The sequence below is a fragment of the Ruegeria sp. CH10 genome, from assembly GCF_056537125.1.
This window is the reverse complement of the sequence record NZ_JBQFQY010000005.1, coordinates 1-230,686: the sequence shown is the minus strand read 5'-3', so window position 1 is coordinate 230,686 and position 230,686 is coordinate 1. Positions and strand designations below refer to the sequence as shown.

Here is a 230,686-nt window from a genome sequence, read left to right as displayed (position 1 = left end):
AGCTTGGCGATTGTGTCGCGATCTAACGCAGTGCCCTGCGCCCGAACCTGCGCGACCCAGGCGTCGAAATCTGCCTGATCCTTACCATGGAACTTAAAGCGCATTTGCGAGAATCCCTCGCCACTGTAATTGGCCGAGAACCCGTTATAGACGCCTGCTTCGTTGATCACGGCGTTCAGCTCGGACTGCATGCCCGACATCGCATAAATCTGTCCGGCCAATGCAGGCACGAAGAACGAGTTCATAACAGTGGTCGATGTAATTTCGAATTTGATCGGACGGTCGACGACTGCGGCCACTTCGTTAACGGTGGCGATGCCCTGTTCGGGGTAGATGAACAGCCATTTCCAATCCATTGCCGAGACCTGAATCACCATCGGCTCGACCGCAGGGTCAATCGGCTGCTCGGCTGACACGCGCGACAGCGGTTGAAACGGATCGAGGCGGTGCGTTGCAACATAGGTCAGACCGGCCAGACAGATGATGATCGCCAGCGGAACAGACCAGACGATGATCTCAAGGCTGGTTGAATGGTCCCAATCGGGCTCATAGGCTGCGTCTTTGTTCGAGGCCCGGTATTTCCAAGCAAAAAACACGGTCAGGGCCATCACCGGCACGATGATGATCAGCATCAGGACAGTCGAGTACAGAATCAGATCGGCCTGCTGGACGGCCACATCGCCAGACGGATTCATAACGACCAGATCGCACCCCGACAGTGCGATGAGCGACAGCAGGGCCGTCGCGAAAATTGCGCGCTTCATATTTTTGCGTCTCTTGGTTCTGTTTGTCACTGAAGAGTTGCTAAGCTGGCGAGACATTAAATACGCCTCTGCTTGCGGGGGCCTTGTGCAAGTTTTTCAGCCGTGCTGCAATGCGACAAAAGATGACCCGCGAAAATACCTTTGGCGTGACGCTTCGGAACATTGGGGTCAATGCAGGAGAATATGATGACAAGCGTCAGTGATGCACCACGCTATTCCGCGACGATCGATGAAGTGATCACAACGGTCGTAATGGCCCGAGTAACTGATTTCTTTGGATTTTTTGTCTATGCCATCGCCTCGGCGCTGGTGTTTCCACAGCTCTTTTTCCCGATGCTGGACCCGGTCAGCGGCACGCTGGCATCCTTTGCGATTTTTGCGCTGGCGTTTCTGGCCAGACCCGTGGCCAGCCTTGCGGGGCGTACGCTGCAGTACAGAATCGGTCGGGTCGGCAAGGTCACCCTGGCCCTTGTGTTGCTGGGAACCGCCACAGTCGCCATCGGGTTGCTGCCAGGCTATGAAAAAATAGGGTGGTTTGCCCCGGTTTTGCTGGCTTTTTTGCGCATTCTACAGGGGCTAGGGCTGGGCGGTGCCTGGGATGGGCTGACGCTGCAGTTGCAAAATGCCGCGCCTGAGAATCGCAAGGGCATTTACGCGATGGTGCCGCAATTGGGCGGACCTATTGGCTTTGTCGTCGCAGCGTCGATCTTTTACGTGCTGCATGGGTTTCTGACCCCGGAGGAATTCATCAATTGGGGCTGGCGCTTTGCGTTCTTTGCGGTGATGGCGGTGAATGTCGTCTCGCTTTATGCGCGGGTGCGTTTGTTGAACGCCGATCTTGGGGTTGAGCCCGAGGTTCTGGAATCAGCGCCGCTGCCGGAACTGGTCCGCAATGAAGGGAAAACCATCTTTCTGTCGGCCTGCCTGCCTCTGGCCAGCTATGCGTTGTTCCATATGGTAACGGTGTTCCCTTTGGCCTTCGCGATGATCTATGAGCGGTTTGAGATCACACAGGTCCTGACGGTGCAGTTGATCGGTGGCGCGCTGGCGATTGTGTCGGTCATCTATTCGGGCGTGTTGGCCGACCGCTATGACCGGCGCACGGTGATCCGGATCAGCACGGTGCTGATCGTGGTGCTCAGCCTGATGATCGGAACTCTGGCTCACTACCCCTACGTGTACATCCTGTCCGGCTTTGTGATCCTGGGGCTGGCCTATGGTCAGGCCGGTGCGATTGTGCCGCGTCGGTTCCCCAAGAAATACCGCTATTCAGGCTCGGCCATGGCCACCAACCTGTCCTGGATCATCGGCGCCGCCTTTGCGCCGCTGGTCGGGATTGGTCTGACCGCATTGTTCGGCCTTTGGGCCGCGGGCCTTTACCTGCTTTCCGGGGCAGTCGTGACCTTTGTTGCGCTGTCCTTGCTGGAAAAACGCGGTCAGGAGACGCACGCTCAATAAGGCGCATTGGCCGACAGAAGACCCGCAAGCCGGGTGCATGGGTCATTCCGGGCACTCGGCATTTGCGTAATCCGGTTCCAGGCGGCATAAACCTGCCATGGAGTTCTTGGAATTTGGACACAACGGGTTGCTCGTTGCGATGTCGTTCGTCGTGGCGCTGGTCGCTGGGTTCACCGGTCTCAGCCTGACGAAAGACCTGTCATCGAAATCCGTGTCGCAGAGAAAGGTCGCGGTCGCGCTGGCCTCGATGGCGTTGGGCGGTGGCATCTGGTCGATGCACTTCGTGGCCATGTTGGGGCTGCAACTGCCGATCCTGTTCTATTATGACGCCGCGATTACGCTGGCCTCGGCTCTGATTGCCATTCTGATGGTCGCGGTCGCCCTTGGGTTGCTGCATTTTGCTGAACGGACGCCGACGATCATCCTGGCCGCAGGCGCAATCGTCGGCGCGGGTATTTTGGTGATGCACTATGTGGGCATGGCCGGGTTGCAGCTGTGCCGCGCGGTTTACTCGCCGCTTGGGGTCGCGTTGTCGTCGGTCAGCGCCATTGTGCTGTGTGTTCTGGCCTTTCGCGTCGCCTATCAGACGCGCAATACGCGCAACATCCTGATCGGGACGCTGTGTTTCGGCTTTGCGGTGGTGGCGGTTCATTTTCTGGCGATGGCCGGGACGAATTTTGTCGCGGTCGAGCGGGTCAGCGAATTCGGGCCCCCCATCAGCAATGAGATGATGGCAATCGGGGTGATCCTGTCCAGCTTTGTGATTTTCGGCGCGTTCCTGTGGGTCAGCGCGACGTTCCTGACTCCCCCCGAGACGCAGGCCATACCAGACCCGGTTCAGCCCGAAGACACCCCCGTGACGGTTCCCTGTGAGCGGGACGGCGCGCGGATTTTCCTGCGGGCCGAAGACATCGCCTTTGTCCGCGCCGACGGGCATTACACGCAGGTCTATACCGACACGGGCGAGCGTTGTTTCTGTGTCTGGACCATCACGGAAAGCGGCAAGCGGCTTGTTCCCGCTGGTTTCATGCAGGTGCATCGCAGCTATCTGATCAACCCGTCCAAGGTCACGCGGTTCGAGCGGACCAAGGACAAGGGCAAATGCACCTTTGAGGCCGACAGCCTGCCTCCGGTTCCGGTTAGCCGGTCCAAGATGAAAGATGTGCAGTCAAAACTGGCCCCGCATGTCGGCGCATTTGGTGCAGCCTAGGGCGCATTTCGTGCAAAATCCCTGCATTTGAACAGTTTCAGCGTGATGTTGCAGCTGTGATTGTGCTGCGCTCCTCCCAGCCAGAACATTTGCTCAAGGGAGGAAGCACATGATTCCAGCGACGTTTGAATATCATCGTCCAAAGGATATGCCGGGCGTTCTTGCCATCCTCGAAGAACACGGAGACGACGCGCGCGTCATGGCGGGCGGGCATAGCCTGATCCCCATGATGAAGCTGCGCATGGCGGACGTGCCGCATCTGATCGATCTGCAGGATGTCGACGGATTGTCGGGTATCACCGTCGGCGACACCATCACCATCGGTGCCATGACCACTCAGGCCGAGATCATCGACCACGCGGATCTGGCGGCTGCGGCCCCGATCATGCGTGAGGCTGCGTTGCAGATCGCTGATCCTCAGGTGCGGTATATGGGTACGGTCGGCGGCAATGTCGCCAACGGCGATCCCGGCAATGACATGCCGGGCCTGATGCAGTGTCTGGATGCGCAGTTCACGCTTGTCGGCTCGGACGGTGAGCGCACGGTGGCTGCGCGCGAGTTTTACGAGGCGGCCTATATGACGGATCGTGAGGATGATGAGGTTTTGACCAAAGTCTCATTCGCACCTCCGCAGGGCGGCTATGCTTATGAAAAGCAAAAGCGCAAGATCGGTGACTATGCCACCGCTGCCGCCGCTGTTCAGTTGGTCGCGCAGGGCGGTACGTGTGCGCAAGCCTCCATCGCCATGACCAACCTCAGCGATACGCCGGTTTTCTCGGATGAGGCCGGGGCTGCGCTGATCGGGACGTCAGTTGACGCAGCAGCGATCAAAGCCGCTGTCAGTGCCATGCTGGGCGACATTGATCCGATGGAGGACAACCGTGGTCCGGTTGCATTCAAACGTCATGTGGCGGGCGTCATTCTGACTCGCGCCATCGAACGCGCCTGGTCGCGCGCCTGAGGGAATGAGAACATGTCTGACAAGAAACATTACAAGCTGACCGTGAACGGTCAGGCCGTAGACGTATTGGCCGAACCGCGCGAACTGTTGATCTATACGCTGCGCGAACAGCTCAACATCACCGGACCGCATATCGGCTGCGACACCTCGCATTGTGGGGCCTGTACCGTTACCATCGATGGCAAATCGGTCAAATCCTGTACCATGTTCGTGGCGCAGGCCGATGGCAAGGACATCACCACGATCGAAGGTCTGGGCAGCCCCGATGGCCTGCACCCGCTGCAAGAGGCGTTCCGCGAACACCATGGCCTGCAATGTGGCTATTGCACACCGGGGATGATCACGCGCGCCGCCAAGCTGTTGGAGGAAAACCCGAACCCGTCTGAGGAAGAAATCCGCTTTGGCATGTCCGGTAATATCTGTCGCTGCACCGGCTATCAGAACATCGTCAAATCCATCCAGGCCGCCGCAGCCGAGATGAATGCAGCCAAGGAGGCGGCCCAATGAATGATATGACACCAGATCGTGAGGACCGCGTCGCCAACCTCAAAGGAATGGGCTGTTCGCGTAAACGCGTCGAGGATGCCCGGTTCACGCAGGGCCAGGGTAATTATGTCGATGATGTAAAGCTGGACGGGATGCTGTTTGGCGATTTCGTCCGGTCGCCCTATGCGCATGCCCGCATCACTTCGATCAACACCGAAGCAGCGCTTGAGGTGCCCGGTGTTCTGGCTGTGCTCACGGCGGCCGATCTTGAGCCGCTGGGCCTGCATTGGATGCCGACATTGGCCGGGGACAAACAGATGGTTCTGGCCGACGGCAAGGTCCTGTTTCAGGGGCAGGAGGTCGCCTTTGTCGTGGCCACCGACCGCTATACCGCCGCAGACGGGATCGAAGCCGTTGAGGTCGAGTATGAAGAGCTACCCGTCATCACCGACCCGTTCGAGTCGCTGAAATCGGACGTGGTTCTGCGCGAGGATCTTGATCCGAAAGCCGATGGTGCGCATGGACCCCGCAAGCACCACAACCATATCTTCACCTGGGACGTGGGCGACAAAGAGGCCACTGAGCAGGCGATTGATGCCTCAGACGTGGTGGCCGAGGAGAAGGTTTATTACCACCGCACCCATCCCTGTCCGTTGGAAACCTGCGGCTGCGTGGCGTCGATGGATAAGGTCAACGGCAAGTTGACGCTGTGGGGTACGTTCCAGGCACCGCATGCGATCCGAACCGTGGTCAGCCTGATCTCGGGGATTGAAGAGCACAATATCCGCGTGATCTCGCCCGATATCGGCGGCGGGTTCGGCAATAAGGTGGGCGCTTATCCGGGCTATGTCTGCTCGGTCGTGGCCTCGATTGTCACGGGTAAGCCGGTCAAGTGGATCGAAGACCGGATGGACAACCTGATGACCACCGCCTTTGCCCGCGACTATCACATGCACGGCAAGATCTCGGCCACCAAAGAGGGCAAGATCACCGGGCTGTGGTGCCACACCACCGCAGATCACGGCGGGTTCGATGCCTGCGCTGACCCGACCAAATTCCCGGCGGGGTTCATGAATATCTGCACGGGCTCATACGACATTCCGGTCGCGTTCCTGAGTGTTGACGGGGTCTATACCAACAAGGCACCGGGTGGGGTCAGCTATCGCTGTTCCTTCCGCGTGACCGAGGCGGTGTATTTCATCGAACGCATGATCGAAGTTCTGGCGATCAAGCTGAATATGGACGCGGCTGAACTGCGCCGGATCAACTTTATCCGCAAGGACCAGTTCCCCTATCAGTCGGCGCTTGGCTGGGAATATGACAGCGGCGACTATCACACAGCCTGGGAAAAGGCATTGAAGACGGTCGACTATGACGGTCTGCGCGCCGAGCAGGCCCAGCGGGTTGAGGATTTCAAAGCGGGCAAAACCCGCAAGCTGATGGGCGTTGGCCTCAGCTTCTTTACTGAAATCGTCGGCGCAGGGCCGGTCAAAAACTGCGACATTCTAGGTCTGGGCATGTTCGACAGCTGCGAAATTCGCATCCACCCCACAGGCAGCGCCATTGCGCGGCTTGGGACGATCAGCCAAGGGCAGGGTCACGCGACCACATTTGCGCAGATTCTCGCCTCTGAGATCGGATTGCCCGCGGATTCGATCACCATCGAGGAAGGCGACACCGACACCGCGCCATATGGTCTGGGCACCTATGGGTCGCGCTCGACCCCGGTGGCAGGGGCTGCAACCGCGATGGCGGGGCGCAAAATCCGCGCCAAGGCGCAGATGATCGCGGCCTATCTGCTCGAAGTGCATGATGACGACGTGGAATTCGATGTGGACCGCTTTGTCGTCAAAGGCGCGCCGGAAAAGTTCAAGACGATGAAAGAGATCGCTTTTGCCGCCTACAATCAGGCCATTCCGGGGATCGAACCGGGGCTTGAGGCCGTAAGTTACTATGATCCGCCCAACATGACCTATCCGTTTGGGGCCTATGTCTGCGTGATGGATATTGATGTTGATACAGGTGTCACTGACATTCGCCGGTTCTATGCGCTGGATGATTGCGGCACGCGGATCAACCCGATGATCATCGAAGGTCAGGTGCATGGCGGACTGACCGAGGCGCTGGCCGTCGCTCTGGGGCAAGAGATTGCCTATGATGAAATGGGCAACGTGAAGACCGGTACGCTAATGGACTTCTTCCTGCCAACCGCGTGGGAGGTTCCGAACTATGAGACGGACCACACCGTGACGCCCAGCCCGCACCACCCCATTGGGGCCAAGGGTGTTGGCGAAAGCCCGCATGTGGGCGGCGTTCCGTGCTTCTCGAACGCGGTGAATGATGCGTTCCGGGCGTTCGGTCTGACCCATACGCATATGCCGCATGATCATTGGCGCATCTGGAAGACCGCCAATGAGCTGGGCCTTCACGGCTAAGATCGGACCTGCCGCCCCGGGGTTTCCTCGGGGCGGGTATTCTGAGGCTGAATATGACGTGGACTCATCTACAATCCGAGATGGCCAAGGCTGGCTATGTTGCGTCCGACGATCTGTCGGTTGCCATCCATCTGGCCTTGTCCCTTGAACGCCCCCTGTTGCTGGAAGGGGCGGCTGGAGTTGGCAAAACCGAAGTGGCCCGCGTTCTGGCCGACATCCGCAAGACCGAGCTGGTGCGCCTGCAATGTTATGAGGGGCTGGATGCGGCGCAATCGATTTATGAATGGAATTACCAGCGCCAGCTTTTGACCATTCGGGCCGCGGCTGAGGGCGGCGAGACCGGCAAAGTGGTCGAAGACCGTATATTCTCGCGCGAATTCCTGCTGGAGCGCCCGCTTTTGGCAGCGATCACCAAAGAGGTGCCCCCGGTTCTGCTGGTTGATGAGGTTGACCGCGCCGACGAGGAATTCGAAGCTTATCTGCTGGAAATCCTGTCGGATTTTCAGATCACCGTGCCCGAGCTGGGCTCGATCAAAGCCACCACACGCCCGATTGTCATTCTGACCTGCAACGGAACCCGTGATTTAAGCGACGCTTTGCGGCGGCGGTGCCTTTATACCTATGTCGACTACCCTGATGCAGCGGCCGAGCTTGCCATTCTGAATGCCCGCCATCCGGGCCTGAACGACAGGCTGGCGCGGCAAATCATCGGGTTTGTGCAGACCCTGCGCAAGGAAGAGCTTGAGAAAGTGCCGGGTATCGCCGAGACGATGGATTTTGCCGCCGCGCTTGGCGGGCTTGGGGTTGCCGATCTGACCGATGATCCGACGGCGTTGCAGCGCGCCTTGGTGACTTTGCTGAAAACCCAAAGCGATCAGGCCAATATCACCACTGAGGTCGCGCAACGTATTGCGGGCAAGGCCGCATGACCCGCGTGACCCGCTTTGCCGCCCGCGACCCCGGGCCAGCCGCGCGGATGACGGGCTTTATCGCCCATCTGCGCGCCAACGGTCTGCGTCTGGGTGTGGCCGAGACCTCTCTGGCCCTGCAAGCTCTGTCCGTCTCGGATGCGTTTTCGCCCGAGGAATGCCGCAACGCGCTGCGCCCGGTTTGCACAGGCTGTCAGGATGAGGCGGCCCAGTTCGACGCGCTGTTCGATGCGTTCTGGCTGGATGCCGGTCGCGTCAAGACCCGCGTGATGCCGACGCAAAGCCCAAGCAGTGACAGCGTGCATTCGTCCCGCGACGCACAGGGTGAGGCGTCCGGCGGGGCGGGGCAGGAAACGACCCCGGATGCCGGTGACGGCGATGCGGAAAGCGATGGTGAGGGCAAGCTGATCGCGACCGAGACGCGCAACCTGTCCCGTCGCGACCTGCGTGATCTGGTGCGCCCGGACGAGATTGCACAGGCCGAGCAGGTCGCCCGCGATCTGGGGGCTGCTCTACGCGATCGCCGCTCACGCCGACGGATTGCCGCGCGCAAAGGGGATCGGCTGCATTTCCGTCGCACGATCCGGCGCAGCCTGTCCACCGGGGGCGAACCCGTGCATCTGTTGCGCAAAAAACGCCCGGACCGCACCCGTAAAATCGTTGCGCTGTGTGATGTGTCCGGGTCCATGACCGTTTATGCGCAGGTGTTTCTGGCTTTTGTCGCCGGTCTGATGCGGGCCGATCCCAAGGCCGACGCCTATCTGTTTCACACCCGTCTGGTACGCATATCCGAGACGCTGCGCGACAAGGATGCCATGCGCGCAATCGGGCGGATGTCTCTGATGGCTGACGGGTTCGGCGGGGGCTCAAAAATCGGCACATGTCTGGATCGCTTTGCGCGAACCTATGCGCGGCGTTTCGTGGACGGGCGCAGCGTGGTGCTGATCCTGTCGGATGGTTATGACACCGGCGCGCCTGCGCATATGAGCGCGGCCCTAGCGCAGCTGCGCAAACGCGGCTGCAAGATCATCTGGCTGAACCCGCTCAAGGGTTGGCGCGATTATGAGCCGGTGACCGCAGGCATGGCAGCGGCGCTGCCCTATCTCGACCTGTTTCAACCCGCCAATACTCTGGCCGATCTTGCCGCGCTGGAACCGGAGCTGACCCGCCTATGACCCCGGCTGAAATCATCGACCCCGATCTGTCGCAAACCGCCCAAAAGCTGCACGCGCAAGAGCAGCCCTTTGCTTTTGCCACCATCGTGCGCACGGTCGGGGCGACGGCGGCCAAACCCGGTGCCAAGGCGCTGATTGCGGCGGATGGAACGATCCTTGAGGGATGGCTGGGCGGTGGATGCGCCCGCGGTGCGGTCAAGCGTGCGGCGGTCGAGGCACTGGCCACCGGCGCGCCGCAGCTGATCTCGGTCGCGCCCGAAGAGTTTCTGGCCGAACAGGGCGTCAAGCCGGGAACGGAACAGCACGGTGTCAGCTATGCCCGCAACAATTGCCCGTCCAAGGGGACGGTCGATATTTTCATAGAACCCTGTCTTCCCATGCCGGAACTGGCGATCCTTGGCGGATCTCCTGTGGCCCATGCGCTGGCGCAACTAGCGCCTCAGTTTCATTGGTCGGTCACCCAAAGCGCCGATGGCGCCGATCTGGCCGAGACCAACCGCAGACGGTTTGTTGTTGTGGCCACGCAGGGGCAGGGCGATCTGGCGGCCCTGAAAGCCGCTATTGCCGCGCAGGCCGATCACGCCTGCTTTGTCGGCAGTTCCCGCAAGTTTGCCGCCCTGTCGGACAAGCTGGCTGATGCCGGTGCAGACCCTGATCAAATCGCCCGCATCAAGGCCCCTGCGGGTCTGGATATTCACGCTGTGACCCCCGAGGAGATCGCGCTGTCCATTCTGGCCGAATTGGTCCGCGTGCGCCGAGGGCCCGAAAAGAACCGGAGGACCCCGCATGTGGATTCTTGAATGCTACACCCGCTTGCGCCGCAAGCTTGCCCTAACCCCTGAGCAGGCCGAGCGCCTCGCCCAGATCAAATTTCCCTGTTGTTAGAAGGAATAGCCGATGGAACTGGCAGACGAAATAACCATCAACGCCCCGAAAGAGGTTGTCTATGCCGCGCTCAATGACCCCGAGGTCCTGAAACAGTGCATACCGGGTTGTGAGGAGTTGATCAAACACTCGGATACTGATCTTGAGGCGAAAGTGGTCCTGAAGGTTGGCCCGGTCAAGGCCAAGTTCTCGGGCAATGTGGTGCTGAATACCGAAGGCGCGCCGGATGCGTTTTCTCTGACCGGTCAGGGAAATGGCGGAACGGCTGGCCATGCCAAGGGCGGTGCTGATGTCACGCTGACCGGCGATGGTAACAGCACGATCCTGAAGTACGAGGCGACGGCTGAGATTGGCGGCAAGCTGGCCCAACTGGGCAGCCGGCTGATCCAGGGGACGGCCAAAAAGCTGGCGGCCAAGTTTTTCAAATCCTTTGCCGACGTAATGGAAAACCAGACGGTCGGTTGAACGCTTTACCACTCACTCACCGAATGGGCTGTGGTGATCACCTATCCACCACAGCCCGACGCAATTGTGACTTGTGACATGTGATTTCCACGTATAACAGGGCGCATCCCGGTCGCAGCCTACCCGGGTAACAAAACAAGGGTTCAAAATATGAAAACGATCGTAATCTGCTCGGGTGGGCTGGATTCGGTGTCGCTGGCGCATATGGTGGCGCGCGACCATGAACTGGTTGGCCTGATCTCTTTCGACTATGGCCAACGCCACCGCAAAGAGCTGGACTATGCCGCGCTGTGCGCGCAGCGCCTTGGCGTGCCGCATGACATCATCGATCTGCGCTCGGTCGGGGCGGTCCTGACCGGCTCGGCCCTGACGGACGATGTGGACGTGCCCGACGGGCACTATGCCGAGGACAGCATGAAGGTCACCGTGGTGCCTAACCGCAATGCCATCATGCTGACCGTCGCGTTCGGGGCGGCCGCCGCACGTGGCGCGGATGCAGTTGGAACGGCCGTGCATGGCGGAGATCACTTTATCTATCCCGATTGCCGTCCTGCCTTTACCGAAAGCTTTGAACTGATGCAGAAGCACGCGCTGGAAGGGTATGCCGACGTGTCCCTGTTCACGCCGTTTGTCCATCGCAGCAAGGCGGATATCGTGACCGAAGGTGCGCGGGTCGATACGCCCTTTGCCGAAACATGGTCCTGCTACAAGGGCGGCGCACATCACTGCGGGCGCTGCGGCACCTGTGTCGAACGGCGCGAGGCCTTTCATCTGGCCGGAGTCACTGACCCGACCGTTTATGACGACCCGGATTTCTGGGCGGCGGCAACGGCACAAAAGGAAAGCGCCTGATGTACCGGATCACCAAGGAATTCCACTTTTCCGCCTCGCACCAGCTGACCCACCTGCCCGAGGATCACCAATGCGCACGGATGCATGGGCACAATTACATCGTCGAGGTCGAGCTGGCGGCTGCAGATCTGAACGCGGACGGGTTCGTGCGCGATTATGGCGAACTGAAACCGCTCAAGACCTATATCGATGAGACGTTCGATCATCGCCACCTGAACGATGTGATGAACATCCTGACCACTGCCGAGAATATGGCGCGGCATTTCTACGACTGGTGCGCCGCACGCTGGCCGGAAACGGCTGCCGTTCGGGTCAGCGAAACGCCGAAAACCTGGGCCGAGTACCGCCCATGACCCGCCTGCGCATTGCCGAGATTTTCGGCCCCACGATACAGGGCGAAGGCGCGCTGATCGGGGAGCCGACTGTGTTCGTACGCACCGGCGGATGTGACTATCGCTGCAGTTGGTGCGACAGCCTGCACGCGGTTGATACCGCCTTTCGGCATAACTGGGCGGCCATGTCGACCGATGATGTCTGGGGCCGGGTGCGCGCGCTGTCTGGCGACCGGCCTTTGACCGTCTCGCTGTCGGGTGGCAACCCGGCCATTCAGGACTTTGGACCTCTCATCACGTTGGGGCGCGAACAGGGCTATCGCTTTGCCTGCGAAACTCAGGGCTCGATTGCGAAGCCGTGGTTTGGTGCGCTGGATACGCTGGTGCTCAGCCCCAAGCCGCCCTCCAGCGGTGAAACCGTGGATTGGGGCGCCTTTGAGACCTGTCTTGAAGCAGCGGGGAACGGCCCCAAAACAGTTATGAAAATCGTGATTTTTGATGAGGTTGACTACGATTGGGCCCGGTCTGTTTCGGATCGCTACGCCTCTCTGCCGCTGTTCCTGCAGCCCGGCAATGCCGAGGTCGACCCGGCCCTGCCCGTCGATCCGCAAAGCTTGTCGGATCGGCTGTTGTGGCTGGTGGAAAAAGTCACCGCAGATGGTTGGTTCACCCCCCGGGTGCTGCCGCAACTGCACGTCCTGCTATGGGGCAATAAACGCGGGGTCTGAGGCCCCAACAAGGAGCATCACATGGAAACGATCTATAGCGACCTGACCCAATTGGGCGGCACGACTGAACTGCCCGCCTCGCCGGAAGCGGCTGAATTGGAACGTGTGCAGAACCCGCAGGCCGATATCGACTATTGCGTGCGGTTCACTGCGCCCGAGTTTACTTCGCTCTGCCCGATGACGGGGCAGCCGGACTTTGCGCATCTGGTCATCGATTATGTGCCGGGCGATTGGCTGGTGGAATCGAAATCCTTGAAACTGTTTTTGGGATCGTTCCGCAATCACGGCGCCTTTCACGAGGATTGCACTGTCTCTATCGCCCGTCGGCTGGTTGAGTTTCTGGAACCGCGCTGGCTGCGGATCGGGGGCTACTGGTACCCGCGCGGGGGCATCCCGATTGATGTTTTCTGGCAGACCGGCGCAATGCCGGAACATGTCTGGATTCCCGATCAGGGTGTTCCACCCTATCGCGGGCGGGGATAGTTGCGATTAGGCACTCATTGGGCTGCCCTGGGCGCCGTCCTGGTATATATGTTTGGTATTGGACGTTTATCTGGTGCTAAGTTTTAGCACGTAGAGTTGAAATTTCTTAAGGCCTTAGAAGGTCTCAAACATGTTGCGCGGTGACCGGGAGGATCGGGATGGTTGAAAGACTGCTGAACGGCAATTTTGAGATTCTGGTCGCCGACCCGGACATCGTTACGAATGGCGCACCCGAAGGAGCCAATGACCCCGCCAACTGGACGGTCACGGACGAAACCGACGGTGTTGGCCGGGTGGAATCCGTCAATATCGGCGGCAGCAACACGGCTTATTTCAATGGTGGTGGCAATACGAATGGCGGCAGTATCGAACAGACCGTCGATGGCATTCCGCTGGGGAAAACCGCCACCTTTTCAATCGACTATGACGAAGTTGGGTCCGGTGGCAATGCCAGCGCCCTGATCGAAATTCTCGACAGTTCCGGCAATGTTGTCTTTTCGCAAACGGCGACAACGCCGGGTGAGACGGTCAGTACCTCGTTCACGACCGAGGACACCAGCTATACCATCCGGATTACCGACACATCCAACCCGGGTACGTTCAGCCGGGATTTCTATGTCGATGATGCGTCGTTCTTTGTCCCTTGCGTTGTGCGTGGCACGCGCATTCAGGCCGAAGACGGATACGTGAGGGTCGAAGATCTGCGGGTCGGAGATCGTGTTTGGACCAAAGACCGTGGCCTGCAGCCCATCCGCTGGATTGGGTCGCGCAAAGTCTCGGCGGATGAATTGGCCCAACATCCCAAGCTCAGGCCGGTCAGGATTGTGTCGGGTGCGTTGGGAACGGGCCTGCCGGAACGCGACCTTTGGGTTTCGCGTCAGCACCGCATGTTGCTGCAATCCAAGGTTGCCGAACGCATGTTCGGACGGGCCGAGGTTATGGTGGCCGCGATCCGGATGACCGACCTGCCGGGTGTTTTCGAAGATGAATCGGTGGACTTGATCGAGTATTTTCATCTGCTTTTCGACCAGCATGAAATCATCAGTGCCGAAGGGACCATGACCGAAAGCCTGTTCACGGGGCCAGAAGCGCTCAGGGCCATTGATCCCGAGGCCCGGGATGAAATACTGACGCTTTTCCCCGAGGTTGCGGAATTGGACTATAAGCCCGAGCCGGTGCGGTTCATTCCCCATGGAAAAGGCCAAAAGCAGCTTATCTCCAGGCATATCAAAAACGGAAAACCCGTCTTTCAATAGGCCTGTGTCACCCCGACCATCTTGTCAGCGGGTGAGGTCCGGGTAGTGTGGCCGCGGCATCGAAATGAATGAGGCACGGGCCACAGGGAAAGAACAGGGCATGGATTGGGACACGTTTTCCTATTGGGGACAGCACATCGCAAGGTGGGCTGCGGATTACCACAAGGGGTTGCCGGACCAACCCGTTCGGGCACAGACTGCACCCGGTGAGATTGCACAGCAGCTTGAGGTGACGCCTCCCGAAACGCCCGAGCCGATGGAGGCAATCCTTGCGGATTTCGAACGGATTGTAATGCCCGGGATCACCCATTGGCAGCATCCGCGATTCTTTGCGTATTTCCCGGCCAATGCCGCGCCGCCCTCTATGCTGGCCGAGATGCTGGTGACCACGATCGCGGCCCAGTGCATGCTGTGGCAGACCTCTCCGGCAGCGACCGAGGTCGAGGGTGTGATGATCGACTGGTTGCGACAGGCATTGGGTTTGCCGGACGGCATGACAGGCGTGATACAGGACAGCGCGTCGTCAGCCACATTGTCCGCCGTGCTGACCATGCGAGAGCGTGCAACCGGGTTCACCGGCAACCGCGAGGGGCTGAATGGCAAAGGATCACTGCGCATCTATTGCTCGGACCAGGTGCATTCATCCATCGACCGGGCGTGTTGGGTTGCAGGGATCGGTCAGGAAAATCTGGTTAAACTGCCGGTAAAGGGGTCACGCTATGCGCTGGACCCCAAGGCGCTTGAGGCCGCCATTCAGGCAGACTTGGTTGCCGGACATATCCCCGCAGGGATCATCGCAATCACCGGAGGGACCGGTGTCGGCGCATGTGATGACCTGATGTCTGTGGCGGATATTGCCGCAAAACACGACCTTTACACCCATCTGGATGCGGCCTGGGCCGGGTCGGCCATGATCTGCCCCGAATTCCGCGACGCCCTGTGGCAAGGTGCGGATCGCTATGACAGTATCGTTTTCAATCCGCATAAGTGGATGGGGGCTCAGTTCGATTGTGCGGTTCAGTTCCTGCGGGATGCCACACCGCAACTGAACACCCTGAAGATCGAGCCTGAGTATCTAAAGACAACCGGTGCCGAGGTGACCAATTATTCCGAGTGGACCATCCCACTTGGCCGGCGGTTCCGGGCGCTGAAGATATGGTTCTTGCTGCGCTCTTACGGGTTGGAGGGGTTGCGCGCTCGCATTCGCAACCATGTGGCCTGGGCGCATGAACTGTCGGAACAGATCGCCCGGATGGATGGGTTTGAGATCATCACCGGCCCGGTGCTCAGCCTGTTTTCTTTTCGTTGCCCCGGTGATGATGACATGCAGCAAAGGCTGGTGGACGCGTTGAATAACGACGGCAGGATTTACCTGACACAAGGTCTTTTCAACGGTCGTAAAATCATCAGATTTCAGGTCGGGCAATTCGATACGACACGTAATGACGTGCTGGCCGCAGCTGACGTAATTCAGGATGTATGGCGTGCGCTCGGCTGATCCTGTATTGCGAGCTTACCGGGAAAACCGTGTCGAAATCGACGCATAAACTATGAAGAAGAGTATCATGAAATCATGGATCGGAGCCCTGGGGCTGGCAGTGGGAATGTCACAGCCTTTGTTTGCGCAAGAGGGCACGGCCCCTCCGTGGTCGGTCAACTGCAGCAATCGCGGCAACGGGTCCGAGCTGATCTGTGAAATGACCCAGAGCATCGTTCTGACCGACAGCAACCAACGGCTGACCTCGATTGCCTTTTTGAAAGCGGCAGGCAGAGACGAGATGGAGACCGTGGTGACTCTGCCTTTTGGCCTGCTTTTTTCCGAAGGGTTGACTGCCAGAGTAGACGGGACCGAGGTCGCGCAGCTTGAATTTCTGACCTGCGAGGCGCAGGGCTGTTTTGCACGTTCACCCGTGTCGCCGGACTGGGTGGCGGCCATGCGGGCCGGAAATCAGATGACCATCGACAGTATCAACCGGCGCGGTGAGCCGATCAGCTTTCAATTTGATTTGACCGGGTTCAGCCAGATTTCTGCTCTGATGCCATAAGGCTTACATCTGGTGCCACGGTGTCCGGGGCAGGGGCATTCTGGTGGCGATGCTGGCCTGAAGCTGCTGCGCCGTCGTCTTGAGCGCGTCAATGACCATTTCGCGGCGATTGTCGATCAGGGCGCTGGCGAAATGCGGAATGGTCAGCGCCGCGATGACGGCTTTGCCCGGCATATGGCGCACCGGGGCCGAGATTTCGTTGATCGCGTTGCTTTCCGGACTGCTCAGTGAGATAAAACCCTGCTCAAGGCAGGTTCCGGCCTGATCTGCGAATTCCTGATGGTTTTGCGCGTCCTGCCCTGGTGCAATACGTTCCAGCAAGGCCAGACGTTCGGAATTTGTGTCCAACTCGGACAAGAAACAGGCCCCGGCGGATGTCGTAAAGATGGGGTTTGCGTATCCGACTTGTACAGTGACGCCATAGTTTTGCGAGGATGAGACACTGCTGATCACCACAAGGTCGCCAGCGCCGCTTGGAACCCAGAGGTGATTGGACAGGGCGGTCTCTTCGGCCAGCCGCTCCATATAAGGTTCAGCCAGTTCTGCCAGCTTGCTGTTATCGGTGCGCTCTCCGCCCAGCAGTGCCAGTTTGCCGGTCAGTTTGAACAGATCGTCTTCCTGACGTTCGATATAGCCCCTCTCTTCCAGCACGATCATCATACGGAAGATTTCGTTCTTTGAGCGCCCAATGCCCTGGGCCAGTTGCGAAAGGGTTGGGGCCGTGTCCGCGAGCGACAGAAACTCAAGGATATCCAGCCCCTTTTCCAAGGCAGGGGCCGAGTATTTCTGGAGTTTTGTCTTTTGCTCGGACATGCAGCTACCTTTTCGAATAGCTTTCTCAGAAAAAGCAGCAGGGGCGCAAGCCCCTGCATACTCGGCTGACTATCCCGACAGGGAGGAGAAAGATCGTCAGCCTTGGACCGTTATTTCAGGCCATTCTTTTTCAGAACGTCATCCGCGTTGTCGGCGGTGATCGCTTCGGTGCCCATGACAACCGATTTCGGCACCTCTTCGCCTTTCAGATGCTTGAGCGCCTGACGCAGACCTTCTGCACCCGGGGTCGGGTACAGGAATGTCGCCGAAAGCTCGCCATTGGCAACCCAGGTCACGCCTTCACCGGGCAGGGCGTCGACGCCGATAAAGATGATGTCATCGGCGCGGCCCGCGTCCTTGGCGGCGAGATAGGCGCCATAGGCCATGGGATCGTTGTGGCCATAGACCATGGTGATGTCTTCATAGTTGCGCAGAGCGGTCGACATGATGTCATAGGCCTGATCCTGCTTCCAGTCGCCCGACTGCTGATCCAGCAGGAAGGTCACGCCGTCTTCGCCGTCAAAGGCTTCGTGGAACCCATTGGCGCGGTCATGCGCAGCCTGCGTGCCCAGACCACCCCAGATTTCAACGATGGTACCACTGGCAGCGCCTGCGCCACCCAGTTGATCCAGGGCGAACTTGCCTGCCTCGCGGCCGATCAGTTCGTTGTCGCCGCCAACCCACTGAACGAATTTGTCCGTGTCCACGTTGCGGTCCAGAACAAAGACGGGGATGCCCGCGTCGGTGGCCTGTTCCACCACACCGGTCAGACCGGCGGATTCTTTGGGCGAGATCAGGATCGCGTCCACTTCCTGACGGATAAAGTTCTCAACATCCGCAACCTGCTTTTCAGTGCGGTCATTGGCGTCGGCGATGATCAGCTCGACATTGTCGTGCAGATCGGCCTCGGCCCGCAGGTCTTTGTTGAACTGGACGCGCCAGGGCTCAACTGTGGTCACCTGCGAGAAACCGATCACATAGTCGTCAGCCGCCAGTACCATGGATGCCGAAAACGAGGTTGCGAGCGCGGTGGCAGCCATCAGGCTCTTGCCAAATGTTCTTCTTTTCATAGTTTACTCCTTAGTCATGATGCGGGTTTCTCCAAATTCCCGCGTTCTGATTGCTCTGACCTTGGTCCGCCAAGATTTGAGGTCAGAGCCTCCTCCCTCTGCCCAGGCGCTCTTTCGCCATGACAAAGATCTCTTCAAATCGCCCTTCCTGAAGCAGGACGGCGACCACGATGATGATGCCCTTCAGCACCAGCTGCGTGTTGCTGTCGATGTTGTTGAGTTGCAGGATGTTGCTGAGGAAACCAAAGATCAGCACGCCCACAAACGTTCCCATGATCGCGCCACGGCCACCCATCAGACTGGTCCCGCCGATGACCACGGCTGCGATCGCGTCCAGTTCCAGACCCAGACCCGCGTCGGGTTTCCCCTGACGGAACTGCGCCACATACAGCACTCCGGCCAGCGCCGAGAGGCCCCCGGCCAGCGCATAGGTGATGATCTTGTTGCGGCCCACATTGATGCCGGCCAAACGCGCGGCCTCTTCATTGCCGCCGATGGCCATCAGATAGCTGCCAAAGGTGGTGAAGCGGGTGATCAGGAAAAACACCAGCAGCACGCCCAGAAAGAACAGGCCCGGTACGGGGACAACACCCCACAGGAGTTCACGCAGCACTTCGAAATTCTCGGTCGCATTCGACCCTGTGTACACCGGGTAGACGGCTGTATCCTGCCCGGCGATAACGCGGGCCAGACCCAGCGCGCCCACCATCATCGCCAGTGTCACGATAAAGGGTTGCAGGCGGCCATAAACGATCAGCGCACCGTTCACCGTTCCCATCACGGCCCCGATGCAGGGCACGACGATCAGCACAGCCAGCACCCCGAACTTGGGCATCACCTGACCGGCCAGCCAGACCATAACGCCGATTGCAATGGCGGCGGCAACCAGACGGCTCAGCATCCGCGAGGGCGCGCTGGCCGTAGGGTTTTCCGAACTGCGGTTCAGGTTGCTTTGGACGAAATAGATCAGCGCGGCGATGCAGACAAACAGCACGATGCCGGTTGCCGGAACCCCGAAATAGCTGGCGGCTGTCCACCCCTCTTGCGTCAGCAACATGGCGCAGATCACCGTTCCCAGCGCCATGACCGATCCGACCGACAGGTCGATCCCGGCGATGAAAATCACCATGGTCATGCCCACGGCGACAATCCCGGTGACCGAGACCTGACGCAGGATGTCTGTCAGGTTGCCCAGTGACAGAAAGATGTTGTTGCCTTTAGAGGACAGGGGCGAGGTCAGCGCACCAAACAGGATCAGGGCGAACAGACCCCAATAGAGTTTTGTTTTGCTCAGCAGGTGCATGAACATCGAACTGCCCGCGTGCTGTTGTTTCACTGTTTGGCTGTTGGGTTCCATAACGGTCATGTCTTTTCTCTTTTGTGGGCCAGTTCGCTTGGGTTGGGCAGTCAGCGAAACTGCATTGCCAGGGCTTTTATTGAATCCACGGACATTTCTTCGCGCGACAGCTCTCCGGCCATCTGGCCTTCGCACAGCACGATCATCCGGTCACAAACCGCCATGAATTCCGAAAGTTCCGAGCTGGCAAAGAGGACTGAGATCCCCTGATCCGCCAGCCGTCCGACCAGATCGTAAATCTCGTCCTTGGCACCGATATCGATGCCGCGCGTGGGTTCGTCCAGCAGCAGGACACGCGGCTGTGTGGCCAGCCATTTGCCCAGAACCACCTTTTGCTGATTGCCGCCGCTCAGCTTGCCGACCGGATGGTCGGGGCCGGTTGCCGCAACCTTGAGCGTCTCAATTGCGCGCAGCGCCTGTTTGTTCTGTTCGGCCTCGGAAAAGCGCCCGAACCGCGATTGCAGGGGCATCAGCGGCAAGGCCACATTGGATGAGATCGACCGGTCCAGGATCAACCCGTTGCCTTTGCGATCCTCGGTGATCAGGGCAAGCCCGTTGCGCACCCCATCCTGCGGTTTCGCCGGACGCAGTTTTTGACCTTCGAGGGTGATGTCGCCCCGATAGCTGTTTCCGCGTGCTCCAAACAGCGTCTCAAGCAGTTCCGTGCGACCGGCCCCCAGAAGCCCGCCGATGCCCAGAACCTCGCCGCGGTTCAGGTTGAATGAGACATCATCCAGAACTTTGCGGTGGCCATCCCACGCGGTCAGGTTCTCGACCTGCAAAACGACCTCATCGGTGGCTGGTTTCTGCCGCTCGACGGGAACGATTTCGACGGTGCGGCCCACCATCATGCGGATCAACTCGGCCGATGTGGTTTCCGAGGCAAGGCGCGTGCCGATCAGGTCGCCGTCGCGCAGAACGCTGACGCGGTCCGAGATTTCGAACACCTCGTCCATGCGGTGCGAGATGTAGATTACCGCCACTCCCTGAAGAGCCAGGTCGCGCACGACCTCCATCAGAATATCCGCTTCGGCTTGGGACAGGGCCGAGGTCGGTTCATCCATGATCAGCAGACGCGCATTCATCAGCAGCGCTCGGGCGATTTCAACCAGTTGCTGTTCGCCAACGCGCAGGTCCTTGACGGGCGTGTCGATGTCCAGCGTGAACCCGAACCGCGACAATGCCTTGCTGGCTTTTTCGCGCAGGGCCTTGCGGTCGATGAAAGTCCCGAATTTCCGGGGCTCATGCCCCAGCAGCACGTTTTCGGCCACGGTCATTTCCGGGATCAGGCTGAGTTCCTGATGCATGATGACAATGCCATGCTTTTCAGCATCATGCGGGGCGTCAAACTCGACAGTTTCCCCATCGATCTGAAAGGTGCCAAAGGTCGGCTTCTGCACGCCGCTGATGATTTTGACCAACGTGCTTTTCCCGGCGCCGTTCTCACCCATCAACGTGTGTATTTCACCGCCCTGAAACGCCAGGTTCACGTCGCGCAGAACAGACACGCCCGAGAATGACATTCCGATCCCGTTCAGGGACAATTCAATCTGGCTTTCGGTTCCCTGCCTTGCACGCAAAGCAGATTGTTGTGTCGTCATCACGGCGCCTCCCTACGCGGTGCAAACGAACCCATCTTGGGTGTTTCATATATGAAATCACGTACACCAATGAAGCGTCAAGCTCTTTTTGCGACTTATTTTCAGCTGTGAATACGTGGCGGTGACATGTCCTGACTTGAGGTGGTTAACTTATTTATAAATAATAAATTTCTTCCAATACGTAGGAAGCCGAAAACAGAAAAACCGCGGCGTTTCATCGAAACGCCGCGGCTTGATCTTGATTCTGTTTTCGCTCGTTTTATCCGCGCAGGACCTTGCCAGCCGGATCAAACGGAGGCTCATGCAGGATCGTGGCCTTGTGCGGTCGACCCAGCACCATCACCTCAACCTCATCGCCGGGCTGGGCGTTCTTGACATAGCCCAGGGCCAGCGACATGCCGACGGTATAGCCATAGGTGCCCGAGGTTACACGACCGATGCCTTCGCCGTCTTTAAAGATCGGCTCACCACCGGTGGCGTCAGCGTTCGAGGCGGTGACGTCGGCCTCATCCAAATGCAGCAGAACCAGCTGTTCTCGGGCGGGGGTGTCCAGCACCTTCTGCGCGGCTTCCTTGTTCAGGAAGTCCTTTTCGAATTTGCACAAACGGTCCAGCCCAACTTCGTGCGGCCAGTATTCGGGGCTGTATTCGCGGCTCCACGAGCCATAACCCTTTTCTACCCGCATCGACATCAACGCGCGGCTGCCGACAGGGCCTGCGTCGTAGGCTTTGCCGGCCTCAAGCAGGGCGTCATACAGACGGGCCTGATCCTCGGTCTTGCAGTGCAATTCCCAACCCAGATCGCCGGTGAAAGACACGCGCAGGGCCAGAACCTCAACCCCCGCCAGTTCGATCTTGGCCGACCGCATGAACGGGAAGTCCTCGGTCGCCAGCGAGGTGTTGGTCAGGCGTTGCAGGATCTCGCGCGATTTAGGACCGGCGACGTTGAAGCCGCACATTGCTTCGGTGTGGCTTTCGAACGTGGTGCCTTCGGGCAGCGGAACCTGCTTGAAGAAGCGCTTGTGATACCGCTCGGCCATACCGGACCCGATGATCCAGAACTCATCCTCGGCCACGCGGGTAACGGTGAAGTCGCCCGCAATACCGCCGCGTTTCGAGATCAGCGGCGTCAGGCAGGACCGGCCCACCGCCTTGGGCATGTTGTTGGCAAAGACCGCGTTCAGCCAATCCGCAGCGCCGGGGCCTTTGCAGATGTATTTGGCAAAGTTTGAGATATCGATGATGCCCGCGCGCTCGCGCAGCATCTTGCATTCCTCGCCCACGGGACCCCACCAGTTCTGGCGGGTAAAGCCGTTGGTGTCTACGGTGCCCGGTTCATCCGCGAACCACAGCGGGTGTTCCCAGCCGACGTTCAGACCGAACACCGCGCCCATGGCTTTTTGGGTCTCATAGATCGGGCGCACTCGGGCCGGGCGGCCTGCGCTGCGTTCCTCGTTCGGGAAGTGGATCGCAAAGCGGTGGGCGTATTGGTCCTGCACCTTGGCTTTGGTGAACTCTTTCGTGGCCCAGGTGTCAAAGCGCGCCATGTCCCAAGCGAACATGTCGTATTCGGTTTCCCCTTCGATGATCCACTGTGCCGCCATCAGGCCCATGCCGCCCGATTGCGAGAAGCCGGGGATGATGCCGTTGCAGCAGAAATAGCCATCCACCTCGGGCACCGGGCCCATCAGAACGTTGGAATCGGGCGACCAGATCATCGGGCCGTTGATGACGCGCTTGATCCCGGCCTCGCCCACGGCGGGCAGACGTTCGATGGCGTTCATCATGTTCTCTTCGATCCGCTCCAGATCGTCGGGGAACAGGTCATGGGCGAAGTCCAGCGGCGTGCCTTCTTCGGCCCAGAACTTCATGTCTTTCTCATAAGCGCCGACCAGCAGGCCGTTGCCTTCCTGACGCAGGTAGTATTCGCCATCCCGGTCCGAGACCGAGGGCAGGCGGGTGCCGTGACCTTCGACGCCAGACATGGCCTCGGTGACGAAATACTGGTGTTCGGTCGGCTGCAGCGGCAGCTCGATCCCGGCCAGTTTCGCGACCTCACGACCCCACAGACCCGCGGCATTCACCACCCAAGGCGTTTTGATGTCGCCCTTGGGAGTCTTGACGATCCAGGTGCCATCTTCCTGCTGCTCGGTCGCGGTGACGGGGGTAAAGCGGTGGATCTCGGCCCCGCGCTGACGCGCACCCACGGCATAGGCGTTGGTCACGCCCGACGGGTCCACGTTGCCGCCATCGGGTTCGAACATCACGCAGCGGATGCCGTCGTAATTGACCAGCGGGTTCAGCTTTTGCGCTTCTTCAATGCTGATCTCATAGAAGTTCATGCCGTACAGCTTGGCCTTGGCGGCCTGCAGCTTGAGCTGATGCTCGCGCTCTTCGGTCTGGGCCAGATACAACGAGCCGGGCTGGAAAACGCCACAGCTTTGGCCGGTTTCTTCCTCCAACGAGTTATACAGATTCATCGTATAGTGCTGGATGCGGCTGATATTGGTGCTGTCATGCAGCCCGTGGATGTTCGCCGCTGCGTGCCAAGTTGAGCCAGAGGTCAACTCGTCCCTTTCCAATAGTACGACATCCGACCATCCCAGCTTGGTGAGGTGATACAGGATTGAGCATCCGATGACACCGCCGCCGATGACCACGGCCCTGGCTTCTGTTCGCATTTTGCTATCTCGCGCGTTGTGTTTCGATGGGTTTCTTTCACGAACCGGGGGCTGACGGCAATGTCCACAAAATTCAAGAAGAGGTGAGAGGAATTAAACTGAACTCCTTTGCGCGGTCCCCAACAAGAAAAACCCCGAGCCAAGGCCCGGGGTTCCCGAATTTGTGATTGCTTTGCGCCCCTTGTATGACGCGCACCGGGTGTCGGCGCGCGGAATCAAGGCAAAAAACCTAGAACTCCAGACGATGCGCGCGGCCGCGTTCAAACAGCATTCGGTTCAACTCATCAGCCTGGGGCGAGCCGTATTCCAGAGCGAAGACAAACGCATGAGTCAAATAGAAGCACGCCGCTTCATGATCTTGACGAAGCTCTGCAAGATTCGCCGCCTGATGGTACAACCGTATCAGGTCAGGCACGTTGTAATCCGCATGCGCCTGCAGCAGTTGTGTGTCGAGTTCGTCGAGATCCACAGTCAGCCTTTCAGCGAAATCGCGATGTTCTTGGTCCTGACGTAGTTGTAAAGCGCCTCAAGCCCTTTTTCACGTCCAAAACCTGATTTCCCGACGCCCCCAAACGGGGTCGAAATACCACCGGCGAACCATTCGTTGACGAAAACCTGACCCGCCCGCAGCTTGTGCGCCACACGATGGGCCCGCGCGAGGTCACGGGTAAAGATGCCTGCGACCAGACCGAACTCGGTCCCGTTGGCCATGGCGATCGCCTGTTCCTCGGTGTCGAAGGGGGTAAAGCAGGTCACCGGGCCGAAGATTTCCTCTTGCGCGACGCGGCTTTGGGGATCGACATCCGCCAGGATGGTGGGGGACATGAAATACCCGCCGCGTTCCAGACGCGCACCGCCAGCAGCGACGCGCGCACCGTCCTGACGCGCAGTCGAGGTGATCTCTTCCACGCGCTGCAACTGCAGAGCCGAGATGACAGGCGTATGTTCAGGATTGTCCAACCCGTGCCCGACGCTGAGGCCATTGGCCAGCTGGGCCGCACGCTCGACCGCTTGGTCATAGATCGAACGATGCACCAACACCCGTGCCATGGCCGAACACACCTGACCGGCATTGTAGAAAATACCGCTTTGCAGGCTGGTCATAAGCGTATCGAGATCCGCATCGTCAAAGGCCACGGCTGCGGACTTGCCACCCAGTTCCATCAGTGACGGGATCACGTTGTCGGCGGCTGACCGCAGGATGTTCTGCCCGGTCGGAACCGAACCGGTGAATACGATCTGATCCACCTGGGAACTGGCAACCAGTTTCGCGCCCAGATCCGAGCCAATGCCATTCAGGATCGACACGGCACCGGCGGGCACCTCGGCCCGTTCCAGCGCAACACCCAGCATCGCCAGGCCAATCGGGTCCAGTTCCGGCGATTTGATAATGGTCGAATTTCCCGCCGCCATCGACGGCGCCAGCGAACGGCCCGCAATGGAAACAGGGAAGTTCCACGGCACGATCTGCGCCGAGACCCCATAAGGTTCGAAAACGGTATAGTCAGCATAGTCTGGTCCCAACGGGATCGACTTGCCCTCGATCTTGTCGGCAACACCGCCATAGTACTCAAAATACTGCGCGGCCTCGATGAATTCATCCCGGGCGGCCTCAAGCGTCTTGCCGCTTTCACGGCACAGCAGTACGGCCCCTTCATCCGCGATGTTGCGGATTTCCTGCGCGATGCGCATCATCAACCGACCGCGTTCGGCCGGTTTCATGTCGGCCAGATCGCGCTGTTCAAACGACGTGCGCGCAGCCTCTAGCGCGCGGGCCAGAGATGCCTCACCCGCTTGTGCGCAATCGGCGACATGTTCTTGATTGCCGGGGTCCTCGACGGCGATGGCAGCGCCCTTGTCACCATCGACCCACGATCCGGCCAGAAAGTTTCTGGCCAGACCGTCCTTTAGAAAGTCGCTCATTATGCAGCGCGACCTTTTTCGATCTGCGTTGCAACCCAATGGTGGAAGCAATGGGTCGGACCGTCCATCGCAGGCGAGAAACGGCCGCCGTCGAACAGAACGCCGTGACGACCTTTCTGCATGCCTTCGACCACGAACACGTCCTCTTCGAAAACGGTCTTCCACAGCTGAGCGTTCTTGGCCCGCAGAGGTTCATGCTCGGGCGCGTCTTCGGGTTTTTTGGCGTAGTACAACTCAATATGCTCGATGGTTTTTTCCTGGTTCACAGGTTCGAGGATAAAGGCAAAACCGTGGTCGCGCTGAACTCCCAGCAGGACGTTCGGGTACACGACAATGTATTCCGCGCCTTCGTTCCACTTGTCGCTCAGGCCGTCGAAATCGTCCAGCTTTTCGCCGTCCTGACCTTCGAACTGGCGATATACCAGCGTGCCCTGGCCCGAGTATTTGCCCAGCTCGTTGATGTTGTAGTGGTCTTCCAGACGGGAATAGCTGTTCAGGCCGGGGTGAACCCAAGGCAGGTGATAGCTTTCGCAGTAGTTTTCGACCGCCAGTTTCCAGTTCGAGTCCAGTTCCAGACGAACCGAGGCACCGGCGCCGCCGTGATACATCGGCTGTTCGAACTCTTTCCAGCGCTCCATCAGGTCGCTGTGCACCTCTTCGAACTCGGGCGCGTTGCCGTCGACATTGACGAACACAACGTCGCGCCAGACATAAGAGCGGATGCGGATCAGACCCAGTTCCGAGAAATCGAGATCTTCGTGGGTGTTTTGGCCGGGGCCGCCTACGTGAGGTGCGGTGCGCAGTTCGCCGTTCAGGCCGTAGCACCAGCTGTGATAGGGGCAGCGGATCGCGCCACGGATTTTCTGCGGCTTGTCGACCAGAATCATGCCGCGGTGACGGCAGGTGTTCTGGAATACGCCGATTTCACCATTGCGGTCGCGGACCATCAGAATCGGCATGCCCAGGAAATCAACCGGCTTTGCATCGCCAGCTTCGGGGATATCCTTGCCAAAGCCAATACCGGACCAGTTCGCGAACAGTACGGATTCCCGTTCTTCGGCAAAGACTTTGGGGTCGATATAGTGCTCGTTCGGCAGCCCCTTTGCTGTGTTTACCGGGGTCAGAACGGACGAAAGCGATGCGTGCTTGTTCATCGGTCACTCCTGAGTATGAGATTGGCGTTGGTTTTGACCTCCATTGGCAGCGCAACCGGCAAAGCTTCAATAGGAAAAAACCTAACCGGCAGATGAGGCCAGCTAAACCGACCCTGCGTTGACCTCATCCAGAAGCCATTTCTTGAATGCCAGCGCGCCGTCAGACAGGTGCGTATCGTCCCGGCCGACCAGATAAAAGTTTCTGGGTGCGGGTGCGCTGAACTGCTCCAACGTTGCCAGTTTTCCGGAACTTAGCATTGGTTGCAGCAGGCGTTTCCACCCCAGCGCAAGACCTGCACCCTTGCGTGCCACCTGCAGTGCCAATGCGTAGCTGTTGACCCTGGATTGCGTCGGTATATTGCCAGTAAACCCAAGTTCTTTGAACCATTCTGCCCAGGTTGTCCAAGTGTTGTCTGCCGTCTCAAGGTGAATCAGACGGTGCTGCAACAGGTCGCTGAGATCGGCATCCTTTAACTCTGCAGCCAGTTCGGGGCTGCATACAGGGGTCAGGGTATCCCGGTAGAGCCTCGTGTGGGACAAGGTTGAAATCGGATCCTTTCCGTAACGAATGAACAGGTCCAGATTGGGGTTGTTTGAGAAGGCCGAGTCTTGCGCCACCTGGTTCACTTTTACGTGCGGATGGTCCTGCCAGAACCGGATCACGGACGGGGAAAGCCACAGGGCCGCAACGGCAGTGGTCGAACCGACTGTTACCTGATTATCGGAATCATTGCTGCGGATGCGTTCCAACACCTTGGACACTTTTAGAAAAGAGTCTCCCAGAACTTCGTACAGCGCGGCCCCGTCATCGGTCAGTTCGACGCCCCGGTGCTGACGCAGGAACAAAGGCGCGTTCAACTCGGTTTCCAGTGCCTTTATCTGATGGCTTACGGCGCCCGGCGTGACGGACAATTCGCCCGCCGCTTCTTTAAAGCTGAGACGTCGGGCAGCCGCCTCAAACGCAGAGAGGGTGGCAAGGGGCGGTAGGTTATAATGGCGGCGAGACATGGAGACTACGTAGCTGCGGGTTTGATTGAGGTGACCTCAACTGAAAACGAAAAAAATTGCAATTGAAATTTGCATCTTTCTCTGCGCGTATGTCGCGCCTGTACTTGGCCTTTCCAATTGGGCAGGCCCCATGTTGCGCCTTAAGAATACCCAGTGCCGAACGCGCCTGTGTTGCTGATCGCAACAATGGGCAATGACATAAGGGACCTCTGATGACTACACAAACTGCACGCTTGATCCGCAAAACCCGGTTGAGCCCAGATACTTCGGATTTCTGTTTCGAGATTCTCAGCGGCCGCTTTACCAGTCTGGAACCCGGTGCGCATGTGGATATTCACCTAAGCGATGATCTGGTGCGGCAGTATTCCTTGTGGAGCTGGAGCCAGGACGGTCGACTGATCAATGTCGCCGTCAAGCACGAAGAGGATGGTCGCGGCGGGTCCATCGCCATGCACGCGCTTGAGGAAGGGGTCGAGCTGCCCATCGGCGGGCCGCGCAATCACTTCCCTCTGGAAAGCCATGACCGGCACGTCACCCTGATCGCGGGCGGTATTGGTGCCACCCCGTTGGTGGCCATGGCGCGCGAGTTGCTGAACCGGGGGCAGGATTTCCGGGTTTATTATCTGGTGCGGTCCAAGGACTATGCGGCGATGGACAAACAGTTCCGCGCCCTGGGGCTGGATGAGTGGTATCACCTGCATTGTGACGACACAGACGGGCAGTTCGATCTGGCCGCGGTCATGCAGTCCATGCCGATGGGTGCCGATGTCTATACCTGCGGCCCCGAGCCGATGCTGAACGCTGTTCTTGAGGCGGGTACCTCATTGCGTGGTGGTGCGATCCACTTTGAACGCTTTGCGGCGGCGTCGGATATCGATCACGCGCCCAACGAAAGCTTTGAGGTTGAGGTGCAGTCCTCGGGGGCCGTGTATACGGTCACGAAAGACGAAACGCTTCTGGACGTTCTGCGCAGCAATGGCGTTCATGTGGATTTCGGCTGTTCCGAGGGGTTGTGCGGATCCTGCATGGTGGATGTTGTCGAGGGCGAAGTCGACCATCGCGACGGCATCCTGACACCGGAAGAACAGGCATCGAACAGCTACATGTGCGCCTGCGTTTCGCGTTCCAAATCCAAGCGTCTGGTATTGGCGCTTTAGGGTCGCGGATATTGCAAGTTTAAACGCGGCAGCGAGGACCAAGGCCCCCGCTGCCGTTTTTTCGTTTGATCCGAAGTCCTTACGCCGCTTCGATCTGGCGCGCTTTTTCGACAAGCACTTCGGCCTGACGGATCGAGGCATAGTCGATCAGACGCCCGTCCAGCGATACGGCGCCTTTGCCTGCGGCTTCGGCCTCGGACATGGCGACCAGAATGCGCTGTGCCTTGGTGACTTCGGCGTCAGACGGCGACATCACCTCATTGGCCAGCGCGATCTGGCTGGGGTGGATGGCCCATTTGCCTTCGCACCCCAGAACAGCGGCCCGTTTTGCGGCGGCGCGATAGCCGTCGGGGTCCTGGAAATCACCGAACGGTCCGTCAATCGGGCGCAGACCGTTGGCGCGCGCGGCGACGACCATGCGGGCCAGAGCATAGTGCCACATATCGCCCCAATGGGTCATACGGCCACCATCTGCATCTGCATCGGTCAGAACCGAATAGTCCGGGTTCACGCCACCGATGATCGTGGTGCGGGCGCGGGTCGAGGCCGCATAGTCGGCCACACCAAAATGCAGGCTTTCATTGCGCTTTGAGGCTGCTGCGATCTCGCTGACATTCTGCATGCCCAGGGCGGTTTCGATGATATGTTCGAACCCGATGCGCTTCTTGTAGCCCTTGGCGTCTTCGATCTGGGTGACCAGCATGTCGACCGCGTAAACATCTGCCGCCGTGCCAACCTTGGGGATCATGATCAGGTCAAGCCGCGTGCCGGCCTGTTCCACCACATCCACCACGTCGCGGTACATGTAATGCGTGTCCAGACCGTTGATGCGCACCGACATGGTTTTGTTGCCCCAGTCGATGTCGTTCAGCGCCTCTATGATGTTCTTGCGCGCTTGTTCCTTCTCATCCGGCGCAACGGCGTCTTCGAGATCCAGAAAGATGACGTCAACGTCAGATTTTGCCGCTTTTTCGAACATGCCGGGCTGGCTGCCCGGAACGGCCAGTTCGCTGCGGTTCAGCCGGGCAGGGGCCTGTTCAATGGGGTGAAAGCTCATGAGGTTGGTCCTTGGTTGTAAAGCTTCGTTCAGATCACGCGGTCACGGGGTTCCTGGCCGCTGAAAAAGTCGTGCAGGTTGTCGAGCACGCGAAAGCCCATTGCCTCGCGGGCCTCGCGCGTTGCGCTGCCCATGTGGGGCAGCATCACGAGGTTGTCGCAGTCCAAAAGCGCCGGGGCGATGTGGGGCTCGCCGTCGAACACATCCAGCGCCGCGCCGCCGATCATGTCGAACATCAGCGATTGCGTCAGGGCGTGTTCGTCGATCAGTTCGCCCCGTGCGGTGTTGATCAGGAACGCGTCAGGTTTCATCAGATCCAGCCTGTGCGCGTTGATCAGGTGTCGGTTCGCGGCCCCTCCGGGGCAATGCAGCGAGACGAAATCGCAGCGCGGCAGCAGCGCGTCGATGCTGTCGACCTGGGTTGCGTTGCATTGGGCCAGAACGTCCGGGGCCACCGGGCTGCGGCTGTAGACAAGGACAGTCATGCCAAAACCGTGATGGGCGCGTCGCGCCATTTCCTGACCGATGCGGCCAAAGCCGATAATACCCAGCGTCTTGCCGCTGACCTTGGTGCCGGTCAGATGGGTGGGCCGCCAGCCGGTCCAGTTCCCGGCGCGCAATTCACGCTCGCCCTCGCGGGTGCGGCGGGCGACCATCAGCAGCAGCGTCATGGCAATGTCGGCTGTGCATTCGGACAGCACGTCGGGCGTGTTGGTCACGGTCATGCCCAGCCCACGCGCTGAGGGTTCGCAGATATGGCTGTAGCCAACGCCATAATTGGCAAGGATTTTCGTCTGCGCACCGGGCACGTCCAGCGCCTCGGCGCTGAGCGTGTCGGTGACGGTTGGCAGCACCGCATCATAGGTTTTCAGCGCTTGCCGGATTTCAGCCGGGGACAAGGGTTTGTCCCCGGTGTTGAGCACGGTGTCATAGCTCTCGGCCAGTTGCGCCTCGACGGCGGCAGGCCAGCGGCGGGTCACAAGAACCGAGGGTTTGACCATCACGCAGCCTCCATCACCCGAGCGATTGTTTCACCGATCACGGCGGGGTTTTCCGCCACGGTCACACCGGCGGCGGACAGAATTTCCACCTTTTCGCTGGCGCTTTCGCCAAAGGCCGAGATGATCGCACCGGCGTGCCCCATGGTCCGGCCCTTGGGCGCGGTCAGACCTGCAACATAGGCGATCACCGGTTTGGTGATGTGGTTGCGGATGTAGTCTGCCGCCTCTGCCTCTTGCGGGCCGCCGATTTCACCGATCATGGCGATGACATGGGTGTCTTCGTCTTCTTCGAACCGCTGCAGGATGTCCTTGAAGGACGAGCCGTTGATCGGATCGCCGCCAATGCCGACGCTGGTCGAAACACCGATCCCGCGCTCTTTCAGCTGCGCTGCGGCCTCATAGCCCAGCGTGCCCGAGCGGCCGATGATCCCGACGTGACCGGGCAGGTAGATATGCCCCGGCATGATCCCCAGCAGTGCCTTGCCCGGCGAGATGGTGCCCGCGCAGTTCGGCCCGGTCAGCACCATGCGCTTGTCCTTGGGATAGCGGTACATGTAGCGTTTCACGCGGATCATGTCCTGGGCCGGGATGCCGTCGGTGATACAGACGCAATAGCGGATACCGGCATCGGCGGCCTCCATGATCGAGTCGGCGGCAAAGGGCGGCGGCACGAAGACAAGGCTGGCATCTGTGCCGGTGGCCTCAACCGCCTGCTTGACCGTGTCGAAGACGGGCACACCTTCGACGGTCTCACCGCCCTTGCCGGGCACGACGCCGCCGACGACATTGGTGCCATAGTTCAGCATGTCCTTGGTGTGGAACCGTGCCATACGGCCGGTGATACCCTGAACGATAACGCGTGAGTCGCGATCCAGAAGAATGCTCATTACACAGCCCTCATCTTGGTGCCCTGAGACAGGTCGTTTTTCCATGCGCCCACGGCGCGTTCGGCGGCTTCCATCAATGTGGTGGCGCGGATGATGGGCAGGCCGGATTTGGCCAGGATTTTCTGGCCTTCTTCCACATTCGTGCCCGCCAGCCGGACGACGACGGGGATGTCGATGTCCAGTTCCTTCAGCGCCTGAACAACACCTTCAGCCACCCAGTCACAGCGGTTGATACCGGCGAAGATATTCACCAGGATCGCCTGCACATTCTGGTCCGACAGAACCAGACGGAACGCTTTGGTCACACGCTCGGGCGAGGCCCCGCCACCGATGTCGAGGAAGTTTGCAGGCTCACCCCCGGCCAGCTTGATCGTGTCCATCGTGGCCATCGCCAGACCGGCGCCGTTCACGATGCAGCCGATATTGCCGTCCAGGCCGACATAAGACAGACCGCGATCCGCCGCGCGGCTTTCGCGCGGGTCTTCCTGACTTTTGTCGCGCAGTTCAGCGATTTGCGGGTGACGGAACAGGGCGTTGTCGTCAAAACTCATCTTGGCGTCCAGCGCCAGAACCCGGTCATCGGCGGTGATGACCAGCGGGTTGATCTCGACCATGGTGGCGTCCAGATCGCTGAAGGCGGCGTAGCAGCCTTGCAGCGTGCGCACCATCTGCTGCACCAGCTTCGGCTCCAGCCCCAGTTTGAACGCAATCTCGCGCGCCTGGAATTCCTGCAGGCCCACCGCAGGTTCGACAATGGAACGCACGATGCTGTCGGGGCGTTCGGCCGAGATTTCTTCGATCTCCATCCCACCTTCGGACGAGGCCACGATCATCACCCGCTGGCTGGAGCGGTCCAGAACGAGGCCCAAGTAAATCTCACGATCAATCGGCACCGCGCCTTCTACATAGACGCGGTAGATGCCCTTGCCTTCGGGGCCGGTTTGATGGGTCACCAGCTTGCGGCCGAACAGGTCGTCACAGGCCTGATAGATCTCGTGCTCGGTGTCGCACAGTTTGACGCCACCGGCCTTGCCGCGCCCACCGGCATGGACCTGCGCTTTGACGATCCACTTGTCGCCACCCATTTCACGCGCGCGGTAAGCTGCCTGTTCGGGGCTGTAGGCCAACGCACCCGGCGGGACGTCGACGCCAAAGTTCGAAAGAAGCTCTTTCGCTTGATATTCATGGATATCCATCTGCAATCCTCCCGTTCATGCAGTGTGATTATGCGGCGATCGAGGTGCCGTAACGGCTTTCCAAAAGGGTCTCGATTGCGTCCTGATCAACATCGGCGCCCAGCTCGCGCAGGGCGTCGGCAAAAAGATGTATGATCCGGCTGACAGCATCCCGGTTCAGCTGGTTGAGGATGCCGATGCGGACCTGCACCGGCGCGCTGAGCGTGGGCCAGATGCCAAAGCCTTGGGCGCGGCAGTTCTGCACCAGCTCCATCTCGCGGCCCGCCAGTTCCGGCGGCAGGTTCAGTACCACAAGGCTGGGCATGTCCGACGTCACCTCGCACCCCATGGCGATCACCGCATCGCGCAGAACCTTTTCATGGGTGCGGTAGGCCAATGACCGTTTTGCCAGACCTTCTTGCAGTGTCAGGCGCAGGGATTCGTGGAACGCGGCAACTGCATAGCCCGAATGCGTCCGGTGATAGGTGCCTTTTTCGACATCCTGACCATCAACGATGCCCCAGTGACGGGCCTCAAAGATGGGGTTGTGCACATAGGTATAGGCACCAGACGTCTTCAGACTTTCAATATAATCTTCAGTAAAGCTGACCGGCGCGTAGGTCAGCGGCAGGCAGCACAGGCCCTTTTGCGGGCAAGAGGCCCACCCAGCGATACCCGGATAGTCGTCGATTGAGAAATCTTCGGCACCCAGCGATGACACGGCGTCGATCAGACCCATGGCACCGTGGCGTTCGCACGCGTCCGAGAACCCGCGCAGATCATTCACGCGACCAGACCCGGTTTCCCAATGCGCCATGAAAGCCCATTTGGGCTGATGCTCGGCCAGGGCAGCTTCAACCAATTCACCCGTCACCGGCTGACCGTGCGGAACCTCAATTACGGTGACGCTGGCGGCCTGCGGGTCAAGGGGATTGGCGGCGTGTTCCTCGGGTGTTGCGGCCTTGATCCGCAAAGTGAGGGCATCAATGCCCGAGAAGGTGCCATTGGTGAACGCAACAACCCTGTCACCGGGCATCACTGCGGAAAACATGGTGTCCAGCGCGCTCCAGCCCGTTCCGGCGACCGCAAAGGTATAGGCGTTCTGAGTGCCCCAGACGGCGCGCAGCATGTGCTTGCATTCTACCATGCCGCGCAGAACGTCGCCCTGCATGTGATCCGCCACCCCTGCGCTGGCAAAGGCATGCAGGACGCGGGCATCGGTGTTTCCGGGCCCGGGGCCGGCGGCCATGGTCTCGGGGATTTCGAGCGGAGGGAAGATCTGAAAGGTCATGGCTAGATATCCTCGGCAGTTGGGGGCAGCGGGGCCCGGTGTGTTATGTTGCCGAACAGAAAACCCGCAGTTGCCAGTGGACGCAACGTAACTTACTACTGCTTTAGGATGGCTATTTGGGTGGGGAAATACCTACCCATACCGGTAAAAATACCAGTGTATACCAAATTAACGCCTACCCAAATAGGTGGTTTTTGACAAATTCGGGAAGAAAAGATGGGTGATAACGCTAACGCTCCGATCGATGTCATGCTGGCGGATGGCAACCCGTTGGTTTTGTCGGCGATGTCCGAAATCTTTGAGCGGGATTCGCGATTCTCGCTGGTGGCGACGTCGGCCACGGCCGAAGGCTTTTTGGGAACGGTCATGCGCGTGCCCGTGAAAGTCGGCGTGGTGGATTGGAACCTGCCGGTATTGGGCGCGGCCAAACTGATCGAAGTGCTGCGCGAACAGGCCAACGCGCCGCGCTTTGTGGTTTACGGTGAGGCGACAGGTGAAATCCCGCGCCTGGCCATGCAGGCCGGGGCAGCCGGTTTTGCCGCCCGATCCGGTGAGGTTGAGGGCTTGCTGGAAACCTGCGCTGACGTGGCCGCAGGCAAGATGGTGTTTCCGTTTATCGATGTGCGCAAAATGCAGCAGGACCCGATCCAGAGCTTGTCCCGCAAGGAACGCACCATACTCGAAGCTTTGGCGCAGGGCATGTCCAACCGGGACATGTCGAAAGAGCTTCAGATCTCAACCAACACGGTCAAGTTCCACCTGTCCAACATCTATGAAAAACTGGCTGTAAAGAACCGGGCGCAGGCTATTGCCTTTTATTACTCGTCTCAACTGTCCCGCGGGTAGGGCGGATGGCGTTGGCGGGCCATCTGATGTCGGCAATGTGAAAGATTGCATCCCCCGTGGCGGTGACGTTAGGTGTGAGCGACCCGCTCTGCCTGCCCAGACTATCGATAGGACCGCGCCATGATTCAGAACAACCCCGCCTTGATCGAGGCCATCCGTGACCGGTTCGCCCATGTCGACAGCTGCCCGTTTCAGGGCGAGCGTATTTTCTTTGAAAATGCGGGCGGGGCGTTGACGTTGAAATCGGTTGTTGAGACATCGGCTTTTTATGCGGCAATCCCGGACAATCCGGGTCGGATCAATCCCGCGGGGCAGGGGACCCAGCAGGTGATTAACAAAGCCAAAAGCGATCTGGGCGTTTTCATGAACGCCTCATCGGGTCAGTTTTTTGCCGGGGAAAGCGGGACCGAGTTGCTGTTTCGCCTGATCCGCACCGCATGTCTGGCGGCACCAAAAGGGACCAAATTTATCGGGTCCTCCATCGAACATCCCGCCACGCGCAGCGCCGCGCGCCGCTGGGCCGGGATCGCGGGTTTGGATTATGTGAATGTGGCCCATGACAATGAAACAGGCCTGGTTACCGCAGACGATTATGCAGCGTTGATGACGCCGGACGTGGCGGTTGCAACGATCCTGCATGCCTCGCCCGTGACCGGAATGGGGATGGACGTGGCGGCGATTTCAGCGGCGATCCGTGCGGTTGCGCCCGAGTGCATGATCATTGTCGACGGCATCCAGCACGCGGCGCATGGCCAGATGGACCTCGACGCCTATGGCGTGGACGGCTATGCCATCTCACCCTACAAAGTGTTCTCGCGTCACGGATACGGTATCGCCTGGATTTCGGACAGGCTCAGTTCTCTGCCGCACGACATGCTGATCGACGCGCCCGCAACGGGTTGGGAGTTTGGGACCCGCGATGCAGGCTCTTACGCGACCATCTCGGATGTGGTGGCCTATTTCGACTGGCTGGGCATGCAAGTGTCTGACGAGGAAAACCCGCGCAAACGGATCGAAGCTGCGGGCCGCGCCATTCACGCCTATGAGACTCATTTGACCGATATCGCCATTAACGGCACAGGTAACCTGCCGGGGTTGCGCGACATGGATCATGTGACCCTTCTGGCCGGCGCCGATAACCCGGCGCGCGAAGGTCTGGTGTCCATCGTAGTGGACGGATACCCTTCAGAAGATGTGGTCGAATTGCTGAACCAGCAGGGCATTCGTACACACACGCGCAAGGCCGATCATTACTCAGGCAATGTCCTGACTCCGCTTGGCTTGTCGGATTGTATCCGCATATCCTTTTGCCATTACAACACCGAACAGGAAATCGCGCGGATGCTGAGCGCGATCAAGGTTCTCGGGGATGTTATGTGATTAGATTAACAGATTGCTGATCTAATGCTTCTGATCTGACGTTCCCTCCGGGTGTCGGAGTAAGTCAACACCGGGGCTGAGTTATAGAGACTCGCCTTCGATTGAAGTCAACATCTTAAGATTTTTGCGCTTTTTGAATGTTTCGACGGTTCAAGTGCTTTAAGGCGACGTTAAACAAAAAAGCTGATGAGCTTAAAAAGATGAGCAATAGGATTGACCTCTATAACTCAATTTACGATAAATAATGAGTTATAGACTGGATCCTTATACCTCACGATGTGGAACTGGCAGAGCCCTGATTGGCCGACATTTCGTTACGATGCCTCAAGACTCGAACCATACGAGCAACAATTCCTATTGTCCTCAGGGGAAGTTCTTGGAGCGGTTCATCATGTGAACACATCGGATCGGGATCAATTGCGTATCGACCTGCTAAGCGAAGAAGCAGTTAAAACCAGCGCGATCGAAGGTGAGATGCTGGATCGTCTCAGCGTGCAGTCTTCCTTGCGTCGGCATCTTGGACTGGCTCCCGACAGTTATCCATCCAAACCGCGCGAACAGGGCGTTTCTGAGATGATGGTGGATGTCTATTCCACCTATACGGAACCACTGTCACACGACACCCTGTTTCGGTGGCATGACATGCTTCTGTCCCATGACAGGCATCTGGAAACGATTGGAGCATACCGGAGCCATGGGGATGCGATGCAAATCGTCTCGGGCAGGTTAGACCGCCCGACGGTGCATTTCGAAGCGCCACCGTCGCATCAGGTTCCGGCTGAAATGGACCAGTTCGTGGCCTGGTTCAATCGGACTGCACCGGATGGTACCGAGCCTTTGCGCGCACTGATCCGGGCGGGATTGAGCCATCTGTATTTCGAGAGCATTCACCCCTTCGAAGACGGCAATGGACGGTTGGGCAGGGCGCTGGCGGAAAAATCACTGGCGCAAAACATTGGTCAGCCAAGCCTGATTGCTCTTGCGTTCACAATCGAGCGAGAGCGGAAGACTTACTACGACCAGCTTGAACGTCATCAAAAGACGCTGGACGTCACGCCTTGGCTTATCTGGTTTGCCGAGACCGTTCTTACAGCACAGCAGGTGACTCTGGAACGGGTTGGCTTCTTTATAGCCAAGACGCATTTCTATGACCGGCATCGCGATCAGTTCAACGCCCGCCAAACCAAGGTCATCGCCCGGTTGTTCAAGGCTGGGCCAGATGGATTCAAAGGCGGATTGAGCGCCGAGAACTATATCTCGATCACGGGAACGTCCCGCGCCACGGCAACGCGGGATCTGCAAGACCTTGTAGAGAAGGGGGCTCTGATCCGAACGGGTGAACTCCGATACACACGCTATTGGCTAAAGTTGGACCGGGCAGCGTAGGCGGCTAACGGCCATCCGGCACAAGTGTGAAATGCCTCGTCGCACAAAAAAACGGATTTATAGAAGTCGATTTAGGCAACGCTGCAAGTACCAGACAATCAGCTGCTCCAAAGCCGCATTGCGCGACAAACACATAGAGCTACCGCCGCTTTGCGCGGTGCAGACTTGGACAGCGGCCCAAAACTGACCATGCCGGTGCTGTCCAACGCTTCGCTGCAGTAAGCGTTAGTCCGAACCTTCACGCCACCACAAATTCTTACCGCCTGAATTCACAAGACGTGAAACACAGTGGCGATTGGTCGAGCGGATGCGAGAGTCTGTCTACTGTGATTGCCACATTCTCATACCAGCGTACGTTACAGACTATACATCTGAACCAAATACCGCTATCGCCGGGTCTTTCCCGGCATCTGGTGACCCATGCAAGACTTTTCTGCCCTCCCGAAAACCCTATCCGCAGCGCTGTCCAAAAAGGGCTATAGCGGTTTGACGCCCGTGCAAAAGGCTGTCTCAGATGAAGCACTGGCAGGAAAAGACCTGCTCGTCTCAGCGCAGACCGGTTCCGGAAAAACCGTGGGCTTCGGGCTGGCGATGGCGAAAGAGCTTCTCGATGAGCTTGGTCGATTTGATCGGCCTGCGACGCCATTGGCCATGGTTATCGCCCCCACGCGCGAGCTGGCTTTGCAGGTTCGAAGAGAGTTCGACTGGCTGTTTGCCGAGGCCGGGATCGTCACTGCGTCGGCCGTGGGCGGTATGGATGCGCGCACCGAGCGCAGGACGCTTGAGCGTGGGGCACATGTCGTGATCGGCACGCCCGGTCGGTTGCGCGACCATATCGCACGGGGTGTGATCGACCTGAGCGATATGCGGACCGTCGTTCTCGACGAAGCGGACGAAATGCTGGATCTGGGTTTCGCCGAAGACCTGCAATACATCCTTGATCAAACCCCTGAAAGTCGGCGCACCCTGATGTTCTCGGCCACAGTGCCACCGGGCATCTCCAAGCTGGCCCAGACTTACCAGAAAGAGGACGCGCAGCGGATCAAGGTCGGCAGCGCCGAGGCGCAGCATTCGGACATCACCTATCGCGCGCTCAACGTGGCCCCGTCGGACATCGAAAAAGCGATCATCAATCTGCTGTGCTATCACGACGCACAGACCGCAATCGTGTTCGCGAACACCCGATCCATGGTTGCGCGTCTGACTGCAAAATTCTCAAACCGGGGATTTTCTGTCGTCTCACTGTCGGGGGAGCTCAGCCAGACAGAACGTTCCAATGCCATGCAAGCCCTGCGTGACCGGCGCGCGAAGGTCTGTGTTGCAACGGATGTGGCCGCCCGTGGCATCGATCTGCCGGGGTTGGAGTTGGTGATCCACGCAGATCTCCCTTCAAATGCGGAAAGTCTGCTGCATCGCTCTGGACGGACAGGCCGCGCGGGACGCAAGGGAACGTCCATCCTGATTGTGCCAGGCCGGCAACGCTCAAAGGCGCAACGATTGCTAAAGACGGCCAAGCTTGAGGCCGAATGGGGCACGCCGCCCTCGGCAGAGGAAGTGCTGGCACGCGAAGAGGACCGCATCATTTCCAATCCCGCTTTGGATGAGCCGCCAAGCCCCGAGGAAACGGCTTTTGCAGAACGGCTGCTTAGCGGCAGAACACCCGAGCAGATCGCCGCAGCCTATTTGCGCCTCTACAGAGAGCGGAACTCAGCACCTGAGATATTGGGTGCCGTGCCGGAAGCCGGCAAACACAAACCTGACCGGCGCGCAGAGTTTGGGCCAAGCACGTGGTTCTCACTTTCCCTGGGCCGCAAACAGCGCGCCGAGCCGCGTTGGTTGTTGCCAATGCTTTGCCGCAACGCGGGTCTGTCCAAAGACGCAATCGGCGCAATCCGGGTTCAATACCAAGAGACCTTTGTCGAGATTGCCAATGACGCCGTGCCTGCAATGAAACGGGAATTGGGCGATGACCTCACCATTGAACAAGGTGCGGCGCTGACCGAGCTGGCGGGCACGCCGAATTTCGACGCCTCTCCCAAAGGGCCGCCAGCAGCATCCTATTCACCGGACGACACTGCCAAAAGCCGGGGGCCGCGTTCAGGCAAACCGTCAAAGGTTGCGCGTGACCCCCAACGTTCTGACCAGGATGCCCGTATTGGTTCCGAGCGTCCGAAGGGGAAAGGAAAATCCGCTGCAGGCACTTCGAACAAGCAAGCAAGCGAAGCCAAGCCGAAACGGGCCAAAGCTGAGCCAGCGCCGCGGTCAAGCGAGCGTGGAAAGGCAAAACCACAATCCGCCTCGAAGGACAAGAAGCGGCAAAAACGAGATGCGAACGCTTCCGATACATCCAAATCTTTGAGAGCACAAAAGGCGCCTCGCAAGACCAACACCAAAGACACAAACGCACCGCGTTCAAAAAGTAAAAACGGTAAGGGCGGTGAGGCAAGACCCTTCCGCAAGCCATCGAAGAGAAGCTGAGTGTTCAGATACCTATCGTTGGGTCGATGGGAAAAGACATGCGTGCTTTTTGAGAGAATTGCGGTTTGGCACGACTTGCGGCCAAAAGGAGGCCTTGGAAACCGGGTTAGGATGCTGCAGGCGGATTCCACTCTCCGAACATTCGTCGGGAGTTCTCAGCCCTATGGATGTTGGAAATCCCTACAATACAACACCCGCAATAGAGCCAACCCGAAAAAGCGGATCCGCATGCCTCATGTGCCGAATTGTACAGGCTTTGACATTTGAAAATAGATCACCCAAGGGGTTGATCCAAGACCTCGAACAACCCGTCGTGCAGTTTGCAAAGTGCGGAGTCCTAAAACCACAGTATCAGTTTATGAGCGGTAGTCGCTCAAATCCTCGGGAGCATGCAGCAATGTCCCGTCATATTTTTTGAGGTCATCGTTCATCTGAAGCCACGGCAGTTTGCTTTGATAGTTCACATGGAATGTCGGTTTGAAATCCGCAGGGTTTTCAAGGGATGCTGCGTATAGGTGCATCCCTCCTGCATAGTGATCAGCCTCAAAACCAATCGGCGATCCGCAATCTTTGCAAAAATGCCTGAACACGCCATTAGAGCTTTCGATGGTCTTTGGAGCATGTCCAATCCATTTAAAGTTCCTGATTGGTACACCCAGCCAGGCGACGACCGGCGCGGCGCAGTTTCTGCGGCAGTCGTCGCAATGGCAGTAGCAGGCCCAGGTCACTTCGCCATAAAACTCCCATTGCGTTTTTTTGCATAAGCAAAACCCTCGCGTTGTCATCTGTACCTCCAACTATTGCATATGGGTGGTAAGAACCCTTTCACGTTGCTGGTTTTCCGTGCGGGCATGGTTTGATAGGTTTCTTTTCCCGAGGCGACGCGGTTTCAGCTGTCCTGTGCAATGAACGCTGCGAAAGCCTCTGCATAGTCAGGATGCCAACGGCTGAGGGGCGGGCGATTTTCGATCATGTCGCCCACGGCCCAAGCGATACGTTTTTCGTCCAGCGCGCGAGGCACATCGTTGTCAGGGCATAGAATGTAGAAATCGCCGCGGTTCACGCTTTCAACGAAGAAATCGACCGTTTGCTCGGCTGTCCATGCGGCGGGGGGCTTCTCGGCTGCTCCGATCATTGCCGTGTGCACAAAGCCGGGCACTAATAGATGTGCAGAAACCTGGGCGCCTTCGGTGTTTCGCAGCTCGTGCGCCAGTGCCTCGGTGAAGACTTTCAGACCCGCCTTGGACACATTGTATGCCGGGTTTCCGGGCGGTGTCGTGATCCCTTGTTTGGACCCGGTGTTGATGATTGCGCCGGGGCGACCCCGCTCGATCATGCCCGGAGCGAACACCTGCGTGCCGTGGATTGCGCCCCAAAGATTGACGCCAAGTATAGTCTCCCAGACGTCGGGTGCGGTCAGGCATGACGTCCGACCACCGATTCCAGCATTGTTCATCAGGATATCCGCGCCTCCGAACCGTTCCGTCACCTCCTTTTCAAGAGCTTTAAGCTGCACACGGTCGGAGACGTCAGTGGAGGACGTCATGACGTCTGCCGCACCCGCGACGCGCAGCGCCTCATCGGCTTCGGCCAGCTTGTCGGCATTGCGGTCGACTGCGACAACTTTCATGCCCATTCCGGCGAACCTAGTCGCGGCGGCAAGGCCAATGCCCGAAGCGCCACCGGTGACAACGGCAACGGATAAAGATTGAAACGCGGGGTGTGTCATGTTGATCATCCTTTTCGGGAAAACAAGAGAGCGAATTTAGGCTAGGCGGCTGGCCGGACCAATCCCGGCCAGCCCTTTGGATCAGGCGGCTTTCCTGGCCGCCACGTTCAGTTTCAGCATGTCTGCCATATCGAAGTTTGTGAAGAGCGCTTGAGTACTGGTCGCCGCCAGATCGTTCATGGGTTTGACAAGATCCCCCATACCCACCGTGTCCACTTCGGTACGGAACGGGCGCGTCCCAGGAGCGGCGTCAACGACAGAAACAACAGCCTCCGCCACCAGTGATGGGTCTTGCTGTGGATTGGCGGCAAGGAACTCATTCATTTGCTGGCGTGCCGCAACCGGCGCGTCTGCCATTTCGCCATAGCCCTCATTGCGGTCGGTCGAGGTTGGCAGGATCAGGTTGCCATGGAATTCCGTCGGGAAACCGCCGGGTTCAACGATTGCGACATCAACACCAAACTGGCTCAGCTCTGCGCGATAGTTCTCGCTGACGGCCTCCAACGCCCATTTGGTTGCGTTATACGGTCCATAGAATGGAAGGGTGATGCGGCCCAGAACGCTGGTGACGTTCAGGATAAGGCCCTCTCCCCGTTCGCGCATTTGCGGAAGAACCGCGCGTGTCAGCCGCTGGGGACCAAAGACGTTGATGTCGAAAACCCGCTGAAAATCTGCCGCTGAGAAGTTCTCTTGCAGACCATGTACGCCAACGCCTGCGTTATTGATCAGGACATCGATACCGCCCAGACGGTCGCTTGCCGCCGCCACTCCGGCCTCGACCGATGCGTCATCCGTTACATCGAGGTCGACGATTTCCGCGCCCAGGTCGCGCAACAGATCCGCCGCCTCGGCGTTGCGGCCTTTTGGATCGCGGACAGTGCCCGCCACTTGGTGACCGGCCTTGAGCAGCTCGGCGACGAGCAGCTTGCCAAAGCCGCTGCTTGCACCTGTAATCAGGATATTCATCTTCTCATCTCCATTCCTGCCCGATTTGGGCCGTTGATGAGACACAAATACGTCTTGCCAATATTTCGGAACAGTGGGATTAATCGGAACCTATGGTTCAAGATATTAGAACGCTGGGTCTGCCCACCCTTATAAGTTTCCAAACGGTCGCCAGGACCGGGGGAATAAGCGCGGCCGCAGATCAGTTGGGGATCGCCAAATCCGGTGTCAGCCGGCATGTCGCGCAGCTTGAAGAGCAGTTGGGTGTAAAGCTGCTGGAACGCGGGGCGCGTTCGGTCAAGTTGACGCCAATTGGCGAGCGTCTTGAACATCGGATTGCTTCGGTTCTGGCTGAAATCGACCTGATCGAAGATATCGCACGCGAGGAAAGCGTTGGCTTATCAGGGCAGGTCAACCTTGCGGCAACACATGAGTTCGGCGGTCTTGTCGCGTCCAAACTGTTTCCAATCGCACGTCAGCAACATCCGGATCTAACTCTGGTCATGCGGCCCGATTATGGCTTTGCCGACATGCAGGACCCCGGCACCGACATCGCGTTTCGAATTGGTACGGTCCATGATGATCGTCTCATCGCGCGTGAGATGGGGTCGTTCAGACGTATACTTGTTGCGGCACCGCAACAATGCGCCGAGTACAAGCTGAAGCATCCCAGAGATCTTGCCAACGCGCCCTGCCTGACGTTCCGGGGGGATCGCCCGGGTGCCGTCTGGAAGTTTGAATCTGCGGCAGAAGAAGCCGCAGTCTCGGTAACGGGTCCCGTGGCGGTGATGAGCTTCCACATTCTGCTTGATCTGGCGCTGAACGGTCTGGGGTTTGCGCTGGTGCCCGAATTCATGCTCGGTGATCTCGTCACCTCCGGCAAGCTTGTGCGATGCTTGCCCGGCTTTCGTGTACGACCCCATCCGGTGTTTCTAACGTATCGACCGGGTGCGCGCCGGGTGGCGCGCATTGATGCCGCGATCAAGCTGTCCGAGGAAATCATTCCCGGTCTCCTGTCCAGAAAGGACATCCTGGAATAGCTCTGAAGTTCGGACCGCAGGGCCCCGCTGGCGCATACTTTTGTCTTTGTAAGGACGTCTGATTTGGACCTGTGGGAACAGCGGAGAACCAGTTGCCCCACTTCGTCAACGGTTCCAATGCCATTGTGCTGGCTCTTGCCGCACCACTATTGTCAGGCTGTGAAACTCATTTTTTAGGAAATACCGCTTTTGCATTTGCTTCGACTGATTGCCCCAGCCGGTGTTTCTTGCCACTGATCATGGTTACAGGTTCGTTAAGGTGTCACTTGTCAATTGGTCGTGGATGATCCCGGCGGATGCAGTGACCTCACGAAGATAGAGAAAGCCCTTCAAGCGCGGTATATTGGTCAGTGTTCTCAATGCGCTGACATCGCTTCATCGAACCTGCCGACCAACTTAGCACTACCCGAAAGCACTGTCAGAACGCGGGCTTTGGGGACAGGAAAGACGACGTAAAGTAATCCCGCAACACCCGGGTTGCGCCGGACAGACGTGCCTGCTTGCGAAACGCCATTCCCACATCCATGGTTGGGATTGCGACGCTGGTTTGGACGGTCTCGATCCGTCTGCCCTCAAGCGACCAGGGACGGTAAACCATGTCGGACAGGATCGTCACGCCATGGCCGTTGGCAACCATGGACCGGGCAGCTTCGACCGATGATGTACGCAGTTTCACGTCAGGGGTGCAGTCATTGGCATTCCAGTATTTCATGCTGGTATGCGCCGCTTCGTCGACGGTCAGCATGATGTAGGGCTCGCGTGCGATATCCTGCAACGCCACCCGATCCTGATTGCCCAACGGGTGACCTGCAGGGACCCATAGCCTGCGTTGGGACTTGAGCAGCGTCACCGTCTCGACCATCTCGTTTTGAATATTCGAGGTCAGCGCCACGGCCATATCGATCTGACCGGATTGCAACTGCTGCTCGATGCTTTGCCGGTTCAGCTCGACGATCTGGATGTCCAGCCCCGGGTAAAGCTGGTTCAGGCGTCCCAAATGATAGGGCAGAAAATACCCGATCACCGTGTATGTCGCAGCCATTCTGACCACGCCAGAGATGTTCGAATCCCTTTGGTCCAGAACACGGGCCGCGTCCAGCCTTTCCAGAATGTCCCGCGCAGATTGCAGGAATTGCTGCCCGGCCTCTGTCATCTCCATTCCCTGTGCGCGACGGGTGAACAGAGTTGTGCCAAGAATAGCCTCAAGCTCGCGTATCGCGCTGGTGACGGCGGATTGCGAGATCGACAAAAGCTGCGCCGCCCGGCTGACCTGCCCGGTTTCTGCGGTGGCTACGAAATACTTCAAATGCTTGAAATTCATCGTCGGACAACCCGCCATTCATCATCAGTTTTTTTAATAATGCTTGAGCAAAAAAAAGAAATACCAATTTCACGAGAAATATCAATGATGGCCCTGCGGTCTGAAACGGAGGGCTGGACGCATGCGGATGATCGTCGATCTGAACTGCGATATGGGCGAAGGGTTTGGCCATTGGGTGCTGAGCGATGCGCCCGAGGACAAGATCATGGAGGTCATCAGCTCGGCCAATATCGCGGCGGGGTTTCACGCGGGCGATCCGAACTCTATCGACCGGATGGCCAAACTGGCGCAGACGTATGGCGTAGGTCTGGGGGCGCATCCCGGATATCTGGACCTCAGGGGGTTTGGGCGCCGTTACATCAATATGAACCCGGCCGAGCTGATCAATGATGTGGTGTATCAGGTCGGGGCGATCCGCGAATTTGGGCGTCGTCATGGCGCGCCTCTGCAACACGTAAAGCTGCATGGTGCCTTGTATATGGAGGCGGCGGTGAACGAAGACCTGTCCCAGGCGCTGGTTGATACAATGCAGGCGATCTGCCCCGATGCGCTGTTGTTCTGCATGGGGATATCCAAAACCTACGCCGCCGCGAAACGCGCCGGACAGCCCGTGATCCGTGAATTTTTTGCCGACCGGGATTACGACAACAGCGGCTCGATTGTCTTTGCCCGTCAGGTCGGCCGCCCCGATCCCGTGCAGGTTGCCGAGAAATGCGTCAAGGCGTGCAAGACCGGTACCGTGACAACGGTCGAGGGCGATGAGCTTGAGATCGCATTTGAATCGATCTGCTTTCATTCCGACACGCCCGGCGCGCTTGAGATGGGCCGCGCCATTCGCAAGGGTCTGACGGATAACGGAATTCAGATCGCGACCGCCGGTGAAATCGCGGCGACGCTGTAATCGACACGCATAGGAGATAACGGATGGCAGAGATACAATCGCCCGTGCCCGGAACGTTTTATACCCAGGCAACACCCGACGCGCCGCTTTACAAGGCCAAAGGCGATGCTGTGGCCATCGGGGATGTGGTCGGGCTGGTCGAGGTGATGAAGACCTTTATAGAAATCAAATCAGACGTCGCCGGAACCTTTGCTGGCTATTCGGTGGAAAACGAAGCCGCCGTAACAGCCGGTCAGACGCTGGCTCAGGTGGACGGCTGACTCATGCCCATCAAGCGCTTGTTCATTGCCAATCGGGGCGAGATCGCTGTTCGGATCATCCGCGCGGCGCAAGGGATGGGTATTCACACGATACAGGCCTATTCCGAGGCTGACGCCGATATGCTGGCGGTGCGGATGGCGGATGAGGCGGTCTGTGTCGGACCACCGCAAGCCGCGCAGTCCTATCTGAATACCAAGGCAATGGTGCAAGCGGCGCGCAGCTGCAGTGCCGACGCCGTTCATCCCGGATACGGGTTTCTTGCCGAGAATGCCGATTTCGTCCGCGCGGTTGAGGCCGCCGGGATGCGCTTTGTTGGGCCCTCTGCTGACACGATTGACCGGATGGGCGACAAGGTCTCGGCCCGTCAGGCGGCGCAAGCGGCGGGGGTTCCCGTGGTGCTGGGCTCAAAAGGACGTGTCGACACCCCCGAGGACGCTTTGGCCGTAGCGGAACAGGTCGGCTATCCCGTGATGATCAAAGCCTCAGCCGGGGGCGGGGGCAAGGGTATCCGTGTTGCCCAGAGTGCCGATGAGCTGGCGCAGATGGCCCCGCAGGCGCAGGCCGAGGCACAGGCGGCCTTTGGTGATGGGGGCTTGTATCTGGAGCGCGCTATCCAATCGCCCCGACATATCGAGGTTCAGATTCTGGGCGATGGCACCGACGCGGTGCATTGTTTTGAACGCGAATGCTCGATGCAGCGCCGTCGCCAGAAAGTGTGGGAAGAGGCCGGAGCGGTCTGTCTGGATGACGCAACCCGTGACCGTCTGTGCGCATCCGCCGTCGCGCTGGCGAAATCCGTCAACTATGTTGGCGCGGGAACGCTGGAATACCTCTATGACAGCGCAACGAACGAATTCTTTTTCATCGAAATGAATACCCGCATTCAGGTTGAACACCCGGTGACCGAGATGATCACCGGTCTGGATCTGGTGCAGGAAATGATCCGGGTTTCGGGGGATCAGGCGCTGTCGGTCACACAAGACCAGATCACCCGAAGCGGTCACGCGATCGAAGTGCGCATCAATGCCGAAGACCCGGCGCTGCAATTTCTGCCCTTTCCCGGTCGGGTCGGTCAGATGCAGCTGCCCACAGGGGATGGCATCCGGTTCGATCACTTTCTTTACGAAGGCTATCAGATACCACCGTTTTACGACTCGCTACTGGGCAAGTTGATCGTCCATGCCCCAACGCGCGCAGGAGCCATCGCAAAGCTGAGCGCAGCGTTGGAGGAACTGCGCCTTGAGGGGCTGAAAACCACCATCCCGCTGCACCGGGCGCTTGCCGCGGATGCCAATGTGCTGGCCGATGACATTCACACCCAATGGCTGGAACCGTGGCTGGACGCGGGCAACCTGACCGTACCGGCATAACCAAGGAGACGCGCCGTGAAGACACGATATACCTACGGTGGCGACGAACACATCTATGTCGAGATGGATGATGAGATGTCGCTGGACGCTTTCTTCAAATCCCTGTCGATGAGCAACACCGTCCGCGATGCAGATATTGAAGGGGTGACTGAAATCTGCCCGGCAAACGCGTCGTTTCAGGTCAAGTTCGACCCCGACGTGATCCACCCGGATCAGATGATGGAGCGGATCAGGAACCTTGAACACAAGGCCGAAGATGCTGACAAGCGTCTGAAAACGCGGATCATCGAAATTCCGGTCTACTATCAGGACCCGTGGACGCATGAGACCCTGATGCGCTTTCGCGAGCGTCATCAGGACCCCGATGGCACCGATCTGGACTATGCGGCGCGCATCAACGGCTATGACAGCGCCGAGGCGTTTATCGAGGCGCACCATTCGCAGCCCTGGTTCGTGTCGATGGTGGGGTTCGTGGCCGGGCTACCGTTTCTGTATCAGTTGGTCGAACGCGACAAGCAGTTGCAAGTGCCCAAATACCTGCGCCCCCGGACCGATACGCCCAAGCAGACTGTGGGCTATGGCGGGTGTTTCTCGTGTATCTATTCGGTGCGCGGGGCAGGGGGCTATCAGATGTTCGGGATCACCCCGATGACCATTTTCGATCCCACCCAGCAGGTCAGCTATCTGCGCGATTTCACGGTGTTTTTCAAACCCGGCGACATCGTGAAATGGAAACCTATCGACCGCGCCGAATACGACCGGATTCTGGCCGAGGTCGAGGCGGGCACCTATGCGCCACGGATCGCTCAGGTCGATTTCGATCTGGATGCGTTCAACGCCGACATGACCGGCACCAATGCCAAGCTGATGGAGGCTCTCAATGACGCTTAAGATACTTGCGCCCGGCTTGTCGACATCTATTCAGGATCTGGGGCGTCCCGGTTACTTTCATCTGGGCATTCCCATTGGCGGTGCTATGGACCGGTTCGCGTTACGTTGCGCCAATATGCTGGTCGGAAATCCCGAGGGCGCGGCAGGGCTTGAGGTTGTCTTCATGGGCCCCGAGATCGAATTCATGCAAGACGCTCTGGTCGCGGTGACAGGGGCCGAATTGCCGCCCAAGGTCGATGGCGAACCACAGCCGACATGGACGGGTTTTGCCGTCAAAAAAGGCCAGACGCTCAGCTTTGATTTTCTCAAATCCGGCGCGCGGGCCTATATCGCGATCAGCGGCGGGATTGATACGCCGCCCGCGCTTGGCAGCCGCTCGACCTATCCGATCGGGGCGTTGGGAGGGATCGACGGGCGCGCCATTCAGGCCGGTGACATGATCCCGGTCGGAGAGGTCGACGTGATCGAGCCGGGATTCAGCATTCCCGAAAACCTGCGCCGCGGGCCGGGTACGCCCGCCGAATTGCGGGTTCTGCCGGGTCTCTACTGGCATCGTCTGACCGAGGCGGCGCAACAAGGGTTCTTTGCCGATGACTGGTCCGTTGCCCCCGAGGCAGACCGGATGGGTTATCGCTTTAAGGGCGGTCAACCGCTTGAGTTTGTCGACCGCGAACAGCCTTTTGGGGCAGGGGCCGACCCGTCGAATATCGTGGACGGGTGTTATTCCTATGGTTCGATTCAGGTGCCGGGCGGGTTAGAGCCGATTGTGCTGCATCGCGATGCGGTTTCGGGCGGCGGATACTTTACGCTGGGCGCGATCATATCGGCGGATATGGACCTGATCGGACAGTTGCAACCGCATACACCCGTAAAATTCCGGCGGGTTGATATGAAACAGGCCCTGACCGCTCGCCGCGCCCGCAAAGACATGCTGCGCGCAGTTCGGGCGCATCTGGGTTAGTCCCGCAATGGTGTGATCACCCGCCACTCAGCGCGAAATAGCTGAGCGACTTTCCTAGGTCCTCTTTCGCGAAATTGCGGCCAATGAATACAATTTCATTGGCCCGTCGGTTTGCAGAGGGGGGCAGAATCTCGGGGGCCTGAACCGAATTGCGCACGCCCTGAAGCAGCAGAAAGCCCGCTGAGGTGTCAAACACGCCCTTCACCCGGACAATGTCATCGCCGCGGGCATGCAGCAGCGCAGATAGCCAGACGGAAAACGCGGCCCAATCGACAGAGGGGTCGATCTTGAGGCGCGTGGGCGCGATCGCGGGCAATCGTGACAGTTCGGCCAGCGCGGGAATGTCGATGGGGGCCGCGTTGGCTTCAAGCTCGGGGTTAATCTCTTCGCCCAGAACAGCAGCGGAGATGGCAGCGCCGGGGTTCAGCCGTTTCAAAGTCGCATGGACCGCGCTGAACGCACCGGGCGCTTGCACGTCCGCTTTGGTTAGGATGATCCGGTCCGCAGCTTCGATCTGAGCCCGCCCCAGATGCTCGGTCCCCAATTGCTGAATGATGTTGACCGCATCTGCCAGCACGATGATTTCGTCCAGCAGGATGTGATGCACCAGCATCGGGTCGCTCTGAATGGCCGTCGCGATGGCGGCGGGATCGGCCAGCCCGCTGGTCTCAAGCACGATGTGTTCAAGGCGCGCCTTGGTGGATCCGGTGTGGCTGCGGTCATTGCAAATCTGACGCAGAGCGCCAAGCAGATCGGCCTTACCGACGCAACAGGCACACCCCCCGGCCAGAAGGGCAATTCCCGAGGCATGCTGTTGCAGCAGCGTGTCGTCTACCGGGGTTTCGGCCGCCTCGTTGACCAAGATATGTGCCCTGCCAAACCGCCCTAAGTACAGTTGATGACGCAGCCATGTCGTTTTACCCGACCCCAGATAGCCGCCCAGAATGGTCAGCCGCATTCTGGTGTCGGTGGATACATCGGGCCCGGCCATTCACGCCGCCGCGCGCAGGAAGCGGGGGTCCAGCGGATCAAGCGCGGTTCCGGTCTGGGCTTCCGCCTCGGACCAGACCGCCTCAAGATCGGGCACGATCACCGTGCGTCCGGTGAAGGACCGCAACTGTATGCCGGGTGTCAGCCCATCATCATGGACCGCAAGCCCATAGCTTTGCAGAATCTTGTTCAGAATGCGGGCACGGCGAAATTTCAGCTGTAACCTGTCACCGGCGGCATCAGCGCCAGCGTCTGTCCAATGGCCCGGTTTGGTGGGGAAGCCACAGGCACTGCACATCGCGTATTCTCCTTGGGGAAAATGCCAGAGGGATAGCCCCTCTGGCAGGTAAGATCAGATGACCTCGGGGCGCTTGTCGCTGTCGAAGGGAAAGCGCGCGCGGAAATCGTCGGCGATGGTGTTGAAATCCACCCATTCGATACCGGAATGACCGTTGATGTAGTCGATCAGCCGTTCCAGCATCAGCAACACCTGCGGACGACCTGCGACATCGGGGTGGATGGTGATCGGGAAGACGCCGTACTCCATCTCGCGATAAACCCAGTCGAACTGATCTTTCCAAAGCTGTTCGATATCGCGGGGGCTGACAAAGCCGTGACTATTGGGCGCGTTCTTGATGAACATCATCGGCGGCAGGTCATCCACGTACCAGTTGGCCCCGATATCCACGAGGTCAATCTCTTTGCCGTGTTTCAGCGGATGCATCCATTCACCCGCGGTTTTGGAATAGTCGATCACGTTCCATTCGTCGCCGACGCGGGCATAGAAAGGCTGGAAATCGCGATAGCTTTGGCTGTGGTCATACGAGAACCCGTATTTGCCCAGCAATGCGGCGGTGACGTTCGACATTTCCCACCAGGGCGCGACATAGCCCTTGGGGGCTTCGCCGGTCAGACCCTTGATCAACTCGATGGATTTGACCAGCACATCCTCTTCCTGCGTGGGGGTCATCGCCACCGGGTTTTCGTGCATATAGCCATGCGCGCCGATCTCATGGCCGGCCTCGACAATCATGTCCATTTCCTTGGGAAAAGTCTCCAAGGAATGCCCTGGAATGAAAAAAGATGTGCGCATCTCATATTTCTTGAACAGGCGCAAAAGGCGGGGGATACCGACCTCGGTCGCGAAAATGCCGCGCTGAATATCGTTGGGAGAATCTCCACCGCCATACGAGCCGATCTGGCCCGCGACGGAGTCGATATCCGTCCCGAAGGCGCATAGAATTTTCTTGGTCATGATTTTTCTCCTCTGTGCATTCTAAGTTTCCGAATTAGTCATTTGAATCAGCTGCGTATGATGTCTTCGGTCGCCAGCGCAGCCGCCAGTACGGCATGGTCGCGGCCATTTGGGGCCGATAGCAAAAAGCCGGTCGGCATGCCGTTGCTGTCCGTTCCGTTGGGGATCGAGACGCCGGGCCAATCCAAAAAATTTCCCAGCGACGTGTTGCGCAGCGTCAGTCCGTTATGTTCGAAAAACATGTCTTGATCCGCCTCAAGCGGAGCGATCTCCATCGCTGTGGTGACCGTGGTGGGGCAAAGCACGATGCTGTCGCCGATCAGGGCCGCAGTTTCCGCCATCAGCCGCGTACGGGCCTGTTGCAGAATGACCAGATCCACCGCGCTCATCGGGGCGGCTTGCAGAACCCGCCGGACGACGCGTGCATCCATCTGCCCGGCCTCCGGGCCATTCACCCGATCTTGATGAACAGCCAGCGCTTCGGCCCCGGCCAGAAAACCGTGCCGTGCCATAAGGTCCAGAATCTCTTGCAGCTGCGGCATTGAAATGCGGGACACACGGGCGCCCGCGCCTTCCAGACGCGCGATGGTGGCGTCGAAAGTGGTCAGAACCTCGGGGGTTGCGCCCTCAAAAACCACCTGTTCCGGGATGACGAAGCGCAGGCTGGAAATCTCGGCCGGTTTGATTTCCGGCTGGGACAGGCCACGCAGAACCGCGTCGATCAGCACGCAATCGGCAACGCTGTTGGCAAGTGGACCGATTGTGTCGAGCGATTGCGCCAGCGGAAACACGCCCTCCATCGGATAGCGCCCCATCGAGGGTTTGTACCCAACAATCCCGTTGAACGAGGCCGGGATACGCACCGACCCGCCGGTATCCGATCCCATTGACATCGGCACGATCCCGGCGGCCACCACCGCGCCGGAACCCGAGGATGATCCGCCGGGGCTGCGCGGCGTATCCGACGCGGCGTGGATATTGCGTGGAGTGCCATAATGGGGGTTCAGACCGATGCCGGAATAGGCAAACTCGGTCATGTTGACCGTCCCGACCGTGGTCAGCCCCGCCCGCGCAGCCTGTGCCACAATCGGCGCATCGGCAGTGGCCGGAGGGTTGGATTTCAAGACAACGGACCCGGCTGTGGTCACACGCCCCCTCAGGTCGAACAGGTCTTTCCAAGCGGTTGGCACCCCGTCGACAGGGCTTGAGGGGATGCCCGCGCGCCATCTCAGGTGCGAGGCTTCGGCCTCGGCCATTGCACGGTCCTTTAGCAGGTCGATGAACAGGGCAGGGTCGTTGTGATCCTCGATCCGGTCAAAAACGCCCTCCAACAGGGCAGCCGGGTTCGTGCGTCCGGCGCTTAGATCGGCTGCCATTTGGGTGATGGTCAGATTGGTCATCTCATCCAGCCCCCATCACGCGATCATCGTCGCGCCGCTGGATTTCCAGGCGACATAGGCCGATGCGCCGACCGACAGGCGGCCACGGTATTTGTCGACATGCCCTTCGGTATTGATGGTCTCGCCGTTTTCCAGCCGGACCAGCATCTGCATGATGTGGCCAATGACCTGCAGCCGCTCGATCCGACAGGGGATCAGGTTTGCGCCGAACGTGCTGTGCAGCGCGCTGTGATCGGTTTCAGCGGGGATCAGTTCAACCGCTTCGGCGGGCAGAACGATGCTCATCTCTTCGCCCTGTGAATGCGCCACGTCGATCCGGTTCGTTCCCGAAATCGCGCCAAAGGGTGTGTCCAGCGTGATGGTCTGGCCCTCGGTGGCTTTGACCGTGCCGGGAATGATGGTGTTCGATCCGATAAACCGCGCGACGAACTCGCTGGTGGGACGGGTATAAAGCTCATGCGGGGGGCTGATCTGTTCGACCCTGCCTGCGTTCATCACGATGATCCGATCAGACAGCGCCAGCGCCTCGGATTGGGCGTGGGTGACGAAGACAAAGGTAATGCCAAGTTCCCGCTGCAGCAGCTTCAACTCATTCTGAATGCTTTTGCGCAGATTGGCGTCCAATGCTCCAAGGGGTTCATCCAGCAGCAGAATATCAGGCTCGACCACCAGCGAGCGGGCCAGCGCGATGCGCTGACGCTGACCGCCGGACAGGCGGCTGGTCGCCATCTCCGCGATGTCGAGCAGGCCCAACTTGTCCAGAATACCATCGACCTTGCGGTCGGCCTCATCCCGGGGAAAGCCCTTGACCTCAAGGCCGAACCGGACGTTCTGGCGCACGTTCATATGCGGAAACAGCGCATAGTTCTGAAAAATCATCGAGGTTGGGCGCTTTTCCGGCGGCTGGTCATTGATCCGCTGCCCCCGGATCAGCAGGTCGCCCGAGGTCACGCTTTCAAACCCCGAAATCATGCGCAGCGTTGTCGACTTTCCGCAGCCGGATGGGCCGAGAAAGGCGATGAATTCACCCTTTTCGACGTCCAGATTAAAGTCGATGACGGCAGGCGTGCCGTTGTCATAGACTTTGCCAACGTTTTTGAGTTGCAGATCGTAAGCCAAGGACGTTGCACCCTTTTTATGTGAAGTCTGGTAAATCGGGGATGTGGTTCAGCCAGGTCACCCCGGCTGAACCCTGTTTTGGATCAGGCCGACAGGAACTCGTCCCATTTCTGGATCAGCAGGTCGTACTCGTCCGGCCACTGGTGCCAGTAGGCGACGTTGGCGGCGCGGGTCTCCAGCGAGCCGCCATCGCGCAGGTCACCTTCCTTGATGCCGCGCTCGGTCTCGCCGACCCAGGGTTTGCCCTCGTACCAGAAGGCGTATTTGTCGGGATCCATCACCTCTTTGACGTTGGTGGTGGGCGAGTAATACCCTTGTTCGGACACAGCGATCGCGGGCGGGCCAGACAGCCAGTAATCGGCATAGGCCGTCACCGCCTCAAGGTTTGGCGATGTCTTCAATGGCGAGACGCCGATGGACCAGCCGCGATAGCCCTCTTTCATCGTGGCATAGGAACACTCCACGCCCTGCGCCTTGACCGCCATGACGGCCGGCTGCCACGCATCCGCGATGATCATCTCGCCCGAGGCCAGCAGGTTTACCAGCTCACCGAAATCTCCCCAAAGGGCGCGGAACTGGCCGTCTTTCTTCTTGGCGATCAGGAATTTCGAGGCTTCCTCGATAGCGCCCGCATCCGGGTTGCCGGGGTTTTCAACCTCAAGCAGACCCAGCGCGTTCATCGCCAGAATGGCCTGACCAAAGGCAATCAGCGGGTCCACGTTCAGGCCGGTCTTGCCCTTGAACTTGGGGTCGAACAACGCGGCCCAGGTTGACGCCTCTTCGGCATCCACCAGATCGGGGCGGTACCCGATGGAGTCGTAGTTATAGACCGTCGGCACCATGTTCAGGCGCGTCTGGCTGTCGTCTTCCCAGATCTGTCCGACGATCTGGCGATTGCGGTCCCAGCGATCCGAGGCGGTGGTGAATGTGTCGCGAATACCCGACCAGTTCTGCAGGTCGGTTGCGGCGACCGGGGCAAGCTTGTCGGTGGCCACCATCGCGGCCAGACGTTCGCCGATGATTTCCCAACAGTCATAGGCATCGGTGCCCGACAGGATCTCGGTCTGGGTGTTGGGGAAGATGTCGGCCTTGCCATTGACCGACCCCACGCCCGATTGCTGTTGGAAATCGTTCAGGATGCGTTCCTGAACCGTCACCGACAGGCCAACGGTGCGCAGTTCCTGATTTCCCAGATTTGCCGCAAAGGCCTGTTGCGCACCCATGAACGGCATACCACCTGCGGCCAGTGCCGCGCCGCCTGCGGTTGTCTGAAGGAATTTCCGTCGTGAATATGTACTCATTTCAGTTTACTCCGTGTTGCGGTCGTGTGTCTTTTTCTTTGGTTTGGGGCCACGGGCCCCGCTGCATTCAGTACCGTCCGACCAACAGGCCACCATCTACAGCAATCACTTGTCCGGTGAGGTAACGCGCCCCGTTTGAGGCAAGGAAAACAACGACATCGGCGATGTCGTCGGGTTCGCCAATCCGTCCCATTGGAATGTTGTCCCCCGCGGTTTCTGCCCCCGCAGGGCCCAGCGAATGTTCTTCGGAAAGAAGTTGCGCGGTGCGGATATATCCCGGGGCCACTCCGTTCACGCGGATGCCGTCGCGGGCCAGTTCCACGGCCAGACCGCGCACCAGCCCAACCACCCCGGCCTTGGCCGAGGAATAATGGACATGTTCGTCCCAGCCATAGGCCACACCCATGATCGAAGACAGGCAAACAATGTTCCCTGAACCGCGCGATTTCATGCCCGCAAGGGCCGGGCGGATCACCCGAAACATGCCCTTGAGGTCAATATCAAACGTGTGATCCCACTTTTCATCCGTCAGCGCGTCCAGCGGTACCCGATGGGCAATACCCGCATTGGCGACAATGATGTCGATACCCCCTTGGCGTGCCTCGATATCGGCGACGAGCGCATCCGCGCGGGCGGTGTCGCGCACGTCGAGATGATGGAACTCGGCGGTGCCGCCGGCGCCCTTGATTTCGTCCGCGACGGACTGGCCCTCGGCCTCAAGCACATCGGTGACGATCACGGTGTCACCCTGCGCCGCAAAGGCCAGCGCGCAGGCGCGGCCGATGCCGATGCCACCTCCGGTGATGAACACGGTTCTGCTCATAGCATTACGTCTCCTGAATTGGGGCAAAGGGTCTGGCCGACATAGATGCGCGCCGCGTCTGAACACAGGAAGGCGACCGTATCGGCCACGTCCTGCGGCTCACCGAAATAGCCCAGCGGAAGCTCGGCTGCCTTTGCCGCCTGCCAATCCGGCGACAATGCGCGCACCAGTGGTGTGTTGATCGGGCCGGGGGCGACGGCGTTTACGCGTATCCCGTTGGCTGACACCTCACGCGCCAGCGCCTTGGTCATGCCCAGAATGCCGGCTTTGGCCGCCGAGTAATGCACCAGCTCAACGCCGCCAATCTGACCCAACTGGGACGCCACATTAACCACGCAGCCTTTCGCGGCGCTTAACATTTCATGAATAACAGCCTTGGTGCACAGGAATGTCCCACGCAGATGCACGGCAATCATGCGATCAAAATCATCTACCGAAAGGTCAGTGAACGCAGACTGGTGGACATGCCCGGCATTGTTCACCAGATGGGTCGGCGCACCGAACACCTGTTTGCAATGCGCGATCATCTTCGCCACGTCGGCGGGATCAGATACATCGCCGTGATGGGCGGCTGCCGCAGGGCCGATCCGGGCTGCCGTCGCTTCGGCTGCATCGGCGTTATAGTCGTTCACCAGCACCTTATAGCCATCAGCCGCCAGCTTTTCGGCGATGGCCAGCCCGATACCGGACCCGGCACCTGTCACAATCGCGATGCTCATGAGATCTCCTCCTGCATCGCGATCTTCTTGGCGCGGCGCACGCTGAGGCCCATCAGAATGCCGTAAACGGCCAGCAGCGAGAACGAGAACAGCGTTGTCATGACACCGAAGGCAAAAATATTTGGGTGAATCTCAACCGAGAATGTTCCGTAGATCGCCAGTGGCAGCGTCTGATCCCGGCCCGAGGCAAACAGGGTGCGCGGGAATTCATCAAAGCTGAGCGTGAAGGCGAACAGCATAGCTGACAGTACGCCGGGGAAGATCAGCGGAAAGGTCACTTTGCGGAAGGTACGCGCCGGTGAAACACCCAGAGACCACGCGGCTTCCTCAACCGATCCGTCAAAGCGGTTCAGGATCGCCAGCATCACCAGAAAGGCAAAAGGGAAGGTATAGACGACATGCGCCACGAAGGCCGTCGACCACCAGTGCCGCTCGACACCCACAACGTTATTGGCCAGCAGCGACGTGCCCAGCCCGGTCAGAACTCCGGGTACCATCATGCCCAGAACGATCAGGTAAAAGACGATGCCTGCCCCTTTGAAGCGGCGGCGAAAGGCCTGCGCAGCCATAACTCCCAGAACCGTGGCCGTGACCATCGTCATAAAGGCCAGGGTCAGCGACCGCAGCAGCGCCTCACCCACCGGCAGTGGCGCGATGCGCGACGGCGGGGTCAGGCCGAACAGGTGCTGATACCAGTAGGTCGACCATTCGATGATGGGAAATTGCGGCCCGCCTTCGGGGCCTTGCTGGAACGACAGGATACCCAGCACGATGAACGGGCCATAAAGAAACAGGATGAACGCGGCGACGTAGACGGCGAGGATGGGCTTGAGGATTTTGGTCTCCATGATCACAGCTCGCTTTTCAGGTCGACGATGCGCAGGAAACCGGCCACGACGATGCCAAGAAGAATGGTCAGGATGACGCCCACGACCGAGGCCATCGCCCATTTGAGCGAGCCCACCTGCGTGACGATGATGTTGCCCAGCAGGTTCACCTTGCGCCCCGACAGCGCGCCCGAGGTTGCGAACTCACCCAGAACCATGACGCTGACGAAAATCGCGCCCACGACGACGCCCGGCAGGCTGAGGGGGAAGATGATCTTCCAGAAGATGCGCCCAAAGCCTGCGCCCAGATCGCGTGCAGCCTCGATAATATTGCGGTCGATGCGGCCCAGCATGAAGGCAATCGGGCCAACCATGAACACCACGTAAATCTGTGTCATGCCTATGATCACCGACAGTTCCGAGAACAACAAAACCTCGATCGGGCTGTCGATCAGCCCCAGCTTTTGCAGGATGATGTTGATCGCGCCTTCCTTGCCCAGCATCGGCCGCCATGCCAGCACGCGGATCAGGAATGAGGTCCAGAACGGGATAACGCACAGCACCAGCAACACGGTCGAGACAGTCTTGCTTTTGACCAACAACCCAACGAACAGCGCTGCCGGATAGCCGATGATGAAGGTCAGTGCCAGAACGATCAGCCACAGCCGTACCGTCGTCCAGAGCGCGCCCACATACGCCTCGGAGCTGAAGAAGTTCTTCCAGCTGTCCAGCGTTAGCGTCGAGTTTATGGAAAAGGTGGTCTGCGTCCAAAAGGACACGTAGACGATCATCATGATCGGAGCGACGAGGAACAGGATCATCCAGAACACACCCGGCGCCAGCAGCCAGCTGGTGTACCCGTTGCGTTCGGTCGACGGGGCGCTGGTGCTCATGCCGTGGCCTCCTTGCCGAAGACGATGGCGTGTTCGGGGTTCCACGACAGGACGTAATCCTGACCGACCTCGTATGTGTCCGGCTCACCAAAGCTGAGGTGGTGATCCACCTCGACCTGTTTGCGGTCGGCGGTTTCAAAGAAGGAAATCACCGACGACCCCAGATATTCGCTGGCCAGATACCGCGCGGGCAGGGCCGGGCCGGGCAGGGTGTCGCCCTGCCTGAAGGCTTTGGTGCGATCATAGCGGATGGCATAGACATCCTTGGCATTATGCTGCGCGTGCTGTACCGGCACCGCTCCGAACGGGCCGCGGAACGTGTTGTCCGCCAGGGTGCCGTCAAACAGGTTGAACCGGTTCAGAAACAGGGCCACATCCGAACTGGCCGGGGTGTCGTGAATCTGCTCGGGTGTACCCGTTTGGATGATGTTCCCCTGATCCAGCACCGCGACCGTGTCGCCCATCGCCAGCGCTTCGGTCTCGCTGCCGGTTACATGCAGAAAGGTCACGTCCAGCCGTTCTCGGATTTGCCGAAGCTCGGTCTGCATGCGGCCCCGGAGATTGGCGTCCAAAGCCCCGAGCGGTTCGTCCAGCAACACCAGTTTGGGCTGCATGACCAGGGTTCGGGCCAACGCCACACGTTGTTTCTGGCCGCCGGAAATCTGGTCTGGCACACGATCTTCCAGCCCCTTTAATCCGACCAGGTCAATCATGTCCGTGACGCGGGTCTCGACGTCTGAACCCGCCACGTCCTGCGTGCCGTTACGCAGCCCGAAGGCGATGTTTTCAAACACGGTCAGATGCGGAAACAGCGCGAAGTTCTGAAACACGAACCCAATTCCGCGCTTGTGGGCGGGCAGATCGGTGATGTCCTGACCCAGAAAGTGAATGCGGCCCGTATCGGGCTTCTCAAACCCCGCCATCACACGCAGCAAGGTCGTCTTGCCTGACCCCGACGGCCCCAGCAATGAGATGTATTCATTCTGTGTCGCCTCGAACGAAATGTCGTTGAGCGCGATCAAGTCGCCAAAGTGCCGCGAGACATTTTCCAGTCTGAAGATGGACTCTGTATGACCCATTCAATTCCCCATTTGGTATTCAGGGCGCAGACAGCGTCATGTCTTTCCAAATGGCTGCCGGACCCCCCGAGCAGCACTGAAGAGCGCACCCTTTTAAAACGCACTTCGTATGAAAGTTTGCATTAAATTATGCGTCAACAATCATTTTTAGAGAAAAAATAGCGAAAATATGGGGCATTTTGCAAGAAAACCTTCATATCACCTAAATTAAAAATGAATAACGGATACGCAAGCCAATTAAAGCGGAGAGAGATATCCCGGAATCGCCTCGGCTTCTGGGACAAGCGCAACAATCTTCAGCCGGGCCACATTCTTGTCTGCCAACAGGCGTAAATGCTCTTTCAGATACTCTGCGGCGGCATTGATCTGGCGAGAACCGATAAGATCAAACAGGACGCGGTATTGGTCGACAGCAACGTGATCGGCTGGCAGGCCCAGCCGGTTCAGCGCCTCGTTCACCGAAGACAGCAACAGCCGGTTGTTCAGTACCATCTCGACCAGGGCGGTGTTTGGTGCCCTTTCAAGACAGTGTTTCTGGAACGCCGCCTCATAGGCATCGGATTCGCGCGTCAGCCCCTGGCGGATCTGATCGCGCACTTTGTTGATTTCGACAGGATCGATAAAGTCAGCCGCCAGGATCAGTGCGGCGGGTTCGACAATCGCGCTGAGTTGGTATTTCTCGCGCAACACATGCGCCGTCAGCGGGCCGGCTAGCCAATGTGAGGACGCGCCCTTGCGAATAAGGCCACGTTCGTTCAGGCGGCTGAGCACGTCGCGCGCGACCGTGCGGCTGACGCCAAGGTAATCGGCCAGCTCGGTTTCAATCAGCCGAAATTCTCCAAAGACCTGACATGCGGCAACATCGGCCTCGACCTGGTCATAGACCCGCATCCAAGTGCCGCGGATGGCCAATGCCGACCTGGAGCGGTCGGGGATATCAAGCTGGAATTCGTTGATTGGCCGCCGGATCGGTTCCATATCAGCGTCGCCCACCAGATACCCGCGTCCACGGAACCGGTGGATCATTCCTTCTTCATGTAGTTTGCGAAGCGCCGCCTGAACCGGCGCGCGGCTGGTCAGCATGACGCGCGCAATCGGACCTTCGATCAGAACAAGACCACGGGGCAGACGTCCGGATTCGATGTTGCGTTTCAGAATCTGGCTGATGACCTCATACAACGGCTCTTGCCCGCGTACGCCCGTTGTCCGGCTCATGGTTTGCCCTCCCGGACGGCTGAGATAAAGCGGTTCCATGCCCGGGCGGCATAGTTGTATTCGTCCATGACCGTATTCCAAAGGGCGATGCGGCTGACCCGTTGATGGTACGCGCCACCCGTGCGACGCCGCCCCTTTTTGACGACGACCTGACCGTTTGTACCGACAAGATCAGAGCGGGCAACCTGACCATCATACCAATAGTCCCACTCATCCTCTGTCAGGAATTGCCGCGTGTTGTTGGGCACCGTCATGTAATAACCCTGCCGCGCCATGACGGCCCCGGCCTTACCCGTTAGCCACCAGTTCAGATACTCGTAGGCCATGCCAAGTTTGGTTCCGGTTAGATGTCGCGCAAGCGAGGCGCCCCCGTGCCACGCGCGATACCCCTCGCGGGGGACGCTTTCGACGAAATACTCTTCCATCGGACCAAGGTTGCCGTATGAGGGCGACCACATACTCTGCGCGGCCACTTTGCCCGCGTGCAACAACGCCTCGGCATCCTGAGCGGATTTCCAGCTGTCGCAAAAAAAGCCCTGTTGCCTGAGCGTCTCCAGAAGCGCCATCAGGTTATCGATTTCATTCACCGACATGTTGCAGATATCGACAAAGTTGAGATCGCCGCTGGCCTCGGCGGCCAAAGCCACATCAAAAAAACCGATCGCGGGCTCATCCACGATCGCAATCCGTCCTTTGGCCCGTTTATCCAGCAACCACGCCCAGCTGGATCCTTCGGGGCCTTCGTCGCCAAAAACGCGGCGATCAAACCCGAACGAGTCGACATTATGTGCCGTTGGCAACATCGAAATGTACTGCATGGGCTGTTGCCCGATCACGCCGTCTGGCTGGACATACAGCTTGCGGACCGGAGCGTCGCCATAGCCCTGCCGCATGTATTTGCTGACACCCCCAAGCTTGGACAAGTCGCCTATGTTGTCCCATTCGGCGATCCGCTGCGTATCAATCGGCTGCAGCGCGCCCCAATACCAAACGATGTCCAGATTGTGAAAACACTGTTCGTAGATATCGTAGTGTTCCGGATGCGTCGCCGCGCGGCGCTGACAGGTCAGAAAATCCAGAGACTCATATTCAATGTCGAACTGCAGATCTTCCATCGCCATCTTGCGAACGCTTTCCAGCAGCGTGACGTCCGTTCCGATCACCCGCAAAGTACGGCGCTTGACCCGCGGAGGCGCGGCCAGTTTGTGCTCGACAGAGAGGTCGATGGGCATTGATACTCCTGATCGCTAACCGTCTCAGACATGAGATGACGTCAAACTAGCTGCCATGCCCACAGCCGTAAATGTTGAGTTTCCAGTGTTATCGGCATCGAGGGCGCCCGGATATGTCAATGTGGCCGACTCTGATTGAAAGAACGAGGCAGAAATACCTCAACAGCATCAATGAAAACAGGAAACGCTGAAGCGGGTTATGACGCCGCTTCAGCGTTTGTTCTATTCGAATGACCAGCGGGTGCCGCTATGCGTTTGACAACCGTGCGTCCACATAGTCCCAGTTGACTATGCCATCGAAAACGGCGGCGATGTAGTCTTTGCGCCGGTTGCGGTAATCCACATAATAGGCATGTTCCCAGACATCGATACCCAACAGGGGGAACATGTCGTGGACAAAGGGGTTCTCGCCGTTGGGCGTCGAAAGAACCGTCAGTTTTCCGGACGTGTCGACAGCCAACCAGCCCCAGCCAGACCCGAATTGCTTGCTGGACACAGTGATGAATTGCTCGCGGAAGGCCTCAAAGCTGCCGAAGTCGCCTTCGATCTTTTTCTGAAGGGTTCCGGGAACGCCGGTGCCGCCGGGGATCAGCATTTTCCAGAACTCTGAATGGTTCCAATGCTGACCCGCATTGTTGAGAACGGTCTGGTACTTGCCCCGATCGGCTGCTGCGGCCTTGATGATGCTGTCCAGGGATTGCCCCTCAAGGGCTGTTCCGGGGATCAGTTTGTTCAGATTGCGGGCATAGCCAGCGGCATGTTTGCTGTGATGCAGCTCCATCGTCTCGGCGCCGATGACGGGTTCAAGGGCATAGTAGCTGTAATCAAGGGAGGGCAGCGTATAGGTTTCGGCGGCAATCGCCTTTTTCGCAAAAGCCGGGGCTGCTGCAACCAACAGGCCCGAGCCGGCAGACGCCAGAAATCCACGACGTGAGAGAGTCATTTTTTGGTCCTTTCCATTGCCTGTCGATGGATCCGACAGATGTCTTTAAAACACCTGCGTCATGGATTTATTCGAAGGCGAGGATGTACAAATCGCCGCAGCGGTTATCCTGAAGTGGATCGGATGTTTGCGCCGCGTCTCAATGCGGCTCGACCACGCCCCGACAGGTATTGACCAGGAATTCGATGGTCGTTTGAACGTGTGGATAAGGCGCAATGTCGCTATGGGTCAAAATCCACAGGTCCAGGCACTGGGTCAGAAACCCCGGCAATGCTTCGACAAGGTCCGCGTCGGATTCCGCCATGAATTTCGGCAGCGCAGCAAAACCCAGCCCGCTTTTGACGGCCGAGAGTTGCGCGTTCACGTTATCGGTTCTGGCCGCAACATTGCATTTATCCGTAATTTTGCGGAATTCGACATCCTGCACCGTTTGGCTCAGCGCGCCGGTGGCCACAATAACATTGTGACCCAGAAAATCCTCAAGGGTTTGGATCGGCCCAAGGTCGCACAGATATTCCCGGGACGCGTAAATCCCAAACTTTACGACGCCCAGCTTTTCGCTGTTGACGCGGTACGCTTCTGGTTCACCCATACGAAGGGCAATGTCAGCTTCGCGATTGTGCAGGTTTGCCTTTTTGTTGGACAACAGCAGGTCAATCTTGATGTGGGGGTTCAATGCGTGAAACTCGATCAGTTTCGGCGCAAGAACCGACGATCCGAACCCCTCTGGTGCAGCCACTGAAACCCGGCTGCCCTTGAAACCAAGATGGCCGCGGGCCACCTCGCCCATATGGCAAAGCTCGGTTTCGATCCCCAGCGCGATTTTCAGAATGTCTTCGCCAATGGGTGTCAGCGAAACGCCCGTGGACCCGCGCTCAAACAACGGCAGGGACAAGGACTTTTCCAGCTCGCGCAGCTTGCGGCCCACCGTGGCCGGGCTTTCCGACAATTGACCCGAGGCGGTGGCAATGCTGCCCGCGCGTGCCACACACACAAGAAACCGCAGCAGGTCCCAATCCTGAACCGGGACTTTTTCCAAAGCGTCTGTCGCCGAAATGTTGTCACTCATGGTGTTGTGCCTTTGCTCTTTCCCTATGATTTCACATTTCGACAGGAAAAAACCCGAGTTCAACTTTACTTGTGACTTCGTGAATTGGAAATTTTTTTCGTTCAATATGAGTGACTTGGCAAATAGTTTGGGGTCATGCCCCACTTGATGGTCTACCCTTCATTTTTGAACAGTTGAGACGGGTTCTTCCAGGCGCAGGTAACCCGGCGTGAGCGCAGAAGCGTTCGCTTTCTAGCTTGGAGTGTAACATGAACCCCGAAGACATGATGAACCCGATTATCGAAGGCGACGATAACGACAACCAACTGGTGGGTACCCCTGAAGACGATATTATCAACGGTCTTGGCGGCGACGATCAGATTGAGGGTCTTGGCGGCAATGACGTTCTGACCGGCGGTCTGGGCGATGACACGCTGGACGGTGGTGAAGGGATCGACACCGCGGCCTTCAACGACATCGACGTGCCCGTCAACGTTGATCTGCCCGCAGGCGAAGCAACGCGCGAGACCGGCTTTTCGGTTTCGGTAGAAGGCGCGCCTTTCGTGAACTTTGCTGATCCCGAGGACAGCCTGGTTGACGAAGCCCTGGCAGGGAACCTGTACTACAACATTCACACTGCCGACTTCCCGGGTGGTGAAATCCGCGGCCAGCTGCTGGTTGAAGAAAACGACCTGGATGAGTTCGGCAACGGTACGCTGGTGCTGACAGCCGTATTGGACGCAGCACAAGAGCCCGGCCCGCTGTCGGACTCGCTGGCAACCGGAACCGCATCCGTGACCGTGACGGTCGAAAACGGCATTGCGACCTATTCGTCGGAATTGTCGGTGACCGGCCTGGCCGTATCCGACCTGCTGACCCCGATCCCGGGTGCGGTTTCTGCCATCCACCTGCACAACGCACCCGCCGGCATCAACGGCCCGGTTGTGCGCGACTCGCTGGTGGATGCAGGTGCCGAACTGGCCAGTGCCGAGGAAGTGGCCGAGAACCCCTCGGGCGTTCTTGAGGTCGAGGCCGTGACTGATGCGGTTGTGGAAACCGACACGCTGATCAGCATCGAAAACATCGTTGGTTCGGATGACGCTGACATTCTGACCGGTGATGAGAATGACAACGTTCTGACCGGTGGTCTGGGCGATGACGTTCTGGATGGTGGCGAAGGCAGCGACACGGCCGCCTTTAACGATGTCGATGTACCTGTCGACGTTGATCTGGGTGCAGGAATTGCCACCCGCGAAACCGGCTTTTCGGTTTCGGTCCAAGACGCATCTTTTGCGAACTTTGGCGATCCCGAGGACAGCCTGGTTGACGAAGCCCTGGCCGGAGAGCTGTACTACAACATCCACACCGCCGATTTCCCCGCCGGAGAAATCCGTGGTCAGTTGTTTGTTACGCAGAACAATCTGGATTTCGAAGGAAACGGCACACTTGTTCTGACCGCCCGGTTGGACGCCGCTCAGGAACCTGACCCGGTGTCTGATTCAGACGCAACCGGACTGGCAACTGTGACCGTCACAGTCGAAGACGGCATTGCGACCTATTCGTCCCAACTGTCGGTGACCGGTCTGGCCGTATCCGACCTGCTGACCCCGATCCCGGGTGCGGTATCCGCCATCCACCTGCACAATGCGCCTGCCGGTGAAAACGGCCCCGTCGTGCGCGACACGCTGGTCGATGCCGGAGCAATCCTGGCAAGCGCCGAAGACGTGGCCGAGAACCCCTCGGGCGTTCTGGACGTCGAAGCCGTGACTCTGGCCGTTGTCGAAACCGACACATTGATCAGCATCGAGAATGTCGACGGCTCCAATGATGGTGACGTGATCATCGGTGACGGTGGCCCGAATGTCCTGAACGGTCTGGACGGCGACGACGTGCTAAGCGGCCTTGGCGGCAACGATGTTCTGAACGGCGGTGCGGGGGATGACACCCTGATCGGCGGCGGCGGCACCGATGTCATCGACGGTGGTGAAGGGTCGGACACCAACGACTTCTCCAACATCAACCTGGGTGCTGCAGATCCGACGATTGCGGGTGTTCGCGTCACGCTGGATGCATTTGGCAACGGTACGGCCGAGTATAACGGCGGTGGCGGAAACGGCCCGCTGATCCTGGAAAGCTTCACCGGCATCGAGAACATCACCGGCACGTCCAACGATGACAACATCGTAGCAACCGGTGCTGCGCCGAACACCATCGATGGTGGTGCGGGTGACGACTTTATCGCCGGTGGCGGCGGTCTGGATGTCCTGAGCGGTGGCGAAGGGATCGACACCAACAGCTTCCAGGGGATCAACGCCGAGGTGGTCGCGGATCTGGCAACAGGCAGCGCCTCATATGCTCCGAACGCGAATGTCACGATCTTCGAGAATTTCGAAGGGTTCGAAAACCTCGACGGCTCGGCGCTTGACGATCAGCTGTTTGGCGACAACAACGCCAACACTCTGACCGGCAACGACGGCAACGACCTGCTGGTTGGCCGGGGTGGCAATGACATCCTGGAAGGCGGCGAAGGCAATGACGTCCTGCGTGGCGGTGGCGGCAACGACATCACCGACGGTGGTGAAGGGATCGACACGGCGGATTTCAGCGACATCGGCTCGTCTGTAACTGCAGACCTGTCTGCCGGTACGGCTGATTATGCCGCGCCGAACGGCAATGGCGTGCAGGATCAGCTGATCAGCATCGAAAACCTGACAGGGTCCGTCAATGACGACATCCTGACCGGCGACGAGGGTGACAACCTGCTGGCCGGTGCCGCGGGCGACGACGTGATCCGCGGCGGCGCAGGCAACGACGTGATCCGCGGCGATGCTGTGGGTGACGGCGAGGCCATCACCGTATCGGTCACCAACACGCTGGGCGAAGGCGGAACCTTCCTGACGCCTGTCTGGTTCGGTTTCCATGATGGCGCCAACTTTGACCTGTTCACCGCAGGCGAAGAAGCCAGCCTGGGTCTGGAACGTCTGGCCGAGGATGGCAGCGTCGAAGGGATCGCAGCCGAGTTCAACCAGCAGGTTGGCGACAATGGTGTGGATGCGACCATTCTGGGCGGCATCGGTGCGCCGGGTGTGATCGATCCCGGTGAAACGGCCAGCTTTACGCTGAACGTAAACACCGATCAGGTCGGTCAGGGCTTCTTTACCTGGGCCACCATGATCATCCCGTCGAACGATGCGTTCCTGGCAGTTCCGGACGATGCGTTGGCAGATCCGATCTTTGATGAAGAGGGCAATTTCCTTGGTCCGATCATCATCGAACGGTTTGGCGACGATGTTCTGGACGCGGGCACCGAGGTCAATAACGAAGAAGGTGCCGCCTTCCTCAACCAGACCGCGCGCGATCAGGGAACGGCCGAGAACGGTGTCGTGGGTCTGCACCCGGGCTTCAACGGCTCGGAAGGCAACCCGGACGGTACGCCTGTCAACATTCTGGGCGGCGAAACCGCGGCCGGTACGATTATTGACCCGATCGAAGGCGACTTTACCCGCAACGGTGGCGATGAACAGCTTCTGCGCATTGTGATCGACATTGCCGAAGGTGGCGATGACGAACTGTTCGGCGGTGCGGGTGAAGACATCGTTGATGGTGGCCGTGGTGACGACTTCCTCGATGGTGGTGCCGACAACGACACCCTGATCGGTGGGTCGGGCCGCGACACGTTCGCCTTCCGTCGCGGTACCGGTTTCGACGTTGTGGCTGACTTCTCGGTCAGTGTCGAAAACGGCGACTTCCTGGATGTGTCCGATTTCGGCATCACGCAGCTGTCCGATCTGCAGATCGAGGCAGATGGTGAGAACACCGTCATCGATCTGGGCAATGGTGATCAGATCACCCTCGAAGGGGTTGCCCCCGACGAGCTGGTGGCCGAGAACTTTGTCTTCGCGCCGGAACAGCCCGAAGTGGTCGTCGAAGCGACCAATGAGGACGATGATCTGCAAGGTGGTGTCGGCGACGACAACATCGATGCAGGCAACGGCGATGACATTGTCCTTGGCGGTGCCGGGAACGACGTTCTGGACGGCGGCAACGGTGACGACACCCTGGAAGGCGAGGCTGGAAACGACCAGCTTGTCGGCAGCAATGGCGATGACGACCTGATTGGCGGCACCGGCAATGATGCGCTGAACGGCGGCAACGACGATGACCTTCTGGTTGGCGGCGAAGGCGACGACGTTCTCGATGGCGGCAACGGTGACGACATCATCGAAGGTGGCCTGGGCGCTGACATGATTGATGGTGGTCGTGGCGACGATGTCATCGAAGGTGGTGCCGGTAACGACATCATCGAAGGTGGTCGCGGTGATGATATCCTTGATGGCGGTGCAGGCGACGACATTGTCTGCGCGGGTCTCGGGGACGACATCATCAACGGCGGTGAAGGGAACGACCGGTTGGAAGGCAACCGCGGCTCTGACACCTTCGTGTTCGAAGCCAATGCCGGTGACGATGTCATTGGCGACTTCGAAGCCTTTGCCAACGGTGATGTGCTCGACCTGACGTCCGCTGCGTTCGAGTTCGAAACCTTCGGTGACGTGGCCGCCATGGCGACGCAGGACGGCAATGACGTTGTCATCGACCTGGGTGACGACGGCAGTGTCACACTGCTGGGCGTCCAGCTGGCCGATCTGAACGAAGATAACGTTCTGGTCTAACCCAATCACGGCGGCGGCCTGACGGTCGCCGCCGTTTCCTTCCTTTGTTTTCAGCAAGAAAGAGGGCCACCATGTCCCATAGTCCCCTCAAACGTACCGAGCTTGAGCAGGCGTTCCGTGCCGCTCGCCCGGGTTTAGTTACCACCGGTGTCATCAGCATGGTGATCAACCTGACGATGCTGACCGGCCCGCTTTTCATGATCCTGGTCTATGACCGGGCCTTGCCCAGCCAGAGCTACCAGACCCTCTTTGGTCTGAGCGTGCTGATGCTGGGATTGTATTCCGTATTCGGCCTGCTGTCCCTTGTGCGGTCACGCATTCTGGTGCGGATCGGCAACCGGCTGGGCAATCGGCTGGAAAAACGCGTCTTCGACGCACAGATCGAACGATCGGTCAAAGAGGGCGGGGCCAAAGGCCGCGACGCCATCGGCGACCTGAATTCAGTGCGCGAGTTCATGGGTGGATCAACGCCTGCGGTGATGTTCGATGCGCCGTGGACTCCGATCTATCTGGGGTTTGCCTATCTGCTGCATCCATGGCTGGGATATGTGGGTCTGGCCGGTGTGGTGTTTCTGATCGCTGTTGCCATGATCAACAACATGTTGACCCATCGCGGCGTTGCCCGGGCCAACCAGTTCCAAATCCGCAGCAAACGCATTCTGAATGACGTGTCGCGCAACCACGAGGTGGCGCATGCGATGCGGATGCGGGACGATCTGTACAGCCACTGGAACGGGCTGAACGGTCAGGCACAGGTCAAACAAAGCCAGATCAGCGATATGGCGGCAACCCTGTCATCGATCTCGCGGACGGTTCGGCTGGTGCTGCAATCCGCGGTTCTGGGACTGGGCGCGTATCTGGCCATTTCGGGCGATCTGAGCGCCGGTTCGATCATCGCCGCATCGGTTCTGGTCGGGCGCGCGCTTGCCCCCGCCGAGCAGGCGATTGGCAGCTGGCGTCAATATGTTCTGGCCAGTGCCGCGCGCAAGCGTCTCAACACACTGCTGGAAGACTTCCCGCCGGTCAGCCCGTCCGTTCAGCTGCCGCAACCGCGCGGTGTGCTGGCCTTGAAGAACGTGTTTGCAATGACCCCGGATGGTGCCGCCACGGTTCTGAGAAACGTGTCGCTGTCGCTGGACGCGGGCGAAGTTCTTGCGGTCATCGGCCCCAGCGGATCGGGCAAATCCACCCTGGCGCGCGTCATCGTCGGCACGTTGGAACCCAACCGGGGCAGCGTGCGTCTGGACGGCGCTGACATGAGCTATTGGAATGCCCTGCAACTGCGGGATTCGGTGGGATACATGCCACAGACGGTCGAGCTGTTCGATGGCACCGTCCGCGAAAACATCGCCCGGTTCCAATCGGATGCAAGCGATGCCGACGTGGTTGCCGCGGCCAGGGCCGCCAATGCCCATGACCTTATTCTGAAACTGCCCAAGGCCTACGATACGCCCTTGGGCGAAAACGGCAGCGCCCTTTCGGGTGGTGAGCGTCAGCGCATCGGGCTGGCCCGGGTTCTGTATAAAAACCCGTCCCTGATCGTGCTGGATGAGCCGAACTCAAATCTGGATGCCGCGGGCACTGCCGCCCTTAACATGACCATCGAACGGCTGAAAAACGAAGGCCGGACCGTTGTCATGATCGCGCATCGCATGGGGTCGTTGAACCACGCAGACAAGGTGCTGGTCATGGATAGCGGCATGGTCTCGGCCTATGGCCCGCGCGATGAAATCCTGCGGACCTACACCGAAAACCGCACCAAGAAAGCAAGCGACAGCGCCGCAGATGCAGCGCCAAAACGTGAGGGTAAGACCAATGCGTAACACTAAAACATCCCCCGCAGACCGGATTGGAAACTGGGTTTGGTTCGGCGCCGCCACCATGGGCCTGATGCTGGGCGGGCTGGGCTATTGGTCCATGGCAACCCGCATTGACGGTGCCATTGTCGCCCCCGGCATGGTCGCCTTGGAAACGGATCGTCAGACCGTTCAGCATCTCGAAGGCGGCATCATCTATGAAATCCACGTGTCAGAAGATGATGCGGTGAAACAGGGTCAGGTCCTAGTCAGCCTGGACACAACCCGGGAACAGGCCGAACTGAACGCGCTGAGCAGCCAGATCGCGTCTCTGTCCATCCGCAAGGCCCGGCTGCAGGCCGAACTGAGCGAGGGTGATTTCCCGGCGCTTGCATCGGAATTCGATCAGACAGACGAAGCCCGCGAGATTTTCGAAAGTGAGGCCCAGCTGTTCGAAAGCCGCGCCCTGGCCAAGGCCGCCAATGTCGCGCAGCTTGAGACGCAAAAAGATGCTCTGTTGGCTCAGGTCGCGGGACTGCGCAGCCAGATCAAGTCGCAAGAAGCCAACCAGAGGCTGACCCAGGAAGAGCTTGAGACGGTTTCGGTTCTAAATGACAAGGGTCTCGCAAACGTAACCCGTCTGTTGCAGGTGCGCCGCGCCGCCCTTGATATCGAAGCCAGCCTGTCCACCAACACAGCCCAGATTGACAGTGTTCAGGCCCAGATCGCCGAGGTTGAAAGCGCCCTGGTCAGCAGCGCGGCCACATCGCGCGAAGAAATCTCGACCGAACTGTCCGATGTCTCGCAACGTCTGCGCGAAGCGCTGGAGCGTCAGACCACGGCGCAGGACCGGATTGCGCGCAGCGAAATTCTGGCCCCTCTGGACGGGCGTGTGCTGAACCTCGGGTTCCACACAAAAGGGGGCGTCATAGCACCCGGTCAGGCGATCATGGATATCGTACCCGTCGCTGAACAGCCCATCCTGATGGCGAATATTCCGGTCACCGAGGTTGACAGGATCGCGCCGGGTCAGGATGCGCGTGTGCGTCTGACCGCGTTCAACTACAACCAGACGCCGGAATTGAATGGCTCGGTCAAATGGGTGTCCGCTGATACCCTGTCGGACCCGGTAACAGGCGCGGTCTATTACAGCGCCGAGGTCGAAGTGTCCGAGGCGGAATTCTCACGCATCAACGGTCAGGAACTGGTTCCGGGCATGCCGGTCGAAGTGCTGGTCTCAACCGGTGAAAGACTGGTGATCTCGTACCTGTCGCGCCCCATCCGCGATGCCATGTCCAAGACATTTCGGGACGAATAGCACAGCCCCCGATCAGCGGGCGGATCCTATCGAGCAGGCAGGCAAAATGCGCATTTCACTAGAAGCAATCGAGTCGTTTGCGATCCTGTGCAGGGTAAAGTCGTATTCCAAAACGGCCAAAGTGATGGGCTGTTCCCAACCGGCGATCAGCAACAGGGTCCGCTCCTTGGAATCTCTGGTTGGCTGCAAACTTGTGGAAAGCGGCAGCTTTGGCTTCCGCCTGACACCTGGCGGCCGTGAGTTGCTGAATCACAGCGAGGAAATCCTGCGCAGCATCCATCACATCCGCAGTATCTCGGACAAGGACAGCCCAGAGCAGGTTCGCATATCTTTAATCTCGACGGTCGAGTCCTTCCTGAACCCGTACAATATCTTCAACACAGGACCTGAGACCGATCTGCCCGCGCTGTTTGTGGACATGAAAAGCTTTGAAGACATCGAAGCGCAGGCTCGCAACCTCAGCGGCAACCGCATCTTGTATACGATCACTCAGGACAAGAGCGGCCCGCTCATTGAAAAAAGCTGGCCGTTCACAATGCGCTGGATCGCAAGCAAGGACTTTATACTCAATAAGCCGATGAAACAGCTGACACTGCCAATCGTTGAGCTTTCGGATCAGCACAGGCTGGCGAATGCTTTTTACGCGAAGCTCGAATTTCTTGGGTTCGAATGCAAACCTGTATTCCGCGCCGATGGCATCAATTCCTACCTGAATGCGATCGCTTCGGGTGTGGGGCTTGGCTGTATCGGGGATCTGTTTGTCATTCATAAGATGACGTCCAAGAACCTTGTTTTTCTGGATGAATATTTGGGGAATTTGGGAACATATTTTCTGAACCGCATTAACCCGATTGATCTGTCTGACCAGGCCGCAAGAGCTGCGGGAATTTTCGACAAGGCCATAGACAATCAGGTTTTGAACCTGCGCAATCTCGCGCAATAGAACCGGAAATGAACACAGTCCAAGAATGCGCCTTCTTGTGGTGAAGCCATCCAACCGTCAGACCACTGCCGAAATTCGAGGCGAAAGGCGGGGCCGAGCGCCTGGATTCCAGACAAACCTCGCAACCTGCCTCAGGTTGAACAAACGGACATATTCCTGTCATGTTGAGACCTTAGGCAGCGACCAACCACGGTTGATACGGGGTAAGACATGCGAGATTTCGGGACCACACAATCCCCGGCCGGGGCGTCGGACAGCGCGCGATCATTTCAAAATCATCGCCCGATGCGTCGCGAAATGGCCCAGCTGTTTCAGGGGGCCTCACCTGCGGCGACGGCCAGCCTGATCTGCGATTGGGCGTTGCATTTGATGTCCGCACCGGACAAGCAGGCGTCGCTGGCCCGCAAGGCACAGCAGAACTGGATGGATTGGCTGACCTATGTCGCCAAAGGCTGTCCGGCAGACGAAGAACCGATTGCGCCCGCCAGAAATGACCGCCGTTTTCTGGATGAAGCCTGGGCCAAACCGCCCTTTGCTGCGCTGGCGCAAGCCTTTCTGCTGGCCGAGGATTTCGCCGATCACGCCACATCCGATGTTCCGGGGCTGAGCCCGGCGAATGATGCCGCGATGACCTTCATGGCGCGGCAGATGATGGATGTTTTTGCGCCGTCAAATTTCCTGCCGACCAACCCCCAGGCGCTGGATCGCACCGCCCAGACCCATGGGGCCAACCTTGTTGCCGGGGCGTCGGCCTTTCTGAAAGACTGGCAGGCGCAGGTTCAGGGGACCAAACCCAAACCCGCCCAGCAGGTCGGGCGGGATATTGCAATCACGAAGGGCAAGGTGGTTTATCAGAACCACCTGATGGAACTGATCCAATATGAGCCGACCACCAAAACGGTGCAGGCTGAGCCTCTGCTGATCGTGCCCGCCTGGATCATGAAATATTACATCATGGACCTGAGCCCCGAGAATTCGATGGTGCGCTATCTGGTCGATCAGGGCTTTACCGTCTTCATGATCTCGTGGCGCAATCCCGGGGCTAAGGATGCCGATCTGGGCATGGCGGATTACCTCGGGCAGGGGCCTCTGGCGGCGGTGTCTTTCATCAAAGAGGCAACAGGCGCGGCGCAGGTCCATGCAGCCGGGTATTGTCTGGGCGGAACGCTACTGTCCATCGCGGCGGCGAAGCTGGCCAGAGAAGGTGACGACAGCCTGCGCAGTATGACGCTGATCGCGGCGCAGACCGATTTCACCGATGCGGGTGAGTTGATGCTGTTCATCAACGAAAGCCAGGTCTCGATGCTGGAAGACGTGATGGAGGCGCAGGGGTATCTGGATGCCAGCCAGATGGCCAGCGCGTTTCAGATGATCCGGTCCTACGATCTGATCTGGTCGCGGATGATCCATGCCTATCTCATGGGCGAAGAGGCGGCACCGATGACCGATCTGATGGCATGGAACGCTGACAGCACGCGGCTTCCCGCGCGGATGCATTCGGAATATTTGCGGGGGATGTTCCTGAACAATGATCTGGCGACGGGGCGGTTTGAGGTCGACGGGCATGCCGTCTCGCTGCGCGACATTCGCATCCCGATCTTTGGTCTGGGGACCGAAACGGATCATATCGCGCCGTGGAAATCGGTGTTCAAGATCCACAACCTCAGCCATGCGGATGTCACCTTTGCCCTGACGAATGGCGGGCACAATGCGGGCGTGATCTCAGAGCCGGGGCACAAGCGGCGTCATTTCCGCCTGCACACAACCCGCGATCAGGACCGGACGCTGACCCCCGATGACTGGCTTGAGACGGCCGAACCGCACGAGGGCAGCTGGTGGCCCGCATGGGCGCAGTGGCTGTCCGATCAGTCAAGCGGGCGGCAAGGCCCGCCCCGGATCAAAACGGCGCTGAGTGACGCGCCCGGCACATATGTGCGGATGGAGTAGAAACATGCTGGCGGAAACCGGGTTTCTGAAAGGGAAAAAGGGGCTTGTGGTTGGGGTGGCCAATGAACACTCCATCGCCGCGGGCTGTGCGCTGGCCTGCCGGGCTGCGGGCGCGGACATTGCGATGACCTATCAGTCGGAAAAAGCGCTGCGCTTTGTTCAGCCGGTCATCGATGCGGTTGAGGCCGGGATTGTCATGCCGCTGGACGTGACCGATACCAGCCAGACCAAGGCTGTGTTCGACGCAATCCAAAAGCAATGGGGGCGGCTGGATTTTCTGGTCCATTCGATTGCCTATTGCCCGCGTGAAGACCTGCACGGGCGGGTCGTCGACTGCTCGCGCGAGGGGTTTGGCGTGGCCATGGATATCTCGGTCCATTCCCTGATCCGGCTGGCCAAACAGGCGGAACCTCTGATGACCGACGGTGGCACGATCCTGACGGTGTCGTATCATGGCGCGGAAAAGGTGGTGGACCACTATAACGTCATGGGGCCCGTGAAAGCCGCGCTTGAGGCCACGGCACGCTATCTCGCGGTTGAGCTTGGGCCGCGCAACATCCGGGTCAATGCCATGTCACCCGGCCCGCTGGAAACGCGGGCGGCGTCTGGGATCGACCATTTCGATGAGCTGATCGAGGACGCAAAACGCAATGCGCCGCTGCACCGGTTGACCACGATCGAAGAGGTCGGCGCGATGGCGGCCTGCCTTGTGTCGGATTTCGCCCGGTCCGTCAGCGGCAATACCGCCTATATCGACGGGGGGCACCATGTTGTCTGATCGTGACACCGATATCGGTTTCATCGAGAACCGGCCCTTTGACGAGATCAAGCTGGGTGACAGTGCTGAACTGTGGCGCACCCTGACCGCGCAGGATATCGACGCCTTTGCCGTGGTCTCGGGCGATGTGAACCCTGCGCATGTCGATGAGGAATTCGCGCAGGATGATATTTTTCACAAGGTCATCGCGCATGGCATGTGGGGCGGCGCGCTGATCTCGAACGTGCTGGGCACGCAACTGCCCGGCCCGGGCACGATCTATCTGGATCAGACGCTGAAGTTCCTGAAACCCGTGGGCATTGGCGATACCGTCACCGTGCGCGTGACCGTGACCGAGAAACAGGCCGACAAAAAGCGCGTTGTTCTCGAATGCCTGTGCACAAACGGCGATGGTAAGCCCGTTATCACCGGGCAGGCGGTTGTGATCGCCCCCGACAGGAAAATCCGCAGGCCAAGGGTGGCCATGCCGGACCTGGTCCTGCACCGCCGGGGGGCCGTCTATGACCGTTTGCTCAGCGCCGCCCAACGCGCGCCCGCGCTGCCCACCGCCATAATCCATCCTTGTGACGAAAGCGCGCTTGAGGGCGCGTTATCCGCCCGCGATCTGGGCCTGCTGGACCCTGTTCTGGTCGGCCCAAGCGCGCGGATACATGAGGCCGCAGACGCTGCCGGGCTTGATATTGCGGGGCTGGAGGTTATCGACACGCCGCACAGCCATGCCTCGGCCGAGGCGGCAGTTCATCTGGTGCGGGACGGGCGCGTCAGCGCGCTGATGAAAGGGGCGCTGCACACGGATGAGGTCATGTCCGCCGTTGTGTCCAAGGCCAACGGGCTGCGCAGCGAACGCCGGATGAGCCATATCTACGTGATGGATGTTCCGACCTATGCCAAGCCCCTGCTGATTACGGATGCGGCCATCAACATCGCGCCTGACTTGCAGACAAAGGCGGATATGATCCAGAACGCCATCGATCTGGCCCGCGCCATTGGCATCGAAACGCCCAAAGTGGCCATCCTGTCAGCGGTTGAGACCATCACGCCCCGGCTGCAATCCACGGTCGAGGCGGGCGCGCTGTGCAAAATGGCGGATCGCGGCCAGATCACCGGCGGCATTCTGGACGGTCCGCTGGCCTTCGACAACGCGGTCTCGATGCACGCGGTTAGCACCAAAGGCATCACGTCCGACGTCGCCGGTCAGGCCGACATACTGATCGCGCCCGATCTTGAGGCCGGCAACATGATCGCCAAACAGCTTATGTATCTGGCCGGCGCCGAGGCCGCGGGCGTCGTTCTGGGGGCGCAGGTCCCGATCATGCTGACCAGCCGGGCCGATGACAAACGCACACGCATTGCCTCGGCGGCTATTGCCTCTTTGTACACTCAGACGACGCGCTGAGCATAAGGGGGTGTTATAGCCGCATTTATTGCGCAGAGCGTATTGCGGGCGCTCTCAGACACGCGCGCGGCAGGGTTACACCGCCAATCCTTCGCGCCTGAGAAAGGCAAATGACCGCTCGACCCCGCCCGGCACATGAACTTCTATGATCAGCCTCGGCTTGCTTTCCAGTTCTGCCAGTGCTCTGAAAACCGACACCCAGCGGATGGTCCCGTCGCCCAGGGCCCAGTGCCGGTCCGCATATCCGTCGGCATCCTGCAGATGAACATGCTGCAACGCGTTTCCGGCCGCCTTGATGTAATAATCCACCGGCGGGGCCCCGCATGCGCCGTGAGCGTAATGCGCGTGGCCGGTGTCGACCGAAACCTGCAGGGCGTCCGATTGCAGGCTTGCCGCCAGTTCGACGCGGAAATGGGGGTCGATGTCGCTGATGTTTTCCAGAACCAGCGTCGTGCCGATGTCTTCGGCCCGTTTCACGATTGGGGTCATCGTGGATTGGAATCGCTCAAAGATGCTCTCTTTGGCGTTGGGATAATGCATGATGTTGCGATGGTCCCATTCCAGATAGGGGCTGTGCACGACCATATGGCTGCTACCAAGCGCCTCGCAAATTTCCAGCGCTTTGAACATGCGGTCATGGATCACGTTGCGGATCATCGGGTCCCATGTCGCCAACGGCAAATCCCAGAACGGGCCGTGAATACCGTGACGCCCGCGATACCCGTCCAAGGCACGCTTTGCGCGCTCGACCAGAGGCGCAAAATCACCGTCCAGAACCAGCGGGTTGTGAAAATCCTGCAGCTCCAGATCACGGTCATGATCGAACATCTCGTCGCGAAGGGCGGTGAGCCCGTCCAGCGTTAACGCTGCTCCGACGGTGGGAAGGTCTGACATATCTGTCTCCTGAGAAAATGGCGTTATTTGATGCCCGCGCGCATGAAACTTTGAACAAACTGGCGCTGGAACAGAAGGAAGGCGATCAGCAGCGGCCCCGAGGTCATCAGGGTGGCGGCATTGATGACACTCCATTCTACTCCGGAATCGATGGACGCGAAGACCTGCAATCCCACCGTCACGGGCCGCGTTTCCACCGAATTGGTGATGATCAGCGGCCAGAGAAAATTGTTCCAGTGGTGGCTGACCGAGACCAGCCCATAGGCCAGATAGGTCGGCAGCGCCAAGGGCACATAGACCTTCAGCATGATCCCAAGGCTGGACATGCCCTCGATCTGCGCCGCCTCTTCCAGTTCCTTTGGCACCGACAGAAAGGTCTGGCGCAAAAGGAATATCCCAAAGCCCGAGGCGATATAGGGCAGGGCAATCGCCGCAATCGTGTCAACCAGCCCAAGATAGCGGATGGTCTTGTAGTTCTCGACAATCAGAATGTCGGGCATCACCAGAAGCTGTACCAGCACCAGCGCAAACAGGATTTCGCGCCCCGGAAAGCGGTAGCGGGCAAAGGCATAGGCCGCGAGGGTGCACAGGATGAACTGACCGATCAGAATGGCCGTGACCAGAATGAAGGTGTTGAGGAAGTAGCGCGCAAAGGGCGCGGCCTCCCACGCTTTGGCGAAGTTCTCCAGCGTGATTGGGGCGAACAGGTCAAACCGCGCCTCAAAGGCGGCGGGATGAAACGCTGTCCAGACCGCATAGGCCAGGGGCAGAACCCAGATCAGGGCCAGCACCCAGGCCCCGGTGATGTTGAGGGCGCGCGTCATTTGTAATGCACCTTGCGGTCGAGGAAGAAGAACTGGCCCAGTGCCAGCAGGGCCAGAAGGGCCAGCAACACCACCGTCAAAGCCGCCGCGTAGGATGTATCCCAAAAGCGGAAGGCAGTTTCGTAGATGTAGTAAAGCAGCAGCGATGAGGCGTTGTCAGGCCCTCCCCCGGTCAGCACAAAGATATGGTCGATCATGCGGAACGCATTCACCACCGCGTTGACGCCGATAAACAGCGTGGTGGGCATCAGCAGGGGAAAGGTCACGCGCCGGAAGATGGTCCAGGGGCCTGCGCCTTCGATCCGGGCGGCCTCGATCAGGCTGGGCGGGATGGTTTGCAGGGCGGCAAGGTAGAAGATCATGAAAAACCCCGCCTCTTTCCAGATCGTCACCACCATGACCCCGATCAGCGCCGTTTGGGGGTTGCCCAGCACGTTGGACTGGCCAAAGCCGAACAGGCCGGTGATCTGGTCAAAAAGGCCAAAGCCGGGTGTGTAGAAGAACAGCCAGATATTGGCGACGGCAATCATCGGCAGCACGGTCGGGGTGAAATAGGCCATACGCACAAATCCGCGCCCCGGCAGCCGTTCACTGACCCAAAGAGCCATCCCAAGCGCGATGACGATCGAGGTGGGGATTGTGCCGATGGCGAACCAGATATTGTTGCTGAGCACTTTCCAGAAAATCGGGTCGGCGATCAGCTCCTGATAGTTCTCCAACCCGGCCCAGCGGCTGGGGCGGCGGCCCCGCGGCGTGGTCCAGAAACTCTGCCACAGGGTGGTGATGGCCGGGATATGGGTGAACGCCAGCAAAAACACAAAAGCAGGCGTCAGCAGCAGCCAGGCATGTATCCAGTGTCGTTGCATCGGGCGGTCCTTTAGGGGGGGTGCGAGGCGGGGCGGCCCGCCTCGCGATTGGGGTTAACGATAGTCCTTCAGGACATCGTCAGCTTTGGCCTGTGCCTCGGCCAGCGCCTCGGCTGCCGATTTCTCACCGGTGATGGCGGCGTGCAGCGCATCGTTGAAAATGCGGGTCACGCGCTGGTTTTCGTAGGTGGACAGCTCAGCCGTTGCGAACTCCAGCTGATCCCGCGCGACCAGGGCGGGCGGGAAATCCGCGACATAAGCCTTCATCACATCGGAGTCCCATGTGGCAGGTGACGGGGCCACATAGCCGGTTGCAATCGACCACTTGGCCGCCTGCTCGGGCTGCGAAATCCACTTGATGAAGTCGAACGCAGCTTTGGTTTCTTCGTCCGAGCCGCCTTTGAACAGGTAGAAATTGCCGCCACCGGTCGGTGCGCCGCGGCTTTCCTTGGCGGGCAGCATTGCAACGCCGAACTCGAACGGGGCATTGTTGCGCACGTTGGTCAGGTTGCCGGTCGAGGTCCACATCATTGCGGTCTGGCCTTCGAAAAAGGCTTTCGGCGTCGCGCCCCATTCGATGATACCGGGCGCCATCACGCCGTCATTGGACAGCGACACCAGATACTCCAGCGCCTCGACCACCTTGGGATCGTCAAAGTTGGTCTTGGTGCCACCATCGGAAACCAGTGTTGCACCGTTCGAGGTCGTCAGACCCTGAAACAGCCAGTAGGGGAAGCCCGACGACGGGATACGCACACCCCATTGGGTGACGTTTCCGCTGTCATCTTTTTTAGTGAGTTTGGCGGCCCAGTCTTTCATCTCGTCCCATGTTTCGGGCGCGCGCTCCAGACCGGCCTCAGCCAGCGCTTCTTTGTTGTAATAGAGCACAGGCGTCGAGCGCTGGAACGGGATTCCATAGGTGTTACCGTCGATCATGGAGTTTTCCATGAACGCCGGGTAGAACGACTTGAGCCATGCTTTGTCTTCGTCCGTGGTGGCGAAATCATCAAACGCATGGATCAGATCTTCGTCGTAGAGTGTGTACATATCGACCGACAGGATCACCGACAGCTGCGGCGCGTTGCCGCCGCGCGCGGCTGTCAGGGCCTTGGCGACGGTGTCCTGATACGACCCGGCATAGATTGCGTCGATATTCACGTCCGGGTTGGCAGCGACATATTGGGCGGTCAGTTCTTCGATGGTGTTGGCAGCGGCCCCGCCAACGGCGACCGGAAAGTAAAACTCCAGGTCCACAGCCAAAGCCGGAGATGCGGCAAGGGCCAATGCGGCCACGGCCGCTTTGAGTTTCGAGATCATGTCAGTTCTCCATGAGGGTAAAGACCGGTCAGGCCGGCAGGCAGCACCCGAAGCAGTTCGGGGGCATTCGGGAGCAGGGGGATCATGCCGCCCCCCGCGCAAAGCTGGACGCACGCGCGGCGTCATCGATGCGCTGTTGCGATCGGGTGTCAAAAAGGTGCACGTCATCGACCTCAAAACCGAAAGACAGGTGTTCTCCGGGCGCAAAGCTGCGGTTGCCCGGCAACTTGGCCAGAAGGCTGTTCCCTTGAGTAGTGAGTTCGACAAGGGTATCCGCGCCCAGAAACTCGGCGTTCTTGACCGTGGCTGTCAGCGGGCCGTCCACTGCGACCCGCATTTGTTCGGGGCGGATGCCAACCTGCAAGCTTTCTGAACCTTCACCATTTGCGAACACCTCGGCGGGCAGCAGATTCATCGGTGGCGTGCCGATGAACCGCGCGGCAAACGGTGTGGCAGGGGCCGAGTAAAGCTCCTGCGGCGTAGCCACCTGTTCAATTTGCCCCGCATTCATCAGCACGACCTGATCAGCCATGGTGATGGCTTCGATCTGATCATGGGTGACGTAGACCATGGTAAAGCCAAGGCTGCGTTGCAGTTGCCGGATTTCACGCCGCATCTCGTCGCGCAGACGGGCGTCGAGATTGGACAGGGGTTCATCCATCAGACAGACAGGCCGCCGCGAGATGACCGCCCGCCCCAGCGCGACACGCTGTTGTTGCCCGCCTGACAGGGCCGCCGGTTTGCGATCAAGATACGGCGTCAGTTCCAACAGCCCGGCCACCTCGGTCAGGCGCTGGTCGCGTTCCGCCTTGTTCAGCCTCTCAACCCGCAGGCCGAAGATTATGTTTTCCGCCACCGACAAATGCGGAAACAGCGCATAGTTCTGGAACACCATCGACAATTGCCGCTGCGCAGGCGGCAGGGTGGTCACGTCATCTGATCCGATACGAACCGTACCCCCGCTGACCGTTTCCAGCCCTGCAATAACCCGCAACGTGGTTGATTTCCCGCAGCCCGACGGGCCGAGGATCGCCGTGAACTTGCCCGCCGGGATCTCAAGATCAATGCCCCGAAGCGAGATCGTCTCGCCCCAGGCTTTGCGCACGGCGGACAGGTGGATGGGCTTGCCGTTCAGGGCGCTCATTTGTCCACCTCGTCGCAAATCACCAGGTTCACTCCGGCACCTGCAAGCATCGTGCAGATCGCCTCGGGTGGGCGGGTATTGCACACCACATGGTCGACACCCGTGACGTGTCCGCTGCAGGCATGGGCCGTGCGAGAGAATTTCGTCGCGTCCAGAACCAGAATGCGCGTCTGTGCATTGCGCGAGATCGCCTCGCGGGCAAAAACGTCCTCTTCGGACAAATCCAGCAACGCGCCATCGGCACTGACGGCCGCGACACCAAAAAGACCGATGTCAACGCGATAGCTGTCAAAGAAATCAACCGCCGCAGGCCCCACGATATCGGCCTCGGACCGGCGCAGGCGGCCGCCGGGGATAGTGACCTGAGTGCCATCGAACTGATGCGCTGTCAGCGCCACATGCAGGTTGTTCGAAAACAGCTGCAGCCCCTGATGCCGATCGAGATTCGCCACAACCAACTCGGGCGTGGTGCCAATCGAGACGGCCACGGTCGCCCCGTCGGGAATCAATTTGGCGGCGGCCTGACCGACCGCGCGTTTGGCAGTCAGGTTCAGGATGCGGCGCAGTTCGTAATGCTGCGCACTCACCGTTGCCAGCTCGACCCCGCCATGCACGCGCCGCAGCAGCCCTTTCTGGCACATCGCGTTGACGTCTTTGCGAATGGTCTGCGTTGCGACGCCGAACTGGATTGCAAGCTCTTCGACCTTGGCCTGCCCCCTGTCGCGGACGATCTCGGCGATCTGCGCCTGACGTTCGGTGCTGCCGGTAGGCGCGGTTTGTTTTATGGATGGCGTTTCTTGGTTCATGTGAACCACGTAACGCATTCATACGAACCATTTGTGACAATGCGCGGAAGAATCCGGGCGAAGGGTCACAGGATAAGTATGCCGGGGTAGCAGGCACCTGACGGGTCATGCGCGCAGTTTGCACGGCAGGTCAGCTGGCTCTGACTGGACAATCACACCGCAAATGTGATGCTTTTGTCTGAAGAAACTGCGCTTGGACCTTGGAAAAAGTTTGCGCCACAATTTAGGAAGCGGGCTTGGGACGCGTTAAAATCTCTGACATTGCCAGCGCAGCAGGCGTTTCAAACGCGACTGTTTCCTATGCTTTGAACGGTGGCGGGCGTGTGTCGGCAAAGACGCGGGACCGCATTCTGAAGATTTCCCGCGAGTTGGGGTTCATCAGGGACGACAAGGCGGCGCAGCTGCGCACGGGCCGATCCTCTCTGATCGGTGTCGTGCTGAACACCGTTGTGAACCCGTTCTTCAGCGAGCTTGTCGCAGCCTTGGAAACGGCAGCCTACGAGGCAGGCTATCTGACCCTGTTGGCGACCGCGCAGAATGATCCTGTCCGGCAGCAAAAATTGATTGCCTCGATGATTGCACAAGGGGTGGCTGGGGTTGTTATCAGCCCGGTGCATGTTCCCAACGCCGAATCCATATCGGAAACACTGCGCCGCAACATCCCGACAGTTGTGTGTGTGCGCGACCTGCCCGGATCAGGTGCTGCCTTTGTCGGCGCTGATGAGGTAATGTCGGGTTATCTGGCAGCGAGCCATCTGATCGAAAACGGCCACCGCTCTTTCTGGTTTGTCGGAGGTTATGAACAGACAACGACCTGGCAAGGTAGAAAGCAGGGCGTGCTGAAGGCGCTTGCCGAAGCCGGTCTGCCCGCCAGCGCCTGTGTGTTGCACCCTGGCTCTCAACTGCCGGACTTTGCCCGCGACAGGCTCTTGGCCGCCCAATCCGAAAACCGGCTTCCGACGGCCGTTCTATGTTTCAATGACGACCAAGCCAGCGGCGTTTATCGAGCCGCCAAGGACATGGGAATTCTGATCGGCCGGGATTTGTCGGTTATGGGGTTCGACAACATCCAGCAAAATGATGCGATGATACCGGGACTGTCGTCAGTGGACATTCATCCAACCCAGATTGGACGAATATCGGCAGAGACGATTGTAAAACTTCTGCGCAATGACAACGCGCCCGTAGACCCTGTTATCCTCAGGCCCGAGCTTGTGATACGCGACTCTGTCGCCCGCCTGACTTGACTGGGCCGATGCGCCTGTGCCACCTATTGTAACCAAATGGTTACAAACTATGGTGCAGAGGAAGGCAGATGTCGCGTCAGACTTTCGACTATGTGATCGTCGGGGGTGGGTCCTCTGGCTGCGTGCTGGCCGCCCGCCTGAGCGAAGACCCGGACGTCAAAGTTGCGCTGGTCGAGGCCGGCGGGCGGGATCGCAGCCCGCTGTTTCACATGCCTGCGGGCTTTGCCAAGATGACCAAGGGGATTGCGTCCTGGGGCTGGTCCACGGTGCCGCAAAAGGGTCTGAACGGTCGGTCACTGTGGTACACGCAGGCACGTGTGATCGGTGGCGGGTCTTCGATCAATGCGCAGATCTACACGCGCGGTAACCGCAGGGATTATGACAATTGGTCCGAGGTTCACGGCTGCGACGGCTGGAGCTATCGCGAGGTTCTACCCTATTTCAAACGGGCCGAGGGGAATGAGCGGTTTGAAGATGACTATCACGGCGGTGATGGCCCGCTGGGTGTCTCGATGCCACGCGGCGCGCTGCCGATTTGCAGCGCCTTCATCCGGGCTGCGCAGCAATGGGGTCTGCCGTACAACCCGGATTTCAACGGCAAGCAGCAGGCCGGCTGCGGGTTTTACCAGCTGACGCAGAAAGACGCGCGCAGGTCCTCGACCGCGCAAGCCTATCTGAAGCCGGTCGAATCCCGGCCCAACCTGACAGTGATGACGGGGGCTCAGGTCCGGCGGATCGTTTTGGACAAAAGCCGCGCGACCGGGGTTGAGGTGATGACCGGATCGGATCGCACCACCCTGCGGGCCGAGCGCGAGGTGTTGCTGACCTCTGGCGCGATTGGCTCGCCCCGGCTGCTGATGCTGTCCGGCGTCGGGCCAGCAGACCATCTGCGTTCGGTCGGGATCGACGTGCAACATGACCTGCCCGGCGTCGGGTCGAACCTGCAGGATCACGTTGATCTCTGCACGATTTCGCAATGCACGGGACGTCATACCTATGATGGAACGGATCGGATCGACCGGACCATTCTGGCCGGATTGCAATATTACCTGACCAAGACCGGCCCAGTGACGGCGTCGCTGTTTGAAACGGGCGGGTTCTGGTACGCGGACGAGAATGCGGACGCACCCGATATGCAGTTTCATCTGGGGCAGGGGTCCGGGATCGAGAAAGGCATCGTCAAGATCGATGGGTGCGGCGTAACGCTAAACAGCACATTTGCCCGACCAAGGTCCCGCGGCACCGTGCGGCTGGCCTCGGACCAGTTGGATACGGCCCCGCTTATCGATCCTAATTTCTGGGGCGATCCCTATGATCGGGAAATGTCTCTGCGCGGGCTGGAGATGGCGCGCGAGATCATGCAGCAACCCGCCCTGAAAGACTATGTCCAGCACGAGGTTCTGCCCGGCCCTAATGCATCAGAAGCTGAGGTGCTGGATTATGCCATGGGCATTGCCAAGACCGACCACCACCCGGTCGGAACCTGTAAGATGGGGCATGATGACATGGCGGTGGTGGACACCGAACTGAAAATCAAGGGGCTAGAGGGTATCCGGGTTTGCGATGCCTCCATCATGCCCGCGATCAATTCGTCCAACACAAACGCGCCGACCATCATGATCGGTGAAAAAGCGTCAGACATGGTGCGGGGCCTTGATCCTTTGCCCGCGGTCATTTTCGCGGACGAACGCAACGATGGCCGCCGCGACCTGGCCTGAGGCTTTTTCTGACCAATAATGAAGACGGAAAAAATTCCTCCTTGACTAAGTAACTATCTAGTGCGTTAATCGTTTCATCAAACAGAAGGGAGGCTGCTTTGACCACATTGGGTTTACACCATATCGGGTTCACCGTGCCGGATATGGAAGAGGCGGTTGCCTTCTTCACCGACGTTTTCGGGGCGGTCACGATCATGGAATGCGGCGCGGTCGATGTGGATGACGATTTCATGCTGACTCGGCTGGGAGTTCCGGCGGGTTGCAAGATCTCGGACCAGCGGGTTTTGCAGGTCGGACGCGGCGGATCGCTGGAGGTGTTCGAGTATTCGGGCGTCTCCGATCCGACACCCATCAAGCACAATGGTGAGGTTGGCGCGATGCATATGGCGTTCGAGGTCGAAGATGCTTTTGCCACCGCCGAACGGCTGAAGGCCAAGGGCGTGGACGTGCTGGAAGGGCCAACCCTGATCGAAGGTGGGCCGATGGACCAGCTGGTCTGGATGTATCTGCGTGCCCCCTGGGGACAATATCTTGAAATCGTAAGCGCAAACGGGCCGTTGGGATATGAGGCAGAGGCGTCTGAGATGCTTTGGACTCCGTCGCAGGGCAAATGACCGGCGCAAAAAATTGACAAAAGATTAAACGTTTCATCAAGACGCGGAAAGCGTCGCACAGCGGAGGAGAAACCATGAAACCATTAGGACTGACCGCATTTGTGTCAGCCGTCGCCATCACTGCGGCGACGGTGGGCTACGCAAAGGATTTTGACGGCGTTGAGCTTAAGATGCTGGCTATCGGTGACACATCCGTCACCCGTCTTGCCCCGATCGTGGATGAGTTCGAGGAACTGACCGGCGCGAAGGTGCAGATCGACATGTTCCCCTATCCCGGTCTGATCGACAAGATCGTGATCGAGGCCAGCGCCAACGACCCGTCTTATCAGTTGATGTGGGTCGACAGCCCCTGGGTTGGCGTTCTGGGCGAATCCGGCGCGTTGGAGGATCTGACCGATCTGGTCAAACGCGACGCTGAGGAAATCCATCTCGATGACATCGTTCCTATCCAGCTACAGGAAAACACCTGGCAGGGGCGCTTGTTGGCCTTCCCGGCCTCGGGCATGATCTGGCATCAAAATTACCGCAAGGACTTGTATGAGAACGCCGAAGAACAGGCGGCATTCAAAGAGAAATACGGCTATGATCTGGCCCCGGCGCAGACCTGGGATCAGTATATCGACATTGCCGAGTTCTTTACCCGGCCCGCTGGCGCAACACTGGCCGGCGAAACGCTTGAGAAAGACTTCTACGGCAACGCGCAAGCCTATAGCCGGGTGGCCGGTGCGATCACCCATGACTTCTTCCCGATCATGCGCAGCTTTGGCGGCAGCTATTGGGACCCGGAAACCGGCCTCTGCGCGATGGACAGTGAGGCTGCGCTGGCCGCAGCGGATGTGATGAAACGCCTCGTGGCGTTCAACCCGCCGGATTATCTGGGCCTGATGTGGGACATTCGCACCGGTTACATGGAACGGGCCGAGGTCGCCCAGTCCAGCTATTGGTCGGTGCGCACCGTGCGTCTGACCAACCCTGATGAGGCCGTTCTGCCGACCGTGGGTGAAGCAGGCTATGCCGCCAGCCCGACCGGCGATGGCAGCCCGCAGCCGACCATGACCGGCGCGCTGAGCTTTGGCATCAACTCCAAGGCCGCCGATCAGGAAAAAGAGGCCGCGTGGGAGTTCATCAAATGGGGCACATCCCGTGACATGATGCGCCGCTTTGCCGAAGAAGGATCAGGCGTCAGCCAGTTTCACAAGTCGATCCTGTCCGACCCCGACCTGCAAGAGAAATACCCCTACTACAAGGTGCTTCTTGAAACGCAGGACAACGCACGCCGTCGTATCTTCCACCCGTTCTATGCCGATGTCGAAGAAATCTTTGGCGTTGAGCTGAACAAGTACATGGCGGGTGAAACCGAGACAGCGGAAGAAGCGCTGACCAATGCCTGCACCAAGATCAACACGCGGCTCAAGGTCTTCCCCGAGGATCTGCGCCTACGCTGGATCAACGACGCACCGGCCGACATTTTCAACTAAGGCCGGCCTCCCCGCTGCCCCGGCCCGCGTACCGGGGCAGCACCAAGATACAAACTCTTTCACCAAGGCTCTGCTTCATGGCGTATATCCGTAAGCGCAACAGACGGATTTTCCTGATCTTTCTGCTGCCTGCCATCCTGATCCTGTTTCTGACGACGATCTACCCGATGCTCTATGCAGGGTATCTGAGCTTCCGGTCTTACGATCTGGCCAAACCTTTCGTGCCGCGCGTGTTCGTGGGGTGGAGCAACTATCAGAACGTTCTGACGACCGGCGACTTCCTGCATGCGCTGAAGATCACCTTTCAGCTGATGGCCATTACGCTCAGCATTCAGCTCTTCATCGGTGTGGGTCTTGCGTTGCTGGTCACCCAGCGGCTCCCCGGAATGGGGGTCGCGCGGACGCTGCTGCTGATCCCGATGATGATCTCACCGGTGATCGTGGGGCTTGTCTGGCTGTTTCTGTACTTCCCCGAGCTGGGCTATCTGAACTATTTCCTCAGCTTTCTTGGCCTTGGCCCGGTCTCTTGGATCACCTCGCCGGACTGGGCGCTGTGGGCAATTGCCATTGCTGATATCTGGCAGTGGACGCCGTTCATCATGATGGGCACCGCCGCCGCGCTGACCAGCCTGTCGCCCGAACCCTATGAGGCCGCGCGCATTGACGGGAACACCCGCTGGCAGGTCTTCCGCTATGTGACGCTGCCGCAGCTGAAGCCGGTTCTGGTCAGCCTGTTGTTCCTGCGTGCCATCGATGCGTTCAAGATCTACGACATCATCTTTGTGCTGACCAAAGGCGGCCCCGGCGATTCAACCGAAGTGCTGTCACTGTACATCTACCGCCAGTCTTTCACCTTTTGGCAGATGGGGGTCGGGGCGGCTGCATCTTTTGTGTCGCTGATCATCATTGTCGTGCTGATCACCTTCTTCTTCAAATCCCTCAACCGCGATCCGATGCAGAGCTGACAGTGACGATATGAACAAACCTAGCACCCAACAAGCGATCCTGGTCTATACCCTTCTGGGGATTGCCCTGATCGTCTTTATGACGCCGATCTATCTGATCGCCTCATCTTCGGTCAAACCAAGCCCGATCATGTTCCAGAAACCCCCGGCGATGATCTTTGAGCCGACGCTGGATCACTATCGCGACCTGTTCGCCATGCGGCCCTTTGGCAAGTTCATCGCAAACAGTCTGATTGTGGCGCTTGGGTCGACCGCGTTTTCAGTGTTTTTCGGCAGCATCGCCGCCTATGCGATCAGCCGGATCAAGCACAAGCGGATGAACGATGTCGCGTTCTGGATTTTGTCAATGCGCATGTTCCCCCCTATCGCCGTGGTCGTGCCCTATTACATCATCTTCAAGACCGTGGGCCTGCTGGACACACCCATTGCGCTGATCATTGTCTATTCCACGGCGAATATCCCCCTGACCGTCTGGCTGATGAAAGGCTTCTTTGACGAAGTGCCAACCGCGCTGGAAGAAGCCGCTGCGGTGGACGGGCATGGGCTGATCTCGATCTTCTGGAAGGTTACGCTGCCACTGGCGGCACCCGGCCTCGCGGTGTCGGCGGTGTTCTGTTTCATCTTCTCATGGAACGAGTTCCTGTTCGCCCTGATGCTTACCGGCTCGAACGCGCAAACGGCGCCGGTGGCGGTCATGTCTTTCTGGTCGTCGGACGCGGTGCAATGGGGCCGCATCATGGCCGGTTCGTTTGTCATACTCATTCCCGGTGTCGTCTTTGTCCTGACCTGCCAGCGGTGGCTGGTGCGCGGGCTGACGATGGGTTCGGTCAAGTAAAGGAAGTGCAATGTCGGCAATCACGCTGAGAAATGTCATCAAACGATACGGCCAGGTCGAGGTCGTCCATGGCATTGATCTGGACGTAGAAGAGGGCGAATTCGTCGTTCTGCTGGGGCCATCGGGCTGCGGCAAGACCACGACGCTGCGCATGGTTGCGGGGCTCGAAGATGTCTCGGATGGCGACCTGTCGATCGGCGGCGCGCGCGTGAATGAGGTCGCGCCCAAGGATCGCGGCGTGGCGATGGTGTTCCAGAACTATGCGCTCTATCCCCATATGACCGTGCGGCAGAATATGGAGTTCGCGCTCAAACCGCTGAGCCTGTCCACGGACGAGGTCGCCCGCCGCGTCGATGAGGTTGCCGCCACGCTTGGGTTGGCCGAGCTGCTGGCGCGTCGCCCCGCACAACTGTCCGGAGGACAACGCCAGCGCGTCGCGATGGGCCGCGCCATGGTGCGCACGCCGGATGTGTTCCTGTTTGACGAGCCGCTGTCCAACCTGGACGCCAAGCTGCGCACACAGGTTCGGCTGGAAATCGCCAAGCTGCACAACCGCCTTGGCACAACCGTCCTGTATGTCACCCATGACCAAGTCGAGGCGATGACCCTTGCCGACAAGATCGTCATAATGCGCGACGGCCATATCGAGCAGGTGGGCACGCCGGAACAGGTCTATAGCCAGCCCAACAACACGTTCGTTGCCACGTTCATCGGCTCACCCCCGATGAACATGATCCCGGCCCGTGTGCGACAGGGGCGGCTTGAGGCGGATGGCCTGCACCTTTCTGTGCCAGACCGGTTCAAGGGTGTTCTGGCCGAAGATCAGGACGTGACCATCGGAATTCGCCCCAACGGCCTGTCTCTGGCAAAGGACGTTGACCCCAACACCGCCCCTGCCCGTGTCGAAGTGACCGAGTATCTGGGCAACGAGGCCCTTCTGGACCTGCGCGCCGGGCCGCACGAACTGATCGCCGAGGTTCCGGCGTTGGGCAGGCCCGCTCCGGGCGCTGAGGTCACGGTGCACTTCGACCCCGATGCCCTCCACCTGTTTGACACCGCAAGCGGCGACAGCCTGTCGCTCTGACGAAAGGACACCCTAATGCCTCAGGAAATCGTCTTTCCCGCCAAAAACACCTTTGTGCTGTCCGACTATCAGGACACCCCGCTTGCCGCAGACGAAATCAGGGGGCCGACGGTGGCGACCCTGATCAGCCAGGGCACAGAACTGGCCTGGGCCAATGGGGACGATTTTCCCATCCGGCCCGGATACGCCGCTGTTTTTCGTGTCGATGAAATCGGCGCGGATGTGCAGGGTGTTGCGGTCGGGGATTTGCGTTTTTGCATGGGTCATCACCGCTCAACCCAGCAGTATCAGGCCCGTCATACCTTGCCCGTGCCACACGGCATGACACCGGAAACCGCGTTGCTGGCCCGGCTTATGGGTGTGTCCATGACAACGCTGATGACCACAAAGGCCCGTCCGGGGGATAATGTCGTGATCTGCGGGGCCGGGCCGGTCGGCATTCTGGCGGCTCAGAACTTCAAAATTGGCGGTTACAAGGTTTCGGTGGTTGAACCAGACCCGCTGCGCCGCGCGCAGGTTGAACAGTCAGGCATCAATAGCACCTTCGCCAAAATGCCCTTGGACGATCCTGCTTTTGCCCGCAAAGTGGCACTGGCGGTCGATTGTTCGGGTCACGAGGCCGCCGTATTGGACGCCTGTCGCATCGTCAGGCAAGGCGGAGAAGTTGTTCTGGTTGGCGTGCCCTGGCAGCAACGCACCGACATCCCGGCACATAACATCCTGCGCGAGGTTTTCTTTAGCTATGTCAACCTGCGCAGCGGCTGGGAATGGGAACTGCCGATCCACAGCCGCGGGTTCGTCTGGGAAGAGTTGCTTGAGGGGTATAACAACGCGCCTCACAGTATCTTCTCGGGGTTTGAAAAAGCGTTGGGGTGGCTGGCTGAGAAAGGGCAGGATTTCAGCGCTCTGTCCGTCAGCATCCCTGTTCAGGATATCGAACGTGTCTATTCCGATATTTCGCAACGGGTGATCGAAGAACCATTCATCATTTTGGATTGGGACGCCAAGTGACCTGATGACGGAACCAGGGCGCGTTAACTCTGCGCCTGTGCGTCTGTCAGGCAGCATTGCCGCGCCCTTGAGATCAGGTTCTTGATCGGGGGAAGCTCGGCAATGCTGGATCGGACGGCATATCCGCTGATGACCTGTCCCGGCCCCTGTGCGAACGGCAGCTGGACAAGGCCGTTGCGGCCAAGCGCATCCGCAAGCGCATCAACGGCAAAGACGACATGATCGCTGGCGCGCGCAACCGCCATCATCGCAGTCAGCGACATGATCCGCAGCGAGAACTGGCGCGAAGGGATCGCCAGATCCTTGGCCCATTTTTGCGCGTTCCCTTCCAATTGATCGTCGCTGGAGAATCCAATCCATGGGTAGTTGACCAATTGTTCGGCGCGGGGTTCAGAGGATGACAGCAAGGGATGCCCCTGCCGCACGAAAATCTGCAATTCCATGTTCAGCAGTGGTTCGCAAAGAACGCCGGGGCGCTCAAACTCTTTCGACAAAACACCAAAATAGATGTCGAAATGCCCGTCGATCATTCGCGGCACAAGGTAATCGCCGGACCCGGTTGCAATATCCAGCCGGATTTGCGGGTGATCCGCGCAAAACCCCGGCAGGATTTCGGGCAGCAGTTTCACGTTCCAGACCGGCCCCGATCCAATGCGCAACTCAACATTGGCAAGCGATGCCGTGTCCCGAATTTCGGCATTTGCAAAATCGATTTCCCGAACCAGCCAACGAGTACGCTTGCGCAGGGCTTCGGCTGTGGGCATGGGGCGCAGGCCCTGGGGGGAGCGTTCGAACAATTGCACCCCGAACTCGGCTTCAAGCTGAGCGATGCTTTTTGACACGGCCGATTGCGTTATGCCGACAGCTTCGGCCGCGGCTGTCGTGCTCGCCGTGTCATAGACCGCCGCAAAGATACGCAGTTTACGAGGCAAGAGGTCAGGGGTAGTCGCCATTTTCATGCCCTTCTGAGAATTATGAATTTGATTCTAGTCATCGGTCGGGGGAAAAGACAAGAAAGGAACAAAAGAACGTGTCGGGGGACAGGCGCTGTGAATTCCGTTGAATTCAGGAAGATCAAAAAACGCTATGGCGCGGTCGAGGTGATTACCGACCTGTCGCTTACCATCGGCGATGGTGAGTTCATCGTTCTGTTGGGCCCGTCCGGGTGCGGAAAATCCACGCTGTTGCGGATGCTCGCGGGGCTTGAGGACATCTCGGGCGGGGACATTGCGATCAACGGCGCGGTCGTCAACGATGTTCCGGCGCGGGATCGGGACGTTGCGATGGTGTTTCAGAACTATGCGCTCTACCCGCATATGAATGTTGCTGAAAACATGGGGTTCGCGTTGAAAATGCGCGGCGTTGATCCGGCTGAAATTGAACGCCGGGTGGCCGAGGCGGCGAATATCCTGGGTCTGCAGGACTATCTGAACCGCAAACCCCGTGCCTTGTCCGGCGGTCAGAGGCAGCGGGTTGCGATGGGGCGTGCCATCGTGCGCGACCCCAAGGTATTTCTGTTCGATGAACCGCTGTCGAACCTCGATGCCAAGCTGCGCGCCCGGATGCGGGTCGAGATTGAACAGCTGCACCGGCGGTTGGGCGCGACTTCGATTTTCGTGACCCATGATCAGGTCGAGGCGATGACGATGGCCGACCGGATCGTGCTGATGAATGACGGGGTGATCCAGCAGGTCGGCAAGCCGACCGAGCTGTATGATCGCCCCAAAAACCTGTTTGTGGCCGAGTTCATTGGCGCGCCTCAGATGAACCTCGTGCAGGGAACGGTCGAGCAGTCAGACGGCGCGGTGCTGAGGCTGGAGGATGGGGCGCGTGTGCCTCTTGGTCCTCTGGATACGCTACCGCAGGAGCCAGTGATCTGCGGGTTCCGCCCCGAACATCTTGACATCACGCCCGGCGGCGACGGGTCCGAAACCGTTGTGGCGACCGAGTCGCTGGGCCACCAGACCATCATTCATTGTGACGGCGCGTTGGGGCGGGTGGCCGCCCTTGTTGACCGCGCGCAAGACGCGGCACTGACACTTGATACGCCCGTCACTATCCGGCCCCAACCGGGCCAATTCCATCTGTTCAGCGCAACAACAGGGCAACGCCTGAACGGATAACAGCGGAGGAGACGACAATGCTGAAGACGCTGAGAAACACGGCGGCAGCGGCCATACTGACAGGGGCACCCATGGGGGCCTGGGCCGAGGCCGACATTCAAATGATCATCAACCAGTCCCCCTGGTATCCGGGCTTTGAAGCCACGGTCGAGGCTTATGAGGCCGCAACCGGCAACACCGTCAATATCGAGGCGGTGCCATTCCCGGTTCTGCTGGAAAAATCCCGCAACTCAGTACGCGCGGATGAGGGGATTTACGACCTGCTCACCATCAACGCGCTTGGCATCATCGAGATGTATGAGGGCGGCTTTCTTGAGGCCGTGTCCGATATCGACCCCGATTACAAACTGCGCGACGACATCTCGGATTTCGGCGGCTCGGTCTATTGGGACGACGCCAAAAAAACGATCGGCAGCGGCAAGCTGATGGCCTTGCCGATGGCGGGGGTGATCCAGTTGCTCTATTATCGCGCCGATCTTTACGAGGAAGCCGGGCTGGAGGTTCCGACCACATGGGAAGAGCTGATGGCCAACGCCAAAGCGCTGCACAACCCGCCGGAACGCGTGGGCTTTACCGTGCGCGGGTCGCGCCAGAATGTGGGCTGGAACGCGATGCCCTATATCTACAGCCATGGCGGCACGATCTTTGCGGATGAGGCAGGCGGCGATTACTCGGTCACCTTCAACAGCCCCGAGGCGCTCGCCGCGCTGGAAACCTTTCTGAGCTTTGCCAATGATGTTGGCCCAGACGATCCGGGCGCAACCGGTCAGGCCGAGATGATCCAGTTCATGGCCACCGGACGCTCGGCCCATACGATTATGGTCAACGCGGCCTGGGCAGGGTTGGAGGACCCGGCCAAATCCATCGTTGCGGGCAAGGTCGGTGTGGCCGAAATCCCCTCGGTTGACGGCGGGCAGAACTACAGCTCGACCGGGCATTTCATCGGTGGCATTCCCAAGAACATCCCCGATGACAAAAAGCAGGCCGCACTTGCGTTCATGAAATGGCTGAACACGCCCGACGGCCAGCGGGCGATGATCGAAAACGGCTCGGTTCCGGTGTCCATCGGCCTTGGCGCGTCGGATTTTGACGACCCCGAGAAGTACCGTTTTCTGGACGCCACCGCGCAGAATGCCAAGAACGCGCTATTCTATGCTGCGGTGCCTGAACGGAACGAGATCAACTCGATCATCGATCTGCATCTGAACCTAGCCGTGATCGGCGACATGACGGCGGCCGAGGCGTTGAACAAGGCAGCGGCCGAGATACACGCGGTGATGGAGCGTGAAGGCTACAGCACCGGCAAACTGTCCGATCTGCAATAACCCAAGCGGCCCCGGCGCAATCCGGGGCCAAACCCCTGAAGGACGGACCAAATGATCGGTGACAGAACATGGCGATTGCTGTCTCTTGGCCCATTGGCGACGTTGCTGGTGCTGTTCACGATGCTGCCGATCCTGCAGATCGTCTGGATGGTGTTCCATCAGCTGGAATGGGTTGACGGTCAGGCCGTGACGCATTTTGTCGGGCTGGACAATATCCGCAAATTTCAGGCCGATCTGTTCTATTGGCCGGGCCTGTGGAACACGATCTATTTCGCGTTCTTTGCGGTTCTGATCCAGTTCATCATCGGGTTCACTCTGGCGCTGGCCGTGGCCGGGATGAGAGGCTGGGTACGCGTCGCCGCCATCTTTGTGATGCTGTTGCCGGTGGTCACGCCCCCTATCGTCATAGGGGCGGTCTGGAATCTGCTCTACAACGCAGATTTTGGCGCGATCAACCTGCTGCTCAGCACGCTGGGGCTGCCGAAACAGAACTGGCTGGCCAGCCAATCGGCCGCGCTGTGGGCTGTGATCATCGTCGACATCTGGCACTGGACCCCGTTCGTGTTCCTGCTGATGCTGACGGGCCGCGAGGGGCTGCCGGAAGAGGTCTATGAGGCGGCCGAGCTGGACGCCCAAAGCCGCTGGCAAATCCTGCGCTATATCACACTGCCCTTGATGATGCCGGTCATCATCTCGACCCTGATCCTGCGCATGATCCTGTCCTTCAAGGTCTTTGACGAGATTTACCTGCTGACCTCGGGCGGGCCGGGCACCTCGACCGAAGTGGTCAGCCTGTCGATCCAGCGCGCCTATTTCACGCAAGACGATATCGGGCTGGGGTCGGTGATGTCGCTGTTCACTCTGGCCGTTGTGGCAACGCTGGCGCTGGTGACGCTGTGGCTGCAACGCCGTTTCGTGCAACGGACCGAAGGGTAAGCCATGTCACATCCCAACCGTTCCTCCGGCCTGCCCGCGCTCGCCCTGGTCGTGATCTACGGCCTTCTGGTGCTGGTGCCCTTTGTCTGGATCGTCACGATCGCGTTCAAAACCCAAATCTCGATCCTGTTGGGACAGGTCCTGTTCACCCCGGTCTGGACCAATTTCGAGGAACTGCTGTTCGGCAAATCCTCGCAATACCTGTCCAGCCTCAAGAACTCGATCATCGTGTCGGTGATCTCTACCGCGCTGGTGCTGGCGATCTCGACCATGGCCGTGTTCACCCTGTTCCGGCTAAAGGTCGGGCGCTGGGTGCGGTTTGCCCTGTTCACATGGGCGATGATTTTCCACATCCTGCCGCCGATCACCTTTATCGGCATCTGGTTCGTTCAGCTTTTGTCGGTCGGTTTGCTGGACACGCTGACCGGGCTGATCCTTGCGGAAACCGTGCTGCACCTGCCGCTGGCCTTGTGGTTGATGTTCAGCTTCATCCACGAAGTCCCCGAAGAGTTGCTGGAATCCGGCCGTCTGGACGGGTGCCGCGATGCGGACCTGTTCCGGCAGATCGTTCTGCCCTTGCTGCGGCCTGCGATGATTGCGGCGGGGGTGCTGGTGTTCATCTTCATCTGGAACGATTTCATCGTGGCGGTGAACCTGACCTCCAGCGCGACCCAGACGATCCCGGTCACGATCTCAAGCTATGCGCAGGAATACGACATCCGCTTTGGCGAGATGGCGGCGGGATCCGTCCTGTCGGTGATCCCGGCGCTGATCTTTGTTCTGATCGGTCAGAAATACATCATCCGCGGCCTGCTGTCCGGCAGCCTCAAGTAACCCAGAGGTCTTTATGAAAGTTCTATTCGTCCTGTTCGACAGTCTGAACCGCAATGCCTTGGGCGCTTATGGCGGTACCCGCATGGCGACGCCCAATTTCGATCGTTTTGCGGCCCGGTCCGTCCGGTTTGACAATCACTATGTCGGCTCGATGCCCTGCATGCCCGCCCGCCGAGACCTGCATACGGGGCGGCTGAACTTCATGCATCGCAGCTGGGGACCGTTAGAGCCTTTTGACAATTCGATGATCCGCGAGCTGAAATCCTCGGGCATCTGGACCCACATGATCACCGATCACGCGCATTACTGGATGGAGGGGGGTGCGACATATCACACCCAGTATTCCAGTTTCGATTTTATCCGAGGTCAGGAAAAAGACCGCTGGAAAGCGATGGTGCAGCCGCCCTTGGACCGCTGGCGCGAGATGTATCACCCGCAACAGATGCAGGGGATGGACGAAAAGCACGTCCCCTATATGATCAGCCGCGACCATCAGCCGACCGAGGCCGATATGCCGCTGGCCAAGTGTATGGAATCAGCATTCGAATTTCTGGACACCAATGCGGACAAGGATGGCTGGTTCTGCCATCTGGAATGCTTTGACCCGCACGAACCCTTCTGGTCGCCCGAGCGGTTCCAGGGCCGGCGCGACAGCGGTTATGAGGGCCCGATCCTCGACTGGCCGCGCTATGACAAGGTCAGCGAAAGCGCCGAAGAAATCGAAGAGCTGCGCAACAACTACGCCGGGCTTGTCGAGATGTGTGACGAATATTTCGGCCGCCTGCTGGATCACATGGACACGCACGACATGTGGAAAGATACGGTCGTGATCCTGACCACCGATCATGGCTTTTTGCTGGGTGAACATGAATGGTGGGCCAAGAACATCACGCCCTATTACAACGAAATCGCCCATATCCCGCTAATGATCTACCACCCCGATCACGCAGATCAGGGCGGCACCTCTCGTCAGGCCCTGACGCAGACCATGGACTTGATGCCAACGATCTTGTCGATGTTTGACTGCGCCATCCCCGAAAATGTCGAAGGGCAGGACCTGACACCGCTCTTGGCGCGGGACGGGCAGGGGCACGAGGCCGTGGCCTACGGCATCTTTGGCGGCTCGGTGAACATCACCGACGGGCGCTATACCTATTTCCGTTACCCCGAGGATATCGCGGATCAGGAAATCTATGAATACACCTTGATGCCGACCCATCTGGAGGAAGCGTTCTCGGTCGAGAACCTGCGCCAGATGAACCTGTCGGACCCGATGGAATATGCGCAGGGCCTGCGCGTGATGAAAATTCCCGCTCGTAAGGATGAAGAAGGTGGCATTGATGTGCCTTGCATGGGAACCCCGCGCGAAACAGAGACGGTGCTTTACGACGTGCAAACCGACCCCGGGCAATACACTCCGATAGATGCGCCCGAGGTCGTTGAACGATTGGAAGCACAGTTGAAAAAGATCATGCAGCGAAACCGCGCACCAACAGAAGCGTTCAAACGCATTGGGCTATAGGATTGGGAGCTTTTGATTTCCATTGGGCTAAGGAGCGTGTTGCAGTTTACAAAGCCAGATACATCAGGTTGCGCATATGCGCGAACATAGGCCCATAGTCTTGTTTCCAAAATCACAGCCTGAGCTATAGTCGCCCATTGGTTGATAATTTTGATCATGCATACATATAAATGTTGAAATTACTCAGGTTCCTTGCTTTTCTTTAGGCATATTTCTTTTTTGGGTAGTTTTATGAAAGATGATGCCAACGGCTCTAAGTCTGCCAATTCTGGTTCTTCTTCAAAAATCGAGCTAACGCGTCGCCGCTTCCTCCAATCCAGCGCTGCCGTGCCGTTGAGTGCCAAAGTCGCCGCAGCAAGCACGTCTTATGATGGCGATGAGGTGGACCTTGACTTTCAGTTCCTGAGCGGTCGCAAACAGGTTCAGGTAACGGTGCTGTTTACATCCCCTAGAGGAGAAACGTATCCACCGACCGCGACCGAAGTTCCTATTCAGTGGACGATTGATGCCCGTCGTTTTGGGCCGCGTGCCTATTTCACATTCCGGGACAGATCAGCAAAATCTAAGCCAAACGCGGTTTCAAAAATCTACGAACTTCGCATTCGTGATGTCCAATATGGTGCGGTGCCTGCCGGGGATGTTGTCTTCGTTTTCGAGCAACGTCAAATGCAGGACAGCAAAACAAAACGCTTTGGTGTTGTTGTTGAATCCAACGTCTTTCAACGCGGGGGTCGCCTTCCATTCTTCCTTGAAGATTACGACAACCCAATGAAGGTCCCCAATGGGGAGGCGTTCACTGTTCGCCTAGAGTCACAGATCGGAGATAGGCGCCCCTATCCCGGGCTTTTTCGTGACGTGGCGCGTGGCAAGTCTGAACTGCGTCAGGTCGTGAACGCGAACGTGTTGCCGGACACATTTGACGGCATGTTCAACGGTCTTGTCCAGTACAACCCCACATCATCAAAAGGACGGAATTTAGACGTCGTGCTGACACGGGATATGCTTTGGGATATCCGCACCAAAGGGGCCTCACCTGCAGATCAGGTTTACATCGCATCTATTCTGTTGCCTTTGCGGAGAATTCAGTTCGGCTGGATGACAGACAAAACGGCTATGACGGGCGAGGTTTCCGACGATGATGAGGCGGACGGGTACCAGCTTTTTGCCCGCGCCACCAGGAAAGACCTTGCCGCGTTTAACCTGAACGGAGGCAATGGTCCAAGAGTATACCTTACGCAGGTCAGCGCTTCAGAACGGGATGGGTCGAGCGCTCCGGGCGTCTTTGTTTTAAGACGAGACGATACCCAAACGGATGGCGCGTCACGTGCCGAGGCCACTTTGCCAGGGATGTTCACGCTGACAATCGGCGATTCCAACGACGCTGATCACCGAACGGGTCCATTTCGAAACCTGGCCGCGCGGCTTCTGTTAAGGGCGGACCGTGCAGCGCCCGGAGCACTTTCCGTATTTTCGCTTAGTTTCGATGGTGACTTTGCGTCGACCAAGGCCCAGCGGATCATCAGCCCGATCGGGCCATTGATTTTGCGTGGTCCGACATTGTCGCCCGAGGTCGATCTTAACAGAACTTCGAACCAGGAAACCTCCCGCAGGCCGAGCGTCTTCTTAGACCCTTTCGCACCACGTTGGGATCAAGGCGTATCGCTGATCTGGTCACGTGCTCAAACATTCGAGCGCGATCTCGAATGGGCCGAAATAAATGTCTTGTTGCTGGAACATGCGGCTGGCTTGGCTGATGCGGAATACTCTCGGCTGACGTTTGAGCCGACAGATCTGCGCATTCTCTGGGCCCCTAATGAGCGTTCGGACGCAGCAGCAAGCGTCAAAAGCTTGCTGCGTGTCGGACCGCGCGATCAAGTCCCTGGCACCCGTATTGATCTGAGCCAGGCGACATTGCGGGCCTCGCGAACCCATGACCTGCTTTCGCTGGGATTTAGGTTTTCCGGTCTTTCTTTGGCATATGGTCCCGCTGGGCCTCCTGAGTTGGTAAAGGATAACGTTGCATGTCTGCGGCCGGTTGGGAATGGGGTGGGCGACGACGATCCCAGACCCCTGATTGTCGTGGATTTTCCGGGCCAGCACCTGTTTGAAGAAGCGCTGTTTCTGCCAAAAGCCGAGCCGCTGCCAGATGTCGGGCTCACTCAGTCGCGCGGATCGGTTGATAAGCAATTCGGGCAGCTCTCGGCTTCGTCAGAGGATGCCCCTCGCGTCCTGGAAGAGACCGAGACACATTTGATTCTTGATCTGAACGACCTCGTGCAAGTCGACGAAGCGTTGCGCCGTCTTCCAAAAGGGGAGCCACGCAGGAAGTTCCGAGAGACCCTGCAGGAGTTGAAAAACAACGCTGAAGACGGAACGTTCCCAAAATTCGTCGACGCGTTTGAAACAGCATTCAGCAACATGGCGAAAAAGCTCAAGCTGCCGGATAGCCAACGCATTTACATCGGAAATGTGGGGCTTGATGCTGACACGCGTGCATTGGCGAACAATGTCCAGCGCAAGCTGCGAGAGCAAGACGCCAAGATGTTCTTTGATGCGTTCGTTGGCCGCTTGGGTGAAACGCGGGCAGCCGTCATTGCGGCCGCACAGCAAGTGAAAGACAAAACCTCCGAAGATATCGCGGTGGCGGCACCAAAGGAATCGGTCGCCAATACGCTGGCGTTGGAAGGGCGTTTGGAACAGGCCGTCCCGGTTCTTCAACTTCTGCGAAGCTATTACCGCGACCTCATGATTTCTCAGGTTTTGTCAGGGGACGGAGCAGAGAGCGCATCGGGAGCCTTCGATACGTCGGCGGCAGAGCTTGAGCTTTTTTCGGCAATCATAGTTGGGCTGCCCTCAGACCTGCCGCCCGGGGTCTCTCAGGCGGACGCTGAACAACGGTTTTCCGATGTTAAGAATGCTTTTGTCACCGAAATCCTCGCACAGGACGAACAGGCTCAGATTGCCCGACAAACGGAGGCAGGGCTTGTCGAAGGCCGGTTGGCCAACCCGTCGCGCCTGGCGTTTCGCGTGTTGTGTCGCGACTGGACAGAAGTGCAACGGGCCAGCGCAATTACCCATCTTGATGAGCCCGACGAAGCGGAAGCCCGCTTGCCGCGATCTACGCTGAAGTTCTCGCTTCAGGCGCTGACGAACTTTGCGGATTTCGAACTTGCGGTGACCAAAAGGGCCGAACGTATCTACACCGCGGATGAGGGGGGCCGGACAGATCGGCTGAGCCGCCGCACGCTGAACGTCAGCCCTGGTGCGATGCTGGATCACCTGGGGTTTCATCAGGGCCCTTTTGTCAACTCATCTACGCGCTTGGCAGATATTCAGAAAGCCCTTCAAACGCCGCCCGGAGCGTTCGAGACCGCAATTGAGATTCCTGCCAGGCTGATCCTTTCACCGCATCAGGACGCAGTGGTCCTGGGACGGGGTACAGGTGTTGTCCCCAAGGGTGTCTATGCCGATGATGAAAGCGAACCAACACCGGGGCGCGCGGTCTGGAGCGCCGACTTTATGATCGAGGCCGAAGATCCCGGTATTCGGGCTGTCGCCTCGCCCGACTTGCGATCAGATTTTCTCTGGGGCGGTACGTATGGGACAACACCTGTTCCAGATGTAAAGCCCGATCATGTGCCGGCCACCGCACCGCCACGAGGCCCGTTGTCACCTTGGTTGTCCGGTCGCGGCGATGCCGCTATCGGAGCGCGCGAACCGATCCTGATCGGTCCGGGGCGCCATGAGTTCGGCCGATCCCTAGGTTCGCCCGAAAACCCGTCGAATGAGTGGTCCTTTGTCGTCCAACCCAAACAGAAAAAAGGACTACGCGAAACGGTTGCCGCGATTTGCAACGCCCTGACTGTGACCGACGGCGGGCAAAAACCCGCAGAGTCTTCGCGATTCCGGGGGCCAACAGATGCGTTTATCCGTCACGAACTGGTTTTGTTGTCTTCGGGTTGGGGTTTGCCTGTCATCGGTCGCCGCTTGCCCACGGGTGGTTTGACGCAGGGCGCGTCGCAGGTTGAACCAGAACAGAGACACCGTCTTGTTGATGTGTCGAAAGGCAGCGCTCTTTATCAGCCGCGCCCACTGGAGGTCACAGAGCTGTCTCTCAGCAGTTTGGGGGGGTCGCTGCGTCACGACAGCAGTTTCGAACCTCCGGCGGCCGCACTAAGTGCGTTTTCGAAAAAGGGTCTGTTCGACGCGCTTTCCATTGAACGCTGGCAGCAATGGACCGTGCTGGGTCGGGACGTGTTTTGCGAGGTTACTTTCAAAGGGTTCCTTTTCCCCTTGGGGCATCGCGCGGCCTTGGTCCAGGTGACCGAGCGTGAGTTCCTGCGCGACAATGCGTCTGGCAGTATCCGCGCCTATTTGCGGCAACGGATGTTCATTCGGCTGGGTAAACCGGAAAAACGCTTCCCTGCCATTGGACAGCCGTTTGAGGGTCGTCTTTTCCCGGTCGAACGCCTCCGCATTCTGACCACACAGACGCCTGACATCATGGATCCGGCATCAAACGCCGATACAGGCACGCCACGGCAAGGACCTATCGTGCCGGTTGGCGTAGATGCGTTTGGGCGGCTCAATTTACGCAAAAAAAGCGCTTTGGCGTTCTGGCCCCGGACCGCCCCCCTCCAGGAGGCGAACGTACGCTTTGAGATGGAAGTCGATGGCGCCAAATCCGACCTGCCACTTATCTTCGTAGACAATGTTGCGGCCAATGATCCGGAAAGTCTGGAAGAGGTTGTCGTAACCTACAACGCCCTTGTTTCGCCTGATAACGCCAAAGGGCAGGCTGCGGTTGACCCTCTCAGGCATCTGCGCACGCTTTTGTTCCGAGGGGAGAAACGCCGCTATGCGCCCGAAAAGAAAGCGGGATCTGCAAGTCTTGAGACAGATCACTGGACCCTGGCAGCCAGCGGCAGACGCGGAGGTGGGGCCGAAGGCGCCCCGGTGTCCATTCCTGATGTTCAGCAGATTCGGGCGTTCACACCGTCCCTCAACCGTTTTGTAAGCGATCCGATCCTGCAGGGCGCTGATCAGCCCCCGTTTTATCCACAAGTCGATATAGCCCGCGTGCGTCTGCGCCAGGCTGAAAGGCTTGTCGGCCGCAGCTACCCACCGGTTCGTGCTCGTTTCGATTTTTCCTACTTACAGCAAGGTTTCCCCGAGGTTCCCGACGGTGAAGTCGTTCCTGGCAATGCAGGTGAGGTGTTTCTTGCAATCGCCTCACAGGATCAACAAGAGCAGTCAATGGGCAAGAAAGGGGACCAATCGGGTGGTGTCTTTCGCCCGTCCGGTCAGATGGTGGCGTTGTCACGGGCAAAAGGCGTTCTGAGCAACACGACGCGCGTGGCCGTTCCCTTGGGCGCCGCTGCAATCGCACCAATTTCGGAGGAACCTGAAACAACCCGACCGGTCATTGGGGCCTATCCCCAAATGGCTCCGTTGTTCGATCACGATGCAACGCCGCCCGCGGCGCGGCCCTACACCGATCAGGAACTCAAGGATGCGCCGGACGATGAGCGCGACGCATTGAGCAAAGCCAACGAAGCCCTGCAAAGAGCGCGTGAGATTTACGGCAAGCTCTTTGACTCCAAGGCCAAAATCCTTGGTCTTGTCAGTCTCAAGGACCTCATGAAAGTTCTGGAAAACCTGGAAAACCCAAATACGGGTGCGCCAGAGCTTGATGAGCAAATCCGCTATGGTGCGGGGCAGTTGAAAGGGGCGATCAACAACGCACAAGGTCAAGTCAACGACATCGTGGATGAGGTCGATGACGCGGTCGACGAATTGACTGGCGAAGTTCGGCAACAGGCTTCGGATGCGGCGGATTTGGTCAGGTTGCAGGTTGTCAAACCGTTGTCGGACGCGGTCAAGGATATCCGCAAGGGTTGGGATGAAATCGAGGCGCAACTGGCAGAAGAACAGCGTATTGTGGCCCCGGCGCAGATCAGTGCGATAACATTCCGGGAAATCTTTCCCGAACTTGACGGTGGTCTGACGGCGCTGGACATAGCTTTGTCCGACAGTGCAAACCAGACCGATCAAATTGCTTTCGCCCTTTCTTTGGGCGCAGTTTATGAGGCCGGTCGTCGCTTTATCGATGCGTTGCAGCGGTCGCTGTCCAACCCTGTTGCCCGGATCGAAGAAGCATTCCGTTCCCGTTTTGATGCGCTGCGAGATATCTTCAAGGGGATAGTCGATGGGTTTGATCGCATCGTCGAGGACTATGTCGGGACGTTGTTCCAACAAGAAGTCAGACCCCTTGCCAACCAGCTTGCAACTCGGATTGTTGCCGGCAGTGGATCGGACAATTTTGCCTTCCCGATCATTCGCATTCCGGACATCGATGAGCTGCAAGCCATTGGTCTGCCACCCGATGCGGCGGACAAGCTGGTTTCGGACCTGCGTGCCATTCTTTTGCTGGAACGCGAAGAGGCGCGGTGGTTACTTGAGAATTTCTTTGTTTTCAGCCTTGATCCCGAGGTGATCAAGGACCTCGACTCTGATGATCCTCTGGGTGATCTGGTGCGAACCTTTCTTTCGGATAACAGTTTTCCAAATGTCCTGTCCTCGGCCTCAGGTCGCGGTGTGTTTTCACGTGTTTTGGGAAGCGACACCCATGGCGAGCAACTGGCCGAGTGGATGGAAAACAAGGAAGATCAGGTCAAAGAGGTTCTGGACGCTGTCATTTCTGCCGTCGAAACGCGGATCGAGCAACTGCGCGCGGAAATCGACGCTGCCGCAGATGAGGAGCGAGAACGCCTTGAACAACGCTTAGTCGAACTTGAGGCGTTGGCTGCTGAATACCGTATCCTGCTGAATGAGCTGGTCGATCAGGCGATCGATGATTTGATCGACTGGGTTTTGCGGGAATTCGCTGAAGAGATTTCTGTTCTGGCGGATATCATCGTCAAGGTCGAATCACTGAAGGCCGCCATTCAAAAGGGTGCGCCGCGACCTGTCATTGATAGGTCTTTGGATCTGGTCGCGGTTTTCACTGGACCGCTTCAACTGACATCCGAAGGCATCTGCGAAGAGGCTGAAAGGTTTGTCAAACCTTTGCGGCAGGTTCTCACATACCTCAACCCCGAGGAATTGCTGCTTTCGGATTCCAACATCCTTGGCGCTCCGGTCGTGCTTGAACAGGTGACAGTGCCGGAAGTAGCAGCAGCCTTCAAACTCACGCTGACACGGCCCCAAGAGGATACACCGGTTCCGCAGGTGGCCCGGCCGGGAACGCGCCTGTTCAAAGCGCAGCGCGACATCGGGAAAGCCTTGGAACAAGGAGCTTCTGGTCTGGCGGGCGCGGTGGCTGACCTGGAAGATGCAAAAGACAAGGCCCCTGGTGTTGAGGACCAGATCAATGCCGTGATCGGTGAGCTGGAAGATCTTGTTGAACCCGCGTTGACGGACGTCAACATCGTGCACACAGCCCTTGTTGAAAGCTACCGGGATCTTGTGGCGGCCGAGCGGGGCGCGGTGATCCTGCGTGGTCGCCTGAATGCTGTGGCCAAGATCGATATCTGCGGTCCCAACGTCGGCGCGCAGCTGGATGCGGCCGCGCGGTTGCCCCGTGACCTTGAAGCTTTTGCTGCAAATTATCAGACCCTTGCCGCAACACTGAACAGGTCTGGCGTGGCAATTGGAACGGCGTTGAAATCCTTGTTGGATGGAGATGCAAAATATGTCGCCCTCACCGCGTTTCTGGTCAAGGAACTGGATGAAGCGACCGGTGTTTTCGCACTGATCGAACAAGAGGCTGCGGACGCAGCACAATCGGCGAAAGCCTATGCAAAACGGCTCCAGCGCCTTGAATACAAGCTCACGATTTACGTTTCCCGCGTTTTGCAGGATTTCGTTCGACCGATCCAGGCACAGGCGAAACATGCGCGTTCCCTTGTGAATGACGTGCGCGCCTTGGGCGAAGACGACGTGGTCAAAGACCTTGTCATAGTTGAAGGTCTGGCCGAGAACCTGGAAACCATTGAGACGGCGCTCGGGTATCTTGACGAGTTGAACGCCCAGCTTGCTGGCCTTGCTGCCATGCCTGACTATGATGAGGACCAGCCTGCAGACGCGCAGCCGCCCATGCTGGGTCCGAAGCTTTCGGAATTGCAGTCAGTCCTGACCAAGGGTCCCGGTCCATTGGATTTTCTGACCGTCTCGGTGTCGCCAAACCCAGAAGGCAGGACGCTGGCCGAGTTCAGGGCATTTCAGGCGGCGATTGAGCAAGAGCTTGAAGAAATCGTGCAAAATCTGCGTGTCAGACTTCAAAGGGCCGAAGCGCAGGTTTTGGCAGAATTCGATGCCGTTGCGGTCGACCTGTTGAACAAGCGTGTGACGTTTGGGCGCGAAAAATACACGCTCGCGGCATTTTATGAAAACGCAGTCAAACAGCGTGCAGTTCTACTGTCTCAGACCCCGGATGTACTGCGGTCCACGCTGCAAGACGCAATTGTTGCCAATCCTGGCGCGCATCACAAAGCGCTTTCTTCGCCTCCGGCCGCCGCGGTTTTTAAACCGGGAACCAGTTCTGAGTCACTGACACCTGAAAACGACGCTTTGGCCGGGGATGCCGCGTGGCTTAGCTTTGTTTCAGCTGGCAAACCGCTTAGCGATCCTGATCAACGTCAATTCCTAGAAGCGTTCTTGCGGCAGTGGGTTGCGGTGAATGAGGCAACGCCTGTGGTCATCGGCCAATCAGTGGTGCGCGTTCTTTCCGACATCCTGCGTGGCGATATTATGCGCCTGATTGATCTCAACGCCATTCGCACCCAGATCGAAGATTACCTGTTGTCGCTTGTGCCGTCGGAAATCCAGATGCGGTACGGCTACGGTGTAGAATTGGGAGACCCCGTTCGTAAGGCAACAGCCGGTATTTTTGCGCCCCAAAAAGGGACTCGGCTGGACGTTAACACGGGCATCGTCATCCGGCTTAATCAGTTTGAGCCCGAGATCGCGTTCTCTTCGGTCGGAACCCTTGGCGCATTCGACGTTAAGCTGGTGGGTGACGCTTTCGATGCGCTTACGCTGCGGTTCAAAGGGGCCCGGTTTGAAACCAAAGGTGGTTCCAGGCCTCGGTTCGACATCACTTACGATGACTATGTGATTGGCCCCCAACTGGCGTTCGTTCAAAAACTGCAGTCCATCCTGTCTCCGTCCGAAGGTTCAGGGGCTTTCATCATACCGCGTTTTGGCCTGCCGGGCATTGAAGCAGGCTACAGTATGAACCTTGGCGTTTTCTCGATTGGGGCTGCGTCGTTTTTCAATATCGCTTTGCGCACGTCGGCAATCCTGCCTTTCGGAGACGGGGACGCACGGTTCAGAGCGGCCCTGTCCAGCAGATCAAACCCGTTCACCATTTCCTACTTGCCATTTGGTGGGTCAGGGTTCTTTGCCATCGAGGCAAATGCTGAAGGTATAGTCGGTTTTGAGGCATCGTTTGAGTTCGGCGGGGCGGCCGCGTTCGGGTTTGGTCCATTAACCGGGCAGGGTCGGCTGATGTCCGGTATCTACGTGCGGCAGATGACTCTGGCGCGGGGCCGCAAGCTGACCGAGATATCGGGAACGTTTTATGTCGGCGGGTCCGCCAGAATCTGGATCTTTGGCTTTGGTGCCTCGCTTTACGTCCGTCTGGGCATGATCAACGGAGACATGTCCGGCGAGGCCGTGTTCACCTATTCCTTCTCAATCGGGATAAAGGACTTCGACTTTTCGGTGCAGGTCTGGAAGCAGGAAGCCAAAGGGTTCAACGGTCAAACCACATCTCTCGACCCGATGGAACAGACGCGCTTTGCCCAGGCTGGTGGGGGGCGCGTGTCGGCGCGCTCCAGCCCGTTGGTTGAGACCGATATACGGGCCCACCCCAATACAGATTACGCCGGCTACCGGGATACGTATTTCCGCAAACCCCTACGCAGTGAGGATTTTTTCTGATGGCCCTTGAGTTCGGAGTCAGCGAGGCGAGTGTCAGCGGCGCAGAGTATGTCGATGCGGATCTTTTTGTTCTGGCGGCGGGCACCTGGCCCGAGACGGGCGCTGCCAGACTTACATTGCAGGTCGAACCCGCACCAATCCCCAAAGGCACGCTTCGCGACAGCGCAGCAGATTTGTTTACACTTGAGAGCTGGCCCAGCGGAATTGCCGCAAAGCTGGCGGAAGGCGTGCGGTTGACCTTCGTCCGGCTGAGGGATCATGATCCGCAACTTTCGCCTCAGCCTGTTGCCGAAGACGAAGTGAGCTTTGAAGCCCGAGCCCTTGGGTTGCCGCAACAGAACGCGGCCACCCAAAGCGATGCGGCCGTTCTATGGAGCACGTTGCTGTCGAATGCCGGGGCCTTGCCCGATCATCGTTATCGCGCCCCAGGCAGTACCGACGCAGCAACAGAGCGCGGCAAGGAAGGAACGTGGTGCGACCTTGCCAAGGCGCTGATGAATTCTCAGGCCAACCAAGGTGTCACGGCCGGATCGTCCATGAAGGATGGAACCGGCACAGTGTCAGACCTGCCCCTGGACCAGCTTGGGCAGGATGGGCAAATCCCGCCACGCTCTGCCGAAGATAGAGCTGGCATTGCCGCAATTGTCTCTGTTCCTCACGGGGATCTGGCTCTTGCGCTGGATCAACAGCGTACGCAAGAGTTGTGCTTGTCTTTGCAAGACGTCTGCGAGCAGTCCAAACGACACTGGACGGCAGAGTCGACGCGGCGGGACGGGCTGCAACGCGACAAAAAATTCGAGAAAATCCGCGCGCTTCTGGATGCACCGAAGGCACCGACCCCTAAGCAGGTCAAAAAAGCCCTGGGGGCCGAACTGGACATTTCTGCCTTGTGGGGGCCGCCCGGAAAAGATCAGGACGCGGTCATGTCTGAGCTGCGAAAAGTGCTTAAGCAGCAAGAGAGATCAAGGCTGTCCGAGCGCTTGTCGGCCGGGCGAAAAGCGGCGGCTCAGGCGTATTGTGACGAACAAAAGCGGCTTGAAGACGGGCTTTGTGACGCAAAGGACGCCCAACCGGAAACGCAGCTGTGCGGAGAGAGCGTTCTGGATGACACCGCGCGGGAAGAGGCCATGCAGCGTGCTTGCGCAGCGCATCACTATGCAAGCTGGCCCCAGTACCCGGACACGGAAACCGATAGCAACAAAACTGTGGGCGTTCCCCACAAAACAGAACCACCGCAAAACGAAAAGGCAATTGTTCAGCGCTATGCCAGTCTCAAGTCTGATCCGGTTCTGTCTCGTCTCTTCGGTTTGAGCGTCGATCTCGAGCTTTCGCCGGCAGATTTTGCGAAGCTTTCCGACGGGTTTTATCTGGTCACCGCACAGATCGGCGACTTGTCCGAAGCAGAACGTGAAACTCCGCTCACTGGTCGCGGCGCAACCTGGACTTTGCTGGAGATCGCCGATCATGGGAAGGACGTGAAGTTTTGGCCCGCAACGGAGCGCGCAGCCTTTGTGGGGCGGGGCGGGGCAGGGGCCAACGGTGTACCGCGACAATCCCATGGTCTCATGGCGCTGTCTCAGGGCGCGTGCGGCGCGGGGGCGGATCTTCCCCGTTTCGACCTCACCAGCCTTGAGCTTCGAACGGCGACCGAAGCGGAAATGCAACGCCGACTGGCACGGCAGGCAAATGTGGATTCTGGCGACCCGCGCCTTCCCGATAGTGCCGATGGCAACAATCCGCTTCCCACTGACCCGTTGCCAGAAGCCGATGATCTGAGCATGGGGGCGAAATATCTGACGGGCGGTCTGACACTTGTAACGCGCTCTTCGGGTACGGACATGGCCATACGTTTGGCCCGCCGTGATGGACGCTTGATGTCACGGGCCAATCATCCGGACGTTGTCCTCGATGCCGATGATCTGACCACGGGGGTTCGGCCAATCGTCGGTGTTCCCACAGATAGCGGGAATACCACGCGATGGTCCTTGTTGACGGAACGCGACATCGACTATGCAACGTCAGGCGCACAGCGCACAGCTGTCCGACGTTTGATCAGGGCTGTGTTCCGACCACCCGCCATGGCAAACCTGCGTAACACGTTAGAAGCCGGCTACCTGACCACGCCCTCTCGTCTGCTGCCTACCGCGGGGGCTGATCAAGAAGCGGTTGTCGACGAAGCCTTCACAACGTGGGACGGCTCACCCATGGGTGTTGATATTACGTCTCTGGACCAAGCAGCGCGTGACGTGCAAGCATTCGGTCGCACTCTCAAACTTCCAAGCAAAAGCCTCGACGCTCTGCGTTTTGGCATTCCTTACCGTTTTGCCCTGGCGGCTGTATACTCCGGGGGTGTTTCACGCTCGGTCGAAAGCCTCCCCTCACGGCCCGAGCCCGATGAGGCACCCGCCTTTTATCCTGCACCCGTGACGCCGTCCAAGCCGGATGCAGCGACCATTTGGCCGTTCTTTCGTTTCCTGCGACATGAAAAGATTGCGGCTCCGCAATTTGCTTTGCCATTGGGTCATGCCCTGCGCAGCGGCGAGGAAAAGCTGAACAGAGGTGGGCAGCCCTTTCCCTTTATCGCAGCAGGCCCCATGGGGTTTGATACGGGTCCGCGGATGATTTTGCGTTCGCTCGGACCTACCGGTGGCAGTGACCGACCGGACTACGATGCGCGCATGCAAGCGCGAGGCACTCCCGAGATATGTCATCGCGTCGTTATGGCGCCAAGCCTTCCTTTCGACTGCGCCGAGTGGCACGGAGCCTTCGATGACGTCATCACCGATAATCCCCAAGGTGATTTCCGCTGGATGACCGGCGCGCGTGCTTTGGTTGGAGAAAGGGGAACCCTGGCGGCTCAGCGTGACCCCAACGACCGTGAGAACCTTATTGTCGCACGCACCAATCTGCAGCGTGGGATTGGCAATCAAAGCATATTGGATACCCGAACCTATACAGACGTTCCGAATGCTGAACTTGCCTCTGACACGGTCAAGCTTGGCGATGCGATCCTAAAGCGACCAAATGAGTTGAACGGGAATCCGCTGGCAAGAAATGAACGGCCTTTGAACCGATACTACTCTGACCCGCTGGCCCGCCGACTGGCCTTTGGTATCCGGATGAAGGGCGAAGATTGCTATGTCGACGGGGGCCCCTTGATCTATCAAGTCGCGGACGTGACCGACGGTAATGGGCCCAGAGCGCCTGTCTACTCGCAGGTCCCCGTGGTGGTCACCACAGTGATCTCTGGCGGGTCGTCGCGACCGACGCCAACGCATCTGCGGGATCTTGTCCTTGTGGGCCCTGATTCCAAACTGAATTGGTTCAATTCGGACGCATCCGGGGATGGATTTATCGGTATCAACCGCCACTTCCCTGTACTTGAATTACGGCTTGGTCTACGGGCGGGCGAAGCCGTCGAGATCGACGTCTGGGCACTTCCGGACGAGGACCTGCTTGCGCGGGAACATGCGCTTATTCAGTCCTTGGGCATTCGCCTTGGGGCTGCGGGACGTAAGATAGACAAAAATGCACCTGAAGATGAAGCTGTGTTCCTAGGGGCAAAGGAAACCATGCCTGCCGCTTTTGTCGAGGCTCTTTTTGAAGCCGAGGACGCAGTGGGGCAAGAGGGCGTCAAGCCAACAGATGCGGTGCGTTTCATAGGACCCGGTGGGGTCGAGACACCGTCCAACCGCACGCTAAAGGCTCTGGGGCGCGCCGTGACCGCTTTTCTTGAGCGATCACCCTTGCCCGAGATTTCCGGCAAAACAACACTCGAAGCGGTGCATGCCACAAATCGTATGCCGGAACAGCCCGCAGCATTGCGTGCTGCGCAACCGCCTGTACCGCAATCCTCAGTGTTTACGCCCGTGCCAAAACCTAAGGACGGGGAAGAGCCGAGCCCACGCCCGGTGCGGGCCGCGCGACCTGCAACCCTGAACGGCTCAGTTCATGAACCGCTTGCTGTCTGTGCGCCAGATTCCGCGCATTTCGTGCTGGATGGCACGGTTCCGTTCAACACCAGTGGCAACGACATTGTTGAGGTCGTTGCGGATGTGACCCTACCGGGCAGTTCGGTTTTCGACGATGCCAACCGTCAGAGATCATTGGCACATCGGCGTAAAGGAACCTGGCCCCCCCTGAGGGGGCTTGATGGGAGCGAACTGAAAGACAGCTCAGGTCAGATTCGATATCGCAGCGCCGAGGACCTGTTCGGATTCGATGTCTGCCGCGACGGAAGCGTCCGGTTTGCCCAGGCGAAGGTCACACTGTTGCGGGTAGAAGGGTTGCCTCGGACACTGCCGGGCGGGTTGCTGGATTTACGTGCATTGTTCCTTGGCGACCTGCCAAATGGCGCGCGTGAGGCGCATAGACATGTTTTCCCTGACGGCAAGGCACGCCGCATGACAGTTCGGGTCAACGCTTTGTCCCGCACGTTGGAAGACATGCGCACCGCGCCCCGGGTTGCCCGAACGAATGATCCTTGGACCAAGGGCGAGGGTCGTATCTACGATGTGGACGCTCAGATTCCTGGCCAGATTGTACCTGCGCGTCACCAGAGTAACCTGTCGGACAAGACCGATATCATTCTTCCAGCAACAATCCGTCCGGCGAAACCCGACGCAAGGGCGCCTACGCCGCTGTTGGAGACCGAGATCAGCCCGGATGCGACAGAAACCAAGCCGTGGATCTACCACAAACGGCGGTCGTCGCTGCGTATTCCTCTGGGTCGGGAATGGTTCTCCAGCGGCGAGGGCGAGGCCGTTGGGATCGTGTTGTGGCCACCGGTATATGATGGCGTTGAAAAGCGTTTTGACAATTCGGTTCCCTTGCCGGGTCTCCATCCTGGGGATCTCGACCGCCGCGTCGATCTCGATGATCTCGGCGACGAATGCTATTTCTTCAATGATGACGACCTTGGGCCGGGTGGCAAGTTTGTATCTCGCCGGGGCAGCGATCCAGTGCGAGGAGGGATAGAGCGAGAAGCCGTTCTTCCGCCCTCTGCAATCGCAGACCTGATGCGCGACAGGTCAGACATACGGCGGGCTTATATGGTGGAAAACGTGCTCATGCCGCTTGACGATGAAGGGTCCGAGCCGAGCCAGTCTGAACAACCCAAAACACCGCCCATGCGCGTTTCGCTGGCGGTTTATGAACCACGCTTCGATGTGGAGCGCGAAGAGTGGTTTATCGATGTTACGCTGGATGCTCCAATGGCGCCGGATGGTTTTGTTCGCTTGGGTATTGTGCGGTATCAGCCAAATACTGTGCCGAATCTGCGGTGTTCGCGACCGGTTGTTCAATGGGCGCAGCCCCTGAGCGCGCGCTCTGTTTATGCGCGAAAAAACAGTTCCGGACGCATAACGGTCGAAATGACAGGACCGGCACCAAAGGAGCGCAAACCAGTTTCTGCACTTTCCAGTGCCGAACCGCTGCGCGGCATAGACCTTGCTGCATTGACATGCCAGCCGGCTATGCGGCTGACGTTGTTTCGCGAGATGACCAGAGGAGGGGAAACCCAACGGGTCTTGCTTAAACGACGCGGAGTGGTCGAATTGAGTTCCTTAGAGACGACCGAAGATACTACTGACGAAACTGTGGCCACGAAAGAGGCGGCATTGAATGCTGACAACGTGCTTGTGACGCCCGAACGGCTTGCCGATCCCATGGCCCTTTGGCGGCACACCTTGGACCTGAGTGAATACACCGTCGATTTGGCCGAAGGCGATGAATTAACGCCCGAAGGAGGTTTGCGATTGCTGATAGAAGAAATCGAGCATTTTCGCCCTGCAAGCTACGCCGAAGAACCCTTGGCCAGCGCTGCTAACGCCGAGTGGCAAAACCAATTGCAAGAGGCCGGCCCGCGGTTCAGCGCAGTTCTGGACCTAAGGATGTTAGAATGAGTTTTGGGTTCAACAACCGACTAGTCGGACACATGAAAAGCGTCGTGATTGCCCTACAAGCTTTGGAAGGACTTAACATGTTAACACATTAAGCGTTTTGTGCTTAGCTTCTGGCAGACTTGCAGAATACTTACTTTTAACCGGCGATACGCCAAAATTATGAGGGTTTACCATGTTGTTTTTCAGTCGAATGGCATTTTTTCTGTCGTTTTTCTTCGCTGCGGCGGCTCATGCGCAGAGTTGCAATCAGTCCTTTGACATTGACCCCAACAAAGTTGTCCCTTCGGTTCCTGATGCATTCGATACCGGGGTCTTTGGGGGTATGCAGTGCGGCGCATTAGAACAGTACCGAGAAGATATCTATGTCCAAAATTTGCTGGGTATTTCCGATTCAGCTTTCGCCGACCTGGCACAATGGCAGGCTGTCCGACAGAGCTATTTGGCCAAACTCGGAGATGCTGAACAGCGCCTGGCGGATGCAAACAGCAGTGCCGAGATTCAGGCCGCGGTGACCATTGCTCTTCACTACACTGGGTATGGTTTGACACTGGCCGGTTGCAATCCAAGTGCGGTGGCCGGCATCCCTGCAATCGCATGCGTTGGTGGCTTTGTGCTGACACAAGTTGGGACTGTCTGGAGTTTTTCAACCATGTCCGGTGACAAACAACACGCCCAAGCTGCCTTGAACGATATCAGGGAAATGCTGGAGGCGCATGACACGCTTGGCCCTGCGGAACTGAATCAAGCCATATCGCAGCACCAGGCTGAGTTTGACAGCGCTTGCCATGTGGTGCAGACCTACTGTTTGAATTAGGCGCAGTATGCGGGATCAATGGGCTTCCTAATATCGGCGTGATGCACCTTTCCAAGAACCCTGTGGTGCAAATCTTTGATCTCAGACGACCAAGCAGATGTGGTTGGGCAACAACCCAACCCATGTCTGCTTACCTTCATGTTCCCGTTAGGGCAGAGTTACTTTGCTGAATTGCGTACGGGTGACACCATTAGCTGTCTGACTACCTTAATGGTGAGACTGCGGTTCCAACAAAAACAGCCACTTAAAGTTCTGAATTTTGAGACTCCAGAATCCAGGGATTTTCCAAAAAACAACTAAAAGCAGTCCTTCATTTAACGCGCAGAGAGCGACTGCAATGAACCCAATCTGTGATTTCGGGTTTTGTGCTGCGTGCGCACGCAGCGCGGAAAACGCTGCAACTGCGTCAATCTCGATACTGCTTTGCGGCGGGAACACCGGTCATTCGTGCAACCCGCAGCGCACGCCACACACTCAACGATACGGTTGCGGACTTTGCTGTCGTTTGTCATTTTCATTCAAACGCTGCTCTCGTTTCCTAAGCGGAACTTCGGCAAGTCTACTGGGCCTAAGAAAACGTCCAACATATGGGTCAGAAAATGCTTCAGTTACAGGTCTCCCTGTGCCTCCCGTAACCGATCACGCCCGATACTTAGCAAGCTCATTCCAAAACAGTTCAACCGCAGTGGACGTATTTTGGGATTTACGCGCTGCGCAAATGTTCCATGTAAGGTCCTGTTTCATCGACACGGGTTTTGCGGACTTTGCACGGATCAGCTCTGCGAATGTGTCCGGCATCCCTCCAACGATAAATTCAGGCTCTGCCAACAATCCGGTCAGGAGGTTGTAGTCGTCGCATTCGATATGCGGCTGTGCATTCACCTTTTCGACCGCCTCGGCACCGCCACCAAGTGCTTTTGTCAAAGCGGCTTTCCAATGCTTGTGGAGATGGGGTGACGCAAAGGGAAAATCGAAAATACCCGCCATGGTTTGTGGCCCACGTTGGTGAATCTCATGATCTTGATGAGCGACGAATTGGATGGGTTGCTTCTCCATCACCATGATCTCGACATCTTCTGCTTCAGGTGTGTAGGTCAGATCACCGAGGAACACGTCAAACTCCCCTGCCTGCAACAGATCGAGTGGACGCGCATAGGCGCTCACCAGAATTCTGAAGCGCAGGTTAGGCATCGTTCGCCGCACCGCACGCAAGACAGGCAGGATCAGTGTCCGAGTGGTGAGCGGCCCGCAACCGATAAGCAAAGTTCCCGGCCCGGTTTCACGCAATCCAGCAACACGGGTCGCATAGCGGTCCAGGTCTTCACGGAGCGCCCGGGCGATTGGCAAGAACTCCTGCCCCGCGCGTGTCAACGTGCTGCTGTTTCGGCTGCGATGGAACAAAACAAGTCCCGTGTGTTCTTCAGCCTGCCCGACATAGCGGGACAAAGACGCATTGGACACGCCCATTGCACGGGCGGCAGTCTGGAAGCTGCCGATTTCGGCCAATGCAAGAAATGCGGTCAGAGCGTTTTCGTTCATCATGTGGGCGATCTCATTTCAATTTTTGTGTTTTAGTTTTCACAATATGAAATGATGGTAAAGCTCTGTTGCGGCACGAAAGTCTCAGTCGCTATCCCTGATGGACCCTTCGATTTCGTCTTACGTCCACAGAGGTACCTATGTTCATTCTTCGATCTATTGCGGCTTCCGCCACGCTGGCGACGGCAACAGTCTGTGCCATGCCGGTTCTGGCCGAAACCGACCAACCCAATATCCTTGTCATCATGGCCGACGACGTCGGCTGGGCCAGCCTTGGCAGCTATCATCAGGGCGTGAAAAGCATCCAAACCCCCAATCTTGATCAGTTGGCCGCCGACGGTATGCGTCTAACGGATTACTATGCGCAACCGAGCTGCACTGCCGGTCGATCGGCCTTCATCACTGGACAATTGCCGGTCCGTACCGGAATGCACACGGTTGGCCTGCCGGGAGATCCTGAAAAAGGTCTGAGCGAGGATGATCCGACCCTGGCCAATATGCTGAAGTCGCTGGGCTACACGACCGGTCAATTCGGCAAGAACCATCTGGGGGATATGAATAAATTCCTCCCGACGGTAAAAGGCTTTGATGAATATTGGGGCTGGCTCTATCATCTGAACGCGATGGAATACACATCCGACCCGGATTGGCCAAAAGATCAGAAATTCAATGACACATTTGGCCCTCGCAACATCATTCATGCTTATGCCACGGACACGGTCGATGAAACCGTAGATCCGCGCTGGGGTCTGGTTGGCAAGCAACGCATCATCGACGATGGCCCGGCCCCGCCTGAACGGCAGAAGACATTGGATAACGAGGTAACGGCCCATACGCTGGACTTCATCAACCGCGCGGTCGACAGCGATACGCCGTTCTTTGTCTGGATGGCCCCGGCGCGCGCGCATGTCTGGACCCATCTAAGCCCCGAATACGAGGCCATGCTGGGCGACGGGCGCGGCTTGCAGGATGTCGTGATGAAAGAGCTGGACGACAACGTGGGCAAAGTCATGGCCCGGCTGGACGAGTTGGGCGTCTCGGACAATACGATTGTCGTCTTTACGTCTGACAACGGTCCCGAAACCATGACCTGGCCCGATGGTGGAACAACCCCGTTCCATGGCGAGAAAGGCACAACCTGGGAAGGTGGCTTCCGCGTCCCTGCCATCATTCGCTGGCCCGGAAAAGTCCCGGCCGGAACCGTCAGCAACGGTATTTTTGCCGGTCTTGACTGGATGCCCACCCTTGTTGCCGCCGCCGGAGGGCCTGACGATCTGACCGGATCATTGCTGGAAGGATACGAGGGCTATCAGGTGCATCTGGATGGGTACAACCAACTGTCATTCCTGACCGGTGAGGGCGAGAGCAGCCGCGACGAGATCATCTACTACGAAGGACCGGACCTGCAAGCTGTACGCCATGGTGACTGGAAAGCACATTTCACGATCCAGTCCCAGGGGTGGGCTGGCCCCAAAGAGGAATTGAACGCCCCCCTCCTGTTCAACCTGCGCCGCGATCCCTATGAAAAAGCGGCCGAGGAATCTGGGATGTATACACGGTGGATGGGCAACAAGATGTGGGCATTTGGCCCAGCGGCCAAAATCGTTCAAAACCACCTTTCTACGTTCAAGGACTATCCTCCACGGGGTTCGAACGTCACCAACCAAGGTCATGTTGAAGAACAAATTTCGACCGAAGGCGGGATGTCCCAGTAGAAATCAATTCTCGGGAGGCATCAACCGTTGCCTCCCGATCCTTGCAAGACCTTGCGGGAAACACCTGCTGACGAATGCCCACTTTGCGGGACAAACCGGCCTTTTGCTCACGCCGCTATTGCTGAAGCAGCATTTGCTCGCCGCTGCAGAATGCTTGTTGTTGCGGTGCGGCGCAAGTCATCGAAGCAGACAGTCCATGGCGTAGATCCGGCTGAAACCGAAACCAAGCTTTCGCCGCAGTCCAATCCGACAACTCAGACGCGGACAAACCTGGTGTTCCGCACTGGAATATGGATGTCTACTTAGGCGTGCTAAGCTGATCCCTTCCCTGTCAACAACGCGATTGCACTTAAATTGCACTAAAGACGTCATCCGCTTGTCCTGGGTCGATACGGCCAAAGTCGCCTGCATCGTTGCCCCATTCTCGGTCGGAGGAACCGGTGAACTCATCATCCAAACAGAGGTGTCACAGTACGTCTGCCCCGAGCTGTAGATCCTTTCCACTTACACCAAAGCCATCCATCACCATTTTCGATGCCAGCAGAGCGCCCGGTAGAACGGAAAAGAAAACAAGACCGTTGGGCTGGGTCGCGCTGCCCGACGATCTCAAGCAACAGATGGATGCCGTCGTCGATCATTGCAATCACCGGTGTTGTCACGAGAATCTGCAAACTCTATCCCGGCAGATATCTGCTTCCATCGCGACCAAATTATTATTAAACAACGAGAAAGGATCAAACGGAAGACCATTGAGACCAAGTGCTTGCTTCACCACAAATCCGCCGCATAATCAGTCGAGCCAGATGAGCCAGATCCTCTCTTGGTTCAGGCCGAAATCTGCCCAAAATCCATGACGACGGGTGGCCATTGGAAATAGAACTTGGAAGGAAAGACCATGAGCAAGATACGCCGGTCAGTTGTCCGACGGGATGTCATGCCTGGAAATACCGGATCGCCTCTGGTTAATCCTCTTTCACCATCGGCAATGTACACCTACGAAAGCGCCAGCCAGTTAGAGGCTGTTTTCAACCATGAAGCAGAGGGTTTTACTTACTCTCGCGACGGGCATCCCAATGCTGCCAGTTTGGCGGACAAACTAAACTGGATGGAACATGCGACCACCGGCATTATGACGGCATCCGGAATGACAGCACTTTCCGCCGCGATGTTTGCACTGTTGGAAAAGGGCGACTGCGTCGCAGCCGCATCGCAGCTCTATGGCCGCTCATTGCTAATGATTGATCGCGATCTACCTCGCCTGGGGTTTGAGACGCGAAAGTTTGATGCATCTGATCCTGCCACGTTTGAAACAGCTATTGTTCCCGGCACACGTATCGTTTTGGTCGAGATTATTTCGAACCCCATGCTGAGGGTGACACATTTCCAAGCGCTCGTTGCGGCGGCCCGCAAAGTGGGCGCGCTCGTTTTGGTAGACAATACGTTTACCACGCCACGCTTGTTCAACCCATTGAAACATGGCGCTGATCTGGTCATGCAGTCAGTGACAAAGATGCTATCGGGGCATTCAGATCTGAACCTTGGATATCTCGGTGCACGAGACCCCGACCTCATAGACCAGATAGAAGAAACGGTAAAAACACTGGGGTTCAACGCGAGCCCCTATAATTGCTGGATGGCCGAACGCGGTCTAAACACGTTTGATTTGCGCTTTGAACGAGCGCAAGAAAACGCGCTTAGGCTCGCGCGTTATTTCGAAGGTCACCCCATGATTAGCAAAGTCCACTATCCGGGTCTGCCAAGTCATCCAGACTTTGATCTGGCGAAAGAGCTACTGCCGGGAGCGGGCTCGATCCTATCCTTTGTACTGAACGGAGCACGGACCGAAGCTGACCGCTTCTTGGAATCCCTCAAAAGCATCCCATATGGTCCCACGCTGGGCGACGTGGCCACAATGGTAATCATGCCCTCTGTTTCTTCACACCGGAAGCTATCGCGAGAAGCACGACTGACGCTTGGTATCGAAGACAACCTGATCCGAGTTTCTGTTGGCATTGAAGCGTATGACATTATTGAGGGTGATTTCGCAGATGCTCTGCAACACGCCAGTTCTTCCTTAAGCGAAAGCAGATGAAGGAAGTTAAGCTCAGGTCTGTTACTTCTTTGATTGTATTTAATTCTTTGGTTCTTCGCAGACCAAATTCCGTTTCATCTGGCCTTCGTTGACTCTCAGATCAGTCAGCATCCGTTTCGCCCATGACAGAGCGCCGGATGATAGCAGAAACACCTCAGGAACCACGAGCCATTCGCCAACCCAGACACCGCCAGAACGCTCATGCTGGTGCATGGTCAGTTCTCCGATCTGCTCTGACCGCTGGCGCCCCAGCCTTGCGACGGCTTCGGCAAATTCACTGGCCCGCTGGTTGCGCTTGTGATGCATCGAGGATGAAGCGCCCTTGCCGTTTTCATGGCATTCGCAGACCTCACCGATATCGCTGGACGACAGCAGATTGATGTTGTGGGCTATTTTACAGATCGTCGCACAAAGCGCGCCGAGCGACGAGACAATATCGCCCACGCCATCACGCGCGTTTTGCCAATGAGGGTCTACCGCGCCAAGGCCAAGTTCCTTGGCCATTTGCGCCTTTATCCCTGCCCCGGTTCCAGCCTCATATTTTGACAAATCTCCCAACGGTCCGCCGACCTGAACCAGTATCCCGCGCCTTTCCGCTTCGATAATCGCCTCGCGACGGCGCAGGAGTTCTGCGCGCCAGACCTCAAACTTGGTCCGCAGCAGCATAGGAACGGCATGTTGCCCGTTGGTGCGCCCGATCATCTGCGTGGTGGGGTGCACCTCGATCAGGTCCGTCAGGGAGGATACGAGCTGATCGAGGTCGCTGAGCACTGTCGTCAGACCGAGCTTCATTTGCATCGCCAAGCCCGTGTCCATGATGTCTTGCGTCGTGCTGTTGAAATGGACATATGGCGCGAGATCTTTGCCAACATGTTCGCGCAATTGACCGACCAGACCGACGATGGGCCGTCCAACAAGCGCCATGTCCTCGCGCAATCGATCCTGGTCCAGATGCCCGATAGAAAATCCGTCCAACGCAACGACAGCTTCGCGCGGCACAAGACCTGCATCGCTTTGCGCGTGCATAAGTGCCTGTTCGACCTTGATCCATGCAGAGATTGTTGAGGCTTCAGACCAGATACGGCGCATTTCTGTGCTCGAAAAGCTACCCTGCATGAGTTGCCAATCAAGCATCACCCAGCCCTCCCTGAATCAATTTGCGCTCTTTCATGATGCCGCGGATACGGAAGGCAATGGCTCCAGCCCCAAGGATCAGGAAAGCAAGCGCGATTGGGCGTTCTACAAAGATCAGGGCACCGCCGTCCGACATCAACAGCGATTGGCGAAAAGTCTCTTCCGCGCCCTTGGCCAGGACAAACGAGATCACGAAGGCTGCGATGTTGAAATCATATTTGCGCATCAACCACCCGACGAACCCGGCACAGGTCATGACCGTGACATCAAACATCGACCCGCGCGCCGAATACGCCGCCACAAAGGCGGTCATGAAGATCAGTGGGTATAGAACATTTGTCGGGATTTTCAGGATCAGACGGGCAACCTGTGTGGCCCCGAAGTAACCGATCAGGCCATAGGCCAGAATACCAAGCATACCGCAGGCAAATAGCTTGTAGACAAGTTCCTTGTCGGTCAGGAACAGCGTCGGCCCCACCTGAATGCCGTGGATCAGGAACACGCCCAAAAGGATCGCACCGATTGTCGAGCCGGGAATGCCCAGTGTCAGCAGCGGCGCCATGGATGGGCCGGACACAGCATTGTTCGCGGCTTCCGGCGCGGCGACGCCTTCCAGCGCACCTTGGCCCCACTCTTCGGGATTCTTCGCGCGGCGTTTTCCTTCCCCATAAGAGATGAAGGCCGCAATTGCAGAACCCAGACCTGGCAGGACACCGATGCCTGCCCCAATAAACCCACCGCGGAGGGCGTGGGGTAAACAGGGCTTATATTCCTCCCATGTCAGATCGTTGCCGTCGGCAATGCTTTTGTTTTCTTTGGTCTCGCCGGTCGCCTTGCGACGTTCTTCGAGTTGAGCAAAAACCTCACCCAGAACAAACACACCGATCATCAGCGGCACCAGACCGATCCCGTTGGATAAGTCGAATGAGCCGAATGTGTAGCGTTCTTCGCTGGAAATCGGATCGAGACCAACCATTGCCACCAAAATACCCAGGAGGGCGGAGGCCAAGCCTTTGACGATAGACTTCCCGATCACCGACCCGATCACCACAAAGGCGGCGAAGTAAATCGCGAACGTCTCTGGCGGTCCGAGTTTCAGCGCTATCGCTGCAATGAAACCAACGCCGACAACCAACAGAATGTCTCCCATCAAGTCACCGATGACGGATGAAATCGTGGCGACCTTCATTGCTTTGCCCGCCTTGCCTGCGCGAGCCAGCGGATAACCATCAATATGGGTTGCCGCACTTGCGGCCGTGCCCGGCGTATTGAACAGGATGGCCGCGATAGAACCGCCGTAGCGTCCCGATTTACCGATCACATAGAGAAAGGCGAGCGCGAACAGAGGCGACATGTAGAAGGTGATCGGCAACAGCATCGCGATTGCAGCTGATGCCGTCAGACCGGGCGTGGCCCCCACAATCATGCCAACAGCAGCGGCAAGAACAATTGCGAACAGCAGCATCGGGTCGGTGATGACCGAAAGAAGGGCGGGAAAGATTTCCATGAGATACTACCCCTGTATCCAGCTAAGTAGGTCGAAAACTTCGCCATAAGGCGGAAAGACACCAAGCAGCACGAAAAAGATGAGATGAAAGACCAGCGGGCAGACGACCACGGATACCGCAAGACCGATCCAGCTGCGCACGCCGAACATATAAAGCACGATGGGGGCCACGATGGCCGTGGGCAGCAAGTAACCGAACCAGCGGAAGGATTGCTGGTAGATCAGTGCAATGATGAACAGCGCGACAATCTGAGCAGTTGCTCCGTTATCCGTATTCGCCGTGACAACATCTCCAGTCTGGCGGGGCGCGCCCACGAGTAGAAACCCAGACAACACAAAAAGCGCAACCGAGGCAGAAAACGGGACAATCCCGGCCCAGGTGTCTCCGGGTGAAGCCGCAGGTACCTGCCATGCGCCCCAGATTGCGAACATCGAAATGGTGGCCAGCACCAAGCCCTCAGCATAGGCACGCATGTCTTCCTCCCTGAGTTTTTCGTGCACAGAAAAAAGCCGGGGGCGTTAAGCCGCCCGGCCTTGGTGTTTTTCTAGTTTGAGAGGCTTTCGACCAAGGGTGCTGCATCGTTCTTCATTGAACTCAACGTGGCCTTGGCATCCGCGCCGTTCTGATAGACCGGCCCTGTTCCGCGCGAGGCCAGAAATTCAGCAAACTCCGGCTTCGCCGCGATCTGCTCCAATGCGGATTCCATCGCTGCAACCACTTCCGGCGGTGTGCCCTTCGGGGCAAACACGATCACCGGTGAAGACACGGCCGCAAATGGAATACCGAGTTCACCGAAGGACGGAACATCAGACATGATACCGTCGCGTTCTTGACTGTTCACGGCCAACGCACGCAGTTGGTCTTCGAACCCGGCCAACTGTTGTACGCCCAGGAACCCGAAATCGGCCTGCTCTCCGATCAAAGCGGCACGGGTCGGCCCGCCGCCTTTGAAAGGAACATCCTGCGCTTCAATACCGTTATTGGCTAGAAATCCCATTCCGCCGACGTGGTGAAAACCACCGCGACCAGAATGCGCCCAGCGAAGCGAGCCGGGATTGGCTTTGGCAGCGTCGATCACGTCCTGAACAGATTGGAACGGACTGTCTTTGGGAACCATCAGCGAGGTTTGCAATTCACCAACCTGAGCGACAAAGTCAAAGCTCTCCAGAGCGTCAATGTCGGTATCGCGCGTCATGGTAGACAGCAGGAACGAACCCCCAGAGGTCATCAACATGGTATAGCCATCCGGTCGGGCGCCGACGACCGAATTGGCGCCATTCAAGCCACCCGATCCGGGTTTGTTGACGACCACAACCGGTACCTCCAGAATGCCTTCAGCTGCGGCTGAAATGGCGCGGGCATAAGCGTCTGTGCCACCGCCGGCTTTATAGGGTACAATCAGGTTGATCGGGCGTTTGGGCCAATCGGCCGCGAAACTGGCGGTTGCAGTTGCCACAACGGCAAAACCTGCCAAAGCAGCGGAGATAAGCGTTCTGCGTTTCATGAAGTCCTCCCTATTTTCTTTCCTGATTTCATCTAGCAGACGCGCTGGATTGCGAAAAATGCAAAGATGTTTAGTTTACTTGCACTGAATGCAAGTGACGGTGACGAACATGAATATCAAAGCCCTACGCGCGTTTAGAGCGACGTTGTCGGAAGGATCCCTCGCAGCGGCAGCGAACATATTGCACCTGTCCCAACCGGCAGTGAGCCGATTGATCTCGGGCCTCGAAGGCGAGTTGCGACTTGATCTCTTTGATCGAAGTGGTCGCAACCTTACACCAACAGCTGAGGGGCTTGCCTTTTATCGCGAAGCGGGGCGTATTCTCGACAATCTCGACGAAATCCCGGGCATCGCTGCCGAGATCCGGGCAGGCCGTACACAAAGCCTTCGTATCGTCGCGATGCCACGCATCGCCCGAGCGCTCGCCTCTCCTGCGGTTGGTCAATTTGTAAGAGCCAACCCTGACACCAATGTCAGCCTGGACGTTCGCGCTCGTCGCGAGGCTGGAAAATGGTTGGCCGGCCGCGAGTATGATATCGGTATTGGGGCACTGCCAGTCGAACATCCGGAGATCCGAACCGAGCTGTTACTGCGCGTAAGAGCACAGGCCGTTGTTCCTGTCGATCATCCACTCGCCGATCTGAAGGAGATTTCCATCGACAAACTGGCAGACGTTCCAATTGTCCGACTGATGCACGGATTGCTTCTGCGCGATCAACTGGATGACATGTTTCGATCAGCAGGGCTACTCCCAAAGCAGACTTGCGAAGTTGCATCTTCTTCGTTGGCCTGCGCGCTCGTCGCCGATGGTGGAGGCGTTACCATCGCAGATGAACTTGTCGCTGCTAACGTGGACAAAGACCGCATTCGAACCGTTCCGATCACGCCAGAACGCTGGATGTCCTTTGGACTTCTGTTCCCGGTTAAGGCAGAACCAAGCGAAGCTTGCGTGCAGTTCATCGGGGTGTTGAAGGCGCATGTGGCAAACTTGGCGGAGGCAAGCGCCACAATCGAGGTCGTGAATTAGCGACCAGCTCGGTCCTGCATGACATCTCGCTGGAAGTTCGACTTGCCGAAAGCCTTTTCATTCATAAAGCTGACATTCGCGCATCGCGCAGCATTGGCCAAAGTGGGATCGGCACCGACCAACGCCGCATGAGGGATAGACATCCTCTTCGGGATGGCGAACGGCAGGACCGTTCGCCGGGGTAGCTCAGATATCGATGCGCTCAGCGATGCTCAGGGCATCTTCGAGTTCAACACCAAGGTAGCGCACTGTACTATCGACCTTTGTGTGACCAAGCAGCAGTTGGACTGCGCGGAGGTTGCCGGTTTTTCGATAAATCTCCGCTGCCTTGGTCCGGCGAAGTGAATGCGTTCCGTAACCACTTGGCTCCAATCCTATTGCCATGACCCAATTGCGAACAAGCCGACCATATTGTCGCGTTGAGATATGTGGGCGGTCATGGAAGCGGCTGGGAAACATGAACCGACACCCAAACATCTCTGGGGATTTGACCCATGCCAGGACGGTTTCACGCGTGTTTTCCGTCAGTTCGAACTGCACAGGTCGCTTGGTCTTGCTCTGGATCACGGAAACGCGTTCCCGAACGCGGTCGTCCTTTACAAGGTCTGACACGGCCAATTTCACGAGATCACAACCACGCAGCTTGCTGTCGATGGCGACGTTAAACAAAGCCAGGTCGCGGAGATAACCCGCCAGCTCAAGCCGCGCCCGGATCGCCCAGACCTGCTTTGGCAGCAAAGGCCGCTTTTGACCGATGATCCGTCCCTTGTTCCAGGCTCTGCGTTTTGGGGTGGTTGCGGGAAGTTGGACTCTTGGCATAATTTGCCCTCCGATCCACCCTCCAAGCCCAGTCATCAGCACCGCGCCGACGGGACGAAGCTACACTCTCAATGAATGACCGGTATCAGAGACGCGCGATGTCGGTCGTTGCCGCATGAGAATTGGGCAGCTCAGAGCCCAAGTAAACCGATGCTGCACGGCGTGCTAGTGTCAGCTTCGCGTTTTGGACAGTGCTTGACACCTATGATGGAAGTCCCGTGATCTAAAGGAGGTCGCGGCAGAGTAAGCTTTGGAACTGCGGTTGTGCAAAGATCATAAACGCGTATAGAAGCAACGACGCACGAGATTCCGGGCGGCTTGGAAACTTGGGATCATCCGCCTCGTTGTAGGCTCGCATTCTTCGACCAACCCTACGCTGCATAAGCTAGGTGTTCTCAGGATTACCTTCTAGCGCTGGTGTGATCGGTATCAGACTAGCGGGCCAGAGATCCTAAAGGATCGACTTCCTAAGTCGTCGCGGGCTCCCGCAATGATGTGCCGAACCAGAGTTCGCTCGATCTCATTCACATGCGTTCTTGATCGATTTTTTGTCTGACACTACCGTTTGGTTCTGCGAGCCGGACTCCTATTCGCCCGCAAATAAAAAACAGAAGGATAACACTTTGCCAGTTACGATAGACACGTCCATCGATTTCACTAACCCAGATCTCAAAGACTTTTTAATCGATGAAGATCGCGAACAATATGCGCTTTTCGATCACACCGTCGACGCAGGTCAGATCATCGCGTCGCCCCCTGAAGACTATCTCCACGATCCGTCGCTAGACGTCAGAGAAAGCGAGGTTCCGGATACCAAAACCTACGACTTCCTCGTCGAGGAAGTTTACCGGGTCAAACAATCAAATGGGATAATCGGCCGGGTCCCTGCGACTGTCCACTCAAAGGCAAAGCTGGAAATCTATTGTGACTTTCTTTTGTTCTTGAAATCGACGCTGAGCGACGTTGGTAAAGCTCACGCACGGGAACTTCTGCGAAACTACAACATCAATGATCATGGCCGAAACATTTACAACTATCTCGAAGCTGAGATGGATCCCGCTCGGCTCACAGATGATGACTTTGATGTTGTTCCTGGCGTTCGCATCAAAAAAATCTGGCAAGACAAAGAAGACGAATGGCGCGCGAGCCAACGAAACCCAAGCAGATCACCGGATCCATGGCAGCGCCTCACCGGCTACGTGATCGACTTCAACGATGCGCAACGAAGACGGGTCCTCGCGCAGTACGACAACGACATCGAAACGGATATGAACACCCGGGTCGATGTAATCGGAGGCGTAAACGACAACGGAGACGAAATCGATAGACCTGTCCTCGGGACAATCATCACCGAGAACAACGTGACCCTTACGGATCCTCCAGAAGCTGAGTCACGCAAAATCGTTGAAGCCGACTCAAGCACTAACTCCGCAGCCGAGCTTGAGCTTCCCGCTGGGTTCACCGATAGTGAGGCGATTAGCTTCATCAACACTCTCATGGAAGATTCTACGCGCGATGCCTGTCCTCCGCGCGACATGCAAAAGAAAACAATTCGAATAATGACGGTTCTTCAATACCCGGAGTTCAAGGTTGTCTGGAAACGCGCTACAATCAAGATCGGCTGTGCTCGGATTTCGTTCAAGTACCCAACCATTCAAACCCGCACGTGTAAGCGCGTTCTCTACGCGCACTACTCAATTCCTAAGCGACTTGGCGTGACACTCTTCAAAATCGCAGAAACCTGCGCCATTCGATCCGCCCTCGCGAGCGCTGTTATCGGCATCGTACTCGCAAATCCTGGCGCAGCAGCAACAAGCTTCTCGTCGCTCTTCAAGGCCTGCGTCAAACGCGAACTGGAGCGATGTATCAACCCCGGAATGTATATGATGAAAGAACGAACAGGCTGGTCATAGGTGATCTGTTACCAATGCCTCAAAACTTGCTGGAGGCCTCAATCGAGAATACTAGGGTCACCAGCAGCTTTCGTAGCCAAGCGGACCTTGGGGCCGCCGCAGCGAATTGGCGCTTTGTCCCGCATCTTGTGATTTCGCCCAAGGCGAGACGAATGGCAGGCTTCATTTAAAGCGCCGCAAAAAGGACCCTTTTTGCGGCGCTTTCAGCGCTACCGCTAAGCCATTGATTCCAATTGCTCTGGACTGCCGCAAAATCCTCGTGCAAAAGGTTTCTATGAAGATTGGCTATGCACGAGTGTCTACAGAAGAACAGAACCTTGACTTGCAGATCGAGGCGCTGACCGAAGCCGGGTGCGACCGTATCATCACTGACAAAGCGCAAAGCGGCGCGACAGCGGCAGAAACTCGCACGGGTTTTTCAGAGGCAATGGAACAATTGGGCGAGGGCGATCTTCTGGTGGTCTGGAAGCTAGACAGGGTAGGGCGGTCCATCGCTGACCTGATCCACCTTCTGAAACTCTTCGGGGATCTTGGTATCGAATTCCGCAGCCTGATGGACGGGATCGACACGACGACCGCAGGTGGACGGCTTGTGTTTCATATCATGGGCGCCTTGGCTGAGTTTGAGCGTGATCTGATCCAAGAGCGGACCAAGGCAGGTCTTCGAGCCGCGAAGAAGCGCGGCAAACGGTTGGGCCGACCACCCGCCCTGACTGCCGCACAAATCTTTCACGCGAAGACCGCTATCGAAGCGAAACGCGAGACCGTTTCCGGGATGGCAGAGCTCCTTGGCGTGAACCGCAGCACTTTGCAAAGGGCACTGTCCCGTGAATTGACGGGAGGCCAGGGCAACTAGTGAAAGTCAGATTGCGAAGGGCTACAGGAGCGTTCAGCGAGAACATGTTAGCGGCTCCGTTCTTATTCCAGTGGGGTCGCTCATGAATTTCGTCGAGGAACAATGCGTGGAAGATCTCGCAGACTTACTCTACAATTTCTTGCCCGGGAGCGGAAACTCCCGGACAGCATTCCCATTGGCGGCCGCACAAGTCCAATGCGAAGACCACTGGATCGGTGGGAGCAAGCGCCCGGCGATTGTCCAAATGTTGTCCTCAATCCTCAGTCAACGGCGTCACAAGTTTAGCCCATTGATGCTTGCGATCGTACGACAATCGATGACTTGGCGCAGAGGCAAAGGCGAGCCTCTAACCCGGGCGGAGATAGATGGATTGAACGTCCTGCTCTTGCGTTTGTCGTTAAAAGTGCCAGAGCTGAACGATCCCGCGTTTCTTGAAACACTGCCTGGAGACCAGTCCGAGCCGGAGACGAAGGCGGCGCCGAAGGTCACTAGACTTTCGGACGAATTGGCGCAGGCGCTATCGGCTCGCTTGATTGGCCTATTTGAACACCCGCCTCAGCGGCGTGGTTATGAATATGAGCGCTTTCTCAATGAGCTTTTTGACGCTTATGGTCTGACGCCACGGGCACCTTTCAGGCTGACAGGCGAACAGATAGACGGAAGCTTCAAGCTGCATGGGGAGACTTACCTCGTCGAAGCCAAATGGCAAGCAGGCCTGACGGCACAATCCGATCTGCTAACCTTCTCGGGAAAGGTCTCGGGCAAGGCTACGTGGACGCGCGGGCTCTTCATCAGTAATTCGGGTTTTTCCGAGGATGGCCTGAAGGCATTCGGGACGGGTCGGCGCACAAACATTATCTGTGCCGATGGGCTCGATCTGCATCAGGTCGTTCATAACCGTCTCTCATTGATCGACGTGCTTGACGAAAAGCTACGCCGCGCCGCAGAAACCAATCTGGCATTCGTTCCAGTTCGAGATCTGCTGGGATGAGGTGTGAACGATTTTCTGTTGCTCGTGACACCAATGTCCATATAACGGTTGGCAAAAATTGAGGCCAAATCGATATGATCCGTTACTTTGATTTGAGCGATGATCAGTTCGAAAAAATAGTTGTCGCAATTGGTCAAAGACTCTTTGGAGCCGGTTTGATGGGGTTTGCTGCTGGAAAAGACGGCGGAAGAGACGCAAAATTCAAAGGCACCGCAGAACAATACCCGTCAAAAGCGTCGCCCTGGACAGGATGCACTGTCATCCAAGCCAAGCACACCCACGGACTAAATGCTTCTTTTAGCGATCCAACAGTGTGTAATGCGGAGAAGCTGACAGGGCTGATCTGTGAAGAAATCCCAAAAATCAAAGACCTCTATGAGAGCGGCGAGGCGCAAAACTACTTATTGATCTCTAACCGCAAGCTGTCAGGGATTGCCGAAGCGAAACTTACAAAGCTGATCTCAGATCAGACCGGCATGGCCATAGAGAATATCGCGCTTGCAGGAACGCAGCAGCTTGATGATTGGTTGGAGTTGTTTCCAGATGCGCAGGCCTCACTTTCTATCAACCCCTTGCAGTCGCCGCTAATCGTTAGACCCGACGATCTGGCAGACACCATCGAAGGTTTTCGGGAGGCCGTCGCAGTTGCGTCACCCGACGAAGATCGCAGCACGCCGACACCGCGCACACCACTGGTGGAAAAAAATCGCCTTAACAATATGACGCCGGATTTTGAGGCCACTCTTCGTAGGCTCTATTTTGAGCTGATGTTCGACATCCGGAAGTTTTTGTCTGACCCGATCAACGAATCCTTTAAGGCGTCGTATCAAGAAGCCGTTGAAGAGTTCAGTTTGAAGATCATCGCCAAACGGGCCGAATACGAAACCTTCGATGATGTCTTTAACTATCTGCTGGATCTTTTGATCGACCGATCCGGCATTCTAAGGTCGAACAAGCGGCTTACCCGCGCTATGCTCTACTACATGTATTGGAACTGTGACATCGGGAGGGATAAAGATGATCAGACCGTCTAAACATGCCCATCCTGACCTCACGGTGATGAGCGTCGCGTTCGTCATTTTAGAGCGACTGAAGAAGAAGCGAACTGAAACCTATGCTGATTTGGTCAACCTGGTTGAAAAACGAACTAAGAGCGCCAAAACGCTGTTTCTACCGGCGTTGAACCTTCTGTTTATGCTAGGGCTGATCCGCTATCTGCCGAAGGCCGACCGGTTCGAATACCTGGAGCAGTCATGAGGCTGCGCAGACTCTATAGCAACCTTGATCACTACTTCACGCCGATCCAGTTCAATGACGGTTTGAACGTGGTGTTGGCTGAAATACGCCTGCCCGAAAACAAGTCAAAAAGTTCCCACAACCTGGGTAAATCAACACTCGCACGCGTGATTGACTTTTGTTTGTTGGGCAGCGCGAACAAGGACCACTTCTTCAAGAAGAGAGGAGACCTCTTTGGCGAGTTTGTTTTCTTTCTGGAGATTGAACTACTGGATGGATCGTACCTGACCATCCGGCGCGCAGCCGCAAACACGTCGAAGGTGAGCTTTTCCTTGTCACCTGCGACACAGCCAGACTTAACCAGCTTAACCGAAGACGCTTGGTCACACTTTGAATTGCCGTTCGCCAAAGCAAAGTCTTTACTGGATGGCTATCTGGACTTGAGGGACATTGATCCGTGGAAGTTCAGAAACGCAATCGGATATTTTCTACGCACCCAAGCGGACTACGACGATGTCTTCAAGCTCCAGCGCCATGCCGGGGGAGACAAAGACTGGAAGCCAGTTCTTGCAAGGATTCTTGGTCTGGATGCGGCCATATTCACCAATCGATATGAGTTGAAGGCGGACATCGATATGAAGGCGGCACTGCTGGCAAGTGCCGAGCGGGACGCTAAGGGTAGTGAGGATGACCCGGAAAAGATCGACGCTCTAATTCAGCTGCGCGAGGTGGACGTAGCGCGAATGCAAGGTGAACTGGATGGCTTTGATTTTGAAGGTTTCGATGCTGACAAAACAACGGCCGTCGTCGATCAGATTGACGCTCAAATCGCAGATTTGAACCAACGCCGCTACACTTTATCTCATACTGTGGCAGAGTTGGAACGCGGCTTGGTAGCTGACAAGATTGCTTTTGACCCCCAAAAGGCAAAAGTGCTCTTTGAAGAAGCAGGTGTAAATTTTCCTGAGCAGGTGAAGACAGATTTCGAGCAGCTGATCGCGTTCAACAAAGCCATCACAGAAGAGCGTAGTGAATACATTCGCGAAGAGCTCAGTTCATCGAAAACCGAAATCGACCGGATCAATGCAGAGCTGAGAATTCTGAATACACAACGCCGCAAGAACCTTGAATATCTGCGTAGCGAAGACGTGTTCGAAAAATATCGCACGCTTTCAGCCGAAGTGGCCAAAACCGCTGCGGAAGTTGAGCTGCTAAAACGCCAGCACAACACATTGTCAGACATCCAAGACAAACGGCGCGAACTTCGGGAGGCGAAAGCAACCTACGCAGAACTGCAGGGGGTCGCCGAGCAAGCTCTGCGGCAGGCTAGCCAAGAAAGGACAAGCCTCTTGTCCAAAGTACGAGAGTACTTCAGTGGCCAGTTAAAGGAAGTTCTGGGTCGAGACGCTATCCTTTCAGTCTCACTCAATGGCGAAGGTAACTTGGAATTCCGCACCGATTTTGTGGATGGCAATGAGATGTCCACCAGCGAAGCGGACGGAACCTCATACAAAAAACTGCTATGTGTTGCTTTTGATCTAGCGATTGTCAGAGCGCACTTGGAAGGTGCGTTTCCGCGGTTTGTTTTTCATGATGGAATTTTTGAGTTGTTAGATCCTCGTCCGAAACTGAACCTTCTCGCCTCCGTGCGGGCGTACTCTGATCTTGGCATCCAGTCGATCATCACCGTCATGGATTTTGATTTTCCACCCGTTGAAGCAGATAGCGATCAAGGATTAGACGAGGAGGACATCGTTCTACGCTTACACGACGATGGTGAGCAAGGTCGACTGTTTCATTTTGAGCGTTGGTAAGAACAGCCTGATTGGCTGCTTTCGCTTTCCGCAGCCCTGCACCAATTCCGGTACACAATATCACTCGATGCTTTAATGCTTTAGCCAAGACCAGAGACATACGCTAGTGAAGCGGTAGAGGTGAATGAAATCGAGCTCTTGCAGCGAACGGCAGGTTTGACGAGCCGCACTGCAGCATCTCCAATGTCGGTCGAAGTTCAGGAATGGGCCGCAATTGGCAGATAACAGCCTACACAAAAGATCGAACAGTTGCGAGTTACAGCGACTGATCTACGGTCCTGGATCTCACCCGTTGATAAAAGAAAAATTGACATGGGGTGCTAACTTATGTCGAGCGTCCACCGGTTCTCTGGTCCAACTATGACGGTTGGACCAGGCACGTGTGACGTTCAACAGGTTCGTCAAGTGTCAGAATAATAATCTAACGAGGAATGCACTCCGCACAATGTTGGTCCAGGCCAATCTCCAAAAACACGAAAACCCACGCTTACGCGTGGGCCTCGGAAAGAGGGCAATACAAGCTCGCGCCTCGACTCTCATATGGAACCATAGTAGTCAAATATCAAGAGCCGGGTGGTTGTCTGAACTTCGTAGCCGGTAGACGGATCTGCAGCTCAAAGACAATTTCATTGCAATGGTACTATCCGGCTAGGTGCGCCATCTGATGTTGGGCGCTCACCCTGTCCTGGTCGCACTGTGACGGTTGGGTCACGGTCGTGTGGCGTTCAACAAGGTTGCATCAGCGATGTTTGGGAATTTAGATGAAGGCGCGCTCTGCTGACCTATCCATGTGAACCCATGGAACGCACACTATACGGAGACAGTTCGGTACAGCAGGCGACTGCACAGTGCTGCGTATAAGGTATGGCTCTTAAGATTTCCACAACAAATGTTAGCAGCTGCCAATGTAAAACAACAAGTGGCGACGAGAGGTAGCCAAATTGCTGTTGTCCCGTGAAGGAGTTGCAACGCGCTGTCGTGGATCTAAAACTCGATACCAATTTCATTGCAAAAGGACTGTTCGGCTTGGTGCGCCATCTGATGTTGAGCGTTCACCCTATCCTGGTCGCACTATGACGGTTGGGTCAGGTTTGTGTGACGTTCAACACTAAGTTATTGAAATACTGTAAGCGGTGCGCGGATCACACGTCAGTAGCGTAATTCCAGGGCATCAGGCTGCTGATGTTGGACTGTCTATGCCCATTTACGATTGCAGTGTAAGCGTCCGGTGAAGGGGCTGCTAACCTCCTTCTCAACAGCATAGAGTTTGCCTATCAACATACTGGCGCTGAATCTCCATGTCGGTGCGATGACGCAGAGCACCTTCGATCATCGCTGCAATTCAGATGATGAGTAGCGTTCAGCTTGAACTGGAAATCAGACCGGCTGAAAAATGCCCGATTGAGGCTTTTGGCGTGAGGGACTAGTCTGAGCGGCGTTCTCAAAAATACGAAATTTACGTCAGATCTTCCGCCATAGATGCCATCCTACTTCTCCAATCTGGAGTATACAGAAGATGTCTCGCGAGTTTTTACATATCTACAAATTCCGCTGAAATGCAACGAGAATTGATCGGATGCTTTGTTGTCGAATTCATTAGATGCTTTTGTTATTAAACACTAATTTGTCGATGCCCGTCACTATTTTGTTGATTCGATCACTTGGCCGCGCATAACGTGACCAGAACTCATTGAGCTATGACTTACATGATTATCGGCGAACAACAACGACAACGGCATGAATTGCTGAAGTATCATCTCAGCCCTGCTACGGGTCAGACAGTGTCGCAAGGGCGCGACCGTTCAGAGCAGGTTGAAGCTGAAACTTGTGAAGCAATCGGCTGTTCTCACCCTTCTGAAATCTGGCCTGAGTGTTATCCGGGCGAAAATGAGGAGACGCGGATGTAGAGGCGCACATTCATCAAACGGTGACGTGAAATGAAAGAGACCCCTAGGGTGTTCGATACCCTCGGGGCCTCGGAAAATCGTCGTGGAACACGATCTCTTCCTTTTTTCATCCCACCTCGCCCACCAGAAATCAAGTGAAAACGCGGCCGATCCGTTGGCCGCGACCGAAAAAGCTGTGTTTGCAGCAAACATGGGATGAAAAGATCAATGAGGGATTTTCAATCTACCTGCGCGGATCTCGCGGGGCATGCAGACAGGTTCGTGTCTGACACCGCAGAACGCATGTCGAAAGCTGACCATCAGTGGCTATTGCCAAACAGGACATAGACATGAACCAGCAAGAATTCTCAAATTGTGAACTAGAACGGGCAACGAAAATCTCCGGTGAGCTCTGGAGGTATGTACGCGGAGAAACTTTAACCAGATCGGCCTGCCGTGACCTTTGCCGCGAACTGGGCTGTTCGCGCTCAACGTTGTTTCGACATTTAGCAACGCTGAAGAAAAAGCAAGTGGCGACAGCGCTCATTCCCAAGAAGAGGGGCAGAAAACCACTCAGCCGATTTCTTAATGATGCTCATGAAGAGGTGATTGAATTTTGCATAGAACGCTTCTTCCTCTCGCGCGAACGTCTGAGCTTCGATGAACTTACCCGCCGAGTGTTTGTCGAGTTCCAAAAGCGGGGGCTTTCCCCGGTGTCCCGTAAAGCACTGATTGCGCGTTTGAAAACCATCGAACCGCGTAAGGTGGTCAAGAAGCGAGAAGGGGCAAGCGCTGCACGAGAACAGTTTGAGATGATACACGCCCACTACACTGCTGGACGTCCTCTTGCCGTTATGCAGATTGACCACACAATAATTGATGCGGTGGCCGTTGCCCCTGAAACTGGAAAGGTTCTTGGCCGACCCACGCTGACATACTGCATTGACGTCTACAGCCGCGTTATTTGCGGTTTTTTGATCGGATTTGAGCGCCCCGGTGCGAAAATGCTGATGCGAGCACTCTCGCAGGCAGTCCGCCCCAAATCAGAGTTATTGGAAGCCTTAAGAGTTCACACTACTTGGCCCGTTTTTGGCATACCAGAAGCTGTCCACTCGGATAATGGCTCTGATTTTACATCGAACGCCTTCACCACCGGGTTGGCCAATTTTGGTATCAATCACTTTAGACGTCCGTTGCGCCGCCCCAATTGGGGTGGGCATGTCGAGCGCTACATCCGCACTAACAACTCTCTGATTCATAGTCTCCCTGGAACGACACGCTCAAACGTAGTGGAGCGCGGGTCTCCGGATCCTACAACACAGGCGTGTCTTTCGCTCGATGATCTAAGGCGCCTTGTGGCGAGCTTTATTTGCGATGTTTACCACAAAACTGATCACAGTAGTTTGCGCGAACCGCCACTTCGTAAGTGGCAGCGATATTGGGACCAGCTTGGAGAGCAACCCCGGCTCCCCAAAGACATGGAGGCTTTTGATCGTCACTTTTTACCGTTCGAAACGCGAAAGATCCGCGAATATGGGTTGAGGTTCCAACACCTTTACTATCGCTCTCCTGCACTGCAAAAGATGCGCGATTGCGGAGTTAAATCAGTACGGTTCAAGTACGATCCAAGTGATGTGCGTCAGCTCTATGTCGAGGGTAACCACGGAGCTTTCGAAACCGTTCCATCCGAGCGTCGATTTCATCGCCGGATCTCCTTTGCAGAACACGCCTTGTTGAGAGATCGCGCGGATACCAACACAAACCGCTGGTCTGACGCGGACTTACTTCGGCACTACCAGCTTCGCGACGACATCATCGGCAAAGCGAAGAGGCGCAAGCGTGACCACAATAAAACTGACGAAGGTACTCGGGTGTCGTCAAGCGGTACGCTTAGGCCAGATGCCCTGAACTTCATGGGTTCGAGAGGAACACGGCCATGACTTATGAGCATTTGTCGCCCAGATCGCAGGTGATCGCGGGGCAGGGGGTCGCCGAAAGAGTGGAGTACTTAGTCGAACTCCCGTACCTTCCCGTTAAACCATTGGATCAGGTCGAATCCTGGCTCCGAAACGCAATTTCGACCCATGTTGATCGCCCGCTTAAACCGATAACTTTTCTGCTCGCCCCAAACGGCATGGGGACGAGTTGGATGATAGACCGCGTGGCGGATGCATTTCCTGCCTACCTTCAGAAGGACCAGCGAATTTCCTGTCATCCCGCTGTTGTCGCGCATTTCCCGTCCAATGGGAATATGCGTGAAATCGGGGCTGAGGTTTGCCAATTCGTTGGGGCTCCCAATCATCACATCGGCGGAACGGGCCAAAATGCCACTGGGTGGTTAAGTCTGTTGAACCATATCGGGACTCGGATGCTTCTAATAAAAGACATGCAGTCACTGAGCAACCTTCCCAAGTCGCGCCAAGGTCCTGTTCTGAACATGATCAGAAATGCGACTTCTCGCTATGGACTGCAGATGACACTCGTTGGGCCACCTGAATTGCACCCCTTGATAATGAATGACCCGCAATTGGCTGACCGGGCGCAACTGATCGAAGTCCAGCCGTTCAAGGCATCAGACGCTTCTCTTACGGTGTTTCTGGAGTCGTTCCAACGGTGGTGTCCGCTGCGCCGAACCTCTGATCTCTGCGACGATCAAAGCTTGCGCAAAGCCCTGGTTCGAAGAACAGGTGGAACCACGCGCAACATGCTCGATGTGCTGACACGATTGGGAGCTTACGCGATCTACAGCGCTGAGGAACGTATCACTTACAGAGTGTGGCGCGACTACTTTTCAAGGGCTGAATATGCTTGAGAAGTCGCTGCCAATCACCGTCGCACCATTCGAAGGAGAATGCCTCACTTCGTTCTTGATGCGCACTGCCGCAGTATACGGAATCAGTGCGGATCGACTGATCCAACACTGCTTGCCCGGGCTGGGACAAAAACCATCGATGTCGGCTGATGTCCTGACGGTTGATCCCGACGTCGATGTCCTGGCGGCGTTCGCAGAGTCACTGCGTGTTTCCCTGGATAACCTGCAGGCAATGACACTGCCTACGCACTATTTGTCCAATAACCTACGCAACATCGCATTTACTGGCGCGGCGCGGGACCCCGATACACTTGATGTAACCCCAAACCAGAAATTGCGTTTTGGTTGGTGTCCGCTCTGCCTGATGGAGGATCGGGCAGGGGGCGGGGATCATTTTTTGCGCCTTGATTGGCCGCTTGCATTTGTCACAATGTGTCCGACCCACAAACGGCCACTGATTGAACGTTGCCAAAACTGCTATCATTTCGTGAGAAGCCCGGACTACGCCCTGTATCGCGATCAGTTGGCGCTGGTCTGTCCGCGCTGCTTTACGCCGCTTGACGCCCGGTTTGGATATGATTTCGTTGCCGACCAGCATGCCCATGACTGGAATGGCGATGCAACGCTCCAAACGGTTTGGGATCAGATCATCACCTATGAGCAGTTCCTAAAGAAGGTGATGAGGCAAAGGTCAGGGCGATCGAAGAGACAGCGCATTGTCTGCGAGTTTCACGGACTATTTGATCTTCTGCTCATCGCCGAAAAGCAAAATGATCTGCGTCCGGTTGATGTGCTAGACAGCGCGTATTTTCCATCACCGGCCAAGCTTGGCTTCGCAACCCGTCAATTGACGCATCCATTTCACATCTGTCATCTGGTGGAGCGTAGAAAGGCACTGGCAATCGTGATTTTCATGCTTGAAGATGAAGTCGAACCATACGGGTTCGACTCAGGAGCATCGCCTATGCATCGATTCCGAGAGTTGATGTACCGCGATACCTATAGTCGGTTTGAACAACACATCCTCAACGTCGCCAGACTCGCGCTTCCAATCTGAAGGGGCAGGGTTTGGAACTTCTCTGTTGATCGAGTCCCAAAATTAGAGTCTCATTTTTAAGGGAACTTAACATTAGCTTTGCGGTTTCAATAAAAAACATATAAGCTAAGTTATGGTAAATAATGGCAGTCCTTTTGGGGTTGGCTGGTATGCTGGCTCGGTGAACCACTAGTTGGACTAAATGAGTTGAGTCCACCCTACATGCAGCCTGTTGGCAATCTTGATTAACGTCTTCAAGCCAGGGTGACACTCCCGACGCCTAGTTCCACCGAGGTGGATTTGCTCTAAATCTGCCAGATGGACAAAGCTCTCCAGAGAAAGGTCTTTCTCCATTCTCGAACGTAAACAGGCGGAGGCCCGCATTTGTAAAATTGCGACGCGCTAATCTGTCTGGGCTCGATACCGTGGAGAGGGCGTGGTTTGACGCCCCCTCCTATCTTATTCCGGTGTGTCGATCGGTTGCCATTGCATCCCGAACAGAGGCCGGATCGCCTCAACTTTGTTCTCCGAGCCCGCAGCTCGTTCGAGGATACCCAACAGGCTCTTACTAGGCGGCGTCCCGTCCAGTGCCCGGAAGGCGACAGATTGCAACCGCGGATCAAGCTCTGCCTTGGCCTTCAACGCGAACTCTTTCCGGGCCAACTCCCTGTGTTCAGACACGAAGGCGTCAATCTCGCCAGCCTGCACATCGACCGCCCTCATGACCTCGTCATGGTAGGATTGAACCTGCGCAGCAGCCTCGGGTGCCAGTAACGGCAGAACATCGTCCAGCGCGCCTTTTGCAACCCAAGCCAACAGGTTCTTTTCATGCGCCAGCCCAGCCAGTGCCTTATGCCGCAGGACATAGGCATCCGCTTTGATCTTCAGCCTGTGGCCGTCCTCAAACGCGATGACGTAACCTTCGACACCCTCCAATGCCCGAGCATCCGTCCAGAACCGATGAACGTCCTCGACGCTGTCGAACTGTGCGACGATCGGAACACCGTGCCGGGTGGCCACGGCCTCCAACTCTGCGTGCGGCATGTAGGCCCCAGACCGCATGTGCCGGATCGCAAGCAAAGTCAGCTGCGGAACGTTATAGGCCAGCACCACCCGGTTCTCGGGCGAGGTGAACTCGAAGACGGGCGTGAACCCTGCCGCGATCATGTCGGTGCAAAGTGCTTTGACCTCGGGTCCTGCAACAGCCCAAGCTGCCCGGGACTGGGCAGAAATGCCCATCCGGGTCATAAACACCATCTCACCCCCGACAATCGCGGGGTGAATCATCGATCCGTCCAGTTTATCCAAAACCGCATGAGACGCATCCCACGGCTCTTCCTGCACCGGGCGCTTTTCACCCAGGTTGAAGAACTTGTGGAACGGCCGCGCGATCAGCCTGCCGTCGGGGTCAAATTTCAACCCCCGGCATTCCCGCGCCAACGCGCTGTCGAACGTGTTGTCCAGCGTGTAGAGGTAGTTGATCACCGAGTATCCATCGTGGTCGAAATGAAAGATCCCGGTGTCGGGCACAATATGCGGGAGGACGTCTTCCAGCGTTTCGATGATATGGTCCATTTTTAGGCTCCAGAAAAAGAAAAAGCCGCCTCGGGACGAGACGGCCTGGTTCGGACAATAAGGGTGGGGTTAGGTCACTCGGATCTTAGTCCACCTGTCGAAGAGAAGCCGCCAAAAAGCACTGCGTCGCGATCATCCGCGCACAGCTGCTTTGGTAGATATGACACTACAATAGTCATCTTGGTTTCTCCTGATCCGGCGTTTAGCCTGCGCAGTGCGGCTGGGTCAAGGATTACTGTAGCTAGTGGTCGCGATTGATTTGCCGCTCAACATGTCTCCGAACCCACGGAAATCCCAAGAAAGTTGACCAGCGTATGGGGTGTCACTCCGCACTTAACAAGCGGCGATTACCTGTCTTCAAGGTTTGCCAGCCCCCGCTGTGACGCGTCCCGCCGACACCTGCCATTCGCTGCGATCAGAAAGCCAAAGGCTGGCTGAAATCACACGTTGGCGTGCTAAGGCAGTCTTCGGCTTCGATTTTTCCAATGTCCGCTTGTCAACCGTCAGACATCGCAGTAACTGCCGTTCATGCTCTGCACAAAACAGAGCGATGGAGATTTTATGTCTACGATTGCGGCCCGCCGCTAAGGTCCACCTGTTTGGACCATCTGAACCAAAAGACTTCCGAGCGATTGGCCGGAAGCCTTTTAGGCTGGCATAAACTCAAGAGACAAACCGTTGAATATCTCAAAGCACGAGCAACGCGTTTTGCACGTTCTTGCGCAGGGTGGAGCCATCCACTTTGAACGCATGGCGAACGGCAAAGTGCGCAAAGTCTCCTGTTTCACACGCGACGGCCACGTGTTGGCTGATTGCCCGTTGAAGCTTTTTGAGCGTCTGAAGAAACGACGCTTTATCAAATCCGAAAACGGACGACCCTACCGCGCAACGCGGCTCGGCATTCGCTCTGTGAACTCTCAATACGACAACCGTTAAGGACCTACAGACAATGACAAACCCAATCATTAAAGCCACTGCCGCCAAGGATATTGCAGCGCTTCAGGTTGTGTTGGATGGGACAAAGCTTTTCCCCAGCGAAATGCTTCCGGACATGCTTGCCCCTTCGTTGGCGGGTGAAACCGACGCTCTTTGGCTGACGTGTCATAGCGATGGTGAGGCCGTGGGACTTTGCTACACTGTTCCCGAAGATCTGGCCGACGGCACCTGGAACATGCGTGCTCTTGCCGTTCGTACAGATTTGCAAGGCAAGCGGCTTGGCGCTGCTCTGCTACGAGCGGCCGAGCGGCACCTTAGAGACCAGGGGCAACGTATCTTGATTGTGGATACATCTGGCACGGATGATTTCAGACTAACCCGCCAATTCTATGTACAGAATGGGTATGAAGAAGAAGCACGCATCCGTGATTTCTGGGCTGACGGCGACGACAAGGTGACTTTCCGCAAAGCCCTTTGAAACTCACGCCCCTCGCCATCTATATGGCGGGGGGAACACGAAACCGCAGTTCACGCACGCTGAAGCATGCGGTGCCTTGCGCTCTCTCCGGACATCGGATGCAACACGGCATCTCATCCTGGGAAAACGTGACTTCGTTGGGTCGTCGTTGCGGAAGGGCATGTTGCATCAACTATTATGGACGTGCGATCGGTCACTGTCGCTTTGAGGTCGACTGGACAGCAGAATCAAAAGCAGGAATGACAGGTTGAGTACAACGTTAAACGGTGCCCCCACCAAAACAGAACCTGCGCTGTCTGTGTAAAACCAAACCCACCCGGCAATCTTTGCCACTTTGGCTGCTGCGACAGAGGAAAAAGGCACCACATAGGTCCCCAAAGCCCATTGCATCGCGCCTAAACCGGCGGTCAACCCACCGACGATCGCCAGCAACAAAGGCGAGGGAACCGATATGTCAGGCGCAACTGCGTGGATCGGCCAATACGCAACGGTCAGAAATATATGCGCCACGACATGCAGGGCCGGTAATGCAGTCAGTGCAAACAGAACTCCGGTAACGACCAGAACGGCGCCGGACAGGCGCATGGCAGATTGTTGTCGGGTCATGACATCCTCCTTTAAAGATGTCCTTCATGCGGCGGGCACACGGTCGAAATCAATTACCTCAGAGGTAAGTGATTTCTGTTCGCCGCGTTGTTAAACTCGGTTCATGACGACGTATCCTGGTTTGTTGAAAGAATGGCGGAAACGCCGACGAATGAGCCAGCTTGATCTGGCAAACGAAGCCGGTGTGAGTGCGCGCCATATCTCGTTTCTTGAAACCGGCCGGTCCCGTCCCAGCCCGGATATGATCCTGCATCTGTCAGAGGTCATGGATATTCCTGTGGATACCAGAAACCAGATGATGCGTGCGGAGGGTTTTGCCGCCCGCTTTGCCACAACCCCGCTCGACGACGATGCGATGGCGCCAATCCGCAAGGCTGTGGACTGGACTCTGACGCAACATGAACCCTACCCGGGGATGGTGTTGGATCGGGTCTGGAAGGTCGTCAGGCTGAATAGACCCGCCGAGCTGCTTTTTGCGCCTCTTGGGATCGAGATTGGGCAAAGCCTGCTGTCGCTGGTTACAAATCCGATTATGGCCGAGCTTGTGGAAAACTGGCCCCAAGTTGCACATCATACGATGCTGCGGCTGCGCGCGGAAAGCGCGAATGCCGGAGGGTTGGCTGAGTTGGACGCCGCCGCACAAGCGCTTGCGCCTTACGCGAAAAACCACAATGACCGGGCCGTCGGGCCAACGGTTCCTGCCGTCTATCGCTTTGGACAACAGCGGGTTTCGATGTTTGGCACCATCGCGCAATTCAGCACGGCCACGGATGTGACGCTTGACGACCTGAAGATCGAGCTGTTCTTTCCGTCCGACGAACCAAGCGCGGCTTTCCTCAGGTCGATTGCCCCTCTGGGAACCTCCGACCGAAGTTAGTCAAACCACTTGGGCACCGCTGTACCTTTTTTGACAAGAGGAACGGGTGGCACCACAGCAGTTACTCGACACTGCAACCTGTGCCGCCTATCCCGTCATCTGCACCGGGGTCAATGGAGGGGCAGTCCAGGTCGCTGTTGTCTATGGCCTCTTCGATAACGACAGGCGCCTCGACGACAGGTTCCTCCAGATTTTCAGTTCCTGTACAGGCTGTCAGGATGAACAGGAAAAGACAGTATCTGGCAGTTTTCATTCGGTGTTGTCCCTCTGACGATAGAAATAGGCCCCGGCCCGGAACCTGTGGTCTGCATCGGTCTTGTTTTTCGCTTTCATATCAGCAGCTTTATCCGCGAGCGATTCAAAAACCGCCATCTGCGCGCGTTTATGTGCGTCTTCCAGCGTCTGCACTTGTTCCTTGGTCAAGCCACCAAAATGAACGGCGCGTTCAAAATAGCGGGGCGTTGCGCCCATAACGTTTTCGGTCGCAGCAGACATATGATCCCCCAGATTTCGCGTCAGATAGGCCAGCTGATCCTCGGACCCGGCAAGCGGCTGATACGATGTCTGGCGCAAGCGCAGCATGTCATTGTCCAGAGCTTCAACCGTCCCTGCATTGAGCAACGTATCCAGCATCGTCCTTGGGTGAACATCCTTTCGAATGTCACGTGCGAGGGCCTCAAACGAAGGGTCCGCACCGCTTTTGGGAATATCGCAGGCCTGATAGTTCGGATCGGTGCGCCATCTCTGAATCAATGTAGCCAAATGGTTAGAGCGCGCTTGCACCGGTGGCTCGGATTTCAGGCGCGCAATGTCGCGCCTTTGCAGACCGGTCAGTACCGAAATGCGGCTGTCTGTCGCTTTCCCTTCGGACTGCTTGATCGCAGCGGCAACGTAATGCGTCTTTAATCGCTCCATCAGCTCAGGAAACAGGACACCACGTGCAACCATGAGGCGGGCGAAAGGGGCGAAGAGCGTATCCAGTAAATCGGCCATATGTGCTATATGCACATTTTTCTTGACGCCAGCAAGTCGCCATGAAATGTGTAAATTACACATTTTAAGGAGAGTCGCCGATGAAACCCCTCGAATCCAAAGCATCAAAATCTGCGGGTATCGCCTTTGGTGCCGCCTTGATGGGCTTGGGTCTTTCTGGCTGCACAGGGATTTCCGCCACCGGAAATCTGGAAGAGCCCGTTGTAGAAGCCCCTGTAGTAATTGAGGAATCGGTAGCGGTGTCAGAACCCCTACCGGCATCGCAGCCCGTCAGGTCAACGCCGCGTCAAGGTGTGCTGACGGCAGGCGACATAGATGACTCTTTGAACCTGGCCGCGTTTGTCCCCCTGCAGTCAAAAGCGTCCAAAGCGCTGGGGCTGCCGCGCGCGGATTTGTCCACACCCGTTCTGGCAACGTTTGTAGGAGAAGATAACGAGCCCGCCCCCGGCGTTCGTTTCACGCTGAGGAAACCTGGCGCGGCCCAGCCTTTTTATGATGGGCTTTCCGGTGTGGACGGGGCCATAACCGTATTCCCCGCAGCGTTGGACGCCGGACGGATGCGCGAAGTTGAAATACGGGCGTTCACGGATGGATCGGAGGCTCCGACAACACATGTCTTGAAAAGCAATGGAACGCGCCAAACGGTAAAGCTGCCCGGAACCCAAAAGTGGCGGCCCGAATTTCTGGATTTGACTTTTGTAATCGATACCACTGGTAGCATGGGTGATGAAATGGAGTGGCTGCTCAAGGATCTGAGCTCCATTCTGCGGCAGGCCAAAAACAGCGCAAAGGGTATCGATGTCCGGCTTGGCCTCGTGGTCTATAAATCGAAGGGGGATCGCTATGTGGTCAAGAGCTATGGCTTTACCAGAAACCAAAAGCAGTTCCGAAACTGGCTCAGCGGTGAGCTGCCTACAAGCGGCGGAAGCGGCTATCCCGAAGCGGTTGCAGACGCTTTGGAAACCGCTGTCGCCCTAAACTGGCGCCGCGGGCGCGGTGAGCGCCTCTTGTTCCAGATCGGCGATGAACCACCCCATTCCAGCCAGACCCGAACCTATTTGAACGCAGCGCGGGACGCGGCGCAGAAAGGCGTCCAGATTTTCAGCGTCGAAGCCAGCAGCCAGGGACCACATCTTGAATACCTTATGCGGCAGGGCGCGCTGGTGTCCAACGGGCGATACATATTCCTGACCGATGACAGTGGCGTCGGATATGCGCATAACGAGCCGGCAACGACATGTTACCGCGTGACGCCTCTCAACGATCTGATGGTCCGTGTGATTCAAAGCGAACTCAAAGGCTATCGCGTTGAGGCATCAAGTCAGGATGTTATCCGCCAGGTCGGAACCTACAGGAACGGCGTCTGCCTGAACTAGACGGGCGAAAGCCGCTGTTCGGCCACATACGTCGCGCCGAACCGGTGGGCCTGCGCGATTTATCCAGATTGGAGGCGAAATCTTCGGCAATGATGAAACCTGGACTGCCTTTCACGTCATCGAACATCCGGGCAACGTATTCGCCCAGAATGCCTATGATCCCCCAAATCCTCGGATCATGGGCACAACTATACAATTTGGTAATGTGCTGGCGGGCCGCAGTGAGAATCCAATAGAGTGACGAAAACCAATCTGTGGGCCAGGACGATGCGCGTACTCATTGTGGAAGATGATACTGAGACGGCAGAATACATCAGTTCCAGCCTGAACGCGTTGGGGCACACATATGAGGTTGCATCCGACGGCAAACAGGCGTTCTTGCAAGCGCTCGACAGCGACTTCGACGTCATGATCGTGGACCGTATGATTCCCAAACTGGACGGTCTGGTTCTGGTCAAATCCATTCGCAGCGCGGATGTCAAAACGCCGATAATATTTCTCAGCGCCATGAACGGGCTGCACGACAGGATTGATGGTCTTGAGGCCGGGGCAGACGACTATTTGGTCAAACCTTTCGCATTCTCGGAACTGTCGGCGCGGCTGATGGCCCTCACTCGGCGACCCCCGATGCAATCCGAGCCAACAATGCTGAAGGTTGCCGATCTTGAGGTGAACCTGATCGCGCATACGGTCACGCGCGCGGGGCAGAACATTCCGATACAACCGCGTGAATATCGGCTATTGGTGCACCTTATGCGCAACGAGGGTCGGGTTGTGACACGCACGATGTTGCTTGAGGCCGTCTGGGACTTCCACTTTGATCCCAAGACCAACGTGGTCGAGACCCACATCAGCCGCCTGCGCCAGAAGATCGACAAACCCTTTGTCAAAGACCTGATCCACACGGTTCGCGGCTTTGGCTATAGCCTACACGCCTGATATGAAAATACCGTGGTCCGGTCTGCGCAGCACGTCTACAAAACTGTCCCTGCAGTTTGCGCTGCTGTATTCGGTGTTGGTGGCCTTGATGTTTTTCGGGGCTTACCGCCTGTCGATCTATGAGATCAGGGATCGCACTTTTGATCAGATGCGCGCCGATGCAGAGACCCTAAAGGGTGTCTATGCCGCTCACGGGGCGGACCGCTTGACCGAGCACGTCAAGGCGCTGCAAACGGTGAACTTTGAGAATTCACGGATATTCCTGCTGCTTGACGGGAACGCTCGACCTGTTTCAGGAAATATATTGGAGATGGACCTGGCTGCGGTAACAGGTGGGGACGTGCAGTTCATCCCGGTTGATGACATCGAAATCGTCGGTGTGCACGAAGACGAAGTCAACGGTTATTGGCTCAGCCAAACTCACATTGGCCCGTTCGAGTTCATTCAGGGCACCGGCGACCATGTGGGTACTGAGGTGGTCGAGGCGTTGGGGCTAGCACTGGCCATCGGGTCCGTGCTGGCGATTGCCGCCGGTTTGCTGGCCGGTGTGTGGGTCGGCAAAATTACCGAAAAGCGCATTGTCGATATCTCGAACACATTGGACCGCGTTTCAACAGGTAACCTGCAAGCACGCATTCCAATCTCGGGCGGTGCCAGCGACGATCTCAGCCGAGTTTCAGAAAGCGTCAATGCAACACTTGGCCAGCTGGAAACCTTGCTGGAAACGCAACAGCAGATCTCCAATGACATCGCCCATGATCTGCGCACGCCATTGCAGCGGTTGCGTCAGCGGCTGGAGCGGTTGCAGGGCCAGTCACAACCCGACCCGTCCGAGGCCGCGGCCGCTCTGGCCGAGGTCGAAGACATCATTGCCACGTTCAACGCCTTGCTTAGGATCGCACAGGTCCAAGCCGGGGATCAGCGGGCCAGGTTTGAAAAGGTCGATCTTGATACAGTTGCCGAGACGATTTTCGAAGCCTTTGAGCCTGCGGCCGAGATCCAGAACCAGACACTGCGCCTGACGCGATCACCGTCGGCTGCACTGGTGCTTGGGGACCGGGCCTTGTTGCTGCAACTGGCGTCAAACCTGATTGAAAACGCCCTGCACCATTGCCCGGCGGGCACAACGATCGACATCACCGCCAACGTGCGTGATGGGCAGGCGTGGCTCACTGTCTCGGATGATGGCCCTGGTATTCTCGTCGAGGATCACGAACGCGTTTTCCGACGCTTTTTCCGCGGCGATAAAAGCCGCAGCAGCGCGGGTCACGGTCTGGGTCTGGCAACGGTAAAGGCCATCGCAACCCTGCACGACGCCGATATTTCGCTCAGTGACAATGCACCGGGCCTGACAATCGACGTGGTATTTCGCAGGGTCAAAGCGGGTTAGCGCGCCCTCCAGCGTCACGTTAACATCACCGCTGTCGCCTTCAGCACCATTCGAACCCGTAACATAGAAGGACAGCGCGATGCTGCCTGCCGTGCCGCCACCACCGCCAACAGATTGAGCCCAGATGCCTACAGAATTGTCGCCAGAGATATTGATGTCGGCATCGGTAGACCGCACCAATTGGGTTTCTCAAAGGATAGCGCCCGTCCTTTTGCTTGCGACATCAGCGATGATCGCCGCCATTAGCTTGGCGATGGCAGCGATCGCCACTACTCAATGGCAGGCCTTTCTTGGGTTCGCTGTCGCATCTCTTGCTCTGGCATTGATTTCACCCCTCAGCCTGACGCTCTTGGGTCAAGCCGTGGCTGCATCTCACCGCGTTTTTGCCGTGACCAGGGCAAGTGCCATTGCCTATTCCGCCTATTTGATCGGGCCAGTTGCGATCGGACTGGCATCTGACACACTCAGTCTGACGTTTGCATTCTTGCTGGTTTCAGCCACGCTATTGTTGATCCCGTTTGTTTTTGTCCCGATCGTCGCGATTAAACTAAGACATCGGTCAAAATATTGAGCCTGAAATTTGTACAGAGAACCCAAATAGGATTGGTGAAATACTACGTTCTTTGAAAAGTGTTTCGCGGACGCATGAAACAGAGAGATGGGTCACGTTTCGATTCCCTACTATACCAAGTCTGACCTAATCGTAGATCATCAGCGATGTCGTCCATAGGACGGAACACAATCGGCTTGATCCCGTGTCAAGCGTAGCTCAGAGCGCAGTCATGGAAAGCCCCGCCCCATCTGATCTGAAAAACCAGAGCCCAAGAATTTGCGGCGCGACCTTAAGCCTCGCTCAGCGTTTTCTCATCGACACGCCATTGTGGAACAGATGCACTTTACCGGGATCGGCATTCAATTTGATTGTTGCACCCCGCAGGTTTCGCTCAACGCCCGGGAATTTGGCGATTGTGTTTTCAGACCCTGGCCGGTCGGCAAAATATACCAGCGTCACTTCACCCAGGGCTTCGACATAGTCGACAGTGCCATCCAAAAACCCCGAGGTTTCGTCGGCGACAAAGTCTTCGGGACGCACGCCGATATTGACCTGCAAACCCAAATGTTCCGGCTTGGTCGGTATGGTTGAAATGGCCGTCCCACCTGCATCAAGTGTAACTTCGGTCCGCGCGCCGGTCTTGGATATTTCGCCGGGAAGCAGGTTCATTGAGGGCGAACCGATAAACTGGGCCACGAACTCGTTATCCGGCGTCTCATAAAGTTCCAGGGGCGTGCCAACCTGCGCGATGCCCTTGTTGGCCAGAACGACGATCCGGCTGGCCAATGTCATTGCCTCGACCTGATCATGCGTCACGTAGATCATCGTGCTGTCGGGCATTGCCTCTTTAAGGCGCGCAATTTCGATGCGGGTTGCGACGCGCAGCGCGGCATCGAGGTTCGAGAGAGGTTCGTCAAACAGATAGACCTTGGGATCGCGCACGATGGCGCGCCCGATGGCCACGCGCTGGCGCTGACCGCCGGACAGGGCCTTGGGCAGGCGATCCAAAAGCGGATCCAGTTGAAGAGTTTGCGCGGCCCGTTCGACTGCTGTGTCGATCTCGGCGGCGGGCATCTTGGCGATCTTGAGGGCAAAGGCCATGTTCTCGCGCACGGTCAAATGCGGATAGAGTGCATAGGACTGAAACACCATCGCGATCCCCCGCTGGGCGGGTGGCACATCGTTCATGACCTGACCTTCGATCTCTAACGTGCCGCCGGTGATCTTTTCCAGCCCGGCAATCATGCGCAGCAAGGTGGACTTCCCACAGCCCGACGGGCCGACAAACACGATCAGTTCACCCTTTTCGATGTCCAGATCGATATGTTTGAGCACATCGACCGGGCCATAGGATTTCGCCACATCCGTGAGTTTGAGTTCCGACATGGTTTACCCCTTGTCCATAGCCATCAGACAGAATTGCGCCGGCTGCAGCACAGCGCTGCCCGCGCCATCGACACCGCCAAGATCCTGCCCAATGACCCGCCAGTTGCCTTTGGGCAGACCGACCTGTTGCGCCTCTGTCCCGAGGTTGAAGGCGCAAAATACCGTCTCAGAAGCACCCTCGCGCTGGAATGTCAGAACGGGACCGATCTGGGCCATCTCCGATTGCGACCCCGAGGTCAGTGCAGGATGCGCGTGACGCAGCGCAATCGCGCGGCGATAGTGGTTCAACACCGATTGGTCATCCGCTGCCAACCGATCCACAGCCTTGTCCATTTGGGCCGTGCTGACAGGCAGCCAAGGTTCATGGGTGCTAAAGCCGGAATGCTCATCCTGCGTCGCCCAGACCATCGGTGTGCGGCACCCGTCGCGGCCCTTGAATTCTGGCCAGAACTCAATCCCGTAAGGGTCCTGAAGCTTTTCGAAGGGCACATCTGCCTCGTGCAGGCCCAGCTCTTCTCCCTGATACAGGCAGGCAGACCCCCGCAGGCACATCATCAGAACCGCATATTGGCGCACCGCTGCATGATCCAGCGCCCAACGCGAGGCGTGGCGTTGCACATCATGGTTCGAGAACGCCCAGCACGGCCAGGCATCGCCCGCCTTTTCTTCGAGCTGGTCAAAAACCTGCTTGGCGTAGGGGGCTGTCAAAACGCGTTTTTCAAGAAATTCAAAAGCATAACACATGTGCATCCGTGTATCGCCCGAGGTGTATTCGCCCATGATCTCAAGCCCGCGCTGCGCATCGCCAACCTCACCCAGACAGGCCCGGCCTTCATATTCATCCGTCAATGCCCTCAGGCGTTCGAGAAAGGCGATATTCTCGGGCTGGCTTTTGGAAAAAAGGTGGTCCTGGTGGTTATAGGGGTTCACCGCAGGCGCGATGGATGCGTTGCGCTCTTCGATCGGAAGGGCCGGGTTGTCCCGCAGTTGTGCGTCGTGGAAATAGAAATTGATGGTGTCCAGACGAAAACCATCCACCCCCATGTCCAGCCAATACCGGGCCACATCCAGAAGGGCGTCCTGCACTGCGGGGCTGTGAAAGTTCAGGTCCGGCTGCGAGGTCAGGAAATTGTGCAGGTAGTATTGCAGGCGCCGGGGCTCCCACTGCCATGCAGAACCGCCGAAGATAGACAGCCAGTTATTGGGCGGCGTGCCGTCCGGTTTCGGATCGGCCCAGACGAACCAGTCAGATTTCGAATTGTCCCTGTCAGAGCGGCTTTCAGCAAACCACGGGTGCTGGTCAGAGGTGTGAGACAGCACGAGGTCGATCATCACTTTCAGCCCCTTGGCGTGGGCCTGGTCCAGCAAAGTGCGGAAGTCTTCCAACGTCCCGAACATCGGATCGACATCGCGGTAGTCGCTGACATCATATCCAAAATCCTTCATCGGAGATTTGAAGAAGGGCGAAATCCAGATCGCATCAACCCCCAGATCAGCAATGTAACCCAGGCGTTGGGTGATCCCTTTGAGGTCACCGATCCCGTCGCCATTGCTGTCCTGAAAGCTGCGCGGATAAATCTGATAGATCACCCCACCGCGCCACCACTCGGATGTTGCCTGATTTGAGTTCGAAACTTCTACGGTGTTCTGCACGTTCATCAGACGCCTCTATTTTACAGACCCGGCCAGCAGGCCGCGGACCAGGTATTTTTGCATTGCGAAGAAAACGATCAGGGGAACGATGATCGACACAAAGGCCGCGGTCGCCAGGATTTCCCAATTGCCGCCCCGTGTTCCCAGCAGTTCCACAATCCGGTTGGTCATGACAGTGGTTTGGCCTGATGCGTCGATCAGGAAAACCTTGGCCACCAGAAGATCATTCCAGGTCCAGAGGAACTGAAGAATTGCAAATGACGCCAGCGCCGGGAAGCTGAGCGGCAGGATCAGCTTGGTAAAGATCTGGAACTCGGTCGCTCCGTCGACCCGCGCGTTTTCGATCAGATCGCGCGGCAGCCCGGCCATGTAGCTGCGCAGCAGGTAAATTGCCAAAGGCAACCCAAAGCCGGTATGCGCCAGCCAAACCCCCAGATACCCTTTTCCGATCCCGATATTGAGGTGGAGTTTCAGCAGGGGAATAAGGGCAAGTTGCAACGGCACAACCAACAGACCCACAATTGCGGCAATCAGCAACGCCCGGCCCGGAAACTCCATCCAGGCCAGCGCATAGGCTGCAAAGGCCGCCACGAGAATGGGAATGATCGTTGCCGGAATTGTCACGGTCAGAGTGTTGAAAAACGCCCGCCCCATACTGTCGGTGCTGTCCTCGGCCAGAAGAACCTTGTGGTAATTGTCCAGCGTGAACTCGGGCGGAAGTTCGGCGCTGACAAAGACACGGGGGCCACGGCTGCCGGTGAATTCCTCTGTGTTTTCTGCCCGGTAATTGCCATCGGCATCGACAGTGATCGTCCCGCCACGGCGTAGCTCTGCGGTCTGACCGGGCTCAAACGCGTCCACGGCCCGCGAACTGACACCCCATTTTGAGATCACGGCCTTTTGCTCTGCGTCGAACAGGTTGCCCTCGATTACGTAAAGCCCGTTTTCCAGAACCTGCGTATCCGGGGCTGACGTGCGCAGGGTCAAGTTTTGTTCGGACGGGAAAAGAGACTTCCACCAGCCACTGGTCGCGATCTGGTCCGCCGTGCGAAAGGATGAAATCAACAACCCGAATGTGGGTATCACCCACAGCACCACAAGGAAAATGACCGATGCCTGAACGATCCATCTGAGGGCGGGTTTGGTTCCTGCAATATCGCTCATGCTCTATTCCATTTCCCTGCGTGCGTTGCGGACGTTCCAGACCAGGATGGGCGTTACCAGCAACATGATCACCATCGCCGATGCCGACCCCACGCCCCAGTCATTGGCGCGAAACATCTTGTCGTACATGTAATTGGCCAGAACCTGCGTCTCCCACTGGCCATTGGTCATCGCAAAGACAATGTCGAAGACTTTCAGGACCAGGATAGTGATCGTTGTCCAGACAACCAGAATTGTGTTCCAGATTTGCGGCACCTTGATCTTAAAGAAGATCTGGAAGGGGCTTGCCCCATCCAAAATCGCGGCTTCGACGGTTTCTTCGGGGATACCGCGCAAGGCTGCGGACAGGATGACCATGGCGAAACCTGTCTGAATCCAGATCAGGATGGCCATCAGAAAGAAATTGTTCCAGAACGGGATGGTCAGCCAGGTCTGAGGCTCGACCCCGCCAAAAAACAGATAAAGCGCGTTCAGAATACCGATCTGGTCCTGCTCGGCCGGGCGCGCGTCATAGATCAGTTTCCAGATCACCGAGGCCCCGACAAAGGAAATCGCCATCGGCATAAAGATCAGCGCCTTGGCGATGTTGCCCCAGCGGATGCGGTCGGTCAGTTGAGCAGCCAGCAAACCGAAAGCCGTAGACATCGCCGGGACAACGATCAGCCAGAACGCGTTGTTGCGCATCGCTTCCCAGAATTTCGGCTCTGATACCATCTGGACATAGTTATCGAGGCCCACCCACGTGTACCCACCACCGGCCACGCGTTCGGTCACGGACAGGCGCAGCGTCTCAACAACGGGATAGGCCAGATACAGGCCAATCGCGACCAACGCCGGAAGCAGAAAAAGCCATGGGCGAATGAGATTGGCACGGTTGATATTGCGCCCTGCATTTGGTCCGCGTGCGGGGAACAGGACCTTGTCCAAAAGCTGGTTGGACAGAAAGAAATAGCCCACACAGCCCGACACGCCTATGGCGATGGTCAGCAGGCCCTGAATTGCCGGATGCATATCGCTCTCCGTTGAGAAAGAAGGAGGGGGCGGCCTTAACGCAGGGCCGCCCGATCATGCGGTTGCTTAGTCCAATGCGTCCCACGAGGACTGGATCTCGTCGGCGACATCCTGAGCGGACTTGCCGCCCGTATAATCGACCATTCCGGTCCAGAACGTACCGGCCCCGACACCGCCCGGCATCAGATCCGAGCCGTCAAACCGGAAAGTGGTCGCGCCCAGCAGAATATCGTTCATTTTCTTGAGTGTCGGGTCTGAGAACACCGAAGTATCCACACCTTTATGCGGGGTCAGAAAGCCGGTCAGGGCCATCCAGGTTTCATGCGCTTCGGGGGTCTGCAGATAGGCGATCAGATCATGCGCCGCCGGGCTGTCATTGGTGATCGCCCACAACGTACCGGCCCCCAGAACCGGGCTGCCGAGGTCTTTGCTTTCATAGGCTGGGAAGTAAAAGAAATCAACATCCTCACCCACAACAGTGCCTTCCGGAAAAAACGCCGGGATAAACGATGCCTGTCGGTGCATGTAGCACTGTGGAGGCGCGCTGAACATGCCTTTGGGGCTGTCGCGGAAATCGGTGGTCGCCACCGTGCCCGCACCGCCCGCAACATAGTCGTCATTGCGCGCAAACGCGCCGAATTCCTCGATCGCTGCGACCACTTTCGGGTCATTGAATTTCATTTCGTTGGACACCCAGGCATCGTAATCCTCGGGTGACTGCGTGCGCAGCATCATGTCTTCGACCCAATCGGTTGCGGGCCAACCGGTTGCGCCACCAGAACCCAGACCGATGCACCACGGCGTCTCTCCATCCGCAACGATCTGATCGGTCAGCGCCTTGAGTTCCTCCATTGTGGTCGGAACATCATAGCCAGCATCCTCGAAGTTCTCGGGGACGTACCAAACCAGCGATTTCACATCGACCTTGTAGAAAAATCCATACAGATGGTCCTGCCCGTCAGGGCCGGGATAGGTTCCCAAATCGACCCACGACTGCCCGGCCGCGTAATTGTCGCGAACCCAGTCCGCGGTGGCGTCACCCAACGGCGTCAGAAAACCCGATTGGGCCATATCTGCTGCCAAGCCGGGCTGAGGGAATACAGACACGTTCGGCGCCGACCCTGCCTCGGCATCAATTCTGATTTGCTGTTCGAAACTGTCCGAGCCGACATAAGCGTATTCATGCCCTGTGGCCGCAGCAAAGCCATCCAGCACGGCCTCAACGTTTTCTTGGTCTGGTCCCAGCCAGGGCCCAAAGACGGTGACTTTGTCAGCTTGTGCCGTTCCCGCCATCACAGCAAACGTCGCCGCACCGGTCAAAAGCGCGTGTTTCATGAAATCTCCTCCCAGTCATTTTTGCGCGTTGTGAGTCTTTTTCAAAGCGCTTTGGATTTGGCAATTTATCTGCTGTCCACAAGATTCTGTCAACAATTCGTTTATTGACTCCTGTAAAACTGAGAATTTTCCGCGAAAACCTCGAAACATGTTGACGAAAACGGAAATTCGAAACAAAAGAAATAGGCACTTTTTTGAAGGCGCTTTGAACATTATGAACCTGAAACAGCTCTCTGAGATTCTGGGTCTTTCTCAAACCACGGTCAGCCGGGCGCTGAACGGCTATCCCGAGGTCAATGAAAAGACCCGACTGCGCGTTCAGGCCGCCGCGACTAAGCATGGCTATCGACCAAACAGTCGGGCAAAGGGGCTGGCAACCGGCAAATCCATGGTCATCGGGCATGTCATTCCCAGCTCGTCCCAGCACGAGATGGTCAACCCAATCTTTGGCGATTTCGTTGCGGGTGCCGCGCGATCCTACGCCGAGAATGGTTATGACATGATGTTCAAAACCGCCGATGACACGTCGATCGAAGGGGCCTATCGCAGCCTGTTTCAGCGCGGGGCCGTGGATGGCGTTGTTTTGCAGGGCCCCAAAGTCAACGAGAAACGAATTGAGCTGCTGACCCGCATGGGTGTTCCGTTCATCGTGCACGGGCGGTCAACCGGGGTGGATGTGGAATATGACTGGATCGATGTGAACAATACGGGCTCGTTCCTGCGCGCGACGCAGTTCCTGATCGACCTTGGCCATCGCCGCATTGCCCTGATCAACGGGCTTGAAGACATGGATTTTGCACATCGCCGCCGCGCCGGATACCTGCAGGCGCTGGAACAGGCCGGTCTGCCCCCTGATCCGCACCTGATGCGCAGCGCCGAGATGACCGAGGTTTACGGCCATCACGAGACCCGCGATTTGCTGCAGCTGGACGACCCGCCAACGGCAATTCTGGCATCGTCGATGATTTCGGCGATTGGTGTGCGGCGGGCCCTGGATGAGGCGGGCTTGCAGATCGGTCGGGATGTTTCGGTGATCGCGCATGACGATGACCTGTCCTATCTGAAAAACGGGCAGGACGTCCCTATTTTCACGGCCACGCGGTCATCTGTCCGACACGCCGGAGAGCTGGCGGCCGAAATGCTGATTGCACGGATCAAATCGCCTGACGGCCCGGTCAAAACCACGCTGCTGGAATCCGAACTGGTGGTCGGACGATCAACAGGCCCTGCCCCGAAAAGGAGCTGACGATGAGACACACGCGCCGCGATTTTCCCGACGATTTCCTGTTCGGCGTTGCCACATCCGCCTATCAGATCGAAGGGCACGCGCAGGGCGGGGCCGGCTCGACGCATTGGGATACTTTTGCGGCCACGCCCGGCAATGTCGTGCGCGCAGAAAACGGGGATCTTGCCTGCGACCACCTGAACCGGTTCGAAGAGGACTTCGATCTTGTGCGCGACGCAGGGTTTGATTGCTATCGCTTCTCGACAAGCTGGGCGCGCGTGTTGCCCGAAGGGCGCGGGCCGGTCAATCAAGCCGGGCTGGATTATTATGACCGTCTGGCCGACGCGCTATTGGAACGCGGCATCCGCCCTTGCGCCACCCTGTATCATTGGGAGCTGCCCTCACCTCTGGCCGACCTGGGGGGATGGCGCAACCGCGATATCGCCGGTTGGTTCGCCGATTTCACCGAGGTTATCATGGGCCGCATCGGGGATCGAATGCACAGCGTTGCCCCCATCAACGAGCCATGGTGTGTCAGCTGGCTGAGCCATTTCGACGGGCACCACGCCCCCGGCCTGCGCGACATTCGGGCTACCGCGCGCGCAATGCACCACGTTCTGTTGGCCCATGGCCGGGCTATTGAGACGATGCGCGGATTGGGATTGTCCAATCTTGGGGGTGTATTCAATCTGGAATGGGCCGAACCCGCCGATAACAGTGACGAGGCGCAGCAAGCCGCCGCCCTGTATGACGGAATCTACAACCGGTTCTTTTTGGGCGGCGTGTTCAACAAAGCCTATCCGCAGAACGTCCTTGACGGGCTGGAATCCCATCTGCCAACCGGTTGGCAAGATGATTTCGACACGATTGGCGCGCCGGTCGACTGGTGCGGCCTGAACTACTACACCCGTAAATTAATCGCGCCTTCAGACTCTGTCTGGCCGGGTTTTGTCGAAGTTCCGGGCCCATTGCCAAAGACCCAAATGGGATGGGAAATCGACCCGGACGCTCTGACCCGTTTCCTGACCCGGGCGGCGCGTGAATACACAGGCAGCTTGCCCCTCTACGTCACCGAAAACGGCATGGCCAGCCCCGAGCGCCAACAGGACGAAGACCGCATCCTCTATCTTGATCAACACCTGTTCGCCGTTCAGGCCGCGCTTGATCAAGGGGTCCCGGTCAAGGGCTATTTTGTCTGGTCTTTGCTGGACAATTACGAATGGGCCTTGGGGTACGAAAAACGCTTTGGCCTGGTTGATGTGGATTTCGGCTCCATGAAGCGAACTCCGAAAGCGTCATATTTCGCCATGCAGAAAATGCTGACGGGTACTGTTGCGGAAGGTTAGCATGGATGGAAGGCACGGCGTTTCATCCTGAATCCGGTCGCCACCCTGCCCGCCTGCGCAACCATTTCAAGTCAACCGTGACACCTCTGTTTGGTTACAACATCCCGCCGTGAGGATCATCTTCAACATATCCGCGCAACGTGTCGATATCTTCGATCTCTGCATGATTTCGGTTGATTCTGACGCCGACTGTTTTGAGCCGGGAAAACGCCCGGCTCAGGCTCTCTGGTTTCATCCCCAGACGACCGGCAATGAGCATCTTGTCATAAGGAAGCGACACATCGCAGCTGCCCTCGGCGCAGTCGCACAGGTTCAAAAGGAATTCGGCCACCCGCTGCGCGCCCGTTTGTGCCTTGAGCTGCTCAAGCTGAGCCACCAGAGAATGCAGATGCGTGAACGTGGACGCCAGAATCGAAATTCCGATTTCGGGGTCTTCTTTCATCAGCGAGATCAGGATCGGGCTGGGGATATGCATCACTTCGCAGGCCGACACAGCTTCGGCTGAGACAGGGTATGGCACGTTCCGAAGCGCGACGGCCTCGCCAAAGCTGTCGCCGCGTTTGAAAACGCTCACGACCGCCTCAGAACCAGTCGGGCTCATGCGGAAAAGCTTAACCCATCCCGCCAGCACAACATGAACTGCCTGCGCAGTTTCCTCCTGTAGGAAAATCGTCTCTCCGCGATCATACTGCCGCCATATTGCGTGACTCAGCAGCGTCTCGACATGCTGATCCGGCAAACTGCGCAGCAGAAGCGACTGACGTGCGATCGCCTTTTGTGCTTCATGCGGCACAACAACGCCCTCCCTGACTTTTCTGTAGCGGGAAAACCATGACCCATCCGCGCTGTCTTTAAGCTATGTCAAAACTGCAGCGACCGCATCAGGTTTTTGATAACACTCCAACTTGACATTAGTCATGTTGTGGCGACCGGGCCTGACCTATCCTCGGTCCAAAGCCAGTATTCCGGGGAGCACATAAAATGGACTACGAGCGATTTTTTGTTCAGCGCCTTGATGACCTTCGAGACGAAGGGAACTATCGTGTTTTCATAGATTTGCAACGCCGGTGCGGGTCTTTCCCCAATGCCCGGCAAACGGATGGCACGGTGCAGCGCGACGTGCGGATCTGGTGTTCCAACGACTATCTTGGCATGGGTCAACACCCATCTGTCATCGGGGCGATGCATGACGCATTGGACCGCTGTGGCGCGGGTGCCGGAGGGACGCGAAACATATCAGGCACCACTCACGACCACGTGCTGCTTGAGGCCGAACTGGCTGATCTGCACGGAAAAGAAGCCGCGCTTCTTTTTACCTCCGGATATGTTTCGAATTGGGCGGCGCTTGGCACACTCGCCGCGAAAATTCCTGATCTGATTGTTTTCTCGGACGCGTTGAACCATGCCTCGATGATCGAAGGCATCCGCCATTCGCGGGCACAGAAGGTGATCTGGAAGCACAATGACCTGGCCGATCTTGAGGCGAAACTGGCCGCTGCAGACCCCGATGCACCAAAGATGGTGGCGTTTGAATCGGTTTATTCCATGGACGGTGACATCGCCCCGATCAAAGAGATCTGCGATCTGGCCGACAAATACGGTGCGATGACATATCTGGACGAGGTTCACGCCGTTGGCCTTTACGGCCCACGCGGCGGCGGTATCGCCGAGCGCGAAGGCCTGATGGACCGCCTGACCGTGATCGAGGGTACCTTGGGCAAGGCGTTTGGCGTGGTGGGCGGCTATATCGCGGCCTCAGCCGCGCTGTGCGATTTCGTGCGCAGCTTTGCCAGCGGGTTCATCTTTACCACCGCCCTGCCCCCGTCAATTGCGGCCGGCGCTGCGGCCTCGATCCGGCACCTGAAACAGTCGAATGTGGAACGCGACCTGCAAAAGGCCCGCGTCGCGCAGGTCCGGGCGCGGTTGGATGCGGAAGGCATCCCGCATTTGCCCAACCCCAGCCACATCATTCCGGTGATGGTGGGTGATCCGGTGAAGTGCAAGTTTATCTCGGACACGCTGCTGGAGGAATTCGGCATCTATATCCAGCCGATCAATTACCCCACTGTGCCAAAAGGGACCGAGCGCCTGCGGATCACACCGTCTCCGGTACATACGGATGACGATATCGACCATCTGGTCGGTGCCCTGTCGGCGTTGTGGCAACGCTGCCAGATCGCACGGATGCCGATGGCCGCCCAATAACCAAAAGCGCCCCCTCGCCTGGAAAGTCGCCGCCCTGAACGGGGCGGCGATTTTCTTTGGTCAGATCAGGTAGAGTGCGAATATGATCAGGACAAATCCTGTCAGTACCCCTGTGAATCCCCGCAGCCAGGCCGGGCTTTTAGCCAGGTCAAGATATGTGGCAAGGATGACACGCGACTTGATCAGGGCGAGGATCAGGATACCAGCGGCCAGCAGCGCCGGAGCCAGAGACGACAAGGTCAATAGCGCTGATACGACGCTGAGCGCCATAAGTGTGAGCCATGCGCGTATGAGGGCGTTCGGGAGCCTCCGGCGGCCGTATTTGGGACAAGAAGAAGGCGCGGGCATTGCTCTTATCCCAGCAAGTAGATCACGGGGAAGAGCATGATCCAGACCAGATCGACCATGTGCCAGAACTGTGCACCTGCCTCGATGTTGCGGGGATGGTCGCGCCACGCGACCAGCAGCAGGATCATCACACCAGCCAGCACATGCGCGGCGTGAAAGCCGGTCAGCAAGTAGTAGAACAGGAAAAACGGGTGGGTTTCAAAGGTGATGCCCTGGGTGGCTTTGTCTGCGTATTCCGCGCCTTTGACAATCAGGAACACAACGCCCAACGCAGCCGCCGCGATCAGCGCCAGACGGGCGGCGACGCGGCGGGCGGCTTGCCGCCAGTGCAGGGCCTGTGCGGCGAGGTAGCCGGACGTGATCAGGACGGCGGTGTTGAGCGCCGCGCCGGTGCGGAAGAGATGCGATTGCGCTTCGGCAAAGCCCGCAGGATCGGTCAGGCGGACGCCCATGAAGGCGATCAGGCCCGCGCCGAAGACCAGCAGTTCCGAGATGATCAGCACCCACATCAGCAACTCGCCCGGAAGCTCGTCGATGAGGGAGCTGTCGGTCATGCGCCGACCAGTTGGCGGTAGATCTGCGGCAGGGCCATGGTCAGGCGGTGCGGGTCGGGGATGACGGCGAACCCGCCTTGGCCAAACATGCGCGGGAACCAGCTTTTGCCGGTTTTGTCGATGGTGACGCCAAAGACCGATTGTCCGGCGCGGCGCGCCTCGCGGACGGCCATGCAGGTGTCTTCAATGCCGTGGCGGCCTTCGTAATGGTCCAGATCGTTGGGTTTGCCGTCAGTGATGACCAGCAGCAGGCGGCGTTTTCGGGATTGCTCTGCCAGATCGGCCGAGCAATGGCGGATGGCGGCGCCAAGGCGTGTGTAGTGGCCGGGGCGCAGCGAAGCGATGCGTTGTTCGACAGTTGACCCCATCGGCTCATCGAACCGTTTGCAGCGCTGCACATAGACGCGCTGGCGTTTCAGCGAGCTGAAGGCGTGGATGGCAAAATCGTCTCCGCAGGCGTTCAGGCCCCAGGCGAGCGCGGCCAAAGCCTCGCGTTCGATGTCGATCACGGCGCGGCCTGTGACAGCGCTCTCGGTTGAGCGGCTGACGTCCAGCAGGATCGAGACCGCCAGATCGCGGGCCTCGGGGCGGGATTGCATCCAGATGCGTTCATTGCCTTCGCCGCTGGCGTGGCGGTCGGTTTCGGCGCGCACGGCGGCTTCGATATCCAGCTGATCGCCGTCCAGATGGCCTCGGGTCATCACGCGGCCCGGGCGCAGCGCCTCGAACTGACGTTTCACGGCGCGGATGCGGCGGGCGGTGGCGGGGTCTTTGCCAAACTCGGCGGCGTCTTCGCGGATGTCGGCATCGGACAGCAGGACGTTCACATGGTCCGGCAGGTACTGACCGGTGCGCACGTCCCATTCGGGATAGAGAATGCGTCCAGACAGACGCTCGCGGTTCACATCCTCGGGTGCGAGGTCGAGATGCAGTTTCAGCTTGGTGGGCGGGGCTTTGGATATCTGGCCCAACCCGATCTCTTCCTGATCGTCGGCGGCTTTCTTGGCGTTGTCGGGATCGTCGTCGTCGATGCGGCGGTTGATGTTCAGAAACTCGGCCCAGCTGAGAATGGCTTCGAACTTATGCAGGATGAAACTGTCGCTGCGGTTGGCCTGATCGGATTTGCGGCGGCGGGCGCGGTGGGTTTTCTCGCCCGACTCTTCGGGTTCACCTTCGGTGTAGGGGTTTTCGACTTCGTTATGTTCGGAAAAGCCGACGGCGCGCAGCTCGGGCCACAGGGGCACCGGGCGCATCGGTTGATAGCCGCGCGGGGCGGTCAGGTCGCCGTCCAGCGTCAGAAGCTGTTCAGCTTTCTCAGACAGCGGCGCGGGGTCGTCCAGCATATGACGGATAAGTTCTTCCACCGCAGCCTCAACCGGTGGCAAACCGGGAATGCCGCGTTGGTGCAGCACGCCCTTGCACAACTCGGTATAAAGCGGGCGCAAGCCGGGGGCGTCGTCGAGCGTCACCACAACCATGTCCTGCGCCGCCATCAACGCGCGCAGATCGGTGCGCAGCGGGTCGTCTTCGTCAATGCGGGTTCCCGCATGGGCGGCAGCAGCGGCCAGCCAGACATAAAGCGCACCATTGGCCTCGCGCGCCGGAAAGACTGCCAACCGATCCGGCAGACGCAGAACTTCGCCATCGAAGGACGCGCGCGGCATCAACTCGGCCTCGGTCGCCAGTTTGCGGCGCCAGCTTAGGCGGTGGCGTGAAACCTCGGGTGAGACCGGGCGCAATTCAACGCCCGGGCTACCCCCAAGTCCTCGGAAGAGGACGGCCAGCCGCCCCGCGACCTCAGAGAGGTCGACAGCGGCTCCATCATGCACCTTGGGTGCATCGAGGCGGCTGGCAAGGGTATGCCACAGTTTCCCGATCGTTTCTTCGGGTTCCCATGGCTCAAAATCGATCCTGACCATCGGCCGGCCTCACCCAAAGACAGCCGTGACAAGATCGAGGAGCCCGCGTTTGATGTCCTCATCATCCGTCAGAGGTTCAACCATAGCGGCAAGGATGGCGCGGTCGGTCGACATGCCCTGTGCGATCAGCGTCGCGGCATAGACAACCAAACGGGTGGAAACGCCTTCCTCAAGGTCCTGACCCTTGAGCCCGCGCAGCTTGTTCGCCAGCCGGATCAACGGCTTGCAACGCTCCAGCGGCAGACCGCTTTCCTGCGCGACCACCTGCGCCTCCAACTCAGGCGAGGGGAAGTCGAATTCCAGCGAGATAAAGCGCTGCCGGGTCGAGGGTTTCAGGGTTTTCAGGATATTCTGGTAACCGGGGTTGTATGAGGCGACCAGCATGAAGCCGGGCGCGGCCTCAAGCTCCTCACCCGTACGGTCGATTGGCAGGATGCGCCGGTCGTCGGTCAGCGGGTGCAGCACAACGGTGACGTCCTTGCGCGCCTCGACCACCTCATCAAGGTAGCAGATCGCACCTTCGCGCACCGCGCGGGTCAGGGGGCCGTCGACCCAGACGGTTTCGCCGCCTTTCAACAGGTAGCGGCCAATCAGGTCGGCAGCGGCCAAGTCATCGTGACAGGCCACGGTATAAAGCGGGCGGCCAAGCTTGGCGGCCATATGCGCCACAAAGCGGGTTTTGCCGCAACCTGTCGGGCCTTTCAGCAGGACCGGCAGGTCGTTGGTGTAGGCGGCGCAGAAGACGTCGCATTCATCGCCCTGGGCGAGGTAGAAGGGGGCGTTTGCCGCCCCCTCATTCAGTTTCATGGAGCCGTCCATGTTCATCACTCCGCAGGGGTTTCGGCTGCGCCGGGTTCAATGACCTCTTTCCGGGGCACCCAGACCGAGTAGATGAACAGCAGCGCGCCAAGGACCACGACAATGCCAGAGCCGAGACGCATCCAGTAGAAGACTGCAATCTGGTCCTGCACGTCCATGAAGTAGTCGCCAACCACACGTTGCATGTGCGTTTGCACGGTGCCACCGAAGGTCAGGACGAAGGTCATGAAGACCATGCCGCTGGTCATCAGCCAGAACGAGCCCATGTTCAGAACCTGATTATAAGGATCGCGGTTCTTAAGGATCGGCATTGCATAGCTGAAGATCGCCAGATTGAGACAGACATAGGCACCGTAGAAGGCCAGGTGGCCGTGGGCTGCGGTAATCTGCGTGCCGTGGGTATAGTAGTTCACCCCGTGCAGCGTATGCAGGAAGCCCCAGACACCGGCACCGAAGAAGGCCAGAGTGGCACAACCCAGCGACCACAGCAGCGCGGCCTTGTTGGGGTGGTCCCGGCGGCCCTTCCAGACCATGACGAAGGCAAAGGCCATCATCGCGAAGAACGGGATCACTTCGAGGCTTGAGAAGATCGACCCGATCCACTGCCAGTAGCCCGGTGTACCGATCCAGTAATAGTGGTGCCCGGTCCCAAGGATGCCCGAGAACAGCGCGGCGGCGACAATGACATAGAGCCATTTTTCGACGATCTCACGGTCGACACCCGTCAGCTTCAGCATCAGGTAGGCGAGGATCGAGGCCATGATCAGCTCCCAAACGCCCTCAACCCAGAGGTGGACAACATACCACCAGTATTGCTTGTCCAGGGACAGGTTGCCGGGGTTGTAGAAGGCAAACAGGAACAGCAGCGCCAGACCCCACAGACCCAACAGAAGGATGTTGGTGATGGCGGTCTTCTTGCCCTTCAGAACGGTCATCGACACGTTGTAAAGGAAGATCAGCGCGGCCACGACGATGCCCGCCTTGACCCATTTGGGTTGCTCAAGGAACTCGCGCCCTTCTTTGCCCAGCAGCCAGTTGCCTTCGAACAGGTTGAAGACATAGGTCACAACCACGCCCAAGGTGCCGACAACAAGGATGATCAGCTGAAGATAGGCCAGTTTGGGTGAGTGGATCTCACGCTCGGCCTCTTCCGGGATCAGGAAGTAGGCCGCCCCGAAGAAGCCCAGGATCAGCCAGACGATCAGAGAGTTGGTGTGCAGCATCCGCACGATGTTGAACGGCAAAAGCCCGCTCAGGAAGTTCGGGAAGACATAGATCAGACCGGCCAGCAGGCCGCCCAACACCTGTATCGCGAACAGGCCCATGGCTACGGCAAAGTAGGCGTAGGCGATTTTTTGGGATTCGTATTTCATTGTCCTTGTCCCTTTCTCAGCCTGCCTCGTTCGGCGGCCAGTCCTGAGCGTCGATATTGTCCGTCCAGATCAAAAAGTTGGTCAGATCGCGGATCTCTTCGTCGCTGAGGTCGAAATTGGGCATCTGCCGACGACCGGGAATGCCGGTCGGCTGTGCTTCCATCCAGCCCTTGAGGGCTTCAAAGGCTGATTCCGGGTCGTCCAGAACGCCCCAACGGGTCATCACATTCGCGACTTCGGGGGCATAGTAGGCCCCCTCGCCCAGAATGGTGTGACAGTTGATACAGGCGTGTTTTTCCCAGACGTGTTTGCCCCTCACCACACTTTCATCAAGCTTTGCCGAGTTCTCGGAATTGACGATATACAGGTGCGAATGGGCTGACAGAGCCAGAAAGATGAGGATGAAGAACAGTGACCCGCCATAAAATATGTTGCGAGCCATGCTCTTTGTCATGACTTCTCGCATCGCGCTCTCCTTTGCGCAGATTAGCTAGTGTGACGACAATGGCGGTTGGGTCGCACGGGTGCCTTAACGAAAGTCAAGACTGTGGGCGGGAATGGATAAATCCACAAAATATATGAATATTCAGGCCGCACGCGGACCGGTCAGGGCCGACCACATGGCGATCAGATAGAGCGTGAAGGCCCCGATCCACAGCCCGTCCACCACCAGCATCGCAGTCAGATAGCCGGTGTTCAGATCGGACCCTACCCACCTGAGAATCGCCGCCAGCGCCATCAACCCATAGGCCACCGCCATCGGTGTCGGCGCGATCAGCGCCCGCCCGCTGTGACCCAGCGCGGCGCGGCTCATGACGGCCAGGGTCATGCCACCGACGCAGCCGATTCCCAGCACATGCAGCGCCGCGACTTCGCTTCCGACGCCCAGCAGGGACAGACCCCATAAGATGAGGCCGAGCGCAAGCATTCCAAGCCCGATATGCAGCGCAATCAGGATCGGCTGCCGCAGCGCCCAGACCGATCGCCAGCGCGCCATGCGCAGGACCTGCACGACGCCTAGCCCCAGCGCAAAGGCCCCCGTGACCGGGCCAAGTCCGAACGTCAGTGCGCTCAGCGGCAGCAGCAGCGCGACGATCATCCCTGCCTTGTCGAGGGCGGCGACCGAAACTGGCCATGCCGCCTCGGGCGCGCCGTCGCGCTTCATCGCGTTGCGGGTAAAGGCCGGGGTAATCCGCCCGCCCAGAATTGCGATCATTGAACACAGGGTCAGCAACCCGGCCCGCAGACCAAGGTTCAGAGTATCCCGGGTGATGCCGATCCATTCCAGATGGGTCAGAAGATTGGCGACCCAGATCAGGCTGAGGAGCAGCAGGAACACCATGTTCTGCGGCTTGGGCCGCCGGATCAGCTGAGTCGCGATTTTCGCTGCCAGAATCGGCACAAAGGCCAAATCAAGCACCGCCACCAGAACCGGCGGCAACAGGCCGGAAAACCACATCGCCAACCGCCCCAGCAACCACAGACCTGCGGCCAGCGCGATGAACTGTGCCCGTGCCTCTTTCGCGCCGGTCCAGTTCGGCACGGCGGTCAGGAAGAACCCGCCCAACGCGGCGGTGGCATAGCCAAAGATCATCTCATGCGCGTGCCACATCGGGGGGGTCATGGCGTAGGTCGGATCGGTGTAAGGCACCGCCCCGGTCTGCGTCATCAGCCACAGGCCCCAGACGCCGCCGACAAACAGGCCATAAAGCCCGGCAGATAGGAAAAATACCCTAAATCCCTCGCCCAAAACCCGCACGATTATTGCCGACATAGCTGCTCTCCTCGGCTCTACTGGCTTTGACCTACAGCCTAGCGGGGATTGCCCCGTACCGACTTAACCAAGGTCAAGCGGTTCTAAACATGTCTCAAAAACCCTTGTTTTATCGGGTGGTTTTTTCGCTTTGCGGTGCAGTTTGCGTCACTGCCGTTGACTTTCGTCAAGGATGACATCCGCGTGATGTCCCACCCTAGGACCTGCCTCACCAGCAAATGGAGAGTGATCATGTCACTTGGAATTAGCTACAACAGAACTGGCCGCGCCTTTGGGGTCGGTTTGGCGATGTTGCTGGGCAGCGTTGCTGCGCCAGTCTTTGCCGACGAGCCGACACTGAGCAAGGAAGCCTTTGAATCATCGAAACAACTTTACTTTGAGCGTTGCGCCGGTTGTCACGGCGTGCTGCGCAAAGGGGCAACGGGCAAAAGCCTTGAGCCGGTTGTAGAAACAAAAAACGATGATGGCACCGTCACCGTATCCGGCACCCTGAAATTGGGTCAGGACCGGCTTGAAAAGATCATCGCATGGGGGACCGAAGGCGGGATGAACAACTTCTCGGACGTTATGACCGAGGACGAAATCCGCGATATGGCGACCTACATCCAGATGGAGCCGCCTAAGCCGCCGGAAATGTCGCTTGAACAGATGATGGCGACTCGCAAGGTCTATGTCGAACCCGAAGATTACCCGTCCGAGCCGCTGCATGGCCGCAACTGGGAAAACTTCTTTGTGGTCATCGAGCGTGACGTGGGCAAAGTGGCCGTGATCGACGGCGACACCAAGGAAGTGCTGGCACATATCCCGACCGGGTATGCCGTGCACGTTCTCAAGGCGTCCGAGCACCACAAACTGGAAGAACCGGAAAACCCGGGCCGCTTCTGGTACACCATGGGCCGCGACGGCAAGATGACCAAGATCGACCTGTGGCAAAACCCGGAAAACATGCTCGTAGCCGAGGTGACCATTGGTTATGACGCCCGCGACGTGGCCGTATCCGGCGACGGTAAATACGTCATCGGTGGGGCCTATTGGCCACCGCATTTCGCCATCGTTGATGCCGAAACCATGGAGCCGAAAAAGGTTGTTTCGACCCGCGGTGTGAACGTGGACGGGGACTATGTGGAAGAGGCCCGCGTGGCCGCTATCTACACCACCCCGAACGAGCCCACATGGATCGTTGCCGTCAAGGAACTCGGCCAGCTCTGGCAGGTGGATTACACCGACCTGGACAATCTGCGTATCGACAAGATCGACAGCGCCAAGTTCCTGCATGACGGGTTCTTTGATCCAACTGGTCGCTTCTTCCAGATCGCCGCAAACGCGTCGAACAAAATGGTTGTCGTAGACACCAAAACGCACAAGCTGGAAGCCATGATCGACACCGCGCCGTTGCCGCACCCCGGCCCGGGCGCCAACTGGGATGACCCGAATTGCGGTCCTGTTGCCGGTACGACCCACTTGGGTGAAGGTACAGTCACCGTTTGGGGCAACGACCCTGAAGGTCACCCTGATCAGGCTTGGAAAACCTGCTACGAGGTCGAAACCGACGGCCCCGGCCTGTTCATCCGGACACACCCGGAATCGGACTATATCTGGGCCGACCAGACCAAGCACCCCGAGCCTGAGATTCAGCAATCGGTACAGGTCATCGACAAGGCAACCGGTGAGATCGTGAAAACGATCCAGATCACCGAAGAGGAAGGCAACGTCGCCGTCCACTTCGAGTTCAACCAGGACGGCTCCGAGGTCTGGGTTTCCAAGTGGAACCGCTCGACCTCGAAAGAGGCCAACGGTGAGATCGTGATCTTCGACGCCAAGACGCTGGAAGAGATCGGCCGCGTGAAGGGTCTGTTCGCGCCGACCGGCAAGTTCAACGTCTACAACCGGTCGAACCACGTCACCTGACGGGTTTGAAACCAACACCGGAAAGGGCGGGCCCCTCGCCCGCCCTTTCCACGTTTGAGACATCAGCCAAATCCACAGGCCTGACACCCAGGGCCAGAAAAGACAGCCATAACGGAGCCCGGATATGACCTCCGAACCGGAAAAGAAAAAACCAATCTGGCGCCGGTATTTCCTGTGGGGAATGCCCGTGGCCGGCATCGCCGCGGCCTTTGCCGGCGGCATCATCTTCTGGGGCGGGTTCAACACCGCCATGGAAGCGACCAACACCAAGGAATTCTGCGTCTCGTGCCACGAGATGCGCGATTTCGTCTATGAGGAATACACCGGCACGATCCATGACGTGAACCGGTCCGGCGTGGGCGCGGTCTGTTCCGACTGTCACGTGCCCAAAGACTGGACGCATAAAATGATCCGCAAGATCAAGGCGTCCAAAGAACTGTATGGCAAGATGGTCGGCACCATCAACACGCGCGAAAAATTCGAAGCCAAGCGCGTGCATCTGGCGATGAACGAATGGGAACGGATGAAATCCAGCGACTCGCGTGAGTGTCGTAACTGCCACGATTTCGAATCGATGATGCCCGAGTTCCAGAAACCCCGCGCGCGTCAGCAGCACCTGAACGCGATGACCGTGGGCCAGACCTGTATCGACTGCCACAAGGGGATTGCCCACTCGGACGCCCGCGACCGGGCGGATGAGGACTATCTGGAAGAGCTTGAGGCACCAAACCCCGCATTTATTCGCGAAATCCCCGAAGAATACATGGCCAGCCTGGCGCGGATCGAGGCCAAGGAAGCCGCCGAAGCCGAGGCTGAAAAAGCGGCTCGTGTCGCTCAGCAAGAGGCCGTGCAAGCGCAAATTGCGGCGGCTGTTGATGCGGCTGTGGCCGAAGAACGGGCCAAAGCGTCTGGCGAAGAAGCTGCAGCTCCGTCAGGTGGCGGCGGCGATGTCGGTACGAATATCGACTGGAATTCGGTCGCCAGCGCAGACATGAAGCTGTTTTACCCCGGTCAGGCCTCGTTCGAATGGGTGCAGAATGGCCGGTCCCATGGCGGCGCGCGTCCGCTGACCAAGGGCGGGGACAAATGCACCACCTGTCACGCTGCTGAGTTGGACGCGATTGGCAACAAGATCGTGGCAGGCGGTGAGCTTGAGCCCACCCCGATCCCCGGCAAACGCGGTGTGATCGACGCGACCGTGCAAGCGGCCCATGATGACGAAAACCTCTATATCCGTTTGCAATGGCCAGATGCGGGCCACAATCCCGCGCCGTTTGTCGATGGCGGCAAGATGGACCCGGACAACCAGATCAAGGTGGCGATGATGATCACCGGCACGGGTATCGAAATGGGCGATCAGGTGGGATGCTGGGCCTCGTGCCACGCCGACAACACATACATGCCCTTTGATCCGGGTGCAGATGCGATTGCGGCCAATGGCGACTTCTCCAGTCGCATGACCGCGCAGGATACGGTGACCAAATACCTCAGCGAAAGCCGCACCGAGGTCGACACCAAAGGCCGTCGTGGCAAGCCTCTGGGCGGTTGGGACAAGCTGCACGCTGCCGAACAGATTGAACAGTATCTGGCCGATGGCACCTATCTGGACCTGATGCGCGTCTATGCCGATGGCAGCGCCACCAACGGCTACCTGCTGGAACAGCGCGTGGTTAATGACGGTGAGATCGCTGCCTCGGCCAGCCTCGACGGCGGTCTGTGGACGGTGGTCTTTACCCGCCCGCTGAATTCGGACGCGCCGGGGGATGTGCCGCTTGAGGCCGGCAAAACCTATACCGTCGGCTTTGCCATCCACGATGACTTTGCCGCCGCGCGGTTCCATCACGTGACGCTGGATACCAGCCTGGCGCTGGACGACGACAGCGCCTTTATCAACGTGGTCAAACACTAATGGGTGGGGGCCGGGTTATCCGGCCCCCACTCCACATTCCGGAAAGGAGACTTGGATCATGAACCCTCGGTACCTTCTTCCTGCGATGCTGCTTTTGTCGTCCGCCGCACTGGCGGAAGAAGACAAGATCGCCGCCACCTGCGCCGAAGCCGAAGAGCGCTATGTCGAACTGTTCGACCAACCCTCATCCGCGGTCGAGGATGCCGAGGTGGTTTTGATGTACAAATACACTTTTTGCCCGGTCGAACTGACCGTTAAACCGGGCACAACAGTGCGCTGGGTGAACGTGGACAAACGCACCAGCCACTCGGTCCTGTTGAAAGATGGCAGCGAACCCGAAAGCGACCGGCTTTTCCCCGAGGAATCGGTTGAACTGACATTCCTCACACCCGGGCCGCAGGAGTATTTGTGCGGGCCGCATTGGGAGACACAGAACATGATCGGAATGATCACCGTCGAACCCTGAGCCGAGGCAGAAATACAGGCATGAGAGTGAGGAGCGCGGGCGCAAAACCCGCGCTCCTTAACTTTAGTCAAGGCGGTTTGTTTCAGGTTGCGCCAGTCTTGACCCATGACACGCCCGGCATACCCAGCAACGTCACCCGATCGCGCAGGATTGCGGGGCTCAAAGCACATTCTGACCAAGCGAGTTCACACATGACCGGCAAGGTATTTCTGATTGGCGCAGGCCCTGGTGACCCTGAACTGATGACCCTGCGCGCGCTGCGGATGCTGCAAAGGGCGGATGTGGTGGTCTATGACCGGCTGGTCTCGGACGACATTCTGGCACTGCACGCCGCAGGCGCGCGGATGATCCCGGTCGGCAAGGCCCCGAAATGCCACACGGTGCCGCAGGATCGCATCAACGACATCCTCGTCGAAGAGGCCCGCGCCGGGCATATCGTTGCACGCCTCAAAGGTGGCGATCCGATGATCTTTGGCCGTGGCTCGGAAGAGGCCGCCTATCTGATGGCCCGGGGCATCCCGGTCGAATACGCGCCGGGGATTACGGCGGCACAGGGGGCGTCGTGCTCTACCGGCGTACCACTGACCCATCGCGGGCTGGCAACCTCGGTGCAATATGTCACCGGACACCGGCAGGCCGACAAGGTGCTGGATCTGGATTGGAAACGTCTGGCAGACCCGGAATCGACGCTGGTCGTCTATATGGGCGTGGCCAATATCGGCCAGATCGCGATGGGGCTGATGACCGAAAACCTGCCCGGCTCGACCCCGGTTCTGGCCGTTGGCAAAGCCACCACGCCGGAGGAACGCCGCATGGTGTCCCGGCTGGATCGGTTGGCCGCAGATGTGCGGGCGGCCGAATTGGAAGCACCCACCCTGTTCATCATCGGCAAAGTTGTGTCGCTTTATGCGGAGCAGCCTGTCGCTCAGATATTGGAACAGGCTCATGGCTAGGCTGGGCTCCGGAAAACCACGGCGGCACCCACCTGCGCGGGCGCGGACTGGCGGTGTCACCGGGCGATCCGGTTGGACTGCGCGTGCCGTTCTGACAACCGCCGTGCTTGTGGCCACAACCGCCTTTGCCGCCGACACCCTGGACCCCAGCGCCCTCAAACGGCTGGTGCATCAGGATTGCGGCTCGTGCCACGGGCTGTCGCTTAAAGGCGGGCTTGGTCCTGATCTGCGCTCTGAAACCCTTGAACATTACGACCCGGACGTACTGACCCGTGTGATCCTCGACGGCATTCCCGACACGGCAATGCCCCCGTGGCGGCCCCTGATCAGCGAAGAAGAGGCCGAATGGATCGCCCGTTACCTGCTGGAACAGGAGGCACAATGAAACAGCTTATCCTTACCCTCGCAGCCACCCTGCTGATGACCACGGCGCAGGCCGAGCCGACCGCAACCGGTGATCTGGGCCTTGTGATCGAACGGGCCAAGGGCTCGGTCCTGCTGGTGGATCAATCCGACCGCGCGTCTCTGGCGCGGATCGAAGGGCTGGGCGATCTGTCCCATGCCTCGTTGGTCTATTCGCCTGACGAACGCTTTGCCTATGTCTTCGGGCGTGACGGCGGGCTGACCAAGGTCGATATTGTCACCCGCCGGATCGAGAACCGCGTGGTACAGGCGGGAAACGCCATCGGCGGCGCGATTTCGGATGACGGTAAGCTGGTCGCCGTGTCGAACTATGAACCCGGCGGCGTACGCGTTTTTGATGCAGAGACTCTGGACATGATCGCCGACATCCCCACCGACAGCAAAACCATCGGTCTGGTCGATGCGCCGGGCCGCCGGTTTGTCTTTACCATGTGGGATACGGGCGAGACCTGGATTGCCGATTTCGCCACGGGTGCGCCCGAGATCACCAAAATCCCCGACATGGGCAAACACCCCTATGACGCGCTGATCACCGCCAATGGCCGCACCTACATCACGGGCCTGTTTGGCGAAGATGGCCTGACCGCGCTGGACCTGTGGGCCGAGACGCCCGAACCGATCCGCGTGCTGCCCAACTATGGGCGCGGGCAAGAGGAGATGCCGGTCTACAAGATGCCTCATCTGGAAGGCTGGGCGCTGACGGGGCCTGAATTCGTGCTGCCCGCCGTCGGCCACCACGAGGTTCTGTGGATCGACGCCGACACCCTGACCGAGACCGGGCGCACGCAGACCCACGGCCAGCCGGTCTTTGCCATGGCACGGCCCGACGGGCGGCAGGTCTGGGTGAATTTCGCCCACCCGCTGAATGACACGATTCAGGTGATCGACAGCGTCAGCAAACAGATCATCCACGAATTCAAACCTGGCCCAGCCGTGCTGCATATGGAGTTCACGCCGCGCGGGCATGAAGTCTGGATCAGCGTGCGTGATGCCAACAAGGTCATGGTCTACGACACGCAAAGCTTCGAGAAACTGCGCGAGATCGAGGCCGATAGCCCATCCGGCATCTTCTTTACCGCCCGCGCGCACAGAACGGGGCTGTAACCGATGCACCATATCACCGACCCCCTTGACCGCCGCCTGCTGGACGAATTCCAGCGCGATTTCCCCGTCACCGCGCGTCCGTTTCAGGTTCTGGCCGACGCGCTTGGTCTGGACGAGGCAGAAGTACTCGACCGGCTGGCGCGGATGCGTAAGACAGGGCGCATCACCCGGGTTGGAGCCACGATTGCCCCCGGCGCAGTATCGGCCAGTACGCTTGCCGCTGTCGCCGCGCCTGACGCACGACTGGAAGAGGTCGCCGCCATCATCGATGCCGAACCCGGCGTGAACCACAATTACCAGCGCGAGGACGACTGGAATCTTTGGTTCGTGGCCACCGGCCCGGACCGGGCGCATGTGAACGACACACTGGCTCGGATCAGCCGCCGCACCGGCCTGCGTGTGCTGGACCTGCGGCTTGTCCGCCCGTTCAACGTTGATCTGGGGTTCCGGATGTCGGGCGCCGCCAGCAAGGTGCCCGCACCCCGTCGGGTGGACAGATCCGCCATGCAGGACGGGGATCGTGCCCTGTTGCAGGCGCTCAGCTCTGGCCTGCCGCTGGTCGCAGAGCCGTACGATGCGCTCGCCTGCGCACTTAACCGTCGCACGGCAGAGGTCATGGCCCGGATTGAAGCGCTGTATCAGGCTGGCATCGTCTCGCGCCTGGGCGTCATCGTGCGCCACCGTGCGCTTGGCTGGTCCGCCAATGCCATGGTGGTCTGGGACATGCCCGCCGATCAGGTCGGAACCGCCGGTCCCGCACTGGCCGCGCATCCCGGCGTGACGCTGTGTTATGAGCGCAACCCGGTCGCAGGCGTCTGGCCCTATCGCCTATATTCCATGATCCACGCGCGCTCGCGCCCCGAGGCAATGGAGGTCCTGGCCGGGGCCGCCGCCCTGCCCGAAATGGCAGGAGCCCGGCACAAGGTGCTTTTCTCGACCCGTTGCTTCAAACAAACCGGCGCGCTGATCCAACCGAAAGAGGTGGCGGCATGATACTGGACGACACTGATCGCGCGATCCTGAACCGGATGCAGGATGACCTGCCGTTGACACCGTATCCCTACGCCGCGATTGCCGGGGAATTGGGAATCGCGGAATCCGACCTTCTGGGCCGTCTGGACCGGATGAAAGAAGAGCGCGTCATCACCCGGTTCGGTCCGTTCTTTGACGCCGCCGCCATGGGCGGGGCTTTTTGCCTGTGTGCCATGGCCGTACCAGAAGCGGATTTCGAAACCGTCCTGACCAAAGTCAATGCACATCCCGAGGTTGCCCATAATTATGAGCGTACGCACCGGTTGAATATGTGGTTCGTTCTTGCCACTGAAACACCCGAAGGGATCGCATCCGCAGCCGAGGCTATCGAACGGGAAACCGGGATCGCGGTCCTGCAATTTCCCAAGCTTCAGGAATTCTTCATTGGCTTCCGGGTGGCAGCATGATTGACGCCAAAGACAGAGAGATCATCGAGGCGCTGCAAGGCGGGCTGCCGCTGGTGCCCGCGCCCTACCGCCACGTGGCCGAGAGGCTGGGTCTGGACGAAGACGCACTGCTGTACCGCCTGGCCGATATGAAATCGCGCGGCGTGATCCGGCGCATCGCGGCGGCACCGAACCACTATAAGCTTGGGATGACCTCTAACGGGATGACCGTCTGGGATGTGGCCGATGACCGAGTGACCGAGATGGGCACGCAGATCGGTCTGCTGCCCTTTGTGACCCATTGTTATGAACGCCCCCGCGCCCTGCCCGACTGGCCCTATAACCTGTTCGCCATGGTCCATGGCGCCGATCCCAGAGAGGTTGAAGAGAAACGCGCCGAGATCGCCGCCATTCTGGGCGATGCCTGTCGGGCGCAGGACATCCTTTATTCCACGCGCATCCTGAAAAAGACCGGGCTGCGCCTGAAACAGAAAGGCTGAGATATGTTCCGCCTGACCGAATATATGCACCAACTGATTGAACCGAGTCCGGTGCGTAAACGTCGCCCCGGACCAGTCAAACCGGTGGTGATCTGGAATCTGACGCGGCGCTGCAATCTGAAATGCCGTCATTGCTACACCGTCTCGGCGGATGTGGCCTTCCCCGGTGAGCTCAGCCATGAGCAAGCCATGGTCACCCTTGAGGATCTGGGCCAGTTTCGCGTCCCGGCCCTGATCCTTTCGGGTGGGGAGCCGCTGGATCGGTTCGATTTCTTCGACATTGCCACACGCGCCCGCGATCTGGTGCCGATGCTGGCGTTGTCCACGAATGGCACGCGGATTCATGACGAGACCGCCGACATGATCGCAGATGTGGGGTTCAACTATGTGGGCATCTCGCTGGACGGAATCGGCGCCACGAATGATTGGTTCCGGGGCGTCGAGGGGGCCTTTGCCGACGCTTTGCGCGGCGTGCGTGAATGCAAGAAACGCGGCATCAAGGTGGGTCTGCGGTTCTGCCTGACCGAGGGCACCCAGCATCACCTGCCCGATCTGTTGAAGCTGTGCGATGATGAGGGCGTGGACAAGTTCTATCTGTCCCATCTGGTTTATGCCGGGCGCGGCGACAAGAACCGGGGCGAGGATGCCGAGCATCTGCGCACGCGAAAGGGCTTGGACCTGTTGCTGGACCGCGCATACGAGGCTGTCTCGGGCGGGCGTCCGCTGGATATCGTGACCGGCAATAATGATGCTGATGCGGGCTATTTCCTGAATTGGGCCCGGGCGCATTTCGACGCGGAAAAGGCGGCGCATGTGCGACAGCATCTGGCGGCCTGGGGTGGAAACTCCAGCGGGTTGGGTGTGGCCAACATCGACAATCTGGGCCGCGTGCATCCCGACACCTATTGGTCGGATTACACGGTCGGAAATGTGAAGACCAAACCGTTTTCCGAGCTGTGGACCAGCGATGATCCGATGCTGGCGATGCTGCGTACACGTCCGCGCCCCCTGAAAGGGCGCTGCGGGGCGTGCCAATTGCAGGACGTCTGTGGCGGCAATACGCGTATCCGGGCGTTGCAACTGACTGGCGATCCATGGGCCGAAGATCCGGCCTGTTATCTGTCAAATCAAGAAATCGGCGTCGAAGACGCAGGCGAGCGCCTGCAGGTCACGCCGTTCCGGGGGAAACGTCATGATCCGGCGCATCAGTTCTTTTGAAACCGTTGGTCCTGCTGACCCGTCCGATGTGCGGGTGGGGGCTGCAGGAGCCTCCGGCGGCCGTATTTGGAACAAGAAGAAGCAGGGGGTTGGTCTGTTTACGGCCAGCCTTGCATTTGTGGTTGCTGGTGCGATGGCGCAGGCGGATGCGCCGTCGGATTATGCCGAATTCTGTGCCTCCTGCCATGGTGAGAACCGGTTGGGCGGGGTCGGGCCGGCGTTGATCCCCGAGACACTGAAACGAATGCGGGGGCCGCGTGTGGCTGCGGTCATCGCCGAGGGGCGGGCGGCGACGCAGATGCCCGCGTTTTCGCATGAGTTGGATGCGTTGCAGATCGAGGAACTGGCGGGTTGGCTGAAATCTCCGCTGGAGACCGATCCCGAATGGGGTGAGGACCAGATTGCGGCCAGCCGCGTGCTGGACGAAGACTACGTTTCTGTGGATGCCCCTGTCTGGGACAGCGATCCGATGAACATTACGCTGGTGGTTGAAACCGGTGACCACCATGTCAGCGTGCTGGATGGGGATACGTTCGAGGTTCTGGACCGGTTCGAGACGCCCTTTGCCGTGCATGGCGGGCCGAAGTTCAGTCCCGATGGGCGCTATGTGTTCATCATGTCCCGCGATGGCTGGGTACAGAAATACGACATCTGGGCACTGAAACAGGTGGGCCGGGTGCGCGCGGGCCTCAACAGCCGCAACATCGCCATGTCAGGCGACGGCAAATGGGTGGCCGTGGCGAATTACCTGCCGAACTCTCTGACTTTGCTGTCGACCGAAGATCTCTCGGTTGCAAAGGTCATCGGGGTGAAAAGCAAGACCGGCGTACCCAGCCGGGTCTCGGCCGTGTATCAGGCCCCGCCGCGTGAGAGCTTTGTGCTGGCGTTGAAAGACGTGCCCGAGATTTGGGAGGTCTTTTACGGGGCCAACCCGCCGCAATTCGGGCTGGGCCATGATTTCCGCATCGAGGGTCAGTTCAAGAACCCCGATCCTTTCCCGGTGCGCAAGATCACCACGCCCGACTATCTGGACGATTTCTTTTTCGACCAGAGCTATGAATACGTCATGGGCGCCTCGCGCGATGGCAAGGGCGGACAGGTGATCGATCTGGTGATCGGGCATAAGGTGGCTGATCTGGACCTGCCGGGGATGCCTCATTTGGGCTCGGGGATCACGTGGAAACATGGCGACACCACGGTGATGGCGACGCCGCATCTGACCGATGGCACCGTTTCGGTGATCGACATGGGCACATGGGAAACCGTCAAGCGGATCAAGACCGAAGGGCCGGGTTTCTTCATGCGCAGCCATGAGAACTCTCCTTATGTCTGGGCCGATGTGTTCTTTGGCCCCAACAAGGACGCCATGCATGTGATTGACAAGCAAAGCCTTGAGATCGTGAAAACCCTGCGCCCCGCGCCGGGCAAGACTGTGGCCCATGTGGAGTTCACCAAGGATGGCCGCCACGCACTGGTGTCCATCTGGGAAGACGACGGCGCCGTGATCGTCTATGACGCGCAGACGCTGGAAGAGGTCCGCCGCCTGCCGATGCGCAAACCGTCTGGGAAATACAATGTCTGGAACAAAATCACCTTCTCGGAAGGCACCAGCCACTGAAGGGCGGTGGCCGGTCTGGAAACTGGCCATCCTGCTCTATCCGGCCACGGCGCTGACCGTGGCCATCAACCTGTTTCTGGCCGGTTTGATTGCCAACAGCGCGGGGTTTGGCGTGATTGCACCAGTGTCGGCCCTGCTCTGGTCGATCCCTTTGGGCCTGCCTGCAGCCTGGCTGGCCGGGCGCTGGGTACGTAGCCTGATGGATGAGGCGGACGGGTAAGGCTAAATCTTTGGCGGCCTAACCGAAGTCAAGTATCGCTGCGCGGGAATCCAATACGACTCAGGAAAGATTTCCGAGTTGGATTCTCCATGTCTGTCCTCAACCCTCTGCACAAGTCAGCTGTTCGCGCGTCCCGCGCAGCTTGTGCCATGGCAGGCATCCTCTTTCTGCTTTTGCAGCTGCTTGGCCCGGCGCTGGCGAGTCCCGGGCAAAGCATGTGGGTGGAGATCTGCTCGGAGGCAGGGGCGGTTTGGGTCCAGGTGGACCTTGAGCAAGACACTGACGACCCGACTGCACCCTGCCCGAAATGCGCTGATTGCGCCTTGTGCGCAGTTACCTCGGTGGACCCTGTGGCCGAAACGCCAGTGCTGATCCGCAGCGAATTTACCCGAATGGCCCGTGCGGAGTGTTCCGGGCAGGTCGTCATACACGACACGTCGCGTCGGTGGCCCGAAACCCGGGGGCCCCCGCGCGCAATCCAAGACACAACCGAACGCGCCCTGCGCGCGTCCATGGCGTTAACCCAAGTTACCGGAGGTGCGCCGTGGTCGTAAGTCGCGCAATCCATTTCCTGCTGGCCTTTGCCCTGTCCTGCCTTATGGCGATCAGCGCCCATGCCGACAGCCTCGCCAGCTTTCTGCCCGAGATTGAGCCTGCCGATCTTGTGCCCGGTGCCGATGCCTTTGGCCCGGTGCGCGAGGACGTCATGGTTGCCCCCATTCTGAAGGGGGGCGAGACGGTGGCCTGGGCGTTCCTCACATCCGATTTCGTGGGCACCACCGGATATTCCGGCAAGCCGATCCATGTGGTCGCCGCCATTGATAAAGATGCGGTGCTGACCGGGGTGCAACTGGTCAAACACTCGGAACCCATCGTTCTGATCGGCATTCCCAATGCACGCATGGTGGAACTGACCGAAGGCTATGCCGGGCTGGACCTGAAGATTGAGGCCGAAACCGGCGGTGAGGGGCATGACCTTGATATTATCTCGGGCGCGACCGTCACGATCATGGTGATCGATGACAGCCTTGTGCGTGGCGGCATCAAGGTGGCGCGCGCACTGGGGCTGGGTGGGCTGGCGCCTGCGCAGGCCGATGGGCCCAAGCGCGAGGTGGATCTGGCCCAGGACGCGGTCTATGACTGGACCACGCTGTCGGGCGACGGCTCGGTCCGGCGGCTGACGCTGGATATCGGACAGGTCAACGCCGCGTTCGAGGCGACGGGTGATCAGCGCGCGATCAAGCGCCCGGAACCCGGCGAGCCTGATGACACCTATATCGACATGCATATGGCGCTGGTTTCGGTGCCGTCGATCGGCAAGTCGCTGCTGGGCGAGGCCGAATATCAGAACATGCTCGACTGGCTGGACGAAGGCGAACAGGCCATTCTGGTGCTGGGGCGCGGGGCCTACAGCTTCAAGGGCTCGGGCTATGTCCGGGGCGGGATTTTCGACCGGATTCAGCTGATACAAGGCGACAATTCGGTGCGGTTCTTCGACAAGCAGCAGCGCCGTCTGGGCGAGGTTGCAGCACCGGATGCGCCGAGCTTTACCGAACTGGACATCTTCAAAATCCCCGCCGAGGCCGAGTTCGATCCGGCCGAACCCTTCCGCCTGCAACTGCTGGCGCAACGGGCTGTGGGCGCGGTTGAGAAAACATTCCTGACCTTTGATCTGGGGTACAAATTACCGGAACATTACCTGCTGCCCGTTGCGACCCCTGTGGTGGTCGATGATGCCACCGGCGAGGCTGCGGCCAAGGCCGCGCTGTGGCAGCGCATCTGGAAAGACCGCACTGTCGAGATCGGGGTGCTGGGTGTGATGCTGCTGGTGCTGACCGCGACCTTCTTCTTCCAGTTCCACGCCACGATGAACGCGCGGGTCTTTTACTGGTTCCGCATCGGATACCTGACCATGACCCTGTTCTTCATCGGCTGGTACGCCAATGCGCAGCTGAGCGTGGTCAACCTGATGGCGTTGGCAGGCAGCTTGCGCACGGGCTTTTCGTGGGATGCCTTCCTGCTGGATCCGCTGGTCTTTATCCAGTGGTTCGCCGTGGCTGCCGCGCTGCTGTTCTGGGGGCGCGGGGCCTATTGCGGCTGGCTCTGCCCATTTGGCGCGCTGCAGGAACTGACCAACAAGATCGCGCGCGCGCTGAAAGTGCCGCAATGGACCCTGCCCTGGGGTCTGAACGAACGCCTCTGGCCTGCGAAATACATGATCTTCCTGGTGCTGTTCGGGATCAGCTTTGTCTCGATCCCGCTGGCTGAAACCTATGCCGAGGTCGAGCCGTTCAAGACCGCGATCATCCTGAAATTCATGCGCGACTGGCCGTTTGTGGTCTTTGCGCTGGCCCTGCTGGGGATCGGGCTGTTCGTGGAACGGTTCTATTGCCGCTACCTTTGCCCGCTGGGCGGGGCGCTGGCAATCCCCGCCCGTATCCGCATGTTCGACTGGCTGCGCCGCTACAAGGATTGCGGCACCCCCTGTCAGACCTGCGCCAATGAATGCCCCGTTCAGGCGATCCACCCCACCGGTGAGATCAATCCGAACGAGTGCGTCACCTGCCTGCATTGTCAGGTGCTCTACCAGTCCGAGGACAAATGTCCCGTCGTTATCCGCCAGCTGAAACGGCGGGCCAAGACAGGGTCGGTCCAGATGAAGACCCCACTCGGACAACCACCGGCGAACCATCCAAACGCCAAACCGCAAACCGCTTCCTAAAAAGGAGGGAAGATTATGTCGGACACTGAAAACAAACTGAACATCACGCGCCGCGGAATGCTGGGGGCCACCGCCACCGGTGCCGTTCTGGCCGGGACCGGGCTCGGCTCGACCCTGATGACTGCGCGCGAAGCCAGCGCTGCCGCAAATGCGCATCTGGAGCCCGGCGAGTTGGACGAATATTACGGCTTCTGGTCCTCGGGCCAGACCGGTGAGCTGCGCATCCTGGGCGTACCCTCGATGCGAGAGCTGATGCGCGTCCCCGTGTTCAACCGCTGCTCGGCCACCGGCTGGGGTCAGACCAATGAATCGCTGAAGGTTCTGACCGAAGGCCTGCTGCCCGAAACCAAGGATTTCCTGGCCGCAAACGGCAAGGTCACCTATGACAATGGCGACCTGCACCACCCGCATATGTCGTTCACCGATGGCACCTATGACGGCCGCTATCTGTTCATGAACGACAAGGCCAATACCCGCGTCGCCCGCGTGCGCTGTGACGTGATGAAATGCGACAAGATCATCGAAATCCCGAACGCGCATGACATCCACGGGTTGCGCCCGCAGAAATACCCGCGCACCGGCTATGTCTTTGCCAATGGTGAGCACGAGGCCCCGCTGGTCAATGACGGCCAGATTCTGGACGATCCGTCCAAATACGTGAACATCTTCACCGCCATCGACGGTGACACAATGGAGATCGCGTGGCAGGTGATGGTGTCGGGCAACCTCGACAACACCGACTGCGACTATCAGGGCAAATATGCGTTCTCGACCTCGTATAACTCGGAAATGGGGATGAACCTGGCCGAGATGACCGAGAATGAGCTGGACCATGTGGTCGTGTTCAACCTCAAAGGCATCGAAGATGCCATTGCCGCGGGCAATTATCAGGAGCTGAACGGCGTCAAGGTCGTGGATGGCCGCAAAGAGGCAGGTGGTAACCTGACCCGTTACATCCCGATCCCGAACTCGCCGCATGGTGTGAATGCCGCACCCGACAAGAAACACATCATGATCAACGGCAAGCTGTCGCCGACCGTGTCTGTGATTGATGTCGAAAAAGTCGACGCGCTGTTTGCCGACAACGCTGATCCACGTTCCGCTATCGTGGCCGAACCGCAACTGGGTCTTGGCCCGCTTCACACCGCGTTCGACGGCAAGGGCAACGCCTACACCACCCTGTTCCTGGACAGCCAGGTGGTGAAATGGGACATCGCCAAAGCCATCGAAGCCTATGGTGGTGCCGACGTTGATCCGATCCTTGACAAGGTGGACGTGCAGTATCAGCCGGGCCACAACTCAACCTCGATGGGTGAAACCGCCGAGGCTGACGGCAAGTGGCTGATTTCGATGAACAAGTTCTCGAAAGACCGCTTCCTGAATGTGGGTCCGCTGAAGCCTGAGAATGAGCAGTTGATCGACATCTCGGGCGACAAGATGAAGGTGGTTCATGACGGCCCGACCTTTGCGGAACCGCATGACTCGATCCTTGTGCACCGGTCCAAGGTGAACCCGGTCAATGTCTGGGACCGCAACGATCCGATGTGGGAAGATGCGCGCAAACAGGCCGAGGCGGATGGCGTCGATCTGGATTATGGGGCCGAAGAACCCATCCGGGATGGCAACAAGGTTCGGGTCTATATGACCTCGGTCGCGCCTGTGTTCAGCATGGAGAAGTTCACCGTCAAGCAGGGCGATGAAGTCACTGTCTACGTCACCAATCTGGATGACGTGGATGATGTGACCCACGGCTTCTGCCTGTCGAACTTCGGCATCGCGATGGAGGTTGCACCGCAGGCCACTGCCTCGGTCACGTTCATCGCTGACCGTCCGGGCGTGCACTGGTTCTATTGCCAGTGGTTCTGCCACGCGCTGCACATGGAAATGCGCGGCCGGATGTTTGTTGAGCCGCGGAGCGCATAATCATGCGTTGGTCCCTGCTCATTCCGCTCCTGCTCGGATCGCCCCTTTGGGCGGAAGACTGGGATGTGCCCAACCGGGCGGGGGCCATCAACGAGATACTGGCGCAGGCGGCGGATGGGGACACCCTCCGCCTGAGCCCCGGTGTTTATACCGAACACCTCGTGCTGGACCGGCCCGTCACAATCGACGGGCAGGGTTTGGCCACCATTGACGGACAAGGTGAGGGCAGCGTCATTACCGTGACTGGGCCCGGCGTGATCGTGCGCGGGCTGACGGTGATCGGCTCTGGCGACAGCCATGACGGGATCGACAGCGGTATCCAGCTGACCAAGACGGCCACCGCGCCGTTGATCGAGGACAATGTGCTGCTGGGTAATCTTTACGGCATCGACATCCACGGGGCCAAGGACAGTATCGTCCGGGGCAACCGGATCGAAGGACGGCAAGACCAGCGCATGAACGAGCGCGGAAATGGCGTCTATGTCTGGAACGCGCCGGGTGCGATGGTTGAAGGCAATGACATCCGCTATGGGCGCGACGGGATCTTTGTGAACTCGTCCAAGAAGAACACCTTCACCGGCAACCTGTTCCGCGATCTGCGCTTTGCGGTGCATTATATGTATGCCGACAATTCTGTGGTCAGCAACAATGTCTCGATCGGCAACGATCTGGGCTATGCGGTGATGTTCACCTCGAATGTCAAAGTCACCGATAATGTCTCGATTGATGACCGCGAGCATGGCGTGATGCTGAACTATGCTAACAAGAGCGTCATCACCGGCAATGTGGTGAAAGGTGCGAAAGAGAAGTGCACCTTCCTTTATAATTCGAACAAGAACGAATTCACTGACAACTGGTTTGAAGGCTGCGGCATCGGCATCCACTTTACCGCAGGCAGTGAACGCAACCGGATCGTCGGCAATGCCTTTGTCGGCAACCGGACGCAGGTGAAATATGTCTCGACCAAATGGGTCGAGTGGTCAGAAGACGGGCGCGGAAACTATTGGTCCGATTTCGCCGCCTATGATGTGGATGGCAACGGCGTGGCCGATGCCCCTTATCGCCCCAATGATTCAATGGACCATGTGCTGTGGACCCAACCCGCAGCCAAATTGCTGCTCGGCTCGCCTGCCGTGCAGCTGGTGCGCTGGTCGCAATCGGCCTTCCCGGCGCTGTTGCCGGGCGGTGTGATGGACAGCAACCCCTTGATGCAAGCCCCTGAACCCCCAGCTATGAAAAAGGTGCCTCATGACGGATAAGGCCCTGACGATAAACCAAGTCTGCAAGGACCGTGGCAAGACCCGCGTTCTTGACGATATCACCCTGTCCCTTGCCCCCGGCCAGCGCGTTGCGCTGCTGGGCCACAACGGTGCGGGCAAGTCGACGCTGATCAAATCCATCCTTGGCCTCACGCCGATCCAAGGCGGTGCCATTCGGGTCGGGGACGCCACCCCCGGCAGTGCACAGGCGCGGCGCGAGACGGCCTATCTGCCCGAGGCCGTGTCGTTTCACCCGGCCCTGACCGGTCGCGAACAACTGACCCTGTTCGCGCAGCTTTCGGACGCGAAGGCGGATGTGCCCGGTCTGCTGGAGCGGGTCGGCCTGAGCGACGCGCTGGACCGCCGGATCGGGGCCTATTCCAAAGGGATGCGGCAACGTCTGGGTCTGGCGCAGGTGCTGTTGGGGCAGCCGAAGGTCGCGCTGCTGGATGAGCCGACATCTGGTCTGGACCCGATCTCGCGGCAGGATTTGTATGCCATCATTGACGAATTGGCCGCGCAAGGCACCGCCGTTCTGATCGCGTCCCACGCGCTGACCGAAGTTGAGGCCCGCACCGACCGCATCGCCATCATGCGCAAGGGTCGGATGGTGGCCGATGACACGTTGACCAACCTGTCGGCGCTGGCCGGTCTGCCGATCCGCCTGAAGGTGCGCGCCAGTGCCAACCCTGACGCCTTGGCCGCCGAACTGGGCGGCAACCGGATCAACGGCGCCTCAGTGGAACTGCTCTGTACCCCCGAAGACAAGATGGAGGCCCTGCGCCGGATCGCCGGGTTGGGCGACGCGGTGGCGGATGTGGAAATGACCCCACCCAAGCTGGAAGACCTTTACCGCCATTACGCACAGGAGGAGAGGCTATGACCCGCTTCCTCGCCATCACCCGCACAGAAATGCTGATCCTGCGCCGCAACCGCTGGCTGCTGGTCGCCACACTGATCATGGTGCTGTTTGCGCTGGCGCTGACCTTTGCGGGCAGCGCCCCAACCGGGACTTTGGGGGTCGATATGCTGACCGTCTCGGTCGCGTCGATGACCACTCTGTCGGTCTATCTTGCGCCCTTGCTGGCGCTGATGATTTCTTTTGATGCCATCGCAGGCGACGTGGACCGGGGCAGCCTGTCGCTGTTGCTGTCCTACCCTGCGGGGCGCGGAGAAATCCTGCTGGGCAAGTTCACCGCCCACCTCGCCGCTTTGGCCTTCGCCATGACCGTCGGCTTTGGCAGCGCAGGTGCTGTGGCGGCCTTCTTTGGCGGCGCGGGGCCCGAAAGCCTGATGGCTCTGGCGCGCCTGATCCTCACATCCATCCTGCTGGGCGCTGTCTTTCTGGCGCTGGGATACCTGCTGTCCGCTTTGGCAAAGGGGGCCACGGCGGCGGCGGGCCTGTCGGCCGGGCTGTGGCTGGTTTTTGTCGTCCTCTATGATCTGGGCCTGTTGGGGGCCGTCGTCATGGACAAGGGTGGCACCTTCACCCAATCCGTCTTTCCATGGGTGATGGTCGCCAACCCGGCCGACGCATTCCGTCTGTGGAACATCGCCGCAACCGAGGGCGTCGCCATGGCCTCGGGCATGACCGGGGCCGCACAGGCCCTGCCCGTTTGGGCCGCGCCTGCCTCACTTCTGATCTGGCCGGTGCTGGCCTTCACGCTCGCCCGCGCCGCATTCCGGAGGGTTGAACCATGAAGCGCCTGTGCCTGATTGCCCTGATCGCCCTGACCGCGTGCAAGGAAGAGGTGGCCGAGGCCCCCGACCCGGTGGACCTGACGCCCGACGCGCTGAGCTTTTTCTGCCAGATGAACATCGCCGAACATGGCGGACCCAAGGGGCAGATCCACCTTGAAGGCTACCCTGCCCCGCTGTTCTTTGCGCAGGTGCGCGACATGGTGGCCTATCTCAAAAGCCCCGAGCGGGACGCCAAAATCACCGCCGTTTATGTCAGTGACATGAGTGTCGCGCCCAGCTGGCGGCAGCCGGGTATCGCGAACTGGATTGCAGCCGACGGCGCGACCTTTGTGGTCGGAGCCAATGTGGCGGGTGGCATGGGCGCGCGCGAAGTGGTGCCCTTTGGGGATCCGATGGCCGCCGAAGCGTTCATCAATGACTATGGCGGAACGGCGCTGCCCCTGTCCGACATTCCCGACACCGAGGTCCTTGGTCCCGTCGATCTGGACCTGCAGTTGGAGACACCCGCATGACCCGTTACTCTCGCCGCCGTTTCCTGAGCATTTCGGCTGCTTGCATGTCCTTTCCGGCGGCGGTGTCCGCAGCCGGATCTTCCGCCCGGTGGACAGGAACCGCGTTGGGTGCACCTGCCAGTATGCAGTTAAATGGGCTGAGCGATGCAGAAGCCGCCCCCATTTTCGACGCGGTCACCGCCGAGGTGTCGCGCCTGGAAAACATATTCAGCCTGTACCGCCCTGACTCTGAGCTGTGCCGCCTGAACCGAACGGGCCACTTGTCGGCCCCCTCAGCCGAGCTTTTGCAACTCCTGAGTCTGTGCAGCGCCCTGCATGCGGCATCGGGGGGCGCTTTCGATCCCACCATTCAGCCGCTTTGGATGGCTTTGGCCAATCCTGCGGATGCCTCTGCCCGGGACATGGCGTTGGATGTCATCGGATGGGACAACGTTTCCGTGGGCACAGATGAAATCCGTTTGCCGGTTCCGGGCGTGTCTGCCCTGACGTTGAACGGGGTGGCCCAGGGTGAGGTGACGGATCGCATTTCCCGGTTGCTCAGGTCTTTTGGTCTTCGGAATGTGCTGGTCGATATGGGAGAAATCCGGGCCGACGGCCGGCGCGGCGATGGTCGTGCCTGGCAGGTTGGGCTCGCATCGGCGGATGGGACGATAGAAAACCGGATCAGTCTGACGGATCGCGCTTTGGCGACCTCATCCCCGGCGGCGATGACTTTGTCGGGTGGACAGGGGCACATCCTGAACCCGATCGGGCAGCGCGTGTTTCACAGCACCGTGTCAGTGTCCGCCCCCAGCGCCGCCGTGGCTGATGGGCTTTCGACGGCTTTATGCGCCATCCCCCAACACAGAATCGCCGAGACTATGTCCCGTTTCCCTGCTGCCCGGATCGAGTTGCTTATATGACCCACAGGGAAGACGTCAAAGTTTTCGAAGTGACCAATACTTAAGCGCTCTACACATGACTTAGGTCAATTTTTGACCATCGATTGTTCGATAGGGTGCTTGGAAAGACAAGACTCAAGATCAACAGCGGACCGCAAGCCAATGAATAAGCTAGCAAGCCGACGCGCTTTTCTGCGGGGACGAGCCCTGCGGGAAAACCCGGACGCGATCAGACCCCCCGGCGCCGCGCTGGCCGCGTTCCACGAGCTATGCACCCAATGCAATGACTGCGCTGCTGCCTGCCCCGAAAACATCATCACGTTCGACGCGCAGGGATGGCCGGTCGTTGACCTGACCGCCTCTGCTTGCACGTTTTGTGCCAAATGCGCCGATGCCTGCCCGAACGGGGCGCTGCAGCCCGAACGGGTGGCCGATTGGCCCTGGCGCGCCAGTGTCATGGCAAGCTGTCTGTCCCTGAACGGGGTCAGCTGCCGGCTGTGCCAGGATAACTGCGACAACAACGCCATCCGTTTCAAACCCCAATTGGGCGGCCGGTCAGAGCCCGTTCTCGACCAGTTGAATTGCAGCGGTTGCGGCGCTTGTGCCAGCGCCTGTCCGGCCAGCGCCGTCAGTTTTACGCGTATCGACCCCCAGCCCACGGAGAACCCGCAATGAACATCTGTGGATGCCTTGTCCATGTGACGCCCGACACCACCCAGGCCGCACAGGCCGCCATGGGGGGCGTCGACGGCGTCGAAATCCACGCGGCCGCCGAAGATGGCCGCATCGTCATTGTGGTCGAGGACACGCCGGAAAAACTGGCCTCTGAGACGATCATGGATCTGCACCAGATCCCGGGCGTGATCTCTCTGTCCCTGACCTATCACCATTTCGAAGACCTCGCGGAGACCCGTCCGCATCTTAACGCTTCCCGCCAGACCTAACGCCGGAGACCCATGTTATGACCATCTCTGAATCCCGCCGGACATTCCTGAAATCAACCGCTGCCGCTGCGACGGCCTCGGCTGCGGGTATCCCGCTTGTCACCGGGCAAGCTGCCGCGCAGATCGGCAACCCCGACATCCGCTGGGACAAGGCGGCCTGCCGCTTCTGTGGCACCGGCTGCTCGGTCCTGATCGGCACCAAGGAAGGCCGCGTCGTGGCCACCCAGGGCGACCCGGACGCGCCGGTGAACCGCGGCCTGAACTGCATCAAGGGCTATTTCCTGTCCAAGATCATGTATGGCAAAGACCGTCTGACCACGCCCATGCTGCGCAAGACCAACGGCGAATATGACAAGAACGGCGAATTCGAACCGGTCAGCTGGGACGAAGCCTTTGACGTCATGGCCGCCAAGTGGAAGGAAGCTTTGGCCAAGAAAGGCCCCACCAGCATCGGTATGTTCGGTTCGGGCCAGTGGACCGTCTGGGAAGGCTATGCCGCCGCCAAGATGATGAAAGCAGGCTTCCGGTCGAACAACATCGATCCCAACGCGCGGCACTGTATGGCGTCCGCCGTGGTGGGCTTTATCCGCACCTTCGGCATTGATGAACCGATGGGCTGCTATGACGATCTGGAGCACGCGGATACCTTCGTGCTCTGGGGCTCGAACATGGCCGAGATGCACCCGATCCTGTGGTCGCGCCTGACCGATACGCGCCTGACCAAACCGGGCTGCGAAGTGCATGTGCTGTCGACTTATGAGCACCGCTCGTTCGAGTTGGCCGATAACGGCATGGTCTTTGCCCCGCAAACCGATCTGGCGATCCTGAACTATATCGCCAACTACATCATCCAGAACGGTGCCGTGAACGAAGAGTTCGTCAAGAACCACGTCAACATCACCAAAACCGCCACTGACATCGGCTATGGCCTGCGCGACAATCACCCGCTGCAGGAAGCCGCCGAAAACCCCAATGTCGGCAAGATGGAACCGATCAGCTTTGAGGAATATGCCGAGGCGGTTTCGAAATACACACTGGAATATACGGCGGAATTGTCCGGCGTTCCGGCTGACAAGCTGGAGCGTTTGGCCCAGCAATATGCCGACCCGAACCGCAAGGTCATGAGCCTGTGGACCATGGGCTTTAACCAGCACACACGCGGGTCGTGGGTGAACTCGCTGATGTATAACGTGCACTTGCTGGTGGGTAAGATTTCGGAACCCGGCAACTCGCCCTTCTCGCTGACCGGCCAGCCCTCGGCCTGTGGGACAGCGCGTGAGGTCGGCACCTTTGCCCACCGTCTGCCCGCCGACATGGTGGTGATGAACGACAAGCACCGCGAGATTTGCGAGAAAGCCTGGAACGTGCCTGCAGGCACCATCCCCGCGAAACCCGGATTCCACGCCGTGTTGCAGCACCGCAAGCTGAAAGACGGCGACCTGAATGCTTATTGGGTGCAGTGCACCAACAACATGCAGGCCGCGCCAAATATCAACGAAGAAGGCTATCCCGGCTACCGCAACCCGGAAAACTTCATTGCCGTTTCGGACCCCTATCCGACCGTCACCGCGCTGTCGGCTGACCTGATCCTGCCCACCGCCATGTGGGTCGAAAAAGAAGGCGCCTATGGCAACGCCGAGCGCCGCACCCAGTTCTGGCGTCAGCAGGTCAAGGCACCGGGCGAGGCCAAGTCGGATGTCTGGCAGGTCATGGAATTCTCGAAACGCTTCACCGTCGAAGAGGTCTGGGGCGAGGAATTGCTGGCCACCATGCCGGAACACCGCGGCAAGACCATGTATGACGTGTTGTTTGCCAACGGTGTGGTCGACAAATACCCGCTGTCGGAAACCGCCGAGGGGTTCGACAACGACGAGTCCGAGCATTTTGGCTATTACGTCCAGAAAGGTCTGTTCGAAGAATATGCCGAATTCGGTCGTGGCCACGCGCACGATTTGGCCCCGTTCGAGGTCTACCACCAGGCCCGTGGCCTGCGCTGGCCGGTCGTGGACGGCAAGGAAACGCTATATCGCTTCCGCGAAGGCTATGACCCATACGTGCCCGAAGGCGCGGGCGTGAAGTTCTATGGCAAGAAGGACGGCAAGGCGAACATCATCTTTGCGCCGTATGAACCGGCTGCCGAGGAACCGGATGATGAGTTCAACCTGTGGCTCTGCACCGGTCGTGTGCTGGAACACTGGCACTCGGGTTCTATGACGCGCCGGGTCCCGGAACTGCACCGCGCGTATCCCACAGCCGTGGTCTACATGCACCCCGAAGACGCGCGCGAGCGTGGTCTGCGCCGCGGTCAGGAGATCGTCCTGTCCACCCGTCGGGGCGAGGTCAACAGCCGGGTCGAAACCCGGGGCCGCAACAAGGTGCCACGCGGTCTGGTCTTCATGCCCTGGTTCGACGAAGGCCAGCTGACCAACAAGCTGACGCTGGATGCGACCTGTCCGCTGTCGAAAGAGACCGACTTCAAGAAATGCGCCTGCAAGGTCGAGCGCGCGTAACAGGCAAGCAAGGCAAAGGTTGTCCCCATGTCTTCCGCAGGCAAACCCCTTTCGCCGCAACGCCGCCGGTTCCTACAGGACTCGGCGCGTGCTGCGGGCGGCTGCGTCGCAGCCGGGTCCTTGTTGGCCTGGCTGGCGAGGGACGCACGGGCGCTGCCTGCCGAAGCCTTGCGGCCCCCCGGAGCCCTGCCTGAAAAAGACTTCCTGTCCGCCTGCATCCGCTGTGGTCTGTGCGCACGGGACTGTCCCTATGACACACTGAAACTGGCCGAACTGGGTGTCGATGCGGTTGCCACCGGCACCCCCTATTTCACCGCGCGGGATGTGCCGTGCGAGATGTGCGACGACATCCCTTGTGTTGCCGCCTGCCCCACCGGGGCACTGGACCCGGGTTTGGACAATATCGACGATGCCGAGATGGGCGTCGCGGTGCTGGTCGATCAGGAAAACTGCCTGAACTTCCTCGGCCTGCGCTGCGATGTCTGCTACCGCGTCTGCCCCGTGATTGACGAGGCGATCACGCTGGAAACAGAACACAACGCCCGATCCGGCCACCATGCGGTGTTCATCCCGACCGTTCACGCCGACCGCTGTACCGGCTGCGGCATGTGCGAAAAAAGCTGTGTTCTGCCCGAAGCAGCCATCAAGGTTCTGCCTGCGCGGCTGGCGCGTGGCTCCAGCGCCGATCACTACCGCCGGGGCTGGGAAGAAAAAGAGGCCAAGGGCGCTCCGGTCGTCGAAGGCATTATCGACCTGCCCGACCGTCTGCCGGGGCCCGGCACCGACAATCTGGTTGCGCCAGGAGGGTTTGAGCCCACATTCAAACTGCCGGGGGTGACACAATGACCGCCCGCGCACATCTTCCCGTCGGACAAGAAGCGATCGAAGCAAAAGGCTGGATCGGGGCGCATAAATACCTGTTGCTCCGTCGCACCAGCCAAGTGTTCTTTCTGGTCCTGTTCCTGCTGGGTTCGTGGTTCGGCATCTGGATCGTTCAAGGCACGCTGGCCGGGTCTCTGACGCTGGGTGTGCTGCCCCTGACCGACCCGTTCGTGTTCCTGCAAAGCCTGATCGCCGGGCACTGGCCTGAACTGGCCGCCGCCATCGGCGCGGCCATCGTACTGGTCGCCTATGCGCTGATCGGCGGGCGTGTTTACTGTTCGTGGGTGTGCCCGATCAACCCGGTCACTGACGCAGCGCATTGGCTACACCGCAAGCTGGGTCTGCAAAAAGGCTGGCAGCCCAAACGTGCCACACGCCTTTGGATCATGGTTACGGTCCTGATCGTCTCGGGCCTGACCGGCGCGATCGCATGGGAATTGGTCAATCCGATCACCATGCTGCATCGCGGTCTGATCTTTGGCATGGGCTTCGTCTGGGCCATGGTCGGTGCGATCTTTCTGTTCGACCTGCTGGTGTCACGTCACGGTTGGTGCGGCCATGTCTGCCCGGTGGGCGCGTTTTATGGGTTGGTGGGCAGCAAAGCGATGCTGCGCGTCAGCGCGCCCAACCGCACTGCCTGCGACGATTGCATGGATTGCTTTGCAGTCTGCCCCGAAAACCACGTGATCTCACCCGCGCTCAGGGGCAAGGGGGACAGCACCCCGCTGATCCTGTCGCCCGACTGTACCAATTGCGGCCGCTGCATCGATGTCTGCGCCGTCGACGTTTTCACCTTTACTCACCGGTTCGACGACCAAGTCGCCGCACCTTCCGATCCCGCGCCCGCGCCACAGCCGCGCGCAGCCAGACCTATCTAAGGGAGTGCCCAGATGAACAAGCCAATCCTGACAGGCGTCGCCGCCCTGATCCCCGTCATACTTCTGAGCGGGTTCGCCCTTGCCCAATCAGCCCAGGTGGAAACCCTGCGCGGGGCCGAGGTGGACGAGCTCATCCCGCTGGACGATGTCCATAAAACCGTCGAGGGACGCATGGTGCGCAACTACCGCCAACAGCCGCCATTGATCCCGCATTCGGTCGAACAATATCAGATCGATCTGCGCACCAATCAATGCCTGTCCTGTCATGACTGGACCAAAGCGGGTGAACGCAATGCACCGACCCTGTCGATGACCCACTATCTGGACCGCGAAGGCCGCGAACTGGATCAAATCGCAGGCACCCGGTATTTCTGCAATCAGTGCCATGTTCCTCAGGCCGATGCGCCGGCCCTGATCGAGAACCTGTTCGAATCCTCTGGCAACTAATCCATCGCAAGTCTGAAAGGAGCACCGACATGGCCGACTCCCCCGAAAAACGCGGCTGGATTGGTCGCATCTGGAACGCCTTCTGGACCCCGGCGGTCCTGTTCAGTTCCGGGTTCCTGATATTGGCCGGGTTTCTGGCAGGCATCCTGTTCTGGGGTGGGTTCCACTGGACGCTGGAGCTGACCAATACCGAAGAATTCTGCGTGTCCTGCCATACGATGGAAACCAACCTGGGCGAGTATCGCGAGACGATCCACTACAACAATCACTCGGGCGTGCGCGCAATCTGTTCGGACTGCCACGTCCCGGATGAGTGGAACCACAAGATCAAGGCCAAGATCATGGCCGTGAAGGACGTTTATCACGAACTGGCAGGCACCATCAGCACCCCCGAGAAATACGAAGACCATCGCCTAACCATGGCCTCGGCCGTATGGAAAAAGATGAAGGCATCCGACAGCCGGGAATGCCGCAACTGTCACAACTTTGACTACATGGACTTTACGCTTCAGGAAAACCGCGCCGCATCGGAACACCAGCGTGCGATCGATACCGGCATGACCTGCATCGACTGTCACCAGGGTATCGCCCACAGCCTGCCGCCCGGATATCAGGAGGAATACCAAAAGATATCTGACGCGTTAGAGGGCGAAGTTCTGCAGAAAACCGCAGCTGCCTCTGGCGATGATATCCGTACATTCCTGAACAACAGCTCTGATTAAGATTGGGTAGGAAAGATGCTGGAAATACTTGGAACAATCGGCGGCAATATCCTCAGTCTGCCGGGCATTCTCGGACTGGCCCTGGGCATGATGACCCGGAAAATCTGGCTGGGGGCTGTAATGGGGGGTCTGGTCGGCGTATTTGAAACTCTGGTCTTCGCAGGTTGGAGCTTTGCCAATGTCGAAGTGACTGAGCTGATCATCGCAGTGATCGTCGGGCTCTGCGCAGGCAGCCTGGGCAGCGCCATCCGGATCAAAGGCACAGCTGAGGCGATCTGACCCGTCCTTAATCCAGCGGATGCCGGAAGGCCGTGTCGGCTTTCCGACATCCGCCATTGGTTTTGCCGTTGTTTTCTTTGACGTTTAAGGCCAGCCAGAGGTTGCTGTGTCCAGGCCGCCAGCTTTGCCTGCCAGGACCGATGCGGCTGAAGCGAAATATCTGAATGCCGGCATGGGGCTGATCCGTCGTTTGATGAAACAGTGATCCTGCACAACGATCTCTTGTCGATCGCTCGGCAAAGACAAATACGTACGCATCTCGAATTCACTCATGGTTCACCCCTTCGCCACGCCCGGTTTAAAGAACGCACCCTATACCGCTTTCAATATGCCCTTAATTCTTAGATGCCCACAGACTAGCGGCGACTTTTCTCGAGGGAGCGATCCGCGCCAATACAGTTCCTCCAAGCGCGCTGCGCCCTCTGAAGCTCGGACTTCCAACCTTATTCGCTGTCTTGGAAGGTTTAGCATTTCGAATAGAGCAGCGACGCCTCGGTGCGCCGACCACCACGATTGTTTTGGCAACACTCGATCCGTCTTGGCTGGTTGAGATTGAAATCATCGCCATGTTCTAAGACTTCACAAATGCGAACGTTCGCGCGGGCTTTGCCTAGGTAACGTCACGCGCCAGACGCAGGCCCAGCATTTGCCAGCGTTGATGGGGATAGAAGAACGTGCGATAGGTCGGGCGCATTTGTTCACGGGGGGTCGCGCAAGAGCCGCCGCGCAGAACACGTTGATTGACCATGAATTTCCCGTTGTATTCGCCAAGCGCACCTTCGGGCGGGCGGAAACCCGGATAAGGCGCGAAATCTGATGCCGTCCATTCCCAGACATCGCCCCAGACGCCGGACCCCGGCAAGGGTCGCAGTATTCCGGTCGCATCGGCATCGCCCATCAGATTCCCCGCGATCGGCACATCGCGAAACGCCAGCTCATGTTCCGCCTCAGTTGGCAGGCGCGCGCCGGCCCAGCGGGCAAAAGCGTCTGCCTCGTAATAGCTGACATGTACAACCGGCGCGTCCAAAGCGACAGGTTGCGGGCCGCGCAGGGTAAATGTCCACCACTCCCCGTCCTGCTGCCACCAGTACAGGGGATGGGTCCAGCCCTCTCGCATAGCGACCGCGTGACCCTCCATCAACCAGTGTCGCGTGTCGTCATACCCGCCGTCTTCCATGAACGCGATCCAGTCGCGGTTGGTCACGGGGCGGTCGGCAATCTCATAGGGACGCAGGTACAGTTTGTGCCTCGGCCCCTCGCAATCATAGGCAAAGCCGCGACCGTCGTGGCCGATTTCGACCAACCCGCCCGGATGTCGTGAAAAACTCAGGGCCACTTCTTCGGTCACCGGCAGCGGTTCGGGGTCTTTGTAGGTCGGCAGCAGCGGGTTATAGCTGAGACCGTGCAGCAAATCCGTGACCAGAAGCTCTTGATGCTGCATCTCGTGGTGACAGCCAAGCTCAACCAGAGCTGCAATGTCATCTGCATCGTCCCGCGTCTGCGCCATGAGACTGGCCAGACTGTCTTCGACATGAGCGCGATAGGCCCGCACCGCATCGCCTCCGGGGCGTGAGACCAGACCGCGTTTGTTGCGCGCGTGGCGCGGACCGGCCTGCGTGTAATACGAGTTGAACAGGAAGGCGAACCGCTCATCAGGCGAAGCATAGCCCGGCACCCGCGGCTTGAGGATGAATTCCTCGAAGAACCATGTCGTGTGCGCAAGATGCCATTTCGCGGGCGAGGCATCCTCCATACTCTGCAGCATCGTGTCTTCGGGGCTGAGCGGTGCAACCAGCGCATCGGTGCGGGCCCGCGTCCGTGTGAACAGGTTCAGGGCTTTGGACGGGGACAGAGGGGCGAGTTCTGCGCTCATGTGGGGCACTCCGGGTCGCTGCTTGATTCGCTCATAGACGCATAGCTTTGTAACAGCGTCCATGACACGTGGTGCGCGTGTCGGGTCAAAGCTGCGTGATATTGGGCAAAGTCACGGCCTGCACGGGTTATGTTCCCTTTGGACTTATTAGGGTGTAACCAGAAATCTTAAACTGTTCCAATGGTATACCGGCTATGTGTCTTTGCTCTCAAACTTGGATTTTTTGCGATGGAACAGGTGCGCCATGACCCGCACACATGGCACGGATCAGGTTCCCAACCACTGGGTGCGGGCGATGATGGACCTGCCCCATCTGTCAGATCATGCAAATGACGCGTTAGAGGCGGCGGGGCTGTCGCGCGATGCTTTGCGGGATGCCGGTGCGCTTATCCCGCGCAGGTCCGAAACTGAGTTACTGAACCACTTGTCTGACCGCATGAAGACACCGTTTGCGGGGGCCGAGATCGGTGTCGCGCTGAACCCGCGAAACAGCGCGTTGTTGACGTATATCCTGTTCAACTCGACCACACTTTTGGATGCGTTGCACCATATACGGCGCTTTACACCGATCACCCGCCCTCGCGCGCGGATCGCGCTTGTGGACGGTAAGGACCACGTGGATTTCGTCGTTGACGGCGTAGGGTCCGAGCTTCGCCTTGATACTCATCTGATTGAGTTTTCTCTGGCCGCCCTGCTGGGGGCATTTCGTGCCGCCACCGGAGAGGTGCAACTGACGTCGCGCATTGGTTTGGCCAACCCGCGCCGCAGTGGCCAGCGGGAACTGAGCGCTATCTATGACTGTCCGGTTGAACTGAACGCGCAAAGCAGTTTTCTGCGCTTTCCGCGCTCCCGACTCTCTTTGCCGGTTCTGAATGCGGATGCGGGCTTGTTGGACCACCTAACACGGTATGGTGAGGTTTTGCTGGCAAAGGCCAGTCAGGATCCAAGTTCACTGTCAGATTCGATACAACGCCACTTGCTGCACGGTATGGCAGACGGGCGGCCACAGCTGTCTGAAACGGCTTCTGCATTTGGAATGTCGGAACGGACCTTGAATCGCCGCCTTCGTGAGGAAGGCACAAGTTTTCGAGACCTGGTGGCAGCAACTCAACTTAGACTTGCAAAAGCCTTTCTAAGTGACCCCAACCTGTCGCTGGCGGAAACCGCCCATCTGTGCGGGTTCTCTGACCAAAGCAGCTTTACACAAGCCTATCGCAGATGGACAGGGCGAACCCCCAAGGTAGACAGAAACTTGCTGATACAAGAAGAAAATTTGCGGTAAATTGCCGATGGCGGCTTTGCTAAAACAATTGGCCGCCCGACAACATGATTTGTGTGCTTCAGTAGATAGTTGCGCGCCTACCACGCGTGAACCACTCAACCCCTAACTGAAAGCTCACTCACAATGTCAAACGGGACTTTTACCGATTTTCTATCGGCGCTGCTGGCGTTCGAATCCGGCTGGGACCGGGATCGCTACGATTCAGGCGTCATTCAGGACTGGCAGTTGAACAGCTGGGCCGGCGGCACCGTGACCGATTTCTTCCCCGACTACAGCAGTTGGGGGGACCTATCAGACGATGAATGGCAGACGATGGCCTATCGCTCGATGAACTCGTTGGGGTTTGTTGGGTTCCAATTTGGTGAGGCGCTGTTGATTGATCTGGGCTACTACGACGACGATCAGTTTTATGGCAACGGGGCCGCAACCAATACCTGGGATGGGACCTGGACCGGCAAGAACGGCGTCACCTCATTGGAAGAGTTCATGACTGAGGGCGCCCAGACCATCGCCATTCAAGAGGCGTTTGGCCTGAACCTTCAAATCATTCAGGAAGGGCTGGAAAACGCGGGACAAAGTCTGGAAGATTTTATCGGCCAGACCACCACCTATACCGATACATCCGGCAACAGTGTCACGGTCGAGTTGACACTGACCGGAATTCTGGCCGCTGCCCATTTGCGGGGTGCTTATGGGACTCTGAATCTGTTGCTTGGCGGCGCTGTATCCACCGACGAATACGGAACATCAATCCTGCAATACATCGATCAGTTCGGCGGTTATGACAGCGCCGGGGTCGATGAGATGATTGCCTTTTTCAACGACCGCAAAACCGGTGACGAAGGTCTGGGAACGCCCGGCGACAGCGGTTCCGGCCCTGATACACCCGGTGGGGATACCGGAACTGCGGATGTGGACAAGGACAGCGCCGATGTGGTGCTGACGTGGTCCTACGGGTCCGACACTCAGATAACCGATTTCGATCCCGCTGCTGATACGATCTTTGTCGACTGGATCTCGGCCGCCGATCTTGAGATCAGCGAACACGGCGGATCGGTCGTGTTCACCATCCCCTCGAACCAGCAAACGCTGACTTTGGTGGGTGTGACGCTGGCCGAGCTGACTGCGGGTAATTTCACGATACTGGACGCCACAGCCGCCGAGGAAATCCTGAGCCTGATCGGAGGTGACGCCCCTGCCCCATCACCAGACCCTGACCCCGCACCTGATCCCGATCCAACGCCCGACCCTGATCCGAACCCAACGCCAGAGCCGACCCCGCCGTCGCACGGGTCCGGGGATGCGTTCGACAACCCGGCAATCACCAAGGAAAACGCCGATGTCGTGGTAACTTGGGCGTGGGGCAGTAACACTGTCATCACCGACTTCGACCCGGCAAGTGATACGATTTTCATCGACTGGATCGGGGCTGACGCGCTTGACATCACCGAGATGGACGGATCGGTGGTGATCGCGGTTCCGTTCAACAACCAGACCATCAACCTGAACGGTGTGACTCTGGCCATGCTGGAAGGCGGGAACATTCACGCCCTAGACGCAACAGCTCGGGACGAGTTGGCTAGCTTGATCACCAACGACAGCGATGGTCACGACACGGGCGATGGTCACCAAGGCGGCAGCCATCAGCATATGCATGTCGTTATCGATTATGACAGCCCCGCTCAGGTTATCGACGGGTTCGACCCCGCCATGGGCGATGTGATCGAGATCGGCCCGGACTTGGCTGCCAGCGACTTCCGGATTTTCGAAGAATCCGGCGACGCGCTTGGGATGACGGTTCGGATCAGCATCACCTCAGACGGGACGACCACCCAGATTGTGTTCACGGGTGTAGGGCTTGATGATCTGACGGTTGGCAATTTCTCGGTCGATGACCAAGCCGTGCTGAATGAAATCGCCAGCGTTCTGGGCCAGAATATCTCGGCCCCGACCGGCGATGGCTATACGCTCAGCTACGATTCCGACGGCTCCAACCCGGCAGAGGTAACGGGTTCATCCGATGCAGGTGGGCGTGTCTTCCGTGCCGACAGCAATGCGGATGACATTACCGATTTCGACCCGGCCGTGGATCAGCTGGATTTCGGCGGAACCTCGGTTCACGGGATGATCGTGACCAAGTCCCTATCCGGTGAAATCGTGATCGACAGTCCATGGTCGGATGCGGCGCAAATCGTTCAAGGCGTCAGCTATCAGGATGTGACCATCGCATCCTTTGGCGTGGTCGGGAACGAGCACCTGCGTCAGGATCTGGGGGGCGTTGTGTCCTGGGAACAGGGCATTGGGCCGCGCGATGCGGACACCGTCTATATCCGCAGCCATGAATATGGCCGGTCCGAAGTGATCGACGATTTCGACCCCAGCACAATGAAGATCAGCTTTTTGTTTTTCGGCACGCGGGAACGTCTGTCGGTCGAAGATACGGATGCGGGTCTTGTCATCTCTTCGCTGCCCAGCGGGCAGAGCTTTACCTTCACTGGCGTCACCAAGGCCGATCTGATCCCCGGTCTGGTCGAGTTTCATTTCGATCAGGTGATGGAAGACAACCTGGAAACACCTTTCGGCTTTGACCAGAACGACGTCACGCTGGTGGATCGCTCAGACCTGCTGACCCCTGAGGCTCCGGCAGGGGCGACCACGGATGGTTATCAGACCAGAACCGGAGACATGACCGGATCGGACAGCGACCCCACTGCCCCCGATATAGATGTGGATCAGGGCACGCCAAACGATCCCGTTCAAGACGGTGCCGTAACGCTGGCCGATGGTCCGGATGTTGTCGACATCACTTGGAACTGGGGGGCCAAAACAGTGGTTAAGGGGTTTGACCCGGACGAAGACAGTTTTGATTTCAACAACCTGCCTGCGGATTTGGTCGATATCCGCGAAGTGGACGGTAATCTGGAAATCGAGGTTCTCAACAATGGCGGCAATGTCACCACCTTTGTGGGTCTACAGGCCGAGGACCTGACCCGCGACAACTTTGAGGTCGCACCCAACAATCCTCTGCTGGAGGATGACAGTTTGCTGTTTACGCAATTGACCGATATCGGTTTCGACCCCCTGGCGTAACAGCAAAAGGCGGGGGCGTTACCGGCCCCCGCCGCTTTTTCAGCGCTCTGCCGTATTCACGAAGATCGAATAGACCGAGGTGGTTGCAGTGATGAACAATACGTTGCCGCGTTCGCCGCCGAAGGTCAGGTTTGCCACCCGTTCGGGCACCAGAATTTTGCCCAGCAGATCGCCCGAAGGCAAGAACACGTGCACCCCGTCCCCCGCAGAACACCAGATGTTGTCATGGCGATCCACCCGCAGCCCGTCGGGCAGGCCATTGTCGATTCTGGCAAAGTCGCGCCCGTTGGTCACGCTGCCGCCCGGCAAGACATCAAACACCTTCAGGATCGACGGCACCGAGGCGTCATGGCTGCTGCCGGATTCCGCGATGTAAAGCCGGGATTCATTCTTGGAAAAGGCCAACCCATTGGGCTGCACAAACCCGTCTGCTGCTTTGGTCACAGATAAATCCGCAGGGTCGACGCGGTATACGTAGTTTCCGTCTTGCTCAGGATCGGCCTTGTGCCCCTCAAGGTCCGAAAGAATTCCATAGGTAGGATCGGAAAACCAAACGGACCCGTCCGAATGCACCACAACATCATTGGGTGAGTTCAGGCGTTTTCCCTGATGCGCATCGGCCAAAACGGTGCGGCTGCCATCATGTTCGGTGCGCACGACTGACCGGGTGCCGTGCTGACAGGTCACCAGACGGCCCTGCGGGTCGCGGGTATTGCCATTGGCATAGTTGGACGCGGTGCGGAACATGCTGGTTCCTCCGTCGGGTGTCCAGCGGCAGATACGCTCATTGGGAATGTCCGAGAACAGCAGGGTGTTATGGGCAGGAAACCACACCGGCCCCTCGGTCCACGCATGCCCGGTTGAAATGCGCGACAGTGCCAGATTGGCGTGGATCAGATCGCCGAATTCGGGGCGGATCACATCGTAAAGCTGAGCTTGGGTCATGCGCCATATCCTTTGCGATTGGCCAGTGTGACAACGCCAACGATCACCAGACCGGTCAAAATAAGCCGTATGCCTGCGCCCAACCCATATGAGTTCAGCATCGACACGATCAGGAACATGAACAGCGCAGCCCCCCAGATGCCCGGCACGTTTGAATTGCCTCCGCCGATCGATGACCCTCCGATCACGACCACGGCGATGGACATCAGCATGTATTCGGTGCCCATGTTCAGGTTGGCCCCACCCGAAAAGCTGGCCAGCAGGAACCCGGCCAGCGCGGCGCAGACGGCCGAGTTTACATAGACCGCAAAGCGCACCGCGTTGACAGGAACGCCGCTCAGCCGGGCGGCGCGCAGGTTCTGGCCGATGGCGGAAATCCAGCGCCCGGCGATGGCACGTTCCAGCAACAGCCACGCCAACACCGCCAGCGCGATCCCGACCAGCGCCACGTTTGGTACGCCCAGCGTTCCGCCGGTGGCAAAATCGGCCAAAGGCTCGGGCGGTTTGATCCGCAGGCCCCGGTTCGACCAGATTGCCAGCGATTGATAGATGAAAGACGCTGACAGGGTGGCGATGATCGGCGGGATGCGCAGCAGCAGGATCAGCGCGAAGTTCAGTACTCCGCAGCCGATCCCAACGCCGATGGCAACCAGCAGCCCCGGCAGGATCAGCCCCGTTTGGGTATCCATGAATTTCAGTGCCAGCGTGGCGGCCAGTGTCATCGAAGCGGGGATCGACAGGTCGACATTCCCGGGGCCAAGGGTGATCACCAGCATCTGACCGATTCCGACAATGGCCGAGAAAGACGCGAAGGTCAGCGCTGCATAAAGCAGCGATCCCGCCCCCGATCCGGCCAGCATCGAAGTTGCGCCAAAGGTCAGTGCTGCAGCCACATATGCCCAGAGCCAGGGCTTGCGCAGAACCTCTCGCACGGGGCCAGGGCGCGTTTCCATCGTGGTTGTTTCATCGGTCATGCGGTTGCCCCCCTGCGCACGAACAGCAGCCGGACGGCCAGCACGAGGATTAGGATCGCGCCCTGTGCACCGATCTGCCAATCTGGCGACAGGCGCAGAAAGGACAGAAAGCTTGCAGCCAGTGTCAGCGTCAGCGCCCCGACCACCGCCCCGAAGGGTGAGATACGGCCGCCGACAAACTCTCCGCCCCCAAGAATTACCCCGGCAATCGACAACAGCGTATAACGCAGCGCGATATTGGCATCCGCAGCCGTTGTCAGCCCGACCAGAGACATGCCCGCAAGCACGCCGAACAACCCGGCAAGCCCATAGGCCCCGGCGCGCAGTTTGACGACGGACCAGCCTGCTCGCTCCATCGCGCGTTCGTTGCCACCGACGCCTTGCAGGATCACGCCCACCCAGGATCGCTTGATCAGCAGGTGAACCACAAAGGCAATGACCAGCGGCGCGATAACGGCAATGGGCACCAGAGGCGTCTTGAGGCTCATCAGCGTTTTCAGCCACTCGGGCGAGGCCCCACCGGGCGAGGGCAGGATCAGCACTGCAAGTCCGCCCCAGACAAAGGACATGCCCAGCGTGACAACAATGGCAGGCAGGCCGCGCAGTTGGATCAGTGCGCCCAAGCCCGCATAGGCCAGAATGGCGGCGGCAAGGATGGCATAGCCCAACAGCGGCGTGTCATGCACAAAGGTGGCGGTGACACAGGCGCAGAAACTGACGAAGGTGCCAATCGACAGGTCGATATCGTTGACCATGATGATCATCATCTGAGCAATCGTTGCGAGGGCCACGGGAATTGCCAGATTGAACAGCAGGTTCAGGCCAAAATAGCTCATCGCGCGGGGCTGCAGGTAAAACACGGCCCCCAGCAAGACCGCCAGCGACAGAACCGGCAGCAAAAGACGCATACGGTCGGCGGTCATTCGGCGGCCTCCTGCATTTCGAACGAGGCGCGCAGGATATTTTCCTCGGAAATCTCGTCACCGGTCAGTTCCGCCGCGATCTCGCCCGCGCGGAACACAAAGACCCGGTCGCATTCCAGAATCTCATCCGTCTCGGTCGAGTACCACAGAAAGCTGCGCCCTTTGGCGGCCTCATCCTGAATCATCTGATAGACTTCTTTCTTGGTGCCCACATCCACGCCGCGCATCGGGTCATCCATCACCACAATCGGCGCGCTTGAGGCCAGCGCACGGGCAAACAGAACCTTTTGCTGATTGCCGCCCGACAGCGAAAGGATCGGGTTCAGAAGGTTATCGGTGCGAATGCCGATCCGCTCTTTCCAGCTTTGCACCAACCCGGCCTCATTGCCGCGATCCACCATGATCTTGCGGCTGAACTCGGGCAGCGTGGTCAATGACAGGTTCCGCAGGATCGACCAGAGAGGCATCACCCCGTCGCGCGAGCGGTCACCGGCGACAAAAACCACCTCGGGCTGTTTCGACGTCTTCCAGACCGAGGAATGGTCAAAGAAAATCTGCGCCAGGGCTTCGGCCTGCCCGTGCCCGGCCAACCCGGCCAGCCCCACGATCTCACCCTTGCGGGCATTCAGGCCGTTCCGGGCCCGGATCACCTCATCCCCCAAAGGACGGTTTGCGCGCGCCTGTTCGGCCTCTGCGTGATCGGGCGCGACATGGCCCATCGCATCGACGATGCTGCTGCGGGTAAAGGCATGGGCTGCTTGGTCATCCACGATCTGACCGTCTTTCATGATGACGATCCGCGTCGCGACCTCAAAAATCTCACCCATCATGTGCGAAATGAACAAAACGGCCCCGCCCGAGGCACAGAACCGTTTGATATGATCCAGCAACTGCTGAGCGATGGCCGCATCCAGTGAGGATGTCGGCTCATCCAGAATAACAAGGCTGGGTTCGCGGTCGCGTTCGGCAAAGGCAATCGCAATCTCGACCATCTGCCGTTCGGCGATGGTCAGGTCACCCACGGTTGCATGTGCGCGGATGCCATGGCCCGGAAAGACCAGATCCAGCGCGGCGATAATTCTTTGTTGCGCCACACGGCGCCAGCCCTTGCGAGGCATGTTGCGATAGGGAATGCGCAGGTTTTCCAACACGGTCAGGTTGGGGCACAGGGACAGTTCCTGAAACACGCTGCGAACCCCGGCGTTCTGGGCGTTCTGGCTGTTTCTCAGGGCCGCGTCTCCGTCTCGATACGCCACCGACCCGCCGGTCTGTGTCAGCCGCCCGTTGATCACATTCGCCAGTGTCGACTTGCCAGCCCCGTTATGGCCCACCAACCCGACGCATTCGCCCGCGCCCACCGAAATGGACGCGGCGCGCAGCGCGTGGACGGGGCCAAAGGACATGTTGGCCCCGTCCAGCGTGACAACCGGCGCATCTGGTGCGCCGGGTATCGATTGGGTTTCGGTCATGGATTACTGAGCCGCCGAGATAACAGCCTTTGCCTCTTCCAATGTGTATTCCACATTGGCGACCGAGCCTTTGGGCGTGGTCTTCAGCGCTTCGTCCAGCTCATCCTGATTGATGGTCAGGAAGGGGACGGTCAGATCCTTGGGAACATCAGCCCCATCCAGAACCTGCTGCGCGACCCAGAAGGCCAGCGTGCTCACACCCGGGGCAATCGACAGCGAAGTCGTCTCATAACCGTTTGCGTCTTTTTCCTCGGCCCACCATTGTAGTTCGTCCTGACGGTTGCCCATCACGATGGTCGGCATGGCGCGATCCGTAGCGCCGATGGCTTGCGCCGCACCGTATCCATCACCGCCCTGGGTCACGACGCCCACGATCTCGGGCAGGCTGGGCAGAATACCGGCAACGGCCTTTTGCGCCACGTCCTGCGCCCAATCACCATGGACGGAGCCGACGATTTCAAAATTGCTGTTGGCGACTTCGTCGTGAATGCCCGCGCTGATCTCATCATCCACGAACACGCCCGCCAATCCGCGGATTTCCAACAGGTTACCGCCATCCGGATACCGCTCGGCCAGGTATTTTACCTGCTCGCGGCCCATCTGCTGAAAGTCGACCGCGATGCGCCATGCGCAGGGTTCCTGCACGATGCCGTCAAAGGAAACGACGGTAATGCCTGCATCACAGGCCGCCTTGACCGCGCCGTTGATGGCCGTGGGTGAGGCCGCGTTGATGACGATGGCGTCATAGCCCTGCAGGATCATGTTCTGAATCTGCGCCGCCTGTTCGGTGGCCTGGTTTTCCGAGGTCGTGAACGCATCCGCCGCAGCAACGACGCCGTCGGCAACAGCTGCGTCCCCGTTCTTTTGCCAGCTTTCCAGCATCGCCTGACGCCACGAGTTTCCGGCATAGTTGTTCGACAGAGCAATGCGTTTGTCCGACGTATCCGCCGCGACGGTAGATGCAGCAAGTACGGTGGTCCCGGCAACGGCGCCGAGCAATATGGCCTTCAGTGTCATCTTTTCCTCCCTGAGCGGCCCAACCGCCGCACAAATTGCGCCCGCCTCCTCAAGCTGGCTGCGCAAGGATTCAACGGGCGGGGCAATTGTGTAAGAGTAAGACGCGCGCAAAGCTTGCGGGTTCCCGCAAATTCGCTGCGGCAATCCGCATGACACGCCCCTGCCCCGGCGATATAGTCACCTCTGCCGGACGCCTGAGGCCGGTTTCGAAGGGGCGCGCATATGGCAGACCTTGCTTATTACCTGCGGATTTCCAATCACCTGGCCGGTAATCTGGACATCAAATCCGCTTTGCGCTCGGTCAAGTCCGAGATCGACAGGATACTTGAGGTCGACCACCTTGACGTCTGCCTGATCGACGAAGAAGGCACCCTGAACACCAGCTACGAGGTGGGTTTGCACACCAGTTGGAGCCGCACCCGCGCGCCCGCCGCAGTTTCACCGGTACGGGATATTTTGCTGGGTCGGTGCGACAGTCTGTTGACCGGGAACGCTCTGGAAGACCCAAGATACGTATTCGAAGGGGCCGATGCCGGGCCAATCATACGGCACAAGATGCGCAGCCGCGTGAATGTGGCGATGAAAGTGCTGGGGCGCACGATAGGCGCGCTGAATTGTTCCTCGAAGAAACCCGATTTCTATGACGAACAGGCCGTTGAGCAGGTGCGCAACATCGCGGACATCCTTGCCCCCTATTTCTACGCCCTGCGCGCCACGGAACAGGCCAAGCGCGAGGCGATCATGCGCGCCGAAGTACAGGCCCGCGAGGAAGGTCTGCGGCAAGGGGCCTCAAGCCTGACCGACGCGCTGGAGCTGGAGCGGCAGCGTATCGGCATGGACCTGCATGATCAGACACTGGCCGATCTGACCCGCATCAGCCGCGATCTTGAGCGGTGTAAATCGCGTCAGGATATCGATGCCCTGCAGGACAGCATGCAAAGCTGCATTCAGGATTTGCGTGGCATCATCGACATGTCGATCCCGTCCCTGCTGGAACTTTTTGGGTTTCAACACGCGGTTCGCACCCATCTGGAACGCGCCATCGGCGCAGATCAGGACATCGACATCGACGTGCGCGATCTGTCTGACGGTCTGGTCGATCAGCTTCCGCAAACCAAACGGATCGCGCTGTTTCGCATCGCGCAAGAGGCCATCAACAACGCTGTCCGCCATGCGCAGGCCAGCAGGATTCTAGTCGAGATCCAATGCAGGGATGGCCTGCACTTGCGTGTCACCGACGATGGAATAGGCGCAAGTCCGCCGGGGCGGCTCAGAACATCTGGTGGTCTGACCCATATGGGCACGCGGGCGCAATTGATCGGGGCGCAGTTTGCAATCTCACACTCTGACGGCACCGAGGTCGTGGTCAGCCTGCCTGCCTCGGAATGTCCAAAAACCGAGGTAGCAGTATGAAAGTTCTGTTGGTTGAAGATGACGCCATGCACGCGAATTACCTGAAAGAAATGGTGTCAGAGGCCCTGCCCGAAGCCACGGATATCAGCCTTGCGACCAACGGGCGTGAGGGCGAGGTGCAGGCCCGTCAAAACGCGGTCGAGGCGATTGTCATGGACCTACGCATGAAGGAACGCAACGGGATTGAGGCCGCGAGGACAATCTGGGCGGAACGGCCCGCGACCCGTATTCTGTTCTGGTCCAACTATTCGGACGAGGCATATTTGCGCGGCATCACCCGGATCGTGCCGAAAGAGGCCGCTTATGGCTATGTCCTGAAAACCGCCAGCCCCTCGCGCATGCATCTGGCGCTGCGTGCGGTTCTGGTTGAGGCCCAAATTGTCGTTGATCGTGAAATCCACCAGATCCAGCGAGATCAGAACCGTGCGGGTGAGGCACTGACCGAGGTGGAACTGGCCATCCTGTCCGATCTGGCCCTGGGATTGTCCGACAAAACAATCGCGCAACGGCGCAAGCTGGCGCTGCGCACCGTGCAAAACCGGTTGTTATCCATCTATGAAAAACTGGATGTCAGCGATTTGCCGGTCAGCGGCACCGACATAACCATCAACAAACGGGTCCGGGCCGTATCGAAAGCGATACGCGCACAAATCCTGAACACCGAGGCGATCGCCGTGGCCGAGAAAGAGCTCGGCCAGTGGCTGCCAAAGGTTTTACCGCAAAACTAAAGCCCTGACCTTTCGTCACGAAACATGTGCAGGTGCCGGTTGCGCTATCACGTCTGGGGCGGTCTCAGGTGTTGGGCCATCGACATAGTGGCAGGCGACAAAATGCCCTTCATCCACCTCAACCAGCTTGACGGGAGCGCTATCAGGATTGAACCCAACCGGTGCGGCGGTCAGGGCGACGCTGTCACCAAGGACGGTTGCGACGGGATGCCGGAACCCACCTTCCAGCCGGATCGGTGTAAATTCGGCGTCCGGGTCCGGGTGTGGAACAGCACTCAGCAGGGCCTGCGTATAGGGGTGCTGGGGCGAATAGAATACTTTTTCGGTCGGGCCGTATTCAACAAATTTCCCATGATACAGAACGGCGACGCTGTGCGAGATTTGCGCGACCACCGCCAGATCATGCGCGATGAACAGAAAACTGACGCCCATCTCTTGCTGTATGTCTTTCAGCAACTCAACAATCTCGGCCTGAATGGACACGTCCAGCGCGGAGACACATTCGTCGCAGACAACAAATTTGGGTTTGGACACCAGCGCACGGGCAATGCAGATCCGCTGTCTCTGCCCACCCGAGAACGCGTGTGGGAAACGGCGCAGATGTTCCAGATCGATCTTGCACCGCGTCGCGATCTCGCGCACCCGCGCGTCAATCTCATCGCGATTTTTCATCTGACCTGATGCAACCAGCGGCTCGGCGATGATGTCACGCACCGTCATACGTGGGTTCAGGGATGAATACGGGTCCTGAAACACAAGGCTCATCTCAGGGCGGAAGGACCGCAACAGATCACCGCCCAGCGAGTGCACGTGCACCGGCCCCTCGTGAAACGCCATGTTCAGCTTGGACCGCACCGCGCGCAGCTCTTCCGGGCTGGCATGGGCCAGATCGATGTCGCCTTTCTTTTTGCGATGGAAAACCACCTCGCCACCCGAGGGGTCGATGGCGCGCAGGATGGCCCGCCCCACCGTGGTCTTGCCAGAGCCGGATTCCCCCACCAGCCCGACGGTTTCCCCCTTTTTGATGGTGAAACTCACATCGTCCACGGCCCGCACCTTGGTGACATCGGTGCGGAACATGCGTTTGGTCTTAACATCGAAATCGACCACAAGGTTTTTGACGTCGATCAGGGGGCGGTGTTTCTTGCCGGTCAGCGGGGCCGGTGGCGTAACACGATCGAGCCGTGGGATCGCTGCCAGCAACCGTTTGGTATAGGCCTCTTGCGGGGTGCGGATGACATCACGCACGGTGCCGCGCTCGACCACCTCACCTTTTTGCATGACGACCACATCGTCAGCCACTTGCGCCACCACGCCCAGATCATGGGTGATGAAGATCATTCCCATCTCAAACTCTTCCTGAAGCTTTTTCATCAACTTCAGAACCTGGGCCTGAATGGTCACATCCAGCGCCGTGGTCGGCTCATCCGCGATCAGCAGGGCGGGACCGGCGGACAGGGCCAGCGCGATCATCGCACGCTGACGCATACCGCCCGACAGCTCATGCGGATATTGATCGAAACGCTGCGCCGGGTTGGTCAGCCCGACCCGGTTCAGCATATCCACCGCGATCTCGCGCGCCTCGCGGCGGCCGACCTGACGGTGCAGGCGGATCGCCTCGCTCATCTGATTGCCGATGGTGTAGACGGGCGAAAAGCTGGCCATCGGCTCTTGAAAGATCATACCAATCTCACCGCCGCGCAACCGGCCAATGGTTGGATCACCGCGCCGCAACGCGGTCACGTCGATCTTTTGCCCGTTCTTTGCGTGGTAATCGATCCGCGACCCCGGATCGATCATCGCGGTACCCGGCAGCAGCCGCATCACCGCCTTGGTCGAGATTGACTTGCCCGACCCGGATTCACCAACGATCCCAAGGGTTTTGCCCTTTTCGACCGAAAATGAGGCATTACGCACCGGCGTGATCAGCCCCTCATCTGTGCGGAAGGAAATGGAAAGGTTTTCGACATCAAGAATTTTGCTCATGTCACCGTACCTCGGCATAGGGGTCAGCGGCGTCGCGCAAGCCGTCGCCGATCACGGTAAAGGCCAGCACCGCCACCACGACAAAGATTGCCGGGATAAACAGCCACGGGGTCTGCTCGATCGCGCGCACGGATTGGGCCTGCTGCAACAGGACACCCCACGAGACCGATGGCGGACGCAGGCCGAGGCCGACAAAGGACAGCGCCGTTTCCGACAGGATCATATAGGGAAAGCTGATCACCAGATCGACGATGATAAAGCTGGTAAAGCTGGGCAGCATATGTTGGGCGATGATGCGCCCCGGACGTGCCCCGGCCAGCCGCGCGGCGACCACGTAATCCTCATTGCGGATCGACAGCAGCTGCGACCGGATGCGCCGCGCCAGGGTGGGCCAGCCGAACAGGCCCAGGATCAGCGTCATCGCGAAATAGACCTGCGTGGTCGACCATTCCTTGGGCATCGCAGCGGCCAGTCCCATGTATAGCGGGATGATGGGGACCACGCGGATCACCTCGGTCACACGCTGGATGATGTTGTCGATCACCCCGGCGAAATAGCCCGCAATCCCGCCGATGATCAGCGCCAGCACGAATGAGATCATGACGCCGATCACCCCGATCGACAGCGATGTGCGCGTGGCATAAATCGTGCGGCTAAAGACGTCTCGGCCCAGATCATCGGTGCCCCAGAAATGGATTTTCTGGTCCACATCGGGGCTGAGTCCCACCAGATGGCGGTCCGTCGGAATAAAGCCCAGCAGCTTGACCGGCTCACCCTTGACGAAGAACTGCAGATAGTGGCGCACCTCGGGGTCCGGCACGGAAATCGCGCGCAAGGTGACGGGGTCGCGTTCGGTTTTGGTGCCATTGACGAACGGCGCGATGGAACAGCCCCCTTCGTCACAGAAACGCGGAACCTGCGGTGCACCTTCGATATAGTTTGTGTCGCGGGTCACGGGGCCATAAGGCGCCACGAATTCGGCAAAGATACCGGCCAGCGCCATCAACCCAAGGATCGAGGCAGCGATCATCGCCGCGCGATGACGGCGAAAGCGCCACCAGATCAACGTCCATTGCGAGGCGGAATAGTATTTCAGGCGTGCCGCCTCGTCGGCGGTCTGTGCCTGATGGGTTGCGTCTGTCATGGATCAGGCCCCCAGTTTGATGCGCGGGTCCAGCCACGCGAGCAATAGATCGGAAACGAAGTTCATGAACACGATGACAAAGGTCAGCATCAGCAGGATCGCCCCCGCCACGTTCATGTCGAGGTCCAGATAGGCGCGCAGCAGCAGCTCTCCCAGCTCGGTCAGGCCCAGCACCACGGCCACGATGGGCAGTTCGGAAAAGATGCGGTTCACGTCGAACCCGATGGTTGAAACCACGGGGTTGATGGCCAGCCGCATCGGATATTTGACCAGCAGCTTCAACTCGGGCACGCCACGTGCGCGGGCGGCAGTGACCGAAAGCTTGTTCAGCTCATCCGACATGGTGGCCCGGACGGTCTGAATCTGGATCGCCACAGCGGACCACGCCAGCACGACCGCAGGCAGCCAGAGGTGTTTCACCAAATCCCAGAACTTGCCCAGCGACCATGGCGCATCCCGGTACTGGTCCGAGAACAGTCCACCAATATCCGCTCCGAACCAGCGGTTGGCGAAATAGAGCATCACCAGAGCCAGCAGAAAGTTCGGCAGCGCAAGGCCAAGGTAGGAAAACACCGTCAGCCCATAATCGACTGCTGACCCACGCCGTACCGCGGCAAAAATGCCGATGGGGATCGATATGATGTAGGTCAGCAGCAAGGTGGAGAACAGGATCCCGGCGGTCAGCCAGGCCTTGTCTCCGATCACTTTGGTTACCGAGGTTTCAAAGGCGAACGCCTGCCCGAAATCACCGCGCAGAACGATGCCGCCGATCCAGTCGACATAGCGCAGCAGCATGGGTTTATCCAAACCCAGATCGCGCCGGATCGCCTCGATATCCGCTTCGGTGACATTCACCCCGGTGCCCGAGTATTTGCGGAATGCGTAACGGTCGGCATAGTCGCCGGGTGGCAGCTCCATGATCAGAAAGACCATCACCGATACCAGCAGCATCGTGATGACCATTCCGACAAAACGCTCCAGAGTGAATCTCAGCAAAACGGTGTCCCCCATCAGGCCCTTTAAGGCCAATACCAGAGCGCAGATGGGCTGCGCTCTGGTCCATTGTTCAGACGAATGTCTGAGTTACTGCTCAAGCCACCACTGCGAGGGGCGGTAGGGATAGGTCCAGTAGAAGTCGTAGGTCTTCGACTTGATCGGCTTCACGTTCTGCAGGTCGTTGCGATACAGGAACGGCGCAACGATGTCGCCGACGGTGCCGATTTTCAGCATGTTGTCGGTGTGGATCTTGACGATCTCTTCGCCCAACTTGTTGCTTTCATCTGTGCCCATTTCGACCTGAATGAACTTTTCGCTCAGGTCCCACAGTTTCTTGATGTCTGCGGGCGGCTCAGTGCCTTCGCTGCCACCGCTGGTTTTCCAGGCGGCCCAGCCAAAACCGGTGCCGGGGTTGAAGAAGTCACCAAAGGGCGGGACGAAAACAGTCACGTCCTGGCTGATGGTCGGACCGGCGTTGCCGTCGTATTTCCAGGTGGTAACGTCCAGATCGTTGTTGTTGCCCGAGGCACGGTATTCGTCCGAGGTGACCTCTTTCAGGTCAACGCGCACGCCGACCGCCGACCAGTAGTCGCGGACCAGCTCCTGCATTTTCACCGGCACACCCTGAGACGAATAGACCAGACGCACAACCAACGGCTTGCCATCGGCGCGTTCCACGGTGCCGTCGCCATCCGCATCGGTCAGGCCCATCTCGGCCAGCAACGCCTTGGCGGCTTCGGGATCATACGCGATGTCGCGGTTCAGAACCTCGTCCGAGACAAAGGATACGGTTTTGGGTTCCGCAGGCACACCCTGCATCGGGGTGCCTTGGCCCAGATAGACGATCTCGTTGATCTCGTCGCGGTTCATCGCCATCGACATGGCGCGGTTAAAGCGGATGTCGTTGAAGATTTCGCGCAGAACCGGGTCCTGATGGGTGCGGTTGAACGAATAGAATACGTTCTCACCAAAGGTGGGGGCGAAGTTGATGGTGTAGCCACCCTTGCCTTCGTTTTCCTTCAGCAGCGGGAAGTCCTCAAGGAAGACCGCCTGCTGTTTCCAGACCACTTCACCGTTCATGATCTTGAGGTTCTGAACCTCTTTGTCGCCCACATAGGTCTCAACGATTTCGTTGATATAGGGCAGCTGGTTGCCTGCGGTGTCGACCTGGTGGAAATAGGGGTTCGCCACCAGTTTACGGCCTTCGGCGGTTTCTTCGACAACGATATGGCTTTCCAGCGTCGGCACCACGGAGCGACCGATCTTGGCCGCTTTTTCAGCGTCTTTCAGCAGCGGGCTGGGCACGTCTTTCCAGTCCGAACCGCCATAGTAGAAATCAACCGCGGCAGCGGCGTTTTCAAAGCCGTATTCCTGTGCCAGCGATTCCGCGTTTTCGTTATACTTGGGCATGAACTGGCCCAGGAAGTGCTTGGGCTGGAACGGCTGGCCGTAATCCACGGCAAAGCGGTTCAGAATGCCCGGGGTCGGCACCGGGAAGGTGAACTGGACGGTGGTGTCATCCAGCGCCTCAACCTGCGCCTGTTCACCGGCAAACAGCCAGCGGTCGGGGGTCTTGTCGAAGACATCGGGGTTGTAGACGATGTCGTTCATCCAGAAGGCGACGTCATTGGCAGTGAACGGTGCGCCGTCCGACCATTTGTGGCCGTCGCGCAGTGTGATGGTCAGTTGGGTGTAGTCGTCATTCCAGGACCACGCCTTGGCAACGTTCGGAACCACGGTCTGCAAATCGTCGGCATAGCGGACAAAGTTCACGTGACGCACCGACAGCAGGTCCGAGGTGCCCGATTCGGTCGCCTTGGACAGGCCGGTGATGACACCGCCATACTGACCGATCGTGTCATAGGGCATAACGACCAGCGGCTCGGCCGGCAGACGCTCGGCCACGGGGGCCAGATCGGCGTTGCCCAGAATACGGCTGTTCAGCTCGGCAATGGCGGGGTTTTCAGCAAAACCCAGCTCGCACGAGGCGGCATCCTGCAGTTCAGCCAGTTCCAGCTGCTGCGGGTGAACGGGGCTCAGGCCCATGGGGTCCGCAACGGTGGCAGCGGGGCAATTGGCCAACGCCGGGGTGCCCAGGGCAGCCAGCGCGGTGAACGAGAGCAGTGAGGTACGAAGTTTCATAACCATCCCAACATTTTTGTGACGTCGGGTGTGCTATGCTTCGAAGTTAACAAATTTATGATACTTCGCGAGGTATAGAAAAAGGCTATGCCGCCCGAGATGACACAAAACTGTCGTAAAACTGCGTTTCGGGGGCTCAGGCCAAAATTCCGAAGGAACCCGGTGTTATGGATTTTGGGAAAGGCGCCGGTCTATGGCGCAGTGGTTCCATGCGATAGCGTTGCGTTGAAACGCCATTCTTGCAGGGGTATGAGGGTTTGGTCCTTTGTGGCCTCGACCGGTTCGAAGAGGACGGTGATGGTCTGCGCTTTGGTCAGGTCTTGCGCGGTCAGATCGATCATCAACCGGGTGATCCCTGTGTTTGGGTTTTGCGCCCTGCAATCCGAATTGAACGGCGTGTTGCAGGGGTTGGCCGATTGCAGGGAAAAAGCCGCCGTCTGGGGTGAAAGAATCCGGGCCCGCAACTCTTGCCCGTCTTGTTTCAGCAGCGCGCTTCGCCCGTCTACAGACACTTGCGCCGCAGTATGCATGGTCCAGGAAACAGGGTCAGTTTGACCACCCGCAATCTCATCCTGAATCAAAATCCGTGCGCCGTCGATCAGGGCAATTCCGCGTTTCACCGAGCCCGGCGCTTGGCCATAGGGATCGGACAGATCGGCAATCGCGTAGTGAAATCCGGGGAACTGTCCGAAGTCCTCAATCTGTGCGCGGCCCAGCGTTTTCTGGTTGCCACCCCCGAAGGTCAGGGTGTTTTGTCCGATCGTCGCTGTACGGTAATAGTCAAATCGCTTGTCGGTGAAGTATCCCGGCAGGTCATAGTTCCCCAAGCCCAAATCCACCGCCCATCTTACGCCCTTCGCCTCAAGCACGAAGGTTCCCGCATCCAGGTTGTTGTGGTGACTGCGCAGCGGACCGGCCTTGATCCCGACATAGGTAGCCTCGGGGTCTTCCCAGGCCGAGCGCATCGTCACCAGACCCAGATTGCCAAACCAGAAGGATTTGGGTCGTTGATCCTCAGGCAGCGGTTGGTCTGGCTGCCCCCAGATCAGCGCAAAGGCCGGGTGCGAAGACTTGGCCATGTCGGTCAGAAAGCTGCGATAGTCCGGCCGCTGGAAATGCGTTGCAAACCACTCCAGCGGGACCAGATCGGTGCTGGTGTCACTGTCACCAAAATTGAACAGCATGCCGGTGGGTCCGGTCGCATGCATCAGAAAGTCGCCAAACTGCGACAGCCCGTCCGAACGGGACAGGCCAAAGTCATGCCCCAGAACCGAGGTCAGAGCAGTCATAACGACGGCGGCATCACGGGCAGAGAGCGCGCCGTACATCGGGCCTTCGGGCCAGGCCCCGTCGGGGGCGAATTCGGCAAATCCGTTTCTGAGGGAAATCTGCGCCTGTTCGATGATGCGGTTTGACAGGTCCGGTGCGGTCTCGGACACAGCAAGCGCCGCAACAATCATTCCGGAATTGCAGATCAGGTTCCAGTTGAACGAGGCAACGGGCCAAGTGATATCGGCCGTCGCCGTCCCATCAGGCAGCGCGCTTGGAACGGGCGTCGGATGCTGCCATTGCTGGGGCTGTACCCAGCCCTTGTCGAAATAGACCTGATTCAGATCGTAAATCTTCATCCCCTCGGTCAGCGCCTTGTCGATTAGCGCATTGCGGATGGCGATATGCTCGCTCTCGTTCAGCGTTTCACTGATCCAGCTATAGCCCAATGCAACCGCCAATGAGATGCGCCCGACGCCCAGAAAAAACTCGGGGTGCCAGGTTTCTAGCGCCGCCAGTTGCAAAAGCTCGATCCGCGTGCGCTCGGCAAAGCGTGGATCACCGGTCAGCCGCCATGCCATCGCCAAATCTGTCAGTCGCTCGGCAGGTTTCTGACTGAAGCCCCGAAAACCATGCGGGGTTTTGTTGTCTTGCACGTCATAGGTTTCCGCAATGGTCGGTTGGGTCAGGTATTCCTCGGCCCTATCCAATAGCGCTATATAGGCCATGGCAGTGCGAGAGTCGGTTTCGCGGTTGATCAGAATGCGCGCAACCACCTCATCGGTTAGCATAATCTGCGGGACGGTGTTCTGGGCCTGCGCGCCAATGGAAAACAGGCTGAGTGCAGCGCAGACCAAAAGTATGATCCGCCGACGTGTCGGCCCGAGTGTTTTGACCAAGATGCCGCTCAGTCTGTTCGCGTGCCTCATCAATGCAACTGCCTTTGGAAAGTCCTTAAACTGGCCGGACCAGATTTAACCCAGAATGCGCAATCTTGCATCTTAAGTTCTTTGTGCCCGGTATCCCCAAGTGGATCACCCTGTGCCTCTATCGGATGTCGCGGCAAAGAAATCCGGATCAAAAGGTAGCCGAATTTCACCTGTGGCGTTGCATATAACCAGTTCGGAGCCTGCGACATGAATATCCGTTACATGTGTCCAACCGTCCGGGCGAGGTACAGCCCCAATAACGTGCCGAATGACGACCGTCGCGCCAAGCGGAATGGCCGTCGGCACCCCCTCTCGCGACACCGGGTTCGCAGCCAGGGCCCCCTGATGACCCGCAGACCCGGCGGCGCATCCGTCTTCAATGCCCAGAACGCCGGTATTTTTTCCATCCCACGGCCAATCCGTGCGACCACCATTCGAGTGCCACAACATGGTCACAGGCAACACGCGCGGGTCTTTGAGGACAAAAACAAGGTCATCCTCGGTTTCGCGGATAACAGTGCTCCAGCCAAGTGTGGCCCGGGGCTGTTCGACCAGCGTCACAAAATCCTCACACCCTTCTGCGATTGGCAGTTCGGACAGGTCAATCGTCCCGCCCTCTGTCGCGGGCACCGGGTTGAACCCTTCAACCCGCGCGGGGCACATAAGTGCGTTACGCCCCTCCACCAATGGGGTGTCCGGCGTCAAGGTTGCGGATTTGGGTGACACTGACAGCCAGCCGCGTGTGCGGATACGGACCATGGGGTGATGCGCCAAAGTCAGAGCGCTATGGCCACCCTGTAATACGTGCGTTTGGTACAGAATGGGGGCATCTTGCGCCAGTTTGAGGGATTTCGTCAGTGACGCCCCCATGATCGGCTTGTCCAGCGTCAACTCAAACCCGTCAGGGTCCGCCCGATTAACTGTCCAAGGGCTGTTCGCGCTCCAACCATGCAAAGGGGAAGGTTCGACGTCAGAAAGTCCAAACGGGGCGCACAGGAAGTCACCCGACAGGTTTCGGTCCACCTGCGGCATGTCGTCGGGCAGATCGCCACCGACCCAGTGGGCCGTGTGCAGCGGCGCAATTTGGCGATGCCCGAAGTCAAACGACAAATCGCGCAGGTTGCCGGCCGCCGGATCCAAGCTTACCCTGCCTGCCTGTGTTTCTGCCTGAACCCAATCCATCCGTGTAGTTCCCTTTGCTGTCAGACCTTCATTCATGCCGATTATGCGATCCGTATGGAAGCGGTAGTTGGACACCAGGACAGGCACCGTGCCTGGGAACCGCCTAATAGCCCCCCACATGTTGCGCTGTTGGCCGCTTGTCCCGACAGGCTTGCGGCGTGGTCCATCAAGCCCAGCTTACCTTCGTTTTACTACGCATCGATGCGTTCCCGGTCCATGAGCTCAGGATACACTACTTCCGAATTGATGAAGTCACACGTGTGCAGATTGCTGGGAAAACGCCCCAATTAGATGGCGTGTTTGTGGATCAAATCGACGGCGAGTGTTCCATCGGGCATTTCAATCCCACGCAAGGATCACAGGACTATACCCCCGCTTCATTGTCGATGACCATGCGTTCGGAACTACGTCCCATCAGGCTGCTTAGCATGCAGCAAAATAAAAAGACCGCAGAATTCGCTGCGGTCTTTCGGTCTTCATCACACCCGCTCAGATATCCAGCGTGTGCTCTTTTTCCCAGCGCGAGAAATGGCTTACGAAGGAGTTCCATTCCTGATGCTTCATCTTGAGGAATGCGGATGAGAACGCCTGCCCCATCATCTCTTTCAGCTCAGAGTCTTTGTCAAATTCGCGCAGACCGTCCAGCATGTTCAGCGGCAGCTTGGGCGCATCTGAGACGGTGTGGCCTTCGGCGTACATGTCGATGTCATACCGTTTGCCGGGATCGGCTTTGCTGCGGATGCCGGACAGGCCAGCGGCGATGATCACCGCCTGTAGCAGATAGGGGTTTGTGGCCCCGTCCGCCAAACGCAGTTCGAACCGGCCCGGTCCGGGGACGCGCACCATGTGGGTGCGGTTGTTGCCCGTCCATGTCACAGTATTGGGCGCCCACGTGGCCCCCGACATGGTGCGCGGGGCGTTGATACGTTTATAGCTGTTCACGGTCGGGTTGGTAATCGCCGCCAGCGCGCTGGCATGTTTCATGATGCCGCCGAGGAAGTGCTTGCCCTGCTCGCCCAGACCCACCTCACCGGTCGGGCCATCGCCTTCACCGGCGAACACGTTGGTCTTGGCATCCGCCCCCGGCGCATCCCAGACCGAGATATGAGCATGGCAGCCATTGCCCGTCAGCCCCTCGACCGGCTTGGGCATGAAGGTGGCACGGAAGCCGTGTTTTTCGGCCACCGATTTGGTCATGAACTTGAAGAACGAGTGCTTATCGGCGGTTTTCAGAACGTCGTCAAACTCCCAGTTCATTTCGAACTGGCCATTGGCGTCCTCGTGGTCGTTCTGATACGGCCCCCAGCCCAGTTCGAGCATGTAGTCACAAATCTCGCGTACCACGTCATAGCGGCGCATCACCGCCTGCTGGTCGTAACAGGGCTTTTCTGCGGTATCGAACGGGTCGCTGATCTGCTCGCCATCCGGGGTGAGCAGGAAGAACTCAGCCTCGATTCCGGTTTTGACATGCAGGCCCTCGGCGGCGGCCTCGTCGATCAGACGTCGCAGCACGTTGCGCGGGGCCTGGGCGACATCTTCGCCCTCCATCACGCAGTTGGCGGCAACCCATGCGACCTCGGGCTTCCATGGCAGTTGGATAACCGAAGACGGGTCCGGCACCGCCAGCATGTCCGGGTGCGCAGGGGTCATGTCCAGATAGGTTGCAAAGCCGGCAAAGCCTGCGCCCTCTTCCTGCATATCGGCAATGGCCTGCGCGGGCACCAGCTTGGCCCGCTGTCCACCGAACAGATCGGTGAACGAAATCATGAAGTATTTTACGCCGTTTTCCTTGGCGAAAGCTGCCAGATCTGTCGTCATGGTCGGCTTTCCTTTCCCTGTTGAACCAAAAAAGAAAGGGCGCAACCCCGGTCAGGGTTGCGCCCGCTTATATCAGAACCCGGCTTTGCCCGGATACCAGTCGGTGCCCGCCAAAGGCACGCGCGCCATGGCGGCGGCCTCCATCGTCAGGGCGCACAGATCCTCGGGTTCGAGGTTGTGCAGATGATTGTGCCCGCAGGCGCGCGCAATGGTCTGCGCCTCAAGCGTCATGACCTTCAGGTAATTGCGCAAACGGCGCCCGGCATCGACCGGGTCCAGCCGCGCGGCCAGTTCCGGGTCTTGCGTGGTGATGCCCGCCGGGTCCTGCCCTTCGTGCCAGTCATCATAAGCGCCGGTCGTGGTGCCCAGCTTTTGATACTCGGCTTCCCATTTCGGGTCATTGTCCCCCAGCGCGATCAGTGCCGCCGTGCCGATGGCCACCGCATCCGCGCCAAGCGCCATCGCTTTGGCCACATCCGCACCGGTGCGAATACCGCCCGAGATCACAAGCTGCACCTCGCGATGCACGCCCAGATCCTGCAGGGCCTGAACGGCGGGGCGGATACAGGCCAGCGTCGGGATACCAACATGTTCGATGAACACATCCTGCGTGGCCGCCGTGCCGCCCTGCATGCCGTCCATCACCACCACATCGGCCCCGGCCTTCACCGCCAAAGCGGTGTCATAATAGGGTCGCGTCGCGCCGACCTTGACGTAGATCGGAACCTGCCAGTTGGTGATCTCGCGCAGTTCGAGGATTTTGATCTCCAGATCATCCGGCCCGGTCCAGTCCGGGTGGCGACAGGCCGAGCGCTGGTCGATCCCCTTGGGCAGGGTCCGCATCTCGGCCACGCGGTCGCTGATCTTTTGGCCCAGCAACATGCCGCCGCCACCGGGCTTTGCGCCCTGCCCCACCACGATCTCGATCGCGTCAGCCTTGCGCAGGTCGTTGGGGTTCATCCCATAGCGCGAGGGCAGATACTGATAGACCAGCTTGGTCGAATGACCGCGTTCCTCGGGCGTCATGCCGCCGTCGCCCGTCGTGGTCGAAGTGCCCGCCGCCGATGCGCCACGGCCCAAAGCCTCTTTCGCGGGGCCGGACAGCGCGCCAAAGCTCATGCCCGCGATGGTGATCGGGATGTCCAGCTGGATCGGGTTCTTGGCGAAACGTGTGCCCAGCGTGACCGAGGTATCGCAGCGCTCGCGATATCCTTCCAGCGGATAGCGCGAGACAGAGGCCCCCAGAAACAGCAGGTCATCAAAATGCGGCACCTTGCGTTTCGCGCCACCACCGCGGATGTCATAGATGCCGGTGGCCGCCGCGCGGCGAATTTCCGCGTTGATCGGGTTGGAAAAGGTCGCCGACTGGATCGGCACGGTGCGGGGGGTCTGATCGTCCATATCTTTCATACCCTTTATCCTTAGTAAGCGGCCGATTTGTCGACGTCGAAATTGTAAAGCTGCCGGGCCGAGCCATAGCGTTTGAACTCTTCCGGCTTGGCATCTGCGCCTGCGCGCTCCAGCAGGTCCTTGAGGATTTCCAGATGCTCAGGCCGCATTTCCTTTTCGATGCAATCGGCACCCAGGCTCTTGACCGAGCCGCGCACGAACAGCCGCGCCTCGTACAACGAATCCCCCAGCGCATCGCCCGCATCGCCGCAGACCACCAGATTGCCTGCCTGCGCCATGAAGGCCGACATATGGCCGATATTGCCATGCACCACGATGTCGATCCCCTTCATCGAGATGCCACAGCGTGAGCTTGCATTGCCCTTGATGACCAACAGCCCGCCATGACCCGTGGCCCCGGCATATTGGCTGGCATCGCCATCAACGATGACCTGACCGGACATCATGTTCTCGGCCACACCCGGCCCGACCGAGCCTTCTACCTTTACCGTCGCCTGCTGGTTCATCCCCGCGCAGTAATAGCCGGTTGAACCCTTCACCGTCACCTCAATCGGCGCGTCCAGACCGACGGCGATGGCATGGCTGCCCTTTGGGTTGACAACCTGCCAGCTGGTCTGGTTGGTCTCTTTGCTTTGCTCCTGCAGGGTCGCATTCAACCCGCGAAGGCCGTCTGCCTCAAGATCATATGTCTGCATATCAGGCGGCCTTTTTGTTGGGAGAGTCGTTGTGCGACCAGAAATACACCGTAGCGGGTTCCGGCTCCCACACGCGGGCGTCTTCGATGCCGGGCAGGTTCACCAGCGCGCGGTATTCGCTGCCGAAAGCCACATATTGGTCGGTTTCCGCCATCACCGCCGGCTTGCAGGCAATCGGATCACGGACCACGCCGAACCCGTCTTTGGTGCCAACAACAAAGGTAAAGAACCCATCCAGATCCTCAAGGCTGCTTTCCAGCGCCTCACCCAAGGACGCACCGTTCATCATCTTCCAGGTCAGATAGGCGGCACCCACCTCGGTATCGTTCTCGGTCTGAATATGTACCCCTTCGCGGCGCAGCTTACGGCGCAGAGAGTTATGGTTCGACAGCGAGCCATTGTGCACCAGACACTGGTCATCCCCGGTATTGAACGGGTGCGCGCCCATCGTGGTCACAGCCGATTCCGTCGCCATCCGCGTGTGGCCAATCCCATGGGTGCCGGTCATGCCATTGAGGTTGAACCGTGCGGCCACGTCCTTGGGCAGGCCGACCTCTTTGTAAATCTCGAGGCTCTCACCCCGGCTCATGATCCGGACCGAGGGGCGGATCTCGGCCAGTGCGGCGCGCGCGGCGTCGAACTGTGTGCCGGGAACATCCAGTACCGCATGGGTGTCATTGATCGCCTGGGTCACGGTTGCGCCCAAACGCTGGCCCAGCTCATCCGCCAGACCGGCAAAGTCCTGTTCGGGGTTTGCAGATTGAACAGTGACCTTCGTAGCGCCCTGCGTCGGATCGCCATAAATCGCGATGCCAGCACTGTCGGGGCCGCGGTCGGTCATGGTGATCAGCATATCCGTCAGCATATCACCGAGTTTGGGTGACAGTGACTGGTCCTTCAGGAATAGTCCGACAATTCCGCACATGGCAGGCAGTGTCTCCTTGCGTGTTTCGTTGTGATTCTACGCTAGCGGCAAAACTGAAGGGCTTCAATAATTATAGGAAAGTTATTTTCCTAATGGGCAATATTTGCCCAAACTTTGGGCACCCGCTCTTTTGCAGAGCTGGCTGTTCGGGTTAAATCCACGGGCTGCAGCCGCTCAGTTTGTCTGGGGGTAACTGATCACCGACAGGTATCGCGCCGGCAGGGTCACAAGACGCTCGGGCCCATGCGGCGCATCCGCGTCAAAGAACAAAGTGTCACCCGGCTCAAGCGCATAAACGTGGTCACCGTGACGATAATCCACCGCGCCCTCCAGCATGTAAATCGTTTCAATCCCGCCATGCTGGAACGTGGGAAAGATGTCGGACTGTGCCGTCAGCGTGATCAGATAAGGTTCTACGATCACGCCTGACCCATTGGCACCAATATGGCCCAAGAGGTTGTATTGATGGTTCGCACGTGTGCCTTCACGTTCCTGCTCGACCCCTTCTCCGGCTTTTGTGTGCACGGCCTCGCGGTGTTCTTCGAACCCGCGAAAAAAGCTGGTCAGAGGCACCGAAAGCGCGTCAGCCAGCAATTGCAGAGTTGTCAGCGACGGCGAGGTGTTGCCGTTTTCGATTTTGGACAGCATTCCGATCGACAAACCCGTGACCTGTGCAAGCTCTGCCACCGTGGTGTTTTGCTGCTTGCGAAAGGCACGGACTTCGCGACCAATGGCGACTTCCAGTACTTTCTCTCTCTCACCCGACCGGATTGAGTGGGGGTCCTGGGTCAATTTTGTCATGGCTGCGGTGATCTGTCGTTTGGCTGTCATCTCTCGTCGGCTTTGCTACAGGTGTTCGCGCCCGTTCGGCAGGGGGCGGGTTGCTTCAGGTCCCAGGTAAGGCGAGCATAGCTTATTTGCATCACCGGGGGTGAATTGTTTTTCCGGTCAGTGCAAGGGTGCGGGCTTGGTTAAATGTACGCTTTGAACAAACGGTTTGCTGGCCGCCCCGCTGTACCGATCACAGGCATAAGGGGGATTGAACAATGCTCAGAGCTGCCGTCCTCGGGTAGCCGTTTTTCTTAACTCTGTCTGTCGTGCCAAAAGTATCAGAGTGATATTATATTGTGTGTTCTGAATGCAATACCACTATATCTTCACCTATTTTAACTCTCTGCCACATTTACGCCCAGCTTTGACCTCACGTAATAGTTAACAAAAAGTTACGGAATATATCCCAACAAGAGGACGACAAGGATGAGGGGTTGCGCAGCTGAGCGCACACGGGAACGTGTTGCGCGTGGGGGTCGTGTTGTAAAATGGAAAGGCCGGGTGGCAAGTATGGCACCGTCGGTTTTTCTGGCGTCGATTTCGGTGGCCGCGCTTAGCGCGGGGATGGCTGGGGCCGAGACGATTTCGACAACGGTGAACGTACCAGAGACATTTATTTCAAATGATGTGGACACGATCACGTCAACCGGCGCGATTGTACTGACGACGGGCGATCCCAACGGGCCCGCGGCGACGCTTGACCCCACATTTGTGTCCGGTCGCTTTGACTATACCGGCACTTTCACCAATGACGGAACGATCTCGGTCACAGGGTCCGACCGTACTGAACCAACCGCCCTGGAATTGACTGTTCTGGGAGCGGCCGGAGTTCTGCGCAACAACAACGTCATGTCGGTCGATGTGACGGCTGGAAGTCCAGCCGATGTGCGCGGTATCAACGTTACCGTCGACGCTGGGGGTCTGATCGACAATTCGGGTCAGATCGACCTTCAGTCCACCGGAACCTCTGGCCCGGCCAGCGCATCGGGCATTCGCATCGGGCGCAACCTGACAACCAGCGGCGTGATCTCGAACACGGGCGCGATCAGCGTGCGCACAAGCGCTGCAACCAGCTCGGCCGAGTCCATGGGGATCCGGGTGGACGGCAACGCAAATGGCTTGATCACCAATGCGGGCACAATCACCGTTGCCGCCACCGGTCCGGGTGGCAGCACGGCGTCGGCCATCGGTATCTCGGTCAGAGGCAACGCAGTGTCCGGGCTTTCGAATTCAGGCACAATCAGCGCCAGCGCCAGCAATGCGTCAACCTTGCTGGCCGCTGGGCTGCAGGTGCGGGGGAACCTGATCGGAGGCTTTGATAACTCGGGCACGATCCAGGCAAACACGTCGGACAACGGCCCGACAGGCATCGCGCTTGGCCTGCAGGTTGGGGGCGATGTGGCTGGCGACATTACCAACAGCGGACAGATCACGGTCGCTGGAAATGCCACAACCTCTGCGACAGCCTGGGCTGTGCATGTTGAAGGGAACCTGACAGGCAACCTCGACAATTCAGGCACCATCACGGCCATTGCGCAGGGCACATCCGGCAGCGCGGACGCTGCAGCCGTCTATGTCGAAGGCGATACGACGGGCAATATCACCAATTCCGGCACCATTGTCGCAACTGGCATTGCCTCTGCTTCGGCTTCTGCCGGGGCCTATTATTTGTCGGGCGATCTGAACGGCAGTTTCGAAAACTCGGGCACCATAACGGGCACTGCAACTTCGACCGACGACTCGGCTGAGGCTTACGCCCTGTATGTCAGCGGCGAGATGACCGGCGATATTGTCAACAGCGGCACGATTACTCTGAACGCCCAAGGTGCGTCCTCGGCCGATGCCATCGCGTTTGAAATCCGCGATGGGTTGACCGGCGATTTTGTCAATAGCGGCACAATTTCGGTTACCGCCACGGATCAAGAAGATGACGAGGTTGAAGCTTACGCGCTGGAAGTGCGCGGAGGTATGACCGGGAACATTACCAACACCGGCACGATCCGGGTTGAGGGCAACGGTTTTTCCGAGGCCACGGTTGCCGGGTTCGACATCTCGGGCGGGCTTGAAGGTGATTTCCTCAACTCGGGCACCATCACGGTGATCGCAACAGATCAGACCGAAGAGGTCGAAGCCTATGGGTTTGATATCAGCGGTGGCATCGAAGGGAACATCACCAACACAGGCACGATCCACGCGGAAGGTCATGGTTATTCCTCGGCCACCGTTGCAGGTTTTGACATCTCAGGTGGTCTGGAAGGCGACTTCAACAACTCGGGAACCATCACAGCTATCGCGACGGATCAGACGGAAGAGGCCGAAGCCTACGGTGTCGACATCAGCGGCGGTGTCGTCGGGAACGTAACCAATTCCGGTACGATTCATGCCGAAGGTCATGGGTATTCTTCGGCGACGGTGTCGGGTTTTGAAATCTCCAGCGGGCTTGAGGGCAACTTCCTTAACTCAGGTACCATCTCTGCGGTCGCAACCGACCAAACCGAAGAGGCCGAAGCCTACGCGATCTATATCAGCGGTGGAACAACCGGAGACATCACGAACAGCGGCTCGATTTCGGCCAACGCCATAGGCTTTAGCGAAGCGACTGCAGCTGGTGTTTATGTCACGTCCGGTCTGGAAGGCGACTTCAACAACTCTGGCTCGATCACCGCGGTCGCGACCGACAATACCAGTTCTGCCGAAGCCTATGGGTTCTACAGCAGTGGTGAGGTGACCGGCAATATCACCAACAGCGGCACGATTGATGCTACAGCCAACAATCTGGATACGGCTTCGGCCTATGCTTATGGCATTTTCCTTTCGTCCACTTTGGACGGTACGCTGTCAAACTCGGGCGTTGTGACGGCCACCAGCGTTGCAACCGATGACAACGCTGAATCCCGTGCCATCTATCTGCGCGACGATACTGATGCGGTGATCCAGAATAGTGGCGAAGTCTCCGCAACAGCAACCAGCGAAAGCGATGCCTCGGCCCATGCGGTTTATATTCGCGGAGCCTATTCCGGCGATCTGACCAACAGCGGAACGCTGTCGGCAGAGGCCCGGATCAACATGGGCACAACCGAAGCCGCCGCCAGCGCTGCCGGTGTATGGGTTGAGGATATGCAGGGCACATTCTCGAACACCGGTACGATCACCGCAACGGCTTCGGGGGCGCTGGAATCTGAGGCCTATGGCCTGTATTTCGAGAACTTCGATGGCGAGATCACCAATGTCGGGCAAATCTCGGCCACCTCGGATACGGGTAATGCCTATGCGATCTTCCTGGGAACAGGAACAGGCACGCTGAACCTGGTCACGTCGGACCAGGTCGAAGGGTTGATCCGCGTCGAAGATCACAACGTCAATCTGGACGCGGCCGGTCAAAGCGCGATCTTCTCGTTTGAGGATGCGGACCCCGGTGAAGGCGCCTTTGTCACCACAACCTCAGACCCGAATTCCGGCTGGTTTGTGCAGGACGAAGGCGGTTCCGCCCCGGTCTATGCCAGCGTGGTCGCCTCGGACGTTCTGATATCGTCTGACGTCGTGGCCTATTATGGCAACCTTCTGAGCGGTTCGACCGGTGCGCTTGGCTATGACGCGCAGGGTCAGGTCACGCGTAACGCAACAACCGGCCGTGTTTCGGGCCTGACCTTTGGCGGGTTCCGCCCCTATGCCGCGGTTGATCTCGCCTCGCGCCGGTTCGAAAACGTGCCCGGCAGCGATACGGATGTGAACAGCGTGAACGGATCGGTCGGCTATTCCGGCCAACTCGACAGCGGTTTGGCCGTGGCGATCGGTCTGGGTGTCTTCCGCGCCGATGGTGATACGGACACCACCGATTTCGACACGGACGGGGTTTACCTGGACGCCGCGATCGGACGCCAGTTCGGGGCCTACACGGTTGAGGCCGGTCTGGGGTATGGCTGGTTGTCGACTGATCGGTCGCGCGAGATTGTGGGCAGCAATGATGCGGATGCTGACTATGATAGCACCCTGCTGACGGCCTATCTGGGGGTCGAACGGTCCTTCGAAGCCAGCAACGCCTTTGACCTGCTGGCCTTCGGTGATCTGCGCTACACCCGCCAAGAAGACGACGGCTATACGGAAACCGGATCTTCGGCCAATGCAACTGTGGGCGACAGCACCACAGAGGTGATCGAGGCACGTCTGGGGCTTGAAGCTGAAAAGGCATTGGGCAACGGAGGCATCCTGATCGGCCAGGTGGCTGGCGTTCTGCGCCGGGGTCTGGGGGATAGCGATGCGACGGTTTCACTGTTCGATACCACTCAGACGCTGACCTTCGCCTCGACCGACTTCAATGGTGCCAGCATTCTGCTGGGGTACGAACATGAGCTGGTCACCAACCTGCAGTTCGAAGCGAATGCCGAGCAGGAGATTGGCGACGACGCTCAGGGGCCGAATTTTCAAGCCGGGCTCAGATGGTCTTTCTGATCTGGGATAAATCCAACTGAACCAAACAATTTAGGCCCGGGCAATCATCTGCCCGGGCCCTTTTTTTTGACTGGCCCGTTTTGGGCCACCGCTATTCAGTTCTGTTGCGTTACTGCCCCAAAGCCACACCTTCGCGGCGTGGGTCGGCGGCCCCGATCAGCTGTCCATCCTTGATCAGGATTGCATGCAGGCCCGAGTTCAGGTCAACCGTCTTGACCTCATGACCCTTGGCCGTCAACGCCTCAACGAAATCAGCAGCAGAAGTTTCCTGTTCCACATCCATGCTCGATCCGTTGCGGTGCACGAAATGGCCGGTCTCGATGGCGTCCTGCGGGTCCATGTCCCAATCAAGGATCGCGATGATGGTCTTGGCCACATAGTTGATGATGCGGCTGCCGCCGGGCGAACCGATCAGCAGATAGGGCTCACCATCCTTCATCACGATGGTCGGCGACATCGAGCTGCGCGGACGCTTGCCACCTTCGACCCGGTTCGCCACCAGACGGTCGCCATCCTTGGGCGCGCGGTCAAAGTCGGTCAGCTCGTTGTTCAGCAGGAAGCCCCGAACGAAGACACGGCTGCCAAAGAAGGTCTCGATGGTCGTGGTCATCGACAGCGCGTTGCCGTACTGATCGCGGATCACGATATGGCTGGTGCCGGGGCGATCGGGGTTCTGCGACGGAGCAAACAGCGCGGTGTGATCGCGCGGCGGCTCACCTGCCGAGCGCTTTTCACTGGCGGCTGCCGGGTCGATCATTTCCGAACGCAGTTTCAGGTAATCCTTGTCCAGCAGACCTTTGACCGGGACGTCAACGAAATCGCTGTCAGCCATATACAGCGCGCGGTCAGCATAGGCCAGCTTGGCGGCCTCGGCGTAGAGGTGCGCCAGCTCAGCGTTCCAGCCGATGCCTTTGAGGTCAAAGTTGTTCAGGATGCCCAGAATCTGCCCAACGGTCAGCCCCCCCGAGGTCGGCGGACCCATGCCGCAGACGTCATAGCCGCGATAATCGGCACAAACGGCGGGGCGAACCTTGACGCGATAGGCGGCCATGTCTTCCAGCGTGATGTTGTTTTCCACTTTCGAGGTGGAGTCCGCCGCAGCAACGATATCCTCAGCGATCGGGCCGTGATAGAAGGCGTTCGCGCCCTGATCGGCCAGAATACGCAGAGTCTCGGCGAAATCGGGATTCTTCAGCAGGGTGCCTTCGGCCAGCGGGCTGCCATCTTCGTTGAAGAAATATTCCTTGGCACCGGGGAAGACGTCCAGATAACGTTCACGGTCAATGGTCGACTGGATCGAGTTTGCCATACGCGGCGACACTTCGAACCCGTTCTCGGCCTGTTCGATGGTCGATTGGAACAGCGAGGCCCAGTCTTTCTTGCCATAGAGGTTATGGGTCACTTCCATCAGACGCAGGATGCCCGGCACACCCACGGCCTGCCCGCCCGAGATCGCCTCGGCAAACGGGATCTTCTCACCTTCGGCGTTCAGGAACCGTTCTGGCGTGGCCTTGGCGGGCGCTTTCTCGCGCGCGTCAAAGGTGGTCAGCGTTTTGGATTCCGCATCCCAGTACAGCAGGAACGCGCCGCCACCGATGCCCGAGGATTGCGGCTCGACCAGGTTCAGCATCAGTTGCACAGCGATCATCGCATCCGCTGCAGTACCGCCTGCGGCCAGCACGTCATAGCCTGCCTTGGCGGCAATCGGGTTGGCGGCTGAGACCATGAACTCAGTTCCAGTGACGGAGTCCTTGTCTTCCCATCCGTACCCGTATTCCGGCGCAGGGTCCTGCGCGCTGGCCGAGCCCGCAATGACCCCAAGGGCCAGCGCGACGCTGGTTCTTAATATTGTCCTCATCATTAAGTCCTCCGATTGATGACGGGATTTTCTGAGAAACTGTTTACACTGATACTTTGGTCACATTTTCCTCATGCGGGCGTCAGCGAACCACGTATACGGATGCAGTTGAGTGTCTGACGACTCTGGCGGCGTTTGGGCCGAGGAGGTAGTCTTTGAGGTCTGGTTTGTGGGCTCCGA

188 protein-coding genes and 2 pseudogenes (1 of these 190 cut by a window edge) are annotated in these 230,686 nt (G+C 58.4%); 105 read left to right on the top strand and 85 right to left on the bottom strand.

Annotated features, from left to right (window positions below; translation table 11 throughout):
- Positions 1–764, bottom strand: partial view of a ubiquinol oxidase subunit II gene (cyoA, locus tag ACRZ94_RS15905; RefSeq protein WP_480797805.1) — the 5' portion only. 298 nt of this gene lie to the left of the window's left edge; only the first 764 of its 1,062 coding nucleotides appear in the window; it begins with the start codon at positions 762–764; its stop codon lies off the left edge, out of view.
- 186 nt (positions 765–950) lie between these two features.
- Between cyoA and ACRZ94_RS15900 the strand changes: the two genes are divergently transcribed.
- From ACRZ94_RS15900 to ACRZ94_RS15825, 16 genes are all read left to right on the top strand, one after another.
- On the top strand, positions 951–2,222 hold the full coding sequence (locus tag ACRZ94_RS15900; RefSeq protein ID WP_480655037.1) for an MFS transporter: 1,272 nt from the start codon (positions 951–953) through the stop codon (positions 2,220–2,222).
- Positions 2,223–2,319: 97 nt separating this feature from the next.
- Positions 2,320–3,432, top strand: coding sequence for an MHYT domain-containing protein (locus tag ACRZ94_RS15895; RefSeq protein WP_480655035.1), 1,113 nt, complete (start codon positions 2,320–2,322; stop codon positions 3,430–3,432).
- 109 nt (positions 3,433–3,541) lie between these two features.
- Positions 3,542–4,393, top strand: coding sequence for an FAD binding domain-containing protein (locus ACRZ94_RS15890; protein WP_480655033.1), 852 nt, complete (start codon positions 3,542–3,544; stop codon positions 4,391–4,393).
- A gap of 12 nt (positions 4,394–4,405) precedes the next feature.
- Complete coding sequence (locus tag ACRZ94_RS15885) at positions 4,406–4,900, top strand: (2Fe-2S)-binding protein (protein ID WP_480655031.1); 495 nt, start codon at positions 4,406–4,408, stop codon at positions 4,898–4,900.
- Entirely contained in the window at positions 4,897–7,314 is a 2,418-nt protein-coding gene (locus tag ACRZ94_RS15880; protein WP_480655029.1) for an aerobic carbon-monoxide dehydrogenase large subunit, read from the top strand. Before ACRZ94_RS15885 ends, ACRZ94_RS15880 begins: the two co-directional genes overlap by 4 nt.
- 53 nt (positions 7,315–7,367) lie before the next feature.
- Positions 7,368–8,243, top strand: coding sequence for an AAA family ATPase (locus ACRZ94_RS15875; protein ID WP_480655028.1), 876 nt, complete (start codon positions 7,368–7,370; stop codon positions 8,241–8,243).
- On the top strand, positions 8,240–9,418 hold the full coding sequence (locus ACRZ94_RS15870; protein WP_480797804.1) for a vWA domain-containing protein: 1,179 nt from the start codon (positions 8,240–8,242) through the stop codon (positions 9,416–9,418). The genes ACRZ94_RS15875 and ACRZ94_RS15870 overlap by 4 nt, the downstream gene beginning before the upstream one ends.
- Positions 9,415–10,218 (top strand): XdhC family protein, encoded by an 804-nt coding sequence (locus tag ACRZ94_RS15865; RefSeq protein WP_480797803.1) that lies wholly within the window; start codon positions 9,415–9,417, stop codon positions 10,216–10,218. Before ACRZ94_RS15870 ends, ACRZ94_RS15865 begins: the two co-directional genes overlap by 4 nt.
- Before the next feature lie 97 nt (positions 10,219–10,315).
- Positions 10,316–10,768 (top strand): SRPBCC family protein, encoded by a 453-nt coding sequence (locus tag ACRZ94_RS15860; protein ID WP_480655022.1) that lies wholly within the window; start codon positions 10,316–10,318, stop codon positions 10,766–10,768.
- 150 nt (positions 10,769–10,918) lie between these two features.
- Complete coding sequence (queC, locus tag ACRZ94_RS15855) at positions 10,919–11,620, top strand: 7-cyano-7-deazaguanine synthase QueC (RefSeq protein WP_480655020.1); 702 nt, start codon at positions 10,919–10,921, stop codon at positions 11,618–11,620.
- A complete protein-coding gene (gene queD, locus ACRZ94_RS15850) occupies positions 11,620–11,973 on the top strand; it encodes a 6-carboxytetrahydropterin synthase QueD (protein WP_480655018.1) in 354 nt (117 codons plus the stop codon). The genes queC and queD overlap by 1 nt, the downstream gene beginning before the upstream one ends.
- A complete protein-coding gene (gene queE, locus ACRZ94_RS15845) occupies positions 11,970–12,680 on the top strand; it encodes a 7-carboxy-7-deazaguanine synthase QueE (protein ID WP_480655016.1) in 711 nt (236 codons plus the stop codon). Before queD ends, queE begins: the two co-directional genes overlap by 4 nt.
- Positions 12,681–12,701: 21 nt before the next feature.
- On the top strand, positions 12,702–13,163 hold the full coding sequence (queF, locus tag ACRZ94_RS15840) for a preQ(1) synthase (RefSeq protein WP_480655014.1): 462 nt from the start codon (positions 12,702–12,704) through the stop codon (positions 13,161–13,163).
- Between the two features lie 158 nt (positions 13,164–13,321).
- Positions 13,322–14,419: a Hint domain-containing protein gene (locus ACRZ94_RS15835; protein ID WP_480797802.1), complete on the top strand. Its 1,098-nt coding sequence runs from the start codon at positions 13,322–13,324 to the stop codon at positions 14,417–14,419.
- Between the two features lie 100 nt (positions 14,420–14,519).
- Positions 14,520–15,917 carry a pyridoxal phosphate-dependent decarboxylase family protein gene (locus tag ACRZ94_RS15830; RefSeq protein ID WP_480797801.1) on the top strand — a complete coding sequence of 466 codons (1,398 nt, stop codon included), beginning with the start codon at positions 14,520–14,522 and terminating at the stop codon, positions 15,915–15,917.
- 67 nt (positions 15,918–15,984) lie between these two features.
- Positions 15,985–16,464: an invasion associated locus B family protein gene (locus tag ACRZ94_RS15825; protein WP_480655011.1), complete on the top strand. Its 480-nt coding sequence runs from the start codon at positions 15,985–15,987 to the stop codon at positions 16,462–16,464.
- A 3-nt stretch (positions 16,465–16,467) separates the two neighbouring features.
- Here ACRZ94_RS15825 and ACRZ94_RS15820 read toward each other — a convergent pair whose 3' ends face one another.
- From ACRZ94_RS15820 to ACRZ94_RS15780, 9 genes are all read right to left on the bottom strand, one after another.
- Positions 16,468–17,277 carry an IclR family transcriptional regulator gene (locus tag ACRZ94_RS15820; RefSeq protein WP_480655009.1) on the bottom strand — a complete coding sequence of 270 codons (810 nt, stop codon included), beginning with the start codon at positions 17,275–17,277 and terminating at the stop codon, positions 16,468–16,470.
- Positions 17,278–17,387: 110 nt separating this feature from the next.
- Positions 17,388–18,347, bottom strand: coding sequence for a substrate-binding domain-containing protein (locus ACRZ94_RS15815; RefSeq protein ID WP_480655007.1), 960 nt, complete (start codon positions 18,345–18,347; stop codon positions 17,388–17,390).
- Positions 18,348–18,429: 82 nt separating this feature from the next.
- The gene (locus ACRZ94_RS15810; RefSeq protein ID WP_480655005.1) at positions 18,430–19,713 is read right to left on the bottom strand and encodes an ABC transporter permease; all 1,284 of its coding nucleotides are present in this window, start codon (positions 19,711–19,713) and stop codon (positions 18,430–18,432) included.
- A gap of 41 nt (positions 19,714–19,754) precedes the next feature.
- Positions 19,755–21,305 carry a sugar ABC transporter ATP-binding protein gene (locus ACRZ94_RS15805; RefSeq protein WP_480797800.1) on the bottom strand — a complete coding sequence of 517 codons (1,551 nt, stop codon included), beginning with the start codon at positions 21,303–21,305 and terminating at the stop codon, positions 19,755–19,757.
- 259 nt (positions 21,306–21,564) lie between these two features.
- A complete protein-coding gene (locus ACRZ94_RS15800; RefSeq protein ID WP_480797799.1) occupies positions 21,565–23,985 on the bottom strand; it encodes a GcvT family protein in 2,421 nt (806 codons plus the stop codon).
- Between the two features lie 229 nt (positions 23,986–24,214).
- Positions 24,215–24,454, bottom strand: a complete 240-nt coding sequence (locus ACRZ94_RS15795; protein WP_480654999.1) for a hypothetical protein — start codon at positions 24,452–24,454, stop codon at positions 24,215–24,217.
- A gap of 2 nt (positions 24,455–24,456) precedes the next feature.
- Entirely contained in the window at positions 24,457–25,908 is a 1,452-nt protein-coding gene (locus tag ACRZ94_RS15790; RefSeq protein ID WP_480654997.1) for an aldehyde dehydrogenase family protein, read from the bottom strand.
- Complete coding sequence (locus ACRZ94_RS15785; protein ID WP_480654995.1) at positions 25,908–27,062, bottom strand: aromatic ring-hydroxylating oxygenase subunit alpha; 1,155 nt, start codon at positions 27,060–27,062, stop codon at positions 25,908–25,910. The genes ACRZ94_RS15790 and ACRZ94_RS15785 overlap by 1 nt, the downstream gene beginning before the upstream one ends.
- 102 nt (positions 27,063–27,164) lie before the next feature.
- Positions 27,165–28,070: a LysR substrate-binding domain-containing protein gene (locus ACRZ94_RS15780; protein ID WP_480654993.1), complete on the bottom strand. Its 906-nt coding sequence runs from the start codon at positions 28,068–28,070 to the stop codon at positions 27,165–27,167.
- A gap of 212 nt (positions 28,071–28,282) precedes the next feature.
- On the opposite strand from ACRZ94_RS15780, the gene ACRZ94_RS15775 reads away from it, so the two are divergent.
- Positions 28,283–29,227: a PDR/VanB family oxidoreductase gene (locus ACRZ94_RS15775; protein WP_480654991.1), complete on the top strand. Its 945-nt coding sequence runs from the start codon at positions 28,283–28,285 to the stop codon at positions 29,225–29,227.
- Between the two features lie 79 nt (positions 29,228–29,306).
- Here ACRZ94_RS15775 and ACRZ94_RS15770 read toward each other — a convergent pair whose 3' ends face one another.
- From ACRZ94_RS15770 to ACRZ94_RS15750, 5 genes are read right to left on the bottom strand one after another with little or no spacing between them, the layout of a single operon-like run.
- On the bottom strand, positions 29,307–30,284 hold the full coding sequence (locus tag ACRZ94_RS15770; protein WP_480654989.1) for an HpcH/HpaI aldolase/citrate lyase family protein: 978 nt from the start codon (positions 30,282–30,284) through the stop codon (positions 29,307–29,309).
- 29 nt (positions 30,285–30,313) lie between these two features.
- Positions 30,314–31,285, bottom strand: coding sequence for a 2-hydroxyacid dehydrogenase (locus tag ACRZ94_RS15765; protein ID WP_480797798.1), 972 nt, complete (start codon positions 31,283–31,285; stop codon positions 30,314–30,316).
- Positions 31,285–32,172, bottom strand: coding sequence for a succinate--CoA ligase subunit alpha (gene sucD, locus ACRZ94_RS15760; RefSeq protein ID WP_480797797.1), 888 nt, complete (start codon positions 32,170–32,172; stop codon positions 31,285–31,287). The genes ACRZ94_RS15765 and sucD overlap by 1 nt, the downstream gene beginning before the upstream one ends.
- Complete coding sequence (locus ACRZ94_RS15755) at positions 32,172–33,368, bottom strand: malate--CoA ligase subunit beta (protein ID WP_480797796.1); 1,197 nt, start codon at positions 33,366–33,368, stop codon at positions 32,172–32,174. Before ACRZ94_RS15755 ends, sucD begins: the two co-directional genes overlap by 1 nt.
- Positions 33,369–33,396: 28 nt before the next feature.
- Positions 33,397–34,638, bottom strand: a complete 1,242-nt coding sequence (locus ACRZ94_RS15750) for a pyridoxal-phosphate-dependent aminotransferase family protein (protein WP_480797795.1) — start codon at positions 34,636–34,638, stop codon at positions 33,397–33,399.
- 216 nt (positions 34,639–34,854) lie between these two features.
- Between ACRZ94_RS15750 and ACRZ94_RS15745 the strand changes: the two genes are divergently transcribed.
- The 4 genes from ACRZ94_RS15745 to ACRZ94_RS15730 all read left to right on the top strand — a co-directional run bounded on the left by ACRZ94_RS15745 (position 34,855) and on the right by ACRZ94_RS15730 (position 40,728).
- Positions 34,855–35,484: a response regulator transcription factor gene (locus tag ACRZ94_RS15745; RefSeq protein WP_480654980.1), complete on the top strand. Its 630-nt coding sequence runs from the start codon at positions 34,855–34,857 to the stop codon at positions 35,482–35,484.
- A gap of 120 nt (positions 35,485–35,604) precedes the next feature.
- Complete coding sequence (locus ACRZ94_RS15740) at positions 35,605–36,864, top strand: aminotransferase class V-fold PLP-dependent enzyme (RefSeq protein WP_480797794.1); 1,260 nt, start codon at positions 35,605–35,607, stop codon at positions 36,862–36,864.
- 276 nt (positions 36,865–37,140) lie between these two features.
- Complete coding sequence (locus tag ACRZ94_RS15735) at positions 37,141–38,250, top strand: DUF4172 domain-containing protein (protein WP_480797793.1); 1,110 nt, start codon at positions 37,141–37,143, stop codon at positions 38,248–38,250.
- 420 nt (positions 38,251–38,670) lie between these two features.
- Positions 38,671–40,728, top strand: coding sequence for a DEAD/DEAH box helicase (locus ACRZ94_RS15730; RefSeq protein WP_480797792.1), 2,058 nt, complete (start codon positions 38,671–38,673; stop codon positions 40,726–40,728).
- A 356-nt stretch (positions 40,729–41,084) separates the two neighbouring features.
- Here the strand turns inward: ACRZ94_RS15730 and ACRZ94_RS15725 are convergent, their stop codons facing one another.
- The 3 genes from ACRZ94_RS15725 to ACRZ94_RS15715 all read right to left on the bottom strand — a co-directional run bounded on the left by ACRZ94_RS15725 (position 41,085) and on the right by ACRZ94_RS15715 (position 43,423).
- The gene (locus ACRZ94_RS15725) at positions 41,085–41,513 is read right to left on the bottom strand and encodes a GFA family protein (RefSeq protein WP_480654973.1); all 429 of its coding nucleotides are present in this window, start codon (positions 41,511–41,513) and stop codon (positions 41,085–41,087) included.
- A gap of 104 nt (positions 41,514–41,617) precedes the next feature.
- On the bottom strand, positions 41,618–42,457 hold the full coding sequence (locus tag ACRZ94_RS15720; RefSeq protein ID WP_480797791.1) for an SDR family NAD(P)-dependent oxidoreductase: 840 nt from the start codon (positions 42,455–42,457) through the stop codon (positions 41,618–41,620).
- 81 nt (positions 42,458–42,538) lie between these two features.
- Positions 42,539–43,423 (bottom strand): SDR family oxidoreductase, encoded by an 885-nt coding sequence (locus ACRZ94_RS15715; protein ID WP_480797790.1) that lies wholly within the window; start codon positions 43,421–43,423, stop codon positions 42,539–42,541.
- Between the two features lie 92 nt (positions 43,424–43,515).
- Between ACRZ94_RS15715 and ACRZ94_RS15710 the strand changes: the two genes are divergently transcribed.
- A complete protein-coding gene (locus tag ACRZ94_RS15710; protein ID WP_480797789.1) occupies positions 43,516–44,442 on the top strand; it encodes a LysR family transcriptional regulator in 927 nt (308 codons plus the stop codon).
- A 418-nt stretch (positions 44,443–44,860) separates the two neighbouring features.
- Here the strand turns inward: ACRZ94_RS15710 and ACRZ94_RS15705 are convergent, their stop codons facing one another.
- On the bottom strand, positions 44,861–45,763 hold the full coding sequence (locus ACRZ94_RS15705; protein WP_480654966.1) for a LysR family transcriptional regulator: 903 nt from the start codon (positions 45,761–45,763) through the stop codon (positions 44,861–44,863).
- Between the two features lie 121 nt (positions 45,764–45,884).
- Here ACRZ94_RS15705 and ACRZ94_RS15700 point away from each other — a divergent pair, with 121 nt between their 5' ends.
- The 5 genes from ACRZ94_RS15700 to ACRZ94_RS15680 are packed head-to-tail and all read left to right on the top strand — an operon-like array spanning position 45,885 to position 50,147.
- On the top strand, positions 45,885–46,664 hold the full coding sequence (locus ACRZ94_RS15700) for a 5-oxoprolinase subunit PxpA (RefSeq protein WP_480654964.1): 780 nt from the start codon (positions 45,885–45,887) through the stop codon (positions 46,662–46,664).
- 23 nt (positions 46,665–46,687) lie between these two features.
- Complete coding sequence (locus ACRZ94_RS15695) at positions 46,688–46,924, top strand: acetyl-CoA carboxylase (RefSeq protein WP_480654962.1); 237 nt, start codon at positions 46,688–46,690, stop codon at positions 46,922–46,924.
- A gap of 3 nt (positions 46,925–46,927) precedes the next feature.
- Complete coding sequence (locus tag ACRZ94_RS15690) at positions 46,928–48,295, top strand: acetyl-CoA carboxylase biotin carboxylase subunit (protein WP_480797788.1); 1,368 nt, start codon at positions 46,928–46,930, stop codon at positions 48,293–48,295.
- A gap of 15 nt (positions 48,296–48,310) precedes the next feature.
- Positions 48,311–49,186, top strand: a complete 876-nt coding sequence (locus ACRZ94_RS15685) for a 5-oxoprolinase subunit B family protein (RefSeq protein WP_480797787.1) — start codon at positions 48,311–48,313, stop codon at positions 49,184–49,186.
- Positions 49,176–50,147: a 5-oxoprolinase subunit C family protein gene (locus ACRZ94_RS15680; protein ID WP_480797786.1), complete on the top strand. Its 972-nt coding sequence runs from the start codon at positions 49,176–49,178 to the stop codon at positions 50,145–50,147. The genes ACRZ94_RS15685 and ACRZ94_RS15680 overlap by 11 nt, the downstream gene beginning before the upstream one ends.
- A gap of 16 nt (positions 50,148–50,163) precedes the next feature.
- Here the strand turns inward: ACRZ94_RS15680 and ACRZ94_RS15675 are convergent, their stop codons facing one another.
- The 15 genes from ACRZ94_RS15675 to ACRZ94_RS15605 all read right to left on the bottom strand — a co-directional run bounded on the left by ACRZ94_RS15675 (position 50,164) and on the right by ACRZ94_RS15605 (position 65,012).
- Entirely contained in the window at positions 50,164–51,138 is a 975-nt protein-coding gene (locus tag ACRZ94_RS15675; RefSeq protein WP_480797785.1) for a CobW family GTP-binding protein, read from the bottom strand.
- Positions 51,139–51,435, bottom strand: coding sequence for a hypothetical protein (locus ACRZ94_RS15670; RefSeq protein WP_480797784.1), 297 nt, complete (start codon positions 51,433–51,435; stop codon positions 51,139–51,141). It abuts the gene before it with no gap.
- Between the two features lie 54 nt (positions 51,436–51,489).
- Entirely contained in the window at positions 51,490–52,392 is a 903-nt protein-coding gene (locus ACRZ94_RS15665; RefSeq protein WP_480654953.1) for a polysaccharide deacetylase family protein, read from the bottom strand.
- Between the two features lie 47 nt (positions 52,393–52,439).
- Complete coding sequence (locus ACRZ94_RS15660; RefSeq protein ID WP_480797783.1) at positions 52,440–53,792, bottom strand: amidase; 1,353 nt, start codon at positions 53,790–53,792, stop codon at positions 52,440–52,442.
- A gap of 15 nt (positions 53,793–53,807) precedes the next feature.
- Positions 53,808–54,911, bottom strand: coding sequence for an ABC transporter ATP-binding protein (locus tag ACRZ94_RS15655; protein ID WP_480797782.1), 1,104 nt, complete (start codon positions 54,909–54,911; stop codon positions 53,808–53,810).
- An 83-nt stretch (positions 54,912–54,994) separates the two neighbouring features.
- Positions 54,995–56,212, bottom strand: coding sequence for an ABC transporter substrate-binding protein (locus ACRZ94_RS15650; protein WP_480654948.1), 1,218 nt, complete (start codon positions 56,210–56,212; stop codon positions 54,995–54,997).
- A 67-nt stretch (positions 56,213–56,279) separates the two neighbouring features.
- On the bottom strand, positions 56,280–57,035 hold the full coding sequence (locus ACRZ94_RS15645; RefSeq protein ID WP_480654946.1) for an SDR family NAD(P)-dependent oxidoreductase: 756 nt from the start codon (positions 57,033–57,035) through the stop codon (positions 56,280–56,282).
- Entirely contained in the window at positions 57,032–57,754 is a 723-nt protein-coding gene (locus ACRZ94_RS15640; protein ID WP_480797781.1) for an SDR family NAD(P)-dependent oxidoreductase, read from the bottom strand. The genes ACRZ94_RS15645 and ACRZ94_RS15640 overlap by 4 nt, the downstream gene beginning before the upstream one ends.
- Positions 57,751–58,602, bottom strand: a complete 852-nt coding sequence (locus tag ACRZ94_RS15635) for an ABC transporter permease (RefSeq protein ID WP_480654942.1) — start codon at positions 58,600–58,602, stop codon at positions 57,751–57,753. Before ACRZ94_RS15635 ends, ACRZ94_RS15640 begins: the two co-directional genes overlap by 4 nt.
- Before the next feature lie 2 nt (positions 58,603–58,604).
- Positions 58,605–59,474 carry an ABC transporter permease gene (locus ACRZ94_RS15630; RefSeq protein WP_480797780.1) on the bottom strand — a complete coding sequence of 290 codons (870 nt, stop codon included), beginning with the start codon at positions 59,472–59,474 and terminating at the stop codon, positions 58,605–58,607.
- Complete coding sequence (locus ACRZ94_RS15625) at positions 59,471–60,553, bottom strand: ABC transporter ATP-binding protein (RefSeq protein ID WP_480797779.1); 1,083 nt, start codon at positions 60,551–60,553, stop codon at positions 59,471–59,473. The genes ACRZ94_RS15630 and ACRZ94_RS15625 overlap by 4 nt, the downstream gene beginning before the upstream one ends.
- A gap of 237 nt (positions 60,554–60,790) precedes the next feature.
- Positions 60,791–61,768, bottom strand: a complete 978-nt coding sequence (locus ACRZ94_RS15620) for a GntR family transcriptional regulator (RefSeq protein ID WP_480654936.1) — start codon at positions 61,766–61,768, stop codon at positions 60,791–60,793.
- Entirely contained in the window at positions 61,765–63,000 is a 1,236-nt protein-coding gene (locus ACRZ94_RS15615) for an ABC transporter substrate-binding protein (protein ID WP_480654934.1), read from the bottom strand. The genes ACRZ94_RS15620 and ACRZ94_RS15615 overlap by 4 nt, the downstream gene beginning before the upstream one ends.
- 247 nt (positions 63,001–63,247) lie before the next feature.
- Positions 63,248–63,943 (bottom strand): superoxide dismutase, encoded by a 696-nt coding sequence (locus tag ACRZ94_RS15610; RefSeq protein WP_480797778.1) that lies wholly within the window; start codon positions 63,941–63,943, stop codon positions 63,248–63,250.
- Positions 63,944–64,082: 139 nt separating this feature from the next.
- Positions 64,083–65,012 carry a LysR family transcriptional regulator gene (locus ACRZ94_RS15605; protein ID WP_480654930.1) on the bottom strand — a complete coding sequence of 310 codons (930 nt, stop codon included), beginning with the start codon at positions 65,010–65,012 and terminating at the stop codon, positions 64,083–64,085.
- A gap of 248 nt (positions 65,013–65,260) precedes the next feature.
- On the opposite strand from ACRZ94_RS15605, the gene ACRZ94_RS15600 reads away from it, so the two are divergent.
- The 7 genes from ACRZ94_RS15600 (at position 65,261) to ACRZ94_RS15570 (ending at position 77,839) form a co-directional block, all read left to right on the top strand.
- Entirely contained in the window at positions 65,261–69,661 is a 4,401-nt protein-coding gene (locus ACRZ94_RS15600) for a CHRD domain-containing protein (protein WP_480797777.1), read from the top strand.
- A 71-nt stretch (positions 69,662–69,732) separates the two neighbouring features.
- Positions 69,733–71,484 (top strand): type I secretion system permease/ATPase, encoded by a 1,752-nt coding sequence (locus tag ACRZ94_RS15595; RefSeq protein ID WP_480654926.1) that lies wholly within the window; start codon positions 69,733–69,735, stop codon positions 71,482–71,484.
- Complete coding sequence (locus ACRZ94_RS15590) at positions 71,477–72,775, top strand: HlyD family type I secretion periplasmic adaptor subunit (RefSeq protein WP_480654924.1); 1,299 nt, start codon at positions 71,477–71,479, stop codon at positions 72,773–72,775. Before ACRZ94_RS15595 ends, ACRZ94_RS15590 begins: the two co-directional genes overlap by 8 nt.
- Positions 72,744–73,718 carry a LysR family transcriptional regulator gene (locus tag ACRZ94_RS15585; RefSeq protein ID WP_480797776.1) on the top strand — a complete coding sequence of 325 codons (975 nt, stop codon included), beginning with the start codon at positions 72,744–72,746 and terminating at the stop codon, positions 73,716–73,718. Before ACRZ94_RS15590 ends, ACRZ94_RS15585 begins: the two co-directional genes overlap by 32 nt.
- Positions 73,719–74,015: 297 nt before the next feature.
- Positions 74,016–75,665 carry a PHA/PHB synthase family protein gene (locus ACRZ94_RS15580; protein WP_480797775.1) on the top strand — a complete coding sequence of 550 codons (1,650 nt, stop codon included), beginning with the start codon at positions 74,016–74,018 and terminating at the stop codon, positions 75,663–75,665.
- Between the two features lie 4 nt (positions 75,666–75,669).
- The gene (gene fabI, locus ACRZ94_RS15575; protein ID WP_480654918.1) at positions 75,670–76,443 is read left to right on the top strand and encodes an enoyl-ACP reductase FabI; all 774 of its coding nucleotides are present in this window, start codon (positions 75,670–75,672) and stop codon (positions 76,441–76,443) included.
- The gene (locus ACRZ94_RS15570) at positions 76,433–77,839 is read left to right on the top strand and encodes a bifunctional enoyl-CoA hydratase/phosphate acetyltransferase (RefSeq protein WP_480797774.1); all 1,407 of its coding nucleotides are present in this window, start codon (positions 76,433–76,435) and stop codon (positions 77,837–77,839) included. The genes fabI and ACRZ94_RS15570 overlap by 11 nt, the downstream gene beginning before the upstream one ends.
- A 75-nt stretch (positions 77,840–77,914) precedes the next feature.
- On the opposite strand, the gene ACRZ94_RS15565 is transcribed toward ACRZ94_RS15570, so the two are convergent.
- The 6 genes from ACRZ94_RS15565 to ACRZ94_RS15540 all read right to left on the bottom strand — a co-directional run bounded on the left by ACRZ94_RS15565 (position 77,915) and on the right by ACRZ94_RS15540 (position 83,690).
- Positions 77,915–78,733 (bottom strand): sugar phosphate isomerase/epimerase family protein, encoded by an 819-nt coding sequence (locus tag ACRZ94_RS15565; RefSeq protein WP_480797773.1) that lies wholly within the window; start codon positions 78,731–78,733, stop codon positions 77,915–77,917.
- A gap of 23 nt (positions 78,734–78,756) precedes the next feature.
- A complete protein-coding gene (locus ACRZ94_RS15560; RefSeq protein ID WP_480797772.1) occupies positions 78,757–79,557 on the bottom strand; it encodes a carbohydrate ABC transporter permease in 801 nt (266 codons plus the stop codon).
- Positions 79,554–80,423: a carbohydrate ABC transporter permease gene (locus tag ACRZ94_RS15555; protein ID WP_480654911.1), complete on the bottom strand. Its 870-nt coding sequence runs from the start codon at positions 80,421–80,423 to the stop codon at positions 79,554–79,556. Before ACRZ94_RS15555 ends, ACRZ94_RS15560 begins: the two co-directional genes overlap by 4 nt.
- A 54-nt stretch (positions 80,424–80,477) precedes the next feature.
- Positions 80,478–81,740: an ABC transporter substrate-binding protein gene (locus ACRZ94_RS15550; RefSeq protein ID WP_480797771.1), complete on the bottom strand. Its 1,263-nt coding sequence runs from the start codon at positions 81,738–81,740 to the stop codon at positions 80,478–80,480.
- 82 nt (positions 81,741–81,822) lie between these two features.
- Entirely contained in the window at positions 81,823–82,884 is a 1,062-nt protein-coding gene (locus ACRZ94_RS15545) for an ABC transporter ATP-binding protein (protein ID WP_480797770.1), read from the bottom strand.
- Positions 82,881–83,690, bottom strand: coding sequence for a DeoR/GlpR family DNA-binding transcription regulator (locus ACRZ94_RS15540; protein WP_480797769.1), 810 nt, complete (start codon positions 83,688–83,690; stop codon positions 82,881–82,883). The genes ACRZ94_RS15545 and ACRZ94_RS15540 overlap by 4 nt, the downstream gene beginning before the upstream one ends.
- Before the next feature lie 236 nt (positions 83,691–83,926).
- Between ACRZ94_RS15540 and ACRZ94_RS15535 the strand changes: the two genes are divergently transcribed.
- The 8 genes from ACRZ94_RS15535 to ACRZ94_RS15500 all read left to right on the top strand — a co-directional run bounded on the left by ACRZ94_RS15535 (position 83,927) and on the right by ACRZ94_RS15500 (position 92,642).
- On the top strand, positions 83,927–84,937 hold the full coding sequence (locus ACRZ94_RS15535; RefSeq protein WP_480654904.1) for a LacI family DNA-binding transcriptional regulator: 1,011 nt from the start codon (positions 83,927–83,929) through the stop codon (positions 84,935–84,937).
- A gap of 68 nt (positions 84,938–85,005) precedes the next feature.
- Positions 85,006–86,655, top strand: a complete 1,650-nt coding sequence (locus ACRZ94_RS15530; RefSeq protein ID WP_480654902.1) for a GMC family oxidoreductase — start codon at positions 85,006–85,008, stop codon at positions 86,653–86,655.
- Positions 86,656–86,753: 98 nt separating this feature from the next.
- The gene (locus ACRZ94_RS15525) at positions 86,754–87,269 is read left to right on the top strand and encodes a VOC family protein (RefSeq protein WP_480654900.1); all 516 of its coding nucleotides are present in this window, start codon (positions 86,754–86,756) and stop codon (positions 87,267–87,269) included.
- A 74-nt stretch (positions 87,270–87,343) separates the two neighbouring features.
- Positions 87,344–88,747, top strand: a complete 1,404-nt coding sequence (locus ACRZ94_RS15520; protein ID WP_480654898.1) for an extracellular solute-binding protein — start codon at positions 87,344–87,346, stop codon at positions 88,745–88,747.
- A 77-nt stretch (positions 88,748–88,824) separates the two neighbouring features.
- Positions 88,825–89,712 (top strand): carbohydrate ABC transporter permease, encoded by an 888-nt coding sequence (locus tag ACRZ94_RS15515; protein WP_480654896.1) that lies wholly within the window; start codon positions 88,825–88,827, stop codon positions 89,710–89,712.
- A 10-nt stretch (positions 89,713–89,722) separates the two neighbouring features.
- A complete protein-coding gene (locus ACRZ94_RS15510) occupies positions 89,723–90,547 on the top strand; it encodes a carbohydrate ABC transporter permease (RefSeq protein ID WP_480654894.1) in 825 nt (274 codons plus the stop codon).
- A 10-nt stretch (positions 90,548–90,557) separates the two neighbouring features.
- Positions 90,558–91,631 (top strand): ABC transporter ATP-binding protein, encoded by a 1,074-nt coding sequence (locus ACRZ94_RS15505; RefSeq protein WP_480654892.1) that lies wholly within the window; start codon positions 90,558–90,560, stop codon positions 91,629–91,631.
- A 15-nt stretch (positions 91,632–91,646) separates the two neighbouring features.
- Positions 91,647–92,642, top strand: coding sequence for a zinc-binding dehydrogenase (locus ACRZ94_RS15500; protein WP_480797768.1), 996 nt, complete (start codon positions 91,647–91,649; stop codon positions 92,640–92,642).
- Positions 92,643–92,665: 23 nt separating this feature from the next.
- Here the strand turns inward: ACRZ94_RS15500 and ACRZ94_RS15495 are convergent, their stop codons facing one another.
- Positions 92,666–93,595 carry a LysR family transcriptional regulator gene (locus tag ACRZ94_RS15495; RefSeq protein WP_480797767.1) on the bottom strand — a complete coding sequence of 310 codons (930 nt, stop codon included), beginning with the start codon at positions 93,593–93,595 and terminating at the stop codon, positions 92,666–92,668.
- A 96-nt stretch (positions 93,596–93,691) separates the two neighbouring features.
- Between ACRZ94_RS15495 and ACRZ94_RS15490 the strand changes: the two genes are divergently transcribed.
- The 8 genes from ACRZ94_RS15490 to ACRZ94_RS15455 all read left to right on the top strand — a co-directional run bounded on the left by ACRZ94_RS15490 (position 93,692) and on the right by ACRZ94_RS15455 (position 116,044).
- Positions 93,692–94,765 (top strand): ABC transporter ATP-binding protein, encoded by a 1,074-nt coding sequence (locus tag ACRZ94_RS15490; protein WP_480797766.1) that lies wholly within the window; start codon positions 93,692–93,694, stop codon positions 94,763–94,765.
- Positions 94,766–94,782: 17 nt separating this feature from the next.
- Positions 94,783–96,090 (top strand): ABC transporter substrate-binding protein, encoded by a 1,308-nt coding sequence (locus ACRZ94_RS15485; protein ID WP_480797765.1) that lies wholly within the window; start codon positions 94,783–94,785, stop codon positions 96,088–96,090.
- 51 nt (positions 96,091–96,141) lie between these two features.
- Positions 96,142–97,026 (top strand): carbohydrate ABC transporter permease, encoded by an 885-nt coding sequence (locus ACRZ94_RS15480; protein ID WP_480654882.1) that lies wholly within the window; start codon positions 96,142–96,144, stop codon positions 97,024–97,026.
- A 3-nt stretch (positions 97,027–97,029) separates the two neighbouring features.
- On the top strand, positions 97,030–97,860 hold the full coding sequence (locus tag ACRZ94_RS15475; protein WP_480797764.1) for a carbohydrate ABC transporter permease: 831 nt from the start codon (positions 97,030–97,032) through the stop codon (positions 97,858–97,860).
- A gap of 13 nt (positions 97,861–97,873) precedes the next feature.
- On the top strand, positions 97,874–99,382 hold the full coding sequence (locus ACRZ94_RS15470; RefSeq protein ID WP_480797763.1) for a sulfatase: 1,509 nt from the start codon (positions 97,874–97,876) through the stop codon (positions 99,380–99,382).
- A gap of 855 nt (positions 99,383–100,237) precedes the next feature.
- Complete coding sequence (locus ACRZ94_RS15465; protein WP_480797762.1) at positions 100,238–109,327, top strand: hypothetical protein; 9,090 nt, start codon at positions 100,238–100,240, stop codon at positions 109,325–109,327.
- A gap of 1,127 nt (positions 109,328–110,454) precedes the next feature.
- Positions 110,455–115,230 carry a hypothetical protein gene (locus tag ACRZ94_RS15460; protein ID WP_480797761.1) on the top strand — a complete coding sequence of 1,592 codons (4,776 nt, stop codon included), beginning with the start codon at positions 110,455–110,457 and terminating at the stop codon, positions 115,228–115,230.
- Positions 115,231–115,402: 172 nt separating this feature from the next.
- Positions 115,403–116,044 (top strand): hypothetical protein, encoded by a 642-nt coding sequence (locus tag ACRZ94_RS15455; RefSeq protein WP_480797760.1) that lies wholly within the window; start codon positions 115,403–115,405, stop codon positions 116,042–116,044.
- A gap of 639 nt (positions 116,045–116,683) precedes the next feature.
- On the opposite strand, the gene ACRZ94_RS15450 is transcribed toward ACRZ94_RS15455, so the two are convergent.
- A complete protein-coding gene (locus tag ACRZ94_RS15450; RefSeq protein ID WP_480797759.1) occupies positions 116,684–117,586 on the bottom strand; it encodes a LysR family transcriptional regulator in 903 nt (300 codons plus the stop codon).
- Positions 117,587–117,723: 137 nt separating this feature from the next.
- Between ACRZ94_RS15450 and ACRZ94_RS15445 the strand changes: the two genes are divergently transcribed.
- A complete protein-coding gene (locus ACRZ94_RS15445; protein WP_480797758.1) occupies positions 117,724–119,298 on the top strand; it encodes an arylsulfatase in 1,575 nt (524 codons plus the stop codon).
- 895 nt (positions 119,299–120,193) lie between these two features.
- Positions 120,194–121,390: a trans-sulfuration enzyme family protein gene (locus ACRZ94_RS15440; RefSeq protein ID WP_480797757.1), complete on the top strand. Its 1,197-nt coding sequence runs from the start codon at positions 120,194–120,196 to the stop codon at positions 121,388–121,390.
- A 39-nt stretch (positions 121,391–121,429) separates the two neighbouring features.
- Here ACRZ94_RS15440 and ACRZ94_RS15435 read toward each other — a convergent pair whose 3' ends face one another.
- The 4 genes from ACRZ94_RS15435 to ACRZ94_RS15420 all read right to left on the bottom strand — a co-directional run bounded on the left by ACRZ94_RS15435 (position 121,430) and on the right by ACRZ94_RS15420 (position 125,536).
- Positions 121,430–122,479, bottom strand: a complete 1,050-nt coding sequence (locus tag ACRZ94_RS15435) for a lyase family protein (protein ID WP_480797756.1) — start codon at positions 122,477–122,479, stop codon at positions 121,430–121,432.
- Positions 122,480–122,516: 37 nt separating this feature from the next.
- Positions 122,517–124,031: a tripartite tricarboxylate transporter permease gene (locus ACRZ94_RS15430; RefSeq protein ID WP_480797755.1), complete on the bottom strand. Its 1,515-nt coding sequence runs from the start codon at positions 124,029–124,031 to the stop codon at positions 122,517–122,519.
- Positions 124,032–124,037: 6 nt separating this feature from the next.
- Positions 124,038–124,505: a tripartite tricarboxylate transporter TctB family protein gene (locus tag ACRZ94_RS15425; protein WP_480797754.1), complete on the bottom strand. Its 468-nt coding sequence runs from the start codon at positions 124,503–124,505 to the stop codon at positions 124,038–124,040.
- 71 nt (positions 124,506–124,576) lie between these two features.
- Positions 124,577–125,536, bottom strand: a complete 960-nt coding sequence (locus ACRZ94_RS15420; RefSeq protein ID WP_480797753.1) for a Bug family tripartite tricarboxylate transporter substrate binding protein — start codon at positions 125,534–125,536, stop codon at positions 124,577–124,579.
- Between the two features lie 109 nt (positions 125,537–125,645).
- Between ACRZ94_RS15420 and ACRZ94_RS15415 the strand changes: the two genes are divergently transcribed.
- Complete coding sequence (locus ACRZ94_RS15415) at positions 125,646–126,563, top strand: LysR family transcriptional regulator (protein WP_480797752.1); 918 nt, start codon at positions 125,646–125,648, stop codon at positions 126,561–126,563.
- Here the strand turns inward: ACRZ94_RS15415 and ACRZ94_RS15410 are convergent.
- Together ACRZ94_RS15410 and ACRZ94_RS15405 are read right to left on the bottom strand one after the other, a co-directional pair.
- Complete coding sequence (locus ACRZ94_RS15410; RefSeq protein ID WP_480797751.1) at positions 126,560–126,706, bottom strand: hypothetical protein; 147 nt, start codon at positions 126,704–126,706, stop codon at positions 126,560–126,562. The two genes, ACRZ94_RS15415 and ACRZ94_RS15410, sit on opposite strands and share 4 nt — an antisense overlap.
- Before the next feature lie 43 nt (positions 126,707–126,749).
- Positions 126,750–127,382 (bottom strand): tyrosine-type recombinase/integrase, encoded by a 633-nt coding sequence (locus tag ACRZ94_RS15405; RefSeq protein WP_480797847.1) that lies wholly within the window; start codon positions 127,380–127,382, stop codon positions 126,750–126,752.
- 536 nt (positions 127,383–127,918) lie between these two features.
- On the opposite strand from ACRZ94_RS15405, the gene ACRZ94_RS15400 reads away from it, so the two are divergent.
- The 9 genes from ACRZ94_RS15400 to ACRZ94_RS15360 all read left to right on the top strand — a co-directional run bounded on the left by ACRZ94_RS15400 (position 127,919) and on the right by ACRZ94_RS15360 (position 139,947).
- Entirely contained in the window at positions 127,919–129,295 is a 1,377-nt protein-coding gene (locus ACRZ94_RS15400) for a hypothetical protein (protein WP_480797750.1), read from the top strand.
- A gap of 106 nt (positions 129,296–129,401) precedes the next feature.
- Positions 129,402–130,151 (top strand): recombinase family protein, encoded by a 750-nt coding sequence (locus tag ACRZ94_RS15395; protein WP_480797749.1) that lies wholly within the window; start codon positions 129,402–129,404, stop codon positions 130,149–130,151.
- An 82-nt stretch (positions 130,152–130,233) separates the two neighbouring features.
- Positions 130,234–131,142, top strand: a complete 909-nt coding sequence (locus ACRZ94_RS15390) for a restriction endonuclease (RefSeq protein WP_480797748.1) — start codon at positions 130,234–130,236, stop codon at positions 131,140–131,142.
- 74 nt (positions 131,143–131,216) lie between these two features.
- Positions 131,217–132,176: an ABC-three component system protein gene (locus ACRZ94_RS15385; RefSeq protein WP_480797747.1), complete on the top strand. Its 960-nt coding sequence runs from the start codon at positions 131,217–131,219 to the stop codon at positions 132,174–132,176.
- Positions 132,160–132,399 carry an ABC-three component system middle component 8 gene (locus tag ACRZ94_RS15380; protein ID WP_480797746.1) on the top strand — a complete coding sequence of 80 codons (240 nt, stop codon included), beginning with the start codon at positions 132,160–132,162 and terminating at the stop codon, positions 132,397–132,399. The genes ACRZ94_RS15385 and ACRZ94_RS15380 overlap by 17 nt, the downstream gene beginning before the upstream one ends.
- Positions 132,396–134,192 carry a DUF2326 domain-containing protein gene (locus ACRZ94_RS15375; RefSeq protein WP_480797745.1) on the top strand — a complete coding sequence of 599 codons (1,797 nt, stop codon included), beginning with the start codon at positions 132,396–132,398 and terminating at the stop codon, positions 134,190–134,192. The genes ACRZ94_RS15380 and ACRZ94_RS15375 overlap by 4 nt, the downstream gene beginning before the upstream one ends.
- A gap of 2,236 nt (positions 134,193–136,428) precedes the next feature.
- Positions 136,429–138,018, top strand: a complete 1,590-nt coding sequence (locus tag ACRZ94_RS15370) for a Mu transposase C-terminal domain-containing protein (protein ID WP_480797744.1) — start codon at positions 136,429–136,431, stop codon at positions 138,016–138,018.
- The gene (locus tag ACRZ94_RS15365) at positions 138,015–138,890 is read left to right on the top strand and encodes a TniB family NTP-binding protein (protein ID WP_480797743.1); all 876 of its coding nucleotides are present in this window, start codon (positions 138,015–138,017) and stop codon (positions 138,888–138,890) included. Before ACRZ94_RS15370 ends, ACRZ94_RS15365 begins: the two co-directional genes overlap by 4 nt.
- Complete coding sequence (locus tag ACRZ94_RS15360; RefSeq protein WP_480797742.1) at positions 138,883–139,947, top strand: TniQ family protein; 1,065 nt, start codon at positions 138,883–138,885, stop codon at positions 139,945–139,947. The genes ACRZ94_RS15365 and ACRZ94_RS15360 overlap by 8 nt, the downstream gene beginning before the upstream one ends.
- A gap of 438 nt (positions 139,948–140,385) precedes the next feature.
- Here ACRZ94_RS15360 and ACRZ94_RS15355 read toward each other — a convergent pair whose 3' ends face one another.
- The gene (locus ACRZ94_RS15355) at positions 140,386–141,501 is read right to left on the bottom strand and encodes an RNA ligase (RefSeq protein ID WP_480654870.1); all 1,116 of its coding nucleotides are present in this window, start codon (positions 141,499–141,501) and stop codon (positions 140,386–140,388) included.
- A 678-nt stretch (positions 141,502–142,179) separates the two neighbouring features.
- Between ACRZ94_RS15355 and ACRZ94_RS15350 the strand changes: the two genes are divergently transcribed.
- Entirely contained in the window at positions 142,180–142,437 is a 258-nt protein-coding gene (locus ACRZ94_RS15350; protein WP_480654868.1) for a YjhX family toxin, read from the top strand.
- A 13-nt stretch (positions 142,438–142,450) separates the two neighbouring features.
- Entirely contained in the window at positions 142,451–142,915 is a 465-nt protein-coding gene (locus ACRZ94_RS15345; protein ID WP_480797741.1) for a GNAT family N-acetyltransferase, read from the top strand.
- 168 nt (positions 142,916–143,083) lie between these two features.
- Here the strand turns inward: ACRZ94_RS15345 and ACRZ94_RS15340 are convergent, their stop codons facing one another.
- Positions 143,084–143,521 (bottom strand): hypothetical protein, encoded by a 438-nt coding sequence (locus ACRZ94_RS15340; protein ID WP_480797740.1) that lies wholly within the window; start codon positions 143,519–143,521, stop codon positions 143,084–143,086.
- A gap of 103 nt (positions 143,522–143,624) precedes the next feature.
- Here ACRZ94_RS15340 and ACRZ94_RS15335 point away from each other — a divergent pair, with 103 nt between their 5' ends.
- Positions 143,625–144,398 carry a helix-turn-helix domain-containing protein gene (locus ACRZ94_RS15335; protein ID WP_480797739.1) on the top strand — a complete coding sequence of 258 codons (774 nt, stop codon included), beginning with the start codon at positions 143,625–143,627 and terminating at the stop codon, positions 144,396–144,398.
- A 61-nt stretch (positions 144,399–144,459) separates the two neighbouring features.
- On the opposite strand, the gene ACRZ94_RS15330 is transcribed toward ACRZ94_RS15335, so the two are convergent.
- Both ACRZ94_RS15330 and ACRZ94_RS15325 read right to left on the bottom strand, forming a co-directional pair.
- Positions 144,460–144,651, bottom strand: coding sequence for a hypothetical protein (locus tag ACRZ94_RS15330; RefSeq protein ID WP_480654860.1), 192 nt, complete (start codon positions 144,649–144,651; stop codon positions 144,460–144,462).
- Positions 144,648–145,496, bottom strand: a complete 849-nt coding sequence (locus ACRZ94_RS15325; protein ID WP_480797738.1) for a DUF6502 family protein — start codon at positions 145,494–145,496, stop codon at positions 144,648–144,650. The genes ACRZ94_RS15330 and ACRZ94_RS15325 overlap by 4 nt, the downstream gene beginning before the upstream one ends.
- Here ACRZ94_RS15325 and ACRZ94_RS15320 point away from each other — a divergent pair.
- The 4 genes from ACRZ94_RS15320 to ACRZ94_RS15305 all read left to right on the top strand — a co-directional run bounded on the left by ACRZ94_RS15320 (position 145,472) and on the right by ACRZ94_RS15305 (position 149,667).
- Positions 145,472–146,767, top strand: coding sequence for a vWA domain-containing protein (locus ACRZ94_RS15320; protein ID WP_480797737.1), 1,296 nt, complete (start codon positions 145,472–145,474; stop codon positions 146,765–146,767). The genes ACRZ94_RS15325 and ACRZ94_RS15320 overlap by 25 nt on opposite strands.
- A gap of 267 nt (positions 146,768–147,034) precedes the next feature.
- The gene (locus ACRZ94_RS15315) at positions 147,035–147,706 is read left to right on the top strand and encodes a response regulator transcription factor (protein ID WP_480797736.1); all 672 of its coding nucleotides are present in this window, start codon (positions 147,035–147,037) and stop codon (positions 147,704–147,706) included.
- A 1-nt stretch (position 147,707) separates the two neighbouring features.
- Entirely contained in the window at positions 147,708–149,096 is a 1,389-nt protein-coding gene (locus ACRZ94_RS15310) for a sensor histidine kinase (protein WP_480797735.1), read from the top strand.
- 154 nt (positions 149,097–149,250) lie between these two features.
- The gene (locus ACRZ94_RS15305; RefSeq protein WP_480654841.1) at positions 149,251–149,667 is read left to right on the top strand and encodes a hypothetical protein; all 417 of its coding nucleotides are present in this window, start codon (positions 149,251–149,253) and stop codon (positions 149,665–149,667) included.
- A 282-nt stretch (positions 149,668–149,949) separates the two neighbouring features.
- Here the strand turns inward: ACRZ94_RS15305 and ACRZ94_RS15300 are convergent, their stop codons facing one another.
- From ACRZ94_RS15300 to ACRZ94_RS15280, 5 genes are all read right to left on the bottom strand, one after another.
- The gene (locus tag ACRZ94_RS15300; RefSeq protein ID WP_480654839.1) at positions 149,950–151,035 is read right to left on the bottom strand and encodes an ABC transporter ATP-binding protein; all 1,086 of its coding nucleotides are present in this window, start codon (positions 151,033–151,035) and stop codon (positions 149,950–149,952) included.
- 3 nt (positions 151,036–151,038) lie between these two features.
- On the bottom strand, positions 151,039–152,694 hold the full coding sequence (locus ACRZ94_RS15295) for an alpha-amylase family glycosyl hydrolase (protein WP_480654837.1): 1,656 nt from the start codon (positions 152,692–152,694) through the stop codon (positions 151,039–151,041).
- Between the two features lie 9 nt (positions 152,695–152,703).
- On the bottom strand, positions 152,704–153,852 hold the full coding sequence (locus ACRZ94_RS15290; RefSeq protein WP_480654835.1) for a carbohydrate ABC transporter permease: 1,149 nt from the start codon (positions 153,850–153,852) through the stop codon (positions 152,704–152,706).
- Between the two features lie 3 nt (positions 153,853–153,855).
- A complete protein-coding gene (locus ACRZ94_RS15285; protein WP_480654834.1) occupies positions 153,856–154,863 on the bottom strand; it encodes a carbohydrate ABC transporter permease in 1,008 nt (335 codons plus the stop codon).
- A 66-nt stretch (positions 154,864–154,929) separates the two neighbouring features.
- The gene (locus ACRZ94_RS15280) at positions 154,930–156,198 is read right to left on the bottom strand and encodes an ABC transporter substrate-binding protein (protein WP_480797734.1); all 1,269 of its coding nucleotides are present in this window, start codon (positions 156,196–156,198) and stop codon (positions 154,930–154,932) included.
- A 214-nt stretch (positions 156,199–156,412) separates the two neighbouring features.
- Here ACRZ94_RS15280 and ACRZ94_RS15275 point away from each other — a divergent pair, with 214 nt between their 5' ends.
- Complete coding sequence (locus ACRZ94_RS15275; RefSeq protein WP_480797733.1) at positions 156,413–157,444, top strand: LacI family DNA-binding transcriptional regulator; 1,032 nt, start codon at positions 156,413–156,415, stop codon at positions 157,442–157,444.
- 2 nt (positions 157,445–157,446) lie between these two features.
- Positions 157,447–158,769: a GH1 family beta-glucosidase gene (locus ACRZ94_RS15270; protein WP_480797732.1), complete on the top strand. Its 1,323-nt coding sequence runs from the start codon at positions 157,447–157,449 to the stop codon at positions 158,767–158,769.
- Between the two features lie 94 nt (positions 158,770–158,863).
- Here ACRZ94_RS15270 and ACRZ94_RS15265 read toward each other — a convergent pair whose 3' ends face one another.
- A complete protein-coding gene (locus tag ACRZ94_RS15265) occupies positions 158,864–159,562 on the bottom strand; it encodes a Crp/Fnr family transcriptional regulator (RefSeq protein ID WP_480654826.1) in 699 nt (232 codons plus the stop codon).
- A gap of 188 nt (positions 159,563–159,750) precedes the next feature.
- Between ACRZ94_RS15265 and hemA the strand changes: the two genes are divergently transcribed.
- A complete protein-coding gene (gene hemA / locus ACRZ94_RS15260; RefSeq protein ID WP_480654824.1) occupies positions 159,751–160,974 on the top strand; it encodes a 5-aminolevulinate synthase in 1,224 nt (407 codons plus the stop codon).
- 60 nt (positions 160,975–161,034) lie between these two features.
- Here the strand turns inward: hemA and ACRZ94_RS15255 are convergent, their stop codons facing one another.
- The 7 genes from ACRZ94_RS15255 to ACRZ94_RS15225 form a co-directional block, all read right to left on the bottom strand.
- Positions 161,035–161,322, bottom strand: coding sequence for a cytochrome C oxidase subunit IV family protein (locus ACRZ94_RS15255; RefSeq protein WP_480797731.1), 288 nt, complete (start codon positions 161,320–161,322; stop codon positions 161,035–161,037).
- A 5-nt stretch (positions 161,323–161,327) separates the two neighbouring features.
- Positions 161,328–161,876, bottom strand: coding sequence for a cytochrome c oxidase subunit 3 (locus tag ACRZ94_RS15250; RefSeq protein WP_480797730.1), 549 nt, complete (start codon positions 161,874–161,876; stop codon positions 161,328–161,330).
- Complete coding sequence (locus tag ACRZ94_RS15245; RefSeq protein ID WP_480654819.1) at positions 161,873–163,795, bottom strand: nitric oxide reductase activation protein NorD; 1,923 nt, start codon at positions 163,793–163,795, stop codon at positions 161,873–161,875. The genes ACRZ94_RS15250 and ACRZ94_RS15245 overlap by 4 nt, the downstream gene beginning before the upstream one ends.
- A 9-nt stretch (positions 163,796–163,804) precedes the next feature.
- Entirely contained in the window at positions 163,805–164,620 is an 816-nt protein-coding gene (locus ACRZ94_RS15240) for an AAA family ATPase (RefSeq protein ID WP_480654817.1), read from the bottom strand.
- Positions 164,620–165,987 (bottom strand): cbb3-type cytochrome c oxidase subunit I, encoded by a 1,368-nt coding sequence (locus tag ACRZ94_RS15235; RefSeq protein WP_480654815.1) that lies wholly within the window; start codon positions 165,985–165,987, stop codon positions 164,620–164,622. Before ACRZ94_RS15235 ends, ACRZ94_RS15240 begins: the two co-directional genes overlap by 1 nt.
- Positions 165,988–166,003: 16 nt before the next feature.
- The gene (locus tag ACRZ94_RS15230; protein WP_480654813.1) at positions 166,004–166,453 is read right to left on the bottom strand and encodes a c-type cytochrome; all 450 of its coding nucleotides are present in this window, start codon (positions 166,451–166,453) and stop codon (positions 166,004–166,006) included.
- Positions 166,454–166,573: 120 nt separating this feature from the next.
- On the bottom strand, positions 166,574–167,761 hold the full coding sequence (locus ACRZ94_RS15225) for an NnrS family protein (protein ID WP_480797729.1): 1,188 nt from the start codon (positions 167,759–167,761) through the stop codon (positions 166,574–166,576).
- Between the two features lie 231 nt (positions 167,762–167,992).
- On the opposite strand from ACRZ94_RS15225, the gene ACRZ94_RS15220 reads away from it, so the two are divergent.
- The 28 genes from ACRZ94_RS15220 to ACRZ94_RS15085 all read left to right on the top strand — a co-directional run bounded on the left by ACRZ94_RS15220 (position 167,993) and on the right by ACRZ94_RS15085 (position 195,158).
- Positions 167,993–169,669: a cytochrome D1 domain-containing protein gene (locus ACRZ94_RS15220; protein WP_480797728.1), complete on the top strand. Its 1,677-nt coding sequence runs from the start codon at positions 167,993–167,995 to the stop codon at positions 169,667–169,669.
- Positions 169,670–169,793: 124 nt separating this feature from the next.
- Positions 169,794–171,578, top strand: a complete 1,785-nt coding sequence (locus tag ACRZ94_RS15215) for a NapC/NirT family cytochrome c (RefSeq protein ID WP_480797727.1) — start codon at positions 169,794–169,796, stop codon at positions 171,576–171,578.
- 58 nt (positions 171,579–171,636) lie between these two features.
- On the top strand, positions 171,637–172,044 hold the full coding sequence (locus ACRZ94_RS15210) for a cupredoxin domain-containing protein (RefSeq protein WP_480654806.1): 408 nt from the start codon (positions 171,637–171,639) through the stop codon (positions 172,042–172,044).
- Positions 172,045–172,235: 191 nt separating this feature from the next.
- Positions 172,236–172,997, top strand: a complete 762-nt coding sequence (cobA, locus tag ACRZ94_RS15205; protein WP_480654805.1) for a uroporphyrinogen-III C-methyltransferase — start codon at positions 172,236–172,238, stop codon at positions 172,995–172,997.
- On the top strand, positions 172,990–173,382 hold the full coding sequence (locus tag ACRZ94_RS15200; protein WP_480654803.1) for a c-type cytochrome: 393 nt from the start codon (positions 172,990–172,992) through the stop codon (positions 173,380–173,382). Before cobA ends, ACRZ94_RS15200 begins: the two co-directional genes overlap by 8 nt.
- Positions 173,379–174,524 carry a cytochrome D1 domain-containing protein gene (locus ACRZ94_RS15195; protein ID WP_480797726.1) on the top strand — a complete coding sequence of 382 codons (1,146 nt, stop codon included), beginning with the start codon at positions 173,379–173,381 and terminating at the stop codon, positions 174,522–174,524. Before ACRZ94_RS15200 ends, ACRZ94_RS15195 begins: the two co-directional genes overlap by 4 nt.
- 3 nt (positions 174,525–174,527) lie before the next feature.
- Positions 174,528–175,517 (top strand): siroheme decarboxylase subunit beta, encoded by a 990-nt coding sequence (gene ahbB / locus ACRZ94_RS15190; RefSeq protein WP_480797725.1) that lies wholly within the window; start codon positions 174,528–174,530, stop codon positions 175,515–175,517.
- Positions 175,514–175,963, top strand: a complete 450-nt coding sequence (locus ACRZ94_RS15185; RefSeq protein ID WP_480797724.1) for an Lrp/AsnC family transcriptional regulator — start codon at positions 175,514–175,516, stop codon at positions 175,961–175,963. Before ahbB (ACRZ94_RS15190) ends, ACRZ94_RS15185 begins: the two co-directional genes overlap by 4 nt.
- Complete coding sequence (gene ahbB / locus ACRZ94_RS15180) at positions 175,960–176,442, top strand: siroheme decarboxylase subunit beta (RefSeq protein WP_480797723.1); 483 nt, start codon at positions 175,960–175,962, stop codon at positions 176,440–176,442. Before ACRZ94_RS15185 ends, ahbB (ACRZ94_RS15180) begins: the two co-directional genes overlap by 4 nt.
- A gap of 3 nt (positions 176,443–176,445) precedes the next feature.
- Positions 176,446–177,660: a heme d1 biosynthesis radical SAM protein NirJ gene (nirJ, locus tag ACRZ94_RS15175; RefSeq protein WP_480797722.1), complete on the top strand. Its 1,215-nt coding sequence runs from the start codon at positions 176,446–176,448 to the stop codon at positions 177,658–177,660.
- Between the two features lie 133 nt (positions 177,661–177,793).
- A complete protein-coding gene (locus tag ACRZ94_RS15170) occupies positions 177,794–179,278 on the top strand; it encodes a cytochrome D1 domain-containing protein (protein ID WP_480797846.1) in 1,485 nt (494 codons plus the stop codon).
- The gene (locus tag ACRZ94_RS15165) at positions 179,235–179,498 is read left to right on the top strand and encodes a hypothetical protein (protein ID WP_480797721.1); all 264 of its coding nucleotides are present in this window, start codon (positions 179,235–179,237) and stop codon (positions 179,496–179,498) included. The genes ACRZ94_RS15170 and ACRZ94_RS15165 overlap by 44 nt, the downstream gene beginning before the upstream one ends.
- Positions 179,499–179,587: 89 nt before the next feature.
- Entirely contained in the window at positions 179,588–180,052 is a 465-nt protein-coding gene (locus ACRZ94_RS15160) for a DUF2946 family protein (protein WP_480654787.1), read from the top strand.
- A gap of 44 nt (positions 180,053–180,096) precedes the next feature.
- Positions 180,097–182,220 (top strand): 4Fe-4S binding protein, encoded by a 2,124-nt coding sequence (locus ACRZ94_RS15155; protein ID WP_480797845.1) that lies wholly within the window; start codon positions 180,097–180,099, stop codon positions 182,218–182,220.
- Positions 182,221–182,235: 15 nt separating this feature from the next.
- A complete protein-coding gene (gene nosZ, locus ACRZ94_RS15150; RefSeq protein WP_480797720.1) occupies positions 182,236–184,143 on the top strand; it encodes a TAT-dependent nitrous-oxide reductase in 1,908 nt (635 codons plus the stop codon).
- 2 nt (positions 184,144–184,145) lie between these two features.
- The gene (locus ACRZ94_RS15145; RefSeq protein WP_480797719.1) at positions 184,146–185,402 is read left to right on the top strand and encodes a nitrous oxide reductase family maturation protein NosD; all 1,257 of its coding nucleotides are present in this window, start codon (positions 184,146–184,148) and stop codon (positions 185,400–185,402) included.
- Positions 185,392–186,285, top strand: a complete 894-nt coding sequence (locus tag ACRZ94_RS15140) for an ABC transporter ATP-binding protein (RefSeq protein WP_480797718.1) — start codon at positions 185,392–185,394, stop codon at positions 186,283–186,285. Before ACRZ94_RS15145 ends, ACRZ94_RS15140 begins: the two co-directional genes overlap by 11 nt.
- Positions 186,282–187,103: an ABC transporter permease gene (locus tag ACRZ94_RS15135; RefSeq protein WP_480797717.1), complete on the top strand. Its 822-nt coding sequence runs from the start codon at positions 186,282–186,284 to the stop codon at positions 187,101–187,103. The genes ACRZ94_RS15140 and ACRZ94_RS15135 overlap by 4 nt, the downstream gene beginning before the upstream one ends.
- Positions 187,100–187,615: a nitrous oxide reductase accessory protein NosL gene (locus ACRZ94_RS15130; RefSeq protein ID WP_480654777.1), complete on the top strand. Its 516-nt coding sequence runs from the start codon at positions 187,100–187,102 to the stop codon at positions 187,613–187,615. The genes ACRZ94_RS15135 and ACRZ94_RS15130 overlap by 4 nt, the downstream gene beginning before the upstream one ends.
- Entirely contained in the window at positions 187,612–188,517 is a 906-nt protein-coding gene (locus ACRZ94_RS15125; RefSeq protein ID WP_480797716.1) for an FAD:protein FMN transferase, read from the top strand. Before ACRZ94_RS15130 ends, ACRZ94_RS15125 begins: the two co-directional genes overlap by 4 nt.
- Positions 188,518–188,658: 141 nt before the next feature.
- Positions 188,659–189,171, top strand: a complete 513-nt coding sequence (gene napF / locus ACRZ94_RS15120) for a ferredoxin-type protein NapF (RefSeq protein ID WP_480797715.1) — start codon at positions 188,659–188,661, stop codon at positions 189,169–189,171.
- Entirely contained in the window at positions 189,168–189,440 is a 273-nt protein-coding gene (locus ACRZ94_RS15115) for a chaperone NapD (protein ID WP_480654771.1), read from the top strand. Before napF ends, ACRZ94_RS15115 begins: the two co-directional genes overlap by 4 nt.
- A 17-nt stretch (positions 189,441–189,457) precedes the next feature.
- Positions 189,458–191,950, top strand: a complete 2,493-nt coding sequence (gene napA / locus ACRZ94_RS15110; RefSeq protein ID WP_480797714.1) for a nitrate reductase catalytic subunit NapA — start codon at positions 189,458–189,460, stop codon at positions 191,948–191,950.
- A gap of 27 nt (positions 191,951–191,977) precedes the next feature.
- Positions 191,978–192,796 (top strand): ferredoxin-type protein NapG, encoded by an 819-nt coding sequence (gene napG, locus ACRZ94_RS15105; RefSeq protein WP_480797713.1) that lies wholly within the window; start codon positions 191,978–191,980, stop codon positions 192,794–192,796.
- Positions 192,793–193,710: a quinol dehydrogenase ferredoxin subunit NapH gene (gene napH, locus ACRZ94_RS15100; protein WP_480797712.1), complete on the top strand. Its 918-nt coding sequence runs from the start codon at positions 192,793–192,795 to the stop codon at positions 193,708–193,710. Before napG ends, napH begins: the two co-directional genes overlap by 4 nt.
- Positions 193,711–193,722: 12 nt before the next feature.
- Positions 193,723–194,157, top strand: a complete 435-nt coding sequence (locus tag ACRZ94_RS15095) for a nitrate reductase cytochrome c-type subunit (RefSeq protein WP_480654763.1) — start codon at positions 193,723–193,725, stop codon at positions 194,155–194,157.
- A 29-nt stretch (positions 194,158–194,186) separates the two neighbouring features.
- The gene (locus tag ACRZ94_RS15090) at positions 194,187–194,879 is read left to right on the top strand and encodes a NapC/NirT family cytochrome c (RefSeq protein WP_480797711.1); all 693 of its coding nucleotides are present in this window, start codon (positions 194,187–194,189) and stop codon (positions 194,877–194,879) included.
- A 15-nt stretch (positions 194,880–194,894) separates the two neighbouring features.
- On the top strand, positions 194,895–195,158 hold the full coding sequence (locus ACRZ94_RS15085) for a hypothetical protein (RefSeq protein ID WP_480654759.1): 264 nt from the start codon (positions 194,895–194,897) through the stop codon (positions 195,156–195,158).
- A gap of 126 nt (positions 195,159–195,284) precedes the next feature.
- On the opposite strand, the pseudogene ACRZ94_RS15080 reads toward ACRZ94_RS15085, so the two are convergent.
- A pseudogene (locus ACRZ94_RS15080) lies at positions 195,285–195,377 on the bottom strand (IS6 family transposase); the annotation flags it as partial.
- A gap of 391 nt (positions 195,378–195,768) precedes the next feature.
- Positions 195,769–197,040, bottom strand: coding sequence for an ergothioneine biosynthesis protein EgtB (egtB, locus tag ACRZ94_RS15075; RefSeq protein ID WP_480797710.1), 1,272 nt, complete (start codon positions 197,038–197,040; stop codon positions 195,769–195,771).
- Positions 197,041–197,275: 235 nt separating this feature from the next.
- On the opposite strand from egtB, the gene ACRZ94_RS15070 reads away from it, so the two are divergent.
- Together ACRZ94_RS15070 and ACRZ94_RS15065 are read left to right on the top strand one after the other, a co-directional pair.
- Positions 197,276–198,313: a helix-turn-helix transcriptional regulator gene (locus ACRZ94_RS15070; RefSeq protein WP_480654757.1), complete on the top strand. Its 1,038-nt coding sequence runs from the start codon at positions 197,276–197,278 to the stop codon at positions 198,311–198,313.
- A 123-nt stretch (positions 198,314–198,436) separates the two neighbouring features.
- Entirely contained in the window at positions 198,437–201,403 is a 2,967-nt protein-coding gene (locus ACRZ94_RS15065) for a hypothetical protein (protein ID WP_480797709.1), read from the top strand.
- Between the two features lie 39 nt (positions 201,404–201,442).
- Here the strand turns inward: ACRZ94_RS15065 and ACRZ94_RS15060 are convergent, their stop codons facing one another.
- From ACRZ94_RS15060 to ACRZ94_RS15040, 5 genes are read right to left on the bottom strand one after another with little or no spacing between them, the layout of a single operon-like run.
- A complete protein-coding gene (locus tag ACRZ94_RS15060) occupies positions 201,443–202,348 on the bottom strand; it encodes an SMP-30/gluconolactonase/LRE family protein (protein ID WP_480654753.1) in 906 nt (301 codons plus the stop codon).
- Positions 202,345–203,322, bottom strand: coding sequence for an ABC transporter permease (locus ACRZ94_RS15055; protein ID WP_480654751.1), 978 nt, complete (start codon positions 203,320–203,322; stop codon positions 202,345–202,347). Before ACRZ94_RS15055 ends, ACRZ94_RS15060 begins: the two co-directional genes overlap by 4 nt.
- Positions 203,319–204,245 carry an ABC transporter permease gene (locus tag ACRZ94_RS15050; protein WP_480654749.1) on the bottom strand — a complete coding sequence of 309 codons (927 nt, stop codon included), beginning with the start codon at positions 204,243–204,245 and terminating at the stop codon, positions 203,319–203,321. Before ACRZ94_RS15050 ends, ACRZ94_RS15055 begins: the two co-directional genes overlap by 4 nt.
- Complete coding sequence (locus ACRZ94_RS15045) at positions 204,242–205,714, bottom strand: sugar ABC transporter ATP-binding protein (protein ID WP_480654747.1); 1,473 nt, start codon at positions 205,712–205,714, stop codon at positions 204,242–204,244. Before ACRZ94_RS15045 ends, ACRZ94_RS15050 begins: the two co-directional genes overlap by 4 nt.
- A 3-nt stretch (positions 205,715–205,717) precedes the next feature.
- Positions 205,718–206,731: a substrate-binding domain-containing protein gene (locus ACRZ94_RS15040; RefSeq protein ID WP_480797708.1), complete on the bottom strand. Its 1,014-nt coding sequence runs from the start codon at positions 206,729–206,731 to the stop codon at positions 205,718–205,720.
- Between the two features lie 222 nt (positions 206,732–206,953).
- Here ACRZ94_RS15040 and ACRZ94_RS15035 point away from each other — a divergent pair, with 222 nt between their 5' ends.
- Entirely contained in the window at positions 206,954–208,144 is a 1,191-nt protein-coding gene (locus ACRZ94_RS15035; RefSeq protein ID WP_480654743.1) for a GAF domain-containing sensor histidine kinase, read from the top strand.
- A complete protein-coding gene (locus ACRZ94_RS15030) occupies positions 208,141–208,872 on the top strand; it encodes a response regulator transcription factor (protein ID WP_480654741.1) in 732 nt (243 codons plus the stop codon). The genes ACRZ94_RS15035 and ACRZ94_RS15030 overlap by 4 nt, the downstream gene beginning before the upstream one ends.
- A 15-nt stretch (positions 208,873–208,887) precedes the next feature.
- Here the strand turns inward: ACRZ94_RS15030 and ACRZ94_RS15025 are convergent, their stop codons facing one another.
- The 11 genes from ACRZ94_RS15025 to ACRZ94_RS14975 form a co-directional block, all read right to left on the bottom strand.
- Positions 208,888–210,858: an ABC transporter ATP-binding protein gene (locus ACRZ94_RS15025; RefSeq protein ID WP_480797707.1), complete on the bottom strand. Its 1,971-nt coding sequence runs from the start codon at positions 210,856–210,858 to the stop codon at positions 208,888–208,890.
- Between the two features lies 1 nt (position 210,859).
- A complete protein-coding gene (locus tag ACRZ94_RS15020; RefSeq protein WP_480797706.1) occupies positions 210,860–212,002 on the bottom strand; it encodes an ABC transporter permease in 1,143 nt (380 codons plus the stop codon).
- Between the two features lie 3 nt (positions 212,003–212,005).
- Positions 212,006–213,013, bottom strand: coding sequence for an ABC transporter permease (locus tag ACRZ94_RS15015; protein WP_480797705.1), 1,008 nt, complete (start codon positions 213,011–213,013; stop codon positions 212,006–212,008).
- A gap of 72 nt (positions 213,014–213,085) precedes the next feature.
- Positions 213,086–215,140, bottom strand: a complete 2,055-nt coding sequence (locus tag ACRZ94_RS15010; RefSeq protein WP_480797704.1) for an ABC transporter substrate-binding protein — start codon at positions 215,138–215,140, stop codon at positions 213,086–213,088.
- Positions 215,141–215,331: 191 nt separating this feature from the next.
- Positions 215,332–217,308, bottom strand: coding sequence for a heparinase II/III domain-containing protein (locus ACRZ94_RS15005; protein WP_480797703.1), 1,977 nt, complete (start codon positions 217,306–217,308; stop codon positions 215,332–215,334).
- 135 nt (positions 217,309–217,443) lie between these two features.
- Entirely contained in the window at positions 217,444–218,595 is a 1,152-nt protein-coding gene (locus tag ACRZ94_RS15000; RefSeq protein ID WP_480797702.1) for a hypothetical protein, read from the bottom strand.
- Between the two features lie 414 nt (positions 218,596–219,009).
- Positions 219,010–220,338 (bottom strand): type III glutamate--ammonia ligase, encoded by a 1,329-nt coding sequence (gene glnT, locus ACRZ94_RS14995; protein ID WP_480797701.1) that lies wholly within the window; start codon positions 220,336–220,338, stop codon positions 219,010–219,012.
- A 72-nt stretch (positions 220,339–220,410) separates the two neighbouring features.
- Positions 220,411–221,739: an FMN-binding glutamate synthase family protein gene (locus tag ACRZ94_RS14990; RefSeq protein ID WP_480797844.1), complete on the bottom strand. Its 1,329-nt coding sequence runs from the start codon at positions 221,737–221,739 to the stop codon at positions 220,411–220,413.
- A gap of 20 nt (positions 221,740–221,759) precedes the next feature.
- Positions 221,760–222,443 carry a protein GlxC gene (locus ACRZ94_RS14985; RefSeq protein ID WP_480797700.1) on the bottom strand — a complete coding sequence of 228 codons (684 nt, stop codon included), beginning with the start codon at positions 222,441–222,443 and terminating at the stop codon, positions 221,760–221,762.
- Position 222,444: 1 nt separating this feature from the next.
- On the bottom strand, positions 222,445–223,368 hold the full coding sequence (locus ACRZ94_RS14980) for a class II glutamine amidotransferase (protein WP_480654723.1): 924 nt from the start codon (positions 223,366–223,368) through the stop codon (positions 222,445–222,447).
- A gap of 174 nt (positions 223,369–223,542) precedes the next feature.
- Positions 223,543–224,169, bottom strand: coding sequence for a helix-turn-helix domain-containing protein (locus tag ACRZ94_RS14975; protein ID WP_480654722.1), 627 nt, complete (start codon positions 224,167–224,169; stop codon positions 223,543–223,545).
- Positions 224,170–224,709: 540 nt separating this feature from the next.
- On the opposite strand from ACRZ94_RS14975, the gene ACRZ94_RS14970 reads away from it, so the two are divergent.
- Positions 224,710–228,648 (top strand): beta strand repeat-containing protein, encoded by a 3,939-nt coding sequence (locus ACRZ94_RS14970; RefSeq protein ID WP_480797699.1) that lies wholly within the window; start codon positions 224,710–224,712, stop codon positions 228,646–228,648.
- A gap of 109 nt (positions 228,649–228,757) precedes the next feature.
- Here the strand turns inward: ACRZ94_RS14970 and ggt are convergent, their stop codons facing one another.
- The gene (ggt, locus tag ACRZ94_RS14965; protein WP_480797698.1) at positions 228,758–230,509 is read right to left on the bottom strand and encodes a gamma-glutamyltransferase; all 1,752 of its coding nucleotides are present in this window, start codon (positions 230,507–230,509) and stop codon (positions 228,758–228,760) included.
- Between the two features lie 79 nt (positions 230,510–230,588).
- A pseudogene (locus ACRZ94_RS14960) lies at positions 230,589–230,686 on the bottom strand (universal stress protein); the annotation flags it as partial.

Coding starts and splice junctions, on each gene's coding strand:
- ACRZ94_RS15900 (WP_480655037.1), top strand. CDS start 951: ATGACAAGCGTCAGTGATGCACCACGCTATTCCGCGACGATCGATGAA.
- ACRZ94_RS15895 (WP_480655035.1), top strand. CDS start 2,320: ATGGAGTTCTTGGAATTTGGACACAACGGGTTGCTCGTTGCGATGTCG.
- ACRZ94_RS15890 (WP_480655033.1), top strand. CDS start 3,542: ATGATTCCAGCGACGTTTGAATATCATCGTCCAAAGGATATGCCGGGC.
- ACRZ94_RS15885 (WP_480655031.1), top strand. CDS start 4,406: ATGTCTGACAAGAAACATTACAAGCTGACCGTGAACGGTCAGGCCGTA.
- ACRZ94_RS15880 (WP_480655029.1), top strand. CDS start 4,897: ATGAATGATATGACACCAGATCGTGAGGACCGCGTCGCCAACCTCAAA.
- ACRZ94_RS15875 (WP_480655028.1), top strand. CDS start 7,368: ATGACGTGGACTCATCTACAATCCGAGATGGCCAAGGCTGGCTATGTT.
- ACRZ94_RS15870 (WP_480797804.1), top strand. CDS start 8,240: ATGACCCGCGTGACCCGCTTTGCCGCCCGCGACCCCGGGCCAGCCGCG.
- ACRZ94_RS15865 (WP_480797803.1), top strand. CDS start 9,415: ATGACCCCGGCTGAAATCATCGACCCCGATCTGTCGCAAACCGCCCAA.
- ACRZ94_RS15860 (WP_480655022.1), top strand. CDS start 10,316: ATGGAACTGGCAGACGAAATAACCATCAACGCCCCGAAAGAGGTTGTC.
- queC (WP_480655020.1), top strand. CDS start 10,919: ATGAAAACGATCGTAATCTGCTCGGGTGGGCTGGATTCGGTGTCGCTG.
- queD (WP_480655018.1), top strand. CDS start 11,620: ATGTACCGGATCACCAAGGAATTCCACTTTTCCGCCTCGCACCAGCTG.
- queE (WP_480655016.1), top strand. CDS start 11,970: ATGACCCGCCTGCGCATTGCCGAGATTTTCGGCCCCACGATACAGGGC.
- queF (WP_480655014.1), top strand. CDS start 12,702: ATGGAAACGATCTATAGCGACCTGACCCAATTGGGCGGCACGACTGAA.
- ACRZ94_RS15835 (WP_480797802.1), top strand. CDS start 13,322: ATGGTTGAAAGACTGCTGAACGGCAATTTTGAGATTCTGGTCGCCGAC.
- ACRZ94_RS15830 (WP_480797801.1), top strand. CDS start 14,520: ATGGATTGGGACACGTTTTCCTATTGGGGACAGCACATCGCAAGGTGG.
- ACRZ94_RS15825 (WP_480655011.1), top strand. CDS start 15,985: ATGAAATCATGGATCGGAGCCCTGGGGCTGGCAGTGGGAATGTCACAG.
- ACRZ94_RS15820 (WP_480655009.1), bottom strand. CDS start 17,277: ATGTCCGAGCAAAAGACAAAACTCCAGAAATACTCGGCCCCTGCCTTG.
- ACRZ94_RS15815 (WP_480655007.1), bottom strand. CDS start 18,347: ATGAAAAGAAGAACATTTGGCAAGAGCCTGATGGCTGCCACCGCGCTC.
- ACRZ94_RS15810 (WP_480655005.1), bottom strand. CDS start 19,713: ATGACCGTTATGGAACCCAACAGCCAAACAGTGAAACAACAGCACGCG.
- ACRZ94_RS15805 (WP_480797800.1), bottom strand. CDS start 21,305: ATGACGACACAACAATCTGCTTTGCGTGCAAGGCAGGGAACCGAAAGC.
- ACRZ94_RS15800 (WP_480797799.1), bottom strand. CDS start 23,985: ATGCGAACAGAAGCCAGGGCCGTGGTCATCGGCGGCGGTGTCATCGGA.
- ACRZ94_RS15790 (WP_480654997.1), bottom strand. CDS start 25,908: ATGAGCGACTTTCTAAAGGACGGTCTGGCCAGAAACTTTCTGGCCGGA.
- ACRZ94_RS15785 (WP_480654995.1), bottom strand. CDS start 27,062: ATGAACAAGCACGCATCGCTTTCGTCCGTTCTGACCCCGGTAAACACA.
- ACRZ94_RS15780 (WP_480654993.1), bottom strand. CDS start 28,070: ATGTCTCGCCGCCATTATAACCTACCGCCCCTTGCCACCCTCTCTGCG.
- ACRZ94_RS15775 (WP_480654991.1), top strand. CDS start 28,283: ATGACTACACAAACTGCACGCTTGATCCGCAAAACCCGGTTGAGCCCA.
- ACRZ94_RS15770 (WP_480654989.1), bottom strand. CDS start 30,284: ATGAGCTTTCACCCCATTGAACAGGCCCCTGCCCGGCTGAACCGCAGC.
- ACRZ94_RS15765 (WP_480797798.1), bottom strand. CDS start 31,285: ATGGTCAAACCCTCGGTTCTTGTGACCCGCCGCTGGCCTGCCGCCGTC.
- sucD (WP_480797797.1), bottom strand. CDS start 32,172: ATGAGCATTCTTCTGGATCGCGACTCACGCGTTATCGTTCAGGGTATC.
- ACRZ94_RS15755 (WP_480797796.1), bottom strand. CDS start 33,368: ATGGATATCCATGAATATCAAGCGAAAGAGCTTCTTTCGAACTTTGGC.
- ACRZ94_RS15750 (WP_480797795.1), bottom strand. CDS start 34,638: ATGACCTTTCAGATCTTCCCTCCGCTCGAAATCCCCGAGACCATGGCC.
- ACRZ94_RS15745 (WP_480654980.1), top strand. CDS start 34,855: ATGGGTGATAACGCTAACGCTCCGATCGATGTCATGCTGGCGGATGGC.
- ACRZ94_RS15740 (WP_480797794.1), top strand. CDS start 35,605: ATGATTCAGAACAACCCCGCCTTGATCGAGGCCATCCGTGACCGGTTC.
- ACRZ94_RS15735 (WP_480797793.1), top strand. CDS start 37,141: ATGTGGAACTGGCAGAGCCCTGATTGGCCGACATTTCGTTACGATGCC.
- ACRZ94_RS15730 (WP_480797792.1), top strand. CDS start 38,671: ATGCAAGACTTTTCTGCCCTCCCGAAAACCCTATCCGCAGCGCTGTCC.
- ACRZ94_RS15725 (WP_480654973.1), bottom strand. CDS start 41,513: ATGACAACGCGAGGGTTTTGCTTATGCAAAAAAACGCAATGGGAGTTT.
- ACRZ94_RS15720 (WP_480797791.1), bottom strand. CDS start 42,457: ATGACACACCCCGCGTTTCAATCTTTATCCGTTGCCGTTGTCACCGGT.
- ACRZ94_RS15715 (WP_480797790.1), bottom strand. CDS start 43,423: ATGAATATCCTGATTACAGGTGCAAGCAGCGGCTTTGGCAAGCTGCTC.
- ACRZ94_RS15710 (WP_480797789.1), top strand. CDS start 43,516: ATGGTTCAAGATATTAGAACGCTGGGTCTGCCCACCCTTATAAGTTTC.
- ACRZ94_RS15705 (WP_480654966.1), bottom strand. CDS start 45,763: ATGAATTTCAAGCATTTGAAGTATTTCGTAGCCACCGCAGAAACCGGG.
- ACRZ94_RS15700 (WP_480654964.1), top strand. CDS start 45,885: ATGCGGATGATCGTCGATCTGAACTGCGATATGGGCGAAGGGTTTGGC.
- ACRZ94_RS15695 (WP_480654962.1), top strand. CDS start 46,688: ATGGCAGAGATACAATCGCCCGTGCCCGGAACGTTTTATACCCAGGCA.
- ACRZ94_RS15690 (WP_480797788.1), top strand. CDS start 46,928: ATGCCCATCAAGCGCTTGTTCATTGCCAATCGGGGCGAGATCGCTGTT.
- ACRZ94_RS15680 (WP_480797786.1), top strand. CDS start 49,176: ATGACGCTTAAGATACTTGCGCCCGGCTTGTCGACATCTATTCAGGAT.
- ACRZ94_RS15675 (WP_480797785.1), bottom strand. CDS start 51,138: ATGGCCGGGCCCGATGTATCCACCGACACCAGAATGCGGCTGACCATT.
- ACRZ94_RS15670 (WP_480797784.1), bottom strand. CDS start 51,435: ATGTGCAGTGCCTGTGGCTTCCCCACCAAACCGGGCCATTGGACAGAC.
- ACRZ94_RS15665 (WP_480654953.1), bottom strand. CDS start 52,392: ATGACCAAGAAAATTCTATGCGCCTTCGGGACGGATATCGACTCCGTC.
- ACRZ94_RS15660 (WP_480797783.1), bottom strand. CDS start 53,792: ATGACCAATCTGACCATCACCCAAATGGCAGCCGATCTAAGCGCCGGA.
- ACRZ94_RS15650 (WP_480654948.1), bottom strand. CDS start 56,212: ATGAGTACATATTCACGACGGAAATTCCTTCAGACAACCGCAGGCGGC.
- ACRZ94_RS15645 (WP_480654946.1), bottom strand. CDS start 57,035: ATGAGCAGAACCGTGTTCATCACCGGAGGTGGCATCGGCATCGGCCGC.
- ACRZ94_RS15640 (WP_480797781.1), bottom strand. CDS start 57,754: ATGAGCATCGCGATTGTGACAGGTGCCGGGTCCGGTATCGGGCTGGCC.
- ACRZ94_RS15635 (WP_480654942.1), bottom strand. CDS start 58,602: ATGGAGACCAAAATCCTCAAGCCCATCCTCGCCGTCTACGTCGCCGCG.
- ACRZ94_RS15630 (WP_480797780.1), bottom strand. CDS start 59,474: ATGAGCACCAGCGCCCCGTCGACCGAACGCAACGGGTACACCAGCTGG.
- ACRZ94_RS15625 (WP_480797779.1), bottom strand. CDS start 60,553: ATGGGTCATACAGAGTCCATCTTCAGACTGGAAAATGTCTCGCGGCAC.
- ACRZ94_RS15620 (WP_480654936.1), bottom strand. CDS start 61,768: ATGAGCCGGACAACGGGCGTACGCGGGCAAGAGCCGTTGTATGAGGTC.
- ACRZ94_RS15615 (WP_480654934.1), bottom strand. CDS start 63,000: ATGCCCATCGACCTCTCTGTCGAGCACAAACTGGCCGCGCCTCCGCGG.
- ACRZ94_RS15610 (WP_480797778.1), bottom strand. CDS start 63,943: ATGACTCTCTCACGTCGTGGATTTCTGGCGTCTGCCGGCTCGGGCCTG.
- ACRZ94_RS15605 (WP_480654930.1), bottom strand. CDS start 65,012: ATGAGTGACAACATTTCGGCGACAGACGCTTTGGAAAAAGTCCCGGTT.
- ACRZ94_RS15600 (WP_480797777.1), top strand. CDS start 65,261: ATGAACCCCGAAGACATGATGAACCCGATTATCGAAGGCGACGATAAC.
- ACRZ94_RS15595 (WP_480654926.1), top strand. CDS start 69,733: ATGTCCCATAGTCCCCTCAAACGTACCGAGCTTGAGCAGGCGTTCCGT.
- ACRZ94_RS15590 (WP_480654924.1), top strand. CDS start 71,477: ATGCGTAACACTAAAACATCCCCCGCAGACCGGATTGGAAACTGGGTT.
- ACRZ94_RS15585 (WP_480797776.1), top strand. CDS start 72,744: ATGCCATGTCCAAGACATTTCGGGACGAATAGCACAGCCCCCGATCAG.
- ACRZ94_RS15580 (WP_480797775.1), top strand. CDS start 74,016: ATGGCCCAGCTGTTTCAGGGGGCCTCACCTGCGGCGACGGCCAGCCTG.
- fabI (WP_480654918.1), top strand. CDS start 75,670: ATGCTGGCGGAAACCGGGTTTCTGAAAGGGAAAAAGGGGCTTGTGGTT.
- ACRZ94_RS15570 (WP_480797774.1), top strand. CDS start 76,433: ATGTTGTCTGATCGTGACACCGATATCGGTTTCATCGAGAACCGGCCC.
- ACRZ94_RS15565 (WP_480797773.1), bottom strand. CDS start 78,733: ATGTCAGACCTTCCCACCGTCGGAGCAGCGTTAACGCTGGACGGGCTC.
- ACRZ94_RS15560 (WP_480797772.1), bottom strand. CDS start 79,557: ATGACGCGCGCCCTCAACATCACCGGGGCCTGGGTGCTGGCCCTGATC.
- ACRZ94_RS15555 (WP_480654911.1), bottom strand. CDS start 80,423: ATGCAACGACACTGGATACATGCCTGGCTGCTGCTGACGCCTGCTTTT.
- ACRZ94_RS15550 (WP_480797771.1), bottom strand. CDS start 81,740: ATGATCTCGAAACTCAAAGCGGCCGTGGCCGCATTGGCCCTTGCCGCA.
- ACRZ94_RS15545 (WP_480797770.1), bottom strand. CDS start 82,884: ATGAGCGCCCTGAACGGCAAGCCCATCCACCTGTCCGCCGTGCGCAAA.
- ACRZ94_RS15540 (WP_480797769.1), bottom strand. CDS start 83,690: ATGAACCAAGAAACGCCATCCATAAAACAAACCGCGCCTACCGGCAGC.
- ACRZ94_RS15530 (WP_480654902.1), top strand. CDS start 85,006: ATGTCGCGTCAGACTTTCGACTATGTGATCGTCGGGGGTGGGTCCTCT.
- ACRZ94_RS15520 (WP_480654898.1), top strand. CDS start 87,344: ATGAAACCATTAGGACTGACCGCATTTGTGTCAGCCGTCGCCATCACT.
- ACRZ94_RS15515 (WP_480654896.1), top strand. CDS start 88,825: ATGGCGTATATCCGTAAGCGCAACAGACGGATTTTCCTGATCTTTCTG.
- ACRZ94_RS15510 (WP_480654894.1), top strand. CDS start 89,723: ATGAACAAACCTAGCACCCAACAAGCGATCCTGGTCTATACCCTTCTG.
- ACRZ94_RS15505 (WP_480654892.1), top strand. CDS start 90,558: ATGTCGGCAATCACGCTGAGAAATGTCATCAAACGATACGGCCAGGTC.
- ACRZ94_RS15500 (WP_480797768.1), top strand. CDS start 91,647: ATGCCTCAGGAAATCGTCTTTCCCGCCAAAAACACCTTTGTGCTGTCC.
- ACRZ94_RS15495 (WP_480797767.1), bottom strand. CDS start 93,595: ATGGCGACTACCCCTGACCTCTTGCCTCGTAAACTGCGTATCTTTGCG.
- ACRZ94_RS15485 (WP_480797765.1), top strand. CDS start 94,783: ATGCTGAAGACGCTGAGAAACACGGCGGCAGCGGCCATACTGACAGGG.
- ACRZ94_RS15480 (WP_480654882.1), top strand. CDS start 96,142: ATGATCGGTGACAGAACATGGCGATTGCTGTCTCTTGGCCCATTGGCG.
- ACRZ94_RS15475 (WP_480797764.1), top strand. CDS start 97,030: ATGTCACATCCCAACCGTTCCTCCGGCCTGCCCGCGCTCGCCCTGGTC.
- ACRZ94_RS15470 (WP_480797763.1), top strand. CDS start 97,874: ATGAAAGTTCTATTCGTCCTGTTCGACAGTCTGAACCGCAATGCCTTG.
- ACRZ94_RS15460 (WP_480797761.1), top strand. CDS start 110,455: ATGCAGCGTGCTTGCGCAGCGCATCACTATGCAAGCTGGCCCCAGTAC.
- ACRZ94_RS15455 (WP_480797760.1), top strand. CDS start 115,403: ATGTTGTTTTTCAGTCGAATGGCATTTTTTCTGTCGTTTTTCTTCGCT.
- ACRZ94_RS15450 (WP_480797759.1), bottom strand. CDS start 117,586: ATGATGAACGAAAACGCTCTGACCGCATTTCTTGCATTGGCCGAAATC.
- ACRZ94_RS15445 (WP_480797758.1), top strand. CDS start 117,724: ATGTTCATTCTTCGATCTATTGCGGCTTCCGCCACGCTGGCGACGGCA.
- ACRZ94_RS15440 (WP_480797757.1), top strand. CDS start 120,194: ATGAGCAAGATACGCCGGTCAGTTGTCCGACGGGATGTCATGCCTGGA.
- ACRZ94_RS15435 (WP_480797756.1), bottom strand. CDS start 122,479: ATGCGCCGTATCTGGTCTGAAGCCTCAACAATCTCTGCATGGATCAAG.
- ACRZ94_RS15430 (WP_480797755.1), bottom strand. CDS start 124,031: ATGGAAATCTTTCCCGCCCTTCTTTCGGTCATCACCGACCCGATGCTG.
- ACRZ94_RS15425 (WP_480797754.1), bottom strand. CDS start 124,505: ATGCGTGCCTATGCTGAGGGCTTGGTGCTGGCCACCATTTCGATGTTC.
- ACRZ94_RS15420 (WP_480797753.1), bottom strand. CDS start 125,536: ATGAAACGCAGAACGCTTATCTCCGCTGCTTTGGCAGGTTTTGCCGTT.
- ACRZ94_RS15415 (WP_480797752.1), top strand. CDS start 125,646: ATGAATATCAAAGCCCTACGCGCGTTTAGAGCGACGTTGTCGGAAGGA.
- ACRZ94_RS15410 (WP_480797751.1), bottom strand. CDS start 126,706: ATGTCTATCCCTCATGCGGCGTTGGTCGGTGCCGATCCCACTTTGGCC.
- ACRZ94_RS15405 (WP_480797847.1), bottom strand. CDS start 127,382: ATGCCAAGAGTCCAACTTCCCGCAACCACCCCAAAACGCAGAGCCTGG.
- ACRZ94_RS15390 (WP_480797748.1), top strand. CDS start 130,234: ATGAATTTCGTCGAGGAACAATGCGTGGAAGATCTCGCAGACTTACTC.
- ACRZ94_RS15385 (WP_480797747.1), top strand. CDS start 131,217: ATGATCCGTTACTTTGATTTGAGCGATGATCAGTTCGAAAAAATAGTT.
- ACRZ94_RS15380 (WP_480797746.1), top strand. CDS start 132,160: ATGATCAGACCGTCTAAACATGCCCATCCTGACCTCACGGTGATGAGC.
- ACRZ94_RS15375 (WP_480797745.1), top strand. CDS start 132,396: ATGAGGCTGCGCAGACTCTATAGCAACCTTGATCACTACTTCACGCCG.
- ACRZ94_RS15370 (WP_480797744.1), top strand. CDS start 136,429: ATGAACCAGCAAGAATTCTCAAATTGTGAACTAGAACGGGCAACGAAA.
- ACRZ94_RS15365 (WP_480797743.1), top strand. CDS start 138,015: ATGACTTATGAGCATTTGTCGCCCAGATCGCAGGTGATCGCGGGGCAG.
- ACRZ94_RS15360 (WP_480797742.1), top strand. CDS start 138,883: ATGCTTGAGAAGTCGCTGCCAATCACCGTCGCACCATTCGAAGGAGAA.
- ACRZ94_RS15355 (WP_480654870.1), bottom strand. CDS start 141,501: ATGGACCATATCATCGAAACGCTGGAAGACGTCCTCCCGCATATTGTG.
- ACRZ94_RS15345 (WP_480797741.1), top strand. CDS start 142,451: ATGACAAACCCAATCATTAAAGCCACTGCCGCCAAGGATATTGCAGCG.
- ACRZ94_RS15340 (WP_480797740.1), bottom strand. CDS start 143,521: ATGACCCGACAACAATCTGCCATGCGCCTGTCCGGCGCCGTTCTGGTC.
- ACRZ94_RS15335 (WP_480797739.1), top strand. CDS start 143,625: ATGACGACGTATCCTGGTTTGTTGAAAGAATGGCGGAAACGCCGACGA.
- ACRZ94_RS15330 (WP_480654860.1), bottom strand. CDS start 144,651: ATGAAAACTGCCAGATACTGTCTTTTCCTGTTCATCCTGACAGCCTGT.
- ACRZ94_RS15320 (WP_480797737.1), top strand. CDS start 145,472: ATGAAACCCCTCGAATCCAAAGCATCAAAATCTGCGGGTATCGCCTTT.
- ACRZ94_RS15325 (WP_480797738.1), bottom strand. CDS start 145,496: ATGCTTTGGATTCGAGGGGTTTCATCGGCGACTCTCCTTAAAATGTGT.
- ACRZ94_RS15315 (WP_480797736.1), top strand. CDS start 147,035: ATGCGCGTACTCATTGTGGAAGATGATACTGAGACGGCAGAATACATC.
- ACRZ94_RS15310 (WP_480797735.1), top strand. CDS start 147,708: ATGAAAATACCGTGGTCCGGTCTGCGCAGCACGTCTACAAAACTGTCC.
- ACRZ94_RS15305 (WP_480654841.1), top strand. CDS start 149,251: ATGTCGGCATCGGTAGACCGCACCAATTGGGTTTCTCAAAGGATAGCG.
- ACRZ94_RS15300 (WP_480654839.1), bottom strand. CDS start 151,035: ATGTCGGAACTCAAACTCACGGATGTGGCGAAATCCTATGGCCCGGTC.
- ACRZ94_RS15295 (WP_480654837.1), bottom strand. CDS start 152,694: ATGAACGTGCAGAACACCGTAGAAGTTTCGAACTCAAATCAGGCAACA.
- ACRZ94_RS15290 (WP_480654835.1), bottom strand. CDS start 153,852: ATGAGCGATATTGCAGGAACCAAACCCGCCCTCAGATGGATCGTTCAG.
- ACRZ94_RS15285 (WP_480654834.1), bottom strand. CDS start 154,863: ATGCATCCGGCAATTCAGGGCCTGCTGACCATCGCCATAGGCGTGTCG.
- ACRZ94_RS15280 (WP_480797734.1), bottom strand. CDS start 156,198: ATGAAACACGCGCTTTTGACCGGTGCGGCGACGTTTGCTGTGATGGCG.
- ACRZ94_RS15275 (WP_480797733.1), top strand. CDS start 156,413: ATGAACCTGAAACAGCTCTCTGAGATTCTGGGTCTTTCTCAAACCACG.
- ACRZ94_RS15270 (WP_480797732.1), top strand. CDS start 157,447: ATGAGACACACGCGCCGCGATTTTCCCGACGATTTCCTGTTCGGCGTT.
- hemA (WP_480654824.1), top strand. CDS start 159,751: ATGGACTACGAGCGATTTTTTGTTCAGCGCCTTGATGACCTTCGAGAC.
- ACRZ94_RS15255 (WP_480797731.1), bottom strand. CDS start 161,322: ATGCCCGCGCCTTCTTCTTGTCCCAAATACGGCCGCCGGAGGCTCCCG.
- ACRZ94_RS15250 (WP_480797730.1), bottom strand. CDS start 161,876: ATGACCGACAGCTCCCTCATCGACGAGCTTCCGGGCGAGTTGCTGATG.
- ACRZ94_RS15245 (WP_480654819.1), bottom strand. CDS start 163,795: ATGGTCAGGATCGATTTTGAGCCATGGGAACCCGAAGAAACGATCGGG.
- ACRZ94_RS15240 (WP_480654817.1), bottom strand. CDS start 164,620: ATGAACATGGACGGCTCCATGAAACTGAATGAGGGGGCGGCAAACGCC.
- ACRZ94_RS15235 (WP_480654815.1), bottom strand. CDS start 165,987: ATGAAATACGAATCCCAAAAAATCGCCTACGCCTACTTTGCCGTAGCC.
- ACRZ94_RS15230 (WP_480654813.1), bottom strand. CDS start 166,453: ATGCGAGAAGTCATGACAAAGAGCATGGCTCGCAACATATTTTATGGC.
- ACRZ94_RS15225 (WP_480797729.1), bottom strand. CDS start 167,761: ATGTCGGCAATAATCGTGCGGGTTTTGGGCGAGGGATTTAGGGTATTT.
- ACRZ94_RS15220 (WP_480797728.1), top strand. CDS start 167,993: ATGTCACTTGGAATTAGCTACAACAGAACTGGCCGCGCCTTTGGGGTC.
- ACRZ94_RS15215 (WP_480797727.1), top strand. CDS start 169,794: ATGACCTCCGAACCGGAAAAGAAAAAACCAATCTGGCGCCGGTATTTC.
- ACRZ94_RS15210 (WP_480654806.1), top strand. CDS start 171,637: ATGAACCCTCGGTACCTTCTTCCTGCGATGCTGCTTTTGTCGTCCGCC.
- cobA (WP_480654805.1), top strand. CDS start 172,236: ATGACCGGCAAGGTATTTCTGATTGGCGCAGGCCCTGGTGACCCTGAA.
- ACRZ94_RS15200 (WP_480654803.1), top strand. CDS start 172,990: ATGGCTAGGCTGGGCTCCGGAAAACCACGGCGGCACCCACCTGCGCGG.
- ACRZ94_RS15195 (WP_480797726.1), top strand. CDS start 173,379: ATGAAACAGCTTATCCTTACCCTCGCAGCCACCCTGCTGATGACCACG.
- ahbB (WP_480797725.1), top strand. CDS start 174,528: ATGCACCATATCACCGACCCCCTTGACCGCCGCCTGCTGGACGAATTC.
- ACRZ94_RS15185 (WP_480797724.1), top strand. CDS start 175,514: ATGATACTGGACGACACTGATCGCGCGATCCTGAACCGGATGCAGGAT.
- ahbB (WP_480797723.1), top strand. CDS start 175,960: ATGATTGACGCCAAAGACAGAGAGATCATCGAGGCGCTGCAAGGCGGG.
- nirJ (WP_480797722.1), top strand. CDS start 176,446: ATGTTCCGCCTGACCGAATATATGCACCAACTGATTGAACCGAGTCCG.
- ACRZ94_RS15170 (WP_480797846.1), top strand. CDS start 177,794: ATGGCGCAGGCGGATGCGCCGTCGGATTATGCCGAATTCTGTGCCTCC.
- ACRZ94_RS15165 (WP_480797721.1), top strand. CDS start 179,235: ATGTCTGGAACAAAATCACCTTCTCGGAAGGCACCAGCCACTGAAGGG.
- ACRZ94_RS15160 (WP_480654787.1), top strand. CDS start 179,588: ATGTCTGTCCTCAACCCTCTGCACAAGTCAGCTGTTCGCGCGTCCCGC.
- ACRZ94_RS15155 (WP_480797845.1), top strand. CDS start 180,097: ATGGCGATCAGCGCCCATGCCGACAGCCTCGCCAGCTTTCTGCCCGAG.
- nosZ (WP_480797720.1), top strand. CDS start 182,236: ATGTCGGACACTGAAAACAAACTGAACATCACGCGCCGCGGAATGCTG.
- ACRZ94_RS15145 (WP_480797719.1), top strand. CDS start 184,146: ATGCGTTGGTCCCTGCTCATTCCGCTCCTGCTCGGATCGCCCCTTTGG.
- ACRZ94_RS15140 (WP_480797718.1), top strand. CDS start 185,392: ATGACGGATAAGGCCCTGACGATAAACCAAGTCTGCAAGGACCGTGGC.
- ACRZ94_RS15135 (WP_480797717.1), top strand. CDS start 186,282: ATGACCCGCTTCCTCGCCATCACCCGCACAGAAATGCTGATCCTGCGC.
- ACRZ94_RS15130 (WP_480654777.1), top strand. CDS start 187,100: ATGAAGCGCCTGTGCCTGATTGCCCTGATCGCCCTGACCGCGTGCAAG.
- ACRZ94_RS15125 (WP_480797716.1), top strand. CDS start 187,612: ATGACCCGTTACTCTCGCCGCCGTTTCCTGAGCATTTCGGCTGCTTGC.
- napF (WP_480797715.1), top strand. CDS start 188,659: ATGAATAAGCTAGCAAGCCGACGCGCTTTTCTGCGGGGACGAGCCCTG.
- ACRZ94_RS15115 (WP_480654771.1), top strand. CDS start 189,168: ATGAACATCTGTGGATGCCTTGTCCATGTGACGCCCGACACCACCCAG.
- napA (WP_480797714.1), top strand. CDS start 189,458: ATGACCATCTCTGAATCCCGCCGGACATTCCTGAAATCAACCGCTGCC.
- napG (WP_480797713.1), top strand. CDS start 191,978: ATGTCTTCCGCAGGCAAACCCCTTTCGCCGCAACGCCGCCGGTTCCTA.
- napH (WP_480797712.1), top strand. CDS start 192,793: ATGACCGCCCGCGCACATCTTCCCGTCGGACAAGAAGCGATCGAAGCA.
- ACRZ94_RS15095 (WP_480654763.1), top strand. CDS start 193,723: ATGAACAAGCCAATCCTGACAGGCGTCGCCGCCCTGATCCCCGTCATA.
- ACRZ94_RS15090 (WP_480797711.1), top strand. CDS start 194,187: ATGGCCGACTCCCCCGAAAAACGCGGCTGGATTGGTCGCATCTGGAAC.
- ACRZ94_RS15085 (WP_480654759.1), top strand. CDS start 194,895: ATGCTGGAAATACTTGGAACAATCGGCGGCAATATCCTCAGTCTGCCG.
- ACRZ94_RS15070 (WP_480654757.1), top strand. CDS start 197,276: ATGACCCGCACACATGGCACGGATCAGGTTCCCAACCACTGGGTGCGG.
- ACRZ94_RS15065 (WP_480797709.1), top strand. CDS start 198,437: ATGTCAAACGGGACTTTTACCGATTTTCTATCGGCGCTGCTGGCGTTC.
- ACRZ94_RS15060 (WP_480654753.1), bottom strand. CDS start 202,348: ATGACCCAAGCTCAGCTTTACGATGTGATCCGCCCCGAATTCGGCGAT.
- ACRZ94_RS15055 (WP_480654751.1), bottom strand. CDS start 203,322: ATGACCGATGAAACAACCACGATGGAAACGCGCCCTGGCCCCGTGCGA.
- ACRZ94_RS15050 (WP_480654749.1), bottom strand. CDS start 204,245: ATGACCGCCGACCGTATGCGTCTTTTGCTGCCGGTTCTGTCGCTGGCG.
- ACRZ94_RS15045 (WP_480654747.1), bottom strand. CDS start 205,714: ATGACCGAAACCCAATCGATACCCGGCGCACCAGATGCGCCGGTTGTC.
- ACRZ94_RS15040 (WP_480797708.1), bottom strand. CDS start 206,731: ATGACACTGAAGGCCATATTGCTCGGCGCCGTTGCCGGGACCACCGTA.
- ACRZ94_RS15035 (WP_480654743.1), top strand. CDS start 206,954: ATGGCAGACCTTGCTTATTACCTGCGGATTTCCAATCACCTGGCCGGT.
- ACRZ94_RS15030 (WP_480654741.1), top strand. CDS start 208,141: ATGAAAGTTCTGTTGGTTGAAGATGACGCCATGCACGCGAATTACCTG.
- ACRZ94_RS15025 (WP_480797707.1), bottom strand. CDS start 210,858: ATGAGCAAAATTCTTGATGTCGAAAACCTTTCCATTTCCTTCCGCACA.
- ACRZ94_RS15020 (WP_480797706.1), bottom strand. CDS start 212,002: ATGACAGACGCAACCCATCAGGCACAGACCGCCGACGAGGCGGCACGC.
- ACRZ94_RS15015 (WP_480797705.1), bottom strand. CDS start 213,013: ATGGGGGACACCGTTTTGCTGAGATTCACTCTGGAGCGTTTTGTCGGA.
- ACRZ94_RS15010 (WP_480797704.1), bottom strand. CDS start 215,140: ATGAAACTTCGTACCTCACTGCTCTCGTTCACCGCGCTGGCTGCCCTG.
- glnT (WP_480797701.1), bottom strand. CDS start 220,338: ATGACGACAGATCTGGCAGCTTTCGCCAAGGAAAACGGCGTAAAATAC.
- ACRZ94_RS14990 (WP_480797844.1), bottom strand. CDS start 221,739: ATGGACGATCAGACCCCCCGCACCGTGCCGATCCAGTCGGCGACCTTT.
- ACRZ94_RS14985 (WP_480797700.1), bottom strand. CDS start 222,443: ATGCAGACATATGATCTTGAGGCAGACGGCCTTCGCGGGTTGAATGCG.
- ACRZ94_RS14980 (WP_480654723.1), bottom strand. CDS start 223,368: ATGTGCGGAATTGTCGGACTATTCCTGAAGGACCAGTCACTGTCACCC.
- ACRZ94_RS14975 (WP_480654722.1), bottom strand. CDS start 224,169: ATGACAAAATTGACCCAGGACCCCCACTCAATCCGGTCGGGTGAGAGA.
- ACRZ94_RS14970 (WP_480797699.1), top strand. CDS start 224,710: ATGGCACCGTCGGTTTTTCTGGCGTCGATTTCGGTGGCCGCGCTTAGC.
- ggt (WP_480797698.1), bottom strand. CDS start 230,509: ATGATGAGGACAATATTAAGAACCAGCGTCGCGCTGGCCCTTGGGGTC.